General features: G+C 56.1%; 201 protein-coding genes, 1 other RNA gene, 3 pseudogenes and 1 riboswitch (1 of these 206 only partly in view). Of the genes and pseudogenes, 94 read left to right on the top strand and 111 right to left on the bottom strand.

Features of this window, described 5'->3' with window-relative positions; all coding sequences use genetic code 11:
• The 3 genes in view from lldP to lldD are tightly spaced (at most 20 nt apart) and all read left to right on the top strand, a layout consistent with a single transcriptional unit that may run on beyond the window.
• On the top strand, positions 1-1011 hold the 3' portion of the coding sequence (gene lldP / locus OMR58_RS04430; RefSeq protein WP_264545334.1) for an L-lactate permease. Its footprint begins 642 nt before the window's first position; 1011 of the gene's 1653 nt are visible here — the last part of the coding sequence; its start codon lies beyond the left edge, outside the window; its stop codon occupies positions 1009-1011.
• Complete coding sequence (lldR, locus tag OMR58_RS04425; protein ID WP_264545333.1) at positions 1008-1772, top strand: transcriptional regulator LldR; 765 nt, start codon at positions 1008-1010, stop codon at positions 1770-1772. The genes lldP and lldR overlap by 4 nt, the downstream gene beginning before the upstream one ends.
• Before the next feature lie 20 nt (positions 1773-1792).
• Positions 1793-2938 carry an FMN-dependent L-lactate dehydrogenase LldD gene (gene lldD / locus OMR58_RS04420; protein WP_105592442.1) on the top strand — a complete coding sequence of 382 codons (1146 nt, stop codon included), beginning with the start codon at positions 1793-1795 and terminating at the stop codon, positions 2936-2938.
• A 32-nt stretch (positions 2939-2970) separates the two neighbouring features.
• Here lldD and OMR58_RS04415 read toward each other — a convergent pair whose 3' ends face one another.
• Positions 2971-3393: a DUF2000 domain-containing protein gene (locus tag OMR58_RS04415; RefSeq protein ID WP_105592443.1), complete on the bottom strand. Its 423-nt coding sequence runs from the start codon at positions 3391-3393 to the stop codon at positions 2971-2973.
• Positions 3394-3548: 155 nt separating this feature from the next.
• On the opposite strand from OMR58_RS04415, the gene OMR58_RS04410 reads away from it, so the two are divergent.
• Positions 3549-4019 carry an Lrp/AsnC family transcriptional regulator gene (locus OMR58_RS04410; RefSeq protein ID WP_264545332.1) on the top strand — a complete coding sequence of 157 codons (471 nt, stop codon included), beginning with the start codon at positions 3549-3551 and terminating at the stop codon, positions 4017-4019.
• 99 nt (positions 4020-4118) lie between these two features.
• Here the strand turns inward: OMR58_RS04410 and OMR58_RS04405 are convergent, their stop codons facing one another.
• Positions 4119-4976, bottom strand: coding sequence for an AraC family transcriptional regulator (locus OMR58_RS04405; RefSeq protein ID WP_264545331.1), 858 nt, complete (start codon positions 4974-4976; stop codon positions 4119-4121).
• Positions 4977-5572: 596 nt separating this feature from the next.
• Here OMR58_RS04405 and OMR58_RS26035 point away from each other — a divergent pair.
• Together OMR58_RS26035 and OMR58_RS04400 are read left to right on the top strand one after the other, a co-directional pair.
• On the top strand, positions 5573-5689 hold the full coding sequence (locus tag OMR58_RS26035; protein ID WP_146114129.1) for a small membrane protein: 117 nt from the start codon (positions 5573-5575) through the stop codon (positions 5687-5689).
• A 1200-nt stretch (positions 5690-6889) separates the two neighbouring features.
• A complete protein-coding gene (locus tag OMR58_RS04400) occupies positions 6890-7894 on the top strand; it encodes a LacI family DNA-binding transcriptional regulator (RefSeq protein ID WP_200546273.1) in 1005 nt (334 codons plus the stop codon).
• An 865-nt stretch (positions 7895-8759) separates the two neighbouring features.
• Here the strand turns inward: OMR58_RS04400 and OMR58_RS04395 are convergent.
• The 4 genes from OMR58_RS04395 to OMR58_RS04380 form a co-directional block, all read right to left on the bottom strand.
• Positions 8760-9737, bottom strand: a complete 978-nt coding sequence (locus OMR58_RS04395) for an ABC transporter permease (RefSeq protein ID WP_105592597.1) — start codon at positions 9735-9737, stop codon at positions 8760-8762.
• Positions 9738-9754: 17 nt separating this feature from the next.
• Positions 9755-11242: a sugar ABC transporter ATP-binding protein gene (locus tag OMR58_RS04390; RefSeq protein WP_200560150.1), complete on the bottom strand. Its 1488-nt coding sequence runs from the start codon at positions 11240-11242 to the stop codon at positions 9755-9757.
• Between the two features lie 54 nt (positions 11243-11296).
• Positions 11297-12214 (bottom strand): ABC transporter substrate-binding protein, encoded by a 918-nt coding sequence (locus OMR58_RS04385; RefSeq protein WP_105592446.1) that lies wholly within the window; start codon positions 12212-12214, stop codon positions 11297-11299.
• Positions 12215-12288: 74 nt separating this feature from the next.
• Positions 12289-13356 carry an alcohol dehydrogenase catalytic domain-containing protein gene (locus tag OMR58_RS04380; RefSeq protein WP_105592447.1) on the bottom strand — a complete coding sequence of 356 codons (1068 nt, stop codon included), beginning with the start codon at positions 13354-13356 and terminating at the stop codon, positions 12289-12291.
• A gap of 411 nt (positions 13357-13767) precedes the next feature.
• On the opposite strand from OMR58_RS04380, the gene fecI reads away from it, so the two are divergent.
• From fecI to OMR58_RS25985, 8 genes are all read left to right on the top strand, one after another.
• Positions 13768-14286, top strand: coding sequence for a ferric citrate uptake sigma factor FecI (fecI, locus tag OMR58_RS04375; protein WP_200560151.1), 519 nt, complete (start codon positions 13768-13770; stop codon positions 14284-14286).
• On the top strand, positions 14286-15239 hold the full coding sequence (fecR, locus tag OMR58_RS04370) for a ferric citrate uptake sigma factor regulator FecR (protein ID WP_200560152.1): 954 nt from the start codon (positions 14286-14288) through the stop codon (positions 15237-15239). Before fecI ends, fecR begins: the two co-directional genes overlap by 1 nt.
• 100 nt (positions 15240-15339) lie before the next feature.
• Positions 15340-17703, top strand: a complete 2364-nt coding sequence (fecA, locus tag OMR58_RS04365) for a TonB-dependent Fe(3+) dicitrate receptor FecA (protein WP_200560153.1) — start codon at positions 15340-15342, stop codon at positions 17701-17703.
• 95 nt (positions 17704-17798) lie between these two features.
• Complete coding sequence (locus OMR58_RS04360; protein WP_105592451.1) at positions 17799-18704, top strand: Fe(3+) dicitrate ABC transporter substrate-binding protein FecB; 906 nt, start codon at positions 17799-17801, stop codon at positions 18702-18704.
• Positions 18704-19696 (top strand): iron-dicitrate ABC transporter permease FecC, encoded by a 993-nt coding sequence (gene fecC, locus OMR58_RS04355; RefSeq protein ID WP_370569875.1) that lies wholly within the window; start codon positions 18704-18706, stop codon positions 19694-19696. The genes OMR58_RS04360 and fecC overlap by 1 nt, the downstream gene beginning before the upstream one ends.
• A complete protein-coding gene (gene fecD / locus OMR58_RS04350) occupies positions 19693-20670 on the top strand; it encodes a Fe(3+) dicitrate ABC transporter permease subunit FecD (protein WP_200560155.1) in 978 nt (325 codons plus the stop codon). The genes fecC and fecD overlap by 4 nt, the downstream gene beginning before the upstream one ends.
• A gap of 5 nt (positions 20671-20675) precedes the next feature.
• Positions 20676-21443 carry a Fe(3+) dicitrate ABC transporter ATP-binding protein FecE gene (gene fecE / locus OMR58_RS04345; protein WP_200560271.1) on the top strand — a complete coding sequence of 256 codons (768 nt, stop codon included), beginning with the start codon at positions 20676-20678 and terminating at the stop codon, positions 21441-21443.
• 194 nt (positions 21444-21637) lie between these two features.
• Positions 21638-23767 (top strand): putative bifunctional diguanylate cyclase/phosphodiesterase, encoded by a 2130-nt coding sequence (locus tag OMR58_RS25985; protein ID WP_200560156.1) that lies wholly within the window; start codon positions 21638-21640, stop codon positions 23765-23767.
• Between the two features lie 149 nt (positions 23768-23916).
• Here OMR58_RS25985 and OMR58_RS04330 read toward each other — a convergent pair whose 3' ends face one another.
• Positions 23917-24825, bottom strand: a complete 909-nt coding sequence (locus tag OMR58_RS04330) for an AraC family transcriptional regulator (protein WP_200560157.1) — start codon at positions 24823-24825, stop codon at positions 23917-23919.
• Between the two features lie 108 nt (positions 24826-24933).
• Between OMR58_RS04330 and OMR58_RS04325 the strand changes: the two genes are divergently transcribed.
• The 4 genes from OMR58_RS04325 (at position 24934) to OMR58_RS04310 (ending at position 28805) form a co-directional block, all read left to right on the top strand.
• Positions 24934-25959, top strand: coding sequence for a zinc-dependent alcohol dehydrogenase family protein (locus tag OMR58_RS04325; protein ID WP_264545330.1), 1026 nt, complete (start codon positions 24934-24936; stop codon positions 25957-25959).
• A 406-nt stretch (positions 25960-26365) separates the two neighbouring features.
• The gene (locus tag OMR58_RS04320; protein ID WP_200560159.1) at positions 26366-26776 is read left to right on the top strand and encodes a GNAT family N-acetyltransferase; all 411 of its coding nucleotides are present in this window, start codon (positions 26366-26368) and stop codon (positions 26774-26776) included.
• A 23-nt stretch (positions 26777-26799) separates the two neighbouring features.
• The gene (locus tag OMR58_RS04315) at positions 26800-27489 is read left to right on the top strand and encodes a helix-turn-helix transcriptional regulator (protein ID WP_200560160.1); all 690 of its coding nucleotides are present in this window, start codon (positions 26800-26802) and stop codon (positions 27487-27489) included.
• Between the two features lie 17 nt (positions 27490-27506).
• On the top strand, positions 27507-28805 hold the full coding sequence (locus tag OMR58_RS04310; protein ID WP_200546261.1) for a cytosine permease: 1299 nt from the start codon (positions 27507-27509) through the stop codon (positions 28803-28805).
• Positions 28806-28852: 47 nt separating this feature from the next.
• Here OMR58_RS04310 and OMR58_RS04305 read toward each other — a convergent pair whose 3' ends face one another.
• The 9 genes from OMR58_RS04305 to OMR58_RS04265 form a co-directional block, all read right to left on the bottom strand.
• Positions 28853-29197, bottom strand: coding sequence for a hypothetical protein (locus OMR58_RS04305; protein ID WP_200560161.1), 345 nt, complete (start codon positions 29195-29197; stop codon positions 28853-28855).
• Between the two features lie 323 nt (positions 29198-29520).
• Positions 29521-30423, bottom strand: a complete 903-nt coding sequence (locus OMR58_RS04300) for a MurR/RpiR family transcriptional regulator (RefSeq protein ID WP_200560162.1) — start codon at positions 30421-30423, stop codon at positions 29521-29523.
• On the bottom strand, positions 30420-31343 hold the full coding sequence (locus OMR58_RS04295) for a PstS family phosphate ABC transporter substrate-binding protein (RefSeq protein ID WP_264545329.1): 924 nt from the start codon (positions 31341-31343) through the stop codon (positions 30420-30422). Before OMR58_RS04295 ends, OMR58_RS04300 begins: the two co-directional genes overlap by 4 nt.
• Positions 31343-32350: a substrate-binding domain-containing protein gene (locus tag OMR58_RS04290; RefSeq protein WP_200560164.1), complete on the bottom strand. Its 1008-nt coding sequence runs from the start codon at positions 32348-32350 to the stop codon at positions 31343-31345. Before OMR58_RS04290 ends, OMR58_RS04295 begins: the two co-directional genes overlap by 1 nt.
• On the bottom strand, positions 32347-33486 hold the full coding sequence (locus OMR58_RS04285) for a PepSY-associated TM helix domain-containing protein (protein WP_200560165.1): 1140 nt from the start codon (positions 33484-33486) through the stop codon (positions 32347-32349). Before OMR58_RS04285 ends, OMR58_RS04290 begins: the two co-directional genes overlap by 4 nt.
• A 3-nt stretch (positions 33487-33489) precedes the next feature.
• A complete protein-coding gene (locus tag OMR58_RS04280; protein ID WP_105592464.1) occupies positions 33490-34437 on the bottom strand; it encodes an iron-siderophore ABC transporter substrate-binding protein in 948 nt (315 codons plus the stop codon).
• A gap of 15 nt (positions 34438-34452) precedes the next feature.
• Entirely contained in the window at positions 34453-35505 is a 1053-nt protein-coding gene (locus OMR58_RS04275; RefSeq protein ID WP_200560166.1) for a FecCD family ABC transporter permease, read from the bottom strand.
• On the bottom strand, positions 35502-36527 hold the full coding sequence (locus tag OMR58_RS04270) for a FecCD family ABC transporter permease (protein ID WP_264545328.1): 1026 nt from the start codon (positions 36525-36527) through the stop codon (positions 35502-35504). The genes OMR58_RS04275 and OMR58_RS04270 overlap by 4 nt, the downstream gene beginning before the upstream one ends.
• A complete protein-coding gene (locus tag OMR58_RS04265) occupies positions 36527-37366 on the bottom strand; it encodes an ABC transporter ATP-binding protein (protein WP_105592467.1) in 840 nt (279 codons plus the stop codon). The genes OMR58_RS04270 and OMR58_RS04265 overlap by 1 nt, the downstream gene beginning before the upstream one ends.
• Before the next feature lie 541 nt (positions 37367-37907).
• Between OMR58_RS04265 and OMR58_RS04260 the strand changes: the two genes are divergently transcribed.
• From OMR58_RS04260 to ftnA, 3 genes are all read left to right on the top strand, one after another.
• A complete protein-coding gene (locus OMR58_RS04260) occupies positions 37908-39998 on the top strand; it encodes a TonB-dependent siderophore receptor (RefSeq protein ID WP_370569876.1) in 2091 nt (696 codons plus the stop codon).
• 105 nt (positions 39999-40103) lie between these two features.
• The gene (locus tag OMR58_RS04255) at positions 40104-41726 is read left to right on the top strand and encodes a GMC family oxidoreductase (RefSeq protein WP_200560169.1); all 1623 of its coding nucleotides are present in this window, start codon (positions 40104-40106) and stop codon (positions 41724-41726) included.
• Between the two features lie 329 nt (positions 41727-42055).
• Positions 42056-42568 (top strand): non-heme ferritin, encoded by a 513-nt coding sequence (gene ftnA / locus OMR58_RS04250; protein ID WP_200560170.1) that lies wholly within the window; start codon positions 42056-42058, stop codon positions 42566-42568.
• Between the two features lie 73 nt (positions 42569-42641).
• Here the strand turns inward: ftnA and OMR58_RS04245 are convergent, their stop codons facing one another.
• From OMR58_RS04245 to OMR58_RS04215, 7 genes are all read right to left on the bottom strand, one after another.
• The gene (locus OMR58_RS04245; RefSeq protein WP_264545327.1) at positions 42642-42908 is read right to left on the bottom strand and encodes a hypothetical protein; all 267 of its coding nucleotides are present in this window, start codon (positions 42906-42908) and stop codon (positions 42642-42644) included.
• Positions 42909-43161: 253 nt separating this feature from the next.
• Positions 43162-44289, bottom strand: coding sequence for an ABC transporter substrate-binding protein (locus OMR58_RS04240; RefSeq protein ID WP_264545326.1), 1128 nt, complete (start codon positions 44287-44289; stop codon positions 43162-43164).
• Between the two features lie 115 nt (positions 44290-44404).
• The gene (locus OMR58_RS04235; protein ID WP_105592473.1) at positions 44405-44905 is read right to left on the bottom strand and encodes a GNAT family N-acetyltransferase; all 501 of its coding nucleotides are present in this window, start codon (positions 44903-44905) and stop codon (positions 44405-44407) included.
• A gap of 153 nt (positions 44906-45058) precedes the next feature.
• Positions 45059-46324 carry an acid phosphatase gene (locus tag OMR58_RS04230; RefSeq protein ID WP_200560173.1) on the bottom strand — a complete coding sequence of 422 codons (1266 nt, stop codon included), beginning with the start codon at positions 46322-46324 and terminating at the stop codon, positions 45059-45061.
• Between the two features lie 142 nt (positions 46325-46466).
• Complete coding sequence (locus OMR58_RS04225; protein ID WP_444861296.1) at positions 46467-48203, bottom strand: ABC transporter permease; 1737 nt, start codon at positions 48201-48203, stop codon at positions 46467-46469.
• A gap of 3 nt (positions 48204-48206) precedes the next feature.
• The gene (locus tag OMR58_RS04220; protein ID WP_105592476.1) at positions 48207-49181 is read right to left on the bottom strand and encodes an ABC transporter substrate-binding protein; all 975 of its coding nucleotides are present in this window, start codon (positions 49179-49181) and stop codon (positions 48207-48209) included.
• Positions 49182-49210: 29 nt separating this feature from the next.
• A complete protein-coding gene (locus OMR58_RS04215; protein ID WP_264545325.1) occupies positions 49211-50278 on the bottom strand; it encodes an ABC transporter ATP-binding protein in 1068 nt (355 codons plus the stop codon).
• 244 nt (positions 50279-50522) lie between these two features.
• On the opposite strand from OMR58_RS04215, the gene OMR58_RS04210 reads away from it, so the two are divergent.
• A complete protein-coding gene (locus OMR58_RS04210; RefSeq protein WP_200560176.1) occupies positions 50523-51449 on the top strand; it encodes a LysR family transcriptional regulator in 927 nt (308 codons plus the stop codon).
• 86 nt (positions 51450-51535) lie between these two features.
• Here the strand turns inward: OMR58_RS04210 and mdcH are convergent, their stop codons facing one another.
• The 13 genes from mdcH to OMR58_RS04145 form a co-directional block, all read right to left on the bottom strand.
• A complete protein-coding gene (gene mdcH, locus OMR58_RS04205) occupies positions 51536-52438 on the bottom strand; it encodes a malonate decarboxylase subunit epsilon (protein WP_264545324.1) in 903 nt (300 codons plus the stop codon).
• Positions 52435-53040, bottom strand: a complete 606-nt coding sequence (locus OMR58_RS04200; protein ID WP_200560178.1) for a malonate decarboxylase holo-ACP synthase — start codon at positions 53038-53040, stop codon at positions 52435-52437. Before OMR58_RS04200 ends, mdcH begins: the two co-directional genes overlap by 4 nt.
• A gap of 1 nt (position 53041) precedes the next feature.
• The gene (locus OMR58_RS04195) at positions 53042-54001 is read right to left on the bottom strand and encodes an AEC family transporter (RefSeq protein WP_200560179.1); all 960 of its coding nucleotides are present in this window, start codon (positions 53999-54001) and stop codon (positions 53042-53044) included.
• 129 nt (positions 54002-54130) lie between these two features.
• Positions 54131-54931 carry a biotin-independent malonate decarboxylase subunit gamma gene (gene mdcE / locus OMR58_RS04190; protein ID WP_200560180.1) on the bottom strand — a complete coding sequence of 267 codons (801 nt, stop codon included), beginning with the start codon at positions 54929-54931 and terminating at the stop codon, positions 54131-54133.
• Positions 54928-55764 (bottom strand): biotin-independent malonate decarboxylase subunit beta, encoded by an 837-nt coding sequence (locus tag OMR58_RS04185; RefSeq protein WP_200560181.1) that lies wholly within the window; start codon positions 55762-55764, stop codon positions 54928-54930. Before OMR58_RS04185 ends, mdcE begins: the two co-directional genes overlap by 4 nt.
• Positions 55757-56056: a malonate decarboxylase acyl carrier protein gene (gene mdcC / locus OMR58_RS04180; protein ID WP_105592484.1), complete on the bottom strand. Its 300-nt coding sequence runs from the start codon at positions 56054-56056 to the stop codon at positions 55757-55759. Before mdcC ends, OMR58_RS04185 begins: the two co-directional genes overlap by 8 nt.
• A gap of 106 nt (positions 56057-56162) precedes the next feature.
• The gene (locus OMR58_RS04175) at positions 56163-57056 is read right to left on the bottom strand and encodes a triphosphoribosyl-dephospho-CoA synthase (protein ID WP_200560182.1); all 894 of its coding nucleotides are present in this window, start codon (positions 57054-57056) and stop codon (positions 56163-56165) included.
• On the bottom strand, positions 57056-58708 hold the full coding sequence (mdcA, locus tag OMR58_RS04170; RefSeq protein WP_200560183.1) for a malonate decarboxylase subunit alpha: 1653 nt from the start codon (positions 58706-58708) through the stop codon (positions 57056-57058). The genes OMR58_RS04175 and mdcA overlap by 1 nt, the downstream gene beginning before the upstream one ends.
• A gap of 260 nt (positions 58709-58968) precedes the next feature.
• Positions 58969-60696 carry a lysophospholipid acyltransferase family protein gene (locus OMR58_RS04165; RefSeq protein WP_200560184.1) on the bottom strand — a complete coding sequence of 576 codons (1728 nt, stop codon included), beginning with the start codon at positions 60694-60696 and terminating at the stop codon, positions 58969-58971.
• Between the two features lie 136 nt (positions 60697-60832).
• Positions 60833-61543, bottom strand: coding sequence for a proteasome-type protease (locus tag OMR58_RS04160; RefSeq protein ID WP_200560185.1), 711 nt, complete (start codon positions 61541-61543; stop codon positions 60833-60835).
• Between the two features lie 18 nt (positions 61544-61561).
• Positions 61562-62362: a transglutaminase family protein gene (locus tag OMR58_RS04155; RefSeq protein ID WP_200560186.1), complete on the bottom strand. Its 801-nt coding sequence runs from the start codon at positions 62360-62362 to the stop codon at positions 61562-61564.
• Positions 62362-63291, bottom strand: coding sequence for an alpha-E domain-containing protein (locus OMR58_RS04150; protein WP_200560187.1), 930 nt, complete (start codon positions 63289-63291; stop codon positions 62362-62364). Before OMR58_RS04150 ends, OMR58_RS04155 begins: the two co-directional genes overlap by 1 nt.
• Positions 63285-64721: a circularly permuted type 2 ATP-grasp protein gene (locus OMR58_RS04145; RefSeq protein WP_105592490.1), complete on the bottom strand. Its 1437-nt coding sequence runs from the start codon at positions 64719-64721 to the stop codon at positions 63285-63287. The genes OMR58_RS04150 and OMR58_RS04145 overlap by 7 nt, the downstream gene beginning before the upstream one ends.
• A 262-nt stretch (positions 64722-64983) precedes the next feature.
• Here OMR58_RS04145 and OMR58_RS04140 point away from each other — a divergent pair, with 262 nt between their 5' ends.
• Positions 64984-65976 carry a transcriptional regulator gene (locus OMR58_RS04140; RefSeq protein WP_264545323.1) on the top strand — a complete coding sequence of 331 codons (993 nt, stop codon included), beginning with the start codon at positions 64984-64986 and terminating at the stop codon, positions 65974-65976.
• Positions 65897-66340, top strand: a complete 444-nt coding sequence (locus OMR58_RS04135) for a hypothetical protein (RefSeq protein ID WP_244913717.1) — start codon at positions 65897-65899, stop codon at positions 66338-66340. The genes OMR58_RS04140 and OMR58_RS04135 overlap by 80 nt, the downstream gene beginning before the upstream one ends.
• Positions 66341-66351: 11 nt before the next feature.
• Here OMR58_RS04135 and OMR58_RS04130 read toward each other — a convergent pair whose 3' ends face one another.
• Positions 66352-67344, bottom strand: coding sequence for a lysozyme inhibitor LprI family protein (locus tag OMR58_RS04130; RefSeq protein ID WP_264545322.1), 993 nt, complete (start codon positions 67342-67344; stop codon positions 66352-66354).
• A gap of 196 nt (positions 67345-67540) precedes the next feature.
• Here OMR58_RS04130 and OMR58_RS04125 point away from each other — a divergent pair, with 196 nt between their 5' ends.
• Positions 67541-68023, top strand: coding sequence for a YlaC family protein (locus OMR58_RS04125; protein ID WP_105592494.1), 483 nt, complete (start codon positions 67541-67543; stop codon positions 68021-68023).
• Positions 68024-68067: 44 nt separating this feature from the next.
• Here the strand turns inward: OMR58_RS04125 and OMR58_RS04120 are convergent, their stop codons facing one another.
• Positions 68068-69474 (bottom strand): aminotransferase-like domain-containing protein, encoded by a 1407-nt coding sequence (locus tag OMR58_RS04120; RefSeq protein WP_264545321.1) that lies wholly within the window; start codon positions 69472-69474, stop codon positions 68068-68070.
• A 65-nt stretch (positions 69475-69539) separates the two neighbouring features.
• On the bottom strand, positions 69540-71663 hold the full coding sequence (locus OMR58_RS04115; protein ID WP_200560190.1) for a putative bifunctional diguanylate cyclase/phosphodiesterase: 2124 nt from the start codon (positions 71661-71663) through the stop codon (positions 69540-69542).
• A gap of 514 nt (positions 71664-72177) precedes the next feature.
• Between OMR58_RS04115 and OMR58_RS04110 the strand changes: the two genes are divergently transcribed.
• From OMR58_RS04110 to OMR58_RS04085, 6 genes are all read left to right on the top strand, one after another.
• The gene (locus tag OMR58_RS04110) at positions 72178-72744 is read left to right on the top strand and encodes a spore coat protein U domain-containing protein (protein ID WP_200560191.1); all 567 of its coding nucleotides are present in this window, start codon (positions 72178-72180) and stop codon (positions 72742-72744) included.
• A gap of 14 nt (positions 72745-72758) precedes the next feature.
• Positions 72759-73295 (top strand): Csu type fimbrial protein, encoded by a 537-nt coding sequence (locus tag OMR58_RS04105; protein WP_200560192.1) that lies wholly within the window; start codon positions 72759-72761, stop codon positions 73293-73295.
• Positions 73296-73320: 25 nt separating this feature from the next.
• The gene (locus OMR58_RS04100) at positions 73321-74046 is read left to right on the top strand and encodes a fimbrial biogenesis chaperone (protein ID WP_370569877.1); all 726 of its coding nucleotides are present in this window, start codon (positions 73321-73323) and stop codon (positions 74044-74046) included.
• Positions 74047-74091: 45 nt separating this feature from the next.
• Positions 74092-76476, top strand: coding sequence for a fimbria/pilus outer membrane usher protein (locus tag OMR58_RS04095; protein WP_264545425.1), 2385 nt, complete (start codon positions 74092-74094; stop codon positions 76474-76476).
• Complete coding sequence (locus OMR58_RS04090) at positions 76473-77459, top strand: Csu type fimbrial protein (protein WP_200560195.1); 987 nt, start codon at positions 76473-76475, stop codon at positions 77457-77459. Before OMR58_RS04095 ends, OMR58_RS04090 begins: the two co-directional genes overlap by 4 nt.
• A 148-nt stretch (positions 77460-77607) precedes the next feature.
• Positions 77608-78927 (top strand): MFS transporter, encoded by a 1320-nt coding sequence (locus OMR58_RS04085; protein WP_105592502.1) that lies wholly within the window; start codon positions 77608-77610, stop codon positions 78925-78927.
• Between the two features lie 635 nt (positions 78928-79562).
• On the opposite strand, the gene exbD is transcribed toward OMR58_RS04085, so the two are convergent.
• Together exbD and exbB are read right to left on the bottom strand one after the other, a co-directional pair.
• Positions 79563-79985 carry a TonB system transport protein ExbD gene (exbD, locus tag OMR58_RS04080; RefSeq protein WP_105592504.1) on the bottom strand — a complete coding sequence of 141 codons (423 nt, stop codon included), beginning with the start codon at positions 79983-79985 and terminating at the stop codon, positions 79563-79565.
• A 5-nt stretch (positions 79986-79990) separates the two neighbouring features.
• On the bottom strand, positions 79991-80725 hold the full coding sequence (gene exbB / locus OMR58_RS04075; protein ID WP_105592505.1) for a tol-pal system-associated acyl-CoA thioesterase: 735 nt from the start codon (positions 80723-80725) through the stop codon (positions 79991-79993).
• 249 nt (positions 80726-80974) lie between these two features.
• On the opposite strand from exbB, the gene metC reads away from it, so the two are divergent.
• A complete protein-coding gene (metC, locus tag OMR58_RS04070; RefSeq protein ID WP_264545320.1) occupies positions 80975-82165 on the top strand; it encodes a cystathionine beta-lyase in 1191 nt (396 codons plus the stop codon).
• A gap of 120 nt (positions 82166-82285) precedes the next feature.
• Positions 82286-82942 carry a DedA family protein gene (locus OMR58_RS04065; protein ID WP_264545319.1) on the top strand — a complete coding sequence of 219 codons (657 nt, stop codon included), beginning with the start codon at positions 82286-82288 and terminating at the stop codon, positions 82940-82942.
• Positions 82943-82954: 12 nt separating this feature from the next.
• Here OMR58_RS04065 and OMR58_RS04060 read toward each other — a convergent pair whose 3' ends face one another.
• Positions 82955-83845, bottom strand: coding sequence for an AraC family transcriptional regulator (locus tag OMR58_RS04060; protein ID WP_200560199.1), 891 nt, complete (start codon positions 83843-83845; stop codon positions 82955-82957).
• 172 nt (positions 83846-84017) lie between these two features.
• Here OMR58_RS04060 and yqhD point away from each other — a divergent pair, with 172 nt between their 5' ends.
• Positions 84018-85175, top strand: a complete 1158-nt coding sequence (yqhD, locus tag OMR58_RS04055) for an alcohol dehydrogenase (protein ID WP_264545318.1) — start codon at positions 84018-84020, stop codon at positions 85173-85175.
• 86 nt (positions 85176-85261) lie between these two features.
• The gene (gene dkgA, locus OMR58_RS04050) at positions 85262-86086 is read left to right on the top strand and encodes a 2,5-didehydrogluconate reductase DkgA (RefSeq protein ID WP_264545317.1); all 825 of its coding nucleotides are present in this window, start codon (positions 85262-85264) and stop codon (positions 86084-86086) included.
• Between the two features lie 46 nt (positions 86087-86132).
• Here dkgA and ftsP read toward each other — a convergent pair whose 3' ends face one another.
• The 3 genes from ftsP to parC form a co-directional block, all read right to left on the bottom strand.
• Positions 86133-87548, bottom strand: a complete 1416-nt coding sequence (gene ftsP, locus OMR58_RS04045) for a cell division protein FtsP (RefSeq protein ID WP_200560202.1) — start codon at positions 87546-87548, stop codon at positions 86133-86135.
• A gap of 124 nt (positions 87549-87672) precedes the next feature.
• Positions 87673-88410 (bottom strand): 1-acylglycerol-3-phosphate O-acyltransferase, encoded by a 738-nt coding sequence (locus OMR58_RS04040; RefSeq protein WP_105592602.1) that lies wholly within the window; start codon positions 88408-88410, stop codon positions 87673-87675.
• Between the two features lie 151 nt (positions 88411-88561).
• A complete protein-coding gene (gene parC, locus OMR58_RS04035; protein WP_200543551.1) occupies positions 88562-90835 on the bottom strand; it encodes a DNA topoisomerase IV subunit A in 2274 nt (757 codons plus the stop codon).
• A 543-nt stretch (positions 90836-91378) separates the two neighbouring features.
• On the opposite strand from parC, the gene OMR58_RS04030 reads away from it, so the two are divergent.
• The 6 genes from OMR58_RS04030 (at position 91379) to OMR58_RS04005 (ending at position 100316) form a co-directional block, all read left to right on the top strand.
• The gene (locus OMR58_RS04030) at positions 91379-93070 is read left to right on the top strand and encodes a ShlB/FhaC/HecB family hemolysin secretion/activation protein (protein ID WP_264545316.1); all 1692 of its coding nucleotides are present in this window, start codon (positions 91379-91381) and stop codon (positions 93068-93070) included.
• Positions 93071-93179: 109 nt separating this feature from the next.
• Positions 93180-95054 (top strand): two-partner secretion domain-containing protein, encoded by a 1875-nt coding sequence (locus tag OMR58_RS04025; RefSeq protein WP_200560205.1) that lies wholly within the window; start codon positions 93180-93182, stop codon positions 95052-95054.
• 224 nt (positions 95055-95278) lie between these two features.
• Entirely contained in the window at positions 95279-97132 is a 1854-nt protein-coding gene (locus OMR58_RS04020) for a two-partner secretion domain-containing protein (RefSeq protein WP_200560206.1), read from the top strand.
• Between the two features lie 170 nt (positions 97133-97302).
• Positions 97303-99171: a filamentous hemagglutinin N-terminal domain-containing protein gene (locus OMR58_RS04015; protein ID WP_200560207.1), complete on the top strand. Its 1869-nt coding sequence runs from the start codon at positions 97303-97305 to the stop codon at positions 99169-99171.
• Between the two features lie 218 nt (positions 99172-99389).
• Positions 99390-99971 (top strand): NAD(P)H-dependent oxidoreductase, encoded by a 582-nt coding sequence (locus tag OMR58_RS04010; RefSeq protein ID WP_200560208.1) that lies wholly within the window; start codon positions 99390-99392, stop codon positions 99969-99971.
• 39 nt (positions 99972-100010) lie between these two features.
• Positions 100011-100316 carry a putative quinol monooxygenase gene (locus OMR58_RS04005; RefSeq protein WP_264545315.1) on the top strand — a complete coding sequence of 102 codons (306 nt, stop codon included), beginning with the start codon at positions 100011-100013 and terminating at the stop codon, positions 100314-100316.
• Positions 100317-100335: 19 nt separating this feature from the next.
• Here the strand turns inward: OMR58_RS04005 and OMR58_RS04000 are convergent, their stop codons facing one another.
• The 6 genes from OMR58_RS04000 to nudF all read right to left on the bottom strand — a co-directional run bounded on the left by OMR58_RS04000 (position 100336) and on the right by nudF (position 105797).
• Positions 100336-101235, bottom strand: coding sequence for a LysR family transcriptional regulator (locus OMR58_RS04000; RefSeq protein WP_264545314.1), 900 nt, complete (start codon positions 101233-101235; stop codon positions 100336-100338).
• Positions 101236-101328: 93 nt separating this feature from the next.
• Positions 101329-103224 (bottom strand): DNA topoisomerase IV subunit B, encoded by a 1896-nt coding sequence (gene parE, locus OMR58_RS03995; RefSeq protein ID WP_105592520.1) that lies wholly within the window; start codon positions 103222-103224, stop codon positions 101329-101331.
• 52 nt (positions 103225-103276) lie between these two features.
• Entirely contained in the window at positions 103277-103861 is a 585-nt protein-coding gene (gene yqiA, locus OMR58_RS03990; protein WP_200560210.1) for an esterase YqiA, read from the bottom strand.
• A gap of 3 nt (positions 103862-103864) precedes the next feature.
• A complete protein-coding gene (gene cpdA, locus OMR58_RS03985; protein ID WP_200560211.1) occupies positions 103865-104692 on the bottom strand; it encodes a 3',5'-cyclic-AMP phosphodiesterase in 828 nt (275 codons plus the stop codon).
• A gap of 47 nt (positions 104693-104739) precedes the next feature.
• Positions 104740-105162, bottom strand: a complete 423-nt coding sequence (locus OMR58_RS03980) for a DUF1249 family protein (protein WP_200560212.1) — start codon at positions 105160-105162, stop codon at positions 104740-104742.
• A gap of 2 nt (positions 105163-105164) precedes the next feature.
• Complete coding sequence (nudF, locus tag OMR58_RS03975; protein WP_200560213.1) at positions 105165-105797, bottom strand: ADP-ribose diphosphatase; 633 nt, start codon at positions 105795-105797, stop codon at positions 105165-105167.
• Positions 105798-106008: 211 nt separating this feature from the next.
• On the opposite strand from nudF, the gene tolC reads away from it, so the two are divergent.
• The 3 genes from tolC (at position 106009) to OMR58_RS03960 (ending at position 109471) form a co-directional block, all read left to right on the top strand.
• A complete protein-coding gene (gene tolC, locus OMR58_RS03970) occupies positions 106009-107415 on the top strand; it encodes an outer membrane channel protein TolC (protein WP_200560214.1) in 1407 nt (468 codons plus the stop codon).
• A gap of 211 nt (positions 107416-107626) precedes the next feature.
• The gene (locus tag OMR58_RS03965) at positions 107627-108304 is read left to right on the top strand and encodes a DUF1190 family protein (RefSeq protein WP_200543529.1); all 678 of its coding nucleotides are present in this window, start codon (positions 107627-107629) and stop codon (positions 108302-108304) included.
• A 6-nt stretch (positions 108305-108310) separates the two neighbouring features.
• A complete protein-coding gene (locus OMR58_RS03960) occupies positions 108311-109471 on the top strand; it encodes a glutathionylspermidine synthase family protein (protein ID WP_200560216.1) in 1161 nt (386 codons plus the stop codon).
• Between the two features lie 57 nt (positions 109472-109528).
• Here OMR58_RS03960 and ygiD read toward each other — a convergent pair whose 3' ends face one another.
• Together ygiD and ribB are read right to left on the bottom strand one after the other, a co-directional pair.
• Positions 109529-110314 (bottom strand): 4,5-DOPA dioxygenase extradiol, encoded by a 786-nt coding sequence (ygiD, locus tag OMR58_RS03955; protein WP_200560217.1) that lies wholly within the window; start codon positions 110312-110314, stop codon positions 109529-109531.
• Between the two features lie 256 nt (positions 110315-110570).
• On the bottom strand, positions 110571-111227 hold the full coding sequence (ribB, locus tag OMR58_RS03950) for a 3,4-dihydroxy-2-butanone-4-phosphate synthase (protein ID WP_105592529.1): 657 nt from the start codon (positions 111225-111227) through the stop codon (positions 110571-110573).
• 108 nt (positions 111228-111335) lie between these two features.
• A riboswitch (FMN riboswitch) is annotated at positions 111336-111485 on the bottom strand.
• A gap of 147 nt (positions 111486-111632) precedes the next feature.
• Between ribB and ubiK the strand changes: the two genes are divergently transcribed.
• Positions 111633-111974 carry a ubiquinone biosynthesis accessory factor UbiK gene (gene ubiK, locus OMR58_RS03945; protein ID WP_200560272.1) on the top strand — a complete coding sequence of 114 codons (342 nt, stop codon included), beginning with the start codon at positions 111633-111635 and terminating at the stop codon, positions 111972-111974.
• A gap of 106 nt (positions 111975-112080) precedes the next feature.
• Here ubiK and hldE read toward each other — a convergent pair whose 3' ends face one another.
• The 3 genes from hldE to OMR58_RS03930 all read right to left on the bottom strand — a co-directional run bounded on the left by hldE (position 112081) and on the right by OMR58_RS03930 (position 117888).
• On the bottom strand, positions 112081-113511 hold the full coding sequence (gene hldE / locus OMR58_RS03940) for a bifunctional D-glycero-beta-D-manno-heptose-7-phosphate kinase/D-glycero-beta-D-manno-heptose 1-phosphate adenylyltransferase HldE (RefSeq protein ID WP_105592531.1): 1431 nt from the start codon (positions 113509-113511) through the stop codon (positions 112081-112083).
• Between the two features lie 132 nt (positions 113512-113643).
• Complete coding sequence (gene glnE, locus OMR58_RS03935; RefSeq protein WP_264545313.1) at positions 113644-116478, bottom strand: bifunctional [glutamate--ammonia ligase]-adenylyl-L-tyrosine phosphorylase/[glutamate--ammonia-ligase] adenylyltransferase; 2835 nt, start codon at positions 116476-116478, stop codon at positions 113644-113646.
• A gap of 105 nt (positions 116479-116583) precedes the next feature.
• Positions 116584-117888 carry a CYTH domain-containing protein gene (locus OMR58_RS03930; protein ID WP_264545312.1) on the bottom strand — a complete coding sequence of 435 codons (1305 nt, stop codon included), beginning with the start codon at positions 117886-117888 and terminating at the stop codon, positions 116584-116586.
• Between the two features lie 307 nt (positions 117889-118195).
• On the opposite strand from OMR58_RS03930, the gene OMR58_RS03925 reads away from it, so the two are divergent.
• Both OMR58_RS03925 and OMR58_RS03920 read left to right on the top strand, forming a co-directional pair.
• Complete coding sequence (locus OMR58_RS03925; RefSeq protein ID WP_105592534.1) at positions 118196-118816, top strand: TIGR04211 family SH3 domain-containing protein; 621 nt, start codon at positions 118196-118198, stop codon at positions 118814-118816.
• Between the two features lie 149 nt (positions 118817-118965).
• A complete protein-coding gene (locus tag OMR58_RS03920) occupies positions 118966-120186 on the top strand; it encodes a multifunctional CCA addition/repair protein (protein ID WP_264545311.1) in 1221 nt (406 codons plus the stop codon).
• 31 nt (positions 120187-120217) lie between these two features.
• Here OMR58_RS03920 and bacA read toward each other — a convergent pair whose 3' ends face one another.
• Positions 120218-121039: an undecaprenyl-diphosphate phosphatase gene (gene bacA / locus OMR58_RS03915; protein ID WP_200560223.1), complete on the bottom strand. Its 822-nt coding sequence runs from the start codon at positions 121037-121039 to the stop codon at positions 120218-120220.
• Positions 121040-121200: 161 nt separating this feature from the next.
• Positions 121201-121560 carry a bifunctional dihydroneopterin aldolase/7,8-dihydroneopterin epimerase gene (gene folB, locus OMR58_RS03910; RefSeq protein ID WP_105592537.1) on the bottom strand — a complete coding sequence of 120 codons (360 nt, stop codon included), beginning with the start codon at positions 121558-121560 and terminating at the stop codon, positions 121201-121203.
• Between the two features lie 107 nt (positions 121561-121667).
• On the opposite strand from folB, the gene plsY reads away from it, so the two are divergent.
• Positions 121668-122288, top strand: coding sequence for a glycerol-3-phosphate 1-O-acyltransferase PlsY (gene plsY / locus OMR58_RS03905; RefSeq protein WP_105592538.1), 621 nt, complete (start codon positions 121668-121670; stop codon positions 122286-122288).
• A 45-nt stretch (positions 122289-122333) separates the two neighbouring features.
• Here plsY and tsaD read toward each other — a convergent pair whose 3' ends face one another.
• Positions 122334-123347 (bottom strand): tRNA (adenosine(37)-N6)-threonylcarbamoyltransferase complex transferase subunit TsaD, encoded by a 1014-nt coding sequence (gene tsaD, locus OMR58_RS03900; RefSeq protein ID WP_200543506.1) that lies wholly within the window; start codon positions 123345-123347, stop codon positions 122334-122336.
• 308 nt (positions 123348-123655) lie between these two features.
• On the opposite strand from tsaD, the gene rpsU reads away from it, so the two are divergent.
• The 3 genes from rpsU (at position 123656) to rpoD (ending at position 127857) form a co-directional block, all read left to right on the top strand.
• On the top strand, positions 123656-123871 hold the full coding sequence (gene rpsU / locus OMR58_RS03895; protein ID WP_001144069.1) for a 30S ribosomal protein S21: 216 nt from the start codon (positions 123656-123658) through the stop codon (positions 123869-123871).
• A gap of 143 nt (positions 123872-124014) precedes the next feature.
• On the top strand, positions 124015-125760 hold the full coding sequence (gene dnaG / locus OMR58_RS03890) for a DNA primase (protein WP_105592540.1): 1746 nt from the start codon (positions 124015-124017) through the stop codon (positions 125758-125760).
• Between the two features lie 252 nt (positions 125761-126012).
• Positions 126013-127857, top strand: a complete 1845-nt coding sequence (rpoD, locus tag OMR58_RS03885; RefSeq protein ID WP_105592541.1) for an RNA polymerase sigma factor RpoD — start codon at positions 126013-126015, stop codon at positions 127855-127857.
• Between the two features lie 74 nt (positions 127858-127931).
• On the opposite strand, the gene mug is transcribed toward rpoD, so the two are convergent.
• The 5 genes from mug to OMR58_RS03860 form a co-directional block, all read right to left on the bottom strand.
• Positions 127932-128450, bottom strand: a complete 519-nt coding sequence (gene mug, locus OMR58_RS03880; RefSeq protein WP_205065887.1) for a G/U mismatch-specific DNA glycosylase — start codon at positions 128448-128450, stop codon at positions 127932-127934.
• A gap of 54 nt (positions 128451-128504) precedes the next feature.
• The gene (locus tag OMR58_RS03875; protein ID WP_200560225.1) at positions 128505-129539 is read right to left on the bottom strand and encodes a tartrate dehydrogenase; all 1035 of its coding nucleotides are present in this window, start codon (positions 129537-129539) and stop codon (positions 128505-128507) included.
• A gap of 13 nt (positions 129540-129552) precedes the next feature.
• On the bottom strand, positions 129553-130509 hold the full coding sequence (locus OMR58_RS03870) for a WD40 repeat domain-containing protein (protein WP_264545310.1): 957 nt from the start codon (positions 130507-130509) through the stop codon (positions 129553-129555).
• A 61-nt stretch (positions 130510-130570) separates the two neighbouring features.
• Positions 130571-131032, bottom strand: a complete 462-nt coding sequence (locus OMR58_RS03865) for a heme-degrading domain-containing protein (protein ID WP_200543499.1) — start codon at positions 131030-131032, stop codon at positions 130571-130573.
• 156 nt (positions 131033-131188) lie between these two features.
• Positions 131189-132109 carry a LysR family transcriptional regulator gene (locus OMR58_RS03860; protein WP_264545309.1) on the bottom strand — a complete coding sequence of 307 codons (921 nt, stop codon included), beginning with the start codon at positions 132107-132109 and terminating at the stop codon, positions 131189-131191.
• 167 nt (positions 132110-132276) lie between these two features.
• On the opposite strand from OMR58_RS03860, the gene OMR58_RS03855 reads away from it, so the two are divergent.
• Complete coding sequence (locus OMR58_RS03855; protein WP_105592547.1) at positions 132277-132666, top strand: tautomerase family protein; 390 nt, start codon at positions 132277-132279, stop codon at positions 132664-132666.
• A 52-nt stretch (positions 132667-132718) separates the two neighbouring features.
• On the opposite strand, the gene OMR58_RS03850 is transcribed toward OMR58_RS03855, so the two are convergent.
• On the bottom strand, positions 132719-133870 hold the full coding sequence (locus OMR58_RS03850; protein WP_200560229.1) for a porin: 1152 nt from the start codon (positions 133868-133870) through the stop codon (positions 132719-132721).
• A gap of 812 nt (positions 133871-134682) precedes the next feature.
• On the opposite strand from OMR58_RS03850, the gene opgB reads away from it, so the two are divergent.
• Both opgB and ampH read left to right on the top strand, forming a co-directional pair.
• Positions 134683-136977, top strand: coding sequence for a phosphatidylglycerol--membrane-oligosaccharide glycerophosphotransferase (gene opgB / locus OMR58_RS03845; protein WP_264545424.1), 2295 nt, complete (start codon positions 134683-134685; stop codon positions 136975-136977).
• Between the two features lie 362 nt (positions 136978-137339).
• Positions 137340-138464: a D-alanyl-D-alanine-carboxypeptidase/endopeptidase AmpH gene (gene ampH / locus OMR58_RS03840; RefSeq protein WP_444861298.1), complete on the top strand. Its 1125-nt coding sequence runs from the start codon at positions 137340-137342 to the stop codon at positions 138462-138464.
• Positions 138465-138487: 23 nt separating this feature from the next.
• On the opposite strand, the gene OMR58_RS03835 is transcribed toward ampH, so the two are convergent.
• Positions 138488-138802 (bottom strand): helix-turn-helix domain-containing protein, encoded by a 315-nt coding sequence (locus tag OMR58_RS03835; RefSeq protein ID WP_264545308.1) that lies wholly within the window; start codon positions 138800-138802, stop codon positions 138488-138490.
• Between the two features lie 121 nt (positions 138803-138923).
• On the opposite strand from OMR58_RS03835, the gene OMR58_RS03830 reads away from it, so the two are divergent.
• From OMR58_RS03830 to OMR58_RS03785, 10 genes and pseudogenes are all read left to right on the top strand, one after another.
• Entirely contained in the window at positions 138924-139181 is a 258-nt protein-coding gene (locus tag OMR58_RS03830) for a helix-turn-helix domain-containing protein (RefSeq protein WP_105592551.1), read from the top strand.
• 114 nt (positions 139182-139295) lie between these two features.
• Complete coding sequence (locus tag OMR58_RS03825) at positions 139296-139556, top strand: helix-turn-helix domain-containing protein (RefSeq protein WP_200560230.1); 261 nt, start codon at positions 139296-139298, stop codon at positions 139554-139556.
• Positions 139557-139720: 164 nt separating this feature from the next.
• Positions 139721-140539: a lipoprotein NlpA gene (nlpA, locus tag OMR58_RS03820; RefSeq protein WP_370569371.1), complete on the top strand. Its 819-nt coding sequence runs from the start codon at positions 139721-139723 to the stop codon at positions 140537-140539.
• 303 nt (positions 140540-140842) lie between these two features.
• Positions 140843-141637 (top strand): winged helix-turn-helix domain-containing protein, encoded by a 795-nt coding sequence (locus tag OMR58_RS03815; RefSeq protein WP_200560274.1) that lies wholly within the window; start codon positions 140843-140845, stop codon positions 141635-141637.
• A complete protein-coding gene (locus OMR58_RS03810) occupies positions 141634-142152 on the top strand; it encodes a FidL-like protein (RefSeq protein ID WP_200560231.1) in 519 nt (172 codons plus the stop codon). Before OMR58_RS03815 ends, OMR58_RS03810 begins: the two co-directional genes overlap by 4 nt.
• 495 nt (positions 142153-142647) lie before the next feature.
• Positions 142648-144015 (top strand): annotated as a pseudogene (locus tag OMR58_RS03805) (acetaldehyde dehydrogenase (acetylating)); the annotation flags it as partial.
• 260 nt (positions 144016-144275) lie between these two features.
• Positions 144276-146651: pseudogene (gene cutC / locus OMR58_RS03800) on the top strand (choline trimethylamine-lyase); the annotation flags it as partial.
• Between the two features lie 59 nt (positions 146652-146710).
• Entirely contained in the window at positions 146711-147658 is a 948-nt protein-coding gene (gene cutD, locus OMR58_RS03795) for a choline TMA-lyase-activating enzyme (RefSeq protein ID WP_200560232.1), read from the top strand.
• Positions 147659-147695: 37 nt separating this feature from the next.
• Positions 147696-148109: a DMT family transporter gene (locus OMR58_RS03790; protein ID WP_264545307.1), complete on the top strand. Its 414-nt coding sequence runs from the start codon at positions 147696-147698 to the stop codon at positions 148107-148109.
• Between the two features lie 11 nt (positions 148110-148120).
• Positions 148121-148450: a DMT family transporter gene (locus OMR58_RS03785; RefSeq protein WP_200560234.1), complete on the top strand. Its 330-nt coding sequence runs from the start codon at positions 148121-148123 to the stop codon at positions 148448-148450.
• A gap of 115 nt (positions 148451-148565) precedes the next feature.
• Here the strand turns inward: OMR58_RS03785 and OMR58_RS03780 are convergent, their stop codons facing one another.
• Entirely contained in the window at positions 148566-149123 is a 558-nt protein-coding gene (locus OMR58_RS03780; protein WP_200560235.1) for a UPF0149 family protein, read from the bottom strand.
• A gap of 354 nt (positions 149124-149477) precedes the next feature.
• Here OMR58_RS03780 and OMR58_RS03775 point away from each other — a divergent pair, with 354 nt between their 5' ends.
• Positions 149478-150788 (top strand): MFS transporter, encoded by a 1311-nt coding sequence (locus tag OMR58_RS03775; RefSeq protein ID WP_264545306.1) that lies wholly within the window; start codon positions 149478-149480, stop codon positions 150786-150788.
• 787 nt (positions 150789-151575) lie between these two features.
• On the opposite strand, the gene OMR58_RS03770 is transcribed toward OMR58_RS03775, so the two are convergent.
• The 16 genes from OMR58_RS03770 to idnD all read right to left on the bottom strand — a co-directional run bounded on the left by OMR58_RS03770 (position 151576) and on the right by idnD (position 169632).
• Positions 151576-151716, bottom strand: a complete 141-nt coding sequence (locus tag OMR58_RS03770) for a hypothetical protein (protein WP_200560237.1) — start codon at positions 151714-151716, stop codon at positions 151576-151578.
• Between the two features lie 208 nt (positions 151717-151924).
• On the bottom strand, positions 151925-154147 hold the full coding sequence (locus OMR58_RS03765) for a TonB-dependent receptor domain-containing protein (protein ID WP_264545305.1): 2223 nt from the start codon (positions 154145-154147) through the stop codon (positions 151925-151927).
• Positions 154144-156264 carry a S9 family peptidase gene (locus OMR58_RS03760; protein ID WP_264545304.1) on the bottom strand — a complete coding sequence of 707 codons (2121 nt, stop codon included), beginning with the start codon at positions 156262-156264 and terminating at the stop codon, positions 154144-154146. Before OMR58_RS03760 ends, OMR58_RS03765 begins: the two co-directional genes overlap by 4 nt.
• A gap of 18 nt (positions 156265-156282) precedes the next feature.
• Positions 156283-157083, bottom strand: a complete 801-nt coding sequence (locus OMR58_RS03755; protein WP_264545303.1) for an energy transducer TonB family protein — start codon at positions 157081-157083, stop codon at positions 156283-156285.
• A complete protein-coding gene (locus OMR58_RS03750; protein WP_347710562.1) occupies positions 157083-157958 on the bottom strand; it encodes a ChaN family lipoprotein in 876 nt (291 codons plus the stop codon). Before OMR58_RS03750 ends, OMR58_RS03755 begins: the two co-directional genes overlap by 1 nt.
• 402 nt (positions 157959-158360) lie before the next feature.
• Complete coding sequence (gene pqqF / locus OMR58_RS03745) at positions 158361-160850, bottom strand: pyrroloquinoline quinone biosynthesis protein PqqF (RefSeq protein ID WP_264545302.1); 2490 nt, start codon at positions 160848-160850, stop codon at positions 158361-158363.
• Positions 160851-160853: 3 nt separating this feature from the next.
• A complete protein-coding gene (gene pqqE / locus OMR58_RS03740; protein ID WP_205065872.1) occupies positions 160854-162002 on the bottom strand; it encodes a pyrroloquinoline quinone biosynthesis protein PqqE in 1149 nt (382 codons plus the stop codon).
• Positions 161989-162270, bottom strand: a complete 282-nt coding sequence (pqqD, locus tag OMR58_RS03735) for a pyrroloquinoline quinone biosynthesis peptide chaperone PqqD (protein ID WP_264545301.1) — start codon at positions 162268-162270, stop codon at positions 161989-161991. Before pqqD ends, pqqE begins: the two co-directional genes overlap by 14 nt.
• Positions 162267-163022: a pyrroloquinoline-quinone synthase PqqC gene (pqqC, locus tag OMR58_RS03730; RefSeq protein ID WP_264545300.1), complete on the bottom strand. Its 756-nt coding sequence runs from the start codon at positions 163020-163022 to the stop codon at positions 162267-162269. Before pqqC ends, pqqD begins: the two co-directional genes overlap by 4 nt.
• Complete coding sequence (gene pqqB / locus OMR58_RS03725; protein WP_264545299.1) at positions 163019-163930, bottom strand: pyrroloquinoline quinone biosynthesis protein PqqB; 912 nt, start codon at positions 163928-163930, stop codon at positions 163019-163021. The genes pqqC and pqqB overlap by 4 nt, the downstream gene beginning before the upstream one ends.
• Positions 163931-164013: 83 nt before the next feature.
• The gene (pqqA, locus tag OMR58_RS03720) at positions 164014-164085 is read right to left on the bottom strand and encodes a pyrroloquinoline quinone precursor peptide PqqA (RefSeq protein ID WP_105592606.1); all 72 of its coding nucleotides are present in this window, start codon (positions 164083-164085) and stop codon (positions 164014-164016) included.
• Positions 164086-164261: 176 nt separating this feature from the next.
• Positions 164262-165305, bottom strand: coding sequence for a dipeptidase (locus OMR58_RS03715; RefSeq protein WP_264545298.1), 1044 nt, complete (start codon positions 165303-165305; stop codon positions 164262-164264).
• A gap of 68 nt (positions 165306-165373) precedes the next feature.
• Positions 165374-166369, bottom strand: a complete 996-nt coding sequence (gene idnR, locus OMR58_RS03710; protein ID WP_105592569.1) for a DNA-binding transcriptional regulator IdnR — start codon at positions 166367-166369, stop codon at positions 165374-165376.
• A 90-nt stretch (positions 166370-166459) separates the two neighbouring features.
• Positions 166460-167779 carry a gluconate:H+ symporter gene (locus OMR58_RS03705; protein WP_264545297.1) on the bottom strand — a complete coding sequence of 440 codons (1320 nt, stop codon included), beginning with the start codon at positions 167777-167779 and terminating at the stop codon, positions 166460-166462.
• Positions 167780-167826: 47 nt separating this feature from the next.
• Entirely contained in the window at positions 167827-168591 is a 765-nt protein-coding gene (gene idnO, locus OMR58_RS03700) for a gluconate 5-dehydrogenase (protein ID WP_105592571.1), read from the bottom strand.
• 9 nt (positions 168592-168600) lie between these two features.
• A complete protein-coding gene (gene idnD / locus OMR58_RS03695; protein ID WP_105592572.1) occupies positions 168601-169632 on the bottom strand; it encodes an L-idonate 5-dehydrogenase in 1032 nt (343 codons plus the stop codon).
• Between the two features lie 237 nt (positions 169633-169869).
• On the opposite strand from idnD, the gene OMR58_RS03690 reads away from it, so the two are divergent.
• Positions 169870-171879 (top strand): NADPH-dependent 2,4-dienoyl-CoA reductase, encoded by a 2010-nt coding sequence (locus tag OMR58_RS03690; protein ID WP_264545296.1) that lies wholly within the window; start codon positions 169870-169872, stop codon positions 171877-171879.
• Between the two features lie 2 nt (positions 171880-171881).
• Here the strand turns inward: OMR58_RS03690 and OMR58_RS03685 are convergent, their stop codons facing one another.
• Positions 171882-172412: a YagU family protein gene (locus tag OMR58_RS03685; RefSeq protein WP_264545295.1), complete on the bottom strand. Its 531-nt coding sequence runs from the start codon at positions 172410-172412 to the stop codon at positions 171882-171884.
• Between the two features lie 227 nt (positions 172413-172639).
• Between OMR58_RS03685 and OMR58_RS03680 the strand changes: the two genes are divergently transcribed.
• Positions 172640-173356: a polyphenol oxidase family protein gene (locus OMR58_RS03680; protein ID WP_264545294.1), complete on the top strand. Its 717-nt coding sequence runs from the start codon at positions 172640-172642 to the stop codon at positions 173354-173356.
• Positions 173357-173444: 88 nt separating this feature from the next.
• Here OMR58_RS03680 and rlmG read toward each other — a convergent pair whose 3' ends face one another.
• The gene (gene rlmG / locus OMR58_RS03675; RefSeq protein ID WP_200560246.1) at positions 173445-174572 is read right to left on the bottom strand and encodes a 23S rRNA (guanine(1835)-N(2))-methyltransferase RlmG; all 1128 of its coding nucleotides are present in this window, start codon (positions 174570-174572) and stop codon (positions 173445-173447) included.
• Between the two features lie 129 nt (positions 174573-174701).
• On the opposite strand from rlmG, the gene OMR58_RS03670 reads away from it, so the two are divergent.
• Positions 174702-175193 carry a M48 metallopeptidase family protein gene (locus OMR58_RS03670; protein WP_105592578.1) on the top strand — a complete coding sequence of 164 codons (492 nt, stop codon included), beginning with the start codon at positions 174702-174704 and terminating at the stop codon, positions 175191-175193.
• A 188-nt stretch (positions 175194-175381) separates the two neighbouring features.
• Entirely contained in the window at positions 175382-176722 is a 1341-nt protein-coding gene (locus tag OMR58_RS03665; RefSeq protein WP_264545293.1) for a gluconate:H+ symporter, read from the top strand.
• 74 nt (positions 176723-176796) lie between these two features.
• Here the strand turns inward: OMR58_RS03665 and OMR58_RS03660 are convergent, their stop codons facing one another.
• From OMR58_RS03660 to OMR58_RS03640, 5 genes are all read right to left on the bottom strand, one after another.
• Positions 176797-178083 (bottom strand): histidine-type phosphatase, encoded by a 1287-nt coding sequence (locus OMR58_RS03660; RefSeq protein WP_264545292.1) that lies wholly within the window; start codon positions 178081-178083, stop codon positions 176797-176799.
• A 24-nt stretch (positions 178084-178107) separates the two neighbouring features.
• Positions 178108-179466: an MFS transporter gene (locus OMR58_RS03655; RefSeq protein WP_264545421.1), complete on the bottom strand. Its 1359-nt coding sequence runs from the start codon at positions 179464-179466 to the stop codon at positions 178108-178110.
• 108 nt (positions 179467-179574) lie between these two features.
• A complete protein-coding gene (locus OMR58_RS03650) occupies positions 179575-180384 on the bottom strand; it encodes an inositol monophosphatase family protein (protein WP_264545291.1) in 810 nt (269 codons plus the stop codon).
• Between the two features lie 123 nt (positions 180385-180507).
• Positions 180508-181488 (bottom strand): LacI family DNA-binding transcriptional regulator, encoded by a 981-nt coding sequence (locus OMR58_RS03645; protein ID WP_264545290.1) that lies wholly within the window; start codon positions 181486-181488, stop codon positions 180508-180510.
• Positions 181489-181526: 38 nt separating this feature from the next.
• Positions 181527-182561 (bottom strand): LacI family DNA-binding transcriptional regulator, encoded by a 1035-nt coding sequence (locus OMR58_RS03640; protein WP_105592583.1) that lies wholly within the window; start codon positions 182559-182561, stop codon positions 181527-181529.
• 214 nt (positions 182562-182775) lie between these two features.
• Here OMR58_RS03640 and OMR58_RS03635 point away from each other — a divergent pair.
• From OMR58_RS03635 to OMR58_RS03620, 4 genes and pseudogenes are all read left to right on the top strand, one after another.
• Positions 182776-183820 (top strand): annotated as a pseudogene (locus OMR58_RS03635) (ABC transporter substrate-binding protein).
• An 81-nt stretch (positions 183821-183901) separates the two neighbouring features.
• Positions 183902-186124 carry an ABC transporter permease gene (locus OMR58_RS03630; protein WP_264545289.1) on the top strand — a complete coding sequence of 741 codons (2223 nt, stop codon included), beginning with the start codon at positions 183902-183904 and terminating at the stop codon, positions 186122-186124.
• A complete protein-coding gene (locus OMR58_RS03625; protein ID WP_264545288.1) occupies positions 186121-187182 on the top strand; it encodes an ABC transporter ATP-binding protein in 1062 nt (353 codons plus the stop codon). Before OMR58_RS03630 ends, OMR58_RS03625 begins: the two co-directional genes overlap by 4 nt.
• Positions 187183-187196: 14 nt before the next feature.
• Positions 187197-188000, top strand: a complete 804-nt coding sequence (locus OMR58_RS03620) for an inositol monophosphatase family protein (protein ID WP_205065858.1) — start codon at positions 187197-187199, stop codon at positions 187998-188000.
• A 239-nt stretch (positions 188001-188239) separates the two neighbouring features.
• Here the strand turns inward: OMR58_RS03620 and OMR58_RS03615 are convergent, their stop codons facing one another.
• The gene (locus OMR58_RS03615; RefSeq protein WP_200560254.1) at positions 188240-189931 is read right to left on the bottom strand and encodes a chloride channel protein; all 1692 of its coding nucleotides are present in this window, start codon (positions 189929-189931) and stop codon (positions 188240-188242) included.
• A gap of 184 nt (positions 189932-190115) precedes the next feature.
• Between OMR58_RS03615 and OMR58_RS03610 the strand changes: the two genes are divergently transcribed.
• Positions 190116-191114 (top strand): Gfo/Idh/MocA family protein, encoded by a 999-nt coding sequence (locus tag OMR58_RS03610; RefSeq protein ID WP_264545287.1) that lies wholly within the window; start codon positions 190116-190118, stop codon positions 191112-191114.
• 192 nt (positions 191115-191306) lie between these two features.
• Positions 191307-192560: a serine/threonine transporter SstT gene (gene sstT / locus OMR58_RS03605; RefSeq protein ID WP_105592590.1), complete on the top strand. Its 1254-nt coding sequence runs from the start codon at positions 191307-191309 to the stop codon at positions 192558-192560.
• Positions 192561-192608: 48 nt separating this feature from the next.
• On the opposite strand, the gene OMR58_RS03600 is transcribed toward sstT, so the two are convergent.
• Both OMR58_RS03600 and OMR58_RS03595 read right to left on the bottom strand, forming a co-directional pair.
• Positions 192609-194099 (bottom strand): UxaA family hydrolase, encoded by a 1491-nt coding sequence (locus OMR58_RS03600; protein WP_264545286.1) that lies wholly within the window; start codon positions 194097-194099, stop codon positions 192609-192611.
• Positions 194100-194109: 10 nt separating this feature from the next.
• The gene (locus OMR58_RS03595) at positions 194110-195558 is read right to left on the bottom strand and encodes a tagaturonate reductase (protein ID WP_264545285.1); all 1449 of its coding nucleotides are present in this window, start codon (positions 195556-195558) and stop codon (positions 194110-194112) included.
• A gap of 367 nt (positions 195559-195925) precedes the next feature.
• On the opposite strand from OMR58_RS03595, the gene exuR reads away from it, so the two are divergent.
• From exuR to OMR58_RS03545, 10 genes are all read left to right on the top strand, one after another.
• A complete protein-coding gene (gene exuR / locus OMR58_RS03590; RefSeq protein ID WP_105592036.1) occupies positions 195926-196702 on the top strand; it encodes a transcriptional regulator ExuR in 777 nt (258 codons plus the stop codon).
• Positions 196703-196998: 296 nt separating this feature from the next.
• Positions 196999-197664, top strand: coding sequence for a DedA family protein (locus OMR58_RS03585; RefSeq protein ID WP_105592037.1), 666 nt, complete (start codon positions 196999-197001; stop codon positions 197662-197664).
• A gap of 2 nt (positions 197665-197666) precedes the next feature.
• Positions 197667-198056 (top strand): EnvZ/OmpR regulon moderator MzrA, encoded by a 390-nt coding sequence (gene mzrA, locus OMR58_RS03580; RefSeq protein WP_105592038.1) that lies wholly within the window; start codon positions 197667-197669, stop codon positions 198054-198056.
• A gap of 155 nt (positions 198057-198211) precedes the next feature.
• Positions 198212-198583, top strand: a complete 372-nt coding sequence (locus OMR58_RS03575; protein ID WP_200560258.1) for a DUF1090 domain-containing protein — start codon at positions 198212-198214, stop codon at positions 198581-198583.
• 45 nt (positions 198584-198628) lie between these two features.
• A complete protein-coding gene (locus OMR58_RS03570; RefSeq protein ID WP_105592040.1) occupies positions 198629-198934 on the top strand; it encodes a DUF883 family protein in 306 nt (101 codons plus the stop codon).
• A gap of 1 nt (position 198935) precedes the next feature.
• Positions 198936-199328, top strand: a complete 393-nt coding sequence (locus tag OMR58_RS03565; protein ID WP_105592041.1) for a phage holin family protein — start codon at positions 198936-198938, stop codon at positions 199326-199328.
• Positions 199328-199612 (top strand): YqjK-like family protein, encoded by a 285-nt coding sequence (locus tag OMR58_RS03560; RefSeq protein WP_200560260.1) that lies wholly within the window; start codon positions 199328-199330, stop codon positions 199610-199612. Before OMR58_RS03565 ends, OMR58_RS03560 begins: the two co-directional genes overlap by 1 nt.
• A gap of 200 nt (positions 199613-199812) precedes the next feature.
• Positions 199813-200205, top strand: coding sequence for a DoxX family protein (locus OMR58_RS03555; protein WP_105592318.1), 393 nt, complete (start codon positions 199813-199815; stop codon positions 200203-200205).
• A gap of 75 nt (positions 200206-200280) precedes the next feature.
• Positions 200281-201267, top strand: coding sequence for a glutathione S-transferase family protein (locus OMR58_RS03550; RefSeq protein ID WP_200560261.1), 987 nt, complete (start codon positions 200281-200283; stop codon positions 201265-201267).
• A gap of 158 nt (positions 201268-201425) precedes the next feature.
• Positions 201426-201566, top strand: a complete 141-nt coding sequence (locus OMR58_RS03545) for a hypothetical protein (RefSeq protein ID WP_264545284.1) — start codon at positions 201426-201428, stop codon at positions 201564-201566.
• Between the two features lie 22 nt (positions 201567-201588).
• Here OMR58_RS03545 and OMR58_RS03540 read toward each other — a convergent pair whose 3' ends face one another.
• Positions 201589-202491, bottom strand: coding sequence for a LysR family transcriptional regulator (locus OMR58_RS03540; protein ID WP_105592044.1), 903 nt, complete (start codon positions 202489-202491; stop codon positions 201589-201591).
• Between the two features lie 127 nt (positions 202492-202618).
• On the opposite strand from OMR58_RS03540, the gene OMR58_RS03535 reads away from it, so the two are divergent.
• Entirely contained in the window at positions 202619-203323 is a 705-nt protein-coding gene (locus tag OMR58_RS03535; RefSeq protein ID WP_264545283.1) for a pirin family protein, read from the top strand.
• Between the two features lie 159 nt (positions 203324-203482).
• Here OMR58_RS03535 and rnpB read toward each other — a convergent pair.
• Positions 203483-203862, bottom strand: an RNA gene (rnpB, locus tag OMR58_RS03530) — RNase P RNA component class A.
• 32 nt (positions 203863-203894) lie between these two features.
• Positions 203895-204758, bottom strand: a complete 864-nt coding sequence (gene rsmI / locus OMR58_RS03525) for a 16S rRNA (cytidine(1402)-2'-O)-methyltransferase (protein WP_200543418.1) — start codon at positions 204756-204758, stop codon at positions 203895-203897.
• A gap of 62 nt (positions 204759-204820) precedes the next feature.
• On the opposite strand from rsmI, the gene OMR58_RS03520 reads away from it, so the two are divergent.
• The 4 genes from OMR58_RS03520 to dolP are packed head-to-tail and all read left to right on the top strand — an operon-like array spanning position 204821 to position 208434.
• Positions 204821-206860: a penicillin-binding protein activator gene (locus tag OMR58_RS03520; RefSeq protein ID WP_200543416.1), complete on the top strand. Its 2040-nt coding sequence runs from the start codon at positions 204821-204823 to the stop codon at positions 206858-206860.
• Positions 206818-207210 carry a YraN family protein gene (locus tag OMR58_RS03515; protein WP_200543414.1) on the top strand — a complete coding sequence of 131 codons (393 nt, stop codon included), beginning with the start codon at positions 206818-206820 and terminating at the stop codon, positions 207208-207210. The genes OMR58_RS03520 and OMR58_RS03515 overlap by 43 nt, the downstream gene beginning before the upstream one ends.
• Positions 207211-207260: 50 nt before the next feature.
• Complete coding sequence (gene diaA, locus OMR58_RS03510) at positions 207261-207851, top strand: DnaA initiator-associating protein DiaA (RefSeq protein WP_105592050.1); 591 nt, start codon at positions 207261-207263, stop codon at positions 207849-207851.
• Between the two features lie 10 nt (positions 207852-207861).
• Positions 207862-208434 carry a division/outer membrane stress-associated lipid-binding lipoprotein gene (gene dolP, locus OMR58_RS03505; protein WP_200563931.1) on the top strand — a complete coding sequence of 191 codons (573 nt, stop codon included), beginning with the start codon at positions 207862-207864 and terminating at the stop codon, positions 208432-208434.
• 196 nt (positions 208435-208630) lie between these two features.
• On the opposite strand, the gene OMR58_RS03500 is transcribed toward dolP, so the two are convergent.
• The 11 genes from OMR58_RS03500 to pmbA all read right to left on the bottom strand — a co-directional run bounded on the left by OMR58_RS03500 (position 208631) and on the right by pmbA (position 218493).
• Positions 208631-210541, bottom strand: a complete 1911-nt coding sequence (locus OMR58_RS03500) for a BglG family transcription antiterminator (RefSeq protein WP_200563930.1) — start codon at positions 210539-210541, stop codon at positions 208631-208633.
• Positions 210542-210758: 217 nt separating this feature from the next.
• Positions 210759-211499, bottom strand: a complete 741-nt coding sequence (gene dagF, locus OMR58_RS03495) for a 2-dehydro-3-deoxy-phosphogluconate aldolase (protein ID WP_264545282.1) — start codon at positions 211497-211499, stop codon at positions 210759-210761.
• Positions 211496-212617, bottom strand: coding sequence for a DgaE family pyridoxal phosphate-dependent ammonia lyase (locus tag OMR58_RS03490; protein WP_264545281.1), 1122 nt, complete (start codon positions 212615-212617; stop codon positions 211496-211498). The genes dagF and OMR58_RS03490 overlap by 4 nt, the downstream gene beginning before the upstream one ends.
• Positions 212601-213734: an amidohydrolase/deacetylase family metallohydrolase gene (locus OMR58_RS03485; protein WP_264545280.1), complete on the bottom strand. Its 1134-nt coding sequence runs from the start codon at positions 213732-213734 to the stop codon at positions 212601-212603. The genes OMR58_RS03490 and OMR58_RS03485 overlap by 17 nt, the downstream gene beginning before the upstream one ends.
• A gap of 45 nt (positions 213735-213779) precedes the next feature.
• The gene (locus tag OMR58_RS03480) at positions 213780-214424 is read right to left on the bottom strand and encodes a DUF4310 family protein (RefSeq protein WP_105592320.1); all 645 of its coding nucleotides are present in this window, start codon (positions 214422-214424) and stop codon (positions 213780-213782) included.
• Positions 214425-214437: 13 nt separating this feature from the next.
• Positions 214438-215214 (bottom strand): DUF4311 domain-containing protein, encoded by a 777-nt coding sequence (locus tag OMR58_RS03475; protein WP_264545279.1) that lies wholly within the window; start codon positions 215212-215214, stop codon positions 214438-214440.
• Between the two features lie 33 nt (positions 215215-215247).
• Positions 215248-215547, bottom strand: coding sequence for a DUF4312 family protein (locus OMR58_RS03470; protein WP_200563922.1), 300 nt, complete (start codon positions 215545-215547; stop codon positions 215248-215250).
• Positions 215547-215906, bottom strand: coding sequence for an SFCGS family glycine-rich protein (locus OMR58_RS03465; protein ID WP_105592058.1), 360 nt, complete (start codon positions 215904-215906; stop codon positions 215547-215549). Before OMR58_RS03465 ends, OMR58_RS03470 begins: the two co-directional genes overlap by 1 nt.
• Positions 215907-215997: 91 nt before the next feature.
• Positions 215998-216330: a glycine dehydrogenase gene (locus OMR58_RS03460; protein ID WP_264545278.1), complete on the bottom strand. Its 333-nt coding sequence runs from the start codon at positions 216328-216330 to the stop codon at positions 215998-216000.
• A 347-nt stretch (positions 216331-216677) separates the two neighbouring features.
• Positions 216678-217064 (bottom strand): cytochrome b562, encoded by a 387-nt coding sequence (gene cybC, locus OMR58_RS03455; protein WP_264545277.1) that lies wholly within the window; start codon positions 217062-217064, stop codon positions 216678-216680.
• An 88-nt stretch (positions 217065-217152) separates the two neighbouring features.
• A complete protein-coding gene (gene pmbA / locus OMR58_RS03450) occupies positions 217153-218493 on the bottom strand; it encodes a metalloprotease PmbA (RefSeq protein ID WP_264545276.1) in 1341 nt (446 codons plus the stop codon).
• Between the two features lie 186 nt (positions 218494-218679).
• Between pmbA and yjgA the strand changes: the two genes are divergently transcribed.
• Positions 218680-219222 carry a ribosome biogenesis factor YjgA gene (gene yjgA / locus OMR58_RS03445; protein ID WP_200543394.1) on the top strand — a complete coding sequence of 181 codons (543 nt, stop codon included), beginning with the start codon at positions 218680-218682 and terminating at the stop codon, positions 219220-219222.
• A 206-nt stretch (positions 219223-219428) separates the two neighbouring features.
• Here the strand turns inward: yjgA and mpl are convergent, their stop codons facing one another.
• Positions 219429-220793, bottom strand: a complete 1365-nt coding sequence (gene mpl / locus OMR58_RS03440; RefSeq protein ID WP_105592063.1) for a UDP-N-acetylmuramate:L-alanyl-gamma-D-glutamyl-meso-diaminopimelate ligase — start codon at positions 220791-220793, stop codon at positions 219429-219431.
• A gap of 166 nt (positions 220794-220959) precedes the next feature.
• Here mpl and fbp point away from each other — a divergent pair, with 166 nt between their 5' ends.
• A complete protein-coding gene (gene fbp / locus OMR58_RS03435) occupies positions 220960-221958 on the top strand; it encodes a class 1 fructose-bisphosphatase (RefSeq protein ID WP_105592064.1) in 999 nt (332 codons plus the stop codon).
• A 251-nt stretch (positions 221959-222209) separates the two neighbouring features.
• A complete protein-coding gene (ppa, locus tag OMR58_RS03430) occupies positions 222210-222740 on the top strand; it encodes an inorganic diphosphatase (protein WP_105592067.1) in 531 nt (176 codons plus the stop codon).
• A 68-nt stretch (positions 222741-222808) separates the two neighbouring features.
• Here the strand turns inward: ppa and OMR58_RS03425 are convergent, their stop codons facing one another.
• From OMR58_RS03425 to tamA, 3 genes are read right to left on the bottom strand one after another with little or no spacing between them, the layout of a single operon-like run.
• The gene (locus OMR58_RS03425; RefSeq protein ID WP_105592068.1) at positions 222809-223156 is read right to left on the bottom strand and encodes a gamma-glutamylcyclotransferase family protein; all 348 of its coding nucleotides are present in this window, start codon (positions 223154-223156) and stop codon (positions 222809-222811) included.
• A 2-nt stretch (positions 223157-223158) separates the two neighbouring features.
• A complete protein-coding gene (tamB, locus tag OMR58_RS03420) occupies positions 223159-226932 on the bottom strand; it encodes an autotransporter assembly complex protein TamB (protein ID WP_264545275.1) in 3774 nt (1257 codons plus the stop codon).
• Positions 226929-228668 carry an autotransporter assembly complex protein TamA gene (tamA, locus tag OMR58_RS03415; protein ID WP_444861295.1) on the bottom strand — a complete coding sequence of 580 codons (1740 nt, stop codon included), beginning with the start codon at positions 228666-228668 and terminating at the stop codon, positions 226929-226931. The genes tamB and tamA overlap by 4 nt, the downstream gene beginning before the upstream one ends.
• Before the next feature lie 459 nt (positions 228669-229127).
• Between tamA and OMR58_RS03410 the strand changes: the two genes are divergently transcribed.
• Positions 229128-230462: a hemolysin family protein gene (locus OMR58_RS03410; RefSeq protein ID WP_105592071.1), complete on the top strand. Its 1335-nt coding sequence runs from the start codon at positions 229128-229130 to the stop codon at positions 230460-230462.
• Positions 230463-230686: the final 224 nt, after the last annotated feature.

Here is a 230686-nt window from a genome sequence, read left to right as displayed (position 1 = left end):
GACGGCTGGCGCGGGATTAAAGAAACCTGGCCAGCGGTGATTGTGGCGGGTGGTTCGTTTGCCCTGGCACAGTACCTCAGCTCTAACTTCCTCGGCCCGGAACTGCCGGACATTATCTCGTCGCTGGTTTCACTGGTGTGCCTGACGCTGTTCCTGCGCGTGTGGAAGCCGGTGCGTATCTTCCGCTTTGCCCCCACGGAGAACGCCAGCGTACAGCCGCTGGTGGTGGAGAAGTATCGTCCTGGGCAGATTATCCGCGCCTGGATGCCGTTCCTGTTCCTGACCGCCACCGTTACCCTGTGGAGCATCCCGCCGTTTAAGGCGCTGTTCGCTCCGGGCGGCGAGCTGTATAACCTGGTCGTGAACATCCCGGTGCCGTTCCTCGACAAGCTGGTGGCGAAGATGCCGCCGGTGGTTGCGGCCATCACGCCGTATGCCGCGGTGTATAAGTTTGACTGGCTGTCCGCGACCGGCACGGCGATTATCGTTGCCGCGCTGATCTCTATCGTTTATCTGAAGATGAAACCGGCCGACGCGCTGAGCACCTTTACCAGCACGCTGAAAGAGCTGACGCTGCCGATTTACTCTATCGGGATGGTGCTGGCCTTCGCCTTCATCGCCAACTACTCCGGCCTTTCCGCCACGCTGGCGCTGGCGCTGGCTCATACCGGCCACGCGTTTACCTTCTTCTCGCCGTTCCTCGGCTGGCTGGGCGTATTCCTGACCGGTTCGGATACCTCATCTAACGCCCTGTTCGCCGCGCTACAGGCCACCACCGCACAGCAGATTGGCGTGTCGGACCTGCTGCTGGTTGCCGCCAACACCACCGGCGGCGTGACCGGCAAGATGATCTCGCCGCAGTCGATCGCCATCGCCTGCGCCGCCGTGGGCCTGGTGGGCAGAGAATCTGACCTGTTCCGCTTTACGGTGAAGCACAGTCTGATTTTCACCTGTATGGTAGGGGTCATTACTACCTTACAAGCCTACGTGCTCACCTGGATGATCCCATGACCCTTGCGCCATCGCCTTCCGGCACCCTGCTCCTCGCCGGGCGTATTAAAACCCTGATCCATCAGCGCCAGCTGGAGCCGGGGGCACGTCTGCCCGCCGAGCGCCAGCTGGCGCAGGAACTGGGCGTCTCACGCTCTTCACTGCGCGAGGCTATTCGCTCGCTGATTGGTGAAGGCGTGCTGTACAGCAAACGCGGCGGTGGCACCTGGCTCTGTGATGAAAATACCCGCTGGTCGGAGGAACGCATCGTGCAGCCGCTGAAGGTGCTGGTTGCCGATGACCCGAACTATCACAACGATATTCTGGAGGCGCGCCACGCCATCGAGGCCAGTACCGCCTGGTATGCCGCGCTGCGGGCAACGCCCGCCGACAAAGAGCGGCTGCAAAACTGCTTTGACGCCATCCAGCAGCAGGAAAGCATTTCAGCCGATATGGCCAACCAGGCCGACGTGCGCTTCCATCTGGCGATTGCGGAAGCCTCACACAATGCGGTGCTGCTACAAACCATGCGCGGCTTCTTTGACCTGCTGCAAAGCTCGGTGGCGCGCAGCCGCGAACGGATGTACACCGTCCCGACCATCTTTGCCCGCCTGACCGAACAACACGAAGAGCTGCTGCTGGCGATCCTCGCCAGCGACCCGGAACGGGCGCGTAAAGCGGCTCAGCACCATTTAGGGTTTGTCCTCACCACGATGAAAACCCTGCATGAAGATGAAGCCCGGCAGCAGCGAATCACCCGGCTGCCGGATGACAGAGAATGATGTAACAAAGGATAGATCTGATGATTATTTCGGCAGGAACTGACTATCGTGCGGCAGCCAAACGTATGCTGCCGCCCTTCCTTTTTCACTATATCGACGGTGGTGCCTACGCCGAGCATACGCTGCGGCGCAACGTTGAAGACCTGGCGCAAATCGCCCTGAAGCAGCGCGTGCTCAACGATATGTCCGAGCTGAGCCTGCAAACCAAACTGTTTAACGAAAGCCTGGCGATGCCGGTGGCGCTGGCCCCGGTGGGACTGACCGGAATGTATGCCCGCCGGGGTGAAGTTCAGGCGGCGCGCGCGGCGGCGGCAAAAGGTATTCCCTTTACGCTCTCCACCGTTTCCGTCTGTCCGATTGAGGAAGTCGCCCCGGCGATCAACCGTCCGATGTGGTTCCAGCTCTACGTGCTGAAGGATCGCGGCTTTATGCGCAATGCGCTGGAGCGCGCCAAGGCCGCAGGCTGCACCACGCTGGTGTTTACCGTTGACATGCCAACGCCCGGCGCGCGCTACCGCGATGCCCACTCCGGCATGAGCGGCCCGAACGCGGCGATGCGCCGCTATATGCAGGCCGTGCTGCACCCGCAGTGGGCGTGGGACGTTGGCCTTAACGGTCGTCCACACGATCTCGGCAATATCTCCACCTACCTCGGCAAACCGACCGGGCTGGAGGATTACATCGGCTGGCTGGCAAACAACTTCGATCCGTCCATCAGCTGGAAAGACCTGGAGTGGATCCGCGAGTTCTGGGATGGCCCGATGGTGATTAAAGGCATTCTCGATGCTGACGATGCCCGCGATGCCGTGCGCTTCGGTGCAGACGGCATCGTGGTATCCAACCACGGCGGACGCCAGCTGGATGGCGTGCTGTCTACCGCGCGGGCGCTGCCGCAGATCGCCGATGCGGTGAAGGGCGACATCACCATTCTGGCCGACAGCGGCATCCGCAACGGTCTTGACGTGGTGAGGATGATTGCGCTCGGTGCCGACAGCGTGCTGCTGGGCCGCGCCTTTGTTTACGCACTGGCCACTGCCGGGCAGGCAGGCGTCGAAAACCTGCTGACGCTGATCGAGAAAGAGATGCGCGTAGCGATGACGCTGACCGGAGCGAAAACTATCGCCGACATCACCCGCAGCTCGCTGGTGAATAACGGCCTAGCGTAAATCAGGACGGGGCCGGGCTGATGCCTGCCCCATCACTTATACAGCGGCAGATTACCGGTCAGGCGGCTGATTTTCTTTTTCGGTCCAATCAATCCGATTGCCACCAGCTCAATCTGCCGGCTGTTCACCGGGGAAATGCGCTCGCCGTACTCCTCGTAGGTTCTGCACGACTGCGCCAGCGCACTAAACGGCATGGCATAGATCTCTTCATCCTCGCTGGCGATATGCAGCAGCTGCTGCACGTAATCATCTCCGGCCAGCAGCACCGGCAGCGGAGCATAAATCACCCCCGGATAGTTCACGCCGTCCGCACTTTGCAGATCCGGCCCCACCAGATTTTCAACCGTACGGCCAAAGCTGATGCCGATCACGCTGGCGGCATTCATCGCCAGCCCCGGGCTGAGCTGGTCATTAATCACGATGGTACAACGGTGCTGACTGGCATCAAATTTCATCTTATTTCCATACGCTCAGGCGTTTAACAGATCAATATTCAGGCCTTTATTATGCGCCGACGGGCCGGGAAAAAGTTGTCTTAATCAGTTGAAAATTGACCAGATAAGGGCATGATTTACCTTTAACAACCCACTAAAAGACTGAGTCTGCCCCTATGAGCTTAGGCCCCACCGAGATAAAAATTCTTTCACTGCTGCAGCAGGATGCCCGCATGACCAATCAGACCCTGGCTGATGAAATTGGCCTTTCGGCTTCGCCCTGCTGGCGCAAAGTACGCAAGCTGGAAGAGGACGAGGTAATTCAGGGCTACCGCGCCGTGCTGAACCGTAAAAAAATTGGCCTGGGGGTGATGGTTTTTGTTCGCGTCTCCATCGACAGCCACAGCGAGTCCGAAGCGCGTCGGTTCGAACAGGAGGTCGCGGAGCTGGAGCACGTGGTGGCCTGCTACAGCATCGGCGGTGATGCGGATTTTCTGTTACAGGTGGTGGCCCGGGATCTGGATGCCTACGCGGATTTCGCCATGGCGGTGATCCGTCGTCTGCCGGGAATCAAAGAAATGCAAAGTATGTTTGTACTCAAGGAGATCAAACCGCTGGTTAGCTATCCAATCATTAAACAGGGATAAATCGTCAGGTGAAAGAGGTGGCCTCATCCAGAGGCCGTGCTGCTGTCCATACTGGTCTTTACAGGTCAGGGACAGCACGATGAGCAGCCGGGCGTTTAATCAGCCGCAGGCGTTACTCTCTTCCGCAGGGTAAAAAGAATAGCTGTTAATAAAAGCCTGACGCCATGCCTTAGGCGACATGCCGAAACGCAGTTTAAAGAGCTTACTGAAAATGCTGGGACTGCTGAACCCACACTGGTAAGCGATGGTATCAATACGCTCTTCCGCAAAATTTTCTAAACGGTATCGGGCTGCTTTAAGGCGCACTTCCTGCAGCACACGCATCACGGAAGTGTGCTGTTCAAGAAATGCACGATCCAGGCCCGAACGCGAACAGCGCAGCGCAACGGCAATCGCATCCGGCGACAGATTTACCTGAGCATAGTTTTGCTCGATGTAGCGCTTGGCGGCGGAAAAAAAAAAGTTCTTACTGCCTTCGATACGGTTACCGCGTTCCCTGCCAATATCCGCCAGCATCAGCAACGACACGTTATACAGCCCGTCCAGAATGCTGGAGATGGCTTTAGTGCTCAAATGGGCCGCGTGAGCATCCAGCAGCATCATCTGCGAGCGAATAAACGGAGCCAGCGGCTGATCGTCAAGGGATAACGCCAGCTCATCCAGACCACCGCCCAGCGCAGCACGTGCATCGGCATAGGGCAGGATCAGAAACAGCTGCTTCACGTGGCCGCTATTGTAGTGCAACGGTTTATCCCGCTCGTACAGCGCCAGCGATCCGGCCGTCATCACCTTGGTTTCTAACAAGGTCCGCCCGGTCAGCTCTACGGTGCCCTGTAATAGCAGGGAAATGAACAGGCTGTCAGAGTCCGGTTTATACGGGTTGAAAATGGCGTTGCTCGTGCCACCGAGTACGGAACTGAAGCTGCCCTGTGCAGCATCCGATGGCCGCTGAGTCACCTTTCGATCTCCAGCCCGGCGGTTGTGCGGAGTATCCGTTGTATAAGGTTTACAATTAGTTGTTAAAAATTCGTAACGCAATTCACTTTCTATTTCGGCAGTATCAACCGTATGGAACTGATACAGTCCCTCAGGTCTTGGTAACACTATCGAAATGGGTCGTTTAATCAGTTGCTGATTCATTTGGTTTCACCTGCTGTATTAAATACGCAGAATCCTTTCCCACGCACGAAATCTAAACAAAAAAAGCAATTAAAAAAAGACTCTGATCTTTCTTTTTCGGCCTGTGAGGGAGAAAAACAAAAAATGACGGGCAAAGATATTTGATAGAATAGTTATTTTACTTAGTATTGTCGTAACCAGTAGCATACCTTAACAGTTTAGAAAGCCCCAATTTTACACTTTCTTTACGGTCTTATGTCGCTCTCAGGGCATAGGATGTTGAGCTAATGGTGAAACGCACACACAGCAAAGCATTAGATTGTTTTATATATGATGATTTTTTTCGAAAACCTATGAGTTGAAAGTATAAATCCACTTTATATTTTCTTTTTTGCTCTGAAAAAATTAATAAAAGATCTTTTGAGGAACGTATAATGAGCGACCTGATATTAATGACAGTAGCGATACTATTAATTGTCGTTTCTGCATATAGTCTTTTTTCTTATATTAAAGACAGAAAGACATCGTCTTTCCCTAAGAAAAAACGCTAGTTTATTTAAGTATTTTTTAACTTTTTATTATCTTTTCAAACCCGACCTTTTCGGGTTTACTGCACTCTTTTTGTCTAAAATCAGCGCAAAGGATTGCGCCGATCGCTACTGCTGCCACCGTCTATCTATCTGATTCACGCCGTAATGTCGATCCCTGCACCGGCTAACCCGCTATTATCGTGCCTGCCTGCAAAGCGTTCCTGTGCCCAGCATCAGCGTAAAAAAACCTTGCTGCCTGCGCATCCCTTGCACCCAACGTACTGCACATGTCCCACTTTTCCGGGGTCGCAGCTGCCCAAATAGGATGGCGGCCTGGAATGAGATTTAGCCAATATTGAAGAATGTTGCATTTCGATAAGCACGGTATTGGACGCAAATCGACCGTATGTACACCCGGACATTCGCACTAATTGACACAAATAAAGAGTTTACAAAATCTCATGTAGCTTAATGCATTTAAAGTGCATTTTCACAGCATCTTAAGTGAGCAGGAGTAACCACTATTCTTAACCGAATCTTCAGTAAGATCCTGCCAATAACAGGGTATCACTGGCGATAGAAACGATATTCTTAACTGTTTCGGTTGTAAGGTTAAGGCAGCGTATTCCGATAGGATGATAAACGGATACTTCAGCATCTGAAGATTTCACCTCCGGGCCGGGTGCGCAAAGCAACAAAACGCGAGGATAAATGATTTGTGCCCCCCCACAGAGACATGCAAAAGAGCAGGATGCCATGCTTCGTTCTATACATATATACATAGCGCAACCACCGATGCGTATACTTTGCTATATACAGATATACATAGTGAAAGCACGAATGCACCTGCCTGCTACACACCGAGATACATAGCTACGTTCGGGGATGCGGGCTTTACCTCGTGCAGAGATGCGTGCCTGAAGTTTGCATAAACGCCCTAATCCTCCGTAGAGCAAGCAGGCACGTGAGGTGTAAAGCACATCGCGGCCTGGTCCTGAAAATTTCCAGCCCCTGACAAGCCAGCCAGAGCCTCAGCCGAGGCCGTCTTCTTATACGATGATAACCCCTCGCCCCAACGGCTTAAACCTTCAGTAAACCGGCAACCCGAGCGCAAAATGCGCTTTATCCGGAACAGGATCGTCACCCTGCGTTACATCTGGCTTATTTGAAAGCGCTTCCTTACAATAAGGGATCTGTTCACAGCAAATGCAAGGAATGACGGTGCCGAAAGCTATTCCAAATTCCACTATCGTGGATATTGCCCGACGAGCTGGCGTCACTAATATCACGGTATCACGCGCGTTTAATAAACCTGAACTGGTTAAACCCGCTACTCGTGAAAAGATCCATGCGATAGCCAAAGAACTGAATTATGTCCCGAATGCGTTTGCCCAGGGATTAAAAAGCAGCAGCAGCCAGATTATTGGTATTGTCACCAGCAGCCTGTATAATCCCTTTTATTCTTCGTTAATTCAGAGGGTGTCGCGCATTGCCCGTAAACAAGGTTATCAGATTATGTTATTTGATACGGACGGCAGCGAAGAGGCGGAGAACCAGGCAATACAGGCACTGTTCAGCTATAAGGCCCGGGGTATTTTACTCTCGGCAGTACGAGATGATAAACAGTATCAGCCCGCCTATCTTGAGCAGGCCGAAGCCTATCATATCCCATTGATTCTTATAGACAGGGATATTTTCAACCGGCAGTTAAGCGGCGTTTTCCTGAATAACAATGAGATAGGTCTGCTGGCCGGGGAATATCTTGCCGCTCAGCCAGAATCTAAGATGCTTATTCTCGGTGGGCCGGCGAACTCTGAAATCACGCTCAGCCGAACCGCAGGCATTTTGGATGCACTGTACGGTAAGAAAAATCACATCACTATTATAAACGGTGATTATGATTTTATATCACAGGAGCAGGAAGTCAGAAGCTGGCTAATGCAGGAAGAGAATCAGCCGGAATATATCATCGGTCTGAATGGAATCATTACGCTGGGCGCAATGTCCATATGTCATGAGTTAAATATCTATCCTCAAGTGAAATTTTTCTCCGTGGACAAGCCGCCAGGCTCGGCCAGTTATGGAATGCGTATTGCCGGGGTTTATCATGATACGGAAATGCTGGGAGAGATTGCGGCGGAATTATTGTTTAACGCGATAAAAACGGCGGATAGCGATCGGGTTGTACGGCGCGAATTTTTCACTGGGAGCCTGCTGGTTCCGTGAGTGGGGTTGTGTCGCTGCACTTCCGGTACTTAGGCGACCGTTTTGGGGCGTGAATTCTGAGACATCTTTTTTGCTGCCAGCGCGGGGTCAGGGCGACCGTTACGGGGAATAACGCCGGGTCGCCGTGAACACGTCCGTGTGGGCTTGGCTGCCGCATCCTTGCGGCAGACACCCGGCTTATCTTCCCCGTAACGTTCGCCTTATCAATCAATGCGTTGCTTCGAATGCCCCTAAACGTTCGCCTTTCTCAGCATCGCGCTGTTTTACTCACAGCGAAACCTCAGCCTGTGAGCAATCGGTGACGGGCGGGTTCGCGGACCGTTGAGCGCAGGGATGCGCGAATCGAGGCCACACGGACGTGTTCACGCCGAGTCCGCGAACCCGCCCGACACCGATACGCCAGACAACGATCTCCTCGCAACACAACCCCGGCCCCGATAAGCCAGACACATCACCTTCAGCAATCTCAGCCCGGCGGTGACATCACCCCGGCATCAAAAGCCAGATTCAAACCATGCAGCAATCCAACCTGATGCACCAAACCGCACTCGGTTTTACTCACAGCGAAACCCGGCCATTGTGCAATCAGTACACCAAACCACACTCTGTGTTACTAACAGCGAAACCATAGCCTGTGGGCAATCGGTGACGGGCGGGTTCGCGGACCGTTGAGCGCAGGGATGCGCGATTCGAGGCCACACGGACGTGTTCACGCCGAGTCCGCGAACCCGCCCGTCACCGATAAGCCAGACAACGATCTTCCCGCGACACAATCCCAACACCGCAAGCAAAAAATGGGCTGCCCCAAACGGAACAGCCCTCCCCGCCCCAGGCGGCACGGCCAGATGCACCTGGCCAAACGACACTACTTACGCCTTACTGAACTCAAATAAATCGCCGCAAGAATAATTCCGCCCTTCACCACATTCTGAATATACGGCGACACACTCATCAGATTCAGCCCGTTGTTCAACACACCCAGCATCATCGCGCCCACCAGCGTACCGATAATCGCTCCGCGACCGCCGGAAATCGCCGCACCGCCCAGCACTACCGCCGCAATCGCATCCAGCTCAAAGCCTTCACCGGCATTCGGCTGGCCGCTCATCAGACGAGAAGTCAGCACCAGACCGGCCAGTGCCGCCGTCACGCCGCTGATCACATACACCAGCATCTTATAGCGCTGCACGCGGATACCGCTCAGCCGCGCGGCCTCTTCATTGCCGCCGATGGCATAAACGTAACGGCCAAATGACAGATGGTGCAGCATGATCCACGCCACCACGTACACTGCCGCCATCACCAGAATCGGCACCTGAATGCCGAACACCGTGCCGCGCCCCAGGAAGGAGAACACATCCGGCAGGCCGGAGATCGGATAACCGCCGGTATACAGCAGCGCCAGGCCACGGGCGATGCCCATTGATGCCAGGGTGACGATAATCGGCGGCATCCGCAGCCAGGCAATACAAGTACCGTTCGCCAGACCAAACAGCACGCCGACCAGCAGCGCGGCCAGCACCGCCAGCGGTACAGGAACGGCAGCCATCATCAATCCGGCAGCAACGGAACCGGCCAGCGCCATCACCGGACCGACGGACAGATCGATGCCGCCGGTCAAAATCGCGCAGGTCATCCCCACGGCGATAATGGCGTTAATGGACACCTGACGGGCGACGTTGGTCAGGTTATTCACCGTCAGGAAGCTGTCGTTCAGCAGGCTCATCAGCACAAACAGCACCACAAAGCCAATAAACGGCAGCACGGCAGGATGATGAAGCAGTTTTTCCCAGCGCTTCGCCAGCCCTGGCCCCGCAGCGCGGGGAGTTGAGGTAGATGACATCTGTTCGATTCCGCTCATTATGCGCTCCCGGTGGCATGTAGCATGATGTTGCCAGATTCAATTTCATTCCCGGCCAGTTCGGCGACGATGTGCCCGCCCCGGAATACCAGCACCCGGTCGCAAACGCCGATAATTTCCGGTAGCTCGGAAGAAATCATGATGATGGAGATGCCTTTTGCAGTCAGTTGCTGCATCAGCTGATAGATTTCCGATTTCGCGCCCACGTCGATACCGCGCGTCGGTTCATCAAAGATCAAAATATTACAGTCGTTGTTCAGCCAGCGAGCGATCACTACCTTCTGCTGGTTGCCGCCGCTGAGGGTTGATACCGCGGTATCGGCGTCGGGCGTTTTCACTCCTACCGCGCGGATCAGCCTTTGTACGATGTCGCGCTCTTTGCCGGCATGAACAAAAATCTTGCCGCGCTTTTCATGGCGATTCAGCGTGATGTTCTGCGCCACGGAAAACGGCAGCACCAGACCTTCGGTTTTGCGGTTCTCCGGCAGCAGGCCAATGCCCTGCTGTAAGGCATGTGCCGGGCTGCTCAGCCTGCCGTCCTGGCCGTTAAGCTTGACGCTTTTACGGTAGCAGGGGCTGGCGCCAATCAGCGCGGAGATGGTTTCGGTACGCCCGGAACCCACCAGCCCGGCGAAGCCGAGGATCTCTCCGGCGTGCAGATGGAAATGATCCGTCTGGCTCTGCTTCGTGCGCTGAACGCTGGCTTCCAGCAGTCGCTTAGTCCGATCCGGCACGTGCGACTTCACCGGGAAGGTATTCTCAATTTTGCGGCCTACCATCAGCTTCACCAGTTCGTCGATATCAGTGTCGCTGGTTGGCAATGTTTCGATGTAGCAGCCGTCACGCAGCACGGTGATGCGATCGCAGACGGCGAAAATTTCATCCAGATGGTGCGAGATAAACACCATGCCTACGCCCAGCAGGCGCAGATCGTTCATCACGCTGAACAGGTGCTCGGCCTCGCCCGGCGTCAGTGTGGCGGTGGGTTCATCCAGCACCAGCACGCGCGCGTCCAGCGACAGCGCTTTGGCAATTTCAACGAACTGCTGTTGCGCCACGCTTAACTGCTCCACCGGGCAGTCCATATCGATATCCACCGCCAGGCGTTTAAAGACGCTGCGTGCCTTGCGACGCATCTCACGACGATCCAGCAGCCCCCAGCGATTTTTTATTTCCCGGTTGAGGAAAATATTATCGACCGCGCTCATATAAGGGATCAGCGAGAACTCCTGAAATATAATTCCAATGCCCGCTTCAATGGCGTGGCGATAATTAGGAAAACTACAGTTCTTCCCCTGTAAGATAATTTCCCCTGCATCCGGCTGGTGAATACCGCACATAATTTTCACCAACGTTGATTTACCCGCACCGTTTTCTCCAAGCAGCGCATGTATTTCTCCGGGCTGCACCGTCAGGTTAATACCGTCCAGCGCTTTCACTCCGGGAAAGGATTTTTTAATCTGTTTTAATTCCAGTAAAGGTGTCATCAGCATCGCTTCCGGGTTATCGCTCTGCTTGCGCAGAGCGAATATTTCACGCTATTACCAGCTAAAGCCTTTCGCATTGCTGTGGTCGATCAGCTTAACTTTTACCGGTACGGTTTTCGGAATATTGGCACCCCAGTGGCGGGCCAGCGCAATTCCCAACGCGATGCGCAGCTGGTCACGCGGGAACTGTGCCGAGGTGGCGATAAACGGTGAATCCGCCTTTTCGATCTCTTTAATTGCTTCCGGCTGGCCGTCAACGCTGACCAGTTTCACCTTGGCACCGCTGCTCTGAATTGCCGCCAGCGCACCCAGCGCGCCGGTATCGTTAACGCTGAATATACCGTTCAGATCCGGGGCGGATTGCAGCATGTTTTCGGTGACGGTCAGTGCAGTATCACGCTCCTGCTTGCCGTTCTGCTTGGTGACAATCTTGATATCCGGGTATTTTTTCATCGCGTCCTCAAAGCCGCGCACGCGCTCAAGGATGGGCACCACCGGAATGCCGTCGAGGATGGCGACCTTGCCTTTCCCACCGATAGATTTCGCCAGATACTCCCCGGCCTGTAACCCCGCGTCATAGTTCTCGGAGCCGACAAACGAGTCCACCGGACCTTCTGCCTGGGCATCAATCGCCACCACCACCGCGCCGGCTTTATGGGCAGACATAACGGCGGACTGCACGCCCACCGTATCCGTCGGGTTAATCAGCAGAATATCGACTTTCTTTTGCAGCATGTCTTCAACGTCATTAATCTGCTTGGAAACATCATGGTGAGCGTCGGCAACGTATACCTTCGCGCCAATTTCAGCGGCAGCCTGTTCCAGCGACTGTTTCATCGTAACGAAATAATCGTTATTTAATTCCTGGAAAGAGACGCCAATGGTTAATTGCTTAGCCACTGCAGCGTTTGCAGCCAACAACATTCCGCCCGCGATAATAATCGGCAGCGTTTTTTTGACGAATGAAAACATGGATATTCTCCTGTAGGGGGAAGTATTTTTATTGATTTATTAGCAACGGTATAAATAACATCGGTAAAAATAAACTACGGAACCAGAACAACCTTAATTGAATCGGTGGAGTCGGCCAGAGCAAATGCCTCATCCCATTTTTCGAGTGAATAACTGTGGGTCACGACACCTTTCGATGTCACCAGCCCACGTTCAAACAGGTCGATGGCAATTTCATAGCTGTAAGGGGCCAGATGCGCACCGCGAATATCCAGCTCTTTGCGGTCGCCGATAATCGACCAGTCAACGGTGGTTTCTTTTCCGAACACGCTGAACTCCACGAAGCGGCCCAGCTTGCGGATCATCTGCAGGCCCTGCGTTACGCCCACCGGGGAGCCGGTTGCCTCGATATAGACATCGCAGCCGTAGCCGCCGGTCAGCGACTTAACAATTTTGTCGGCGTCTTCTTTCAGCGGGTTGATCACCACATCGGCACCGTACTCTTTCGCCAGCGCCAGACGATCGTCCATTGCATCAATAACAATCAGTTTTTTGGGCGTTTTCAGCCGCGCTACCTGCACCATGCACAGGCCCAGCGGTCCGGCTCCGGCCAGCACCACCACATCATCCAGCTGAATATCGCCGCGCGCCACGGTGTGGATCGCACAGGCCATAGGTTCAATCAGCACCGCATCTTCATGGCTCAGGCTTTCCGGGATTTTGTGCACGATGGCGTTGGCCGAGAAACGCATATATTCCGCCATGCCGCCTTCGGCCACGTCTTTCTGGAAGCCGTAAATATTGTGGGTTTCACACATCCAGTAGCTGCCGGATTTGCAGTAGCGGCAGTCCCAGCAGGGAACGATCTGCTCGGCAATCACCCGCTCGCCCACGCGGAATTTCTTCTCGCTGCCCTCGCCCAGCGCGGCAACGCGGCCGTAGAATTCGTGCCCCGGGATCACCGGCGGCTTCACCCACGGGTTTTCTCCCCAGAACATCTGTGCACCGTTTTTGCACTTACAGTCACCGGCGCAGATGCCGCAGCCTTCTACTTTGATTACCAGTTCGTTGGCCTTCGGCAATGGCACCGGAACCTGCTCAAAGCGATAATCCTGGGGGCCGTGGCAGACTACGGCGCTCATCTTCTCGGGCAGCTGACTCATTTCTCTCTCCAGTAGCAATATTGATCGTCACATAGGCAAAATGTTGACGTTGTCATTATTCGGTAAATAAAAAATGCGAATTTTCTATTCAAACCTAAATTAATGATTTATCCATAATTTCTTCTGACAAAACAAAATGACAACGTAAACATTGGTTATCATATAATCAAAAGCCCAAAACAAAATCTTTGAGCGATATCACATATCATTAACAAGCCGGTTTCAGGGTTAACAACTTCGATCTCAGTCTCATTCACAACGCGTCGGAATGACCGTTTGTGCCCGTCTGGACCCGTTTACGATCGCAGACATTGATCGGGCGGATAATCGAACGATTTTTGGTCATTGAAATGATAACTATTATCAATTATCATCCCGGCGTCATTTTTTTGCCGGGATGTGTAACTCGTTATGTCAACGCCAGCCGCGTCTGCCGATATGTTCGCCAGCCTCTACCAGACACATCACCGGTGGCTGCGCTCCTGGCTACAGTACAAACTGGGATCGGCCAGCGACGCCGAGGATCTGGCGCAGGATACCTTCCTGCGGGTACTGCTCGGCAACGGCGTGGCGGAGATCCGCGAACCTAAATCCTTCCTCTGTACGATTGCCAAACGGGTGATGGTGGATTTCTTCCGCCGCAACGCGCTGGAGCGCGCCTGGCTGGATATGCTGGAACAGCTGCCGGAAGAATATGTCCCCTCCCCGGAACAGCAGCACGCCCTGCTGGAAACGCTGCAGCAGATCGATGCCATGCTCGATGGCCTTGGCGCCAAAGTTCGCCAGGCGTTTCTGCTGTCGCAGCTGGAAGGGCTTACCTATCCGCAGATTGCCGAACGGCTGGCGGTATCGGTCAGCTCGGTAAAAAAATATATGGCTAAAGCCACCGAGCACTGCCTGCTGTTTCGCCTGATGCAGGATCTGGCGTAATGGCCGAACGGGTCAGCGAGCAGCAGCGTCAGGCGTTAAAAATGGCCGCCAGCTGGTATGCCACGTTCTGCGCCGGGGATACCACCGCGCAGCAGCACGCCCGCTGGCAGCAGTGGCTACAGCAGCATGAAGACCACCGCTGGGCATGGCAGCGCGTTGAGTCCCTGCAAAACCAGCTGCAAACCCTGCCGGGGCATCTCAGCTATCAAACGCTGAATCAGGCAAACCTTACCCGCCGCCGCGTGCTGAAAAGCCTGCTGGTGCTGCTGGGCGTCGGCAGCGGCTGGCAGCTCTGGCAGTCGCCGCTGGGCCTGAGCCTGCGTGCCGATTACAGTACCGCGACCGGTGAAATGCGCAGCGTGCGGCTGAGCGACGGTTCTCAGATGACGCTCAATACCGCCAGTGCGGTGCAGGTCGAATTTACCGGCAGCCAGCGGACCATTCATCTACAGCGCGGGGAAATTGCGATTACCACCGCTGCCGATGCGCAGCAAAGGCCGTTCCGGGTGGCCACCGCCGACGGCATGCTGCGTGCCCTCGGCACTGAATTCAGCGTGCGGCTGTGGCCGGATGCCACCGAGCTGTCGGTGCAGCAGCATGCGGTAGAGGCCACGCTGGCCGACGATGCGCGGCAACAGCGCGTGGTTCAGCAGGGGCAAACGCTGCGCTTCAGCCGCAGCAGCTTCGGTGAAATCTTACCGCTGGTTGCCAACAGCAGCAGCTGGACCCGTGGCCTGCTCAGCGTCAGCAACCGCCCGCTGCGCGAGGTGATCGCGGAAGTGGCGCGTTACCGCCACGGCATGCTGCTCTGCGACGACAGCGCCGCTGAACTGCGGGTCAGCGGCACCTTCCCGCTGCAGGATACCGACCGTCTGCTGGCCGTGCTGGCGCAAACGCTGCCGATAAAAATTCAGACACTCAGCCGCTACTGGGTGAAGGTCAGCGCGGCATAGCGAAAAAAATAAAAAAAATTTCAAAATGTATTGTCCCTTTTGCCCAGCTCATTCGACTCCTTAGTACACAAGATAAAAAATGCTCACTCTGGAGACGGTCATGTCTGATTCCTGCGCCCGCATCAAGCGCGCTTTTAGCAAAACAACACCTCTGGCTTTCGCTATTCACTGCGCGCTGGCACCGCTGGCGCTGGCCGCTCCTGCGCTGGTCAGTGCGGCAACCGAGCCGGCAACGGCTGACTATCAGATTGCCGCTGCCGATCTCGACCAGGCGCTGAACCAGTTCGCCGCCCGTTCCGGCATTACGCTGTCGGTCAACTCGGCGCTGACCCAGGGCAAAAAGAGCCCGGGCCTGAACGGCAGCTACTCGCTGGAACAGGCGCTGCAAGCGCTGCTGAGCGGCAGCGGCCTGCAGGCGAAATCGCTGGGCAACAACGCCTTTACGCTGGAGCCGGTGCCGGTGGTGGCAGGAACCGCCACGCTGACCGTGGTCGGTGACTGGCTGGGCACCGCGCGCGAAGACGATGTGTTCGAACACGCCGGTGCGCGTGATGTGCTGCGCCGCGAAGACTTTGCCCGTACCGGAGCCACCACCATGCGTGAAGCGCTGAACCGCATTCCGGGCGTCAACGCCCCGGAAAATAACGGCACCGGCAGCCACGATATGGCGATGAACTTCGGCATTCGCGGGCTGAATCCGCGCCTTGCCAGCCGCACCACCGTGCTGATGGACGGCATTCCGGTGCCGTTCGCTCCGTACGGCCAGCCGCAGCTGTCGCTGGCTCCGGTGTCGCTGGGCAATATGGATGCAGTGGATGTGGTGCGCGGCGGCGGTGCCGTGCGCTACGGACCGCAGAGCGTCGGCGGCGTGGTCAACTTTGTGACCCGCGCCATTCCGCAGGACTTCGGTATTGAAGCGGGAATGGAAGGGCTGCTGACGCCCACCTCAAGCCAGAACGATCCGAAAGGCAGCGGCAACTTTATGATCGGCGGCACCGCCGATAACGGCCTGGGCGCGGCGCTGCTCTACTCCGGCACGCGCGGCAGCGACTGGCGCGAACACAGCTCGACCAAAATCGACGATGTGATGCTGAAAACCCGCTACGCGCCGAACGAGGTCCATACCTTCACCAGCCTGTTGCAGTATTACGAAGGTCGCGCCCAGATGCCGGGTGGGCTTTCCCGCGCGGACTACAACGCCGATCGCTTCCAGTCGACCCGCCCTTACGACGAATTCTGGGGCCGTCGCCAGCTGGCCAGTCTTGGCTATCAGTATCAGCCGGACACCCAGCACAAATTCAATATCCTGACCTTCTACACCAACACCCTGCGCAGCGGCTATCTGGACCAGGGGAAAAACATCACCCTGTCGCCGCGCGAATACTGGGTGCGCGGCGTGGAACCGCGCTACAGCCAGAGCTTCACGATCGCCAACACCGCACATGAAGTCGGCGTCGGTTATCGCTACGTCAGCGAATCCACCCATGAACTGCGCTACACCAGCCCGGCCAGCAGCGGAAAACTGCCTACCGGCAGCAGCCCGTACGATCGCGACACCCAGTCAGGCACCGAGGCGCACGCCTGGTATCTTGATGACCGCATCGACATCGGCGACTGGACCATTACGCCGGGCATGCGCTACGAGCATATCCAGTCTTACCAGAACAACTTCATCAAAGGTGAAAAACAGGAAATCGGCTACAACGCGCCGCTGCCCGCGCTTAACGTGCTCTATCACCTGAACGATGCCTGGAACCTGTATGCCAACACCGAAGGGTCGTTCGGCACCGTACAGTACAGCCAGATCGGTAAAGCGGTCAGCAGCGGCAGCGTCGAGCCGGAAAAAGCCCGCACCTGGGAGCTGGGCACGCGCTATGACAATCAGGTATTGCAGGCCGAAGCGGGTCTGTTCCTGATTAACTTCAGCAACCAGTACGATTCAAACCAGGTGACCGACAGCGTCACTGCCCGCGGTAAAACCCGCCATACCGGGCTGGAAAGCAAAGTGCGCTACGACCTCGGCGATCTCTCCCCGGCGCTGGAAAATCTGTCGGTTTCCGCCAGCTATGCGTACGTCAATGCGGTGATCCGCGAGCAGGGCGACTACCACGGTAATCAGGTGCCGTTCTCGCCGAAGCACAAAGGCACGCTGGGGCTGGATTACCTGACCGGCAGCTGGACCTTTAACCTCAACAGCGAGTACCAGTCTTCGCAGTTCGCCGATAACGCCAATACCCGCGAGGAAAGCGCCGATGGCAGCACCGGCCGCATCCCCGGCTTTATGCTGTGGGGCGCGCGCGCCAACTACGACTTCGGCCCGCAGTACGCCAACCTCAACCTGGCCGTCGGCGTGAAGAATATCTTCGACCACGAATACTTCACCCGCGCCTACGATGATAACAACAAAGGCATCTACGCCGGGCAGCCGCGCACCGTCTATCTGCAGGGCTCCGTTAAGTTCTGATTTTCCCGATGGCCGGTGCAATAACCGGCCGTTGTGGATTACGTGGCGGGTGCCGGTGGCAGCCCGCTTTGTCGTTTCTGGCAGTTGGAGAATCTATGTTCACGCTTATTCCTCGTTTTCTGTCCTGCGCCCTGCTGTTGGTCGCCTCGGCCGCATCGGCGGTGACCGTGCAGGACAGCAACGGCACCTTCACCCTCGAACATGCCCCGCAGCGAGTGGTGGTACTGGAACTGTCCTTTGTTGATGCGCTGGCGGCGGTGGACGTCAGCCCGGTTGGCGTCGCCGACGATAACGATCCGCAGCGCATTCTGCCCGCCGTGCGTCAGCGCCTGGCACCGTGGAAATCGGTCGGCACCCGCGCCCAGCCGAGCCTGGAAGTGATTGCCGCGCTGAAGCCCGACCTGATTATTGCCGACAGCGCCCGCCACGGCGGCATCCTCGGCCAGCTGAAAAGTATTGCCCCCACGCTGATGCTGAAATCGCGTAATGAAACCTGGGAAGAAAATCTGCAATCAGCGGCAATTATCGGCAAAGTATTGGGTAAAGATGCCGAAATGCAGCAGCGGCTGGCGCTGCATCATCAGCGAATGAAGGATTTTGCCAGCCAGCTGCCCAAAGGGCTGAAGCTGGTGTTCGGCACCTCGCGCGAGCAGCAGTTTAATCTGCACAGCCGCGACAGTTACACCGGCAGCGTGCTGGCCGCACTGGGGATGAACGTGCCGGAGTCCGCAGGGCAAAGCCCGATTGCCAGCATCAACCTGGAACAGCTGCTGGCAATCAACCCCGACTGGCTGCTGGTGGCCCACTACCGTCAGCAGAGCATCGTGCGCGACTGGCAGCAGGACCCGCTGTGGCAGATGTTAACCGCCGCGCAGAAAAATCAGGTGGCTGAAGTGGACAGCAACGGCTGGGCGCGGATGCGCGGACTGTTTGCCGCCGAGCAGATCGCCCGCGATCTGGTGGCGATCCTGCATCATCAGCCGGTAACCGTGCAGCCATGATGGCAGGCCGACCGCTGTTCGCCTGGGGACTGCCGCTGATGCTGCTGGCGCTGGCCTTCTGGCTGTCGCTGTTCAGCGGGTCGGCGCTGCCGATCGGGCCTGGGCAGGCGCTGAGCGCGCTGCTGCCGGGTAAGGCCGCCGCGCTGCCGCAGGCGCTGGTGTTTAACCTGCGACTGCCGCGCAGCCTGGTGGCGATGCTGCTGGGGGCAAGCCTGGCGCTGGCGGGCTGCCTGCTGCAAACCCTGACGCGTAATCCGCTGGCTTCCCCTTCCCTGTTGGGCATTAACGCCGGTGCGGCGCTGGCCATGGTGCTGGCCAGCGCCTTTAATCCCGGTTGGATCGCCGGTTACAGCCTCGCACTTCTTGCGGCAGCGGGCGGTGGTGTCAGTTGGGGAGTGGTGATGCTGCTGGGCAAAGGCTGGCGGTCTGCCGGTGACCGCAGCCGACTGATTCTGGCGGGGGTGGCCGTGTCCGCACTCTGCGCCGCGCTGACCCGCGCCACGCTGCTGCTGGCGGAGGATCACACTTACGGCATCCTGCACTGGCTGGCCGGGGGCGTGTCCCACGTGCGCTGGCGCGAGTTCTGGCAGCTGCTGCCGTTCAGCGCACTGCTGATGCCGCTGGCCTGGCTTCTGGCGGCGCGCCTGAACCTGCTGCGACTGGGCGACGACAGCGCACACACGCTGGGAGTCAATCCCGGGATGCTGCGCACGGCGGTCAACCTGCTGGTGGTGGTGCTGGTCGGCAGCTGCGTCAGCGTTGCCGGACCGGTGGCCTTTCTCGGACTGCTGGTGCCGCATATGGCCAGGGCGTGGATCGGCCACGATCTGCGGCGTCTCCTGCCCGCCTGTATGCTGTTCGGCGCGCTGCTGATGCTGCTGGCCGACGTGATTGCGCGCTGGCTGGCGTTCCCCGCCGAGCTGCCCGCCGGAGCGGTGGTGGCACTGATCGGCGCGCCGTGCTTTGTCTGGCTGGTTCGGAGGCGGATATGAAACATCAACGGGGACGGCAGCCGCTGGCCGCCATGTTGCTGCTGCTGATGTTCACCCTGCTGGTGCTGCCGCTGTCGCTGCGCTACGGCAGTGAAACCCTCAGCTTTCACGCGCTGTATCAGGCGCTGAACCCGGCGGACGATCGCTACTTTGCCCTGATGGAGTATCGCCTGCCGCGCACCCTGCTGGCGATGCTGGTGGGCGCGGCGCTGGCGGTATCCGGCGTGCTGGTGCAGGGGGCGATCCGCAATCCGCTGGCCTCGCCGGAAATTCTCGGAGTGAATCACGCCGCCGGACTGATGTCGATTGCCGGGCTGATGCTGTTCCCGGCGCTGTCGGCGGCCTGGCTGCCGCTGCTGGCCTTTGCCGGTGCGCTGCTGGCCTTCCTGCTGCTGCGGCTGCTGGCCGGCGGCAGCGCTCCTCTGCGGCTGGCGCTGCTCGGCGTGGCGCTGACCGCCTTTTACGCCAGCATCACCGACTATCTGATGCTCTCCCGCCCGCTGGAGATCAACCAGGCGCTGCTGTGGCTGACCGGCAGCCTGTGGGGGCGCAGCTGGCCGTTTGTCTGGCTGGCGCTGCCGTGGCTGGTTGTGCTGCTGCCGCTCAGTCTGCTGCTGTGCCGCAGCCTCGATCTGCTGGGGCTGGGCGATGAGCAAGCGGCGACGCTCGGCGTGGAAGTTCCCCGCGCGCGGCGGCGAATTCTGCTGCTGGCACTGGCGCTGGCCGCCGTCAGTGTGGCCGTCTGCGGACCGCTGAGCTTTATCGGACTGGTTGCTCCGCATCTGACGCGGCGGCTGGTGGGCGGCCGCCACCGCTGGCTAATCCCGGCGGCAATGCTGACCGGCGCACTGCTGCTGATGCTGGCCGATCTGCTGGCACGCACGCTGCACCCGCCGCTGGAGCTGCCCGCCGGGGTGCTGACGGCGGTGATTGGCGCGCCTTACTTTTTCTGGCTGTTAATGAGAACCCGCTAATAATGATGCCATTATCCGTCGACGGGCTGAGTGCCGGTTACACCAGCGCGCCCATTCTGCAAAACCTCTCGCTGACGCTGCCCGCCGGGAAGATCACTGCCCTGCTTGGCCCTAACGGCTGCGGTAAATCCACGCTGCTGCGCTGCTGTTCGCGGCTGCTGAAACCCAGGCAGGGACGGGTAATGCTGGGGGATGACGATTTGTCCGGGCTGAACGCCCGCAAGCTGGGGCAGCGTCTTGCCCTGCTTCCGCAGCAGCACAGCGTGCCGGAAGGGATTAGCGTGCGGGAACTGGTGGGCTACGGCCGCAGCCCGTGGCTTAATCTGTTTGGTCGCCCGGGCCCGGCTGACCGCCAGCGGGTACAGGCGGCCATCGACGAAGTGCAGATCGGCAATTTCGCTGAAAAACAGCTCAGTACGCTGTCCGGCGGCCAGCGCCAGCGGGCGTTTCTGGCAATGACGCTGGCACAGGACACGCCGCTACTGCTGCTGGATGAACCGACCACCTGGCTGGATATCAATCATCAGGTTGAGCTGCTGCTTCTGCTGCGCCGCCAGCAGCAGCAGGGAAAAACCGTGGTGACGGTGCTGCACGATCTGAACCAGGCCAGCCGCTATTGTGACCATCTGGTGCTGATGATGGCCGGACAGGTGGTCGCCAGCGGCACGCCAGAACAGGTGATGACCCCGGAACTTTTGCATCGGGTTTTCAGCATCAATGCAGAAATCCATGCCGATCCGGTGTGTGGACGCCCGATGTGTGTGGTGCTTTAATTGATCAATTCGCCTGGATAACTGGCACTTTCAGGAAACCCATTTTCACCAAAAACCCTTGATACAACAATAACTGACCTATTCATGACGTTATCCAAGGGTTTATCTTTGCCAAAAATGGTCAATGAGGTAATGTTTGCTATCTCAAGATCGGTGGTTTCCTGGGACTACAACGCGTCTATCCTGGAAGGTCAATGAAAAACAAACACAGCACGGTTGCCAGTTTGCGCCGGGAGTTCACGCGTAATGTTATCGCGCCAGTGGTGGCGGTGGTGCTGTTTTCTCTGCTGGGGTGTGGGCTTACCGCCTGGTGGGTTACGGCGCAGAGCAACGATAAGGCGCTGGAAAAACAGCAGCAGGTGATCAAAAACCTGCTGGCTCAACATTTGGAAGAGTTCAGCCAGCAGCACCGCAATCTGCTGCGGGAAACACAGCCGGTTTCACTGTTGCTACAGTCTGATGCGGCCGCCCCGTGGCTGTTTCGGCTGATTGGTGATGACGAAGTTTATCTGGTGGATGCCCACCAGCGCCCGCTGGCTGCCTGGTTTTCAGACGCCCCTGCGCCCGTTGAGCGCTACCATGAGATAGCCCAACAGCTGGCGCCGGGCCTGCGTGCCTCCAATACGCTGACCAGCGATTTTATCCGCCTGCGCGAACGCGTGGCGGAAGTGGCCGTTGCCAGCCTGCCCGGCGACGATCGCGGCTATCAGCTGGTGTTTATTCGCTATCTGCGCAGCAGCTTTGTTGATTTTCTAACCCACCGTGGCGTGGTGAGTAATTTCAGCTTCAGCGCCAGACAGCCGGATCAGCCGAACAGCGCCGGTTTCCTGCTGACCTCACATCAGGGAACGCCGGTCAGCGATGTCTCCTGGGAGCCGATGCGCCCCGGCAGTCAAATGCTGCTGTTTACCGGCCCGCTGATTGCGCTGGCCATCCTCAGCATTGCCCTGATGTGCCTGGTGATGACCCGCCGACTGTGGCAGTCCTCGCTGAGTCTGACCCGCTCGATGCAGAAGCTAGCCGCCAGCGAAGCCCGTTCCCGTCACATCGCGCTGCATGACATTTTAACCGGCCTGCCTAACCGCAAATGGATTGAGGAGCAGCTGAATCATCGACTCAGCGTGCTGGAGACCGACCGCGATAGCCTTGCCCTGCTGATGTTGGATCTCGACCATTTCAAAATCGTCAACGACACCTGGGGTCACCACACCGGCGATGAACTGCTGATGGAAGTCAGTAAACGGCTGTCCAGCCTGCTGCCGATTAAAGATTCGATTGGCAGACTGGGCGGCGATGAGTTTGTGATCATGATGGCCAACGTCACGGATCGGCAGCAGGTTGACCAACTGTGCCAGCAGATTATTGCTCACCTGTCGCAGCCGATGCAGCTGAACGGCAATGCGATGTGGATCGGCGTCAGCATCGGCGTGGCGCTGGCCCCGCTCGACAGTACCGACCGGCTGGAGCTGATGCGCAAAGCCGATATCTCGCTTTATGCCGCGAAAGCCGAAGGCGGCGGGCAGTATCGCCTGTTTATTCCGGCGATGGATGAGGCACTGCAAAAACGCCAGCGGCTGGCACAACAGCTGCGTCTTGCGCTGGAAAATGACAGCGGACTGACCCAGTTGTATCAGCCAATTTTTGATATCAGCGGGAAAAAAACGGTCGCCGTTGAAGCGCTGCTGCGCTGGCATCATCCGAAGCTCGGCCCCATCTCTCCGGCTGACTTCGTGCCGCTGGCGGAAGAAACCGGGCTGATTATCCCGCTCGGTGACTGGGTGGTGGAGAAAGCCTGCCAGATGGCCACCACCTGCCCGCAGCTGATTGTGGCGATCAACGTCTCGCCGCTTCAGTTCCTGGCTGAAAACTTTATCAGTACACTCATGACAACCGTGGCGCGTCACGGCATCAATCCCCGCCAGATCGAACTGGAGATCACGGAAGGCGTGCTGCTGGAAGATAAAGAGCGCGCATTGCAGAATATCAATACGCTGCGCGAAGCCGGATTCAGCATTGCGCTGGACGATTTTGGCACCGGCTATTCCAGCCTCAGCTACCTGATCCAGTTCCCGGTTGATACCATCAAAATCGATCAGACCTTTACCCAGTCGCTGGGAGTGCGCGACAACTCGGCGACCATCGTCGAATCGGTGATCACTCTCGGGCACAGCCTGGGGATTACCGTGACGGCGGAAGGGGTGGAAACCGACGCCCAACGCGCGATGCTCGAAGCCGCTGGCTGTGATTTACTGCAGGGCTTTTTATTCAGCAGGCCGCTGACGGCGGATAACCTGCACGCCCTGCTGGATCAACAGCGCCCGTAGAGAGCTGAACGTTTCGCTTATCCAGCCCGACTGCACCAATGGGCGAATGGGCGAATGGGCGAATGGGCGAATGTAGCATCGAGCCATAACGTTTGCACAAGCACCAGCCCCGGCACTTGCGCAAGCGTTCAGAACGCGGGTAACTTCAGCTACGTTGCCAGCGCGCGCCGATATTCCCCCGGCGTCTGCCCTTCATGGCGCTTGAATGCCCGGCCAAAGGTAATGGCGGAATCATAGCCCACCTGCCGGGCGATGGCTTCCAGCGCCAGCTCGGGATGGCGCAGCAGGCAGCGCGCACGCCAGATGCGCCAGCGGGTCAGATACTCACCCGGGGTTTCGCCGGTCACCTGCTTGAAATGCACGGTAAACGCCGAACGCGACATGCCCGCCTGTTTTGCCATTTCACTCAGCCGCCACGGAAAGTCTAACTGCTGATGGATTTGCCCGATCAGCGGGCGCAGGCGGCCGTCGGCCAGCGCCGCCATCCATCCCTGCTGCGGCTGCATTTGCTGGTAGTGCGTACGGATGGCCTGCACGAACAGCACGTCCGCCAGCCGACTGACCACAATCTGCGAACCCAGATGCGGAGCATCGGTCTCCAGCGCCAGCAGCTGCAGCGTGGCGGCCAGCAGCGGCGAACGCTCCGCATCCGCCGGGATCACCACGCAGTCTGGCAGCAATGACAGCAGCGGTTGAGCGCCACCGGCATCAAAGGTCAGCCAGCCGCACAGCAGTTCGGCCTTCTCCCCTTCCCCGCCAAAAACGGCACTTTTACCCGCGCAGTCGGCAAAAACCTCCTCACAGGGGCGAGTGGGCGTTTGCGGCTCGTCACTCAGCGACAGCAGCACGCCCGGTCTGGCAATAAATCCCTCCCCGCTGCGCAGCCGGTGCGGGGGCTGGCCGTTAACCGTCAGCCAGCCCTGGCCTTCCAGCATAAAACCAAAGCGAATCGACGTGCTTTTAATAAAGCTGACGCCCCAGGGCGCACGCGGCCGCAGGCGTGAATGGAGTGCGCTGTTCACGTGCATTGCGGCAAAAACATCATCAAGCAGAGCCATCTCATGACCTTTTCTGGACGATAAGTCAGTAAAAATACCTGTTCAGTCATTATCTGTACAGCGGCAGGCGGGTAAGGTAGCGGCATTACATCAACAGAGGGCACAACCATGTACAGCTATCGTCTTAATCATTTTGGCAGCATCGACCATCTTCATCGCGTTGAAGAACCCCGCCCGCGGCCGGGACGTAAACAGGTGCTGATCCGCGTGGCCGCCGTCAGCCTGAACTATCGCGATCTGGCCATTTTGCATGGCAAGAGCACGCTTGCACCGCAGGCAGGGCTGATCCCGCTTTCGGACGGCGTCGGCTACATCGTGGAGTGCGGGGAAGAGGCCACGCGTTTTGCCTGCGGCGACCGCGTGGCGGGGATCTTTTTCCCACAGTGGCTGGGCGGCAGCCTGACACGGGGTAACAGCGGCGGCGCGTGGGGAAGCCGGGCGGACGGCTGGCTCACCGAGTATAAGGTAATAGATGAAGCATCGCTGGTGCACGTCCCGTCGTATCTGAGCGATGAACAGGCCGCGACCCTGCCCTGTGCGGCGGTGACCGGATGGAACAGTCTGGTACAGTCGCGCCCGCTGCTGCCGGGTGAAACGGTGCTGACTCAGGGCACCGGCGGCGTAGCGCTATTTGCCGTGCAGTTTGCCCGACAGATGGGTCTGAAGATTATCTCACTCACGTCCAGCGACAAAAAAGCGGCACTGCTACACCAACTCGGCGCAACGCATACCATTAACTACCGTGAGCATCCCGACTGGCATCAGCAGGTCAGAGCGCTGACCAACGGCGAAGGGGTACAGCGGGTGGTGGAGATTGGCGGACCGGGAACGCTGAACAATTCGCTGAAGTCGACCGCATCCGGTGGCGAGATCGCGCTGCTGGGCTTCGTTGCCAATGGGGAGCAATCCGTTGATTTTATGACGCTGTTCACCAGCGGTGCCACCGTTCGCTCCTTCAGCGTGGGCAGCCGGGAAGATTTTGAGCGTATGAACCTGGCGCTGGAGCAGAGCCTGCTACAGCCGGTTATCGACCGGGTATATGCCTTTTCGGAAACGTTAGAAGCGTGGCGTTATTTCGATAGTCAGCAGCACTGTGGCAAAGTGGTGATTACGATGTCTGGCGGGTTGCGGTAACGAGCGGAGAAGCCTGAGAAAAACTCAAGGGACCCGAAACTCGCGGTCCTTTGAAAAGATACAGCTATCTTTGAAAAGATTTCCTGAACTTATTTGTTTTTAAATTATCAGTTATCTTTCTTTATTATCACTCCATTCGCGTCAATCGTGACGAGAAACGGGTGTGTACCATCTAGAAATGGCCCTGGTGAGGCGCAAAGAAATCTTGTCAAACTACCCGGCAAATTGATAATAGTGTGATCTGTATAGCGTCATTGCCCGGTCATCACTACAGTAGATGTTTTTTTACCTCGGGGGAACGGGAGAAAAACACTCTTGTTTGCTGAAAACCAAAATGATAATTACCCATTGTTAATGCGCAACTTATCTTATTAATTTTACTTCATATAATGATATCGGACTAACAATGAAAATTACTATGACTGACAAACCCGCCGCCGCAGATGAAGAGTATGTCATCGACAGTCTGTGGACCCACAACGCTAAAACCACCCCGGTAGACATCCATCCCCTCTTTCTGACTCTGCGCGATGAGCAGAACCAGATAATGGCTGGTCTTGTTGCCCGCACGTGGTGGGGAGGGCTGGAGGTGCAGTATCTGTGGGTCAGCGATGACTGTCGCGGCAAAGGTGTCGGGCGCGATTTAATGCAAAATGCAGAGCGGGAAGCAAAAAAACGCGGTTGCCATATGGCCTATGTCGACACGTTTGATTTTCAGGCGCGAGGCTTTTACGAAAAGTTAGGCTATTCCGTCTACGGTGAACTGGGTGATTACGCCCATCAACATACCCGGCACTATCTGGCGAAAAAGCTCTGATAGTGGGGTTACAGGGGGAAGATATGAACGTTTCAGATGCAAAGCAGCAGTTAAATCTGAACGCAATGATTGCCATGATGGAACACTTAACTGAACCCTGGGGCATCAAGGATGCAGAGTCACGCCATATCTATATGAATGATATGGCGTATCGCTATACCAACACGCCAAAGGAATTTGCCGTTGAGGGAAAGTTCGACAGTGAGTTTCCCGCCTCCTGGGCGGAGTGTGAAGAGGAACTGATCGAGCACGATCGCCGCACCGAAGCCTGCCACGGCCGGGTTGCGGTGATTGAAACTCACTTCTGGTTTGGCCAGGACAGTCTGACACCCTACGTCAGCGAAAAAATCCCTTTGTACGGCGACGGTGGCGTATTTATTGGCGTGGCATGGAATGCCCGACTGCTCGACACCCTGTCGCCGCTAAAATATATCACCCAGCAAAAACCAGGGGTGCTGACCACCGAAGTCAACACCGATCTGTTTACCCGTTCGGAGCTGGATACGCTGTTTTTACTGCTACAGCGTTTATCTACCAAGGAGATCGCCCGCATCTATAACCTCAGCCATCGCACGGTAGAAAACCGGATTTACAGCATCTACCAGAAGGCCGGGGTACACACGCTCAATCAGTTTGAAGAGTATTGCCGTCACGCAGGGTTAGACAATTTTATTCCGGATCGCCTGATCGAAAAGGGCATCCAGTTTATTTAATTTCAAGGAAACAGATTGTGATAAAAATAGAAGACTACCCGCTAAGCCGCGTTCCTGAGAACAAGCGCGTCTCGTTTCTGAGTGTTGCCGTGGTGCATATGGGCATGCTCACCGCGCTGGATCAGTTTATGCTCGGCTCGGTGCTGGGTGATTCGATGGATCTGGCCAGCGCGTTTCTGGCAATTTTAGCCGGTAGCGTTATTTTTGGTATCGTGACCTGGGGGCTGGGCTATGCCGGGATGCGTGAAGGGATCTCCGGTAGCCTGCTGGCACGCTGGTGTGGCTTTGGCCGTATCGGCTCCGTGCTGATTGGCCTGGTGGTAGCCGTTAGCCTGCTTGGCTGGTTTGGCATTCAGAATGCCATCTTCGCTAAATCGCTGAACTTTGCGCTCGGCGACAGGTTAGGCTTCCCGCTGGCCGCCAGCCTGTCCGGTCTGCTGCTGACCGTACTGGTGACCTATGGCTTTAAGGCGCTGCGCGTGACCGCACGCATTGCCGTACCGTTGTTTATCTGTCTGGTTGCCTTTATTTCATTCCATACGCTGTCCGGCCACACCCTGCAGGAGATTATCGATCTGCCGCCGACCGGTTCCCCGCTGACCATCAGCGCGGCAATTACGATGGTGGTGGGCGGTGCAATTGTTGCCAGCCTGATGACCCCGGACCTGACCCGCTATTCGAAATCTTCTAAGCACGTGGCGGGCATTACCCTGCTGACGATTATTGCCGGTGAGTTTATCGTCAACGGTCTGGCCATTCTGATCGCCCGTACGCTGCAAACCGCCGACGTCGTGACGATTATGTCGCAGGCCGCGGGCGGTGTGGGGCTGCTGGTGGTGATCCTCTCTACCCTGCGCGTTAACGATCTGAACCTCTATTCCTCATCGCTGGGGGTGATTAACGCCGTGGAAGGGATCAGCGGTAAAAAGCTGAAGTATCGCAGCACGACGCTGGTGATCGGCCTGCTCGGCACCCTGCTGTCGGTGCTGGGCATCCTCGATCGCTTCGTCGATTTCCTGACCGTGCTGGGCGTAGTTTTCCCTCCAATCCTCGGCATTATGCTGGTGGATTATCTGCTGCTGCGCAGCCACCGTGGTCTGCTTGACCGCAGCCGTCTGCTGGGTGAACTGCCGAAAGACAGCGAAACGCCGGTGATTGGCTGGGTCGCGATTATTGCCACCCTGGTGGGAAGCGCAGTGGGCCTGTTAACCGAATGGGGTGTACCAACGATTAACTCACTGCTGATTTCATGCGTGATTTATTACGTGGTTAAACTGGCGCAGCAGCGCAGCCGTCCTGCGGCGGCATCAGCCTGAGACCATTAAGGCGGACGTCGTCCGCCTTATTTCTCTTTTAATAACATTCACTTCACCGCGCGACTCGCCATCACACTCTTCGCCAGAACAAAGCCGCAGCCTACAACCAGCCCGATCAGTGCAAACAGCAAAACCATCAGTGTACGTCTGGGGGCATCACGGGTCAGCGGTTCAGAGGGGGCACTCATGTATTTGAAAGGCACATCGTCCCCAGGTTCGATCTTGAACGCATCCAGTTTTTCAATATACACCCGGCGATTTTGCAGCTCGTTATTCAGCGATCCCACAGGCAGGGATTTCTCAATTTCCAGCTTGCGCGCCAGGCCATCAGCGCTGCAACAATAATAAAAGCCAGAATGGGAAACTTTTCCGAAGAATAATAGTAAGAACATCGATCAAGTCCAGCTCGGTGTTTTGATCGATAAACTGGGGCATGGCAGAGGACACATGAGAATGCGTCGCCGTACGAGCTGGCGTATTACTATCCATTGAAAACTCCTGCAGCACAATATGAAGATAAAATCACAAATTATCCGCATCGCAATCCGTTGCGGCCGCCGGATTTTAAACTAAAATATCCGCTTTTTTTTAGCATTTGATGAATATAAATAGATTTTTATCTAAAAAAACGCTGACAGCTCTGATTCAAGGTTAATAATGCCCTGGAAATATTAGCGTAATTATTCCGGGAATACAGGAATTCACCGGAACATTCTTACGCTTTTTTTGCGCCTGATTTACCAATAGCGCGATACAGCTCCTGAATACGCTTCATCGACTTAATTGTGCGCTGCGGAGCCGTGGAGGCCACCGACAGAATAATCATCTCCAGGCATACCAGCACCGTGCCGTGCAGCGGCACCTTGCCATTCTCCCCGCCGCGCGGAACGTTGATCACCACCTGAACCTCTTTGCTGAAGCGGGAATCAAGAGAGTGAGTCAGTAAAATCGTTGGAATGCCCAGCCGCTTTGCCTCACGCAGCGTCGTCAGTCCTTCACGGTGCGCCGACTTCTGCGCCATCATAATCAGTACATCGCCGCGCTGCAGGTTGATCAGCTGCTCGGCCAGCATCACCCCGGTACGGTTCAGGGGAACGCCGGGAATGCCGTTGCGGCTGAACAGGCGTGCGGCGTATTCAGCCAGGATGCTGGAGGCACCAATGCCAAAAATCCCCACCTGACGCGCCTCCGCCAGCAGAGCAACGGCGCGAGACATGGCGGCACGGTTGTGCGGTTCCGACAGCACTTCGCAGGCGCGCTGATGCCCTTCAAGAACGAAGTCGATGCTGGAGTTCACGTCGCAGGAGAGCGCATTCACCGTTGAACTCATTTTTTCCGCCGACGAGATCCCCGGCCCGAACCAGCTTTCCATTGTCTGCTTGAGATCGCGCAGTCCGGCAAATCCCAGCGCCTGAATCGCCCTGACTACCGTAGCGTCGGAAGTTTGCGTCGCGGCGGCGATCTCCATCGCCGTGTGCTCCAGCACCACCTCGCGGTTATCGTTAATGTAGCTGGCCACCGCCAGCAGCCGCGGCGACAGGCCGGGCCCCCGGGCACGGAAGCGCTCGCCGTAGATATCCACGCGCGTTTTCGTTTTTTTCGTCAGCAATCTGTTCATCCCTGAGTTTCTCCGTTAATTAGCCGATCCAGTCGCTGACGCTGCGCCAGCAGCATCGGCTGATTCAGCGGCAGATAGCCCTCCGGCGACGCGCTTTGTGCAGCAACCACCTGCTGCCCGCCATCCGACAGGGCCAGCTGCAGAAACTCAGCCAGCCGTGGTTCAGGTACGCTGCCGGGCGGCAGATCGATCCACAGCATAACGGCACTGCCCAGCGGATAGTTCCCTGCCTGCACCGCCCCGGCGGTTGGCAGATGATAATCCCCTTCATGATGGCCCAGCGGCAGTACGCGCACTGCGTCACCCAACGCGGCTGCGTTAAACCAGCCAACGGCCCCCAGCGAGAAAGGATCGGCGGCCACGGCTTCGAGCACCGCGCGGCGATCCGGCAGCGGCTCGTAGTGCCGCGGGAATTGCCGATTGCCGAGATGAGCGCGGCGGAAAGCGCTGGCATACTTGCCGTCGTCGCGCAGGCCGTAAAGGTGAATGCGCCGGTGCAGCCAGGCCCCGCCCAGCCCTAACTGGGACCAGCAGGTGATATCCCCCTGCGGCGATCCGGAAGAGAACACCGCCGCCAGCTGCGCCATACTCAGCCCGGCCAGCGGATTATCGCGGTGCAGCCAGATGGCCGGAGGCGTTTTCACCCCCGCGCGCGGGCCGTGGCCGCACCAGCCAATCTGAATGCCCGTCGGCTGATAGCCCTTAGCGTTGCGAAACGCCGCCAGCTCCTGTGCCCAGGGCGCTCGCGACATCGGGGCCAGCAGGCAGGCATCCGCCGCCAGCGCCATGATGGCGGTGGACGAACCAGCCAGGCTGAGCTGAAACTGCTGCTCCGGCCGCCGTGCGGAGAGCATCGCGCACCACGGTTCGATCAGCGACGCCATGCCGTCATTGCCGGTAATACAAAATAACTCAGACATCAGGCTCCCTCCGCCAGATCCAGCTGTAACAGCTCCGCCCGGGCATCCGCCGCGCTGAGCGGCAGATAGCCATCGGGCTGGGAGGCAATAATCTGCTGCCCCTGCCGCGACAGCGTGAAGCGCAGAAACGCCCGCTGTAGCGCATCCAGCCCGCCGCCGTGGCGGATTGCCTGATAAAACCACAGGTAGCGCCCCAGCGCATAGTCGCCCGCCGTCATCTCATCCACCGTGCCGTTCAGCCACGGTCCCGCGTCGTCAACAGCCAGCGGCAGCGCGCGCAGCAGTGCAGTTTCCCGCCCGATGGCCGCCACGCATATCGCCGACGGCTCCTGCTCCAGCCGTTCCAGCAGGCGATCGGTCCCAACCAGATATTCGCAGTCGGCGCTGAGCGCCCGCCCGCCAAAGTGGTGTTTCTGCATATAGCTGCCGAAACCGCTGTACTGCTGGGTGGTCAGCGGCACAATCCGCCGATCCGCCCAGTCACCGCCCAGCCCCAGCTGCCCCCAGCGGCTGTAATCGCCACCGGAATTGCCTGCGGTAAAGATCCGGGACAGCTGGCTGAGGCTTATCCGCGCCAGCGGATTGGCGTGATGCACATAGACCGCCAGCGAGGTTGCCAGATGCTGGCGGGTATCCAGCGCGGCGCCCGCCACCCGAATGCCCAGCGGCTCTGCACCGCGCTGCTTGCGCCAGGGGACGCTTTCCATCGGGGTGATTTCACGCCCCATCACGCTGAACATCGCCTTATCGTTAATGGCGAAGGCCATCGCGGTCGGCGTGCCCTTCAGCTCAATGGCAAAGCGAACCTGCGGGTGATAATGCGCAAACGCGGCGGTCAGCTTTTCAAGAACATAGCGCGCGTGGCCGGACCCGCTCAGGCGCACGGCACCGTCAGCAGTCAGCCAGCCGACGTTGACTTCCGCCGTCAGCGGCTGCGGCAGATAGTCGGTCAGTTCAGCATCCAGCGGGCGCGGAACCCACCCGGTGCGTTCGGTTGATAAATTCACAAATGCTCCTCAGAAGATGCCGGATTTTTGCGGCGCTGCCGCCGCTTCCAATACATCAGCAGCCCGGTGACAAAAAACAGCGGCATGCACAGGCTGGAAATCGTTATCGCTATGCGGCCCGGAATGCCAAACAGCGCGCCGGTATGGATCGGGTCCATATCGGTTAAAATTCGTTCCCCGGTGGGCAGGCTGCGGTACAGCGTCTGCCGGGTGACGTTCAGAGTGCGGGGATTGATGCTCAGCTCATCCAGCGCGCGGGCGTGCGGGGCATCCAGCGGCAGGACGCGCACGCGGATCGCCTTCCCCGGCGCGGGAAGAAACAGCAGCGCCGACTGGTACTGACTGCCGTAGCGCTGAACCACCTGCTGCCAGACCCAATCCCAGTCCGGCTCTGCGGGCTTCACCGCCGTTTTCTTCACAGGCAGGGGCTTCTTCACCACTTCGGCCGGTGTGCTGCCAAGCAGCCAGGTGACGCTCTGGCGATACCACTGCGATGACCACCACAGGCCGGAGAGCGCACTGACCAGATAGAGCACAGTCAGCCAGGTCCCAGCCACCTGGTGCAGCATGCGGTACAGCGCGCGGCCGCTGAGGCGAAACTCCGGGCGCAGCCACTCCCGCGCACTGCGGCTGCCCGCCGTCCAGCGCAGCCACAGCCCGGAGAGGGCAAAGAAGATCAGGCTGACGGCGCTGGCACCGGTAATCGTTCGTCCGATGGCGTTATCCCCCTCAGGGGAGAGAAAACGATGCAGATTACGCACCGTGGCAAAAAAGGCCGCGCCGGTCGCTTCCCCGAGGATCTGCCCGCTGTACGGATTCACCAGCACCCGCTGATTGCGCTGCCCTTTCCCCTGCTGGAAAGCGGCGGTCCAGGCACGATCGTCCTGCTGCTCAATCTGTAACGACATCAGCCGCTCGCCGGGACGCTGCTGCCGCAGCGCAGCAATCATCGCCACCACCGACATCGGCTCGCCGCCCTGCGGCGGGCTGACGGTCATCTGCGGGCTGAGGGCCTGCATAATTTCATCTTCAAAACTCATCGTCACGCCGCTCAACGCCATAAACGACAGGCTGGCGCCGAGGGTAATCCCCAGCAGCCAGTGCAGTTTCAGCAGGATCAGGCGCGAACGCGTCATCGATTATTTCGCCACTGGCATCGGGCGCCCGGCGATATGCGACTGTACCTGCGCCACCATCAGGCTCAGCGCCGCAAAGGAGTTGGAGATGGTCTCTTCACGCGGCAACAGAATGTAATGACCGCTGCGACAGGCGTTCAGGAACTCGCACCAGCCGGGCATAATCGCGTTCATCGCGTCCAGCTCTTCCTGCGGTTTCCCTCCGGTGTCGGAACGCCAGGTATCGAAAATATAATCGGCGTCCAGCTCCGGCAGCCGCTCGGCGCTGACCTCAATGCGATCGCCATCCGGGATGCTGTCAATCAGCGGCGGGAAGCGGAATCCGGCATCGCGCAGCACGCGGCCCAGCGCACGATAGGTGTGATGAACGGTGATCTTGCCCTTATTCGCCTGGATCACCGAGACGGTGATGTGCTGAGTATCCACCATCAGCTTCAGCTGTTTGATCTGCTCCTGGTAGCGGCGTTCGAGGATCGCCAGCTGCTTCTGACTGCCGGTCAGCTGCGCCAGCTTGCTGTAGATACGCGGCGCGCCGCCTACCAGGTGGTCGATGCTGACCGTTGGAGCAATTTTCTCCAACTGCTCGATGGCGGTGTTGCGGCTGGGTTCGGTGATAATCAGGTCGGGTTTCGCGGCGGCGATGGCTTCAATATCCATATCGGCGGTGCCGATAAACTGGATCGATGAATTGTCGAAGTCCACCCCGGTCAGCAGCCCGCTGGAACGCAGGAAATGCGAGCCGTCCGCGCGGGTTCGGCCGTGGCTGGCGACCGGCGGCACGCCCAGCTCGATTAGCGGAATAGTGATATCCAGATCGTGTAGCGAAACAATACGCTGCGGATGCAGCGGCACGGTCACCGTGCGGCCCAGATCGTCGGTAAACTGCTGCGTCGGTTCAGCAGCGGTGGCGCTCAGGCAGGTCAGAAATAACAGGGAAAGTAGCAGGCGCATAGCCATCCTCAAGGTTTACAGCGCGTCACGTCGACGCCACAGCAGCAGAAGAAAGAACGGACCGCCCACCAGCGCCATCACAATCCCCGCCGGAATTTGCAGCGGGGCAAAAGCCAGCCGCCCGATAGAATCCGTCAGCAGAACCAGCAGTGCGCCCAGCAGTGCGCTGCCGCTGAGCAGCGCTACCTGACCGCCGCGCAGCAGAAAGCGCGCCATGTGCGGTGCGATCAGCCCGACAAAACCCAGGCTGCCAACGCAGGATACGCTGGCGGCAGTCAGCAGCACCGGGGCGCAGAAGCGTATCAGCGACAGCCGCCGGAGCCTTACCCCCAGCCCGGTAGCGGACTGGTCGCCGAGCAGCGCCACGTCCGATGCACGGGCGGTCAGGAACAGGATCAGCGCCCCCGGCAGCGCCCAGCAGAACGCCACCGCCAGCAGCGACCAGGTGGCGGAGTGCAGGCTGCCCGCGATCCAGACCAGCGCGGTTTGCACGTCGCGCACGTCGGCGGTGGTCATAAACACCCCGATTCCGGCAGCAAACGCCCAGGAAACGCCGATGCCGATCAGAATAAAACGCGGCCGCGAGAAGTCGCGCGCCAGCAGCACCACGATCAGCGCCACCAGCAGCCCACCCGCCATCCCGGCCAGCGGCCGCCACAGCAGGCTAAGGGAAGGAAACAGCAGGATCAGCACCAGCACCACCGCGCTGGTCCCCTCCTTCACGCCGATCAGCCCCGGATCGGCCAGACCGTTGCGGGTGATCGACTGCATCGCCGCCCCGGCCATCCCCAGCATCGCTCCGCTCAGCAGCGCCATCAGCAGGCGCGGCAGGCGAATATCCCAGACGATATAGTGCTGCTGCGAACTCAGCTGCTGCGGGTAAAACAGCGCCCGGCCAATGTCCGAAGCGGGAACGGGCAGCGATCCCTGAGTGATGCCGAACACCGCCAGCAGCAGCGCCACGGCTGCCAGCAGCAGGCCCAGCAACAGTAGACGCGGGCGCAGCAACAGCGTGAACTGCCCCAGCCTCAGGCGATGAAACCCCAGCCGTTGCGCGGTATTTTTCATTTGAAGTACCTGGCAGCAATAAAGATAAATACCGGTGCACCGACCAGCGCGGTCATCACTCCGGTTGCCAGCTCCTGAGGAGCGATCAGCACGCGCGCCACCAGATCGACCAGCAGCAGCAGCAGTGCCCCGCCCAGCGCCGATAGCGGCACCGCCAGGCGGATATCATCGGTCATCAGCCTCCGCACGACGTGCGGCACCACCAGCCCGATAAAGCCAATCGGACCGGCCACTGAAACCGCCGAGCCACACAGCAGGGCGGCCGCGATCAGTCCGATTAAGCGAGTACGGGCGATGTTCACCCCCAGCCCGCTGGCCACCTGATCGCCCAGCGCCAGCACGTTAAGCCGTGGTGCAATCGCCAGCGCCAGCAGCATACCAACCAGCGCAGGCAGCGCGGCGGCGGCGGTCACGGACCAGCTCAGCCCGGCGAGATCGCCAGCCAGCCAGGTACGCATTTCCAGCAGCGTCTGCTCGTCCAGGATCAGGATTGCGGCGGTCACCGAGGAGGCAAAAGCAGAGAGCGCAACGCCGCACAGCGTCACCTTGAGCGGCGTCAGCCCGCTGCGCCCGGCCGAGGCCAGCAGCATCACCACCCCAAACAGCGCGGCGGCACCGCAGGCAGCCACCAGCGGGCGGCTGGCCAGCAAACCGCCCCAGCCAGCGCCAATCGCCGAGGCGATCACCACCGCCAGCGCCGCACCGGCGTTCAGCCCGAGAATATGCGGCTCACCCAACGGGTTACGGATCACCGACTGTAGCAACAGCCCGGCCACACCCAGTGCCGCGCCGGTCAGCAGGGCCGCAACCAGCCGCAGCAGCCGCAGCTCCACAATCACCTTATGGTCGAAGCTGCGCGGATCGAAGTGCAGTAGCGCCTGTAGCACGGTTGAGGGGCCGATATAACGCGCGCCAAGGCCCAGATGTATCACCGCGCCGATCAGTAACAGGCAAAGCAGAATCGGCAGCGCCAGCGCGGGGCGCAGCGGGTGGCGATGAACGGAATGGGGCCGACTACGCATCAGCGCTGGCCATCGCGGCGGCGGAACGGCATAAAGAACGGTTTCTGCGTCAGCGGGTTGATCGACATCTGCACATCGACATCAAAGGCAGCTTTAATCATCTCCGGCGTGCAGTTTTCATCTTCACCGGTCACGCCGAGCAGACGCCCCTGCTTCATAAACACCAGCATGTCAGCGTAGTTCACGGCGAAGTTAAGATCGTGCAGCACCACGACCACGGTACGGCCATGCAGCCGGGTCAGATCGTGCAGCAGTTCGAGGATCTCCACCTGATAGCGCAGATCGAGGAAGGTTGTGGGTTCATCCAGCAGAATGGTTTGGGTTTGCTGCGCCAGCGCCATCGCGATCCAGCAGCGCTGCCGCTGACCGCCGGAGAGGCTGTCCACCGACTGATGGGCGAATTCGGCGGTGCCGGTAAGCTGTAACGCCTGCTCAACCGCCGCTTCATCCGCATCCGACCACTGGCGCATAAAGTTCTGCCACGGGTAGCGGCCGCGGGAAACCAGCTCAAACACCGTCAGCCCTTCCGGCAGCAGCGGCGACTGCGGCAGCATGCCCAGCTGACGGGCAACGGCTTTAGTCGGCTGCTGGTGAATGCTTTTGCCATCCAGCAGCACGCTGCCGCCGAGGGGAGTCAGCATCCGTGCAATGGTGGTCAGCAGGGTGGATTTCCCCGAACCGTTAGCGCCGACCAGCACGGTCATTTTCTTCGCCGGGATCGTCAAACTGATATCATCAACGATTATCTGCTTCCCGTATCCGGCCGACAGCCGATCCAGCTCGATCCCCTGCTGCCGGGCCCTGTTCTCGCCCGCACTCTGCTCCACCCGCTGTGGCATTGACTACTCCTGCACCGCAACGGCGTGGCTCCCGGCCAGCGCGCGCGTAAGTCTCAAATAAAAATAACTCTCATTATCTTTCTCGATCATGCGTAGAATGAATGTAGTAGTCAAGAATTAATGCGGTGCTTATTAAAACATCTCGCTTCGCGATTTTATGGAATCTTCAGGAAAGATAAGTTTTTTAATTAATCATTATTATCAATAAATTAAAAAATAATAACCCGACAGGAAATGTGACAACCTGGCGTTAAAAAGCTTGCATGATTTTTTCCTTATTTTTGCGTTTACTACTACATATCAGCATGTTTGAATGATTCTCAATTACATATCCGACCCCATTAAACGGGCTAACGGGTAGGCAGCGTTAATCGCAATCAATCGGGCAATGAATACGAAAACTCCTCTCATCTCAGCAACGAAGATGAGACACGTGCAGGGTAAAAATTAAATGACTGAGTTAAAGCCTTCTTTTCTGGGGAAAAAGGGTTATGCGCTGTTTTCAGCGATCTTCATCGGCACGCTGGCCTCTTCGGTAACGATGGCGGCAGAAGCCCCCGCTGCGGCCAGCAGCAGCGACAAAACAACGAAAGATGCGGGAACGATGACGGTGGAAGCCAGCGTCGCCGATGCTGACAAAACCATGACCTCCGGCTATCAGCCACTGAATTCCACTACAGCCACCCTGACCAATATGCCGCTGCTGGATATCCCGCAGGTGGTGAATACCGTCAGCGATCGCGTGATTGAAGATCAGCACTCCACCACGCTGGATGAAGTGCTTAACAACGTCAGTAACGTGGTGCAGACCAACACCCTGGGCGGCACGCAGGATGCCTTTGTGCGCCGTGGCTTCGGCAGCAACCGCGATGGTTCCGTGCTGACTAACGGCCTGAAAACCGTCCTGCCACGCAGCTTCAACGCCGCTACCGAACGGGTTGAGGTATTGAAAGGCCCGGCTTCTACGCTGTACGGCATCCTCGACCCCGGCGGGCTGGTTAACGTGATTACCAAGCGCCCGGAACGCACCTTTGGCGGTTCCGTTTCAGCTACTTCCACCAGCTTTGGCGGCGGCACCGGTACGGTGGACCTGACCGGGCCGATCGAAGGCACCAACCTGGCGTATCGCCTGATTGGTTCCTATCAGCACGAAGATTACTGGCGCAACTTCGGCAAGGAGCGCAGCAGCTTTATTGCCCCGTCACTGACCTGGTTTGGTGACGATGCGACGGTCAATGTCTCTTATGCCCATCGCAACTACAGCACGCCGTTCGATCGCGGCACCATCTTCGATCTGAATACCGGCCACGCGGTGAATGTAAGCCGTGAAACCCGCTTTGATGAAGAGTACAACATCACCGACGGTGAATCGGATCTTGCGCAGCTGAATGCTGAATACCGCATTAACAATCAATGGACGGCGAAGTTTGACTACAGCTTCAGCCAGGATAAATACAGCGACAATCAGGCGCGCGTGATGAAGTATGACGCCGCCACCGGCAACCTGACCCGCCGCGTTGACGCCACGCAGGGATCGACCCAGCGTCAGCATTCCGCGCGCTTCGATCTGCAGGGCGACGTGGTGATTGGCGGACTGTACAACGAGATCCTGACCGGGGTGGCGTACGAGAACTACGATCTGCTGCGCACCGATATGATCCGCTGTAAGAACGTGCAGGATTTCAATATCTATAATCCGTCCTATGGGGCCACCGGCAAATGTACCTCGGTTTCCGCAGCGGACAGCGATCAGACCATTCAGCAGGTCAGCTACTCGACCTACGTGCAGGATTCACTGTATCTGACCGATAAGTGGATTGCCGTCGGTGCCCTGCGCTATCAGTACTTTACCGAATACGCCGGTAAGGGCCGTCCGTTTAACGTCAATACCGACAGCACCGACAATGCCTGGGTGCCGAAGTTTGGCCTGGTGTACAAAGCCACGCCGACGATCTCGCTGTTCGGGAACGTTTCGCGTTCGTTTATGCCGCAGTACTCCATTGCCAGCTACATCGGCGAACTGCCACCGGAAACCGCTACCGCGTGGGAAGCGGGCGCCAAGTTCGATCTGTTTGACGGCGTAACGGCGAACGTCACCCTGTTTAATATTAATAAAAACAACGTGCTGTATACCGAAACCATCAACGATGAGAGCGTAGCGAAGACCGCCGGACGGGTGCGTTCACGCGGGGTTGAGGTGGATGTAGCCGGTGCGCTGACGCAGAATATTAACGTCATCGCCAGCTATGGCTATACCGATGCCAAAGTCATGGAAGATCCGGATTACAAAGGGAAAATGCTGCCTAATGTACCGCGCCATACCGGATCGCTGTTCCTGACTTACGACTTCCACAACGTGTATGACGGCAATACGCTGACCGTTGGCGGTGGGGGCCATGCTGTCAGCCGTCGCTCCGGCGACAACGGCGAGGATTATTCTCTGCAGGGCTATGCGGTTGCCGATGCATTTGCTTCTTACAAAATCAAAGCAGAGTATCCTGTCACGCTACAGGTTAACGTCAAGAATATCTTCGACAAAACGTACTACACCTCGTCTATCGCGACAAATAATCTCTCTAACCAGATTGGCGATCCGCGCGAAGTGCAGTTCACGGTAAAAATGGATTTCTGATCCGCACGTTTAAATTAGCCATTCACCCCGAGTGAAACGTAGTTTAACTCCTGAAGTACATCGGATGTTTTGACGACGCAAATCGTCGCTTTCAGGAGATAAACTATGGCAGAGCAGCAATTTGACTACATTATCATCGGTGGCGGTTCCGCAGGATGCGTGATCGCCTCACGATTGATTGAGGCCCAGGCAGGCAGCGTCCTGCTGCTGGAAGCGGGCGGCCGTGATAACAGCCTGTTCCACAAAATGCCCGCCGGATTGGTAAAACTCTCCCCTAAAACCCGCTGGCCCTACCGTACGCTTCCCCAACAGCATGTTAATAAACGCGTGATGCAGGTCGCTCAAGGCCGCGTATTAGGCGGCGGCAGCTCCGTTAACGGTATGATCTATCTACGCGGCCAGCCGCAGGATTATGACGACTGGGCGGAGGAATATGGCTGCCGTGGCTGGAGCTTTAACGATCTGCTCCCCTTCTTTAGAAAAGCAGAAAACAATGAGTGCCTGAGCGGAACCTATCACGCTCAGCGGGGGCCGCTAAGCGTCAGTGAAAACCAGTTCCGCCATCCGCTGACGGATGCTTTTGTCCGTGCCGGACAGGAACAGGGCCTGCCCTACGTGAACGACTTCAACGATGGCGCGCCCGCAGGCGTTGGCCTGTGGCAGACCACCACTCACCATGGGGAACGCGCCAGTACATCGCGCGCTTATCTCGATCGAGTAAAAAACAATCCGCAATTGACCACGATTACCGATGCTGAAGTACAGCATCTTATTCTGGAAGGCAGCCACGCAAGCGGAGTGGTTTACCATACGCACGGTAAACAGCAATGCCTGGCCTATGCCCGCCGGGAGGTGATCCTCAGTGCCGGAGCCTTCGGCAGCGCAAAAATACTTATGCTGTCCGGCATTGGGCCGCAAAAACATCTCGATAGCGTGGGCATTGTTACCTGTGCCGATCTGCCAGTCGGTAAGTATTATCAGGACCATCTGCATATGTCGCTGAACGCGACCGTCACCACCGGTAACAGTATGTGGGGCGAGGATAAAGGTCTGCGGGCGGTAAGAAACTTCGCACAGTGGCAGTTCTTCCGCGGCGGCCTGCTTACCAGCAACATCCTGGAGGGCGGCGCGCTGATAGACACCACCGGCAGCGGTCGCTCAGATGTACAGGTGCACTTCCTGCCGGTTCTGGATAACTTTGAAAACGGACCGGGGGCAAACCCCGCCGGTAGCGAACACGGCATTACGTTGAAGGTCGGCTATTTACCAAGTAAATCGCGCGGAGAGGTCCGGCTGAGCAGCAGTAACCCGAGCGATGAACTGGCTATTGATGCCGGTTATCTTAGCGATCCGGCGGATCTGGCAGGGCAGATTCGGGCCGTTCAGACAGGGCTTCGCCTGCTGCGCAGCCCTTCACTGCAATCGATTGTCGGGCATATTTTACATCTGAACGAGGTGGAAGAAGACGACATCAACGCCATCACCAATTTCATCCTCGACGACATTAAAACCGTCTATCATCCGATTGGCACCTGCCGAATGGGCCCGTATCCGGCGACTTCGGTGGTGGATTTAAAGCTGCGCGTTCACGGCATCAGCGGGCTGCGCGTTGCGGATTGCAGCATATTCCCGCAGATCCCCAGCGGCAATACCAATGCGCCGACCATTATGATCGCAGAACGCGCTGCCGATCTGATCCTTAAGGATATTTCTAACACCGTCTCTTAGCGGCGATAATACCTGGCTTCTGCCCTGTGGCAGAAGCTTCTTATTCAACTAGAATTAATCCATGCACAGAATACTCTTAAAGATATTAATTCTCATTTCGCTACCAACAAGTTATGTAATTATTAATAAGAATGGTTATCAAACTTATTTAAAAAACTAAACGAATTATATTTAAAGAGAAAATAAATACACCAAAAATCATTGAGTTAGATCACCTAAAATAAATTTAGCATTTGCTATAATAAACGGTTTTTATTTTCTATGGATGGGTGCATAATGCGCAGAAATCACCTGTCATCCGCAGTTAATAATAATTTTAAGGAGTCACCATGCTGACCAATGAAATGACCGCCAAGCTGAACGATCAGCTGAATCTGGAATTCTACTCTGCCAACCTGTACCTGCAGATGAGCGCCTGGGCCAACGATAAGGGTTTTGACGGTGCCGCCGCATTCCTGCGTGAGCACTCTGTAGAAGAGATGCAGCACATGCAGCGCCTGTTTAACTACCTGAGCGATACTGGCGCGATGCCGGTGCTGGGCACCATTGATGCACCACCGGTAACCTTTAACTCACTGAATGAAGTGCTGGAGCAGGCTTATCAGCACGAGCAGCTGATCACCGCGAAGATCAATGAACTGGCCCACGCGGCGATCACCACCCAGGATTATTCAACCTTTAACTTCCTCCAGTGGTATGTTGCCGAGCAGCACGAAGAAGAGAAGCTGTTCAAATCCGTGCTGGACAAACTGGCTCTGGTTGGCAACAGCGGCCAGGCACTGTTCTTCCTCGACAAAGATTTGAAAAAGATGGGCGAGCCGGGCGCACACTCTGCCGACTGATTGACTGCATTAAGCGGATAAAGCGCATCCGCGAACAGACTCACAGGCCACTCTCATTGAGAGTGGCTTTTTTTTATTCTGGATAATCGCTTTCAACTGACGAAGAAGCAGGAGGGGCGTCACTGACCAGGCTTTTCAAATATACCGCTATCGCTTTCAGATCCGCCTTGCCGGGGTGCTGGCTGGTCTGCGGAACGGGAACGGGCTCGCTGGGATCGCCGCAGACCATACGGCCATCGTCATGCAGCAGCTCTTCCTCCTGCGAATCGCTTCCCGCATGCAGAGTGGCCGATACTATGATGAACAGAGCTGATAACCATCGCCGGATAAAGATTTTCATGGCTCACTCCCTGTTAAACCTGTCCATATTGCCTGAAACGACACCGTTCTCCTGCCGGGTATCGTAAGCAGCAGGGAGAGAACAGTGACATCGTCCTGGAGATAAAATAGGGGAGAAAAAGGTGGCAGTTCAGTGCGAAGTGTTAATGGATATGAGCGGAATAACGATAATAAAGAATTTCCCTGCCAAAATATTGATTTATAAGATATTGAACAAAAGGTGCGAAAAGCACCCTTTGTTTAGTGGCCGCTAATTAGTGGCTGGCAGGTAACGTCACCCAATAGCCCGGTTTGTAAGCTACCGGCAGGAAACGCTGATGGAATTCACGGAAGGTGGCATCCGGATCGATATCTTTGAACAGCTCAGGGTGCAGCCATTTCGCAATCGCCTGGATCGCCACAAACTGGTAAGGGCTGTCGTAGAACTGGTGCCAGATCGCGTGCGCATTGCCGTTGGTGGCGACCGGCAGAGTATGGAATGCCGGACGCGCCATCAGCGCCGTTAAGCGTTTCGTTGCTTCCGCGATATCCGCCCCCGGACCTACGCCCACCCAGCCACCGGCGGTGTTGTAGTTCTTCCAGTTAGCACCGGTCACAATCACCACATCAGGGCGCGCGGCGATAATCTGCTCTGGGTTCAGGGTGCCGAAGGTGCCGGGGATCAGCCCTTTAGCAATATTAATGCCGCCAGCCACTTCAACCATGCGGCCAAAGTTCTCATCGCCAAACGACATGCAGCACTCTTCGGTGTAACCACCGGCGCGATCCAATATCACCTTCGGACGCTTGCCGGTGAAGTTTTTCAGGCGGTCGGTCACGATATCAATCTGCTGCTGGCGGAAGGCGACGATCTCTTCAGCACGCTCGGGTTTACCCACCAGCTGGCCCATAATGCGAATGCTTTTTTCGGCATTCTCAAACGGTTTTTCGCGGAAGTCGATAAACACCACCGGGATGCCCAGCTTGTCGAGTTTTTCGGTCAGCTTCGACTCGTCGGTTGCCGCTTTCGATTCCAGGTTCATCAGCACCAGATCGGGCTTCAGGGTCAGCGCCTGCTCAACGTTAAACGTTCCGTCCTTTGCCCCACCAAAGGTCGGCAGCTTTTTAATCTGCGGGTATTTCTCTGCATAGATCTGGTAGCTGTCGAAATCCGCCTTCGGCAAATCGTCACGCCATCCCACTACGCGCTGAAAAGGTGCCTCGGTATCGAAGGCCGCCAGCAGATAGATCTGCCGTCCTTCCCCCAGGATCACCCTCTTCACTTCCGATTTAATTTCAACCTTACGACCGCTGACATCTTCCACTACAAATGGCGCAGCCCACAGGCTGGCAGAGGCGATCAGCCCGGCCAGCAGGATGCCCGTTTTACCCCAAATCTTCATAGCAAACCCCACAAGGACAATGATAATAATTCTCAGTTCAAATCTTGCAGGGGCATGCTACGTGTCGGTGAAAGTTAAAACAAGATGTGTCAAAAAATTTCAATTCATGACGACATTAAAAGGTATAGCGATAGAATTTAGTGTCCACCTTCATCACCGGGAAGGAAGCGGGCAACTCGGGAACGGTGATTTCCGTAAAGCCGTTTTTCTCATAGAAGCGATGCGCGGCAAGGAACAGCGCGGTGGTGCCGAGGAAGATATCGCTTAAGCCCTGCTCGCGGCCATAGGCCAGCAATACATTCAGCAGCGCCAGCCCTGTACCGTAAGCCTTACCGCGGTATTCGGCCGCCACAAACATTTTGCGCAGCGCCGCCTGGCGATTGCCAATATCCTTCAGCGCAATACAGCCAACCACGCGATCGTCCACCAGCGCCAGCCAGAACTGACCGTGCCCCTGCTGATAGAAGTTTTCGATATCGTTAAGATCGGGCTGCTGCTCTGCGGTGATGGGGATGCTGAACTCGTTAGTCTGAATCGGCAGGATTAAATCGATAACTGCTGCCTGGTGTTTTGCGCTGTAGGGTTCGATACGGAGGGTTGTGCCGGATTCGCTCATTGATGTTGTACTCTCTCTGGCGGCCACAGACCGCATTAGGGTTAGTCAATGCAGACGACAACAACAAGTTGCCGTCTGCTTTCTCAGCCCATTCAGACTACATCATTAGCATGATAAAACATCAGGTTAATTCGTATCCGGCGCTCGGCAGGCTTACCGCCCGGCCGCCTTCACCGCGTCATGCAGATTCAGGCGCTGCCAGAAGCTCTGCGACGCATCGCCGGAGAGCGGATAACCGTCCGCCAGCGCGGTGCGTACCATCAGCTGGCGGCGCTGGGCGGCGCTAAGGTTCGGCAGCGGCGCTTCCAGCAGAACTTCAGCCCCTTCAGGAACAACGAGCGGCGAGGCCTTCACCTTCGCGGCAGGCAGGTTGTAGGTCATGGTAAAGCGATAGAAGGTCTGCATCGCTTTGGCGGCATACGGATCATCCTGTGCTGGCACCTTCGCGCACTCGCGCAGCGACGTACCGCACTCTTTCTCCAGCGCGCTGCGCAGCTGCTGCTTCGCGGCATCGAACAGTTCACGATAGTGCGGATCGTTGAGGTAGTGCGCCACGTTGCGCTCTGCCACCATTCTTGAACCCATCACATCCAGCGGATAGTGAACGCCCAGTACAATGCGCGAATAACCGTAGCGCGCACCGCGATCGATCAGCGGCACATAGCGCTCCGGCAGCATCTGTGCCATTAACAGCGCATCGGTGTAGCCGGTGTTGGTGTGGCCGCTGGGGAACGACCCGCCGTCGGCGGTGTAAGGATGGTTATCTTTCGCTACCGCGCTGTCCGGCACCAGATGAATGGTATTGCCGGGGATCAGGAACGGGCGCTTATAGTCAAAGTGCTTCTTCGCTTCGCTGGTACTGACTTCACTGGCCTTCAGCAGCGCCGCCGCCTTGCCCAGTTCGCCTTTATCATAAGCGCGGATAAACGCCTCACCCAGCTTTGGCCCCAGTGCATCGGCGAGGAAATAGAGGTAGTTCTGCCCTTCGGCATCCACCAGCGCCTGGCGGCGTGCGCCGTCGGTGGCGTTCAGGTTGATGTTTTCTACCGTTGCCAGATTCTGCGCCAGCGTCGCTTCCGGCAGCTTGCCGAAGGCGCTCAGCAGTTCAATCCCCGCCTGCTGATTGGCCTTTTTGCCGAAATCATAGCCGCTGGCCTGTAGCCAGGCTTTATCTACCTGCTTACCGCCCTGCTTTGCCGTTTCCAGCTGGCTGCGCGCCAGCGTGCTGCTGTCACCCTTGATGCTGTTAATCAGCGCGGTCTGCACCGAGCCTTCCAGGGCGACTACAGCCGGGCTGTTGCTGGCCGGAGTTGTGGTGTTGGCGATGGCCGCAATCTGCGGCAGCTCTGCGGTGGTTTTAGCCTGTGCCAGCGGCCCAATCAGTAGCGAAGCGGCAAGAAGCGTAAGACGAAAGCGCATAAATCATCCTCATTATCATCAATAAGTTAACCCTGTCGCCCGCAGACTAGACCCGCTATATGGCACTTTTATGGCAAAACATATTCCGATACAGATTCCCGCATCATGTCATAAATCTTGTCAAAAACCGGCCGCGTTAGCTTTAAACCTGCCACGGCAGGACGCCCTTGTGCCTGCGCGCGCACCAGGAGGCCAGCAGCATCAGCCCCACCACCACCAGGATCATCAGGCAACCCACCGCCGCCGCCAGCGTCGACGATCCGCCCTCATCCAGGAAGACGATGGTCGGCCCCAGCGTCTGGGTAGAAGAGGTTACCAGCAGGATCGAAACCTGGATTTCGTTCAGCGCGGTAAGAAACACCAGAATTGCCCCGGCAATCGCCGACGGTGCCACCAGCGGCAGCAGAATGTCGCGCATGCGCCGCAGGAAGCCCGCACCGGCAAGCTGTGCCGCCTCATCCAGCGAGCGCTCCACGCGGGCAAAGCCCGCCAGCGTCGGGCGCAGCACCAGCGCAAGGAAGTTGGAAAGATAGGCGGCGAGGATAATCCACACCGTGCCGTACAGGCTGACGTTGATCAGCGGCAGCGGCCGCAGGAAGAACAGCAGCGCGGCAATCCCGGTCACCACGCCCGGCAGCGCATAGGCCAGTTCGCTGGAGAGATGCAGCACCCGCACCAGGCGGCTGCGCCGCCAGCTGAGGTAGCAGGCCATAAACAGTGCCATCAGAGTCAGGATCGCCGCCGCAATCGCCGTCAGCCAGAGGCTGGTGAAAAAGGCGTGGCGCACTGCCGGATAGTCAAACAGCGCGTTACGGTAGTTAATCAGCGTCAGCGTCTGCCAGTTCAGCGCCTGGCCGAAGCCCTGGGTCAGCGAGGTAGTCAACAGCGCCGACAGCGGCAGCAGCAGGATCAGCGCCATCAGCAGCCAGGCGGTCGCTTCTACCGGCAGTCGCCAGCGGCCAAGAGACTGAGTGAGCGCATGCGCCGTGCCGCTAACGCGAACATCGCGCCGACCGCCCAGCAGACTGCTGATCAGCATTCCGGCCAGGGTGATTGCCGCCAGCAGCAGCGACAGCACCGCCATATCGGGCAGCGCGCCGGGGCCGGTGCTGTTCAGCTGCTGATAGATCAGGGTAATCAGCGTGGGAACTTTGGCAGGAATTCCCAGCATCGCCTGAATACCGAAGTTACCGGCGGCGGCCACGAAGGAGAGCGCGGCTCCGGCAAAAATCGCCGGGCGAGCCAGCGGCAGGATAACGGTTAACAGCACCCTGAGCGGTGAGGCTCCGGCTATCTTCGCTGCTTCCACCAGATCGGACGGCAGGCGCTGTAATCCAGCCCGCACCGCCAGAAACACCAGCGGCGCATTGTGCAGCCCGAGTAAAAGGATAATACCGCTCATCGAGTAGAGCGGCGGCGGACCGGCGAAGGGAGGCACTCCCAGCCCGGCCAGCAGTTTCATCAGCGGTCCGGAGGGCGACATCGCCTGTACCCAGGCCAGCGCGGTCACCTGCGGTGGGATCATCAGCGGCAGAATAAAGGCAAAAACCCACGCCGCCCTGGCGCGAATATCACTCAGCGCCACCAGCCACGCCGCCAGGGTTCCCAGCAGCAGTGAGATCGCGGTAGCTCCCAGCGCAATAAACAGCGTATTGCCGGTAGCGCGCAGCACCCGGGGCGCATTCAACAGCCGCAGCAGCCGCTCGCTGTCGGGTACGCCCTGCGGCGCAATGGCCGCCCAGATCAGCCTCGCCAGCGGCGCAATCGACAGCAGACCAATCATGATTGCCAGTAGCCAGAGGATCCACCGCTCGCTGCCGGGCCAGCGGATCGCACGGGGGTGGCGGGCGCTGCGCATCATACCGGGCAATACGCTCATCGGTTAACCGCCAAAGATTTCAGTGAATTTCTCACGCACCTGGGCATCATCGTTAACGGCTTTATCGCTGTCCAGCGTCAGCAGTTTGATCGAATCAATTGGCGCAAAGCCTTCCGGTGCCGCCACGCGTTTATCGATCGGACGGTTGCCCTGCTGTGCTACCAGCTGCTGGCCTTTTTCCGACAGCATAAAGTCAACGAAGGCTTTGGCGGCAGGCACGTTATGCGCACCGGCAAGGATCGCCACCGGTTCGGTCACAAACGACGCGCCTTCCTGCGGATAGACCAGATCGACCGGCGATCCCTGTTTCTTCGCGCGGATCAAATCGGCATCGGTAATGATCCCGTATTTAGCAACGCCGCTGGCAACCGCTTTCAGCGCCGGGCCGTTACCGCCTTCCGGGGTGATGCCGTTAGCCGCCAGCTTTTTATAAAATTCCCAGCCGATGGTTGGCGTGTTGATGGCGGTATGCAGATGGTAGAGCGCCGCGCCGGAATAGAGCGGGCTGGGCACCGCCACCTGGCCGCGATTGCTGGCATCGGTCAGCGCCATCCAGCTGTTAACCGGTTTCGCATTCTGCGTGTTGTAGCCAATCACCGTGGCGATGATTTTAGTGCCGAACCAGGTCTTATCTTTATCGTAGAAATTCGGGCTGATATTGCTGACCGGCGCATCCGCGTAGGCCATCAGCTTGCCCTCTTTCTTCAGCGCGCCCAGGTTGATGGAGTCCGCCACCAGCAGCACGTCGGCTTTCACGTCACCGCTCATCATCTCGGTGCGCAGCACGTTCATCAGCTGAGTGGTGCCGTTGCGGGTCCAGCTCACCTCAATGCCGGGGTTAGCGGCTTTAAAGGCTTCAATCGTTTGCTGAGCGATTTCAGGAGCCTGCGAGGTATACACCACCAGTTTTCCATCGGCCGCCTGGGCTGACAGAGAGGTGAACGCCAGCAGTGCCAGAATTTTTACCGTGCTACGCATCTGTAGTCCTTAGTGAATTGAAAAAGAAATTAGTGCGGAATGACCCAACCGTCGGTGGCGGCCAGCCTTATACGTTCTCCGATCCGTGGCGGTGCGGCGTCTGACTGCATTAGGGTCAGACGGCACTGCGGATCGCCCAAAGGTTCAATTTCCAGCTGGCTGTAGCCGCCACGATAAATCACCCGGCGGACCTCGCCATCGAAGCCGAGGGCATCATGCGCTACCCTTTGCAGGTCGCTGGCGTGCAGGCAGATTTTGCCTTTCGGCAGGACTGGCTGAGTGGGGCTGGCGCGCAGTTTCACCCGCAGGCCAAACAGTGTGACCCAGGCTGAGCCCTGCCCGTCGGGTTCGATATCCCCAACCGGCACAACCCGGCCATCATCAATGAATCGTGCCACCATTTCGCAGGCGGGCTGGCGATAAAGCTCCTGCGGGGTGGCGAACTGCATTACCTGCCCCGCCTGCATCACCACGATGCGGTCGGCCAATGCCATCGCTTCGTGCTGGTCGTGGGTGATGTAAAGCAGCGTGGCACCGGCGTGATGATGAAAACGTGTGAACTCTTCTTCCATCGCCGCGCGAAGATGTACGTCAAGGTTTGCCAGCGGCTCATCCAGCAGCACCAGCTGCGGCCGCGTGACCAGGCAACGTGCCAGCGCCACGCGCTGCCGCTGCCCGCCGGACAGATCCGCCGGCCGCCGTTCACCCATTCCGTCAAGGCCGACCAGATCCAGCGCGGCATCCACCCGAATACGCCGATTGGCGCGATCCATGCCCTTCACTTTCAGGCTGTATTCGATGTTTTCCGCCACCGACATATGCGGCCACAGGGCGTAGTTCTGAAACACCACGCTCAGCTCGCGCTGCTCGGGAGGCAGATGCTGCCCCGGTGCGCTGTAGCGGCGTTCGCCAACGGTTATCGTGCCGGAGTCCGGGATTTCAAACCCGGCAATCGTGCGCAGCAGCGTGGTTTTTCCGCAGCCGGAAGGCCCGAGAACGGCGATAAACTCCCCGTGCTCAATCTGCAACGAGACATTGCGCAGCACCTGCTGCTGGCCAAAGGATTTACACAGATTGTCGATCAGGATCGCAGACATCGGGCACTCGGACTCCGTTCAATTAAAGCAACGGCTTAGAACATACTGAGCAAAGATGACAGCCCGGTGACAGCAGGCAGAATGAACCGGCTGCCGCTCGTCGCCGTTGAAAAGCGCGGGAAAATCAGGGGAAAATGACAATGTACCGGCTGGATTTCGCCGCATTAAAGCGTAAAACCCGGCGCGTATCTTCATCATAAACTCGCTAAACTCACCACATTGCGACTAACGGAAACAGGTCAAAATGAGCATCGATTCGGATATCACCGTTCGTAAACTGGAAATTTTCATCGCTTTTATGACCCGGGGTAATCTTGCCCGTACGGCGGCCTCGCTTGGGATCAGCAGCGTCAGCGTGCATCGCGCCCTGCACAGCCTGGAAGAGAGCCTGCGCTGCCCGCTGTTTATTCATCAGGGGCGTAATCTGGTGCCGATGCCCGCCGCGCATACGCTGTGGGAGTACAGTCAGGAAGCGCTGGACCTGCTGTCACGCGGCGTGGAAGAGGCGCGAAAAACCGCCGGAATGAGCCAGGGAAGCCTGCGGCTGGGCACGCTCTATTCGCTGACCCTGGAGACCATTCCGCAGCTGATTATGGGCATGAAGCTGCGACGCCCGGATCTGGAGCTGGAGCTGACCATGGGCTCGAATAAGATGCTGCTGAACCGCCTGGAGGAAGGATCGCTGGACGCGGTGCTGATCGCCACGTCCTGCGAGCAGATCAATCACGCTCATCTGGAAACGCTACCGCTGTTTGAGGACGATATCTTCCTCGCAGCGCCTGCGGCTTCCGGGCTGGATGTTAGCAAAGAAGCAGATCTGCGCGACTTCCGCACGGAGAAATTTGTCTCCCTTGATGAGGGTTTTGCAACCTGGCAGGGCTTTCGTGAGGCGTTCGCCATTGCAGGCTACGAACCGGAGATCGTCACGCGGGTGAATGATATCTTTTCGATGCTGAGCCTCGTACAGGCTGGAGTGGGCTTTACTCTGCTGCCGGGGCGGATGAAGCGGGTTTATGAAAATTCGGTACAGCTGCTGCGGCTGGCGCAGCCCTATCAGATGCAGCAAAACATCGCGATTGTCTTTGAACGCAACCGCGAACACGATCCGAATTTGCTGGCGCTGGTCGCCGAAGGCCGGATGTACAGCCGCCAGCGCGGGGCGAAATCCTGAGCCTCACCCGGTACGGATTTCTGCTCGCTCGACCAGCTCAGTACGGGCGACCGATCCACAGCGCAAGGCGGGATGCCGCCCGGAAACTAGCCCCTGGCCCTCTGCGCCAGGCGGGAAGCCAGTTCGGCTCCGCTCTGCTCCAGCGAGATCGCTTCACCGCCGAGGCTAAATGACTGCCGCGTCAGGCTGGTCAGTCCCGAACCCGGCGGCATCTGGATCGCCAGCCCGACGTCACGTTCCTCTGCCGCCGCCATCGCATCATACCAGTTCACCCTGCGTGCCATATTCCAGGCCAGATCGTCGGCAATTTGCTGCGGCTGCCACAGCACTCGCGCGCTGCTGCCGCTGAGATACGCACAGCGTGGACGATGCAGCGTGACCGCCTGGAAGGCCTGCGCCAGCTCCTGCGCGGGCTTCGCCAGCAGTTCACAGTGCGAAGGCACGCTCACCGCCAGCCGACAGGCGCGCTGGGCACCCAGCGATTTCGCTGCGGCACCGACCCGCGCCATCGCCGCATCCGATCCGGCAATCACCAGCTGCTGCGGGCTGTTGACGTTGGCCAGCCAGCAGTCGTCGCCGAGCAGCGGCAGCAGATCCGCCTGAGAGAATCCCACGATCGCCGTCAGGCCATAGCCCTGCGGCCAGGCGTTCTCCATCAACGTACCGCGCAGTGAAACCAGCCGCAGCGCGTCGCTGAACGCGAGCGATCCGGCCACTACCGCCGCCGGATAGGCGCCGATCGACAGCCCGGCGGTCATATCGGCAACGGTGCCCTGCCGCTCAAGGGCGCGGGCGTGGGCAACGTCGCTAATCAGGATGCACAGCTGTACCGCGCGGGTGTGCCTTAGCGCCTCCGCGCTGTCCAGCCGTCGCGCGTCCTCCGCCAGAACGTCGCTGACCTCATCAAGCAGCGCATCACCGTCTGGCAGCTGCTGTAACATGCCGGGCCGCTGTGCGCCCTGGCCTGGAAAAGAGAAAAGGACTTTCATTCTGTACTCCAGGGCCGATCGGTCAGCAGCGGGCCATGTGGTGTTTTCAGCATCACCCGCCCTTCCCGCAGCCATTCTGTTAACGCAAAACCACCACGCGGCGTGCCGATTTGAGTGTCCACCCTACAGGGAAGCTGGCTGATAAATGTCTGCCAGCGCAGCAGCTCGGTATTATCGAGCGGCCAGTGGCTGCGGATCAGCAGATCGAGGTCGCTGCTGTCGCGCAGCACCGGTACTTCAGTTGCCAGCGCATAGCCAACGCTGCCGGCGATACCCCAGCTCCACGGCCACGCCTGCTGGGCCAGCTGAAGCGCGGCCTGCAGCGGCGGCTGCGAAATATAGGGCGATGCCAGCAGCCGCGCCGGATCGCTGAGCATTTCCGGCGACACAATTCGCCGGATATGACGCGGATCGACCCAGCCTGCTGCTCGCAGATCGCGCCGCAGGCCGCGTACGCCAACCGGCACGCGTCCGCCCTCATCAACATCCCTGCGCACCACCAGCGGCAGCGCTGGCCGCCACTGGCTGGCCACCCATTCCGGCAGATCGCCCTGTAATGCGGCGCGGTCGGAAACCCAAATCAGATCGTGTGGTGAACTCATTTCACATCCCGGAAGTCAGCGTGATAAACAACGGCAGGCTAAGGATACACAACAGTGACGTGATTAGCAGAACGGCCTCCGCATCCGGTGACTGCGCGCCAAACCGGTTGCCAAATACCACCCCGAAGAAGCCCGCCGACAGCGCGATCATCAGGATCGCGGTGATCGCCACCTGACCATGCAGGCCCATCGCCAGTACCACACCCCAGGCGATCAGCGGCTGGATCAGCAGCTTGGTGATGCTGCCCACGATCACTGCACCGTTGATGCTCAGCTTACGGGCGGAGAGGATCACCCCGGTGAGGAACAGTGCGGCAGCAGTAGCCGCCAGGCCGAGCGGTTTAATCGCCGCCAGCACGATTTCCGGCATGCCGATCCCCAGCCCGGACAGCACCACACCCAGCAGCGGACCCCAAACGATAGGTTTAGTTACCGAACGCCACATCAGGATTGGCAGCATACCGATCCCGGACTGCTGGCCGTTGCCTGCCGCCAGCGCTTTTTCGCGCTCGAGGATCAGCAGGCAGAACGGCGTCAACAGCACCGAACCACAGGCGATCGATACCGCTACCGACAGCGACGTCGACGGCCCTTCACCCAGTACGCTACCGAGGATCGGCAGGCCCAGCGCCGCATAGTTCGGCAGAGCAACAGTGAGCGTCAGTACGGCAGCATCCTGCGGTGACTTATGGAACAGCCGCGTGGCAATAAAATAGATGGCAAACCAGCCCACCCACATCGACAGTACCAGTACCACGATCAGCGGCGACTGCTGGACAATCCCCAGCCAGGGGGTTTTAACCGTCGCGCTAAACAGTGCGGCGGGTAGCGCAAAATCCATCACAAAGACGTTTAGCAGCGCCACATTTTTGTTGTCCACCATCTTCGCTTTGCCGGCGTAAAAGCCGAGCAGCATAATCACAAAAATAGGGGCAAGCGCATGGATAATTATATATGTCATAACATCACCTGGTAGTCTGATTAAGCACCGGTGCGATGATTATTATTTTATTTTTCAGGCCATTGCTGCGGGGGCGAATGCTCCGTTTGCCCCCGCAGATAACCCGGCAGGTTTGTCTTAGCTACTTTCTTACCAGGCTGCGCGCATCAATTCACGCACCCGTTTTGAACTGCTGCGGTTCTCTGCCTGCAGGCGACACTGCAGTCCGGGATCGCGGCGGGCGGCAGCGACGGCGGCGGCCAGCGCCTGGCGAACCTGTGCGACATCGCCGGCATCCGGTTCGTCCGGTTTGCTGATATCCAGTAGCGACTCCAGCAGGCCCAGCGTCTGGTAGTGGTGAATGTCGTAGGCCATTGGCGGGATGGTTTCCGCCAGTTTTTCCAGCGCCTCGACGCTGCGCAGAGTGATGCGTGCTGCCGCCTCTTTACCCATCGCGTGGATCATCACGCCGCCGTCATTGAAGGCGATCAGCCGGTTAGCCTGATAGCCGTGAGCCAGAAACGCCCCCGACATCGCCTTACCGACAATCAGCCCAATCACCACGTGGCCTGCCAGCCGCGCGCTGGCGTAAGCGCCTGCCGCTGCGGCCAGCGCCTGATGGATACCAAAAGCTTCTTCGCGGCGGCCATAGGCCTGACTGGGAACGTCGATCACCGCCACGATGATGCGTTTCTCCGATTTATTTGCGTCTTCCGCTACGGTTTCACTCACCACCTTCGCCAGCGTCCAGCCCTCAAGCAGTCCGGCTTCCCCGCCAGCAGCGCGCGGGAAGTGGTTATTTTTATCCGCCACGACGGCGATAAAGCGTGCGGCTTCACCGTGAACTTCACCATCGGCAACCTGGACTGACGGGCACAGTCCCGGCATCCGGCTGGCACCGGCAGTCAGTGTTTGCAGCCAGATTTCACCGCGTCCTGTTTGCTGTTTCATGACCGATCCTCCTTGCTGAAAAGCCGTGTGATTTGCTGTGAATCCGCCTGCCGGGACGTATCAAACTTCGTCAGTCGCGGCAGATACCAGGGATAGTTTTCGGAACGGTGTACCGCCGGTACGCCCTTCGCCAGCGCATCACGCATCGCCTGCTTCACGGCCTTCTGGCCGTCGCCGACCAGCGCATCCGCCAGCCCGCTGGCCGCACGGGTTTCGCCACCGGTCATGCTCCAGATAAACGGACGGTCGCGGGAGTCATATTCGTCAATGCCCGCCTCCTGCTCGATAACCTGCGGGCCGTTCAATCCCAGCCGCGCTTCGCGGGTCACGATCAGATAGCTGCACAGTCCGGCAGCGATGGACATGCCGCCGAAGCAGCCGACGGTGCCGGCAATAATGCCCACTACCGGGGTATAGCGACGCAGATCGACGATCGCCGCGTGGATGTCGGCGATCGCGGCCAGGCCCAGATTGGCTTCCTGTAGCCGCACGCCGCCGGTTTCCAGGCACAGCACCGCACGGGTAGGAATACCGTTGCGGTTATCTTCCGCCGCCAGCTCCAGCGCCGCCGCCATTTTGGCACCCGACACTTCGCCCATGCTGCCGCCCTGGAACGCGCCTTCAATGGCAATCACTACCGCAGGCTGGCCGTCAATGGTGCCCTTCGCCACCACCATACCGTCGTCGGCCTGCGGGACAATCCCCTGCATGCCCAGCCACGGTGAGACGATCCCTTCAAAGGGGTCTAACAGTTCGCGGAAGCTGCCCTGGTCCAGCAACAGCCGTGCGCGCTGGCGGGCATTCAGTTCAATAAAGCTGAGATCGTTACGCATCGGCTACCTCCTCAAATACCTGCTCAATGCGGATCCTCGCCACGCCGGGCGTGGCACCGAAGTCGTGGATGGTCATCTGACCGGCGGGCAAATCCCCGAAGGTGCCCAGCCGCTCGAACAGCGCGGTCCAGCGCTTGCTGCTGTTATCCACCGAGGTGATGATGTCAACGTTCAGGGTGTCGCTGCCGTCGGCGACAAACAGCACTTCCATGTCGCCTGAACCCACAACGCCCGCCAGCGATCTGCCGCTAAGGCGTCGCGAGGCTGAAAAACAAAGGCTTATCTGTTGCATAAGATCCTCTTTAAATAAAAATCCTTGTGTCGGACGGCCGTTACGGGCCGCCGCTTCGGAGTGTCAGGAACCCACACTGACGGATGTGATTCGCCGCAGGCTTAACTCACCGCACCGATAGCGGGCCTGCATCGCGTGGCGCATCAGGCCCCGGGCAGATACGATCAAGAAACAGCGTGGCGGAAAGCAGATCGGCTGCACCGCCCGGCGAAGCATTCAGCGCCAGCATGTGCGCATCGAGCCGCGCCAGCGCGCGCTGCCCCGCAGGCTGACTAACGCCGCCTGCCGCCAGTACTGCCTGCGCGCCCTGCTGCATCGCCTCAAGTCCGTCCATGCCCGCCCGCGACAGCACACAGGTGTCGCTGAGTGACGTCATCATGATCATCAGCGTATCCAGACGGGCTTCGCTTTCGCTGGCCCCCTGCCGACGGCTGCGGTACAGCTGAGGCAGCGCCAGGTTCACCACGTGCGGGAAGCCCTGCTGGGCCTCTTCACGCGCGCCCGGCAGACGGTAGCGCGAACTGGCCCGCTGGCCGTTGCTGAACAGCTTCGGAGCCGCATCATCAGGCAACATCGCCAGCGCGGCGGCACCGTCAACCACCTGCTGCACGCTGCCTTCTCCACCGCGCATCGCGCTGGCGGCAATCAGCAGGCCCAGCGCCCAGATCGCGCCGCGATGGGTGTTAACGCCTGCGGTGGTCTGCATCATCTGCGCTTCGCCTTCGCGGCCAAGCCGACCGACCAGCTGGCGCAGGGCCACATCCGCCGGGCGCTGCCAGCACTGTAGCGCCAGTGCGTAGAAGGTCGGCGTCAGGCTGTGGGCCGAGCGTTCAAGGAGATCCAGCGTGAGATCCTTGTGCGCACCGCTTCCCCGGCGATCCACCAGGCCCGGCTTCGGCGTCAGGTTCGCCTCCTCCAGCAGGCAGTGGGTCGCCACCACGGCCAGATGCCGCGCATGGCGCTCTGCAACAATCGCGGCGAGCTGCCGCTGCGGGCTCATTACCAGCTCCTGAATTTAGCCGGTGGCTGATAAAGGCCGCCGGACCATTCGACCAGGTCCGCGACGCTGCCTGCCGCCAGCAGTGAACGGCTGGCATCGGTACGGCGGATGCCGATATCTTCCGGGAACACCACTTTGCCTTCGCGACGCAGCTTAGCCACGCGCTGCGCATCCACGCCGAGGCCAACGTCGGTGATACCGGCAACCGCCGCCACCATCGCCCGACGCTCTTCCAGCGAACTGGCGCGGTAGAGATAGGCAATCCCCTCTTCGGTCAGTACGTGGGTCACGTCATCACCGTAGATCATCACCGGTGCCAGCGGCATACCGGCGGTTTTCGCCACGTCTATCGCCTCCAGTTTTTCCACGAAGGTCGGTTTAACGCCCGCCTGGAAGGTTTCCACCATCTGCACCACCAGCTTGCGGCCGCGCGCCAGCGGGTCGGGTTCATTGATCATCGCCAGCCAGGCCGGGGTAGCGTGGCGGCGACCGTGCGGATCGTGGCCCATATTGGGCGCACCGCCGAAGCCGGAGAGACGGCCTCGGGTCACGGTGGAGGAGTTTGCCTGGCCGTCAACCTGTAACGTCGAACCGATAAACATATCGACCGCGTACTGCCCGGCCATCTGGCAGAAGGCACGGTTAGAGCGCATGGAACCGTCGTGGCCGGTAAAGAACACATCCGGGCGAGCGGCAATATAGTTTTCCATGCCCAGCTCGCCGCCGAAGCAGTGCACGCTTTTCACCCAGCCGCTTTCAATGGCCGGGATTAATGTCGGATGCGGGTTCAGGGCCCAGTGGCGGCAGATTTTGCCCTTCAGGCCGAGTTTTTCACCGTAAGTCGGCAGCAGCAGTTCGATGGCGGCGGTGTTAAAACCGATGCCGTGGTTCAGCGACTGTACCTGGTGCTCGGCGTAGATGCCTTTAATCGCCAGCATCGCCATCAGCACGTGTTCCTGCTTAATCAGGCGCGGGTCGCGGGTAAACAGCGGTTCGATAAAGAAAGGCTTGTCGGCCACCACCACGAAATCAATCCAGGAACCGGGGATATCCACACGCGGCAGATCGCACTCATCATCGACCAGTTCGTTAACCTGAGCGATAACGATGCCGTTATGAAACGCAGCGGCTTCGACCAGCGCCGGGGTATCTTCGGTACTGGCCCCGGTGTAGAGGTTGCCTTTGCGGTCGGCTTTAAATCCGGCGACCAGTGCCACATCGGGCGAGAGGTCAATAAACAGCCGCGCATAAAGCTCGATGTAGGTGTGAATCGCGCCGATTTCCAGCAGGCCATCCTCCAGCAGCTGCGAAATACGCAGGCTCTGGGTGCCGGAAAATGAGAAGTCCAGCTTGCGGGCGATGCCCTTTTCAAAGATATCAAGATGCTCGCTGCGGCCGACGCTGGGCATAATCATATGCAGGTCGTGCAGCGTTTGCGGGTTAACCTGCGCCAGCGAACGCGAGAGGAAATCAGCCTGCTTCTGGTTGTTGCCCTCCATCACCACCCGGTCGCCGGGTGAGATCAGCTTTTCAAGCATGGCAACAATATCGTCGGTGGGCAGAACTTTATGAGGGATACCGAGGCTGGCTATACGGCGCTGTTTCTCGCGCCGACGTGTATCCCAGACCAGGGGTGACGGGGTAGATAACATGGTTAACCTCCTGTAAGTGCATCTTCTGCAGATGCTTTCAGTATGGCAGCCAGTCTGTACCGGAATGGGGTGTTCATCAATTACGCTTCGTGCCAAATCGTTACTCTGAGAGTAACGATTAAAAAATTCCCCTCATTGTTCAGGGAATTAGCGCTAAAGCACGGAATGTATTCAGTTTATATCCAGCAGGTTGAATCAAAAATGCCACAAACGTTAGCCATTTTATTAACCTGAACGTTTGTGGCGGAAGGGGACAGGCGTCAGCCGACGGCAGTTTCCTGCTCCGGCTGCTGGTGAATGGCGATGTAACGCTGGAAGCGGCTCTCTTTCAGCCGGGTAAGGTCCACCAGCACCAGGCCGTCGATGCAGTGGTTAAAATCGGGATCGCTGCCGAAGTCAATAAACTGTACGCCGCCGCTTTCACACAGCTCGGAATACTGCTTGTACAGCGGCGGAATGCCGGTGCCGAGGTTGGCCAGCAGGCGCTTCAGGCGCTTGAGATCTTCGCTGTAGTTATCGCCGCTGAACTGGGCCAGCACGTCAGGTAACGAGGCCGGATACGGGCGGCGCGAGGTGGCCAGCGGCAGCAGCGGCGCGAAGTAGAGGCGATAGAACGCCACCAGCAGATCCCGCGCCGCCAGCGGCAGGCCGCCGGAGATAGACACCGGACCGAACAGATAGCGGTACTGCGGGTACTTCGCCAGATAAGCACCAATGCCCATCCACAGATAGTCGAGGCCGCGTTTGCCCCAGTAGGCCGGCTGGATAAAGCTGCGGCCCAGTTCAATGCCCTGCATCAGCACCGGATCCATCTGGTGATCGTAGTGGAACAGGCTGTGGCTGTAGATGCCGTCCAGCCCCTTGCGCTCAAACTGCTCGGCGGTGGGAATAAAGCGGTAGGCACCGACGATATCCAGCGCTTCTTCGTCCCAGAGGATCAGGTGGTAATAATCGTCGTCGTAGTCGTCGAGGTCACGGCGGGTGCCGCTGCCCTCGCCCACCGCGCGGAAGGCGATTTCACGCAGCCGGCCCAGCTCGCGCAGGATCGGCACGTAGTCCTCGCCGTTGCGGCGATAGAGGTAAATGGTTTTGCCATCGGGCAGCTTGCCCAGCACTTCACAGCCCGCCAGCGCGCGTTTCAGCACCGCACGGTCTTCGCTGCGGGCGATGGCCGCTTCGGTCTGGAACAGCGCAGATTTGCCCTGCGCCACGCGATACAGATGGCGGCGGAAGCGTGCAGCCAGCTCTTTCGCCGGGGTACGGCCGTCGTGCCAGCTGGCGTAGGGAATACGCGCGCCGATTTTCAGCTTCAGCCGCTCGCCGCGATTGCCGAACATCTCTTTTACCAGCAGCAGCATCGACAGCGGCTGGTAGATTTTGGAAGTCAGGTAGAACAGCGCACTGTTGCGGCCGCTGACGTGGATCGGCACGATCGGCGCGCGGTAGCGTGCGGCCAGCCGCAGGAAGCCGTGGCTCCATTTGCCGTCCTTCACCCCTTTGCTGCCGAAGCGCGAAACTTCCCCCGCCGGAAAGAAGATCAGCACGCCCTGGCTTTCCAGCTGATCCTGCATCAGCGCGACCTGCTGGCGGCTGGTGCGGTTACCCATGTTATCCACCGGCACCATCAGGCTGCTGAGCGATTCCAGGCAGTTCAGCAGGCGATTGGTGACGATTTTCACATCGCGCCGCACCTGCGACACCGCATGCAGCAGCGCCAGCCCATCCAGCGTACCGAGCGGATGGTTGGCGACGATCACCACCGGTCCCTGGCTGGGGATTTGCTCCAGGTCGCGCTCGCTCAGTTCACAGCTGACATCGAGGTATTCCAGCACCTGCTCGACCATATCCAGCCCTTTCAGGTGTTTATAGCGCTGGTTGAATCGCTGGAACTCTTTTTCATGCAGCAGGCGGCGCAGAATGCTTTTCTGCCAGGAAGGGGTTTCACGCTGCGGATAGAGGTCTTCAAGTACGGTTTCAATAGTAAACACAGGCTTATCTCCCGGGTGTTTTATCCGCACACTAACCATCGGGAGTGACGCCAACATGGCAAAAAAATGACGAAAAAAAGACAGCGCAGCGCGGTCTGTTTTACCGCGCGGCAAGGGGGTTAAATCGGGGAGAAAATTACTCCTCCAGCTGTAGGGAAGGCAGCTGGGAGAAAACGCTCAACAGCCCACTGCTCCACAGCTGGCGGATCTGCGAGAAGTAAGGGTGCTTCTCGGTAATATGATACTGCTGCGCGGTGCTGAAGCTGTCCGCCGGGTAGATCATCACGTCCAGCGGCAAGCCAACCGAGATATTACTCGCCAGAGTAGAATCCATGGAAATCAGCGCGCACTGCATCGCCTGATCCAACGGCGTATCGTAGCGCAGTACGCGGTCGATAATCGGCTTGCCGTATTTGCTTTCGCCAATCTGGAAATAAGGCGTATCGGTACTGGCTTCAATAAAGTTGCCCTGCGGGTAGATCTGGAACAGCCGGGGCTCTTCACCTTTGATCTGCCCGCCGAGCAGCAGCGTGCCGCCAAACTCTTCACCATCGCGCTTGATCACCGACCGCAGCGTTTCGCCCACCAGCAGCGCCACGTCGTACATATTGCTACAGCTCATCAGGTTCGGTTTTTTACCGTCTTCACAGCCCCGGCGCAGCAGGCTTAACGCGCTCTGCGTGGTGGCAAGGTTGCCGGCACTTTGCAGCACCAGCGTCCGCTCATCATCCTGTTGAAATACATGGAGCTTACGGAAAGAGGAGATATGATCCACACCCGCATTGGTACGGGAGTCGGAAACGAAAATCATCCCTGACGATAAGCGCATTGCCACACAATAGGTCATAGTTTTCCCGATTAAAGATTACTGCTGCGAATTCACCTGCTGCACTACGGCGACCGCCTGCATGTCCTCACTGCCGCCGCCGAGGCGCATACCGCGCACCGGGCAGGCATCCAGATAGTCCACGCCAACGGCCAGCTTCAGGTGCTGACGGATGCTGCGGGTGTTATTGGTAATATCAAAGCTGTGCCAGCTGTCGTCGATCCACGCTTCCACCCAGGCATGGGTTGCCACGTGTTTAACATTGTCAGTATACAGATAGCCGCTGACGTAGCGTGCGGGAATCTGCAAACTGCGACAGCAGGCAAGAAATACGTGGCTGTGATCCTGGCAAACGCCACTGCCGGCGGCAAAGACTTTCGCCGCGCAGTCGGTCACCCGGGTGCTGCCCGGCTGCCAGGGCATTTTCAGTAGCAGTTCGCCCATCAGCCGCTCCAGACTCTCCAGCGGCGCTTCAGGGCGGTAATAGCGGCGGGCAAAGTCGCGGATGGCCTCATCCGGCAGGGTCAGCGCGCTTTGACGCAGAAACACCAGCGGCGACAGCGCGTTGGCCCCATCGGCAGCAAACTCGCCGCCGTCGATAATTTCCACCACGCCACGGGCTTCAATTTCAATCGCCTGATGCGGTGTATCCAGCGTCAGCACGTGCAGTACGTTGCCCCAGGCATCGGTCGTGCAGACCGCCTCGCCCGGCAGCCGCAGCTCCCAGGAAATAATCCGCTGGTGGGCGGAATCCTGCGGCGTCAGGCGCAGGTACTGGGTGCTCTGCGTCACCCGGTCCTGATAGCTGAAACAGGTTTTATGTTCGATGGTAAGCTGCATTATTTCGCCTCCAGATAGGTATGATGAATGCTGTCGGACAGCGTTGCCAGTTCGCCCAGAAAGGCGCTCAGCCAGGCGTGCAGCCCGCGATCGAGTACCGATTCTTTGCTGCTGAAGCGCAGCTGCGCGTGCAGCACGCTGATCAGATAGCGCGGACGATCCTCGCCGCTGCTGCCGATTTGTTCGAGCAGCCCGGCGATATCCTCTACGCAGGATCGCAGCGATCGTGGGCTTTCCTCGCGCAGGATGAGCATTTCGTTTACGCCCTCCGCCGCCAGCTGCTGCTTGTAGATGCTGTGATAGGCTTCGCGGGCCGAAACCGAACGCAGCAGCGTATCCAGCCGGTAGTATTCCCGCACCGTGTCGTCGTCGGCATCCGAGAGGTATTGATAAGCATCCAGCAGGCGTGCTGTACAGTCGGCGCGCTCCAGCAGCGTGCCGAGGCGGATAAAGTTCATCGCATCGCCGCGCATTAGCGTGCCGAACATCGCCCCGCGAAACAGATGGCAGCGCTCTTTTACCCAGTCAAAGAACGCATCCGCCCCGCCGCTGCCGACGCCGCGCCGCCGGATTTTGCGCAGCTCGATCCAGCTGGAGTTGATGCTTTCCCACACTTCCGAAGAGAGGCTGCCGCGCACCGCGTGGGCGTTGTTCCACGCCGCCTGCCAGCAGTTGAAAATGCTGGACGGGTTACGGTCGTCGAGGGCAAAAAAGCTGAACAGCTGCGGCATCGCCAGCGCGTCGCTGACCGACCAGTAAAGTTCGCTGGTGTTGGTGAGGTTCAGCGGTACGCGCAGCTCGTTGTTATGGCTGCCGCGCACCGGCATCAGCGACAGACGATTGGTGACGTCGAGTACCCGGGCAATATTTTCCGCGCGCTCCAGATAGCGCGCCATCCAGTAGAGGCCAGTAGCCGTGCGACTCAGCATGCGTCATCCTCCAGAATCCAGGTGTCCTTGGTGCCGCCGCCCTGTGAAGAGTTGACCACCAGCGAGCCTTCGGTCAGCGCCACGCGGGTCAGGCCACCTGGCACCAGGCGGATCTCCGCGCCGCTGAGAGCAAACGGCCGCAGATCGATATGGCGCGGTGCCAGCCCCTGTTCGACAAAGGTTGGGCAGGTAGAGAGCGCCAGCGTGTGCTGGGCAATGTAGTTCTGCGGCCGCGCTTTCAGCAGCGCGCGGAAATCGTCCAACTGCTGGCGGCTGGCCACCGGGCCGATCAGCATGCCGTAGCCGCCAGCACCGTGAACTTCTTTCACCACCAGTTTTTCCAGGTTCGCCAGCACCCAGGAGAGGTCCTCCGGTCGGCGGCACTGCCAGGTCGGCACGTTGTTGAGGATCGGATCTTCATCCAGGTAGAAACGCACCATATCCGGCACGTAGGGGTAGATGGATTTATCATCGGCGACGCCGGTGCCGATGGCGTTAGCCAGCACCACATTGCCGCTGCGGTAAACCGACAGCAGGCCGGGAACGCCCAGCATCGAATCCGGGCGGAAAGCCAGGGGATCGAGGAAAGCATCGTCGACGCGGCGGTAGATCACATCCACCTTGCACGGTCCGGCGGTGGTACGCATCAGTACCGCCCCATCTTTCACAAACAGATCGGCGCTTTCCACCAGCTCTACACCCATCTGCTGCGCGAGGAAGCTGTGTTCGAAATAGGCGCTGTTGAAACGCCCGGGCGTGAGTACCACCACCACCGGGTCGTTGACCGGCGAGCTTTCGCGCAGGGTTTGCAGCAGAAGTGAAGGATAGCGCTCAACCGGCGCGATGCGCTGATCGGCAAACAGTTCCGGATAGAGCCGCATCATCATTTTGCGGTTTTCCAGCATGTAGGACACCCCGGACGGGGTACGCAGGTTATCCTCCAATACGTAGTATTCGCCGTCGCCGTTGCGGACCATATCCACCCCGGTGATGTGCGCATAGATATTGCGGTGCAGGTTAATTCCCTGCATGCAGGGCTGATACTGCTCGTTAACCAGGACCTGTTCGGGAGGGATAATGCCGGATTTCAGGATATGCTGATCGTGGTAGATGTCGTGCAGGAAGGCATTCAGCGCCTGGACGCGCTGGCGAATGCCTTTGTCGAGCATCGCCCACTCCGCAGCGGGTATAATACGCGGCACGCTGTCGAACGGAATCAGCCGCTCCGCGCCGCCGTCTTCGCCATAAACATTGAAGGTAATTCCCACGCGGTGAAAGAGCAGTTCCGCTTCTTCGCGCTTACGCGCAATCGCCTGCTGGTCAGCCTGCTGTAGCCACTGCCAGTATTCCCGATAGTGTTGACGATAGTGTCCATCGCTCAGCAACATTTCATCATAAAAGTGCGACGCTAATTCATAGCTTTGATTCATGATTTCCCTACCGCTGTCTGTGAACCCACATTCAAAGCTGCACAAAGCGTGCCAGTATCCTGATGGAGGCAGGCACCCCGCGAAGCGTATGAGCGCAGCACCAGGTGCAAACGGCCGATTTGTTAGCAGAATGCCTGAAAATGAAGCGTGCACTTTCTTTCGCACCAGAACGGTGCGCGATCACAAAAAAGAAGGGTAAGTTGCGCTAACTGGCCGCCAGCCGTCATAATATTCAGTGACAAACTTCTGCCTAACGGTACCTATGACTCCGTCTCTTATCATTCATCACTGGCTGATTGACCATGCCTCCGGCTCGCTGATCCATCAGGTCACCGGGGAACAGCGTCGTCTTGGCGAGTATCAGCTTAAACTGCTACAGGTTCTGGCCGAGCATGCGGGTGAAACGCTGACGCGTGAGGAGCTGACTAACCTGGTGTGGGAACGGCGGGTAATCGGCAATAACAGCCTGCCGAACGCCATCCATGCTCTGCGCCTGGCGCTGGAGGATGACGGCAAGCAGCAGCGAATTATTAAAACCGTGCCGAAGAAGGGCTATATTCTCGAAGCGGAGTTCTGCCAGTTTATTACTCTGGCGGATATCCTGCCGCAGCCCGCCGAGGCACCTGCCAGCGAAGAGGCTCTGACTGAGGGCGAAACGGACGCAGATTACGCCGCTGAGGCTGTCGTTCAGCCGCACGCGCAGCCAGATCGCCCTGCCGCGGCTATCGTCGCCGCTCCCGCCGAGGAAGCACGCTTCTGGCGCTGGCTGGTGCTGGGCCAGGTCATCATACTGGCCGCCCTTTTAGTGGTTGTCGCCCGCAACTATTTCACCGCCTCGCCGACGCAGCTACAGGAAAAGAATTCGGTCGCCTACAGCAATATCCGCCTGGTGGAAGTCCGCCGCGGCTGGGACGGTTCATCCGCCTCCGAAGATTTGAATAAGCAGCTGGGGCCGGTGCTGTTTTCACTGAATCAGTATCTGAAAAATCGCCAGGTCAATATGGAGGTGTTTTTCTTTACCTCCGGCACCGCGCTGAACTACACCATGACCTTCATTAACCGCTGCAATCGCAGGCAGCTGGCGATGAACATTATCAACTGGCGAACGAATGGCGCGCAGCTGAGCGCGTTGATCTATCGTGAAGGCGAGAGAAAAATTAATGAAATGGCGAACTGTGTCGATAAGTCTGCTGGCGATAACGCTGCTGCTGGTGCTGACGGCAGCGCTGCTAAAGCTGCTGCCGCTCGGCAATAAGGATCTGTTCAGCCGCGATTTTACCGGCTCAAGCCTGCAGCTGGGCTATTACGATCTGCTGGCGCGCCAGCGGGAAATTTATGACACCCGTTTTATTATCCAGGATAAAACGGCGATCATGACGCTGACCAGCCCAAACGATAACCGCTTTCTGGCGAAGGTCAGTCTGGAGCAGAAGCGCACCAGCGCCCACAGCGTGGCGTTTAACTATCATCAGATTTACTACGCCGACAGCGGTTCGGCGCGAATGATTAAAAATATTCTCGGCTACGCGCAGAACAACGGCGTGCGTTTCGAAACGCTGGAATTTGGCGACGAGCAGTTACTGATTACCCCGTCAGGCCAGATTTTTAACTATCACTAGCCGCCCGGCGCTTAGCGTTCTGTGAACCTGGCTCGCCAGTTGGCCAGGGTTTTTGGCATGCGGCTTTTGTCTTTTTCGGTGGTGACATAGTGCAGTTGCAGGCCTTTGTTATCCTTGCCCGGTTCCACGCGCAGCGCCCAGATTTTACCGTCCGGCGTATACATGATCATCGCCGATTGACGGTTGGCCATGCCCTTGACCCACAGCGTTAACACCGTTGCGCCCAGGCTGTCCTCATCCGCGCTGTACACAAAGCTGGTCGCGGTCGCCAGATACTGCTGATAGTCATCGCCCACCAGCTCGCGGAAGCGATCGTCGAGCGTCTTATTCGGCATAATCCCTAAGGTGAGCAGCGTGGCGGGCGGGCGGGGATCGCTGGCGGCTTTAACGTAGACGCCGTCGATAGCCATTTCCCCCGGCAGCAGCATATCGCAGCCGCCGCTGTTATCGCTGCTGACCTCCAGCTTACCGTCGGAACGCGGCACCAGGATGATAGCGCAGTGGCCGCCCCAGGCAATTTCATTGGTGTAGCCAACGCCGTAGTCATCATTGACGCTGCCGCTGAGCACCGAGCTGTAAACGCCGCCCCAGACGGTCGCATCCATCTTAAAACCCCAGTCGGCAGCACCGTGGATGAGGATTTTTCCGCCGTTGCCGTGGGTGGAGGTGGTATTCCACCACACGCCCTGCCAGTCGAACGAGGCCGGGACGCCGTACAGCTGACCAATACCGTTCAGGTAAGCGCGCTGCAGGCAGGCATCGCTGGCGCAGGCGTCGCGGGAGCGGGTCCAGCTATTGACAATACTTTCCACCCGCTGCGGGTTTTCTACCACCACATCGCGGAATGAGTCAGTAAACAGGCGGTCCAGCCACGTCAGCTCTTTGTTGTCGCAGATGGTGTTCTCGACCACAGTTGAAGCACGTCCGCAGTCCAGCGCCTGGGCGGATGACATCCCCAGCAGGAACAGCAGAATAATCAGTAAAAAGCGAGAGTGGTTAACCATGATGCCTGTCCATTGAGTCTGTTATCGGCCCTTCCGGGGGAATAGGTAAAATTTTACACTGCGCTATGCAAGGTCGCTACAAACTCCCTTCTGCTGACAACTGTTATAGCTTAATAGCCCTAAACTGTGTCTGCTGTTGCAGCGAAAACTGTGATTTACTTCCACTCTGCCCGGGCTCTTTGAACAGAGGTGAAAAATGGAAGAAGTTAAACAGATACTGCTGCGCGAGATCGATACGCTCAATCGCGAGGAGCAGCGCGATAATAAGCCGCGTTTCAGCTTTAAATTCCTGAAAACCCATCCGGGCCTTTGGGCTTCTATGTATGGCTGCTATGTGCTGACCGTGGCGCTGATCTTTACCACCGATTTTCTCGGCTGGCCCGCGTTTTGGGGAGCCACGCTGTTCGTTCTGCTGATGAGCGGGCTGATGCTGATGGATATCAACCCCAAATACCGCTTTGAAGATATTGATACGCTCGATCTTCGCGTGTGCTACAACGGCGAATGGTACTACATCCGTACCCTGTCGCCGGAAGCGGTGAACGATATTCTCGGCAGCGAGAAGGTGCCGGATAACGTCAAGCAGGGCATCAACAAGCTGCTGTCGCTGAAAGGCGAAGTCGACTTTTATGACGTGTTCCATCTGACCTGGGGTCAGAAAAACGCCGCTACTGTCTGATGCCTGCCGCTGGCGATCGGTTCATCCTTCAGGGCCGATCGCCGCTATAACAGTTCGCCTATCAACGCCCCCAGTTTCGCCACCGCGCCTTCCTGAGCATCATCCCACCACGCGGTATTAAAGCGAAAATAGTTCGCGTACTGCTCGCTGGAAGAGAACATTTTCCCTGGCGCGATACTGATTTTCTGCTCCAGCGCCCGGTAGTACAGCTCGGTGGTATTGACCTGTTTTGGCAGCTCAATCCACAGGAAATAGCCGCCGCGCGACTCGTTGATTTTTGCCCCAACCGGCAGATGCCGCTTTAGCGATTGCAGCGCCAGATTCTTGCGCTGTTCGAGTACCTGCCGCAGCCGCCGCAGATGGCGGTCATAGCTGCGGGTGCCCAGATAGGTCGCCAGCGCCTGCTGCATCGGCGCACTGGTGGACAGCGTGCTCATCAGCTGCATACGCTGAATACGCTGGGCATGTTTGCCGCCTGCCACCCAGCCCACGCGAAAACCCGCCACCAGATTTTTAGAAAACGACGAGCAGTGCAGCACGTTATCGTCGCGATCGAAGGCCTTGGCAGGCAGCGGCTTCTCATTGCCGAAATAGAGCTCGCTGTAAACATCATCCTCGATCAACGTGACGTTATGCTGCGCCAGCAGCGCCACCAGCTGCTGCTTTTTTTCCCGGCTCAGCGTACAGCCGACCGGGTTTTGCTGATTGCTCATCATCCACATCGCTTTGATCGGCCAGCTTTCCAGCGCCCGGCTCAGCTCATCGAGGTCGATGCCGGTTTGCGGGTCGGTGGCAATCGCCACCGCTTTCAGCTTCAGCCGCTCAATCGCTTGCAGCGCGCCGTAGAACGACGGATTTTCAATCGCCACCCAGTCGCCCGGCTCGGTCACCGCCTGTAAGCTGAGGTTGAGCGCTTCCATCGCGCCGTTGGTGATAACAATCTCGTCCGGCGAGACCTGTACCCCCTGCAGGGCATAGCGCTGGGCAAGAGTTTTGCGCAGCGCTTCGTTACCCGGCGGCAGGTTATGCAGGGCATCCACCGGCTTCATGCTGTGGGATACGGTGGTCAGCGCTCGCATCAGCTGGCGCTGGGGAAACAGTTCCGGGTCGGGGAAAGCCGAGCCAAAGGGGACAATGTGCGGATCGCGGCAGGCCTGCAGGACGTCAAAAATAAACGCATTGATATCCACCGACTCGGCCAGCTGCAGCTTTTGATGGCTGACAGGCTGGCTGAGAAATTCGGCGCGGGGCGCAACATAGTAGCCCGACTGCGGGCGTGAGATAATCCATCCCTGGCTTTCCAGCACCTGATAGGCGTGCATCACCGTCATCAGGCTGACGCCGCTCAGGCTGACCTGCTCCCTCAGCGAGGGCAGTTTTTCACCGGGCAGCCAGATTTCCGTTTCAATTTGCTGGCGGATTTGGGCCACCAGCTGTTCATATTTTGCCACGACTGTTACAGGCCATTGTCATCAAAAAGTGAACTATTATAGGTCAGCCGTTGAGCACAGTACAATCACCCGGCATCAACGGGCTTTGACTGTACCGGCGTATTCTCCGCAACCTCTTCTGGCTTATCACCGGTGAAGAAGTCAGCCAGCTCGGGCACCTTATCGGCCGCCAGAGGCCTACCCAACAGATAGCCTTGCAGGGTATTGCAGCCGAGGCTGGTCAGGAACTGCTGCTGTTCCGGCGTTTCCACCCCTTCCGCCACCACCTTCAGGTTCAGGGTTTGCGCCAGCGCCACAATGGCAGAAACAATGGTGGCATCTTCGGTCTGTTCCTGCAGCTCTTTCACAAAGGCGCGGTCGATTTTCAGCTCGCTGGCCGGAAGCCGCTTAAGGTAAAGCAGGCTGGAGTAGCCAGTGCCGAAATCATCAATCGATGCCTTCACACCCAGCTCGGTCAGTTGGGTGAGAATGCGTATACTTTCATCCGGATCGCGCATCGCCGTGGTTTCCGTCACCTCCAGCGTCAGCAGTTCCGCCGGGATCTGATGGGTCGACAGCGCTTTAATCACCGTTTCTACCAGTCCGGGTTGTTCGAACTGTAGCGCCGAAAGGTTAACCGCCACCGACCAGCGGGTGTTGCCCTGTAAGTGCCAGACGCGAAGCTGTCGGCAGGCTTCATTGATCACCCAGTTACCGATGCTGATAATCAGCCCGGTTTTTTCCGCCAGCGGCAGGAAAACATCCGGCGTCAACAGCCCGCGCTGCGGGTGCTGCCAGCGCAGCAGCGCCTCAAAGCCGACGATCGGGCCGTCCGGCGCACGGAATTTTGGCTGATAGAATAGGCGCAGCTCGCCGTTGTCCTGCGCCATCCACAGATCGTTAATCAGCTGGCGCTGGTTCTGCGCGATGATATTCATAGAAGGCTGGAAGAAGCTGAAGCCGTTACGCCCCTTGTTCTTGGTGTAATACATCGCCGCATCGGCGTTAAACATCAGTTCCCGCTCATCAACTCCGTCCCCCGGGAAGACGGCGACGCCGATACTGAGCGATACCTGCAGCTCGTAGCGGGAAATATCGAACGGCTGCTCGATGCTTTTCACCAGCGCTCCGGCCACAACAGCCGCATCGTTGGGGTCTTCAATCTCCATCAGCAGCACAAATTCATCGCCACCCAGACGCGCCAGCGTGTGGTGCCCCAGCAGCAGCGATTTCATTCGTTCGGTAACGGCGATCAGCAGGCTGTCGCCGATATGGTGGCCGAAGGCATCGTTAACGCCCTTGAAGCCGTCCAGATCCATAAACATCAGGGCAAACTTCGAGTTTTCCCGCGTGGCTTTGTTGATCGCCTGATCGAGCCGGTCTTCCAGCAGAATGCGGTTAGGCAGGCGCGTGAGGTTATCGTGCAGCGCCAGCTGGGCCAGCTCGCGGTTGGCTTCCGCCAGTGAGGTTGCCAGCAGCGAAGTCCGCGCCTGCAAGCGGGCATCCAGCATGGATATCAGCAGGGTAATGCCAAGGATAGACAGCGTGACCACCACCACCAGCACCGCCAGCCAGTTGCTGTTGACCCCCATGTGCGTCGCGTGGCTGTCCATCGGGAAGCTGGCTGCTGCCATACCGGTGTAGTGCATTCCGGCAATCGCAATACCCATAATCAGCGATGCACCGCTGCGCATCAGGGTTAAATGGCTGGTCCCCTGGCGAAGATGGAAGGCCAGCCACAGCGCGGCTCCGGAAGCCACCAGCGCGATCAGCACCGACAGCGCAACCCAGCCCCAGTGCCAGACGATGCCCGGCTGTACCATCAGCGCCGCCATGCCGGTGTAGTGCATCGCGACTACGCCGCTGCCCATGATCACCGCACCTACACTCAGCCGATACCAGGGCAGTTCACCGTAGCAAACCGTCCACAGCGCGAAGATCGATGCCGCAACGGCAATCACCATCGACACGATAGTCAGCGTGGCGTCATAGCTCATCACCATCGGCAGGCTCATCGCCAGCATACCGATAAAATGCATTGACCAGATGCCAATGCCCATAGCGAATCCACCGCCGAACAGCCAGAGCCGGGCGGCTTTACCACTGGCGGTCGCAACCCGCCCGGCCATGTCCAGTGCGGTATAAGAGGCAAGGAATGCGACGATAAACGAGATGATAACCAGCAGCTGGTTGTAGGAACTCATTAACATGTGACGATCTCGGGAGCAGTGTGTCAGGGCATGAATCTCCCCGTCTCAGCTGAACTGACCCGAATCGATTTGGGAGCCAGCCGCCGCTACGGGATGAAAATAATTAAAGAGGCTGATTTAACCATTCAGAATATCCCTATAATTTATAAAGTTTATTAATCTTCCTCTCCATCAGAGTGAAAATAGCATCACCTCAAAATTTCGCCTAGCTCGGCCTAAGATTATTCTTGAAAATGTTTGCTTTCCATCGTGCCGGAAGGGGAACTTTCATTGGTGAATTTCATCGCCATAATTTAATTTTTTTTTCTTGCTGGTGCTTCACAGCGGGAAATCCGCTGCCTATAGTTAATTCAAATAATTTAACCTGTTAAGACAGGTAACATAATATGACCGAAGTACACTTCAGTCATAATTTGGTTATTTTTCCATTGTCCTTGCTGCGTTTAGCGTTGCTGGCGCGGTATTTCATCAGGCGAAAAAGTTCTTTACTCACTCTAATCATTAAGGAATGGTTATGAAAATAAAGCTTTTTCTGCTGGGCTGTGGTCTGACTATGGGTGTGGCCACCTCGGGGATTGCTGCAACCACCGGGACCATCGCTGCAACACTCACCTTAACCGCTGGCTGTCTGGTCAACGGACAACCGGCCACTACCGGTGCCAACTTCGGTACCCTTAACTTCGGTAGTCAGGTCGCCACCTTCGGTGCGCTGCAGGCTGCGGTCACCGGATCGCAGGGGGCGGGTATTTTCGTCCGCTGCACCGCCGGAGAAAACTACAATCTGCAAATCACCGGCAGTCTCAATACTGCACCAGCCACCGTATTCGGCACCGCCCCGGCAACCGGTGCGCGCTACCTGATCCGCTCTACCGACGCAACGCGCGGGGTGGCCTATGGCCTTTACCCTTCCGCAGCGTCAACCGCCCCAATTGTTGATAACACCATCGTCAGCCCACTGGGAACGGCCGATGCAACCTACGGCGATAACTACACCATCTACGGGAAAATCGCAGGCGGTAACAGCACCCTCGTCCCTATCGGGACTTATGTTGACACCATCAACGTAGCAGTAAACTACTGATAATTGGGAAAAAAATGGTGCCGGATCGCATCAATTTATTTTCGTACTGCTGGCACTTACTCACCCCGCTGCTGCTCATCAGCGGCAGCGGGTGGTCAATGCCAACTCCCGTCGCCGTAGAGGTAAAAGCCAGTATCGTTAACGGCTGCGTGGTTTCCGGCACCAACCCAAGTGCAATAGGGACGTTAAATTTCGGTACGCTACCCGGTATCAATTCTGCCGCGACGACGGCCAGTGCCGTCTTTGCCAACAATACCACCATCACCCTGGCCTGTACGCCGGGCACCACGCTGACGATGAGTATTGACGGCGGCGTTAACTACGCCAACAGCAGTCGCAATATGAAGATTGCGAATAATACCAATCTGGTGTCTTACGCTCTGTACACCAATGCCGCGCATACCACGGCCATCCCGCTAAATACGGCTCTGAACGTCACTTATAGCAGTGCTAACAATATTGTCCTGCCAATTTATGGCCTGGCGCAGATCCCCAGAGTTAACCGGGCCGGCACCTACACCGATACGCTGACGGTAACGCTAAATTGGTGATTTATTTCGAAGAAAGGAACCGCTTATTATGAAATGCTCGCGCATCACCGGATTCGGCTTTCTACTTTTAGCCTCTTTAACAGCATCTAACAGCTGGGCGGCAAACTCGGTGCTTCTGTGGCCGATCGACCCGAAAATTGCGAGCGATGAAAAAGCCACCGAGCTGTGGATGGAAAACCGCGGAGACAGCACCACGTTAATGCAGGTGCGCGTATTTCTCTGGCAGCAGCAGGACGGCCAGGATCGGTATCAAACCCAGCAGCAGGTGCTGGCCAGCCCGCCGATGGTGCGGATTGAACCCGGAAAAAAACAGCTGATTCGCCTGGTGAAGCAAACGCCGGTCCCCGCCGGTGAAGAAACGGCGTTTCGCATTCTGATTGACGAGATCCCGTCGCCGCAGACGCAGCCCTCAACGCAAAATCAGGCCGGACTGAACTTCCAGATGCGCTATACCGTGCCGCTGTTCGTTTACGGTAACGGCGCCAGCGCCACCAGCAGCAAGCCGCAGCTGGCATGGCAACTGGTCACTAAGAATGGCCACCAGGCGCTTGAGGTAACCAACAGCGGTAGCGGGCACGCTCGCCTGAGCCACGTCTCGCTCGGCGGGCGCAGCGTTTCCGACAGCCTACTCGGTTACGTTTTACCGCATTCGAGCAATACTTTTCCCCTCAGTTTTTCGGCAGCGGCAAATGCCGAACTGAGTGCGCAATTGAGTGATAAAACCGTCTGGCGCGGCCGCAGTTCCCGCTAACTGATGAGGATTGACTTCGTGGCGTCAACTCCCCTGAAGCTGGCAATGGCCGGGCTGAGCGGCTGCCTGCTGCCGCTGTTCGTCGGTGCCGAAACCTGGACTTCTCTGCCGCCGCCGCCGACGGTGCAGGCACCTGTGGGTGAAGCGCAGAGCTGGATGCTGGGACTGATGCTAAACGGCTACGATACGGGTGAGGTCGTCAGCGTTCAGTTCCAGGGCGATCACTATGTGATGCGCGCCGGTGACTTAATGAAAGTCGGCATCCCCAGCTCGAAGATCAACTCGACGATGATGGACGTCTCGGCAATGGAAAACGTCAAGGCCGAGTATGACAGACAGGGGCAGCGGCTGCTGCTGACGGTGCCACCTGAGTGGCTGCCGCAGCAAACGTTTGGCAAAGCCACGCAAAACGGCCCCCGCTATGATGGCCAAAGCAGCGCCGGTGCGCTGTTCAACTACAATATTTACGGCAGCCAGACCGACGGCGGCGGTAGTCGCATTTCTGCCTGGAACGAACTGCGCCTGTTTGGCGGCTGGGGACAGTTTTCCAACAGCGGCATCGTGCAGCGCCAGCTGTCGGGCGGTGATGCCCTGAACGATGGCTATATCCGCTATGATACCTGGTGGTCGAATCAGAATGAAGATAACGCGCTGACTCTGCGGGTGGGTGATCTGATTACCGACTCCCTGGCATGGAGCAGCAGCGTGCGCGTCGGCGGCATTCAGCTGGCGCGTGATTTCTCACTGCGCCCCGATTTGGTTACCTATCCCCTGCCTTCTTTCTCAGGCCAGGCGGCAGTGCCGTCTACCGTCGATTTGTTTGTGAATGGCTACCGTACCAGTACTAACAGCGTGCAGCCCGGTCCCTGGTCGATGACCAATCTGCCGTTTGTTAACGGTGCGGGCAGCGCGGTGGTGGTCACCACCGATGCACAGGGACGCCAGGTGACTACCACCCTGCCGTTCTACGTTGCCAGTAACCTCCTGCAGAGCGGCCTGTCGGACTATGCGATTTCCACCGGGGCGCTGCGTGAAAACTACGGCCTGGAAAACTTTGATTATGGTCCGTTAACCGCCAGCGGCTCTTACCGCTATGGCTTGACCGACTGGTTAACCCTGGAAAGCCACGCCGAAGCGGCCGAATCGCTGGCACAGTTAGGCGGCGGCGGTCAGCTGCGGATCGGTGCGCTGGGCGTGGTCAACGGCTCCGTCAGCCAGAGCCAGATGATGGGGCAAAGTGGCAATCAGTACAGCTGGGGCTATCAGTACAGCACGGGCCTGTTTTCCGTAGGCATGCAGCAAACGCTTCGCTCCAGCGGCTATGGCAACCTCGCGCTGTACGGTGACCGCAAGAATGGCGAAACGTGGAACAATGCCGAACCGGACTACTACACGCTGAGCCGCCGCAGCTCGCAGTACAGCGCCAGCCTGTCGCTGGATCGTTACGGCAGCCTGGGTGCTGCGCTGATCGACATTACCAGCGGTAACGGCGATCGTACTAAGCTGCTCAATCTGACCTGGAGCCGTGGACTTTGGGGCGGCAGCAGTATTTATGTCTCCGCCAGTCGGGACAATCAGGCAGATAACTGGGCGGGCGCCATTTCGCTCAGCGTGCCGTTCAGTAGCCTGATGAGCGGCGGAGTCAGCGTAGAGCGCGATGCGCAGGGCAAAAATTCCCAGCGCCTGTTTGTCTCCCGCTCCATGCCGAGCGACGGCGGCTTCGCCTGGGATGCCTCATGGGCGAATCAGAGCAGCGGCGGAGACTACCGGCAGGGCAGCCTGCGCTGGCGTAATCAGCAGGTGGAAACATCCGGCGGCTTCTACGGTGACGATGATTACATGACCAAATGGGGCCAGGTTAACGGTTCGCTGGTATTGATGGACAGCCAGCTGTTTGCAGCCAATCAGGTCACCGACTCGTTTGTGCTGGTGAAAACGGGCTACCCGAATGTCGGTGTGCGCTTCGAGAACCAGCTGCAGGGCCAGACCAACAACAAAGGCTACCTCCTGGTACCGCGCGTAACCTCAAACTATGCCGCCAAATATAATATCGACACGCTCGATCTGCCAGCGAATCTGGGCACCGATGACGTGGAAAAACGCGTGGCGGTGAAACGCCAGAGTGGCTATCTGCTGGATATGGAAATCAAACCGCTGCGCGCCGCCAGCGTGATTATCAACGATCAAAACGGCCAGCCGCTGCCGGTAGGGACTGCAATTATTCGCACCGCCCCACCGGAGGAGGTGGTCGGCTGGGATGGCATCGTGTGGATGGATAACCTCGAACAGCGTAACCCGATTCGCGCCCGTACGCCGGACGGCCGCACCTGCGAGACGGAACTCACCCTGCCGAAAGAACTGCCGGACACGCTGGTCACTTACGGTCCATTGGTTTGCCCGCTGTCGCCCCCTTCAGGAATTACGCCATGAAACGAGTATTTTTATCCCTGACCTTTCTTCTGCTGATGAGCGGATCGTGGCTGGCGCAGGCAGCCTGCACCATCAGCCCGACCAGCAGCACCGCCAGCTTCGGTACGATGACCTCGTTCGCGGTGACTACCGCGCAAACCACGCTGAATGGTACCTATACCATTGACTGCGGCGCCGGACTGGTGGTGTTGCTGGGTACAGACAATATTACCGTCAGGTTAACTAATGCCAGCTTCACTTACAGCTCAACCCAGGGGGCGCTCGGACTCGGCAGCGACCGTATTCCGTTACTGCTGTGTACCGACTCCAACTGTGGTTCAGTGGTTACCCTGAACGGCACGGGAGTTGCTATCCCGCGCAGCACTCTGCTAGACCTCGCCGGATTGCTAAACGGGTTTAAATTCCCGATTCCGCTGTTTGTCCGTATGGTACCCGGAGCAGTGGTAGCGGCGGGAAATTATACAGTGGTGCTAACGGCGTCATTCACTTATGACATTTGTACTTCCATTTCGATCGGCAACATTTGTCTGTTGGCGAACCGCCAGCAGGGCACTTTTAATGTGCCTATTACGCTGAATATGACCGTCACGCGCGACTGCACCACCATCACCGCGCCGGGCATTAACTTCGGCAGCGCACCGCTGCCCGCCAGCTTCCAGACGGTCAGTCAGTCGCTGAATGTAATCTGTACCAAAGGCAGTACCTACACCGTCGGCATTACCAACGGCGGCTACGCGGTGGGCACTCAGCGCTATATGGCTTCCGGCAGCAACCGGCTGGCCTATCAGATATATAAAGGCACCACCGGCACCACTTACTGGGGGCCAAACGGCACCGATCGCGTTGACAGCAGCACGGCCAGCGCAACCAGCACCGATGGCTTAACCAAAACCTTTAACTATCGCGCGCTGATTATCAGTACCCAGACGCCACCGCCGGCGGGGAGCTATCTGGATTCGGTGTCGGTGGATGTGACGTTTTAAAAATAATGTGCGGATTTTAATCAATATGTGCATTGTTAATTATTTGTTACCAAAGTAAATATCCTGTGCCCGGTAACGGTGATGTGTATCACATTAATACCGTTACCGGCAGGCTAAAACGGGGGGAAACCACAATAAGGATGTCCCTATGACCCCTGAGACAGTCAGCACTTCATCGCGGCAGGGCGGTGCCAGAACGATCTTCAACGTTACCAGCGGTAACTTCCTCGAAATGTACGATTTTATGGTGTTTGGCTACTACGCCACCGCCATTGCCAAAACCTTCTTCCCCGGCGACGACCCCTTCGCTTCACTGATGCTGACACTGATGACCTTCGGTGCCGGGTTCCTGATGCGCCCGCTGGGGGCAATTATTCTCGGTTCCTACATCGACCGTCAGGGGCGCCGTAAAGGGCTGCTGTTAACGCTGGGGCTGATGGCTATCGGCACGCTGACCATCGCGCTGACGCCGGGTTATGCCACGCTGGGCATGGCCGCACCGGTGCTGATCCTGCTGGGCCGACTGCTGCAAGGATTCTCTGCCGGTGTTGAGCTGGGTGGCGTATCGGTGTATCTCTCCGAGATTGCGCCAAAGGGTAAAAAGGGGTTCTACGTCAGCTGGCAGTCCGGCAGCCAGCAGATTGCGGTGATCTTCGCGGCGCTACTGGGGCTGGGGCTGAACCATCTGCTGGATAAAGGCCAGGTCACCGAGTGGGGCTGGCGTATTCCGTTTGTGATTGGCTGCATGATCGTGCCGTTCCTGTTCTGGATACGCCGTGCGCTGGAGGAGACGGAAGCCTTCAGCCAGCGTAAACATCATCCCACCATGGGGCAGATTACCCGCTCGGTGGCACGCAACTGGGCGCTGGTGCTGGCGGGTATGCTGATGGTGGTCACCACCACCGTGATGTTTTATATGATCACCGCCTTTACGCCGACGTTTGGCAAGACGGTGTTGATGATGAGCGATAAGCAGAGTTTTCTGGTGACGCTGTGCATCGGCGTTTCCAATCTGTTCTGGCTGCCGTTGATGGGTGCCGCATCCGATCGATTTGGCCGCCGTCCGCTGCTGCTGCTGTTTACCGTGTTGATGATTTTGACCGCGTGGCCGGTGCTGCACTGGCTGGTTGGTTCGCCGAGTTTTGCCCATTTGCTGGAGGCGGAGCTGTGGCTGTCGTTCCTGTACGGCAGTTATAACGGTGCGATGGTGGTGTATCTGGCGGAGGTGATGCCTGCCGAGGTGCGTGCAACCGGATTTTCTCTGGCCTACAGTCTGGCGACCGCGTTGTTTGGCGGTTTTACGCCAGCGGTGTGCAGCTATCTGATTCATGCTACCGGCGATAAGGCGATGCCGGGGGTATGGCTGACTGTTGCTGCGGTGTGCGGTCTGGTGGGTACGCTGATTATTAAGCGGCTGGTGAAGCAGTATCAGGTTCGGCGTTTGTCCGAGCCGGCGATTACGGTTTAGTTGGGGTCGGCTGGCAGTTCGGCGATCCCGCCTACGGGCTGTATCCGCTTACCCGGCGGTCCTCGCGCCGCTTCGCGGTGCCATCACTCCGCTCGTCAGCCTCACGGACCGGCACAGACGCGCGTCCTGCGCGGCTGTGCCTTTCGTCCGCGTCCATGCGGCCGAATCCTGGCCTCCTCTCTTCGTTCAGCGCTGCGGATTGCCGGGTAAGCGGAGACAGCCCGTCTGCTTTGCTATGTTTGCGTTGCCTTTACGATGACCTTAACCAAAGCGAGCACGTTTTAAGCTGGGAGTGGCCTCTGCGGCGGTCGGGCAATCCGCAGCGCTGAGGCGCAGGCGGCGGGGCCGTAGAGACCAGCATGGATACTGGGCTCAGGCCTGGCGCGCGCAGGACGCCCGCTCCGGGCCGATCCGTAAGGCCCGCTGCCGGAGCCGAAGGCACCACGCAACGCGTGGCGCGAGGACCGCCCAACTGCCGCAGAGGCCGCTCCCCAGGCACCAAACCCACCAGCCACCAGCCACCAGCGACCAGCGACACGCATAAAAAAACCGCTATCTAAAAGACAGCGGCTTTATTTTAAACCGGAGAAACATCACCTGAAACGGCAGCCCTTAAATCGGCAACCGCAACCCGGTTATTTCGACACGGTTTCCATGCCCATCAGGCCAATCTTCAGATAACCCGCCTGACGCAGCTTATCCATCACGCTCATCAGCGTCTCGTAACTCACTGACTTATCGGCCTGGAAGAAGATAGTTGTATCTTTCTTGCCTTCGGTCTGCTTAACCAATGCATCCACCAGTGTCTCTTCCGATACCGCATCGTTACCGATAAACAGCTGATTATCAGCCTTAATCGACAGATACACCGGTTTTTCCGGGCGCGGCTGCGGCGAACTGGTTGAGGCCGGCAGATTGACGCGAACGTCAACGGTGGCAAGCGGCGCGGCGACCATAAAGATAATCAGCAGCACCAACATCACGTCGATAAACGGCGTCACGTTGATTTCGTGCATTTCACCGTTGCTATCGAGATCTTCGTTTAATCGCATTGCCATAACGCTTAACCTACCCGCAGTTTCTGCGCCGACTGAACGCGGTGAGAACCTTCGCTGGCGGCAAGGTCAAGATCGCGGCTTTGCAGCAGCAGAACCTGTGCAGCCACATCGCCCAGAGACGCTTTATAGCTGGCAATCATACGAGCAAAGACGTTGTAGATAACAACCGCAGGAATTGCCGCAACCAGACCAATCGCCGTTGCCAGCAGCGCTTCCGCGATGCCCGGAGCCACAACGGCCAGGTTAGTGGTCTGTGTTTTTGCAATCCCGATGAAGCTGTTCATGATGCCCCATACCGTACCGAACAGACCCACGAATGGCGCAATCGCACCAATGGTAGCGAGGTAACCGTTGCCACGACCGGCGTGGCGGCTGAAGGCAGCAACGCGGCGCTCAAGGCGGAAACCGGTACGCTCTTTAATCCCGTTGTTATCGTCGGTGCCAGCGGAAAGCTCCAGCTCGTTCTCAGCTTCTTTAATCAGCAATGCGCTGAGGCTCTGACCGGTGAAACCGGCGCTGGTTTTTGCTGCTTCATCCAGCGAACGTACGGTTGCCAGCTGCTGCTGCTCGCGCTTCAGACGTCGGCGGGCGGAACTCAATTCGATTGTTTTGCTAAAGAAGATGGCCCAGGTGACAACGGATGCCAACAACAGTCCAATCATTACGGCTTTAACCACGATGTCTGCATGCTGGTACATGCCCCAGACGGAAAGGTCCATCTGCATCAAATCATTTGTCACGCTGTGTCTCCAACATCTAATTGCTGATAGCGAAAAAATTCAGGCCAGATCATACCAAACCCGTTAGGAATTGATAGTAGTTCTCATTACTATTTACACCCTATAAGACATTTTTTGAACAATTTTTTTCTCATTTACGGATGTGATGGCGCTCACAGTGAAATTTTATCACTTACCCGCAGGCTGAATACCTCAGGAGAGGTAGCCGTGTTAACGTAAAAAACATAACTGAATAAAGAGATCGTTTTAATGACCAGCAAAAAAATCGAAACGGCCCTGGTGGCCGCCGGACGCAGCAAACGATACACCCAGGGATCGGTGAACAGCGTGATCCAGCGCGCCTCTTCTCTGGTTTTTGACACCGTAGCCGATAAGAAACGTGCCACCGCAGGGCGCGCCAACGGCGAACTGTTTTATGGCCGCCGGGGTACCCTCACCCATTTTTCGCTGCAGGATGCGATGACCGAACTGGAAGGCGGTGCGGGCTGCGTGCTGTATCCGTGCGGTGCCGCCGCCGTCGCTAACGCCATTCTGGCGTTTGTAAACGCTGGTGATAATGTGCTGATGAGCGGCAGCGTTTACGAGCCTACCCAGGACTTTTGCACCAAAATCCTCAGCAAACTGAATGTCAGCACCACCTGGTTCGATCACTGCATCGGGTCTGAAATCGCCGATTTAGTGCAGCCCAACACCCGCGTGGTGTTCCTTGAGTCACCGGCATCAATCACCATGGAAGTGCAGGATATTCCGTCAATCGTGGCGGCGGTTCGCAGCAAAGCGCCCGATGCCATTATTATGGTCGATAACACCTGGGGCGCCGGTATCCTGTTCCGCGCACTGGATTTCGGCGTGGATATCTCCATCCAGGCCGCGACCAAGTATCTGGTTGGCCACTCGGATGCGATGATCGGGACTGCCGTAGCCAATGAACGCTGCTGGGCACAGCTGCGCGAAAACTCCTATCTGATGGGCCAGATGGTCGATGCCGATACCGCCTATGTCACCAGCCGTGGGCTGCGCACGCTGGCCGTGCGCCTGCGTCAGCATCAGGAGAGCAGCATTCAGGTTGCACAGTGGCTGGCAGAACGTGACGAAGTTGAGCGGGTGAATCATCCGGCGCTGCCGCAGTGCAAGGGCCATGAATTCTGGAAGCGGGATTTCAGCGGCTGCAGCGGTCTTTTCTCGTTTGTGTTGAAAGAACGCCTGAGCAGTGAACGCCTGGCGCATTACCTGGATAACTTCAGCCACTTCAGTATGGCCTACTCCTGGGGCGGCTATGAGTCGCTGATCCTTGCCAATCAGCCTGAAGAGCTGGCGGCTATCCGCCCCGCGGGCGGCGTTGATTTTAACGGCACGCTGGTTCGGGTACATATCGGTCTGGAGCACGTGGACGATCTGATCGAGGATCTTCGCGCGGGCTTCGACAGACTTAGCCAATAATCGCCTGTGCTTCAACAAATTATCAATAAGGCGCGCTGTTCGCGCCTTTGATCAAGATATCCGACACGATTTGCGAGTACTATAGGGATATAGCTATAGATGTAGTTAACGGGATAACGAATGGGTGTTTTACACGAGATTGTTCAGGCGCTCTGGCATCAGGACTTTACCGCGCTGGCCAATCCGGATGTGATTTGGGTTGTTTACGGGATTATGTTTATCACGTTGCTGCTTGAAAATGGTTTGCTTCCGGCTTCATTTCTCCCCGGCGATAGCCTTCTGCTGCTGGCCGGTGCCATGGTGGCCAAAGGCGTTATGGCGTTTATTCCCACCATGCTGATCCTGACCGCCGCCGCCAGTATTGGCTGCTGGCTGAGCTATTTGCAGGGCCGCTGGCTGGGCAACACCCGGCTGGTCAAGGGCTGGCTGCTGCACCTCCCCGCGCAGTATCACCAGCGGGCGTGGAGCCTGTTTAACCGCCACGGGCTGCTGGCGCTGCTGGTTGGCCGCTTCCTCGCCTTTGTGCGAACCATTCTGCCCACCATGGCCGGCATCTCGGGGCTGAAAAATGGCCGTTTCCAGCTGTTTAACTGGCTCAGCGGGCTGCTGTGGGTAACGATTCTGGTGACGCTCGGCTATGGCATCAGCCAGGTGCCGTTTATCAAACGTCATGAAGATCAGGTCATGGCGATTCTGATGATTCTGCCGCTGGTGCTGCTTTGCGCCGGACTCACAGGTAGCGTTGTGCTGGTTCTGAGGCGTAAAAAGGCCCGCTAATCCGGGCCGGTTTTATCCTGTCTGCCGCATCCGCGTCATCTCTTCCCCTGGCGTTACGCCAAAGTAGCGTTTGAACTCGCGCGAGAACTGCGAGGCGCTTTCATATCCCACTTTCATGGCCGCCACGCTGGCCTTCATCCCTTCCTGCAGCATCATCATACGCGCCTGATGCAGGCGGTAGCTTTTCAGGTACTGTAGCGGCGAGGTGCTGGTCACCGCCTTAAAATTATGATGGAACGCCGAGACGCTCATGTTGGCCTCGGCCGCCAGCAGGTCAACGCTCAGGTTATCGGTGAAGTGATGTTCAATGCGCCGCAGCGCGCGGGCAATCTGGCTGAACTGCGTCTGCCGACTCACCAGCGCCAGCAGCGCGCCACCGCACGGCCCCTGCAGGACGTAATAGAGGATCTCCCGCACCAGCTGAGGCCCCAGCACGCGGGCATCGCGCGGGTTATTCATCATGTCCAGCAGGCGCTCCGTGGCGCAGAGCATCTCCTCCGTCAGCAGCGCCGAATGAATCCCGCAGGTTTTCGGTTCAGGATGGAAGGCATCGTCATCACCTATATCCATCAGCAGATCCTGAAGCTTCAACGGATCGACCCGCAGCATCATGCCAGCCAGCGGCGCTTCCGGAGTGGCGAACGTCTCACATTCAAACGGCAGCGGTACGGTCAGCATCAGGTATTTATTGGCGTCGTAGCTAAACACGCTGTTACCCAAGTAGCCGGTCTTCTGCCCCTGAAACAGGATCACAATCGCCGGCTGATACATCACCGGAGTGCGCGACACATGTTTGTCAGCATAAATCAGGCTGATGCCGGGAACCGACGATACTCCCTTATTCTGCGTCACCAGGCCGATAACCTGACTGGCCAGCCGTTCACACGTCGCGCTTCTGTTCATTCACTCTTCCCGCTGCTGAAAGTTTTACGTCAGCATCATCGCCTGACGCCCGTCATTTCTCCAGTGGTTTGGAGAATCAGGCAAGATTCCGGCAGAAATGTGCATTGAGCAATGCTCACCTGCTGCGCACAATGATCCATCTGATAAACGTCATACTTCCAGGATTATCGCGATGAACAACTTCGTACTGCATACGCCCACCCGCATCCTGTTTGGCAAGGGGCAAATCGCCCAGCTGGCCACCTCCATTCCTGCCAACAGCAAAGTGCTGATCCTGTTCGGCGGCGGCAGCGTCAAGAAAAATGGCGTCATGGATCAGGTCTATAGCGCGTTACAGGGCTTTGATCTGCAGGAATTTGGCGGCATCGAACCTAACCCGGACTTCTCGACGCTGATGAAAGCGGTGGAGATCGTTAAACGGGATAAGATCACCTTCCTGCTGGCGGTGGGTGGCGGCTCGGTACTGGACGGCACCAAGTTTATCGCCGCTGCGGCGCTTTATCCGCAGGATCCGTGGCATATTCTGGAAACCGGCGGCGCTGAAATTGAACAGGCGCTGCCTGTCGGGTCGGTGCTGACACTGCCCGCGACGGGCTCCGAGTCTAACCGCAGCGCGGTGATTAACCGCCGCGCCACGCACGATAAGCGGGCGTTTCGCAGCAACCACCTGTTCCCACTTTTCGCGGTGCTGGACCCGGTTTACACCTACAGCCTGCCGCCGCGCCAGATCGCCAACGGCGTAGTGGATGCCTTTGTGCATACCATTGAGCAGTACCTTACTTTCCCGGTTGACGCCCGCGTACAGGACCGGTTTGCCGAAGGCCTGCTGCTGACGCTGATTGAAGAAGGCCCACGTGCGCTGGCGGAGCCGGAAAATTATGACGTCCGCGCCAACGTGATGTGGAGCGCCACCATGGCGCTGAACGGCCTGATCGGTGCCGGTGTGCCGCAGGACTGGTCAACGCATATGCTCGGACACGAGCTGACCGCGCTGCACGGCATTGACCACGCGCAGACGCTGGCTATCGTGCTGCCGTCGCTGCTGAATATCAAACGCGATACCAAGCGGGAAAAACTGCTGCAGTATGCGGAGCGCGTCTGGGGAATCACTGACGGCAGCGAGGCGGAACGCATTGATGGCGCGATTGCCGCTACGCGCGAATTCTTCGAGCGGATGGGTATCGCAACCCGGATGTCCGATTATCAACTCGACGGTTCATCGATCCCCGCCCTGCTGGAAAAACTGGCGGAGAAGGGACTCACCGCGCTGGGTGAACGGCAGGACATTACGCTGGAAATCAGCCGCCAGATCTATCTGGACGCACGCTAGTCCCCACGAATCCTCTGCTTATCAACTAGACTTAATTCCATCAACCGGTGCCCCTGCACCGGTTTTTCCGCAGAAAAGGAGCGAACATGGCAGATCAACCAATCATTAAACTGCACGATGGCAACATGATGCCGCAGCTTGGGCTGGGCGTCTGGCAGGCCAGCGTGGATGAAGCGCGAAGCGCGGCAGTGACAGCGCTGGACGTCGGTTATCGTTCGATTGATACCGCGGCAATTTACAAGAATGAAGAGGGTATTGGCCAGGCGCTGCGCGAAACCGACGTGGCGCGGGACGATATCTTCATCACCACCAAACTGTGGAATGACGACCAGCTGAATGCCGAAAAGGCGCTGGAAGCCAGCCTGAAAAAACTGCAGCTGGATACGGTCGACCTCTATCTGATGCACTGGCCGTGCCCGGAAAAAGACACGTTTGTTGCGGCATGGCAGGCCATGATCAAGCTCCAGCAGCAGGGGCTGACCAAAAGTATCGGCGTATGCAACTTTAACGAGCCGCATCTTAAGCGATTGCTGGATGAAACCGGCGTCAGCCCGGTCATCAATCAGGTGGAGCTGCATCCGATGCTGCAACAGCGCACTTTACACTCATGGAACGCGATGCATCATATTCAGACGGAATCATGGAGCCCGCTGGCACAGGGCGGTGAAGGCGTTTTCGATCAGGAGATTATCAAACGGCTGGCGCAGAAGTACGGTAAAACTCCGGCTCAGATCGTTATCCGCTGGCATCTGGATAGCGGACTGGTGGTGATTCCTAAATCCGTGACGCCATCGCGTATTAAAGAGAATTTTGAAGTTTTTGATTTCCGCCTGGAGAAAACGGAAATCAGTGAAATTACATCGCTCGATCGTAATAATCGCCTGGGTCCGGACCCGGAAAGCTTCAATTAATCCGCCACGATTTGCCCGCCTCAACAGCGGGCAATTCGTCCGGGATCTATAACACAGGGTTGACCAGCATCTGCCCCGCCGTGCCGCGATCGGCCATTTCCAGCATCTGGCTGTAATAAACAAACGGGAAGTGCTCGGAAGATGACTGAGTAAATGACACCAGCAGTTCCACGTCACCGTCTATCCACACCGTATCCTTCCAGCCGCGATCTTCGGCCATGGTCTGCGCGCCATTGACGCTTTTAATCAGAAACATCACGCCCTGAATATGAAACGCCTGCGGTATATCTGAATGAATCATCCAGCGCTCAAAACTGCCCTGCTGTGCCTGGGTGTCAATTCGCGTCATATTCCAGAGCGCGCCGTTAATACCCGGCGTGGAGTCACCCAGGCGGAATTCGCGGGTTCGGCTGACGGTGCCGGGAATGATTTGGTCCGCCAGAATGCGCATAGGTAAGTTATCAGTTACTAACGGTAACAGCCCCGTAGGGCGCAGGGTCAGTACCAGTGTGGAGATCAAAATGCTGGAGGGTTCGAAGATACCACGCAGCCGATCGACAAAACCTGCCGCTTCACCTGCGGTAATCGAAACTTCATCTCCCTGGGTCATATCAATCAGGACTTCACGACGCTCACCGGGTGCCAGTGACAGTTGTTCAACCACAACCGGCGCAGGCAAAAAACCCTGATCGCTGGCAATGACATTGAAGGGGCGGGCATCGCTCATACGTAATTGATAGCGGCGGGCATTGGAGGCATTCAGCAAACGCAGGCGAACCCAACCGCGAGAAACCTCGATGAAAGGATTCTGCACGCCGTTAACCAGCAGCGTATCACCAATAAAGCCTCCGTCGCCGGGCGGGTCATATTCCGGCGAGCCGAAGTTATCGAGTCGTTTGTCCTGAATAATGAGCGGGAAGTCGTCCACGCCATAGTGTTTGGGAATGGGTAAGGACTTACTAACCTCGTCCTCCACCAGCCACATTCCAGCCAGCCCGTTATACACATGCGGGGCCATACGATTTGGCGTATTGGCATGATACCAGCAGGTTGCAGCAGCCTGACGAATGGGAACGACCGGCGACCAGTCAACGCCCGGTGACATCATGCGGGCAGCTCCCCCCATCAGCGCACCGGGCACCTGCAGGCCGCTGACGGTCATCGCTACCGGTTCATTTAGCCGATTGCTGTAGATCAGCTTGACGTCGTCACCGCTCCATACGCGTACCGTTGGCCCCAGATAGAGACCGTTAAACCCCCACACCTGCGCCTTGCTGCTGCCGTCAAAAGACCAGTGGCTACGCTGCATCGTCAGAAACAGCGGCTGCCCACGGCGAGACTCAATCAGCGGTGGAACCGGCAGTGGCGTGCCCGGTCCTGCCGCCCGCACGCTGAAGGGTAACGAGGAAGCGCAAAGGGCAATGCCTGAGGCCTTAAAGAACTGACGACGACTAAGGGACATACCCGACTCCGTAAGCCAAAAACCGCCAACAGGGCGGCCAAAATCCATTGTTATCATGGTGCGCGGGCTGTTCTGCCGCATCAATAACTGAGAGTGAGCATGGGGCCATGCTCACTCCGATAATTTATAGCTTACCTGATGCTTCGCGTGCAGCGACTTCAGCATTTAACTCATCAAGTTTTGCCGACATTAGCTCGCGGCAGTGGGTCGCAAGCTTACGAACGGACTGATTTTCAAATGATTTTGTATCGACAGGTGGCATCATTTCGACGATAGCAAGGCCATTTTTCAACCTGTTTAGTTTGATTTTGTCATGCGTGTTGGAAACGACGACCGGAATAATCGGCACACCGGCAGCAACGGCAGCATGAAACGCACCGGTTTTGAACGGCAGCAGCCCACGGCCGCGGCTACGCGTGCCTTCCGGAAACATCCAGAATGAGATTTTTTTCTTCTGAAACTCGTTAACCAGTTCACCAATCGTACCGTGTGCCTTGGCGCGATTATCACGATCGATTAGCAGGTTGCCGGTCAGCCAGTACAGCTGGCCGAAGAAAGGGATCCATAGCAGGCTTTTTTTGCCAACGGTCACGGTCGATGGCTCAACGATATTCGCCGCGGTGATCATGTCGTAGTTGTTCTGGTGGTTACAGATATAAATCGCGTTGGGGAAATTTTCATGGCCTTCGGGGCGGCGCAATTCAACCTTTAAGCCAAACACCGGAGCCAGCCGGCCGAAAAGGCGGCCAAAGGTAGAAACATGCTTCGGGTTTCGCGGACTGAACAGGCAATAAATACAGCCAAAAACACAAACCAGTATCGAATAAATAATAACCACAATGATACGTAAAATAGAGAGCATCACAACCTCGTTATTGCATGCCGACAACGTATGCTGACCGAATGATTTCGGCATCATACGCTGACTAAAAGTGGCTTAACTGTTTTTTTATTTGATGATTTCGGCAGGCTGGCGACATTGGCGTCCCCAGCCTGCAATCGGCACAGGAGAATTACTCCTCGCTGTCATCTACGACAGGACGTGACGGACCATCAACATCAACACGATCGATACGCTGCAGTCCACGCGGCAGCTGAGTGCCACGACGCCCACGTTCTGCACGGAACTTCTGTAAGTCTTCCGCTTTCAGCGTCAGCTTACGCTTGCCGACGTACAGAGTAATGGCACTTTGCGGCGTCAGCAACAGTAGCCAGGCCAACTTATCTTCACCCGATGCCGCCTGAGCCGCCGGAATAGAGATAATCTTGTTGCCCTTCCCTTTGGAGAGCTGCGGCAGGTCGCCAACCGGGAACATCAGCATACGTCCGGCAGCGGTAATCGCCAGCAGCAGATCGTCATCACCATGAATAGCCAGCGGCGTCATGACTTTGGCATTTTCCGGCAGGCTGAGCAGCGCTTTACCGGCACGGTTACGAGAAACCAGATCGCTGAAGGTGCAGACAAATCCGTAACCTGCATCCGATGCCATCAGCAACCGCTGCTCATCAGCCTCCATCAGTACCTGTTCAACTATCGCCCCCGGCGGCGGCGTCAGCTTACCGGTGAGCGGCTCGCCCTGCCCGCGCGCCGACGGCAGCGTGACAGGGTCGAGCGCATAGCTGCGCCCGGTGGAGTCGATAAAGACGACCGGCTGGTTGCTCTTCCCGCGTGCCGCTGCACGATAGCTGTCCCCGGCTTTATAGCTGAGGCCCGCCGGATCGATGTCGTGCCCTTTGGCGCTACGCACCCAACCCATTTGCGACAGAACAATGGTCACCGGCTCGGAAGGCACCAGTTCGTGCTCGCTGATGGCTTTCGCCTCTTCACGCTCGCGCAGCGGAGAACGGCGGTCGTCTCCGTAGGTATCGCTATCGGCCTGCAGCTCTTTTTTCAGCAGCGTATTCATTTTACGTTCAGACGCCAGAATACCCTGCAGGTGATCGCGCTCCTTTTCCAGCTCATCCTGCTCACCGCGAATTTTCATCTCTTCCAGCTTGGCGAGATGGCGCAGTTTCAGTTCCAGAATGGCTTCAGCCTGGGTTTCTGAAATGTCGAAACGTGACATCAGTACCGGCTTCGGCTCATCTTCACTACGAATGATATGAATCACTTCGTCGATATTCAGGAAGGCCACGAGTAAACCGGCAAGGATATGCAGGCGCTTCAGGACTTTCTCAAGACGATAGTTCAGGCGACGACGAACGGTATCACGACGATAGACCAGCCACTCGCTGAGGATCTCCAGCAGGTTTTTCACCGCCGGGCGGTTATCCAGGCCAATCATATTAAGATTGATACGGTAACTGCGTTCCAGATCGGTGGTGGCAAACAGATGGTTCATGACCTGCTCCAGATCGACACGATTGGAGCGCGGCACGATCACCAGACGGGTCGGGTTCTCATGGTCCGACTCATCACGCAGATCCTCCACCATCGGCAGCTTTTTATTACGCATCTGGGCGGCAATCTGCTCCAGCACGCGTGCCCCGGAAACCTGGTGCGGCAACGCGGTGATCACCACGTCGCCATCCTCTTTTTTCCACACTGCGCGCATCCGTACCGAACCACGGCCGCTTTGGTAAATTTTGCGGATCTCACTACGCGGCGTGATGATTTCGGCTTCAGTGGGATAATCCGGCCCCTGGACGATATCCAGGAGCTCATCCAGCGTGGTTTTCGGGCTGTCGATCAGCGCGATGGCCGCCTTAGCCACCTCACGCAGGTTATGCGGTGGAATATCCGTTGCCATGCCGACCGCAATACCGGTGGTGCCGTTTAGCAGGATATTAGGTAACCGCGCAGGCAGCATCTTCGGCTCCTGCATGGTGCCGTCAAAGTTCGGAATGTAATCGACCGTTCCCTGCCCCAGCTCGCCCAGCAGCACTTCGGCATACTTTGACAGGCGCGACTCCGTATAACGCATCGCCGCGAAGGATTTCGGGTCGTCCGGCGCCCCCCAGTTTCCCTGGCCATCAACCAGCGGATAGCGATAAGAGAACGGCTGCGCCATCAGTACCATCGCTTCATAACAGGCGCTGTCGCCGTGAGGATGGTATTTACCCAACACGTCACCCACGGTACGGGCTGACTTTTTGAATTTCGCGCTGTTACTCAGTCCCAGCTCAGACATCGCGTATACAATACGACGCTGCACCGGCTTAAGACCGTCGCCAATATAGGGAAGTGCGCGGTCCATGATCACGTACATGGAGTAATTAAGGTACGCATTTTCTGTAAACTTGTGCAGCGCAAGGCGCTCGGCACCATCCTGCATCAGATCGCTCATTGTTCTCTTTTCCTCACATTGCGGTGCTCCGGCCTGACAACATCGAACGGAAGCCAACAACAGGTTGATATCTTGCCATTCTCAGTCAGGCAACTCCGCCCCACATCGCGGTAAGTTTGGCGAGGATAGTACCTTATCCGGTTAGGGCATGTCACAGGGTTCAGTAGAGAATACAGCAGGGAATCGCATTAAAATTTAGCGACTTTGATAATTAAAAACATCTAAAATGACAAATTAAAACTCCAAAAATATCTAATATAACTTAAAAACATTAGATTAATTACTATTCCACCGTTGACTTTCAACATCTATACTGCTGACCCACAAAATGTTAATCATCAATAAAATTTAAATTAGATAGCTCAGCAAAGTGGACTTGTTTGCATTTCATCTAAACATTCGTTTTTCAACGAACCGCATTCTTTAATGACATCATTATCGCTTTGATAGCGTTAACGGCACGCAAAAAAGGCAAGGAAAGCCAAAACACTGCCAGATTCAATTAATTTTTTCTGGAAGTGTGCTTTTTAATGGAGATTTATCGTGACACCGTATGCTTTTAAACTTCATCACCTGGCAATATTACTCATTTTGGTGACAAAAAGTGCATTTCCTGCCAATCCGGTCGCCAATATTCAACAACAGAATGCGAATCAGCAAGAACAACAAAAAGCGCTACAGTCCCAGTTGGATACAACAGGTAAAGATGTACGTTCAGAACCTGCCCCAGATATAATTAAAGGACAAAAATATCTTGATGAGCCTGATTGTCTAAAAATTAAAGACGTACAGCTGGATAAAGATGGCACGGTCCCCCACTGGCTTCCTTTACAAAGGATCGTCAATCAGGCCGTGGGTCATTGCATGAATGCCAGTAATATCAAAACAATAGCCATCACCCTACAGAATAAACTTATCGCTTCAGGCTACATAACATCCCGTACTGAGCTACCGGAACAAAATGTTAAAGATGGTGATTTAAAAATCAAGGTAGTATCAGGCCTGATTGGGAATATTTTCTTGCAAGATGGTTCAGATAAATATGTTCACGTGACCAACACCTTCCCAACTCATAAAGGAAAAATTCTCGATCTTCGCGATCTTGAACAGGGACTGGAAAATATGCAGGGGATTCCAACGACGGATGTGCATATTAATCTCCTCCCCTCTTCTGAAGAAGGAAAAAGCGATGTCGCTATCGACCGGTCACAGCAATCATTCTGGCGCGTGGCTGGCTGGGCTGATGACTCAGGCAGCAGAAGTACCGGACGCTATCAGGCAGGACTTGCACTTTATCTTGATAACCCAACGTCATTGAACGATCTGTTTTACATCTCAGCATCGCATGATCTTCAGGACAGCCATACTAAAGGCAATAAAAGCACCTCACTAAATTATACCGTACCGTTTGGATACTGGTCGTTTAATGTTTATGCCAGTGAAAACAAGTATCATCAGGCTCTTGTCGGTGACTATTCTAATTATCAATATCGCGGAAATAACAAAGTGGTTATTGGTAAAGTCAGTAGTGTTGTGCATCGCGGTGCGCAGCAAAAAACAACATTTAGTACGCAGGTGATCAAGCGCGATGCGCACTATCACATTGGCGATACGGAAATGGAGTTACAGAGATTAGATCTGACTAACCTACGTTTCGATCTCGCCCATCGCCACTATCTTCGAAATTCGGTAGTCGATGCCGATCTGAGCTTTCAGCGAAATGTTCGCTGGTTTGGGAGTAAAGAAACGGCCAGTTCAAAGTATGGTGAAGCCAGTGATATTAGCCGGATAGTGACTCTGGATTTGCAGGCGCAGGTCCCCTTTGAGCTTGCTGGCCTGGCAATGAGCTGGCAGCCACGTTATTACCAGCAATACAGCCCCGACCAATTGATTACGCAGGACCAGTTCAACATTGGCAACCGCTGGACGGTACGCGGTTTCAACGGTGAAAACACCCTTATGGGTGACCGCGGCTGGTACTTTAGCAATACAATTAATATAGATATGCCCCAATCATGGAATAATCAGCTCTATGTGGGCGTGGATTATGGCAGGGTTTCACATATTAATCAGGAGTGGGTTACCGGTAAATCAATTTCCGGCGGTACGATAGGATTTCGTGGTATGAAATGGAAAACCGGGTATGACGTCTTTGCAGGCGCCCCGATTTCAAAACCTAAAGGACTGGTTACCGATCATCTGACATTAGGATTCACCCTACAATGGATGTATTGAAAAGTTAAACATTGAAAATAGAATAAATACATTACTATTTATAGAGCATAAAAAGAAATTATAACATTACTGGCTATATTAAGTTCATTTAAACAAACAAGGATCGGTTATGTTATCAATTAAAATAAATCACCAAAGCAACACTGATAGTAAAATTTCAAAGCTTTTCAAAGTAGCCCCGATTTGTCTGATGACATGGGCGATATTCGGTGGCATTTTTTCGGCAGAAGGTGCAGTGATTGCGGATTCGGGCATGGTAAACCGGCCTGGTATCCATGAAAATCTGACCGGACCAACCATTGTTGACATTAACGACCCATCAAAAAATGGCGTTTCACATAATAAATTCACTGAGTTCAATGTTAATAAAAACGGGCTCGTACTTAATAATAACACAAGTGAATCCAGGACTATTCTTGGTGGAAAAATAGCAGGAAACAGTAATTTATCAAATGGACCCGCCACGGTTATCATCAATGAAGTGGCATCAAAAAACATGACTCAGTTAAATGGCATGATTGAAGTTGCAGGTAAAAAAGCAAATGTCATTGTTGCAAGCCCGTCAGGAATATCCTGTGACGGATGCGGTTTTATCAATACGGAACGAGGTGTGTTGACTACCGGTAAAGTGGACATTTCAAACAATCCGTCCATGAGTGTTTCAGAAGGAAATATTATTCTGCAAGGGAATGGTTTGCAGGATCAGTCTGACTACACTGCACTGATCGCTCACACTATCAATATCATTGCTGAAGAAAACTCTGCAAATAATTTAACACTGATGGCGGGTAAAAACGCTGATATCAATCATGTTGACGGCGTGCTGAAGAGTCACGCAGCCGAAAATGAACAGGTTGATTATGTGGGGATTGATGTTGCTAAACTTGGTGGTATGTATGCAGATAAGATCACGCTTATTGCCGGGCAGAAAGGTGTATCAATAAAAAACAGGGGAATCATATCTGCGGATACCGACCTGGTTATTCAAAATAACGGCACCATCAGAAACACAGGAAGTATATCCAGTGGAAATGATATGACAATTTATGCCGATACGATCAATAATCGCAAAGGCAGCCTGACCGCTGGTGGAAACTTTATGTCATCATCACAAAGACTGGAAAACATATCGGGCAGCATACTTGCCGATGGTAAATTAAATATTTTAGCCGATGCTAACATCAACAACTATCATGGTGCTATCACGGCCGAGAGTGTGGATATTAAATCTGCTTCAATACAAAATATCAAAAATAGTAAACGTGGTTCTTCAGATTCAGATAAGAAAAGTCAAATCATCGCAAAAAATGGTGATGTGATCATTGTGACTAATGGAGAAATGTCAATCGGGAACGGCGGAACAAAAATAACGGCATCAAAAGGTAGTGTTTCTCTCAAAGCAGGCAACAGGTTGGGAATCAACTCAACTGAAATCAATGCGAAAGATGTTGTTATCAATGCTGCTTTTGCCAACAGCCCTATTGTGAATGGCCTGGATGGAACCGTAATCAAAGCAGATCAAGATGTTAACATAAATCTCAATTCACTTTTCGCTATCACATCAGATTCCGCTATTAAAGCAGGAAATGATATCAACCTCAATATTGCTAATCAGGATGAGAATGCAAGAAACCTGAATAACTTAGGCACATTCTCTGCCGGCAATAACTTCAACTATAAAAGTTCCGGTGCATTTTCGAACTTTGGTACAACTGAAGCAGGGAAAGTTATGAACATTCATTCCGCCGGATTTAATAATTACGCAAAAATCAGCGGTAATCAAGTCAATATCAACTCAACAAGTGGATTTTACAATAAGGATAACGGTCAAATATTGAGTAAAACAAACATTGTATTGAGTTCCAAAGGATTCTTTAGAAATACAGGAGGAATCACCTCAATTAATGGAACTAAAGTAATGAGTAATTTCTATCGTAACGATGGAAAAATAGAAGGAAAAGTAGAAGTACAGCCTTACAAGTAATCAACCAGCTCCTCACCGTTTGTGGGGAGCTCATTAGTTTACTTGTATAAATCCAGAATGGAAGCAGGCGACATAAAAAATCAACTATTTGATAACCACCCCTAAAAAATAACAGGCGCGGCACCCATATTAAATAAATTACTATATATGAAATAATTAAAACCTTTAAAATGGATATAAGTACTGGACTCAAGTACTCATTCTTCAATATATGGAGACACACAATGATCAATGGAAAATCATCTAATTTATTTAAAGCATCGACAATCTGCATGATGACATGGTTGGCAATGGGATATATTACCACTGCACAGGCAGCAGTAGTTGTTGATATTAAACAAGCAGAGCGTCCCTGGGTAAAAGCCAACACAAATGGTTCTGTCACGGTTAACATTAATTCTGCATCATCAGCAGGAGTTTCCCATAATAAATACACTCAATTCGACGTTACGAAACAGGGTTTAGTTCTAAACAATAGCAAAGCAGCGATAAACTCACAGTTAGCGGGCCAGATTGCTGGAAATACTAATCTTAGTGCCGGTGAAGCAAAGTTAATTATCAACGAAGTCACATCAAATATCGCAAGCCAGCTTAACGGCCAGATTGAAGTTGCCGGTAAGAAAGCGGATGTTATTGTCGCTAACCCATCAGGAATTACTTGCAGTGGATGCGGTTTTATCAATACCGGCCGCGGTACATTAACCACCGGGACTCCCACTATCGGCAACGATGGCAGCCTTACCGGTATTAATGTACAGAAAGGAAAGATCATCATCAACGGTCAGGGGATGACGGATACCGCTGACTACACCACGCTGCTGGCTGCCGCATTACAGGTTAATGCCAAAATCGATGCCAAAGAAATCCAGGTAATGTCTGGTATTAACAGTAATATCGTTACTTCAGGTAATCAACTGGTCAATACTGGCTATACTAAAAATGCTCCCGCCGTAGGTATTGACGTCTCTGCACTGGGCGGTATGTATGCAGACAAGATTACCTTAATGGCTGCATCAACTCTTGATGGTGTTCGTAACAAGGGTATCATTTCTGCGAACTCAGATCTGAACATTAATCTTGATGGCACTATTACTAATATTGCTGGTACTCTGGAGTCAAAAACTGGCAGCGTGAGTCTGAGTGGAAAACGTCTTAACAATACTACTGGAAAAATTTTTGCTGGTAAGGATATCGACATTCTTTCGGAAGATACCCTGACAAACTCGAAAGGGCTCATTAATGCCGAGAAGATGGTGGCTATCAACGGCACAAACGTAAACAACGATCGTGGATTTATTACCGGGAACGAAGTTAGTATTGTGTCGGGCACGCTGACAAACACCAACAGCAAGTTATTTTCCGACAATCCTAAGGCTGTTAGTGAAGGCGGGATCTATGCTGAAAAAGATGTCAGTGTGAATACCAATGGCTTACTAAACACCTCTGCCGGTTGGATTTATTCTGATTCAGGGAATGTTTCTCTGGTATCAAATACCGACATGGTTCTGAACTATTCTCGAATTTACGCCAACAAGGATATTCTGGTATCATCGAAAACCGTTGACTATCCAGCAAGACCAAAGCCAGACCCAATTGATGCACATCTGGTAGCGGGAAATGATATTAACTTTGTAGTGGGAAATCTTGGCAAGTTTGATGGAACAACCGTACTGGATGCGGGCCATGACATTAATATCAGCAGCCTGGATGGGCGTAATACAGGGACGTTCCTCAACTATGCAACACTTTCCGCATCAAATAACATTAATTATGACCATGGAATCATCAACAACTATGGTGTATTAGATGCTGGCAATGAAATTAGCATTAAAACAAACCAACTTATTAACCATGCCGTTATTAATGGATATGGCAATGTGAAAGTTGATGCCAGTCAGTCCATTTACAATGATCTTAATGGCATGATCTCATCCATGAAAAACCTAACGCTAAGCGGCCCCACCATTAATAACTACCGCGGTCGATTAATCGGTAAAAAAGGCATTGATGTTTATACCAACAAATATACCAATACGGGTTACACTTCTGGAACCCTTAATCAGAATCCATTAAACTAAAAACCATAACACTATTTACTTATAATATTATTTAATTTTTAAGCCCGCAATCTGCGGGCTTTTTTACATCAAAAACAAATAAATTACTATTTTTAAATAATAAAAGTTACATTAATATAATTAACGAATACATCAGGCGATTAGTTAAATCAATTAACAAGGAAAGAATCATGAGCATGAAAAACTCATCATATGGATGTTCTAAAAAAAATCACCTCAGTAAAGTATCACGTATCGCACCAGTATGTGTGTTGACATGGCTATCTCTGGGATATATTTCACCAACCAATGCCGAAATCATTGCTTCACAAAATCAAAGCAACATCCCAACCATTATCAATAACAGTAATCAGTCCACGACAATAAATATCAACAGTGCATCATCATCCGGAATATCTCATAATAAATTCAATCAATTTGATGTAAATCAGAATGGCGTCATTCTTAATAACAACGCCAGTGAAAGCACAACGACTCTGACAGGGAATGTTGCCGGTAATACCAATATGGCGAAAGGCCCGGCGTCATTGATCATAAATGAAGTTATCTCAAACAACCCCAGCCAGCTAAACGGTATGATTGAAGTGGCGGGAAAAAAATCTGATGTAATCATCGCTAACCCTTCGGGAATATCATGCGACGGCTGTGGATTTATCAATACCGGGAACGGCACCCTGACAACTGGAAACATTAAGATTCAGAATGACAAACTGACAAGTATTAATGTCAAAAAAGGTGACATCATCATTACCGGAAATGGAATGAATGATAAATCTGATTTTACCAATCTGCTGGCCAATACAGTTAAGATCAGTGCAGAACTGCGCGCTAATGATTTAAAGGTCAACGCTGGTAAGACGAACTCTCGAACAGCCGCCGAGCCTGGGGCTGTGGGTATCGATATTGCTGCACTCGGGGGAATGTACGCAAATAAAATCACAATGATAATAGATCAGGATGGTCCAGGAATCAGCAACAAAGGGTTAATTTCCGCAGATTCCGAACTATACATTACAACGATGGGGACGATCGGCAATAGCGGTAAGATTAGCACATCCAGTCGCGATGCGAACATTATTGCAATGAATGTTGATAACACGTCTGGCTCTATCTCCAGCGCTGGGGATATTTTCATGATTGCCGCAGACGAACTCAATAACAACCAGGGGACTGTTAGCAGCGCTAAATCCATTGCGCTTAACGGCAGCACCCTGGATAACACTTCAGGGCTAATTTCGGGCAATGATATCAGTCTGGTTGCCAATCAGATAATCAATCAGGATAGCAAAAAATATGCTATCAATGATGAAGAAATGACTAAAACTAACGGTAAAAGAAATCCGACATCAGGTGGAATTATTGCAAAAGGAGACATTGCAATTAATGCAGGAAGTCTGTTGAACAATAGTGCGGGCGTCGTTCATTCTGAGAATGGTACTGTTGCGCTGGCCTCTCAGCAGGATATCAACATGGATAATGCTGATGTCTCCGCCAATACGATCAATATCTATGCCGAAGAACTGAAAGGTAAAGAGTTTGGTATTGTCTCGGGTAAGCTGCTTGCTAAAAATGATATTAGCATTGAAGCCAATACCCTTGGCGAATTCGACCAAAATACCTCCCTTGATTCAGGCAACAATCTGGTTATCAGCAACAATGGAAGCGATGAAAGTATCCAGTTCACTAATGAGGGTATCTTAAAAGCCGGAAATAAATTCAGCTATGATCGCAGTGGTTCATTCGTGAATGCCGGAGAAATTCAGTCTGCTAATGAATTGGTCATTAAGGCGGATACCATTGAAAATCGCAACATTATCAGCAGTGCAAAAAAAGCGCTGCTACAGGCCAGTACGTCGTTGACGAACACCAGCGGAAAGATTTCTGCCGACGAGAAGTTGATGATTAATGCTCCTGAAGTCCTGAATATCAAAGGAGAATTATCATCAACTAATCCTATAGAAATTCAGAGCGATAAGTTTGAAAACACCGGAGAATCATCCGAGGTTACACTGAGCCCTTATCAAACCCCCTATCAGTAAGGTTCAGCCTTACAGCCGCTGAAGCTAAACGCTTTCAGAAGCACCAGCACCTTCGGCCCCGCACATCACTGTACGGGGCCGGTTCATACGCTTTATCGCTCACGCAATTGCTCCCTTATTGTTGCCTGCCAGGCAAGAGTGTTGTGACCCATACCACATTTTACGCCCCCATATGCTGCTGTAGACTTGCATCAAATTCACAGAATCAGGATTAAGTCATGAGCCATATTTTAATTATCGATGCCGGTAAAACCTTTGCACATTCTAAAGGTGAACTGAACCACACTTTGACCGGTATCGCCGCCAGCTGGCTGCGCGATGCCGGACATCATGTTGACGTCACGGTAGTGGATGACGGATACGTCGTTGCCGACGAGATTGAAAAATACCTCGCCGCTGACACCATCATTTATCAAATGCCTGGATGGTGGATGGGTGAACCATGGACCCTGAAAAAATACATAGATGAAGTCTTTACCGAAGGCCACGGCAAACTGTATGCCAGTGACGGGCGCACGCGCTCAGATGCGGCAAAAAAATATGGTTCCGGCGGCCTGCTGCAGGGCAAAAAGTATATGCTGTCTCTGACGTGGAATGCGCCGCTGCAGGCCTTTACCGACCCGGAACAGTTCTTTGAAGGCGTTGGCGTGGACGGCGTTTATCTGCACTTCCATAAGGCTAACCAGTTCCTGGGTATGGAAGGATTACCGACCTTTATCTGTAATGATGTGATAAAACAGCCTGATATCGCAGGGGATATCTCCCGTTATCGGACTCATCTGAGTACAATTTTTGCTTAACTTAGTCTGTTAATTCGATTCATCGATCCGAGGAGCGCTATGTTAACTGTTGTGGCTGAAATTTGTATCAAACCGGGCCGTCGTGCCGCCGTACTTGAAGCTATCGAGCGGCTGATTCCGCTGGTACTGGAGGAGGAAGGATGCGGCAGCTATGAGGCGCTGATCGATCATAAAGCGCAGGTGCCGTGGAAGCAGCACTCACCGGACTCAATTTTTATGGTGGAACACTGGGAGTCGCTGCGTCATCTGGAGCAGCATCAGCAGGCGGATCATATGGAAACCCACCGCGCGATCATCAAAGATGATGTGGTCGACGTGAAGATCTTCGTGCTGGAACCCGCGTAAGAAGGTCATTGGCGGGCGCTTACAGCAAATTTTTGCTGGCAAGCTGCTCGCTGAGGTAGTCGAGAAAACAGCTGATCCGCGCGGCCAGCGTACTGTTGCGGTAGTAAACCGCATTGATCGGGTGGCGCATTTCGCAGGTTTCGGCCGCCAGTACCGGTACCAGCTGGCCGCTGGCAGTCGCCTCCCGGCAGAGAAAATCGGAAACACGCACGATCCCCTGCCCATGCAGCGCCAGATGCAGCAGCGTTTCACCGCTGGATGCCCCTACGCCAGGCTTAATCTGCAGCAGCTCGCCGTCGGCCTGGCGAACAGGCCAGATATTATGCTGTTCCAGCTGGCTAAATCCCAACAGCCGATGATGCGCCAGGTCGGCCACGCTCTGGGGCGTACCGTGCTTTGCCAGGTATGCCGGACTGGCCATAAGCCGCAGTTTGCTGCTGCCCAGCATGCGTGCGTGCATGGTCGAATCCCGCAGCTCGCCAATACGAATCGCAATGTCGGTTTGCTGTTCGAGCAAATCAATCACCACGTCATCGGTATTCAGCTCCAGCTCGATCAGCGGATAGCGCTGAATAAACCCGTCAATCAGCGGCACAATGACGTGCAGCATAAACGGGGAAGCCGCATTCACCCGGAGTCTTCCTGACGGAATTTCCCGACGCTGTGCGATCTGTTCTTCGGCGGCCTCTACGGAGGCGATAATTTGCCGGGCATGCTGCAGGAAAATCTGCCCCTCTTCGGTCAGCGCAATGCGGCGAGTCGTTCGATGCAACAGCGTGGTTTGCAGCTTACTCTCCAGACGACTCAACGCCCGGCTGATGCCGGAAGTGGTCTGGTTAAGCTGCTCGGCGGCGGCGGTAATCGAGCCACAGTCAACCACGACCACCCACGCACGCAGTTCTTCAAGGGTAATTTTCAATGGGCCGGCCTTTGGGAGAAGAGGAGAATGAGGTTTCTTTGCAGATTATGGATGAGCAGAAGCGGATCGTAAATGACGATCCGCTCCGGAGTTTTATACTTCGATTTCGGCAGTATCGCCTTTTTCCTGCAGCCAGTTACGACGATCTTCCGAGCGCTTCTTCGCCAGCAGCATATCCATCACCGCCAGCGTCTGATCCACATCGGTTTCATCGACCGTTAACTGCACCAGGCGGCGGGTATTGGGATCGAGCGTGGTTTCGCGCAGCTGCAGCGGGTTCATTTCACCCAGACCTTTAAAGCGCTGCACGCCCGGTTTGCCTTTCTTACGCTTCAGCTGTTCAAGGATACCGGCCTTCTCTTCCTCATCCAGCGCGTAGTAAACCTCTTTGCCCAGATCGATACGATAAAGAGGCGGCATGGCGACGTAAACGTGACCATTTTGCACCAGCGTGCGGAAATGGCGAACAAACAGCGCGCACAGCAGCGTGGCGATATGCAGTCCGTCGGAGTCAGCATCGGCGAGGATACAAATCTTACCGTAGCGCAGCTGGCTGAGATCTTCACTGTCCGGATCGATACCAATAGCGACAGAAATATCATGTACTTCCTGCGAAGCCAGCACCTCATCGGAGGAGACTTCCCAGGTATTCAGGATCTTACCTTTCAGCGGCATGATCGCCTGATACTCACGATCGCGCGCCTGCTTGGCCGATCCGCCCGCTGAATCCCCTTCCACCAGGAAAAGTTCAGTGCGGTTGAGATCCTGTGCGCTACAGTCAGCCAGTTTACCCGGCAGAGCCGGGCCGCTGGTCAGCTTTTTACGCACCACTTTTTTAGCGGCACGCATGCGGCGCTGAGCGCTGGAAATAGCCAGCTCGGCCAGCAACTCTGCCGTCTGCACGTTGTTGTTCAGCCACAGGCTGAAGGCATCTTTCACAACACCTGAAACAAATGCTGAACACTGGCGCGATGACAGACGTTCTTTTGTCTGACCGGCGAACTGGGGATCCTGCATTTTTACCGACAGCACGTAAGCACAACGATCCCAGATATCCTCCGCCGAAAGTTTAACCCCGCGCGGCAGGATATTGCGGAATTCGCAAAACTCGCGCATTGCGTCCAGCAGCCCTTGCCGCAGACCGTTAACGTGCGTGCCGCCCTGCATGGTCGGGATCAGGTTAACGTAGCTTTCGGTGAGCAGTTCACCGCCTTCAGGAAGCCACAATAGCGCCCAGTCAACCGCCTCAACATCACCGGAAAATGCGCCAACAAACGGCTTTTCCGGTAATACAGGCAATCCGTTTACCGCTTCCATCAGATAGTCTGTCAGGCCATCGGCATAGCACCAGGTTTGCTCAGTGTTGTTAACCTTATCTTTAAAGACGATCTCAACACCCGGGCAAAGCACGGCTTTCGCCTTCAGCAAATGGCTGAGGCGCGAAACGGAAAAGCGTGGGCTGTCGAAGAAGGATTCATCCGGCCAGAACTGCACGCGGGTGCCGGTATTGCGTTTGCCTACCGTGCCCGTCACCGACAGGTCCTGCACCTTGTCACCGTTTTCAAAAGCCATTTCGTAGACTTCGCCGTTACGGCGCACGGTCACTTCCACGCGTTTTGACAACGCATTTACCACCGAGATACCCACGCCGTGAAGGCCGCCGGAGAACTGGTAGTTTTTGTTGGAGAATTTACCACCGGCATGCAGGCGGCAGAAAATCAGCTCAACGGCCGGCACGCCCTCTTCGGGATGGATATCCACCGGCATACCGCGCCCGTCGTCGATAACTTCCAGCGACTGATCGGCATGCAGAATTACTTCCACACGTTTAGCGTGGCCGGCCAGCGCTTCATCCACGCTGTTATCGATCACTTCCTGACCTAAATGGTTAGGCCGCGCTGTGTCGGTATACATACCCGGGCGACGACGCACGGGTTCAAGGCCGCTGAGAACCTCAATGGAATCAGCGTTATAGCTGGATTGAGTCATGGTAACAATCTGAATTAGTGGCTAAAAATGATTGCCCAAACTCCGTCTGATTTCACGCTTGCGAGGTTAGCCCCAGGAAATCAAACATAGCGGAGAAATGGCGTTCGAATCCGATAAAAGCATGATTTCCGCCCTCTTCTACCGTCTGACGACAGGCACTGTAGTAGTCCAGGGCCTGACGGTAGTCGAGCACTTCATCACCCGTTTGTTGCAGCAGCCAGATCAAATCCGGCGACTCTAACGGGTCAATCTGCATCACTTTTAGATCGTAAATATGGCGCGACTCTAACACATATTGCTGGCCGGTGTAGGGGTTCTGATTTTCACCCAGGAAATCCACCAGCAGCTCAAACGGCCTCACAGCGGGATTCACCACCACCGCAGGCAGCGTAAAACATTGGGAAAGCCAGGTCGCATAATATCCGCCAAGCGATGAGCCGATGATGCCCAGCGGCTCCCCTGACGCCTGCAATACGATATTTTCAAGCAGTGCCGCCGCTTCAGCCGGAAAGGCAGGGAGCTGTGGAACTAGCAAATTGATCGACGGATGGTGCTCCCCCAGCCAGCGACCGAACGCGGTCGCTTTAGCCGAACGGGGTGAGCTGTTAAAACCGTGAAGGTAGAGCAGCGTCGCCATCGATCAGTAACCTTCCGAATCCAGGTCAGGGCTGAAAATTCGCGTTGTCAGCCTACAGACTTCAGTTTCTACGCGGCCATCATCGAACAGATTAAGCCAGCGCCAGCCGGGAGATTCTGCGTCAATGGTAAAGTTGGTGCAGTGCGGCTTGAATTGCACGCAGGTTGAAGGAGAAGCCAGCACGCGCCGGCCCTGCCATTCAAGGTCCAGCTCCTGATGAATATGGCCACAGAGTAGCGTTTTCGCCAGCGGATAACGCTGCAGCACGGCATCCAGCATATGTGGATTTCGCAGGCCGTGCTGATCGAGCCACGTACAGCCAGAAGGCAGGGGATGGTGGTGAAGCAAAACCAGCGTATGCCGATGCGGCTCCCTGGCCAGCGTTTTATCCAGCCATTCAAGCTGATACTCACTCAGCTCGCCGTGAGGCACCCCAAAAACCTGGCTATCCAACAGCACAACCTGCCAGCAGTCACCGATCAGGACGTGTTTTTCATCGGCGATGCTAGCGCTTGCCAACGTACTGAACATCGTCGGCTGAAAGTCATGGTTGCCTGGCAGCCATACGCAAGGAGCAGGCAGACGAGCGATACCCTCAGCAAAATGCTGATAGGCTTCGGTAGTGTGATCCTGAGCCAGATCGCCAGTAGCGACGATCAGGTCATAATGCCGCCGTTGTGCCGCGATGGCTTCCAACACCGCTTCATAACTGGCCCAGGTATTCACACCCAGCAGCGTTTCATGTTTGCCTGCAAAAAGGTGAGTATCCGTTATCTGTAAAATCCTGATACTGGACCCACTCGCCACAGGAAGTTTCAACAAGCTATCCAATCAAAGTCCTTAGGGTTACCGCTCTCTTACAACGTGTTGCAGCGGGTTCAACAAACCGGAACGGCTACCGCTCCATGCGATAAACAGTAGCGCAGCCATTCCGCCAGAAACTGGTTAATCTGGTGTTTTTCATCACGCTGATGCAGCTTTTTATTAGGATAATCATAGCGTGCTTTAAATCGATAGATCTGCTGTGTTGAACACACTTCCGCCACCATGGCATCGTGATAAAGCCTGATCGACATGGAAGGCAGACTCCAGTAGCTCACGGCCGGAGCGGTTTGCTTAATCTCCACCAGCGTGGTGTAACGCGTCGATTCCAAAATGGTAATTTGATAGCTGGCACCGTTTACCTGGTACGCCACTGACACTCCGGCCTGGTCGTCACGCGGTAGTAAGCGCCGCAGTTGTGCAAAGTTAGTTTCGCACACGCGCATCATTTCGGGAAAGTCAGGAACGTAACGCTTCATCGTTAAGGCTTCCACTCATTACATAGTTGTTTATAGTGCAACTCGAGCCATTGTAAGGCAATGATCGCCGCTGCATTATCTATTTTCCCCTCTTCCACCCATTGATAAGCCTGACTACGGCTCACCACATGGACAAGAATATCCTCATTCTCTTCCTCCAGTCCGTGGTTTCCCTTCGCCACACTGGCATCCACTTCCCCAACATACACCATCAATCGCTCGGTCGTGCCCCCCGCGCTGGACAGGTAATTGCTGATAGGTTTGGTTCGCCCGGCGGTCAATCCGGCTTCTTCAACCGCTTCACGTCTGGCGACCTCTTCCGGTGCTTCACCTTCCTCAATCATTCCTGCAACCAGCTCAAGCTTCCACGGGGTCGGACTGGTATCCCAGGAGGCGATGCGTATTTGCTCGATGAGTACGACTTCATCACGCAGCGGATCATAGGGTAGCAGCACCGCAGCATGACCGCGCTCGAAAATTTCCCTGCTCACTTCACCACTCATTTCGCCGTTAAACAAGCGGTGGCGAAAGCGATAACGTTCCACCGAAAAAAAACCGCGATAAAGCGTCTCTCGTGCGATAATTTCTACATCGTCTTTGGTAAACGTTACCGGGAATGTGTTACAGATTGCCATAGGAACCTCTCCTGAAAATGATCGCAATGACGAAAAGTGCAATAGTAATACCGCTAGATTTGTAGTTTCTGAGGAATTATTTGCGTAAATTAAAGCGAGATGGCACTTTCAGCCAACTTACCTTAACGGCACACTCTGCTAGAATCGGCGATAATTTTTTGGCCTACGCCAGCGCTACCATAGCAATTTTGCGGCACTACAAGGAATGCAAATGAACAAACTGCTCCCTTTACTCATTGGTCTGAGCCTGGGCGGCTTCAGTGTTGCCAGCCAGGCTGAAAACCTGCTTCAGGTCTATCAGCAGGCTCGTTTGTCCAACCCTGATCTTCGTAGCTCAGCGGCCGATCGCGATGCTGCTTTTGAGAAAATTAACGAAGCCCGTAGCCCACTGTTACCGCAGCTCGGGTTGGGAGCGGACTATACCTATACTAACGGTTATCGCGATGCTCGTGATTCGAACAGCGATACGAAAAGCGCATCGCTGCAGCTTACCCAGACCATTTTTGATATGTCAAAATGGCGTGCGCTGACCCTGCAGGAAAAAACAGCCGGTATTCAGGATGTCACCTACCAGACCGCACAGCAGAAGCTAATTCTGGACACGGCAACGGCCTATTTCAACGTCCTGAATGCGATTGATACCCTTTCCTATACCGAAGCGCAGAAGCAGTCAATCTACCGCCAGTTAGATCAAACCACCCAGCGTTTTAATGTTGGGCTGGTCGCTATCACTGACGTGCAGAACGCCCGTTCACAATACGACAGCGTGCTGGCTAGCGAAGTGAGCGCACGTAACGACCTCGATAACGCCGTAGAGTCTCTGCGCCAGGTTACCGGGAATTACTATCCAAGCCTCGCGTCGCTTAACGTTGATCGTTTCAAAACGGATAAGCCACAGCCGGTGAAAGATCTGCTGAAAGAAGCGGAAAGCCGCAACCTCAGCCTGCTCTCCGCACGTCTGTCACAGGATCTGGCTCGTGAGCAAATTCGCTCAGCCGAAACCGGTCATATGCCAACCGTCGGTCTGACCGCTTCAACCGGTCTGTCCAATAATCGTTACCATGGCGATCGCTCTACCGGCACTGACAATATCAGCGGCAGCAACCAGGTCGGCTTAAACTTCAGCCTGCCGCTGTACAGCGGTGGTTCGGTCACCTCACAGGTCAAACAGGCGCAGTATGCGTTTGTTTCCTCCAGTGAGCAGTTAGAAAGCGCCCACCGTACTGCCGTTCAGACCGTCCGTTCTTCATTTAATAACGTGAACGCGTCTATCAGCAGCATCAACGCCTATAAGCAGGCCGTAGTTTCTTCACAGAGCTCACTGGATGCGATGGAAGCCGGTTATCAGGTCGGTACGCGTACCATCGTTGACGTGCTGGATGCGACAACAACGCTGTACAACGCCAAGCAGCAACTGGCGAATGCGCGCTATAGCTATATGATTAATCAGCTGAACATCAAATCCGCTCTGGGTACGCTCAACGAAGACGATCTGACTGCCTTGAATAATCATCTCGGCAAAGATATTCCCACCACGCCGGATGCTGTTGCACCTGAGAATCCAAAACAGGATGCTGCCGCCGATCGTGATTTGAGCCAATCGGTTAAAGCGCAATAAATAATAAGGCCAGCGATAATCCGCCGGTCAGTAACTATCGAGAAGGGCAGCCTGCGCTGCCCTTCTGCTTTTCAAATGCAATTTGTAAGCCGTCCTTCACAATCAAACGTATAGCTACGTAAAGATCCCCGTACCATCCAGCCGCATCGCTTCATTTTTCACCGCCGTTCCCCTATCCTATGCACTATCTTTGGGCACAGGACAGAAAGCCATGAAACGGACTAAACAGATCAATCACGCCTCTTTTCGTAAAAGCTGGGGCGCACGTCATTTAACGCCGGTGGCCCTTGCGGTGACCGCAGTCATTATGCTGGCGGGCTGTGAGCAAACGGACGAAAGCGTTTCGATGTATCAGAATGCGGATGACTGCTCCAGCGCCAATCCGGGTAAATCAGAGCAGTGCACCGTCGCATTTAATAAAGCGAAAGAAGAAGCTGTTAAGACCGCGCCGAAGTATGCCAGCCGTGAAGACTGCGTGGCCGAATTCGGTGAAGGTCAGTGCCAGCAGGCTCCGGCACAGGCTGGTGTAACCACCAATGCGGAAAATCAGTCCAGCGGCAGTTTCTGGATGCCGCTGATGGCCGGTTACATGATGGGTCGAATGATGAGCGGAGGCATGGGCCAGCAGCAGCCACTCTTTAGCTCAAAAAACCCGGCCAGCCCGGCTAACGGTAAGTTCGTGGATGCCGCCGGTAAGAGCTATGGCCCGGCTGTATCAGGCCGTACGATGAACGTACCGAAAACAGCGATGGCGCCTAAACCTGCAACCACCAGCACGGTAACGCGCGGTGGCTTTGGTGAAAGCGTGGCTAAACAATCCACTATGCAGCGTAGCAGTGCGTCCGGTAGCAATCGTTCCAGCACCACCAGCCGCAGTTTAGGGGGCTAACGCCGGATGAAACGCATTGCTATTGCTGAGCGTCCTGACTGGCGAGCAAAAGCCACTGAGTACGGTTTTAATTTTCACACCATGTACGGCGAGCCTTACTGGTGTGAAGATGCCTACTATCAGTTTACCCTGCAGCAGATTGAAACGCTGGAAGATGTCACCAGCGAAATTCATCAGATGTGTTTACAGGCGGTGGATTTGGTCACCGGCAGCGAAGAGCTGCTGGAGAAGTTTCGCATTCCTAAGCACACCTGGGATTTCGTGCGTGAATCCTGGAAAAGCGGCCAGCCATCGCTCTACTCCCGTTTAGACCTTGCGTGGGACGGGCACTCTCCTGCCAAGCTGCTGGAGAATAACGCCGATACGCCAACCTCACTTTATGAAGCCGCATTCTTCCAGTGGGTCTGGCTGGAAGAACAGCTTAACACCGGGAAACTTCCGGCAGGCAGCGATCAGTTCAACAGCCTGCAGGAAAAGCTGATCGAACGTTTTGCCGATCTGCATCAGAAACACGGTTTTGGCCTGCTCCACTTCTCCTGCTGCCGCGATACTGAAGAAGATCGCGCCACGGTGCAATATTTGCAGGACTGCGCGACCGAGGCCGGTTTACCGAGTGAATTCCTGTTTATAGACGAGATTGGTCTGGGGGAAAAAGGCCAGTTCACCGATGTAAATGACCAGGTGATAAGCAACATGTTTAAACTCTATCCCTGGGAGTTTATGCTGCGCGAGATGTTCTCCACTAAGCTTGCCGATGCCGGTGTGCGCTGGCTGGAGCCGGGATGGAAGAGCATCATTTCCAATAAAGCGATGCTGCCGCTGCTATGGAAAATGTTCCCTAATCACCCGAATCTGCTTGCAGCTTACTTTGCCGAAGATAACGTGCCGCATATGGATAAATACGTGGTTAAGCCACTGTTTTCCCGTGAAGGCGCGAATATTCGCATCGTGGAAAATGGTAAAGAGATCGCCCGCGTTGACGGGCCTTACGGCGAAGAGGGAATGATCGTCCAGCAGTTCCATCCGCTGCCGAAGTTTGGCGACAGCTATACGCTGATCGGTTCCTGGCTGATCGACGATCAGCCAGCGGGAATTGGCCTGAGGGAAGATCGCGAACTGATCACCCAGGATCTGTCACGCTTCTATCCGCACGCGTTTATCGAGTAATCTTTTCGGGCGAGGTTACCCTCGCCCAATATCAAAGCGGCAAGTCATCCTGGCAGTCTAGCCCACCTGCACGGACAGCATACTCAACGACCCCATCACAATGCCATCCACCGGCACGGTTACCGCTTCATCCTGCGCTCTGGCGCCCAGCACGTAAAGCAGCGGCAGATAGTGCTCTGGCGTTGGATTCGACAGCGCCGCGCCCTCATGCTGCATAAAGTTAACCAGCGGATGCTGAGCATCGTCACCCTGCCATGCCAGATTATCGCGCACGTACTGATTAAACGACTCAGCCCACGGATAGGCTGGTGCTTCTCCCTGCCAGCGAACCATACGCAGGTTATGCACTACGTTGCCGCTGGCAACGATCATCACGCCCTGCTCGCGCAGTAGCGCCAGTTTGCGTCCCAGCTCAAAGTGATACGCTGCTGGTTTTGTGCCATCAACACTCAGCTGAACAACCGGAATATCGGCATCCGGGTACATCTTAATTAACACTCCCCAGGAGCCGTGGTCAAAGCCCCACTCCTGATCGAGCTGAACGTCAACCGGCGACAGCACTTCCGCAATCTGGCGGGCCAGCGCCGGGGAACCTGGAGCAGGATAGCGCGTGTCAAACAGGGCCTGCGGGAAACCACCAAAATCATGAATGGTACGTGGTTTCTCCATCGCGGTAACCGCGGTTCCGCGCGTATACCAGTGCGCGGAAACCGCAATAATCGCTTTTGGCTTCGGTAATGTTTCACCCAGCTTGCGCCAGGTTTCGGTATAGATATTCTCTTCCAGCACATTCATCGGGCTACCGTGGCCAAGGAAAAGTGCGGGCATACGTTGGTGACTCATGGTCTTACTCCAGAAGTGTTCGTTCAATGACGCTTACATTACGCCCATATGTATCGTGATGAACCTGGATAACCCTGATGAAGATATTCAGATAATTTGAACAGAGATTGCAGAATGGATGACGGTTGGCTGATGTATATCAAGACTGCCGCTGTGGTCTGAAGACAGGAAGCAGGAAGCAGGAAGCAGGAAGCAGGAAGCAGGAAGCAGGAAGCAGGATAAATTAACAGGGCCGGGTAAACCGGCCCAGAGAAGATTAACTTGCCTGACGCGTTTCGTGGCTACGGCGATAAGCCACCAGATCTTCGATAGTGACGACCGGCATGTCATGCTGCTTAGCGAAGACAACGACTTCCGCCGCATGTGCCATTGAACCATCATCGTTAGTCAGCTCACACAGCACGCCCGCCGGCTTGAAGCCCGCCAGCGTCACCAGATCGATAGTGGCTTCGGTGTGCCCACCGCGGGTCAGCACGCCGCCAGCACGACCGCGCAGCGGGAAGACGTGCCCCGGGCGATTCAGATCGGCAGGCTTGGCATCATCAGCAATAGCGGTACGGATAGTGGTAATGCGGTCTGAAGCGGAAACGCCGGTAGTGACACCCTGCGCAGCTTCGATGGTGACGGTGAAACCTGTGCCGTAGGCGCTGGTGTTATCTTCAACCATCATTGGCAGGTCAAGCTGACCGAGACGTTCTTCGGTCAGACAAAGGCAGACGATACCGCTGCCGTGACGAATAGTTAATGCCATCTGCTCTACGGTCATGGTTTCGGCGGCGAAGATCATATCACCTTCATTTTCACGATCTTCATCATCTAAAACCATTACACCGCGGCCAGCGCGAAGCGCTTCGATAGCACGGGTTACACGCTGTTCAGGCGTGCCAAATTCAGAAAGTAGCGACTGATTCATGGTAAATAAACCTTAATAAATGTATGGGTTACCAGAATCAGGGCGTGCTTAGGAGTGTCAAGCTGTGACAAAAAAATAACGCGAGGCGAGCGCAGGCCCGACAAGATACGTTACTCTCTCCCATCCGGACTCTAACCGTCGGCCCCGGAATTACACCGGATCTGCTGTCCTTCAGGAATGACCCTGAAGCGCTCGCGGGCTTTCAGCCGAAGCTGATTTACCGCCGGTGGGGAATTTCGCCCCGCCCTGAGAATAAGCAGACTTACTATAACGCTGATAATGAACGCGGGCAACGAACAAAATTGGCAAATTTATATCCATTTATTCGCTATGCTCATTTCCGGTTTATCCTTTCCCCCGGAGGGATTACACTTAGAGAAAATTTGCTGCTACCAGGAAGCTGACATGATTGATGCTAAAAAAATTGAACAACTGGCCCGCCAGATCCATGAATCTATGCCAAAAGGTATCCGCGAGTTAGGCGATGATGTGGAAAAGAAAATTCGTCAGACCATCCAGGCCCAGCTGACCCGTCTTGATGTCGTAAACCGTGAAGAGTTTGATGTGCAGACTCAGGTGCTGTTGCGCACACGCGAAAAGCTGGCAGTGCTGGAACAACGCCTGGCGGCGCTAGAGAATCAGTCTGCTGCACCAGCGGCGGCGGCAGGAACGGCCACTGCACCGGTCACGACGGCACCTGCTGCGCAGGCAGCATCAGAGCCTGGGGATGCAAAAGATCCTGTCTGATTTACAAAGAAAAAGCTGCCCAACCGGGCAGCTTTTTTTAGCTCTGACGACGGGTATCGGCTCATTCTGACAATCGATACCTGTGTGTTCTTACAATCGATACCGGTTAGTTCTTACGATTGATAATCGTCTTAATGATATTGCTGGTTGAGATACCGTCTTCGAAGTTCAGCACGCGTACGTCACCGCCGTTAGCCCACACTTCTTTACTGCCTGCGATATCCTCTGGCTTATAGTCGCCGCCTTTGACCAGCAGGTCCGGCAACACTTCAGCAATCAGACGCTGCGGCGTGTCTTCTTCAAAGCCCACCACCCAGTCTACGGCTTCCAGCGCACCCAGAACGATCATACGATTTTCCAGCGGGTTAACCGGGCGTGTTTCGCCCTTAAGACGACGGGTCGACGCGTCGCTGTTGACCGCCACAATCAGCCGATCACCCAGCCTGCGGGCATTCGCGAGATAGGAAACGTGCCCGGCATGGAGAATATCAAATACGCCGTTGGTCATCACCACGCGCTCGCCGCGCTGGCGTGCTTTAGCGACTTCAGCCTTCAGCTGAGCCTCATCCATCACGCCAAAACCCGACTCTGGGCGCGCATGAATCGCATTTTCCAGTTCAATCGGAGAAACCGTCGATGTACCCAGTTTACCCACAACCACGCCCGCAGCCGCATTTGCCAGGAAGCAACTCTCTTCCAGGCTGTTGCCTGCCGCCAGTGCGGCAGCCAGTACGCCGATAACGGTATCGCCAGCACCGGTCACATCGAACACTTCTTGCGCCTGAGTTGGCATATGGAAGGGTTCTTTGCCCGGCTGGAGCAGCGTCATACCGTTTTCAGAACGGGTCACCAGCAGCGCCGACAGGCCGTGCTTCTGCATCAACGCAGTGCCACGCTCAACGATGTCTGACTCACTTTTACACTTACCTACTACGGCTTCAAACTCCGAAAGATTCGGCGTCAGCAGGGTCGCGCCATGATAGCGGCCGAAGTCAGTCCCCTTCGGGTCCACCAGCACTGGCACACCGGCTTCACGTGCCAGCTTAATCATGGTTTCTACGCTCGACAACGCGCCTTTGGCGTAGTCAGAAAGCACCAGCGCACCGATTTTAGGCAAGGCCTGCTGAATGCGCTCGTGCATAGGTTCCGGGTTAACCCCTTCGAAACCCTCTTCAAAATCAAGGCGGATTAGCTGCTGATTACGCGAAAGAACGCGTAGCTTAGTGACAGTTGGATGGGTTGGTACAGAAACAAAATCACACTGCACGTTTACCCCTGTCAGCGTCTCGCTCAGTACGCGCGCAGCATCATCAATGCCGGTTAGTCCCACGAGGCGAGATTCAGCGCCAAGAGAAGCGATATTCATCGCCACGTTAGCTGCCCCGCCGGGGCGCTCTTCCACGTGTTCAACCTTGACAACCGGCACCGGAGCTTCGGGAGAGATACGGCTGGTTGGCCCGTGCCAGTAACGATCCAGCATCACATCACCAACAACCAGAACACCCGCACGTTTAAAATCAGGCAGTGTAACTTTCATTCAGACACTCCACTCCAGACAGCATAAAAACCAAAAATTCAGGCGCGCGATAATAGCACAAATGTTGCCGTGCCTGACTATCGCGGCCACGTTGTTCACTTCGTCACCAAGCCACGGATACGCTCTGCGTCCTCAGTCGCCAAACCAGGTTTGCCAGCTTTGATTAACCTGGGCTTTTTCACTCGCATAGGCGCTTTCTTCCACATGCCCCGGCAGCTCCTGTAGCGCCAGGTGGTGCAATGCATCGCGCAGCGTGACGTAGGCATGAGTCAGTGCTTTCGCCTCCGGCTCTGACATTTTTCCCCCGTTAGCCAGCAGTTCGAAAATACGAACATTATCGGACCAGCGGGTCAGCGTCAGATCCTGTGAGGCATAGCGTAGGACCAGATATTGCGTAATGAATTCAATATCCGTGATGCCACCGGCATCGGCTTTAATATCCCAGCGGCCTTTATGTTTCTGTCCAAGATGCGCACGCATTTTTTCACGCATCTCCCGAACCTCAACCTTCAGGGTTTCTGCCTCACGCGGCAGCGCCAGGATACCACGGCGAATTTCTCCAAAGCGCTGGCTGAGCTCCCCATCACCGTAAACGATGCGAGCACGTACCAGCGCCTGATGCTCCCAGGTCCAGGCTTCATTGCGCTGGTAATCGTCAAAGGCTTCAAAGGTACTCACCAGCATACCGGCAGCACCCGAGGGGCGCAGGCGGGCATCAACTTCATAAAGAATACCTGACGAGGTTCGGGTACTGAACAGATGCATCACACGCTGTGCCAGCCGCAGATAGAACTGCCGCCCATCAATACTACGCTCACCCAGCGTGACCGCTTCCTGAGGACAGTTGTGCAGGAACACCAGGTCCAAATCGGAGCTGTAACCCAGCTCCCAACCGCCCAGCTTACCGTAGCCGACAACGGCAAAGCCACGCTCGCTGTCGCTGGTCAGATGCGATGGCCGCCCGTAGCGCTGTACTATCATATTCCATGCCTGCTGTACTACCGCTTCTATCATCGCTTCGGCAAGCCAGGTCAGATGATCGCTGACCTTCATTACCGGCAGCGTGCCGGCGATATCCGCCGCGGCAATACGCAGATGCTGGGCCTGTTTAAACTGCCTGAGTGCTTCCAGCTGCTGCTCTTCATCCTCTTCCGGGATACGCAGCAGATACTGACGCAGCTCGTCGCGATAGGCATCGGTTGCCGTTGGCTGGTAAAGCGTCGCCGGGTCAAGCAGCTCATCAAGCAGCAGCGGATAGCGCGCCAGCTGGCTGGCAACCATCGGAGAAGCGGCACACAGGCGAATCAGATGCTGGAGCGCGCCGTGGAATTCCGTGAGCAGCTCCAGATAGGTGGTGCGTGTGACCACGCCGAGCAGCAGCGGCGTCAGGCGGCCAAGCGTGACAACCGCATCATCGCGCGGCACTACCTCGCTGAGCAGGCGAGGCATCAGCTGATCGAGCGCCTGGCGGCCACGTGGGCCGATCGTGCGCTTATCCACATCCAGACGAAAATCGGTAATCGCCCGCAGCAGTTGCTGGCATGCTTCACCGTTAAGATGCGGGACGAGCGGCAGCAGTTCAGCTTCCTCTAACTGGTCCTGCCACAGCACACCATATTCCCCGGCTTCACGGTTCTCGCCGCTCTCCGGGGCATCGTCGCCAATCAGCTCGTCGAAGATTGAGCGTACCGCCACCATATGGCCATCCAGCCGATCGTGCAGGCCCTGCCAGTCGGCAAATCCCATCGCCCAGGCCAGACGCGCACGATCCAGCTCACTGGCCGGCAATGTCTGCGTCTGTTCATCATTGATGCTTTGCAGCAGATTTTCCAACCGCCGCAGGAACAGATAGGCGTCGTGCAGCTGCGCGACCTGCGGCAGCGGAAGTAAATTCAGTTCTTTGATTGATTCAAGAGTAGGAAGCAATGAACGCAGCTGTAGCGACCGTTCGCGACCACCACGGATCAGCTGGAAGACCTGAACAATAAACTCTATTTCACGGATACCACCGGCACCCAGCTTGATGTTATCGGTCAGCCCGCGCCGCCTTACCTCACGCGCAATCATCGCCTTCATATTGCGCAGGGACTGGATCACGCTGAAATCAATATAGCGACGGAAGACAAACGGTCGCAGCATCTGCCGCAGCTCCTGACTCCAGCGATCGTCACCGCCGCCCATTAACCGGGCTTTGACCATCGCATAGCGTTCCCAGTCACGCCCCTGCTCCTGGTAATAATCTTCCAGCGCCGCAAAGCTCAGCACCAGCGGACCGCTGTCACCAAACGGCCGCAGCCGCATATCTACGCGGTAGACGAAACCGTCCACGGTTGGCTGATCGAGCACTTTGATCAGCCGCTGCCCCAGACGAGTAAAGAACTGGGCGTTATCCAGCTCACGCCGTCCGCCCTGCGTCACGCCATTTTCCGGCCAGGTAAAGATCAAATCGATATCGGAAGAGAAATTCAGCTCGCCGCCACCCAGTTTACCCATGCCGAGGATCAGCAGCGGCTGCGGCTCTCCGGCGGCATTAACCGGAGTGCCAAAATCCTTGCAGCAGGCGTGCCACAGCCAGTCACGGGCAGCCACGATCAGGGTTTCTGCCAGTTCGCTCAGCTGCGTTAACGTTTGTTCGGTGCTGCTGGTCGCCAGAGTCTGCATCCAGGCGATGCGCGTCAGCATATGGCGGCGAAACAGCCGCAGTTCGCGCATCAGCGTGTTTTCATCCAGCACTGAGGCCAGCCGCTCTGCCAGCCACACGTTATAGTGCTGCCACTCGTCGGCAAGCGGCGGCTGAGTGTGTAGTAGCTGCCACCATTCAGGATGTTTCGTCAGGTTATCACTGATGAAGTCACTAAACGCCAGCACGGACTGCTGCTGCGGATTGGCTCCGTCCGGCAGAGGATCGATAACGGTAATCTGTTCAGCCAGCAAGGATGGAAGCGGCTGCGATAGTAAAGGCACCATAAACACTCCCTGATTAATCACCCCTGATTCTCAGGCTCCAGGGGCGTTGGCTGCCATCCTGCAACACTCGATCAACGGATATAGAAAATAAGCGTATCTAACGGCTCAGGCGTTACCATTTTTCCAGAATACCGGCTGTTTCAGCGCCTGTCGGCGATGACCATCCAGCCACACATCCTGCCGATCGATGATCGCCTGGCGCAGTAGCTGCCAGTGACCCAGCCACTCACTTACCGCTGCATCGTCATAGCTACCGGCCAGCAGATGCACGGCAAGCTGCTGACGATGGAGGCGTGTCAGCTTATCCTGGTATTCATTCAACTGATTGACCTGGCCAAAAGTCTCTTTCAGATCGGCGGAAATACGCCCCAGCATGATATCGCTGAAACGCTTGAAGGATCCCTGTAGCTTGGCATCGGTTTTCGAGTCGATAAAATCGCGCCAACGCACCGTTGCAATCCAGATGGTCAGCGCCAGCTGCGTTTCCAGCCACAGCGTGCTAAAGCACACGGACAGGGCATCCAGATCGTCTTCCAGCAGCGCCGCTTCCAGCTCGGTCAGGTGCTGACGCAGCTCGCTACTGGCCTTGCGCGGCACCAGCGCACCGTACAGAGAAAATGCCTGACGCAGCGTTTCCAGCGCCTCCTGGATTTCCCCGAGCGCGTCAGCATTGCCGCGCAGCCACAGCTCTTCATGGTACTGCCACTGGCTGAGCGCCAGCAGGAAAGCCGCCTGCATCCCCTGCTCTACCGTCGCCTTCGGCTTGACCTTGAGTAGCGGAACCGGACGCAACTTACGAGGTGGGTTGCCTTTCGCTAGCGCATAGCCGCGCGCCGCTTTACTCAGGCTTCCCAGACGCAGGCCACCCATTTTTGCCAGTTCGGCGGCAAATGCCAGAAGATCGTCGCGATTACCGTTTTTCAACTCCAGCTCTATTTCATGCAGCGGCTCGCTCAGTTCTCCGGCGCTCACCTCTCCCAGATCGAAAGCCACTTCTATTTCGCTTTCACCATAGGTCACCACCCACTTCTCACGGACGAAATGAGTGCTGAACAACGGGTTTAGCTGCTGCTGCAGAGCATCAAGATCGGTACCTTCTGGCCAGACGTCGGCAGGAAGCTGATGAATATCCAGCACCGGTTCATTGAGTGCGACGTTGTACTCCGGTCGCTGGTGAAGACCACCAATCGTCTGTCCGGCAGTTTTCAGCGTCATTTCGAAACTGTCACCAAATCCGCGAATGCGCAGACCCATGTCCCAGCTGCGCAGCTGGCCGTTGGCCGTTTCAAAATAGATGTTGCTCAGCTTCTGCCCGGGGGTGTGTTCATGGGGCCAGAGAGCCAGCTGGCTGGCGAGTTTTGTCGCAGCATCGGCGGTGGTAATGAACTTTAGCTCGATTTCGATGGTCATAATGTCTTATCTAAATGATTACCGGCACGGTAAATGGTGGTAGTGTTTGATAATAACCGCAAATTTCCCGATAGCGCAGAAAGAGCTGATTCAGCCGCTGCAAAAAAGCAGGGCAACTTGCGGATCATCGCACCTGAGATACCAAGAAGAGTAATGCACAAGCAGCAGGGATGTCTCTGCTTTATTACGCTTTCGCGCGTTGCCTCCCATGTCGCCTGAGATCAGGACAGTTCTCATTCAGCTTTCTGCGAGGCCGCTCCAGACTGTGCTATTACTTTCGCCCAGTACTTATGCAAAAAGAGTTCGAATGAAAAAAACTCACTTTATTGGCCTGACTTTTCTGGCTTTTAGCGCCGTCGCTAACGTGCATGCTGAAGAAAAACGTTACATTTCCGATGAACTCTCCACCTGGGTTCGCAGCGGTCCCGGCAATGATTATCGCCTGATCGGCACGCTGAACGCCGGGGAAGAAGTCACCCTGCTGCAGTCTAATGAGAACAGTAAATACGGACAGATCCGTGATGCGCAGGGCAGAACAACCTGGATACCGCTGAGTCAGCTCAGTGAACAGCCCAGCCTGCGTTCACGCGTGCCGGAGCTGGAGCAGCAGGTTAAAGACCTGACCGCCAAACTGGCGAATATTGACGGCAGCTGGAATGAGCGCACGGCAGAAATGCAGAAAAAAGTGGCCGGCAGTGACGATGCGATCAACAGCCTGAAAGAAGAAAACCAGCAGTTAAAGAATCAGCTGGTGGTCGCCAGTAAGAAGGTGGATGCCGCCAACGTCCAGCTGGATGATAAGCAACGCACCATCATTATGCAGTGGTTTATGTACGGCGGCGGCGTTGCCGGCTTCGGCCTGCTGCTCGGTCTGCTGTTGCCGCATATGCTGCCGCGCAGGAAGAAAAACGACCGCTGGATGAACTAAAGGTTTTCAGTTTGGTTGGAGGGCATCCGTGGATGCCCCCTTTGGCGTACCTGCAATTTGGCATCATCCCTGACGGATGTTGTAGTATTACTGCTTACTATAAAAAAATGCTTTTCCTCTGACCTGACGTTTTATTCTGGAGATGTGCAGTGAAAACATACCTTGTCGGTGGCGCGGTCCGCGACGGACTGCTGAATTTGCCGCTGAAAGATAAAGACTGGGTGGTGGTTGGCGCCACGCCCGAGCAGATGCTTGAGCTGGGCTATTCCCAGGTAGGGCGTGATTTCCCGGTTTTTCTGCATCCCGAAAATCATCAGGAATATGCGCTGGCGCGTACCGAACGTAAATCAGGCAATGGCTATACCGGATTTGTCTGCTATTCCGCACCCGACGTAACGCTGGAGCAGGATCTGGCGCGCCGCGATCTGACCATCAATGCCATTGCGCGCGATGATGACGGCCAGTACTACGACCCTTACAACGGTCGTGCGGACATTGAGCAACGCATTCTTCGCCATGTTTCCGCCGCGTTTAATGAAGATCCTTTGCGTGTGCTGCGCGTCGCACGGTTTGCCGCGCGCTTCGCCCATCTTAACTTCCGCATCGCTGATGAAACGCTTGAGCTGATGCGTTCTATGGCGCACAGCGGCGAGTTGAATCATCTGACGGCGGAACGCGTGTGGAAAGAGACCGAAAGCGCGCTGCTGACCCGTAATCCACAGGTGTTTTTCCAGGTGCTGCGCGACTGCGGTGCGCTCGCCGTGTTGTTCCCCGAGCTGAACAATCTTTACGGCGTGCCCGCCCCGGCGAAATGGCATCCGGAAATCGACAGCGGCGTTCACTCGCTGATGACGCTGGCGATGGCAGCACATCTCAGCCCGGAGCTGGATGTGCGCTTCGCTACGCTGTTCCACGATGTCGGCAAGGCCCTGACGTCGCCGGAAAAATGGCCCAGCCACCACGGCCACGGGCTGGCTGGCGTACCGCTGGTTGCCGCGCTGTGCGAACGCCTGCGCGTGCCGAATCACGTTCGCGATCTGGCGTTGCTGGTTACCGAATTTCACGATCTCGTTCACACGATCCAAAATCATTCTGCCGCCACGCTGGTTAACCTGTTCGACAGGCTCGACGCCTGGCGTAAGCCGCACCGCGTTGAGCAGATTGCATTGACCAGCGAAGCCGATGCGCGTGGGCGTAGCGGGTTCGAAAATAACCCCTATCCACAGGGAACGTATCTGCGAGAAGCCTTCAGAATTGTGTCAGAAGTGCCTACGCGCGATGTGGTCGCGGCCGGGTTTAAAGGTGCAGCGGTGAGGGAAGAACTGACACGCAGGCGCATTGCGGCGCTGGAGGTCTGGCAGGTGCAGTAAGGGCGGATCGGCGATCCGCCCCTGGTATCACTTACAGCACAAACACCGCATAAACGGCAGCGGCGATAATAAAGCGGTAGATCGCAAACGGGATAAACGAAATCCGTTTGATGATATGCAGGAAGCTCTTGATAGCAATCAGCGCCACGATAAAGGCGGTCACAAAGCCCACCGCAAACATCGGCACATCGGCGACGCTCAGGAAGCCCATGCTCTTATAGAGGTCCAGCGCGGTGGCACCCATCATCATCGGCACCGCCAGCAGGAATGAGAATTCCGATGCAGCATAGCGGCTTACGCCCATCAGCATTCCGCCGGAGATGGTCGCCCCCGAACGGGAAAAGCCGGGCCACAGCGCCAGGCACTGGAAGCAGCCGATAATAAACGCCTGACGATAGGTGATATCATCCACGCCTACCGCTTTCGGCTGTTTCGGCTTCAGCAGTTCGGCAGCAATCAGCAGGACACCACCGACCACCAGCGCATACATCACGTTAACCGGGTTAAACAGGGTTTTAATTTTGTCGTGCAGCAGCAGACCGATAACCACCGCCGGGACCATACCCAACAGGATGTGGATCAGCGTTAAATGCCCGGTGCCGGTGCCTTCATGCTTAACTTCACCGAAGTTAATACCGATCAGGCCGAACAAACGACGCCAGAACATCACCACTACGGCAAGAATCGAACCTAGTTGGATAACAACTTCGAAGGTTTCCGCCTTCTCTCCCTCAAACCCCAGCAGATGACCCACGATGATCATATGCCCGGTAGATGACACGGGGAGAAACTCCGTTAACCCCTCAACTATCCCTAGTATCGCTGCAACCCATAGCTGATGAATATCTGCCATCAAAATACCTTTCGCCCTTTAAAATCATGAAAAAGGCGGTCGCTAACGCTTCCGCCAATCAGCCCTGAATTTACAGTAAAAATTCAGGATCACCCCTAAGCCGCAACTTAAGACAAACCTTACTGTGATTTGGTTTCATTGTGATGGCAATCACATTGAATTTATTTCGGAATATTACCGCGTTCGATAATCACGCCAACCTGGCGTGCCTGCGCAACGGCACCGGGTTTGCTGACCTTAATGCGCACCCAGGGCGAGGCGAACTGGTTCAGCAGGAGTGTGGCTATCTCTTCCGCTACGCGCTCAACCAGCGCAAATTTTCCATTCTGTACGTGGGCAATAATCGCTTCTGATACATCGGCATAGCTCAGACAGTCATTCACATCGTCGCTGGCGGCAGCTTTACGGTTATCCCACGCCATTTCGACATCGAACACCAGCTTCTGCTGAATGGTCTGTTCCCAGTCGTAAACGCCGATGGTGGTGATAACGGACAATTGATCAATAAATACGATATCCATGATACGGCTCTCTGTTTTTGTGGTTGCCGGATACCATCCCCGGCGGTTTATGCGTATTATCCACGGATGTTAACAACAAAACGACCCCAACAAGACGGAACGGTGTTATGAGTGTATTCGCGCTTGGCATGATCCTTTTCGCGTATCTGTGTGGCTCCATCTCCAGCGCGATTTTGGTCTGCCGACTGTTCGGATTGCCGGACCCACGCCAAAATGGATCGGGCAACCCGGGTGCAACCAACGTACTGCGATTAGGCGGGAAAGCTGCGGCGGCGACGGTACTGGTTTTTGATGTTCTCAAAGGTATGCTGCCGGTCTGGCTGGCCTACAGTCAGGGCATTACGCCGCTCTACCTTGGCCTGACCGCGATTGCGGCCTGCCTCGGCCATATCTACCCCGTTTTCTTCCATTTCAAAGGCGGCAAAGGCGTGGCGACGGCATTCGGTGCCATTGCTCCCATCGGCTGGGATTTGACCGGCCTGATGACCGGCACCTGGCTGCTGACCGTACTGCTCAGTGGATATTCGTCATTGGGGGCGATTATCAGCGCACTGATTGCGCCGTTTTATGTCTGGTGGTTCAAACCACAGTTCACCTTCCCGGTCGCCATGCTCTCCTGCCTGATCCTGCTGCGGCATCATGACAATATCCAGCGCCTGTGGCGCGGCCAGGAAAATAAAATCTGGAAGAAGAAAAAGAAAAACGGCCAGGATAAACCCCAGCCGTAATGTTGAATAGCCAGCCTGAAATACAGCGATTTCAGGCGGTCAGGCTTAAATCGCCGGCAGTTCCGCCAGCGGCCAGCGAGGGCGCACGGTCACGTTCAGCCCGGCGTAAGTACCGCCTTTAAGGCGCACCATGCCCGCATAGGCGATCATCGCGCCGTTGTCGGTACAAAACTCAGGCCGGGCGTAAAACACTTCGCCGCCGCGTTTTTGCATCATTTCCGCCAGTTTGCTGCGCAGCGTACGGTTAGCGCTCACGCCGCCGGCAATCACCAGACGCTTAAACCCGCTTTCATCCAGCGCACGGCGGCATTTTATCGCCAGTGTATCCACCACCGCATCTTCAAACGCACGCGCAATATCGGCACGGGTCTGATCGCTGTCGTCATTATCCCGGATAGTGTTGGCCGCGAAGGTTTTCAGGCCGGAGAAGCTGAAGTCCAGCCCCGGGCGATCGGTCATCGGTCGCGGGAAAACAAAACGTTTTTCTACGCCCTGCTGCGCCATTTTCGACAGCATCGGCCCGCCGGGATAATCCAACCCCAGCAGCTTAGCGGTTTTATCAAAGGCTTCACCGGCGGCATCGTCAATCGATTCACCCATCAGCGTATATTCGCCGATACCGGTGACGCTGATAAGCTGGGTGTGACCACCGGAAACCAGCAGTGCAACAAACGGGAATTCCGGCGGATTATCTTCCAGCATCGGCGCTAACAGGTGCCCTTCCATGTGATGCACGGCGATTGCCGGAACATCCCACGCGAAGGCCAGCGAACGGCCAATGGTTGCTCCCACCAGCAGCGCACCAACCAGTCCCGGACCCGCGGTATAGGCAACGGCGTCGATATCCTGCGCCTGTAGCCCGGCTTCACGCAGCGCGGCCTGGATCAGTGGAACGGTTTTACGCACGTGGTCGCGCGAAGCCAGTTCAGGCACCACGCCGCCGTAGTCAGCGTGCAGTTTGACCTGGCTGTAAAGTTGATTAGCGAGCAAACCCGCAGCATCGTCGTAAATGGCAATGCCGGTTTCATCGCAGGATGTTTCAATTCCGAGAACACGCATGGCTGTCTTTTTTACCTCAATTCTTGCGGCGCGCAGTGTAGCACGAGCGGGCTTTTAACGGCGGCAATTTTAACCTTCCTGTGGTTAACTGTTGTGCAAAAGGTGAATTTTTTCCCACCGCCGATGCCTGTTTGATGTATAATCTGCCCCCTGAAAAAAGCCGGCAGCCGCACAGGCGCATCTGTTGGTTACTTTATGCTATGGTGCTTTACAACGCAGCCTGTGTTGGAGTAAAATTCCGCACCATTTTGAAATGAGCTGGCACTGATGCCAGCGGCAAAACCGAATTTATCCGAGGTGAGAGTTACATGCCGGTAATTAAAGTACGTGAAAACGAGCCATTTGACGTAGCACTGCGTCGCTTCAAGCGTTCTTGCGAGAAAGCAGGCGTTCTGGCTGAAGTTCGTCGTCGTGAGTTTTATGAAAAACCTACTACCGAACGTAAGCGCGCTAAAGCGTCTGCAGTAAAACGCCACGCGAAGAAACTGGCTCGCGAAAACGCACGCCGCACTCGTCTGTACTAATTTCCTGAGGGTTCGCCCTCACGTTTCACAGACAAGTTAGTAGTTATCAGGCCGTGCTTTCCGAAAGGAATGCGCGGCTTGTTCTCGTTTATAGCCATAAGTGAATAACGGATTATTCTCAGGGCAGCATTCGAAGGGGATTTATGGCTGGACGCATTCCGCGTGTTTTTATCAATGACTTATTGGCCCGCACGGACATCGTGGATCTTATCGATGCTCGCGTTAAGCTAAAAAAGCAGGGTAAAAATTATCACGCATGCTGTCCTTTTCATAATGAGAAAACCCCCTCCTTCACCGTAAACGGCGAAAAGCAGTTTTATCACTGTTTTGGCTGTGGCGCGCACGGTAACGCCATCGACTTCCTGATGAATTACGACCGTCTGGAGTTTGTCGAAAGCATTGAAGAACTGGCGACGGCCTATGGCCTGGAAGTGCCGTACGAAAGCGGTTCTGGCCCCAGTCAGCTTGAGCGCCACCAGCGTCAAAGTCTTTATCAGCTGATGACCGGCCTGCGGGATTTCTATCAGCAGTCGCTGTCTCAAAACCAGGCCGCTGGCGCACGTGATTATCTGGCACAGCGCGGGTTGAGCGATGATGTTATACAGCACTTTTCTATCGGCTTTGCTCCTGCGGGTTGGGACAACGCCTTAAAGCGTTTTGGCCGTAATCCGGATGATAAGCAAACGCTGATCGATGCCGGAATGCTGGTCACTAACGATCAGGGTCGCAGCTACGACCGCTTTCGTGAACGCGTGATGTTCCCCATCCACGACAAGCGTGGACGGGTGATTGGCTTCGGTGGCCGCGTACTTGGCGACGGGATGCCGAAGTATCTGAACTCACCGGAAACCGATATTTTCCATAAAGGCCGTCAGCTTTACGGTCTGTATGAAGCGCAAAAGAATCATCCTGAACCGGCGAAACTGCTGGTTGTTGAAGGTTATATGGATGTGGTTGCCCTGGCGCAGTTTGGCGTGGATTACGCCGTTGCGTCACTGGGAACCTCAACCACGGCAGAGCATATACAGCTGTTGTTCCGCACCACCGATACGGTCATTTGCTGCTACGACGGTGACCGGGCGGGGCGTGAAGCCGCCTGGCGCGCACTGGAAACGGCTCTGCCTTACATGAACGACGGGCGTCAGCTACGCTTTATGTTTCTGCCCGACGGTGAAGACCCGGATACGCTGATTCGTAAAGAGGGCAAAGAAGCGTTTGAGGCCCGGATGGAGCAGGCCATGCCGCTGTCAGGGTTTCTGTTTGATACGCTGATGCCGCAGGTTGATCTACGTTCTCCTGATGGCCGTGCCCAGCTCAGTACCCTTGCGCTGCCGCTGATAAGCCAGGTGCCAGGTGAAACGCTGCGCATCTATTTGCGCCAGGAGCTGGGCAATAAGTTGGGCATTCTTGACGACAGCCAGCTTGAGAAACTGATGCCCGGTAAGGCCGAAAATGCTATACAGCCCGCGCAGCCCCAGCTAAAACGCACAACCATGCGTATACTTATTGGGCTGCTGGTGCAGAATCCGCATCTGGGTGCCATGGTCCCTTCCCTTGAAGGACTGGAGCAATCAGAGGTCGCAGGATTCCCGCTCTTTGTAGAATTAGTGAGTACTTGCGTTGCTCACCCTGGCCTGACCACCGGACAGCTACTAGAGTTATATCGCGGAACAAAATTTAGCCAGAGCCTTGAAACGCTGGCAACCTGGAACCATATGATTGTTGATGACGAAGTCGACACCATGTTTCAGGATGCGCTGGCCAGCATGTACGATGCCGCACTTGAGCGTCGGCTTGAAGAGCTCATCGCCCGCGACCGCACTCACGGGCTGAATGCCGAAGAGCGCCGCGAATTATGGGCGCTAAGCCAGGCGCTGAAAAAGCAGTAAAAGCCATATTGGCTACACTACAGATTATTGACAGCGGGTGACATTTTTATTGCTCATCCCCTTAAACGACAGAATTCAGAAGCGCGAGCTTCGAAACGAGATCTCAGCGGCTTAGGTGCCGATTATCCGTCAGGTTGACCCTGACAGCCGCCACGATGGGCAGCGGCAATAATCCAAACGCCCTCACTGTTATTGTTGGCATGTTAGCCGACCGACACCAATCTAATTTAACAGAAGTGTGGATACCGTCTTATGGAGCAAAACCCGCAGTCACAGCTGAAACTTCTTGTCACCCGTGGTAAGGAGCAAGGCTATCTGACCTATGCCGAGGTCAATGACCATCTGCCGGAAGATATCGTCGACTCCGATCAGATCGAAGACATCATCCAGATGATCAACGACATGGGCATCCAGGTGGTAGAAGAAGCACCCGATGCCGATGATCTGATGCTGAACGAAAACAGCACCGACACCGATGAAGACGCTGCGGAAGCCGCCGCTCAGGTCTTATCCAGCGTTGAATCTGAAATCGGTCGTACAACCGACCCGGTGCGTATGTACATGCGCGAAATGGGTACCGTTGAGCTGTTAACGCGCGAAGGCGAGATCGATATCGCAAAACGCATTGAAGATGGTATCAACCAGGTTCAGTGCTCCGTCGCGGAATATCCTGAAGCCATTACCTATCTGCTGGAACAGTACGATCGCGTAGAAGCAGGTGAAGCACGCCTGTCCGATCTGATTATCGGCTTTGTCGATCCAAATGCTGAAGAAGATCTGGCCCCAACGGCAACGCACGTCGGTTCTGAACTCTCTGAAGAAGAGCGTGATGACGACGAAGATGAAGACGAAGAGTCTGACGACGACAGTTCGGAAGATGACAACAGCATCGACCCTGAACTGGCCCGTGAGAAGTTTAACGATCTGCGCGTGCAGTATGAAGCCACTCGCACTGTGATTAAAGCGAAGAGCCGCAGCCACGCTGATGCTATCGCTGAAATTCAGAACCTTTCCGACGTGTTCAAGCAGTTCCGCCTGGTACCGAAGCAGTTCGACTACCTGGTTAACAACATGCGTACCATGATGGACCGCGTTCGTACTCAAGAACGTCTGATCATGAAGCTGTGTGTTGAACTGTGTAAGATGCCGAAGAAAAACTTCATCACTCTGTTCACCGGTAATGAAACCAGCGAAACCTGGTTCAAAGCCGCACTGGCGATGAACAAACCGTGGTCAGAGAAGCTGAACGACGTTTCTGAAGATGTCTATCGCAGTCTGCAAAAGCTGCAACAGATTGAAGAAGAAACCGGTCTGACTATCGAGCAGGTAAAAGATATCAACCGTCGTATGTCTATCGGTGAAGCGAAAGCCCGCCGTGCGAAAAAAGAGATGGTTGAGGCTAACCTGCGTCTGGTTATCTCTATCGCGAAGAAATACACCAACCGTGGTCTGCAGTTCCTCGACCTGATTCAGGAAGGTAACATCGGCCTGATGAAAGCGGTAGATAAGTTTGAATACCGTCGTGGTTATAAGTTCTCGACTTATGCGACATGGTGGATTCGTCAGGCGATTACCCGTTCTATCGCTGACCAGGCGCGTACCATCCGTATCCCGGTGCATATGATTGAGACAATTAACAAGCTCAACCGTATCTCCCGTCAGATGCTGCAGGAAATGGGACGTGAGCCGACGCCGGAAGAACTGGCTGAGCGTATGCTGATGCCGGAAGATAAAATCCGCAAGGTGCTGAAAATTGCCAAAGAGCCAATCTCCATGGAGACGCCAATTGGTGATGATGAAGATTCGCATCTGGGTGATTTTATCGAAGATACCACGCTGGAGCTGCCGCTGGACTCTGCCACCTCTGAGAGCCTGCGTTCTGCCACCCACGACGTGCTGGCAGGCCTGACGGCCCGCGAAGCGAAAGTTCTGCGTATGCGTTTTGGTATTGATATGAATACCGACCACACGCTGGAAGAAGTGGGCAAGCAGTTTGACGTAACGCGTGAGCGTATCCGTCAGATCGAAGCGAAGGCGCTGCGCAAGCTGCGTCACCCAAGCCGCTCCGAAGTGCTGCGCAGCTTCCTCGATGATTAATCGAAGCATCGCGTAACAGAATGGCCCCTTTACGGGGCCATTTTTTTTAGTGGGGCTTTTCTCTTTTTAAACGCTCAAACGCCGCGCGCCGTCAGCGCCTGCTCCAGAGCCGCATAGGCTGCGCTCATTTCTTCCTGTGAAGCACGATTCAGCCCGCTGGGATTAGGCAGAACCCAGACCTCCGTATCACCGATTAACTCCGGCTGCCTGCCCCACTCCACTTTGCTGCGGCGAAAGGCCTGCTGATAGGCCTGTTTTCCCAAAACGGCCAGCGCCGCCGGTCGATAGCGTTCGATTTTTTCCCTCAGCGCCAGCCCGCCGTCACGCAGTTCGTTGCCTGCAAGCTCGCTGGCCAGTACGGTCGGACGCTCCACCAGCATAGTAATGCCGCAGCCGGTTTCCAGCAGCCGCTGTTCCTGTTCGGGTTTGAGCTGGCTCAGGGTAAATCCTGCCTGAAAGATAGTTTTCCAGAATCGGTTACCGGGATGGGCAAAGTGAAAGCCGGTATGAGCTGAAGATTTTCCGGGGTTGATACCACAGAACAACACCCGCAGGCCGGGCTGAATAATATCGGTAATACCGTGCGCTTCCATACTGCAAAGGCTCCTTTCAGACGGGCCTCCTGATTTAAGAGGCCCGGATTGAAATCAGATAGCGGCGATCACCGCTGCGGTGATTTCCGCCGTTGTTAACCCACCGTTCACTTTTGCTTCTGCGGTAACCGCTTCAACGGCATGCAGAATAGCATCAGCCGCCTTGGTTTCACCCAGATGCTCCAGCATCAGCGCCGCAGACCAGATCGCCGCAATCGGATTGGCGATCCCCTGACCGGCAATATCCGGAGCGGAACCGTGTACCGGTTCGAACATCGAGGGTACACCCGGATTCGGATTAAGGTTGGCTGAAGCAGCATAGCCCAGTCCGCCCTGAATCGCCGCCCCTAAATCGGTCAGAATATCGCCGAACAGATTGGAGGCAACAATGACATCCAGAGTTTCCGGGTTCATCACCATGCGGGCTGCAATGGCGTCAATATGATAACGGGTTACGCTGACGTCAGGATATTCCTTCGCGATCTCCTCAGTAACTTCATCCCACATCACCATGGTGAACTTCTGCGCGTTGGATTTGGTCACCGATGCCAGACGCTTGCTGCGCTTGCGCGCCGCCTCAAATCCGAAACGCAGGATGCGTTCAACGCCACGCCGGGTGAAAATAGAGGTTTCAACCGCAACCTCATCCGCCGTTCCCTGGTGAATGCGACCACCAGCCCCGCTGTACTCGCCTTCGGTATTTTCACGAATGCAGAGGATATCGAAATCACCTCTACGCAACGGGCCTTCTACACCGGGCAGCAGGCGGTGGGGGCGGACATTGGCAAACAGATCGAACTGCTTGCGGATGGGCAACAGCAGGCCATGTAATGACACGCTATCAGGCACTTTTTCCGGCCAGCCTACGGCACCCAGCAGTACGGCATCGAACTGGCGCAGCTTATCGATGCCGTCTTTCGGCATCATCTCACCGTGCTCAAGATAGTACTCACAGGACCACGGGAAGCGCTCACCGCTGAGGGAAAAATCAAACTTAGCCGCGCTGTGTTCCAGTACCTGCCAGGCTGCATCAGTCACATCCACGCCGATACCGTCTCCGGGGATCAACGCCACTTGATAGCTTTTCATGACTCTCCTTAGGTTAATTCAGGGCAAAATAGCTCAGCACTTCACAGCCGCGGCCGACCGACGGCGTGGCAATCACCTGCCTGCTGGCCAGATCGATCACGCTCAGCGTACCGTCATCTTCGTTTGCGATGAGCAGCTGGCTGTTGTCCGGGCTGAAGCAGCCATCCATGGGTTTATGGCCGACGGCAATCTGCCCGAGTGGATTCAGGGTGGCATCATACAGGCTGATAACGGGCTCGCTATCGCCAATGACCACCAGCAGGGAACCATCTTCGCTGAAGCGGGTAATTTGTGCTGCTTTATTGTGGCCGTTCAGCGGCAGATGCTGCCGAATACGATGGCTCTGCGCATCAACCACATAGAGCAGCGGTCGCCGCGCATCGGTAGCGACCAAATAAGGATAGAGCGGCGAGGCGGCAATACCGCTGATGGGCCCCGGCATCAGAATATTATCCAGCACCTCACCTCTGCCGTTAGCCAGTCCGACGACGGTAATCGTCGCATCCTCTTCATTATCGGTAAATAATTTACGCCCGGACGGCAAAATAGTCAGTCGGTGGCTGTTGTATGAAGTCAGCGGAATATGACCGATCATCCGTTCACTTTCCGGATCGAGTATCAGAATCGTCGCGCTATTTTCACAACACATATAGACGTAACCATCACTACCCAACCGCCCGGTATGCGGCGACTCCAGCGGACTGATATCGATAAATCCCGTCAGCTCACGAGATGCCAGATCGATAACCGCGATTTTATGACCAGGATGGGGGTTATCGCCGTGGATGCCATCACCGTAGATCGGCACCCAGGCCTTGCGCTGTTTGGGCAGGATCAGCAACTCATGAGGACGGGGTGGAAAAGCGTTAAGCTCGCGCTCTACGGCAAAGGTCTGCGGATTGATAAACAGGACATTGCTGCCCTGCTTATCAACGGCAATCAGGCCAAACTGGCGATCGGTTAGCGGCATACAGATACCCCTTAGTTTTATCACACTATAAGGGTAGTTCATCCGGCTACACGATGAGGGTTCAGAGCACCTGCTGGATGGCCCAGACGGCCAGCGCATGATCTTCATGAGAAGGCAAACCGCTGACGGTGACCGTGCCAATCACGCCGCCGTTACCCAACAAGATCGGGAAGCTGCCGCCGCTGTCGGTGTAACGCTCAGGGTCCATGTAGTTCATCTCGGACATCGGCGTGCCCTGTGACTTATTCAGCTCCTGGGTGTAGAGCGAGGAGTGGGCATTGCGCAGGACGGTATGGCGCTTACGTGCAATCCACTCAAGGTTTTCCGCGCTCGAACCGCTCAGCGAGGTGCTGAACAACACCTGTCCAAACGCGAACACTTCAATGGCGACCGGCATCTTCTCACTGACGGCACGCTCACGGATTAGCGAGCCAATTTTCCATGCGGTATCAAAATCAAACTGGCTAACGCGAACGGTGGCTTCCTGCTGTAACAGCGTTTCAAGGCTGGGAATGGCTGACATAAAACATCTCCGGCAAGTTTGACGAAATCAGGCTTGCAGGATAAATGAAGTTATTTTTCCAATAAATCACAAAAGGAAATAAATATTTTATTTGAGAAGCAGATCAACTATTTCCTGTAACAAAGGGCAATCATGCCCTTCTTGATAGTGAAGCGCTCACCCGGCAGAAAATGCCTCACGCAGCCAGTGGATAAAGCCACTTACCGCGCGCGGCACCTGGGCCGACCACGGGCGCACAACATAAAGCATGTCGGCAAAAGCCCCGACGGTTTGCCACTCTGGCAGCAGTTGAATCAGCTTCCCCTCCTTTAATGCTGCTTGCGCACTGAAATCCGGCAGCAGTGCGATCCCCAACCCTTCCAGCGCCGCATCGCGGATCGATTCGCTGTTATTGGTGGCAAACGGGCCGCTGACGTTAACTGCCAACCTTTCACCACCGGAAAGAGGCTGAAAGCTCCAGCGGGGAGGTTCCACGCCGCGTGGATAATACAGGCACTGATGCTCGCTCAGTGACGACGGCGTCTCCGGTGTACCGTAGCGTGCCAGATAGTCCGGTGATGCCACGACCAGCGCACGGGTCGTACACAGCGGCAGTGCGACGTGGGTTTCCGGCAGGGTGTTACTGTGGCGAATAGCCAGATCAAAACCTTCACTGGCAAGAGAAACCAGCCGGTCAGAGACCTCCAGCTGTACCCTGACCTGCGGATGCTGGCGGAGAAATACGGTGATATGCGGCACCAGCTGCTGGCGGGCAAATGCCACCGGTGCAGTGACCCGAACCAGACCACGCAGCGGTCCGGCAGAATCACGCACGCTGAAAAAACTCTGTTCGATCTGGGCAAACGGCGCTCGCAAATCGTCAACCAGCTTTTCACCCGCGCTGGTCAATCGTACGCTGCGCGTGGTTCGCGTTACCAGCGGCACACCCGCCAGCTGCTCAAGCTCTTTAATCTTCTGCGACATCGCCGCCTTACTGACTTCCAGCCGATCAGCCGCGGCGGTAAAACTCCCCTGCTCGGCCAGCACCGTCAGCCAGTGCAGATGCGTCCAGAGCGCATCGGTCTTCAGTTCTTTCATCGACATTGTTCACTATAGTAAATAATCAATTCAAGTATAGCGCTTTTTCCCAACGGAGTTTATGGGTAAATTTATCACCAGAGACGAGCAGGAGGGGCTGACAGCTTTCCATAAAAGCACAGCAAACCGGCCCAATAAAACCAGCAATAGAGAGTGTCGAGGTTATTATGCCATTACTGCAATTTGATGTTATTCAGGGCCGTTCCGAGTCAGAGCTGAAAACGCTGCTTGATGCCGCGCACCGTGCAGTGCTGGCAGCATTTAAAGTACCGGAGCGCGATCGCTACCAGATTGTTCACGAAAACAAAGGTTACCAGATGGTATTTGAAGATACCGGTCTGGGTTTACAGCGAACCGATAATCTGGTGATGGTGCGGGTATTTACCAGCCCGCGCAGCAGCGAGCAGAAGCAGTTCTTTATGGCGGAGCTGTGCCGCGAGTTTAAAGAGAGCTGCGGTATCCTGCCTTCAGATGTGATGATTACCTTTATCACTAATGAGAAAGGTGACTGGAGTTTCGGTAACGGCGTGGCACAGTACCTGACCGGCGAACTGTAAGACGTATTCAGATTAAAACGCTCCCCGACAGCCGTCGGGGAGCACAGTTAAATCAGAAGTCGTAGCGCAGGCGCACCAGGTTCATATCACCCAGATTGTCGGTGCTTGAGGTAAAGACGTGCTCGTAGTCAACACGGAAGCCGTAATCCAGCTTGAAGGTAACACCCAGACCGTTGTCGATACGCTTGTAGTTGCGGCCAGTGACGTACTCCAGACGGTCACCCATCACATACGGCATCACTGATTTCAGCCCGTACTGCTGTACCGGAATGGTATAACCTGCCAGATATTCGATACCCCACGCATCACCGGCAAAGTAGTTGTGAACGTTAGCCTGCTTGGTGGTCAGGAAATTATCATACCAGCCACCGCCGGCGGTGAAGGTCCAGTTATCCGGCGTCCAGCTCAGTGCCGTACCGAAGATATTTTGATCGTAGGATTTATCATCGCCGTTGCCAGGATTGCGCATTTCAGCGCGTGTATAGTTCCATGCCGTACCCCAGGTCAGATCTTTTGTGATGTGGTAGTCCACACCCAGCGAGCCGCCGCCCTGACGTTTGTAACGCAGGCCATTACCCGGCAGGTATTCATTGTCGGAGAACAGATAGGAAGCGTAAAAGTCGGTATTGCCTAGGGTATTTTTGTATTTCAGCATCTTACGGCTACGGTAAGAGCCGTCATAATCGCCGTTAATCCCGTTGCCCGGTGCCTGGCCCAGCATATCGTAATCCCAGATATCGGTTTTAGCGCCGACAACATCGTAGTAGACGCTGTTCTGCTGACCAAAGGTCAACTGACCCCAGGTTGCGCTTTTAAGACCGGTATATAGCATACGACGTGAAGTGTTATTTGCACCTTCGGCATGATGGTTATCCCAGTCGAACAGCGCCGGAATATTCACACCCAGTTCGTAATAGCTGATCCAGCTAATATCATCGAACAGATAATAATCTGCCGCGAAACGGAAACGCGTACCGCCATCAAAACCGTTTCTTTTATATGAACCTTTATCACCATCGCCGGTCATATTGTTGAACTGTGGTCGAATGCTGCCGCCCACGGTAAAGTTCAGGCGGCTAAGCGGATCGCCTGCCTGAGGATCTTGTTTCAAAAGGGTAATTTCAGCATTGGCTGCGAAAGAAGCACTGCCCACAATCAGTCCCAGCGCCACTGCCTGAGCAAGCTTACGTGTTTTAATTAACATCTTGTATTCCTGTGTAATATTGGAAAATAAATATTGAACAAAATATTACACTGGAAAAACTAATATAAAACACACCAACCTTATTATTTTGTGCTTTTTCTCTTAGTAAATAACCAATATTTGTTTTCAATATATTTCAAAACAATCGCAATTAATCATTTTGTGCTTACTCCCTATATACTAGTTAAACAATAGCATTATTTGTTCGCTTAAAAATCATACTGCATAACGCAGAAATTCACTTGTCGTCGCGCAAAACACCGGAAAGTTATCGCCCTGGCCGTCAGGGTAAAGAATGAGATGGGGTTCGCCATTACGACCGTCCCCCCTTCCTTCACGTGGGTCTTTTCCCATCATAACAGGCTGATGTGACGCCTACCCGCAAACGAAAGAGAAGTGCCAAACAGCCATTAAGAATGTGAGCCGCATCTGAGTTTTGTAATTATTGCAGGATGAAAAGAAAGATTAGCAATATTTACCCAATCGCTCACCGTATGCATTCTCTCATCAACACTGTGATAGTACATGGCAGATAACGAAGAAATAAATTAATGATATAAAAGAGTTTTATATCCCTGCCATTGCAAGCTGAGTTAAACCGGCTTTGCTTAACATTAGTTACGTTTACTCTCGGGAAAGTTAAACAAAACCTAAACGGACAGGCTTGAATGGCCCCGACACCCACATTTCGCTGTCCCCCCCATTTATTGCCAGAGATAATTCGCTGCGTTAAATTAATTCGTTAACTCGAATCATTTCATCTCGCCGCTACCTGACAGGGATTGCGTCACACACAGGGTAAAATCGATCCAATGGTTTCAGAATGGTTATCTTTAATATTGTTTGTCGCTTCTGCTGCTCTCTACACCTGGAAGGGGGGGCAACATAAGCTGTGGTTTTCTGCCGTGCTGGCGCTGCTCGGCATCTATATCATTCTAAATGCTTCACTTTTTGCCAGTAACTACTTTACCGGTGAAGGAATTAACGATGCGGTTATCTATACAATAACCAGCAGTCTGAGTGGCGCAGGATTACAAAAATATATTATGCCCGCTGCTGGCCTGATCGTCGGGTTATTATTGCTATTCCTGTTTTTATCCTGGGTTTTACGTCTGCGTAAAAACCATAATTACAGCAAATTGTATAGCCTGCTGGCGCTGGTGCTCGCTGCGGCATCCATTAAAACAACACCGGCGTACCAGCAGGTTAGCGATCTGATCAAATCACAGGTCGCAAAAGGGGATTCCGACTTTTACAGTCACTACAAGGTGCCGGGGAAGAACCTGCGCGGCGATCGCCCAAATCTGGTTTACATCTACGCGGAGAGCCTGGAACGCACCTACTTTGATGATAAAGCGTTTCCCGGCCTGGCTCCGGAGTTGAATCAGATCAAAGCGGACTCACTCGATTTCAGCAACACGGAACAGCTGCCCGGGACCGAATATACGATTGCCGGCATTGTCGCCTCACAATGCGGCATCCCGCTGTTTGCTCCTTTTGATGGCAACGCGTCCAGCTCACTTTCCACCTTCTATCCGCAAAACGTCTGCCTGGGTGACATCCTTAAAGCGTCCGGTTATCAGAACTATTTCTATCAGGGAGCCAGCCTGAGCTTTGCCGGTAAAGATCTGTTCTTCACCTCCCACGGCTTCGACCATATTTATGGTTTCAATGAATTGAAAAGCATGGTGAAAGATCAGAACTATCGTAACGACTGGGGCTGGTACGACGATACCGTGCTCGATATCGTCTTTGATAAGTATCTGGAACTGGCGAAGAAAAATCAGCCTTTCTCGCTGTTCGCACTCACCGTAGATACCCATCATCCAGATGGATTCATCTCCCGCAGCTGTCAGAGAAAGTCCTATCCATTTGATGGAAAAGAGAATAAGTCTTTTGCTGCCGTCGCCTGCGGCCAGGAACATATTGCCCGTCTGATTGAAAGAATACGTGCAACACCGTACTTCAAAAATACCATTATCGTTGTCGGTTCCGATCACCTGGCGATGAACAACACCGCCTTTAAGTACCTGAACCAGCACGATCGTCGCGACCTGTTCTTTATGCTGCGCGGCGACAACGTCAGCAGCAAAGTTATCACGGCCAAACGCAGTACGCTGGATAACGGTGCGACCGTACTGGATGCCATGGGCGGCGATAACTTTATCGGTCTGGGGCGCAGTTCGCTTTCATCCACGTCACTTTCTGCCACTTATCTGAATATCAAAGAAAAGATCAACGAGTGGAAGCCCGACGTGATTAAGTTGTGGAACTTCCCGAAAACGATTTCGGATTACAAAATAGACAGCAACAATAATACATTCAGTTTCTCCGGCTCCCACTTTAAGCTGCCGCTGCTTTTATCGGTAATGCCAAACAAGATTGAACCCAAGCTTGATGCCTATCTGGCAACGCCTCTGAAACAGCAGCTGGCGAGATTTGCCCCTGATGAAAAATTTGTCTGGGCCGATCGCTGTTACAAAATCGGCAGCGTATGGGACGAATCCCTGACGCTGAATAACGGGCTATGCGTTGCCAACGGCACGCTGAATGCGAAACCACATATTGAACAGCTCAAACCGGGCAGTACATTGGGGAAAATCACCTTTACCCCAACCAACAGCAGCAGTGACGAACAGTATCAGCGCAGCGTAACCCGCCTGCGAATCGCCGATGCCGATTTAAAATATCGCTCGGACCGCATTCTGTTTAACCTGCCCGGGCTACCGCAGCAGGTACTGAAAATCACCGGTATGTCCTACATTGAGCCATGGGGCCGCTGGTCTGATGCGAATCTGCTACCGGAAGTGACCATACAGTACCTGGAACCGCTGCCTGAAGCGTTCCAGCTGAAGCTGACGGCGCGCGCCTTTGGCAACAACGCATTACGCCCGGTCGTCGTTAAGGTGGGTAACTGGCAGCAGGAGATCTCTTTGGGCGAAAGCGATACTACGCTGACGTTACAGGTTAGCAATCCTTCAGGTGCACGCAGTATCATCCTGGTCCCTCCAGAACCGGCCGAGTCAACGCTGGGTACCGTTGATGGTTTTGCTGCCCGTCGGCTGGGCATCGGACTTATCGACCTGCAAGTATCGCCACAGCAGTAAACAACCCGCCCCCTTCATCGGGGGCGCTTGTCCTTTTATCGAATGATAAATATAGAATTTCGGCTAACCCGGATTCTGCTAACCAAACGCCCGGCTTGTACTATTGGCGGTATCTTTATGCCTTCGCGGGGGTTATTTCGAAACCGTTGTTAATTTGCCGCGCTTTATTTTCTACCAGAATGAAACACCTGCCCGCTATTGATTCCATTCGATACCTGTCGTGACACTTTTATTCACATGAAGGGCTTGCAGTAAAAAACAGAAAAATTACTATGGCGTAGTAACCATTCACTCACAGGAAAGCCTTCCCGTTGAAATCTTTGCGCTACGCCCTGATATTTTTACCTGTGCTTGCTCTGCCAATGCAAAGCCAGGCGCAGAAAACGCCCGATCCGCTGCTGGCCTCCGAACTGGTTAATCGCTACGCTGATAATATTTTCTATAACACCAAAGCCAGCGGGATGGCGATTGTCGCCATTGATGCCAACCAGCGTATCTTCGCCAGCCGCGGCGTAGTGCGCCCCGGAAGCAAACAGCCACCGGCAAAAGATTCACTGGTTCGTATTGCTTCGCTAAGTAAGCTGATGAGTAGCGAACTGATGGTCAAACTGGCGGAAGAAGGTCGGCTCAAGCTGGACGATCCTCTTAGTAAATACGCCCCTGCCGGTGCCCGTGTACCGGCCTGGAACGGGCAGCCCATCCGCCTGATTAACCTTGCGACGCACACCAGCGGCCTGCCCCGTGAGCAACCCGGTGGTAAAGCGATGCGGCCGGTGTTTACCTGGCCTACTAACAGCCAGCGCTGGGCATGGCTGCGCACCGCGCAGCTAAAGTCAGCTCCCGGTCAGGTTGCTTCTTACTCTAATTTAGCCTTTGATTTATTGGGTGACGCCCTGGCAAAAGCCGGAGGTAAACCCTATCCGACCCTGCTGCAGGAAAAAGTGACCCGCCCTCTGGGGATGAAAGACACCACCTTCACCCCCTCACCGGACCAGTGCGCACGCCTGATTATCCCGGCGAAAAGCCCTAGCCCGTGCAATAACTCACTGGCTGCGATTGGCAGCGGTGGGGTTTATTCCACACCGGATGATATGGGTCGCTGGATGCAGCAGTTCCTGTCATCCGATGTACAGGCGCGTAGCGCACATGTTGACCGGCTACAAACGATGATTTACCAGCGTAGCCAGCTCACTAAAGTAGAGGGAATGGATGTCCCCGGTCGTGCAGATGCACTCGGTATGGGATGGGTTTACATGGCTCCGCGCGAAGGCAGGCCGGGGATCATTGAAAAAACCGGTGGAGGTGGCGGCTTTATTACCTATATGGCGATGGTGCCACAGTACAGCGTAGGTGTATTTATTGTTGTCGCCCGCTCGAATGAAACCCGCTTCACGCCAATGAGTGATGGCGTCAATAACCTGCTTACCGAGATGATTGGTAACACGTCAGGCAGCGCTCAGCTGGCCGCCAGCATTATGGCAAACTGATTGCGCTACGTTCGGTATGCATTTCATTCTGCATCCCCCCCTTCTTCAGTTAATGCTGAACCATCCGCTGCAACATCACCCTGTGTGCGGCGGATAAGCTTCTCACGCGGTAGCAGACGCCCGCGCTTATCATAATAACGACTCGGCCAGATTTCCGATGGGTGCATATCCAACGCGGCGGCAATAATAAACTCACCTTTTGGCCAGGGTTTTTTCAGTGCGTTCGCCAGCGTCCCCGAACTCAGCCCTACCTCACGCGAAAGTGCCGCTAGTGAATTTTTACGTTTTTTAATCGCAGCAATAATATCTGCACTGTGCATATCCTGTCTTTTCGCCATAGCATCCTCTGCGTGTCGGTGAGTTCCTGTTTTATGCTCAATCTAACACTAAGTATTACTTAGTACAATTTGCATTAGCAACTAAGAGAATCCCGTTAATTGTTTCAATACCGGGATTATTATGCTGGCACATCGTTTAAAAGAGGCTCGCCTGAGAAAAGGGCTATCGCAGCAAAAACTGGGCGTTTTAGCGCAAATTGACGAGGCCACAGCCAGTGCCCGTATGAACCAGTACGAACGGGGTATTCACGTGCCTGATTTTGAACTGGTATGCCGTCTGGCCGTTATCCTGGACGTGCCATCCTGCTATTTTTATACGGTAGAAGATGAACTTGCCAGACTGGTGCTGGCCTGGTACTCGCAGCATAAATCACACTAAAAGCTAAAACGCATTCCCTGTTACGCCCCCAGTCGATTAGACTAAGTTCTACTTAGTACATTTTATTCGAGCGGCTAAGAGAATCCTGTTATCTGTTCAGAAGTCAGGATCGACATGCTGCCACAACGTTTAAAACAAGCGCGAACAAGGATGAAGATATCGCAGCAGAAGCTGGGGATTTTAGCCGGAATTGACGAAGCCACCGCCAGTACCCGAATGAACCAATACGAGCGCGGTATTCATACACCCGATTTTGAACTGGTTTGCCGCCTGGCAGCCATTCTGCACGTGCCCGCATGCTATTTCTACACACAGGAAGATGAACTGGCCGACATCATAGAGCACTGGTATGAGCACCATAACGGCTCAAACTAAAGCACCCGCCTACCACGAAAACCACATCAGATAGCCTCTCACGCGCCCCTTACATCATCCGGCTATAAGTTGTTCTTTTTTATCATATGGACGAACGGTTGACTCGATCGCGGAATTACGGTTATTTGACAGCCTTCTACCTCTTTGAATTCAGGGAAAATATCGTGTTCAAGCCTGCCATAACTCGTTCTGTCACCACTACCGCACTTCTGCTGGGATTACTACTCACCGGCTGCGATCAGAAAGCCGCTGACAGCCATCATATTAAAGTTGGCGTCATTAACGGTGCGGAGCAGGATGTCGCTGAAGTGGCGAAAACGGTCGCTAAAGAGAAATACGGATTAGATGTTGAACTGGTTGGTTTCAGTGGTTCTCTGCTGCCTAATGAACCCACGGCAGGCGGCGATCTGGATGCCAACGTGTTTCAACACCGACCGTTCCTTGAGCAGGATAATAAAGCCCATGGTTATAAACTGGTCGCGGTTGGCAATACGTTCGTTTTCCCAATGGCTGGTTACTCAAAAAAAATCAAAACAATCAGTGAACTGAAAGATGGCGACACCATCGCCATCCCAAATGATGCCACCAATCTTGGCCGGGCACTGCTGCTGTTACAGAAAGAAAAGCTGATTACGCTCAAACCGGATACCGGTCTGTTACCAACCGCCGTGGATATCACCGCTAACCCACTGCATCTGCAAATCATGGAGCTGGAAGGCGCACAGCTGCCCCGCGTGCTGGATGATGCCAAAGTGACGGTGGCAATTATCAGCACCACCTATATTCAACAAACCGGGCTGAATCCGGTGCGTGACAGCGTATTTATTGAAGATAAGCAGTCACCTTATGTGAATATCATCGTGACTCGTGAAGAGAATAAAGACGCTGAGAACGTTCGCGATTTTATTAAATCCTATCAGTCGCCGGAAGTGGCAGCCGCTGCGGATAAAATCTTCAACGGCGGTGCCGTTGCAGGCTGGTAATCGCACTCAGTCGCAGTGCCATAATGATTAACACTGCCAGTTGTTTAGATTACTAAAATCAAATATTTGTGAAAAGCCACACAGTATTTGGATAATCTTCAACGACGCCGCACACCGTTGATCGCGATCAAGAAGGATCATACCTGCTCATCGGTATGATCCGACCTGTAAAATGAATCTCATGACCTGGCTACTTTCCTGTTTCGTTCTGACTATTTTCAACCACGGAGAACTTCACTGAGACACGGGTAAGCAATCTCATAATGACTTTGCTTAATGACGGGCAACATGGATGAGCTGCCAATGCGATACAACATTAACGCCAGTCTTATTTATGACGCCGCAGACGGAAGCATTTCGCTGCCGGGCAGTAATGCTCCGGATACTCAGCTCTCGATTACGGCCAGTGCGCTACTGCTGTTTTTCCTGCAGCATCAGGAGGTTGTTAGCCGGGAAGAAGTCCTAAAAAAAGTCTGGGATGATAACGGCTTAACATCATCAAACAGCAACCTTAATCAGTATCTGAGTATGCTGCGCAAAACATTCCGCCACTATGATATAGAAAATATTATTTTGACTATTTCGCGGGGTAATTTGCAGTTTAATCCGGATATTGCAGTCGAGATGCTCGATAGTCTTTCCCCTCAGCCCGCACCAGAAGTACATTCTGAGCAGACGACGCCGCCGAAGATGGTGGAAGAACATCAAGCTTTTCCAGCGGCCAGAAAAATCAACTGGAATATTGCCAGCGCCGTATTGCTGGTTTTATCGCTCTTAATGCTTCCCTTTTCCTTAATTAACCGTCTCCATCCGGTTTTTATCTCCCCCGTTTCGGTCTCGGGCCAGGGCTGTGAATTATCAGGCACAACGGATATGGTCGGATCGGTGACCACTCACGACTATGAAAAAAATTTTTTAAATGTCTTACATGAACTTAACCTTACCTGCAAACCCGGGCAGCGGTACATATTTTTCTACAGTGACAAATTACAGACCAAAGGATTAGGTCGCGTTTTCCTCGCTCACTGCGCCATTCATGGGAATATCCCTTTCGGTTACTGTGATAACTACTTTTATTATTCATGGGAGCCAAAATGAAGATGTATCCCAGATCTTTTTTTGCCGTTTCGTTGATGATATTTAGCGCAACAGCGGCATTTACCGGCTGGCGTTTACTACCGCACCAGGCTTCAACGCAGATTGACTGTTCGTCGCGCGTTATCATGCGGTTTGAAAATATGGATAAGGAAAACGTGAACGGTTCGGTTCACTTCAACTTCGGCCCGGGCGGGAAAGGCTCCATGGTGGTGGAAGGCTATACCGATTCGGATGAAGGCTCCCTCTATCTTCAGCGCTACGTCAAATTCACCTATAGCGTCAGGCACGTCTCAGCGGCGGAAAATCACTACATGATTAATCAGTGGCAGGCAAGCGCCTCTTCAATCGACAGGTCGCCGGATATCATCTTTGACTATTTCATGCGTGAAATGTCAGACAGTCGCGATGGTCTGTTTCTGAATGCACGTCGGCTAAGCAGCAAAACCGTGTTATTCAGCTCAATCAACTCACCTTTATATATCTGCACCCTAAAATCCGGCAGCACTTTCAATTAAATTCAATAACGCCACCGCCCTATCCGCAAGACTGAAAAACAGCACATTATGTATTTAGCGCTAAGCTAAAAAACCCAGTGAAATATGAGGCACGCCACAGTTTTATGGGTGGTTGTCTTTACTCATATTCAAACCATTAGCATCGGGCTAACAAAGTGACACGCCTGCGAATAGCCAGGAAATCAGACATCCTTAATCAACCACAGCCACAGTAAAAATCAGCACAGACAAGTAAATACAGGACATGTGAACGCTAAATTTCAGATGAAAAAACTAAAAACCTCAAAAATCTGAATTTAAATTTTGATTTCCATATTCAGGGATATAGTGAGCTGAAGAGCATTCGTTACGCATTTTAATCACGATGTAGTCGGAGTTCTTATTGCTGTTGTTCAGCACAAGTTCAACCGCGTATCGGCGATAGTGAACTCATCGCCTCAAAGCAACAATTTGATGCGCCTGGTTTTCTTTATTGACCCTGATTAAGGATAACTGATGATGACAATGGATAAGGATTTACTCTCCCGGCAGAACGCGCGGGACCTGGTACGTAATGCCAAGAAAGCGCAGGCGGTTCTGGCCACATTTTCACAGCAGCAAATTGATGCGATCGTAAAAAACGTTGCCAAAGAAGCAGCTGCCCAGGCCGAACCTCTGGCAAAACTGGCCTGTGAAGAGACCGGCTTTGGCAACTGGCAGGATAAGGTACTGAAAAATACCTTCGCATCAACCTTCCTTTATGAATCAATTAAAGACATGAAAACCGTGGGAATTATCCACGAAGATAACGAAAAAAAAGTGATGGATGTGGGCGTGCCTTTAGGCGTGATTTGCGCTCTGGTCCCTTCCACTAACCCCACCTCTACCATCTTCTATAAGAGCATCATCGCGTTGAAATCCGGCAACGCCATCGTTTTCTCTCCGCATCCGGGTGCTCGTGAATGCAGCTGGAAGGCCATCGACGTTGTAAGAAAGGCCGCTGAAGCCGCAGGAGCACCGGCGGGTATCGTCAGCGGCATTACCGAACTGACCCTGCAAGCAACGCAGGAACTGATGCACAGCAAAGACGTCTCCCTCATTCTGGCTACGGGCGGTGAAAGCATGGTGCGGGCTGCCTATGCATCCGGCACGCCAACGATTAGCGGCGGACCAGGTAACGGCCCCGCATTTATCGAACGCACGGCAGACGTCCACCAGGCGGTGAAAGACATCATCACCAGTAAAACCTTCGACAACGGGGTTATCTGTGCTTCCGAGCAGTCGATTATCGTTGAACGCTGCATCTGGGAAGAGACTGAACGTGAGCTGAAGGCGCAGGGTGCCTACTTCATGAATGAGGAGGAGAGCGCGAAAATTTCCGCCCTGCTGATGCGCGCCAACAACACCATCAACCCGGAAACGGTGGGAAAAACCGCATTGACCGTCAGCCAGATGGCCGGTTTTAGCGTTCCAACCAATACTCGTGTACTTGTCTCTGTGCAAACCGTTGTTTCAAAACAAAATCCTTTCTCGCGCGAAAAACTGTGCCCGGTACTGGGGCTGTACGTGGAAGATGACTGGAAATCGGCCTGCGATCGGGTCGTGGAACTGTTAAACAACGAAGGGCTCGGCCACACGCTGGTGCTCCATACCCGGAACCAGGAAGTTATCCGCCAGTTCAGTCTGGAAAAACCCGTCCACCGCATTTTGATCAATACCCCGGCAGCGCTGGGGGCCATTGGTGCCACCACTAACCTCACTCCGGCGCTGACGCTGGGATGCGGAGCCATTGGCGGTGGCTCTACCTCCGATAACGTCGGACCGATGAACCTGGTCAACATTCGCAAAGTCGGATTTGGCGTTCGATCCATTGAAGACCTGCGCCAGTAGCCGTTTTTTGGCCATGAGTATAGCCCGGCAATAACGGTGATCCATCAATAACCACACTCTGGACCACGGCCACCTTTTCCACAGGTGGCCGTCACCGCGAGCACAGCTCGTACCCGTATTAAGAACGACTGGAATAGATTCAGGAGAGTAATATGGAACATGATACTTTAGCGACTCCCGTACATAATAATGTGCCGAAGAAAAGCTTCAGCGCCACGGATATTCCTGCCACTCAGCATCAGAACAGCGTGACTGAAGGGCTGTCACCGCGACTACAATATCTTCGCCAGCACTACCTTGAAGCACGCCCAAGCGTTTCAATTTACCGCGCTTTAGCGTTTACCGAGGTGGTAAAAAACAACCCCGGCCTGCCTGTTATCCTGCTGCGAGCAAAAGCCTTCCGCCACGCCTGCGAAACGGCACCAATCCTGATTCAGGACCAGGAACTGATCGTGGGCCATCCTTGCGGCAAGCCCCGGGCGGGTGCGTTCTCACCGGACATCGCCTGGCGCTGGGTGCGGGACGAACTGGACACCATGGGCACACGTCCACAGGATCCTTTCGTCATCAGCGAAGAAGATAAAAAAACTATCCGTGAAGAAATCGTTCCCTTCTGGGAAGGTCGTTCGCTGGATGAAATCTGTGAAGCACAGTATCGCGAAGCCGGCGTATGGTCTTTCAGCGGTGAAACCTTCGTCAGCGATCTCTCGTATCACCAGATTAACGGCGGCGGCGATACCTGCCCTGGCTACGACGTACTGCTGTTTACCAAAGGGATGAACGGCATTAAAGCCGATGCCGAAGCCCATCTGGCGGCACTGAGTATGGAAAACCCAGGAGATATAGACCGGATTTACTTCTACAAAGCGGCAATTGAAACCTGCACCGGCGTGGTTAATTACGCTAAGCGTATAGCAGCACACGCCCGCGAACTGGCAGCGGCGGAGAAAGATCCGCAGCGTAAAGCCGAGCTGCTGAACATCGCGCAGGTTAACGAAAACGTACCGGCTAATCCGCCAAAAACGCTGCAGGAAGCGCTGCAAAGTATCTGGACTGTCGAATCGCTGTTTGAAGTAGAAGAAAACCAGACCGGCCTGTCTCTGGGCCGCGTCGATCAATATTGTTACCCGATGTATGAAGCCGATATCCGTGAAGGCCGCCTCACCGAGGAGACCGCACTGGAAATGATGGAGGCCTTTATCATCAAATGTGCCGAGCTGATGTGGATGTCCAGCGAATCAGGCGCGAAATACTTTGCTGGCTATCAGCCCTTTATCAACCTCACGGTCGGCGGCCAGAAGCGCACGGGCGGCGATGCCTGTAACGATCTGACCTACCTGATTATGGATGCGGTCCGATTCGTGAAAGTGTACCAGCCATCGCTGGCATGCCGTATTCACAACCAGTCACCGCAGAAATACATGGAGAAAATTGTCGACGTAGTGAAAGCGGGAATGGGCTTCCCGGCCTGTCACTTCGATGACTCGCATATTCGCATGATGCTGCGCAAAGGCTTTGATTTCGACGATGCGCGTGATTACTGCCTGATGGGCTGCGTGGAACCGCAGAAATCGGGTCGTATCTATCAGTGGACCTCCACCGGCTATACCCAGTGGCCAATGGCCATTGAATTTGTACTGAACCGTGGGCGTATGGTGCTGTTTGACAGCCATCAGGGCCTGGATACTGGCGATCTGCGTGAATTACGTACCTTCGAGCAGTTTGACGCTGCGGTCAAAAAGCAGGTTGAGCATATTGTTCGCCTGTCGGCTATCGGCACCGTTATCAGCCAGCGCGTACACCGTGACGTCGCACCAAAACCGCTGATGTCTCTGCTGGTCGAGGGCTGTATGGAAAGCGGTAAAGATGTTGCCGCAGGCGGCGCAATGATTAACCACGGCCCTGGCCTGATCTTCTCAGGACTGGCGACCTACGTTGACTCAATGGCCGCCATTCGCAAGCTGGTTTACGAAGATAAGAAATACACGCTGGAACAGCTGCGTGATGCGCTGCTGGCCAACTTCGAAGGCTACGAGGCAATGCACCGCGACTGTCTGAACGCGCCGAAATATGGCAATGACGATAACTACGTTGACCAGTATGCCGCCGACATTACCGAATGGACCGAGAAAGAGTGCCGTAAATACGACATGCTCTACTCCACCCTCAGCCACGGCACATTGTCGATTTCTAACAACACGCCAATTGGTGAACTGACCAACGCCACACCTAACGGTCGACTGGCGTGGATGCCGTTGTCAGATGGGATCAGCCCAACCCAGGGCGCTGATAAACAGGGGCCAACGGCGATCATCAAGTCGGTCAGCAAAATGAACGTGGAAACCATGAACATTGGCATGGTGCACAACTTCAAGTTCCTGAAAGGGCTGCTCGACACACCTGAAGGCCGTACAGGTCTGATCACGCTGCTGCGCACCGCCTCAATTATGGGCAATGGCCAGATGCAGTTCAGCTATGTCGACAACGAAGTATTGAAAAAAGCCCAGCAGGAGCCAGAAAAATATCGCGACCTGATTGTGCGCGTGGCGGGATACAGCGCCTACTTCGTTGAGCTGTGCAAAGAGGTTCAGGATGAAATTATCAGCCGTACGGTAATTGACGGATTCTGAGGATAATCCACAGGGAAGAACGATGAACAGGGACGTTCACACAGAGGCATGAGGTAGAAATGATGACCACTAAGGAACTGACGGGGCGGATTTTCAATATCCAAAAATACTCAATTTATGATGGAGATGGCATTCGCACGCTGATTTTTTTCAAAGGCTGCAATATCAGCTGTCCCTGGTGCTCAAACCCGGAAGGCCTGAACGGCAACTTTCAGGTGATGTACTCCCACGATAAATGCATTGACTGCGGCGACTGCGTCAGCGTTTGTCCTTCGGGGACCCACTACCGGGCCAATATCAACGGCAGCTTGAAACATTTCATCAACCGGGAAGCGGGCTGTAGCGGCTGCCGAAAATGCGAAGAAATCTGTACTCAGGATGCCATCAGCATCGTCGGCAAAGATTACACCGTCAGCGAACTGATGGAGGTCATTATGCAGGACTACTTTTTCTATACCTCCTCTGGCGGTGGCGTCACTATTGGCGGTGGTGAGATGAGCCTGCAAACGGACTTTGCGGTTGCGCTGTTTAGCGAATGCAAAAAAGTCATGATCAATACGGCAGTAGAAACGCAGGGAACAACGCCGCTGGAAAATTACAAGAAACTGGCAGCCGTTACGGACACCTTTTTATTCGATCTGAAAGAAATGGATAGCGCGAACCATAAGACACTGTTCGGCATGGGCAACGAACGCGTTAAACGAAACCTGGAATGGCTGGTTGATTCAGGAGCCAATGTCGTTGTCCGCATTCCACTGGTGCGGGGTTACAATGACTCTGAAGAATCCGTGCTCACCGCAATTGATTATATAAAAAAACTTTCACGGCGAGGAAATATTCGCCGCATTGATATTCTCCCCTATCACCAGCTTGGCAAAAGTAAATATCAAAAACTTGATATGGACTACCCGGTATTAAACGATCCTTCATATACACCGGAAGAATTAAATTACATGGAATCACGATTTAAAACGTTTGATTTTGATATCCGTTTAGTTCGCCATTAATTCATTATTTTTTAAAATATCACTCAGGAGTTTACCCATGTCTTCGAAAAAGAAATGCTGGCTATGGCTGCTGCTGGTTATCGTCTCCGAAACGTCAGCAACCTCAACATTAAAAATGTTTGATAACAGTGAAGGTCTGACTAAAACCCTGCTGCTGGGGCTTATCGTTGTGCTCTACTGTATCTGCTACTACTCCCTGTCACGGGCGGTGAAAGATATCCCGGTTGGCCTGGCCTACGCCACCTGGTCAGGTACCGGCATCTTAACCGTTTCAACGCTGGGTATGCTGTTTTACGGCCAGCATCCCGATACCGCAGTGATTATCGGCATGCTGGTTATCGCCAGCGGCATTATTATTATGAATTTATTTTCCCGCATGGGCAATGAAGATGCAGAAGAAACAACACCTCTACCCTCTGAACTCACTGAAAAAAGTTCACCAACACACTAAGGGGAATTATCATGGCTAACGTGGGATTTTTATGGCTGGCATTGTCGATCTGTTCCGAAATAACCGGCACTTCAATGATAAAAAAAACCTCCGGATTCAGTAAACTGGCACCTTCCATATTGGTTATTATTGCCTATGCCGTTTGTTATTTTGCACTGACCAGGGCAATGAGCACAATCCCGGTGGGAGTGGCTTATTCACTCTGGTGTGGGTTTGGTATTGTGGGCGTAACGCTTTGCTCAATGATTTTATACAAACAGAAACCCGACTTACCCGCGATATTTGCCATGCTGCTGATTATTTCTGGTGGTGTCATTATGAATGCCTTCTCCACCATGTAAGCCAGAAATAAATTGACTATTCGGTCACCCGGGACATTAAACACGTTTAATAAACTCACTGCGTAACAGGATTTGTCGTACCTGTTGCGCAGTGAGTAACGTATTTTTCTTAAAATTAGTGCAGTGGCTGCTTCACATACAGGCTGATTGCAGCAGGACGAATGGCCTCAACGCTGATTTCATACTCTTCAACGGTAAGCGTTTCCAGCCGCTCAAAGTTCTCTTCACGCCCGTGTAAGGCGATAACCAGCAGAGAAGGTTCCTGTGATGGCGGCAAAGAAGACCAGTCTCCCAGATCAACGCCTTTCATATAGCCAAAGCACCATTCCTCTACCACCGTGTAATCTTCACCGTTAACGGTGTTAATACCAAACAGCGGCTCGAACTGGTCAGGATAATCAGTCAGACGATCGACAATATCATTCATATGTTGGGAAAGCAGGTCGTGGAAACGGCGGAATTCCTCTTCAGATTCCCAGTCAGGCATCTCCTCCTCTCCGCCCCAGATGGCAGGCAGCCATTCACCTGGCGGAATCGGCACCGGTGCAGAAACGATGGCCGTCAACATGCCGTCCAGTTCGGAGGCATCGACCAGCGAAGTGTCGGTAGAATATTTCATTAAAATATCATCCAGCCATTCCAGCTGTTCTTCCGTCAGGGGACCCTGTTGCATAGCGTTACCTCTCTCCACATAACATTTTCACCAGCCGCGCCGGTGAGTATGGGGGTATTCTCGTTGCCAGTGCAGAAAAAAGCTATCCTGCTGCCGATTTAAAGCATCAGATAACCTGTAAATTGATTATCGTCGCCGGTGCGCTAAAAGCCAGTCTGGCCAGCTAGTGTAGAACCCGACGGGACCAACAACTCAAACTTTGCGTGCGAAACAACATCGCCTCTCGTGAGATCCGTCACGCAGATACCGGGCTCTAAGCCCCTTTTAAATGATAATGATTATCGGCAAGTTCCAACTCTGATAGAATTTGTGCGCTTTTCCCCACTGCCTTTCATTAAGATTCCGGAGAGAACCATGACTGATGCTGATGTGCATCCGGCTATCCAGCCAGCAACGCAAACGATTGCGGCATACCGTAAAATCACCTGGCGACTGATCCCCTTTCTGTGTCTGTGCTATCTGGCTGCCTATCTGGATCGCATCAATATTGGCCTTGCCAAGCTACAAATGGCCAACGACCTGCAGCTCAGTGAAACGGCCTTTGGTCTGGGTGCCGGGTTATTTTTCGTTGGCTACATTCTGTTTGAGGTGCCCAGCAACCTGATCCTACAGCGCGTAGGGGCCAGCGTTTGGATTGCCCGCATCATGATCAGCTGGGGGTTGCTCTCAGCGGCCACACTGATGGTACAGACACCATCGCAGTTCTACGCGCTGCGTTTTTTCCTGGGGGTCGCGGAGGCCGGATTCCTGCCGGGCGTACTATTTTATCTGACCCGCTGGTATCCATCGTGGCGACGCGGCCGCATCATCGCGCTATTTATGATTGGCCTGCCGCTATCCAGCCTGATTGGCGGACCGCTGTCGGGCTGGATTATGACCCACTTTGATCAGCTTCATGGCCTGAGAGGCTGGCAGTGGATGTTCCTGCTCGAGGGGCTGCCCAGCGTGTTACTGGGTGTGATGACGCTGTGGGTGCTGCCCAACAGCGTGGCGCAGGCGAACTGGTTGAGTCAGGAGGAGAAGGCATGCGTTCAGCGGGATCTGGAAATCGATGAGCGGGAGGGCCGCAAGAGTAAGCATCGACTGCGCGACGGGCTGTTAAATATCCGCGTACTGATGCTTGGCGGCATCGATTTTTCGATTCTGCTAAGCGCCTACGCCATGGGTTTCTGGTTGCCTACGCTGATTAAACAGGCCGGAGTGAGCAATATCAGTACTATCGGCTATTTGACGGCCGTTCCGAGCCTGGCCGCCCTGGTGGGGATGTTGCTGATTGGCTACAGTTCGGATCGTATGCGTGAGCGCCGCTGGCACATTATTGTGCCATTTATCATCGGTGCGGGGGCGATGGCGGCCAGCACGTTTGCCGGGCACAGCGTGCTGGCAACGGTTCTGCTTTTCTCACTGGCGCAGGCGATGATTATTGGTGCCGTGCCGGTGTTCTTTAGTCTGCCAGCGACCTTTTTAACGGGTACGGCGGCGGCGGCGGGATTTGCGCTGGCCTGTTCGGTGGCCAATATTGCCGGGCTGGTGAGTAATTCGATTATGGGTCTGGCGTTGGATTTGACCGGCAGCAGCAGCGGTGCGATGTGGTTTTTTGCGGTTTGTTTGTTGCTCAGTTCGCTACTGGTGGTGGCTTTGCCTGCCAGGCTGGTGAATCGTTAGGGGGTAGCGAAGCGGCGTTGTCGATGGCTGTGGTGTACAGCTGGCTGGTTGTGCCTCCGCTCGGGCGGTCCTCGCGCCGCTTTGCTGTGCCTTCACTTCGTTCGTCAGCCTGACGGATCGGTTTAGACGGTCGTTTGCAAAGTCAGAAGTTGGCGCTGGCTGGTTGTGCCCCCGGGCGGGCGGTCCTCGCGCCGCTTTGCGGTGCCCTCACTTCGCTCGTCAGCCGGACAGACCGGCACAGACGCGCGTCCTGCGCGGCTGTGCCTTTCGGCCGCGTCCATGCGGCCGAATCCTGGCTTCCTCTCTCCGTTCAGCGCTGCGGATTGCCCGCCCGGGGGCACAACCAGCCTGCTATCTGACTTCCGTGTTGTCTGAAGAAGGAATCCCGGCATTTTCTTTGTATTCAGCGATGCGGATTGTACGATCGGGAATACAACCAGCCCGTTTCATACAGCAGTGCTGTCTGTCAGTTAAAAATCACTTCAGAACAATTCAATACGACCGCGTAAATCTAATTTTGAAATGTGATACGACCTGTACCGGTGCTGCTTCAGAGAAGACACCACTGTTTCTGTATTAGTCCATATTTCTGAAATGGGTTCTCGACGTCAAAGAACTCACAAATATGCGACGCCTAAAACCATAGTTACAGCAGCTCAACAGTTCAGTCGTCGGGCAGTCGGGCAGTTAAGCAGTTAAGCAGTTAAGCAGTTAAAAGCGAGCACAGAACAATAAAAGGAGGCCAGCCTCTGCGGCTACCGGACAATCCGCAGCGCTGAGGTGGAGGCTACGAGCCAGGAGACGCCAACAGGACGTTGGCGTCAGGCATGGCGCGGGCAGGACGCCCGCTCCAGGCCGGTCCGGAAGGCACGAAGCCGTAACCGAAGGCATCGCGCACGGCGCGACGTGAGGACCGTGCGGTAGCCACAGAGGCTGGCTTCCGGGCCACCATCCACCAGCGAAAAGCAGCACCAACCGGGCTGAAGACATCATACAGCATAACGTGAGGACCGTCCGGCAGCCGCAGAGGCTGGCCTCCGGGCCACCGTCCACCAGCGAAACACCACAAAAAAACCGCCGTCAAAAAAAACAGCGGTTCAGTCAGTGTGAATCAGAAGACGCTAACGCTTAACCCGTCAGAAACGGAACTCCCCACCGAACACCCACGTACGACCACGCGCAGTCGTATTCACCGACACACCCTCGGCCGCCGTACTCAAATCCTGGTTCATGCGGTTCAGCGCTTCCGCATAATCCTTGTTCTGCACGTTCTGTACCGTCAGGCGCAGCTGCAAATTATCCGTCACCTGATAGCTGCTGTAGAGATCGATAATCGTTGGGATCTTCGGCATGCTGTGCTTAGTCACGACGGTAGCATCGTCAGAATTCCACCAGTCAGGATCGAGGCGCTTCGACCTACCGGTATATTTAATCAGGCTACCGATAGTCAGCTTCTCATCCAGCAGGCGTACCCCCAAATCGGCCGTAATATAGCGGCGCGGCAGATCGGCCAGATCGTCATAGGCAAACAGATTTGACGTACTGGCAATCGAAGTCGGCTGATTAGTGTACTGCTCACTGTAGGAAAGGTTCAGATAGGCGAGGCCCGCATCATAGTTCGCCTCTACCTCATAACCTCGCGACTGCACCGGAGAGAGCGAGTTAACGTAGACGTTGGCGTTAAAACCGGCCTCGGAATTATCAACATCCTTGCACAGCGAACCGTCGTAGCACAGGAAGAACGTTTCGCTGGTGATGTAGTCTTTGGTGCGGGTCTGATAAACCAACGCCTTCAGCATCAGCTTATCTTTCTCCACTACCAGCCCCTCCAGATTCACGTTGGTCCCCAGCTGCCAGGTTTCTGCTCTTTCCGGCTTGAGGAACGGGTTCATTGAAGCACCGCCCTCGTTAGCAAAGAACACTTCCTGCACGTTTGGCGCACGGGATGAGTGGCTGTAGCTGACAAACGGCTGCAGCCACGGCGTCACCTGCGCAGAGAGCATCACCGACGGATTGAAGGCTTTATCGTCAAGATTCAGCTCCGCCTCACCCTGCGGGAAACATTTTTCGTTATCGGCGCAGGCAGGCTTGTGGCCATTCACCTTGCTGCGGGTGTAGTTCAGGTTCAGATCGAGCTGGTAGATGTCTTTGTTAATCGTCAGACCGGTATAGAGCGACTCGATCTTCTGCTTACCTGCCGGGGCAAACGCATTGCGATCGGTGTCATTCCACTGCGTAAACTGACGGGTGTAATCGGTTTTCATCACCTTGCTGCCCAGCAGGAAAGTGAAGTCGTAATCGTCCAGCGAGAAGCGGCTGGTGTTACTTAAATCCACCGCGTTAGATTTGTTGGTGCTGGAGGAGCTGCGGAAATTAGAGAACGCATTCGGTACGTAGTTCTGATTGGAACGGCTGCTGCTGAGCAGCAGGTTCACGCCCACCAGCTCGGAGAGCGGGTTAAATTTATAACGCAGCGAGTAGTCATCGCTGGTGATATCACGGCGGGTGAAAGTATTGCTGTAATTACGACCGTTAAATTCAAACTTGTTGTAGCGGTCCGGGCTGAAATCCAGCTTATACAGCTGCGACTGCGGATTCTGCTTCATAAAGTCAGTATCGTCGCCGATAAAGTCTTTGCTGCTCTCACCCGCGCCGTTTTTATAGGTGGCATAGGTGGTGGTTCCGCTCATCCCCACCAGCGCACCGAGCTGGCCGCCGTTACCGAACTCTTCCGTTTTACCGGCTACCGACACCATACCGCTGCGGCCCATGCCGTTATCCCCGACGGAGAAACGGCTCAGCACGCCCACCTGGCGGCCTTCCTGCACCACATCGTCCACGCCGATAGTACGGATGCCGGCGCTGCCCATCAGGGCGTTAACCCCCTGTGAACCGGCGCTGTTGCCGCGCGTGATATCGATTCCGGCGATAAAGTTAGGATCGATCAGCACGGAAGCCGCGCTGTTGCTGCCGCCGTGATAGTTGGTCGGTGCCATGCCGTAAAAGGTCTGCGTCACGCCATCAACCATGGTGTTAACGCGCCCCAGCCCGCTCATCCCACGAATGTTAACGCTCACCCCGCTCTGCAATGGATCGAGCTGGGTGAAAGTGCCGGGAATCCCGCGCAGGGTATTGTCCAGGCTTTGCAGCTTTTTGTCGGCTCTCCGCGAGCTGACCGCGCCCGGAGTGGAGAAGGTTTCGGCGGATGACCCCACATCATCAGCCTGTTTTTTATGATTGCTGTCCGACACGCTGAGGGTGGAGAAGACGGTGCTACCCTTTTCCCCCTCGGCGCTGGCAACGGCAGGTATAACAAGGCAACTGGCTAACGCGAGGTTAGCAAAAGAGTAATATTTCAACGCGGTGCTCCTGGTGTCTGGCTATTTTTGTTATCAAGGTGAATCAAGAAACTGAATGCCTGCGCGGAGTCTTCAAGGCGGGAGTAGCGCCCCGAGCGACCGCCGTGGCCGGCCTGCATATTGGTGGTCAGCAGGATTTGCGATGAGAGATTGCGGTTGACCGTGCGCAGGCGCGCGACGTATTTGGCGGCTTCCCAATAGGGAACGCGCGAGTCATACAGCCCGCTGGTCACCAGCATCGTCGGATAGGCGCGGGGGGTAAGATTGTCGTAAGGGCTCCAGGCCTTGATCTGCCGGTAAGCAACCGGATCGTTAGGATTGCCCCACTCCTCGTACTCCTGCTGGGTAAGCGGCAAGGTCTTGTCCAGCATGCTGTTCAGCACATCGACAAACGGCACCTGCAGCACCACCGCCTTAAACAGTTCCGGTTCCTGATTCACCGCCGCAGCGAGCAGCAGGCCACCGGCGCTACCGCCCATGCCGTAGAGCCGATCGGGGCTGCCATAACCCTTTTCAACCAGCCCACGGGAGGCGTCGATAAAGTCGTTGAAGCTGTTCGGCTTGTGCTCTTTTTTGCCGTTGAGATACCAGTTAATCCCTTTCTCGCCGCCGCCGCGTACGTGAACCAGCGCGAAGACAAAACCGCGATCCAACAGACTGACGCGCGGGGCGCTAAAGGCCGCATCCAGGCTGATGCCGTAAGCGCCGTAACCGTAGGTCAGCAGCGGATTTTCCCCTTTACGGAACAGATCTTTGCGATACACCAACGATACTGGGATGGACTCGCCATCGCGCGCGGGCAGGTTGATAAACTCGCTGCGGTACAGGCTTAAATCCACGCCCGGCACCTGCTTCTGATGAACCAGCCGCGACTGGCCGTCGTTCAGATCCCACTGGTAGTAGCCCAGCGGTTTATCCAGCGAAGAGTAGATGTAGTTGAAGGTGCTCGCTGCCGCATCGCCGTTGCTGCCGGGGCGCGCCATATAGCTGTTATCAGGGAAGGTCAGATCCTGCCATTTGCCGTCAGCGAGGGTCAGTCTGGCAAAATGGGTCTGCCCGTCGCTGCGCCGGGCAATCACCAGCCAGCGGTCGAAGAGGAAGAAGTTTTCCAGCTCGCGATCCGGCTGCGGCGCGACAACGGTATGCCATTTCTCTTCCGGGTAACCGAAGGCGTACAGGCCGAAGTTCTTATCCCAGCTGTTACTGCGCGCGTAAAACTGGCCGTTGTTGTGGTCGACGTAGTACTCCTGACCTTTCACTCTGGCGCGGATGATTTTCGGCTCGGCCTGTGGAACGCTAAGCGACAGCACCCGGGCTTCCGACGTGTCGTTACCGCTCAGGGTGATAATCAGATATTCGCCGGAAGACGAACGCGAAATTCCGGTGTAGAGGCTGTCATCGTCCTCCTGGTAAACCTGGCGATCCGCCGCGCTGGAACCGAGCACGTGCTGCATCACCCGATACGGCGTCAGGGTCTGCGGGTGGTTCAGCACGTAGAAAATCCTGCTGCCGTCGCGGCTGAAAACCATATCGCCCGAGGTCTGCGCCAGGGTATCCGGCAACCAGCGCTGCTGCTGCATATCCAGAATGGCGATCTGGTTCTGCCCCTCGCCGCGCGTGTCCTCGGCGATAGCGAGATAGCGGTTATCTTCGCTGACGGCATAGCGGGAGATGGCGTAGTAGGCATGTCCTTTGCTGCGCGGGTTCGCGTCCATCACCGGCTGCCACTCACCGTCGCCCTGCTTACGCATCAACAGCGGATAATCGGCCCCCTCGGGGAAGCGGCTCTGATAGGTGTAATCGTGGTTCTGCCACGGCTGGGAGTAGTTATCCTGCGCCTGCCGCGCGCTCATCTCTTTATAGAGCTGGCGGCTCAGCGGCTGCCACGCTTTGCCAACCGCGGCGGCATACTGGTTTTCCGCGTTGAGGTGATCCAGCACCGCTTTATTTTTTCGCGTGTCGTCGCGCAGCCAGTGGTAGTTATCCTGGCGGCTGTCGCCGTGCGTCACGACGGTAAACGGCTGGCTTTGTGCCACCGGCGGAACCGGCTGATTTTCGGCAATAGCTACGTGCGCGATCGACAGAATGCCGATCGCCAGACCCCAAAGGCGATTCATTTTTTAAAGGACTCTCAGTCAGTTTTTATTTTTTAAGGAAAAACTTATCGGCATCGTCACCGTATACCGTCCGGCCACCAGCAGTTCGGCGGGCGGGGGCGGCAGTGGGCTGGCCCGCTCCAGCATCGCCAGCGCCTCGCGATCGAGGGCAATGGTGCCGGAAGATCGATCCAGCCGACTGCCGCTAATATCGCCACCGGCACTGACGGTAAAGGTGACCGTTGCCACCCCTTCCCGCTCGCGGCGGCGCGCATCCGCCGGGAACTGCTTCACCCGGTTAAGCTGCCCCATCGCCAGCCCCTCCCAGCTCAGCCGCACCCGATCCATCTGTTCGGCATTACTTTCCACCGGCGCGGCGGTTTTGGCCGCTGGCTTCTGAGAGGGCAGCGGCGCAGCACGACTGTTCAGCGTGGCGTTACCTTCTACCGCCTGCTGATTGAGGCGATTTTCTTTATGTACATTCTGCTTTTTCACCGGCTTCGGTACCGGCGTGTGCGGTTTTTTCAGCGCCAGTTCGCCGTCATCGGCGGTTACCGCGCGATGCGTTTCGGTTTTCTCCGGGGTCACCTGCGCGCGTGAGGCCTCAACCCGTCGCTGCTGGTTAACGCCAATCGGCATATCCAGCGGCACCTTTTCGGTTTGGACTTCCGGCGCAAACTCCAGCATCACCGCCGGGGGAGAGTTAACGGTGACGTGCTGCTTTTCAAAGGTGACGATCGCCAGCAGGGCAATAATGCCGTGTGCCGCCATGCTGAGCAGCGTTCCCCGCCCCCACGGCTGCGGAACCTGCTGTGCTTCGCTGTGTTGCAGTGCGCTCATTACTGACCCGACGCCGGGATATACCAGACATAGTCAGCCTGATCGGGGGTGACCTCGGTACCGCTGGCCGCCAGAATCAGCACCAGCGGGCGCGGCGCGTTGAGATCCTGCAAATGTAGCGGCACGCCGAGGCTTTTCGCCGCGTGATAACCACCGGCAATCAGCAGCGCCGGGCGCGGCGCGTTCATCAGCTGCTGGGCCATAAAGCGGTCGCGATTCTGCTGCACAGACAGCATGGACTTCAGCTGCTCCGGCGCCATTTTTCCGCCGTGCATGGCAGTAATCACCGAGGAAAGCGTGTCGCGGACTTCCGGCCGGGACGAATGCTGACCGGCAGGGAACTGCGGTTCGGCATACAGAGCTTCAATCTGCGGACGGCTGAGGTTGGCGGCCAGCAGCGGAGCCTTGCCGTGCAGCGAGGACATCACCACGCCGCGATACAGCGGCCACGGCCAGCCGGTGCGCCACTGCAGCAGCTCCTGGATACGCTGCTCGCGAATATACGGATCGGATTTCAATCCCTTCTGTAGCTCGCTGACGGCGGCCTGCTGATCGTTATTAATCATTTCCATCAGCACGCTTCCCTGCGGGCGTTTCTGTGCCAGCTGCTCAATCAGCCACTGTTCGGCCTGATGATGCCTCGCGTCGCTGTGCTCTTCGCCAACGATCACCATTTGTGCCTGGCTGAGCTCATCCAGCAGCGCCTGCGGCGTCAGGGTGCGCGAGGAATCCAGCGCCTTAATCGTTGAGGCTGAGGCAAATTCAGAAATGGACGCCGCCTGCGGTGCGAGCACTTTTGGCTGCTGGCAGGCGGTGAGTAATGAGGCGAGAGAGAGCAGCAGCGCGGTAGCGGCTAATTTTGTTTTCATCATCATTGATATAACTTCATGCCAGTCTTCTTCTCGAAGACTCCCCAAAAAAGCCACGGCGCGGCGAAAATGAGACATTATTCTTTTTGATAATGAATATCAATATTACTATCATTCTTATTATTAATTTTTAGCGTTTGCCTGCAAAAAATTAGCACCAGTGCTAGCAATAAGAATTGGGGTTGATAATGCGGAACGGACCGCACGGTTGAAGCAGATATCCGGCATCTGGCGCACGGCCAATGTCAGACCGGGAGAGCAGCGAGAAAGGCTCAGCCATGTAGACATTGCCTGGAATGGGTAGCCTGAACGTGAATAACTCAGCCAGCAGGCTCAGATCCCGGAATTGATGGCTGCAATGTAGCCGCGGTTTGAATGCAGATACAGTCTCGCTGATGCCGTCGGGGTTCAGACGATGGTGTTTTTCCGGTTGCTCACCCGCCAGCAGAGCTGACGCTGCTGCAAAAGCTGCTGATGGTGATACTGTAGATCGGTCAGCGAGAGCTGCTCCACCGCCTCTGCCGTCAACGCAGGTGCCGGGTCCTGCTGCTGCAGCCACTCTTCGCGGCTGGCCGTCAGCGGATCGTCGTGATGGGGATTGAGTGAATCCAGCAGAACCCGACGATACTCAGCCAGCCGGTCCGCCGTGAGGGACGCAAGAGACGTTGCCATCCGTTGTAAAAATGCCTCTATCGCCTGCCACAGATCGTCATGCGTCAGCGTCGGCGATTGCAGGCAGAATAGAATCCCCGCCCGCCCCGCCACCTGCCACCAGCGGCAGCTGACCACGTAACCGATATTCTGCTCCACTCTCAGTTGCTGGAAAAATGCGGGCTGGAAGATCAGCGCCAGGCAGCGCCAGGCGGCCACGGCCTGCGGGGTTGACCCGTTTAGCGGGCAGAACAGCACAACGGCGGCATCATTGCTGTCGGTAACTACGGAGTACTCCCGCTGCGGCACGGGCAGCGGCCGCGATGCCTCAACCAGCGAATTCACCCTTCCCGGAAAATGCGACAGCTGCCGCGCGATTTGCTGATGCAGTTCACGGCTTCCGCCGTAAAGGCTTGCCTGCCAGTGCATTGCGGGCAGCGGCGACACAGAGGAGGCATGGCTGGCGTTCTGCCACAGCGGCGGCAGCGCATTTATCAGCGCACGCACCACAATATCGGCCTGCTGCGCGCGCTGCTGCCGCTGATATTCCCGCTCACCCTGCTCGATAGCCACGGCGGGCAAGGCAGCCAGCCGCGCCGTCAGCGAGGAAAGCGTCGCCATCATCAGCTCGGGAGAGCCGCTCAGCTGGATTAGCCACAGCCCCTGATAACACTCCAGCTTTAGTTCACCGCCGCCGTGGATGCAGCTACCGGCCAGCGCACGCAGCGCGGCCTGCATAATCTGCCCCCAGGGCAGCGGCATAACCGCAGCCGGGCTGAGCAGCAGCACCGCCTGCCCGCCATCAGGATTGTAATGCGGCAGCGGCAGTTCAGCGGAAAGGCTCTCAGCGGTAAATGTCGGCTGCGGGCGCGGGAAGAAATCCAGCGCTGGTATCACCCCGGGCAGTGCTGGCTTATCGAGCCGACGCGCCGCCAGAGGCAGGTTGAATCCCTGCACCAGCCGGTATCTGGTTATCCGGTTATCACCCGTGCCTCGTGGCTCAGTTTGCAACCCGCCAGCGGGCCGGGGCTGCTCAATGGCACCTTCACGACTGAGAGGCGTTTGCCCTGTTTCCTGCCTGCCGCTGCGCAGCCGGGTCAGATTCTCCGCTACCAGCTGCGCCAGCAGCGGCTGCCAGCGCAACGGCCAGGCTTCCGGCGGCGCAAAGCCAAACGCCCGTTCGCGCAGCCTGTCCATCACCGGCAGCCTGTTGAACTCCCGTACCGCCAGCGCTGCATAGTGCTGAAGCTGCTCGTCGCTCAACCCCGCCAGCCGTCGCAGCCAGTGGTGCAGCAGGCCTTCCGCCCCTGCCGCGTGGTGCGGAGCCACCAGCGTCAGCTCGATGCTCAGCACCTGCTGCTCCACGCTAACGTAGGGCCGCAGCACGCGCAGCTCGTCGCACAGCCCTTCCGCCCGCAGCGCCGCCATCAGGCTGCCTTCGGCTTCATCGCGCAGCAGCTGGCGCAGCAGGGTCAGCTCCTCGCTGAAGCCGCCGGTCAGCAGGAAGGAGAGACGCAGCCGCTCACCGTCCGGGCGCTGAAGCAGATAATCCCGCTGCGCTGATAACGCCAGCGGCGGTATAAGAACCGTTGAAGGCTGGGTTTGATCCGCAAAACGCAGACCGGCGCGTTCGGCCAGCTGCCACAGCTCATCAGCAGACTGCGGGCCATGGAGCCACAGCGTGGTATTCGCAGCGTAGTAAGCCTGCTGATGGAACCGCATCAGCGCCCTGCGCAGCGCGGCCGTATCGGTGCCAAAACGTGCGCCGTCGCCGACCTGAAAACGCTGCCACGGGTGCGCTGCAAATGCCGCACTCAGCGCCGCATCGGCCAGCTTGTCCTGATGGCCGCACAGCAGGCGATACTCCGCATCGATCGCCGCCGTTTCCTGGCTGATGGCGCTTTCCGCCAGCAGCGGAGCCACCAGCATATCGGTCAGCCGCGCCAGCCCGTCCGACAGCAGCGCAGGGGCACACTCAAAAAAGAAGGCCGTACCGTTGCCGAGGGTGGTCGCGTTCAGCCGCCCGCCCTGCGCCTGCGCCCACATCATCAGGCGCTCGTCATCCTGAAAACCGGCGCTTCCGGCAAACAGCACGTGCTCCAGCAGATGCGCCAGCCCCGGCCAGGCATCCGGCTCGTGCAGGCTGCCGACGCCCACCTGCACCAGCGCCGAGGCGCAGCGGGCCTGCGGGTCCGTAATAATACGGACCTGAAGACCATTGCTGAGCTGGCGCTGTTGTACCGGCATCGGTCAGACTTTGAAAATCAGCTGGGAATTAACCCGCTCGGAGTTGGCGCGGTTGCGGAATTGCAGCTGGTCAACACGCATGGTGGTGCAGTTGGCCTGCTCGCGGGCGGCGAGGATTTTGTGGTGATGTTCGGACTTGCTGCACACCGGGTCCGCATTATCCGCGTTGCCGGTCAGCATAAAGGCCTGGCAGCGGCAGCCGCCGAAGTCCTTCTCTTTCTCCGAGCAGGATCGGCAGGGTTCCGGCATCCAGTCAAAGCCGCGATAGCGGTTAAAGCCGAAGGAGTTAAACCAGATATCCTGCAGGCTCTGCTCCAGCACCGACGGGAACTGTACCGGCAGCTGGCGTGCACTGTGGCACGGCAGCGCGGTGCCTTCCGGCGTCACGCTGAGGAAAATCGCCCCCCAGCCGCCCATGCAGCCTTTCGGGCGCTCTTCGTAATAATCCGGGGTGACGAACAGCAGATTGGTCAGGTTATCGCTGGCGGACATTTTTTCACGATAGCGGGCAACCACCGCTTCGGCGCGTTCGATCTGATCGCGGGTCGGCAGCAGCCCTTCGCGGTTCAGCTGCGCCCAGCCGTAGAACTGACAGGTCGCCAGCTCCACGTCATCCGCTTCCAGCTCGATGCACAGTTCGATAATGCGGTCGATCTGGTCGATATTGTGGCGGTGCAGCACAAAGTTCAGCACCATCGGGTAGCCGTGGGCTTTCACCGCGCGCGCCATCTCCAGTTTCTGCTGGAAGGCCTTCTTCGATCCGGCCAGCGCGGCGTTCAGCGTCTCGTCGCTGGCCTGGAAGCTGATCTGAATATGATCGAGGCCCGCTTCGGCAAACGAATCGATCTTTTTCTGCGTCAGGCCGATCCCCGAGGTGATCAGGTTGGTGTAGAACCCCAAATCACGCGCCGCGCGGATCAGCTCCGGCAGATCTTTGCGCACCAGCGGCTCGCCGCCGGAGAAACCGATCTGCACTGCGCCCATCGCGCGGGCCTGTTTAAAGACTTCGATCCACTGCTCGGTGGTCAGCTCTTTTTCCTGCTGGGCAAAGTCCAGCGGGTTCGAGCAGTACGGGCACTGCAGCGGGCAGCGGTAGGTCAGTTCAGCCAGCAGCCACAGCGGCGGGTTGACCTTATTTTCAGGCTGGGTCACGTAATATTATCCACTTCTGTTCCCTCGCCTGAGCGAAGAAATCCTGTACATCGTCATCCACGCCGCCCGCTTCCGGGAAGCGATCGTTCAGCGTCTGAATGATCTCGGCCAGCGTGCGCTTACCGTCCACCAGTTCGAGGATCGCCGTAGCGCTGTCGTTCAGCTTGGCCATGCCTTCCGGATAAAGGATCACATGGCAGTTCTGCACTTCTTCCCACTGCAGGCGGTAGCCGCGGCGGAACATCGGAATAGTTTGTGGGTTGCTCACAGCAGTTTTCCTTTATGCCAGACGGGCTGGTCGGTGACAGTATGATACGGCGGGCGATCCAGGGCGTAGGCCATGGTCATGGCGTCCAGCATGCTCCACAGAATGTCCAGTTTGAACTGCAGGATCTCCAGCATGCGCTGCTGTTTCTCCACGGTGTTGCAGTACTCCAGCGCCAGCTCAAGGCCGTGCTCAACGTCACGACGTGCCTGGCTCAGACGTCCACGGAAGTAGCCGTAGCCCTCTTCTTCAATCCAGGTATAGTGCTGCGGCCAGCTGTCGAGGCGCGACTGGTGGATCTGCGGCGCAAACAGTTCGGTTAGCGAGCTACAGGCGGCTTCCTGCCACACCGCGCGGCGGGCAAAGTTGACGTAGGCATCCACGGCAAAGCGCACGCCCGGCAGCACCATCTGCTCGGAGAGCAGCACATCACGATCCAGCCCGACCGCTTCCCCCAGCCGCAGCCAGGCTTCGATGCCGCCGTCGCTGTCGCCGTAACCGTCGTGATCCAGAATGCGCTGTACCCATTTGCGACGGGTCTGCGCGTCCGGGCAGTTGGCCATAATCGCCGCGTCTTTCAGCGGGATATTGGTCTGGTAGTAGAAGCGGTTCGCCACCCAGCCCTGGATCTGCTCGCGCGTCGCCTCGCCGTTGTGCATGGCGATATGGTACGGGTGATGAATGTGGTAATAGGCACCGCGCGCGCGCAGGGCCTGTTCGAACTGCTCGGGGGTCATCAGTGCTGGCTGGCTCATAGGTCGATACTCATTCCGTCGAAGCTGACCTCAATGCCGCGCTGCGTCAGCGCCTGGCGCTCCGCTGAGGACTCATCGAGGATCGGATTGGTGTTGTTAATATGGATCAGGATCTTGCGGCGGGCCGGGAGATTACTGAGTAACGCCATCAGCCCCTGCTCTTCACCCAGCGCCAGATGGCCCATATCGCGCCCGGTATTGCGCCCCACGCCGGTATTGGCCAGCTCGTTGTCCTGCCACAGCGTGCCGTCGATCAGCAGGCAGTCGGCCTGCTTCATCAGCTCCAGCAGTTCAGCATCCGGCTCGCCCAGCCCCGGCGCGTACAGCAGTTTGCTGCCGGTGGTGGTGTTCTCAATCATCAGCGCGATGTTATGGCCGGGCAGCGGCCGCCCGCGATACGGCGAGTACGGCGGTGCATTGCTGAGGATCGGAATGGCGGTAAAGCGCAGCGCCGGGCACACCGCGACCGAAAACGGCTCTGCGGGCTGGATGGCATGATGCACCAGCCCACCGTTCCAGTGGGACAGCATGGTAAAGATCGGGAAGCCGCTGGTCAGATCGTCGTGAACTTCCGGCGTGCACCACACCTGATGCGGGCAGCCTTCACGCAGATTCAGTAAACCGGTGCAGTGATCGATCTGGCTGTCGGTCAGGATGATTGAGCCGATCGCCGTGCCGCGCAGCACGCCGTGCTTATTCAGTTCGGGATTAGCGGCAATCTGATGGCAGATATCCGGCGAGGCGTTGCACAGCACCCAGTTGGTGCCGTTATCGCTGACCGCGATTGAAGATTGGGTACGCCGCGTGGCAGGGATGCTGCCGTCGCGCACACCCTGGCAGTTGCGGCAGTTGCAGTTCCACTGCGGGAATCCACCGCCCGCCGCAGAGCCAAGAACTTTGATTTTCATGGATAAACCGGGAAAAAGGAAAAAAATGCCCGCGGAACACAGCAGGCATCAGCTGTGCCTGAAAAAATCAGGCCACAGATTTATTAACGGTTAGAAATGTACAGAGTCACTTCTAAGCCCAGACGCATATCGATGAAAGTAGGTTTAGACCACATATTCATATCCTCTAAATATCGCTAAAAAACACCCCACCGGACGCGCCAGGTGAAAGGCATGTTGTCAAATTACAAGAACTTGGCGGCGCAAATGTTGCGCCTATGCTAAATCGATATCAACCCTTAATTCTTTGTGGGTTACCAAATTTTGTACTATTTGGTTCAAAAACCACGATTTATTTTTGCCAGGTTTGCCGTAAAACCCGCAGCCAGTTCGCGTGGCCGAGCTTGTTAATCAGTTCGTCACCATAGCCCGCATCCTTCAGCGCACTCACCAGTCTCGGCAGGCCGGTGACGTCGCCAATCTCATCCGGTACGTTAATCCCGTCAAAGTCCGATCCGAACGCCACGCGGTCTTCCCCCAACTTTTCCAGCAGGTAATCAAGGTGTTGCACCATCACGCTGAGCGGCGTATTGCCGTCACGTTTACCGTCGCTGCGCAGGAACGAGGTGCCGAAGTTCAGCCCGACCAGCCCGTCGCTTTCTTTAATCGCCGCCAGCTGGCTATCCGTCAGGTTGCGCGGCTGCGGGCACAGCGCATGAACGTTAGAATGGCTGGCCACCAGCGGTGCGTCGCTAAGCTCGGCGGTCTGCCAGAAGGTTTTCTCATTCATATGCGACAGGTCGATCATCAGCCTGTGTTGGTTACAGGCACGGATCAGCCGCTTACCGGCCTCGGTCATCCCTTCCCCGGTATCCGGTGAACCGGGAAACGTACCGTTAATGCCGAAACCGAAACGGTTGGGGATATTCCAGAACGGCCCGATGCTGCGCAGCCCGGCGGCGGCCCAGCCTTCCAGCTGGCTCAGATCCTCATCCAGCCCTTCGGCACCTTCAATGTGCAGCACCATCGCCAGCACGCCCTGCGCCATGCACTGCTCAATATCGCTGACGCTGCGGCAGATGCGCGCCTGTCCTGCCGACTGCTGCGCAATCTGCTGGAAGATGGCGATCTGCTGCTCGGTGATCGCCAGCGGATCGTGCCGCAGCGCCTCCTGCTCGGCATCGCGCTTGAAGAATTTAGCCACGTGCTCCGCAGGAGGCACAAACACGGCAAACAGCCCCCCGGCAAAGCCAACCTGCCGCATGCGGTTCAGGTCGAGATGGCCGCCAAGGCGCTGCTGAAGAAAGGCCTCGGCCGGGCGTTCAGGATGATGCAGCCACAGGTGCAGCAGCACATCATTATGGCCGTCAAAAACCGGTTGCGGGATATCGCTCATTTGCAGTGCCTTTATTACGCGGGAAAATCAAAGCATAACGCAGTTTTCGCCGTTGTCAGAACCGGCGATCACATGGTTTCGCCCATAAAGATTTGATAGCTGAGGTCCACCGAGTCAGCGGTAAAGCTGTCATCGCTGATTTTTTTCAGCAGCAATTCGGCGGCGGTGTAGCCGATCGCATAGCGTGGGGTGATCACGCTCGCCATCGTCGGGTACATTTCCCGGCTGATATCCAGCCCGTGAAAACCGGCAATCGCAATGCGGCCCGGCACCGCAATCCCCTGCCGCTGGCAGTAGAGCAGCGCACCGAGTGCCAGGTCATCATTGGTGCAGAATACCGCATCCAGATCGGGGTACTGCTCCAGCGCGGTGGTGAGCATCGCCGCGCCCAGCTTCTGCGAGGAAATGGCTTTCGGGTTAATCCTCCGCCCTTCTCCGCCCCGCTCACTCATCGCCTGGCAATAGCCGCGATAGCGAAACTCATCGCGACGGTCATCCTGTGAGCCAAAATAGATAATACTTTTCCGCCCCTGATCGAGCAGCGTGCGCGTCATATCGTAGCCAGCGCTGTAGTTGTTAAAGCCGACCTGCATATCCAGACACGCGCCCTGGGTATCCATCACCTCCACAATCGGGATTTTCGCCGAGCGCAGATACTTCACCGCCCGCAGGGTGTGGTCCTTTTCGCTAAGCAGGATGCCGTCGATATTGTAGGACAGCAGATTGATGATCTGTTCCTCTTCCACCTGCTTATCGTAGTTGTAGTTGGCGATCAGCGTCTGATAGCGCCCCTCTTTGGTCGCCGCTTCAATACCGCTGAGCAGGTCGGCGAATATCTGGTTTTTAAACGACGGGATCAGCACGCCCAGCGTGTAGCTCTTCGCGTTGAGCAGCATCTCCGGCGCGCGGTTGGGAATGTAGTTAATCTCTTCAATGATCTGGGCAATTTTCGCCCGGGTTTCCGGCGCAACGCGTTCTGGCGTCCGCAGATAGCGGCTTACCGTCATCCGGGTTACGCCAGCCAGCGTGGCGATGTCCTGTAACGATATGCGGTGCGATCTCATAAGCTTCCATGGAATCAAATAAAAGTAAAAAGGGCCAGGCAAGCCTGGCCCTTACGGGACGACGACGGAAGTAACCGGCCGTCTGACAGATTAGTGAATAATGGCGTTCAGAATCAAGACGCCCGCCAGGCCGAGGAAGGAAATCAGCGTTTCCATCACCGTCCAGGTCTTCAGCGTTTCAATCACGCTGAGGTTGAAGTAGCCCTTGAACAGCCAGAAGCCAGGGTCGTTAACGTGTGACGCGATCACGCTACCGGAACCCACCGCCAGCACCATCAGCGCCGGGTCGGCGTGGGTGATAGCAATAATTGGCGTGACGATACCGGCGGTGGTGATCGCCGCGACGGTCGCAGAACCCAGCGCGATACGCAGCATGGCTGCCACGGTCCAGCACATCAGCAGCGGAGACAGCGACGAGCCTTTCATCATATTCGCGATGTAGTCACCCACGCCGCTGTCCACCAGCACCTGCTTAAAGGCACCGCCACCGGCGATAATGAACACGATCATCGCAATCGCGCCGATGGAGGAGCTGCACATCTCCATCACGTCGTCCATCTTACGGCCGTTACGCAGGCCCAGGGTGAACACCGCAATCACTACCGAGATAAACAGCGCCACCGCCGGGTTACCGACAAATTCAAAGAACTGGCGCAGCACGTTTTCTTTCGGCGTGGTCAGCTCAAATACCGCCGCCACCGCCATCAGGATCACCGGAATAATCGCCGCGAAAATACTGGTCCAGAAGCCCGGCATTTCATGGTCTTCAAACACTTTCGGGTTATACAGCCCTTCCGGCGGTGATTTTTCAAAGTTTTTCAGGAATTTCGAGAACACCGGCCCGGCGATAATCACCGTCGGGATAGTGATGATCATGCCGTACAGCAGTGTAGTACCGAGGTTAGCACCAAAGATAATGGCGATAGCGGTCGGGCCCGGGTGCGGCGGCAGGAAGCAGTGGGTCACCGACAGCGCGGCCACCATCGGCACGCCGACGTACAGCAGCGGCAGGCGTGCGGCGGCCACCACGGTAAACACCAGCGGCAGCAGCAGCACGAAGCCGATTTCATAGAACATCGCCAGGCCAACTACCAGACCGGTGACCATCAGCGCCCACTGCACGCGCTGTTTACCGAAGGCGGCAATCAGCGTGGTCGCCACGCGCTGCGCGGCCCCGGTGTCGGACACCAGCTTGCCGAGCATGGCACCGAAGCCGAGGATTAGCGCCAGCCCACCGAGCGTGCCGCCAACCCCTTTCTGGATCGAAGCGATAACCGCCAGCGGCGTCATCCCTTCGGCCACGCCGACTACGGCAGAGACAAAAATCAGAGCGATGAAGCCGTTGACCTTAAATACGATCATCAGCACCAGAAGCAGAATGACCCCAAAGGCTATTATTGTAATGGGCATAGAAATTCCTGTGTTTTAAAAGGTCCGGTGTCTTAAGGTGTAGCCGCTTACACTGCTACGCGCATCCCGCCGTCGACAAAAAGCAGGTGCCCGTTCACAAAATCAGAGGCTTTTGAAGCAAGGAACACCGCAGCACCGATCAGCTCTTCCGGGTTGCCCCAGCGCGCGGCCGGTGTGCGTTTACACAACCATGAGGTGAAGGCTTCATCATCCGCCAGCGCCTGGGTCATTTCGGTTTTAAAGTAGCCCGGCGCAATGCCGTTTACCTGAATGTTGTAGCGCGCCAGCTCAACGCACATGCCGCGCGTCAGCATGGTCACCGCGCCTTTTGACGCAGCGTATGGGGTGATGGTGTCGCGGCCCAGCTCGCTCTGCATCGAGCCGATATTGATGATTTTACCCTGCTTGCGGGTCACCATCTGGCGTGCCACCGCCTGAGAAACCAGGAATACCGCAGTCTGGTTAACGGCGATAACGTCGTTCCAGTCCTGCTCCGGGAATTCCAGGAACGGGCGACGGCGCTGAATACCGGCGTTGTTCACCAGCACGTCGATCGGCCCGATCTCGCTCTCAATTTTTTCCACTGCCGCATTCACTGCCGCTGACTGAGTCACGTCAAACGCTACAGCGTGTGCCTTAAAGCCCTGCTGCTGCAGCGCAGCGGCGGCTTTATCCGCACCTTCCTGCGTGGTGGCGTTGATGATCACTTCGGCACCGGCCTCGGCCAGCCCTTTCGCCATCAGAAAACCAATACCGCGGCCGGAACCGGTGATCAGTACACGTTTGTTAGCGAGTGAGAAAAGCGTTGTCATGATTTGTCCTTAAAAAGTCAGCTGCACTTTGGCGGCTTTTTGTTTATCACCGGCAAATACCAGTGCAGCATCGATATTCTGATAGTCATATTCACCGCTGAACAGCGGCAGCGGGTTCACCGTACCGTTGCCCAGCCACTCCACCGCCGTATTGAACTCGGTGGTAAAGCGGAAGGAACCGACCAGTTTTATTTCTTTGGCGATCAGCATCATGATCGGGAAGCCCGGCACGTCGCCGCCCATACCTACCTGCACCAGCGTGCCTTTTGCACGGGTCACTTCCAGGCAGCGGGTCAGAGAAGAAGGATGACCGGAGGCTTCAAACGACACGTCGAAGTAGCCTTTCTCCGCCAGATAAGGGGTGAAGTCGCCGTTGGCCGCGTGAATGGTGTCGGTTGCACCCATCGCCACTGCCATCGCCAGCGAGCGCTCGCTGATATCGGCACAGACCACTTCCGCCGCGCCCTTGGCTTTAGCCGCCGCCGCGATCAGGCAGCCGATAGGACCCACGCCGGAGATAAAGACTTTTTTGCCCTGAAGATCGCCGCCCTGATTGGCCGCGTGGATGCACACCGCCAGCGGTTCGGCAAACACCATCACCTTCTCATCGGCCTGGTTGTCGAAAGGAATACACTGGCTGCTGTCGACCACCTTGTACTGAGTGAAGCCGCCGTCAACGTGTGGGAAGTACATCGCGCTGCCGAAGAAACGCATGCCGGTACACTGGTTCTCTTCCTGCGCTTCGCAGTACTTGCAGTGGCCGCAGGGCTTGGACGGGTTCACCGCCACTTTTTGATTCTCTTTCAGCGCCGGGTTATCACTTTTCACCACGTAGCCAATCACTTCATGACCGAGGATCATCGGCATTTTCACCGCAAAGTTGCCGACTTTGCCGTGCTGATAGTAGTGCAGATCGGAACCGCAAATGCCGCCGCGCGTGATGCGCACCAGCGTGCCTTCGCCCTGGTAATCCACCTGCTGGCTGACAACCTCGACCTGCTCTTTACCGTTGATCATGCAGGACTGCGTGGTAGTACTCATGAGAAACCTCTAATACGTATTCATTGAGGCGCCTATGAGAACGATTTTACAGATGCAAAACTGTGAACAAGATCACTAAAAATCATGTTACTAAACTCATGTTACGCATAACGTGACGCTGCTACCCTTTCGGAGAAACCTTAATCAGTGGCATACATCACAAAGCCAATAACTGTACTTTCGTCGCGGTCATATGATCGCTACAGTTAACTCATCCGACCACTTCCGGGATTTACGATGAGCGTGTCACTGTTCTCTCCGCTGGACCTGGGTTTTACCCAGCTCAAAAACCGTTTTCTGATGGGTTCCATGCATACCGGGCTGGAAGAGCATCCGCAGGGTGCCGAACGGCTGGCGGCGTTTTACGCCGAGCGCGCGCGGGCCGGAGTGGCGCTGATTGTCACCGGCGGCATCGCCCCCACGCCGGAGGGCGTGGTCAGCCCCGGTGCTTCGGTGCTGAACGATGAGTCGCAGCTGGCACACCACCGCCGGGTCACCGACGCCGTGCATCAGGCCGGTGGGAAAATTGCCATGCAGATCCTGCACACCGGCCGCTATAGCTATCAGCCCGGCCTGGTTGCCCCTTCGGCGATTCAGGCTCCCATCAATCCCTTTACCCCACGTGCGCTCAGCCACGAAGAGATCCTGGCGCTGATCGCCGCCTATGCCCGCTGCGCGCGTCTGGCACAGCAGGCCGGTTACGACGGCGTAGAGATCATGGCGTCCGAAGGCTATCTGATTAACCAGTTTCTGGTGACCCACACCAATCAGCGTGACGATGAATGGGGTGGCGATGACGTGCGCCGCCGCCGCTTTGCGCTGGATATTCTGCGCGCGGTACGGGCGGCGGTAGGCGACGAATTCATTATTATTTTCCGCCTGTCGATGCTGGACCTGGTGGACCAGGGCGGCACGCTGGAGCAAACCATCACTCTGGCGAAAGAGGTGGAACAGGCCGGTGCCACGCTGATCAATACCGGTATTGGCTGGCACGAGGCGCGTATTCCGACCATTGCCACCGCCGTGCCGCGTGCCGCTTTCGCCTGGGTGACGCAGGCGCTGAAGCAGCATCTGCGCATCCCGCTGATCACCACCAATCGCATCAATCACCCGGATGTGGCGCAGGCGGTGCTGGATGACGGCTGTGCCGATATGGTGTCGATGGCGCGGCCGTTCCTGGCCGATGCCGAATTTGTGCTGAAGGCGCAGCAGGGGCGCAGCGATGAGATCAACACCTGCATCGGCTGTAATCAGGCCTGTCTGGATCAGATTTTTGTCGGCAAGCTCACCTCCTGCCTGGTCAATCCCCGCGCCTGCCACGAAACCACTCTGCCGCTGATCCCCGCAGCCGTGCGGAAAAACCTCGCGGTGGTCGGTGCCGGGCCAGCCGGTCTGGCGTTCGCGGTGAATGCCGCCGCGCGCGGGCATCAGGTGACGCTGTTTGACGCGCTGCCCGAAGTGGGCGGGCAGTTCAATATCGCCCGGCAGATCCCGGGGAAGGCGGAGTTCAGCGAAACCCTGCGCTATTTCCGCCGCCAGCTGGATATCCACGGCGTGACCCTGCGGCTCAATCAGTACGTCAGCGCCGCTCAACTGGCCGACTTTGATGAAGTGGTACTGGCTACCGGCATTGAGCCACGAACACCGGCCATCCCGGGTATCGATCATCCTTCGGTTCTCAGCTATCTGGACGTGATCCGCGATAAAAAACCGGTCGGCCTGCGGGTGGCGATTATCGGCGCGGGCGGCATCGGTTTTGATACCGCAGAATATCTGGTGCAGCCTGAAACCGCCGCGCCGCAGGATATCGCCGACTTCTGCGAAGAATGGGGCATCGACCGCACGCTGACCCGGCCCGGAGGCCTGACGCGCCCGGTCGCGCCTCACAGCGCCCGCCAGGTCTGGCTGCTTCAGCGCAAACCCGGTAAGCCCGGTGCAGGGCTGGCGAAAACCACCGGCTGGATACATCGTGCCAGCCTGCAAATGCACGGCGTGCAGATGTGGGGCAGCGTTGAATATCAGCGAATTGATGATGACGGGCTGCATATTCTGCGCGATGGTGAAGCGCAGCTGCTGGCGGTGGATAATATTATTATCTGCGCCGGACAGGAGCCAAGGCGGGAACTGGAAACGCAGCTCCTCGCCCAGGGCAAGCCGCTGCATATTATCGGTGGCGCAGATATAGCCCAGGAGCTGGATGCCCGCCGGGCTATTGCGCAGGGAACTAAACTGGGGCTGGGGATTTAGCCTCAGCGCCCGGCGGAGGTGGCAAGGCGCTCCTCGGCATCCCGGGCGCGGGTTATGCAGTTACGCAGGTCGCGGCGGAATATTTCAATCGTCCACATCCAGAGGATATGGCCGAAGGTTTCGGACAGGATTTCATCGGCGGGCAGATCCCACAGGGCCGGTGCCCAACCCGCAGCCGGTAAAATCACGCCGTGAAAAATCACGGTGATGACCAGCGCAAATGCCACGCCCTGCCATAGCTTAATCGACGGGAAGATCTCCGCCAGCCAGCAGTAGAGCATGGCGAAAAAAACCGAAAACAGGTGGTGAACGCCCGCCACACCCCAGTTCACCACGTGCCCGGACCAGTGATAGATCATCGCTTCGGTGTTCAGGCCCAGATCGTTGAGCATTTCAACAGGCGGAATCGCCCGATCGGCCGTGCGCGGCGGGAATGGGTTCTCACTGCCCCACTTAACGAAGCTGGCAACATTACCCCCTGCAAAGCCCGCCAGCAGTGCGGCGGAATAACGGCGATACGATTTATTGGTCATGCGGTAAAGCTCTCCATGCAAAAAAATCCTTTAAGTTCCCGGAAATACCGTTCCGGTGGTGCAGCATAACCTTTTTTGTACTCGGAAGATTGTTATTGCAGGCGGCAAGGTAAACCCGCAGCATCAATCCATGCACGGCCAGCGAAAATATTTTGGCAAAATGTCGTAAAACGTTAGCCTCGAAGGCGTATAAAAAATCTGTCGCCCGTCCCTTAAGGAGCATTTTGATGTCGTATTCCTGGCGTTCCTCGCTACTTTCCCGCTTCGACTGGCTCGATCACGCCTTTTTACCCGCCGGAGAACGGCCCCCGGTAGAGACGATTTACAACCAGCAGCGGCACAGCGCCCGCGTGGTGCCGAGCGCAACGGCGCTACCGGTAAAAAGCGTGGAGGCCGACGGGCTAATCGCCAGCGATAACCGCCCCGTTGCGGTCTACACCGCGGACTGTCTGCCGATCCTGCTGATAGACGCTAATCAACACCAGGCGGCGGCGGTACACGGTGGGCTGAAGGGTATTCTCGGTGGCGTGCTGGCTAATGCCATCCGCCAGCTGTGCCAGAACGGCAGCGCGCCGGGGGACCTGTTTATCGCTATCGGTCCGTCGATTGGCCCCTGCTGCTACGAGCTGGGAAAGGACTTAATTGCTCGCGCGGAGCAGGACGATCCGCACCATCTGGCACCGTTAATGGCGTGGTCTGAGCAGCCGTCGACAAATCCGGCGGCAGTCCGCCCGCAGGCGCAGGGAACGACCGATGGCGTATGGTTTGATTTGCCGCTGTTGGCAAAACGCATCGCGCTGAGGGAGGGGGTTCCGGAGGGGCAAATTGAGCTAAGCGGGATCTGCACCTACTGCATGGCGGAAGAGCAGGCCAGCTACCGGCGCAACACACACCGCCAGCACGGCTACCAGCAGCGTTTTTCGTGGATCCGCGTAAAAAATTAACGCGCGTCGGTAAGCCTCGCAGCACATCCATCCCAGCCGCGGAGTGGTATGCACGCAGTGTGCGGCATGGCTGCCGCACCGCTGGCGATCAGCGCATTTTCACCGAGCGCAGGATCACAAACTTCTGATTGGTGGCGACGGTGGTGCAGTTGCCAAACAGCTTCTTCATTTTGTGGTAGTAATCCAGGTGGCGGTTGCCGACAATGCGCAGTTCGCCGCCGTACTGCAGGCAGCGGCGGGCATCGCGAAACATCTGCCAGGCGATATGATCGGTGACCGCGTTCTGCTGATGGAACGGCGGATTGCACAGTACCGCGTGCAGACGGTCGGACGGATAGCCCGCCAGCACGTTATTCACGCGAAACTCGCAGCGCGCTAAGTCGTCCGGGCAGTTTGACTCCACGTTCAGGCGGCTGGATGCCACTGCCATATAGGACTCATCGACAAAGTGAACCTGCGCCAGCGGGTTCTGCCGCAGCGCCGTCAGGCCAATCACGCCGTTGCCGCAGCCGAGGTCAACGATCTCACCGTCAATATCTTCCGGCAGGTGCTGCATAAAGAAGCGTGCGCCGATATCCAGCCCGCCACGGGCGAATACGTTGGCATGGTTGTGAATCAGGTAATCGGTGCCGTCCAGCGGCCATGTGGCGATCACATCGCTGTCCGCCAGCTTCGGAGCGCTGAACGTGGTGTAAATCAACCGTGCCTTTTTCCATGCCAGCGAGGTGGTGGTTGGACCGAGAATTTTCTCAAACAGCTGTAGCGTGGAAGTATGGATATCCTTCGCCTTGCCGGCGGCGATAATCTGCGTCTGTGGCGTGACGACTTTACGCAGCGCACGCAGCTGCTGCTCTAATAGCGCCAGGGTTTTCGGCACCTTGATCAGCACCCGCGTTGGAGCCGCAGGAAGCGGTGCCAGGCTGTCCAGCAGCTGCACATCACACTCGTCCAGCTCGTTAAGCGCCAGGTTCTGCCGGGTCGCCTGCTGGTTAAGCCAGGAATCGCTGATGCTGTAGACGCCCTCGCCCGCGACCGCGCAGGCCAGTGCCCCAAAGGTGTCATTGAAAATCAGCGTGGGTCCGCCGGTCACTTCATCGCCGATGTGTTTCAGCAGATATTCATCGGCCGAATCCCAGGCCTGCAACGGGCTTTCTTCGCGCATTTGGGGAAAACGATGCAGCGTCAGCATACGGTTGCTTAGTTCAAGTTGGCTCATGGGAACACCTTAGTGGTAAAATTTCCGCGTTTTATCCCCTAAAATGAGCGAACAGTAAACGTTTTTCTTAAAATTACCCGTAATGGATTCCGCGCATCGGATAATACAGCGAAAATTAATCAGAGAGTTATGACAACATTACGCTATCTCAATGGCTATCCTACTGAACTGATTGCCCGCGTGCAGCAGCTGTCCGATCGCGGCCAGCTGGCAACATGGGTAGAGAAGAAGTATCCCGGCCAGCACAGTATTCAGGACGATAAATCGCTTTATCAGTACGTTGGCGGGCTGAAGCAGCGCTATCTGAAAAACGCCCCGGCGCTGTCGAAAGTGATGTTTGATAATAAGCAGAATCCCGTGAAGGGCACGCTGGGCACAAACACCTTTGTTTCCCGCGTGCAGGGCGGCAAGCTGAAAAGTAATAACGAGATCCGCATCGCCACGCTGTTTCGCGACGGGCCGGAAGAGTTTCTCAAAATGATCGTCGTGCACGAGCTGGCGCATCTGAAAGAGAAGGATCACAACAAAGCGTTCTACCAGCTGTGCTGCCATATGGAACCGGACTATCACCAGCTGGAGTTTGATATGCGCATCTGGCTGAACTTCCGCGACCTGAAATAGCCCTGAAGCCAAAAAACTGGCTAATTTTCTGGCCAAAAATAGTGAGTTAACGTGATATTTTCACTGATTTATTAAGCGAAATATTGCGAAGCAGATCAAATAAACATTCCATAAAGCTCCATATCGGAAAATAAATTCTATAAGTTGCATTGACGACTTTACCGATAACATGATCTCTGGAGCTGGCTATGCCTGTATTCATTGTCGCGATAGGAATCGCAATATTACTGATACTAATCATGGCGTTAAAATGGAATACCTTTGTATCGCTGGTCATCGTTTCGTTTCTGGTGGCGCTGTTTCTGGGAATGGACCCGACGCAAATTGCGCTAACGATTGAGAAAGGGATTGGCGCACAGCTGGGCCACCTGGCGCTGGTGTTTGGTTTTGGTGCCATGCTGGGCCGCCTGGTGGCCGATGCCGGAGGCGGCTACCGCATTGCCGCCACGCTGATCGCCGTCTTTGGCAAAAAGAACACTCAGGTGGCCGTGGTGATTGCCTCGTTTACCGTGGGTATCGCGCTGTTCTTCGAAGTGGGTCTGATCCTGCTGCTGCCAATTATTTACGCCATCGCCCGCGAGCTGAAGCTGCCGTTTCTGTATCTTGGCATTCCGATGGCCGCCGCGCTGAACGTCACCCACGGTTTCCTGCCGCCCCACCCTGCCCCCACGGCGATCTCGCTGGCCTACAGCGCCGATATCGGTCACGTGCTGCTGCTCGGTATTGCGGTCGGCATCCCTACCACCATTGTTTGTGGGCCGCTGTTTAATAAGGTGCTTTATCGTCTGGCTCCGGCGGTGTACCAGGGGCAGAGCGACCTCAGCGCCTTCGGCGAGCAGAAAAGCTATCGTCTGGAAGAGACGCCGGGGTTCCTCTCCAGCGTGCTGACTTCGCTGGCACCGGTGCTGTTTATGGCGCTGGCGACGGTGGTCGATCTGCTGTTCCCCGGCAGTGATGCTGCGGCGGTGAAAGCGGTGAAGTTTGTCGGCACACCGGCGATGGCAATGCTGATTTCGCTGATTATCGCCTTCTGGACCATGGGCTTTGCCCGCGGCCGCAGCGCGGAAGAGATTGGCAAAACGCTAACCAGCGCCATTGCGCAAATCTCTATGATGCTGCTGATTATCGGCGGCGGCGGTGCCTTTAAGCAGGTGATCGTTGACGGCGGCGTGGGCGATTATGTCGCCGGGCTGTTTGCCGCCTCCACCCTGTCGCCGCTGATTATCGCCTGGTCGATTGCCGCGATGCTGCGCGTCTGTTTAGGTTCGGCCACCGTTGCAGCATTAACGACCTCCGGCATTGTGGCACCGATGCTGCCGATGTTTCACATCGATCCGGCGCTGATTGTGCTGGCGACGGGCGCAGGCAGCGTGATTGCCTGCCACGTCAACGATGCCGGATTCTGGATGGTGAAAGAGAGCTTCGGCCTGACCATGAAGCAAACCTTCTGTACCTGGACGGTGCTGACCACCGTGCTGTCGGTTTCCGGGCTGATCTTTATTCTGATTGCGGAAAGGCTGTTCTACTGAGGCAGCCGTTCGTCTGAGGAACATGCTGAGGGGATTGTGCTGCAGGCCAACCGGCCTGCAGCGAACGCTGAACATCACGGCAGCGCGTAAGCCACCGGGGTGATCGCATTGCGGTCGAGGTTTTTACTCAACGCTTTCACGGCGGAACGCAGCGGGCACAGCGTACCCACGTCGGTTACCCGGCAGTCCGGCTGACGCCACTCCTCACGCAACAGCGGATGATTGCCATCCACCTGCTGTAAATTGCGCAGGTCGTCCAGGCTCTGCCCCTGGAAGTAGACATGCAGGAAACGCTCTCCGGTTTTGCTGTCACGCCAGCGCTCCAGCACCAGGCTGCTGCCCGGCGGGATATTGCCGCGCGTGTAGCCGGGCAGCGTCCAGCTGAAATCCATCAGCGTGCGCACCATCGCGATGTTGGTGTCATGCGCCACCAGCAGCAGCCAGCGCGTATCCGGCATGTTATCCGTCGGCTTATTTACGCCCTGCTCAACGCCCTGCAGCATGGCGTTAAGCAGAATGGAGCCGCGCTTTTGCGCGGTATAAAGCACGTCGTTGCTGAGATCGTAATTAGCCGTTAACAGCGGCAAAACGGCAGTGATCTGCGCCGATGAGGTGATATTGCCCCAGGCCAGCTGGGCCACCGGCAGGTTTTCATTCCAGCCAAGGCGCAGCGTTTCCACCATATTGGCCAGCACACTCAGGCCATCAACGGAGGCTTTGCCGCTTTTACTCTGTTTAATCTGCCAGGGCTTATCAAAGAAGGCGCAGGACGCATCGTCCCGGCACACCGCCTTTTTCAGCGCCTGAACCGCAGGCTGCAACGCCTGCTGACGGGCCGCCAGATCGCCCGCCGCCTCTTTCACCTTCGCCAGCTGCGTTGCCGGATCGGTGTTGGTCGCCGGGAACGCTTCGGTCTGGAACAGCGGATCGTGGTCACCCTCAACCCGATGAACGGCTACGCCACAGCCGGGAAATGCACCGTCCACCAGCGCAGCGGCGGTTGCCCGGGTGCGCTGTAGCGGGCTGGCCCGCACATACACGTCCTGCGGCTGCGGGCAGCCCGCAGTGAGCAGCCCCAGCTGGCGATAATGTTCGCCCTGCCAGCGCCCTTTGTTCACCACCGCCGCATAGCCGTGGCCGGTCAGCTCGCCGTCGGCGGTATTCCACTGCGTCCAGGGACGGTTGGTTGCGGCCTCAATATCCGTGCGGTTGCCGGGCGTCGGCGGCCGGATGCCGTGGCGGCTAAGCTCCACCACTTTTTCCAGCTCATAGGTGGCCTCCGCATGTGCCTGAGCGGCGCTGAACCACAGCGTTCCGGCGATAAACAGGCGTGCAGCAACCTGATGTCTTTTTGCCATCATTGTGTCTTCCTTCTGTTGAGGTAATTAAGATGAAAACAGGGTGCGGCGCTCGCTGGCGTTGCGTCTTGCCACCATCACGGCGGTGACAAAGCACAACAGCGCAGAGATCAGACCGGCTGCCACCCAGAACTGGGACAACGTGTGGAAATCGTAGAGTTTGGTGCCATTTTCCATCACCGACGTTTTATCGATGATGATGCCCGTCAGGAATTCACCGAATCCGGCCCCGGCGTAGCTGACAATGCCGATGGTTCCGAGCGCCGCCCCGGCCGCTTTCCGCGAGGAGATATCCACCGCCAGCAGGCCACCGAGGAAACAGGTCAGTGCGCCGATAGTCGCGCCGAAGATAATCATCGACAGAATATCGGTGTAGTAATTGCGCGGCAGCCACAGCATCAGCGCGAATCCGGCAGTATTCAGCAGGCTGATAAATCCGGCCATAATACTGCGATTGCGCGAGAAGAAGCGGTCGGAGAGCATGCCCGCCACGATGGTGCCAACAATCCCGGCAACGGCATTCACGCCGATAATCGCCGAGGCTTCAACCGTGCTGTAGCCCTTCCCCTGCTGCAAAAAGAAGATGCCCCACGAATTTACGCCATAGCGGTCGATGTACATAAACGCCGAGGCCAGCGCCAGCGTCCACAGCGCCGGGTTGCGCAGCGCCATCAGCTGATTGCTAAACACCGATCCTTTGGCCTCTTCTTCTTCCTGCGGTTCGTTGCTGATGTCATGAATCGACGGGAAGCCGCTGCTCTGCGGTGAGTCGCGCATAAACAGCAGCATCAGCACCACGCCCGCCGCGCCCAGCGCTGCGGTGGAGAGATAGCCCATATGCCAGCCGTAGCCCGCAATCACCGCCGCGATCACGATGTAGGTCAGCGCCTCGCCGATGTTATGCGCCGTCGACCAGATGGAATAGAAGGTGCCGCGCTCTTTGGTGCCGTACCAGCGCGCAAGGGAAACCGCACATGGCCCCACCCCCATCGACTGCGCCCAGCCGTTGATGCCCCAGAAAATGGCCAGCATCATCGCGTTGGTGGTCATCCCCATCATCAGGTTCATCCCCGCACTGAGCAGCAGCCCAAGACTCATAAAGCGCACCACGTTGGCGTGATCGGCCAAAAACCCGTTAACCAGTTTGCCGATGGCGTAGCTGAAAAACAGCGCCGAGCCGATCATCCCCAGCTCCGAGGGCGAAATACCCAGCTCCACCAGCGCGGTTTTCGCCACGGTGAACGAGAGCCGACAGACGTAAAACGTTACGTAGGCCAGCGTCATCGCCAGAAACGTTTGCCAGCGCACGCTGCGGAAGCGCTGTTCATTGAATACGGCGGTAGTTTTCGCCGGGCTGGCCCGGAAAAAACGGATTAATCCAGACATCATCTTGTCTCCGTAGGGCGGAGGCGGTGCTGATTGATTTTGTCTTCGTCCCTGAAGGCTGTTTCCGTGTTATGTAGAGTACGCAATCAGATGCCAGACCCGTGCAGGTTAGTTTAAGGGTTGAACAACCCATTGTTTTAATTGTGGATAGAGCGTTTTACTGGCCAGCAGCACCGGATTGCCTTGCGCAATGCCGTCCGCCGCCAGGTAATCGTTGGTGGCCCCGCCCGCTTCGCGCATCAGCACGATCCCCGGCAGCCCATCCCACGGATTCATATGCGGTTCGTAATAGCCAATCAGGCGACCGGCGGCGGCCCAGGCGCTCATCAGCGCGCCGGAACCGTTGCGGACAAACATGCCGCCGTGCTGCAACAGCTGGTCGAGAAACGGCAGGAAATCGGCCGCCGTCACGCGGTGCGAGGTCCCCACGCCCATCACGCCACCGGCAACCGTTTCTGCCAAATGCGGCGCGATTCTCCGATCGTTGAGCCATGCCCCTTCCCCTTTTAGGGCATGGAAGAGCTCCTGGTGATTGGGGTCATACACCACGCCAATCACCGGTTCACCGTCAACCACCACCGCCAGCGACAGGCACCAGGTGTGCAGGCCGTTGAGGAAACAGCTGGTGCCATCGATCGGATCGACGACCCACAGTACGCGCTGGTGTGCATCGGACGTGCCGCTCTCCTCGCCCAGAAATCCGTCTTCCGGGAACGCCTCTGCGATGCGTGATTTGACAAAGGACTCCACCTCGCGGTCGGCCAGGCTAACCACATCCTGCGCATCGCAGCCCTTGTGTTCGACCCGCAGGCTGTCGCGCTGCTGATAGAAGCCATAAGCCAGTTTTCCCCCGGACTCAGCAAGACTGCAGGCGAAGCGATAGCGCGCCAAAAGCGAATCATTTTCTCGGGTTGTCATAACATCTCCTGAGAATGCACACGTGTGCATTTGTTAACAAAAAATAAGCCCCGTAGGGCGAAAGAGAGTGTGACGGCAGTTCACAGAATAATCTGTGAGCTACCGCATAAAATTAATTTTTCATTACGCGCTCTGGCGAATGATTAATTTCACCGGCACGGCGCGATGGCGGGAAGGAAGATCGAACTGGGCAATACGGGTCATCAAAAGATCCACCGCCTGCTGCGCCAGACCTTCAGTATCCTGTTGAATAGTCGTCAAATGATAGGGGTCCCAGTCCGCCTGGGGAATATCATCAAAGCCCATGACGGCGGGAAGCGGATCGTCGCCGTTGAGCGTTCGCAGACCGTCGATCGCGCCTAATGCCAGCATATCCGTGGCGCAAAGCAGCACCTGGCAGGAACGTAATTCAAGCGCTGCTGCCTTGCCAGCCGCATAGCCGCCGCCGGGGATAAACCGCGTGGCAATAGTCAGGTCCGGCGCGCAGGCCAGCAGCGCCTGATAGCGATCTTCCGTACTGAAATTACGCCGCTCTTCGCCGATAAACCCAACGTGTTTCCAGCCGCGCTGGCGGCAGTAATCCGCCATCAGCTGCATACCCTGAGCGTTATCGCTGGCGACACGATCGCAGCCTGCCAGATCGGCATCCCGGTTGATTAAGGTCACCGGGATCTTACGCTCCAGATACTCTTCGGCCAGCGACAGCGGCGGCGCGCCGGAGGTGATAATCACCCCGGCCACGTGGTAGCTGAGCAGCTGTTTTAGTGAGGGAGCCAGCTGTTCCGGATCGTCGGCATTCATCAGCAGCGGCATAAAACCGTGCAGCGCCAGCTGATGAACCAGAGGCGACAGCAGCTTGCTGCGGAAGGGGTTATCGAAACCGGCGGTGACGATGCCGATAAAGTTGCTGCTGCCGGTGATCATCGTGCGGGCGATGATATTGACCTGGTAACCCAGCGTTTCCGCTGCGGCGAGGACTTTTTTCCGCGTTTTTTCCGCCACGGAGGCACCCGGGGTAAACGTGCGGGAAACCGCAGAACGTGATACCCCTGCCAGGCGGGCGACATCTTCGGCATTGACCCAGTTTTTTTTCTTCTCGCTCATGCTCACTCTGCGCGGGTTACGGTGTGCGTGAGCCTATGTTAACCTCCCCGCACCGATCCGCGCCACACCACATCGGCCTGATAGACCAGACTGTCGTGCTGCTGCTCACTTTGCGGGGTAAAGCCGTTTTCCGCCTGCTCGGTCTGGATCAGCCACTGCACCGCGTCGCGGGCAAAGCGCTCTACCGGCTGGGCAAAAGTGGTCAGATTGAAGGATGACCACCCGGCCTGCACGATATTATCGAATCCTATCAGGCAGATATCCTCCGGCACGCTGACCGCAAAGCGGTGCCGTGCTTCATCCATAAAGCCGCAGGCCACCAGGTCGGTGACGCAAAATACCGCATCCGGGCGCTGCTGGCGGGTCAGCAGGCGGTGCGCCAGAATCTGACCGCTTTCATAGGATGTGGAACCAAAACGCTCAACGGTGACCGCTAATCCGGCCTGCTCCGCCACCGCGACAAACGCGGCTTCGCGCTTCATCAGGCTGGGCGTTCCGGCCAGCGAGTTGGCAAACGCCAGATGCCGACAGCCCGCGCGCTGAAAGGCCATCACCGCTGTTTCGGCCGCCGATTGTGCATCCAGATTAATACTCAGCGATCCGGGCAGCGACTCATCGCGGTTAATCAGAATAATGCGCTGTCCGTGCTTATAGCACTGGCGGGTGATGGCGCGGTCCGGCATGCCGGAAAGGATAATCGAGGCGTCGGCGCGGAAATTAATCGCCTGCTGCAGCGCCGCCGAGACGCTGTTGTCCGAGCGGTCGGTGTTGATAAGCATCGCCACTTTCCCCGCCTCCTGCAAAAACTGGGTCAGCCAGCGCACCAGCATCGCGCGGTAGGGGGTAGCGATTTCAGACACCACCAGGCAGACAATCCCGCTGCGGTTGCGCACCAGCCCACGCGCCAGATGATTGACGTGATAGCCCAGTTCCTCTGCCGCTTTCATCACCCGCGCACGGGTCGTTTCCGACACGCTGGCCCCCGGCGTATAGGTCCGCGACACCGCAGAACGCGAAACCCCCGCACGGTCGGCCACGTCCTGCGCACTCACCACCGCTTTCTCATTTTGCATGCTGCTCTCCATCAAAATCCCGGCTGAGATTGAGTCTGCCTCAGATTGCAAAGCTGTGCAAACTGACCGATATCACAATTGTTATATTTTTGTGACAAGGGCTGCTAATTCAGCTGCAAGCCATTTGACAGTTTATTTCTTGTTCATTATTACTTTGCACACACGTGCAAAAACAGGTGCCAGTGAAGCACCAACCCTACAAACCAAGGAGATCATCATGCGATATACCTCAATGGCCATCGCGCTATCCCTCTGTTGCACTGCTTTACCGTTTGCCGCCTCGGCGGCGGGCAATCTGAATATGGTCTGCTCGGCGGATGTGGTGGTGTGCGAGCATATGACGCGTATTTTTAGCCAGTCTCATCCCGATATTAAAGTCAGCATGGTCCGCCTGTCGGCGGGCGAGGCCTATGCGCGGCTGCGCAGCGAGGCGCGCAATCCGCGCACCGATATCTGGTGGGCGGGCACCGGCGATCCGCATATGCAGGCGGCGGATGAAGGGCTGACCCAGGTGTATAAATCACCGCTGCTGACCGAACAGCAGGACTGGGCGCAGAAGCAGGCTGAAAACTCCGGCTATCGCACGGTCGGCATCTACGCCGGAGCGCTCGGCTGGGGTTACAACACCAAACTGCTGGCCGACAAAAAACTGAAGGAGCCGACCTGCTGGGCCGACCTGCTGGGCCGATCTGCTCGATCCGGGCTTTAAGGGTGAGATCCAAATCGCCAACCCGAACTCCTCCGGCACCGCCTACAACACCCTGGCCACGCTGGTGCAGATCATGGGCGAAGATAAAGCCTTCGATTATCTGAAAAAGCTCAACGCCAATGTTTCCCAGTACACCAAGTCCGGTTCCGCACCGGTGAAATCCGCCGCGCGCGGGGAAACCACGGTCGGTATCGTGTTTATGCACGATGCCGTGGCGATGCAGGTGGATGGCTTCCCGATCAAGACCGTTGCACCGTGTGAAGGCACCGGCTACGAAATTGGCTCAATGTCGATCGTCAAAGGCGCGCGTAACCTCGCCAACGCCAAAGTCTGGTACGACTGGGCGCTGAGCGCGGAAGCTCAGTCACATATGAAAGAGGCCAAATCCTTCCAGCTGCCGTCCAACCGCAACGCCGAGATTTCCGAATATGCGCCGCGCTTTGAGAACATCAAGCTGATCGACTACGACTTCAAAACCTACGGCGATTCCGCCAAACGCAAAGCGCTGCTGAGCCGCTGGGACAAAGAGATCGGTGCCAGCGCGCAGTAATCCCCGCCGTTTTGTGATGCTGATACGCGGTGGCTTCGGCCTGATGTCCGCTTCAGCCTGGTTTTCAGGTCGAGGTATGTCATGAATGCAAATAATCGTCGTCTGACCGGCGCGCTGATAATGGGCGCGGCGGCTTTGCTGCTGCTGCCGTGGTACAGCCTTGAGGCCGGTTTCTTTGACGGCGGCTGGCTGATAAGCCTGTGGAGCGATGCCGCGACGGCCCCGGCGCTCTGGCAGCTGGGCGAACATCCGTGGCTGGCAATAGCGGTGGCGCTGTTCGCGCTGTGCGGCGGCTGCGGCCTGTTGCCGTCGGGCGCACGCAGCCGGTTGCTGCTGCTGTTCAGCGCCCTCAGCGTGCTGTTTTTAATCATTGAAGGCCATGCGATTGGCTACAGCGGCTGGAGCTGGCTGTGGCTGGAAAACCGTTTTGGCGTGCTGGAATCAGGCCAACCGGCGATGGGTGCCGGTGCGCTGCTGCTGCTGGCCACCTTTCTGCTGCTGTTCTCCTTCGCGTTGGCCGAACGCGGTGTGATGAAGGGCGATGCTTTTGTGGTGGCTTCGCTGGTGTTGCTGACGGCGCTGGTCAGCATCTTTGTGCTTTATCCTGTGCTGAGCATGTTCGTGGTGTCGGTGCAGGATGTGGACGGCAGCTTCCAGCCCGCGGGCTTAATCAGCAATATTCAGGACCCGGCCATCTGGAGCCTCTCCTGCTTAAACGGCGGCACCTGCGGCACGGCCTGGCGCACGCTGTGGCTGGCGCTAATGACCGCAACGGGATCGACGCTGCTGGGGCTGGCGTTTGCCCTTGCCGCCACGCGCACCCCGCTGCCGTGCAAAAAAGCGCTGCGCATGCTGACCATCCTGCCGATCATTACCCCGCCGTTTGTGATCGGCCTGGCGCTGATCCTGCTGTTTGGCCGCTCCGGCGTGGTAACCGAGCATCTGGCGGCGCTGTTTGGCATCGAGCCGGGCCGCTGGCTGTATGGTTTAACCGGCATCTGGATTGCTCAGGTGCTGTCGTTTACACCAATAGCCTTCCTGGTGCTGATTGGCGTGGTAGAGGGCGTTAGTCCTTCGCTGGAGGAAGCTTCGCAGACGCTGCGCGCCAACCGCTGGCGCACCTTCAGCCGCGTGTCGCTACCGCTGATGGCCCCCGGGCTGGCTAACGCCTTCCTGATTAGCTTTATCGAAAGTATGGCCGACTTCGGCAACCCGATGGTGCTCGGCGGCAGCCACGGCGTGCTGTCTACCGAGATCTTCTTCTCGGTGGTCGGGGCGCAAAACGATCCGAGCCGCGCTGCGGTGCTGGCGATGATCCTGCTGTGCTTTACTCTGGCGGCGTTTATCCTGCAGCGGCTGTGGCTGGGCGGCAAGAACTTCGCCACGGTCACCGGTAAAGGCGACGGCGGCCAGCACGGCCAGCTGCCTCGCGCGCTGCGTTTTGGCGTGTACGGCATGGTGATCCCGTGGGGCCTGTTCACCCTGGTGATCTACGGCATGATTGTGGTGGGCGGCTTTGTGCAGTCGTGGGGGCTGGACAGTTCCCTGACCATCAATCACTACGTCCGTGCCTTCGGCATCAGCTTTAGCGAGGGGCATCTGCTATGGAGCGGTGTGGCGTGGAACTCGTTCTGGACCACGCTGGAGATCGCACTGATCGCCGCGCCGCTGACGGCGATCGTCGGGCTGCTCACCGCCTGGCTGATCGTGCGGCAGAAGTTTGCCGGTCGCCAGACCTTTGAGTTCCTGCTGATGCTCAGCTTCGCCATTCCCGGCACGGTAATCGGCGTCAGCTACGTGATGGCCTACAACCTGCCGCCGCTGGAGATTACCGGTACCGCGCTGATTCTGGTGGCCTGCTTTGTCTTCCGTAATATGCCGGTGGGCGTTCGCGGCGGCATCGCAGCAATGAGCCAGCTGGATAAAAGCCTGGATGAAGCCTCTCTGACTCTCGGCGCTAACAGCTTCCGCACGCTGCGTAAGGTGGTGCTGCCGCTGCTGAAACCGGCGATCAGCGCCGCACTGGTGTATGCCTTTGTGCGGGCGATCACCTCGATCAGCGCGGTGATCTTCCTTGTGAGCGCGCAGTACAACATGGCGACGTCCTACATCGTCGGACTGGTAGAAAACGGCGAATACGGCGTGGCGATCGCCTACTCCACGGTGTTGATCGTGGTGATGCTGCTGATTATCGGCGTATTCCAGTGGCTGGTCGGGGAACGGCGGCTGCGCCGCGTCACTCGCCCGGTAGATGTGTCTGCACCGCCCGCTTCCACCTCTTTAACCCAGGAGAATGCCGTATGACAACCCTGAATGCCGGTTCCGTGGTGTTTGAGCACGTTTCAAAACGCTTCGCGGGCTTTAACGCCCTGCCCGACCTGTCGCTGACGGTGGAGCCGGGTACGCTGGTCACGCTGCTTGGCCCATCCGGCTGCGGTAAAACCACCACGCTGCGGCTGCTGGCCGGGCTGGAGCACCCGACATCCGGGCGCATTCTGATTGGCGGTAAAGACGTCACTCACCTGCCGGCCAACGAACGCGATGTGGCGATGGTGTTTCAGTCCTACGCGCTGTTTCCGCATATGAGCGCGCTCGATAATATTATGTACGGCCTGCAATCCTCCGGCATCAGCAAGCGCGAATCGCAGGACCGCGCGCGGGAGGGGCTGAAGCTGGTGGGGTTAGAGAACCAGGGCCAGCGCCTGCCGTCCGAACTTTCCGGCGGCCAGCAGCAGCGTATCGCCGTGGCGCGCGCGCTGGTACTGGAACCGCAGGTGCTGCTGCTGGATGAGCCGCTGTCCAATCTTGATGAGCGCCTGCGCCGCCGCGTGCGTACCGACATCCGCGATCTGCAACAGCGGCTCGGCTTCACTGCGGTGTATGTCACCCACGATCAGGAAGAAGCGCTGGCGGTATCCGATAAGATTATCGTGATGAAAGAAGGCAATATCGCCCAGCAGGGCGCACCTGAAAGCCTCTATCGCGCGCCGAATTCGGTGTTTATCGCCGACTTTATGGGCGAGGCCAATATTCTGCCGTGCGAAGTGGAACAGATTGAGGGCGCAGAGGCGCTGGTACGGCTTGGCAACCAGCGCTATCGCGTGCGCGGCAACGGTGTGAAAACCGGCGCGGCTCAGCTCTCCGTCAGGCCGCAGTTCATTACCCTGCGCGATGATGGCGTTGGTGCGCTGCCGGGGGAAGTGACGCACAGCACCTGGCTGGGCGATCACATTGAATATGAGGTGGCAACCGAGCTGGGGCCGCTGTTTATTGTCGATGCGCAGATGGAACAGCAGCGGCCGCTGGCCTCACGCGTGGAGATTGATTTTAAACCGCAGGGCCTGGCCCTGATTGCTGGCTAATTTAAGGATAGATAATGAGTGAATCAGTAAACCATGATGCACTGCTGGCGCGGCTGGCGCTGGCGGAAAAAGTGGCGCGTGCCGGGGGAGAAAAGGCGCTGGCGTATTTCCATCAGCGCGACAGCCTGGTGGTGGAAACCAAACATGATTTGCAGGACGTGGTGTCCAAAGCGGATCGCGAAGTTGAGCAGATGATCGACCAGCAGATCCGCGCTCAGTACCCGGACGACGGTTTTCTGGGGGAAGAGTATGGCCTTCAGGCGGGGTCGTCGGGCTATACCTGGGTGGTCGATCCGATTGACGGCACCAGCCCGTTCCTCAACGGCATGCCCAACTGGTGCGTGTCGGTGGCGGTATTGCAGGACGGCGTACCGGTGATTGGGGTGATTTATGCCCCTTACTATCAGGAGTGCTACGTCGCCGCGCTGGGCCACGGGGCTACGCTGAACGGCAAGCGGTTACAGGTTGATCCTGCCCGCACGCTGCAAAACCACGTCACCGGATTTGGTGCCAACAGCTACGTCAGCCCGGATGAGGTGGGGAAAATTCTGGCCTCGCTGCTGGATGCGGGCGGCAACTTTATCCGCATCGGTTCCGGCGCGCTGATGCTGGCCTGGGTGGCCGCGGGCCGCGTGGTGGGCTACTACGAACCTTATATGCACGCCTGGGACTGCCTGGCCGGTTATTGCCTGGTAAAAGAGGCGGGCGGCTGGTATCACCCGTTTAATACCGAAGGCGATCGCCTGCTGAAAGGCGCGCAGGTGCTGGCGGTAGCCCCGGGTGCGGAAGCGGATCTGCGGCGCATTGCCGGGCTGTAGCTCCGGGCGCAGCGCGGACCTGAAGCGCATTGCCAGACCGTAACGCAGGCGAAAAACCAGCAAGCAACGGACTCTACACCCACTTAGTACAGACCAAACGCCTTACCTGCCTCCGGCGGGTAAGGCCCCTCCTTAGCTATTGTTATGCTGACGAAACTCCTGGTCAGCCACACAGCAGATACCCTCAGTTCACCCATGTTCTCAATGCTGCATGACGAATGTTTTCCGCCTGGCTTTTATCAGATAAAGTCCTTTGCCTTCTGGATCAGGCTGGTTTTGGTCAGCGCACCAACGTATTTGCGCTCCTGCGGATTATTCAGCACCGGCAGGCGCTCCAGCGTGATGCGGGCAAACGCCTCCCAGCCTTCCCGAATGGTCTGGTTTTCAAAGATGGTCGGGAAGCTGGAATCCATCACGCAGCTCACCGGCGAGGTCAGAGTGATCTCCTTATCCAGCACCTTGTGCGAGATATCGTGAATCGAAACGGCGCCGAGGAAGGTGCCTTTGTGGTCGATGACGTAAACAAAGCGCTCGCGCTTTAGCGAACTGACCGCCAGCGCTTTACCCACCGAATCCTCCGGCGTCAGCGCCGCGCCGGAGACGATAAACTGCGAGATAATGCCGTTATCAAAATCGAACTTGGCATCAGAACGGCTGAAGTGGCTGTTGACCACCGAATAGGTGCTGCCCGACTGCAGGCGATAGGCCAGCATCGACGCCAGCACGCAGGCGATCATAGTGGGGAACAGCAGGCTGCTGTTGAGCGTCATTTCCAGCACCATCAGCATCGCCATCAGCGGTGCCTGGCTTACCGAGGACAGCACAGCGCCCATGCCGACGGCGGCAAACACTTCGGCGTTGCTGACCGGCACGCCCGCCATGATGGCCACCAGCGCCACCAGCTGCCCCATCAGCGCGCCAATCAGCAGCGCCGGGGTAAACAGACCGCCTACCGCACTGGAGCCGACCGAGATCGCCGTTGCCAACATTTTTAGCAGCAGCAGGGCCGCCAGCATCGGCAGCAGGAAGCTGCCCGCCATAATGCGCACGATCACTTCATAGCCGTTGCCGAGGATTTGCGTGCTGCCGATCGCCAGCGCGCCCACCAGCACGCCGCCCAGCCCCAGCCGCAGCGGCAGGCTGCCGATACGGCCGAACTGTCGCTTGCTCTGACCAATCAGCCAGATCATCGCCCAGCCAAACAGCCCGGCCAGCAGACCAATCCCCACCGTCAGCAGGATGCTTTCCGGCGTCAGCTCAAACTGCGCGTGGGAAAAGGGATAAATCGCCGAACGATAGCCAAGTGACCACATGGTCAGCACCGCAACGCCGGAGGAGATTATCAGCGGGATCAGCCGCTGCATGGCCGAAATGCCGAAGGCGATTTCCGCCACAAAGATCGCCGACGCCAGCGGCGCATGATAAACCGACGACAGACCGGCGGCAGCGGCCATCGCTACCACGTCGCTGTTTTTCAGCGGCAGGGATTTAAACAGCCAGCGCCCCATCAGGCTGCCGCTCAGCGCAGATAACTGCACCATCGGCCCTTCCCGGCCGATGGAGGCACCGCTGCTGATACTGGCCAGCGAGGAGAGGCCACGAAACAGCGAGGTGCGGGTTGGCACGCTATCCAGCCGGGCGTTGATCACGTCCAGATAGTCGGTGCGAATAGTATCCTTTTGTTCTAATGCCGTGGCGTAGCGCAGAAAAAATCCGGCAATCAGCCCGCCGACGCCGACGATTAGCGGCCAAAAATACCAGGGGTAAATGTGCATAGCTTCGGTGATGTCCTGCTCCCCACTGAACACCAGCCCGTCGATCAGCTCGATCAGTTTACGAAAACCCAACGTGACCAGCGACGCCACCAGCCCGACCGGGATCGCCACCAGAATGCTGGTCCAGTTAAGTGCATGTTTAGTGCCAATCGACATCTTTTTACCCCGAAATTCTTTTCTCTATCGTGCGAGAGCCGCTGCGAAAAATCAAATCGTGACCGCTGCGGCGACAGGGCGTTTTTAGCCATTGCGCCAGCGTCATCGCATGTTAATCTGCTTTTTCCCTTTTTGGCCGCTATCGCCCCGGTGCGCCCGGCCATCCCAGAGAACGGACTATACTATGATTCGCTTTGCCGTCGTTGGAACCAACTGGATCACCCGTCAGTTTGTCGATGCCGCTCATGAAACGGGTAAATTTAAGCTGACCGCGGTTTACTCCCGCACGCTGGAACAGGCACAGACTTTCGCCAACGATTACCCGGTGGAACAACTTTTTGACTCGCTGGAAGCGATGGCCCAGTCCGATCTGATCGATGCCGTTTATATTGCCAGCCCGAACGCCCTGCACTGCCCGCAGTCGCTGCTGTTCCTGCGCCATCGCAAGCACGTCATCTGCGAAAAACCGCTGGCGTCAAACCTGCGTGAAGTGGAAGAGATGATCGCCTGCGCGCGGGAACATCAGGTGGTGCTGTTCGAGGCGTTCAAAACCGCCAGCCTGCCGAACTTCCAGGTTTTACAGCAGTCGCTGCCGAAGATCGGCGTGCTGCGTAAGGCGCTGATTAACTACTGCCAGTACTCATCCCGCTACCAGCGCTACCTTGACGGTGAAAACCCGAATACCTTTAATCCGCGCTGGTCCAACGGCTCGATTATGGATATTGGCTACTACTGCCTGGGCACCGCGGTCAGCCTGTGGGGTGAGCCGCAGAAGGTCACCGCCAGCGCCACGCTGCTGGAAAGCGGCGTGGATGGTGCAGGCACCGTGCTGCTGGACTACGGCAGCTTTGACGTGACCGTGCAGCATTCCAAAATCAGCCAGTCCGTGCTGCCGAGCGAGATCCAGGGGGAGGCCGGTTCGCTGGTCGTCGAGCACGTTTCTGAATGCCAGAACGTCAGTTTCGTGGCGCGCGGCGCGAAGCCGCAGGACCTCACTCAGCCGCAGCATATCAATACCATGCTGTATGAGGCGGAAACCTTTGCGCGCCTGATAGAAACCAATGAGATTAATCACCCCGGCCTGAACTACTCGTTAAGCGTGGCGCGGCTGCTGACGGAAATCCGCCGCCAGACCGGCGTGGTATTCCCGGCCGATACTCAGGAACCCGCTTCAGACCGCTAATCTTCCCGATCGCGTAATGCTGCGGGCCTCTCCTGCCGCAGCACTGCTTTATGCCGACCGATAGCGGCTAATTCCGAATTTTCGCTTCCCCTGACAGAACATTTCCTTATACTTCCCTGCGCAAACACACATAAGCCGCCGCAATGTAGTGCCGTGCGGCAGAACTATAGATAACGACAGTGATTTAAAATTATGAGTAGAGAAAACAGCGGGCGCGGAGTCATCCAGCGCCTGATGCAGGGAAGCCTGGTAACACAAATCATGATCGGACTGCTGGCGGGTATCGCGCTGGCCTGGTTCTCAAAAAGTAATGCTCTGGCCGTTGGCCTGCTGGGCGAGCTGTTCGTTAGCGCCCTGAAAGCCGTTGCGCCTGTTCTGGTTCTGGTGCTGGTGATTGCATCTATCGCCAGCCATCAGCAGGGGCAGAAAACCAATATTCGCCCGATCGTGATGCTGTATCTGCTCAGCACCTTCTGCGCCGCCGTGGTGGCAGTGATCGCCAGCCACCTGCTGCCGCAGAGCCTGACGCTGCGCGCGGCGAGTACCGAAATCACCCCGCCTTCCGGCATTCTGGAAGTGCTCGACGGCCTGCTGATGAGCATGGTGGCCAACCCGATTGAAGCGCTGATGAAAGCCAACTACATCGGCATTCTGGTATGGGGTATCGGCCTGGGCCTGGCGTTCCGCCACAGCAGCGCCACCACCCGCGCCTTCCTCAGCGATGCATCTGATGCCGTGACCCGCCTGGTGCGCGTAGTGATCCGCTTTGCGCCGATCGGTATCTTCGGCCTGGTCGGTTCGATTCTGGCCTCAACCGGCTTTGAAGCGCTGTGGGATTACGCACATCTGCTGGGCCTGCTGCTGGGCTGTATGCTGCTGATGGCGCTGGTATTTAACCCGATTCTGGTGTGGTGGCAGATCCGCCGCAACCCGTATCCGCTGGTGTTTACCTGCCTGCGTGAAAGCGGCGTGACCGCCTTCTTTACCCGCAGCTCGGCGGCGAATATCCCGGTGAATATGGCGCTGGCGAAAAAACTGAATCTGGATGAAGACACCTACTCCGTCTCGATCCCGATCGGGGCCAATATCAGTATGGCTGGGGCATCAATTACCATTACCGTGCTGACGCTGGCGGCGGTGAATACGCTGGGGATTCATGTCGATGTCGGCACGGCCATTCTGCTGAGCCTGGTGGCGTCGATCTGCGCCTGCGGTGCATCCGGTGTGGCCGGTGGCTCGCTGCTGCTGATCCCGGTGGCCTGTAATATGTTCGGTATTCCGAATGAGGTTGCGATGCAGGTGGTGGCGGTCGGCTTTATTATCGGCGTGCTGCAGGATTCTGCGGAAACCGCGCTGAACTCATCGGCGGATATTCTGTTTACCGCAGCGGCCTGTATGGCGGAAGATCGCCGCGCTGGCGTGGTGAAGTCGCAAACGCAAGAGTAATCCCGACCGGCCTGGTTTCCCTCTCTGTGGGAAACCAGGCTTTTTTTATTACAATGTGACCCCACTTTTAAAGATTGCCAGCTCGCGGAACTCATTCACTTCATTGCGCGCCGGTCGCCCGTTAGCAATCTCAACGATGGTATCCACAAAGCTCGCCAGCAGTTCCGGCATTTCGGTACCGTGAATCAGCTGACCGGCATCGAAGTCGATCCAGTGCGGCTTCTTCTTCGCCAGCTCGCTGTTAGTAGCCAGTTTGACCGTCGGCACAAATCCGCCGTACGGCGTGCCGCGCCCGGTACTGAACAGCACCATATGGCAGCCCGCACCGGCCAGCGCGCTGGTCGCCACCGCATCGTTACCCGGTGCGCTCAGCAGGTTCAGGCCCGGCTCCTTCAGCCGCTCGCCGTACTTCAGCACGTCCACCACCTGGCTCTGCCCGGCTTTTTGCGTGCAGCCCAGCGACTTCTCTTCCAGCGTGGTGATACCGCCCGCTTTGTTGCCCGGTGACGGGTTTTCATAGATCGGCTGGTTGTGGGCGATAAAGTATTTCTTAAAGTCGTTGACCATGCTGACGGTTTTGTCGAAGGTCGCTTCATCGCGGCAGCGGCTCATCAGAATACGTTCCGCACCAAACATTTCCGGCACCTCGGTCAGCACCGTGGTGCCGCCGTTGGCGATCATCTGGTCCGAGAAGCGGCCCAGCAGCGGGTTGGCGGTGATGCCGGACAGGCCGTCCGATCCGCCGCACTCCAGGCCGAACTTCAGCTCGCTGAGTTTGCCCGGCTGGCGCTCGTCGTGCCGCATCATTTCGTACAGCGCGTGCAGCTGCTCCAGCCCCGCTTCCACTTCATCATCCTGCTGCTGGCAAATCATGTAGCGCACGCGGCTGTCGTCATACGCGCCCAGCGTCTGGCGGAACTCATCCACCTGGTTATTTTCGCAGCCGAGGCCGATCACCAGCACCGCACCGGCGTTCGGATGGCGCACCATGTTTTGCAGCATGGTTCGGGTGTTTTCATGGTCCTGCCCCAGCTGTGAACAACCAAAGGTATGGCTGAACAGATGCACGCCGTCGATGCCTTCCGCCTGGTTGGTCTCCTTCAGGAAGCGCTGCAGGATCTGCCGGGCGATACCGTTGACGCAGCCAACCGTTGGCAGTATCCACAGCTCGTTGCGGATGCCGACATCACCATTATCACGGCGGAAGATCTGCACTTCGCGGTCCGCAGCCTGCGGCGGCACGGTAGCGAAGTCGGGCAGATATTCATATTCATCCAGATCGCTCAAATTCGTACGCGCGTTCTGTGAGTGGATGATTTCGCCGGGCGCAACGGGGCGAGTAGCGTGCCCGATCGGCAGGCCATACTTCATCACCAGATCGCCGGTTTCCAGCGGCTGAAGGGCAAATTTGTGCCCGCGCCCCACCGGCTGGGCCAGCACAACGGAATGCTGGCCGATAGTGACCTGCTCACCCTCTTCCAGGTCGCGCAGCGCGACGGCAACATTATCCAGATCGTGAATTTTTATCAGACTTTGCATCGCGAATACCTTACTTAATCTGCGCCAGCGCGGCGCGCATACCAACGGTAATAATCTGCTCCAGCTGAGCGGTCACGCTCGCCGTCAGGCCCGGAAGACGGTTCAGATCCTGCCCCCAGTGGGCTGCATCGGACAGCACGTCGTTGACCAGCTGGCCGAGGGGAATGTCGTGAGCCTCCGCCAGCTGCCACAGCGTAGTGAAGCGCTCCAGCCAGTGGGCGTCGTCCTGTAGCGCGTAGCGGGTACCGCTGCGCTCGCCGCGGTAGTACGCCAGCAGGGCTGCAAAGGCAAAGCTCAGGCGCGGAGACGGAGCGCCCTGCTGTTCAACCTGCGTCAGCAGCGCCGGCAGCAATCGGGTGCGGAACTTCGTCATGCCGTTTAACGCAATCGCGCTGAGCTGATGGCGGATAAACGGGTTACGGAAACGGTTGAGTACCGCATCGGCGAAGGTATTCAGCTCTTCCGGGGACTGCTCCAGCGTTGGGATAATCTCCTGGCGCAGCGTGGCATCAATAAAGGCGGCCACCTCCGCGTCGTCCATCGCTTCACCGACGGTATCCAGCCCGGCGAGAAACGCGACCGGCACCATCGCAGTGTGTGCACCGTTGAGGATCGCCACTTTGCGCGCCTTATACGGGGCGATATCGTCAACCATGCGAATATTCAGCGGCAGCTGGTCCAGGTGCAATGCCTGGGCCACCCATTCCGGCCCTTCAATAATCAGCTGGTAGTAAACTTCACCCGCCACCAGATAGTCGTCGCGATAGCCCAGCTCAGCGTGCAGATCGGCAGCATTATCGGGGTAGCCGGTCACGATGCGGTCTACCAGCGTCGAGCAGAAGATGTTGCTCTGCTCGACCCACTGAGCAAACGCCGTCGGCAGCTGCCATTCGCGGGCCAGCTGTAGCACCAGCTCACGCAGCGCGGCACCGTTATCGTCAATCAGTTCGCAGGGCAGGATCACCCAGCCTTTATCCGCCGCGCCATCAAAATGCTGCCAGCGCTCCAGCAGCAGCCGCGTCAGTTTGGCCGGGAAGCTGATCGGGGGAGCGCTGTCCCGCGTGTCGGCAGCATCCAGGCTGATGCCCGCTTCAGTGGTATTGGAGAAGACAAATTTCATCTCCGGGTTACGCGCCAGCGCCAGGAATCCTTCGTAATCTTCTACGGGATGAATCTCGCGATTAACCGAGCGGATCAGCCGGCTTTCGCTGACCACTTTCCCTTCATCGTTAATACCGCGGATCAGCGTGGTATACAGCCCCTGCTGGCTGTTCAGGCTGCGCTTAGCCGCACTGTTACGCGGCCTGACCACCACCACGCCAGCATCAAGTCCGGTATGCTCGTTTAACAGATCTAACTGCCAGTCGATAAAGGCGCGAAGAAAATTGCCCTCACCAAACTGGATTACGCGTTCGGCATCCTGGCGGCCGGGAAAATTATCACGGTTCAGCGTCTGCATCTGGTATCCCCTGGAAAGTTCTGTGTTTCAATACCAGCAAAGTTATCATACCAATTATGCCTGATGCTGAATAAATAGTGAGAAACAGATCACAAAAAACACTATCAACTGCGGGTGATTAGCGTCCCCCAATCACAACAATAAATTTAAATATCTGTTTTTAATGCAAATAAAGGGATATTGATGATTTCTTCATTCTCATTGTCGCGGTCTTAATCTCAGACGAAAAGGTATAACATCTTTATAAACCGTTCAGTACCCTGTAGGGTATTCGGTGGTTCAAGACCTTAACGAGCGTCTGTTTTTTTAACACGGGGAAAGTGGTATAACAGGTTTCAGCAAATCATTGTGTATCGGAGCGTGAACCATGCAACAGATCGACTCACGTCGTCTCTATCAGCAGCTGGCAGCTGAGTTAAAACTGCGCCTTGAACAGGGCCAGTATCAGATTGGCGACAAGCTGCCCGCCGAGCGCTTTATTGCGGAAGAGATGAGCGTCAGCCGGACCGTGGTGCGCGAGGCGATCATCATGCTGGAAGTGGAAGGCTACGTAGAAGTGCGTAAAGGTTCCGGCATACATGTGGTGTCACAGCAGCAAAAGAAAAGCGTAACCACCAATAGTCAGCTGGAGTTTGCCAGCTTCGGTCCCTTTGAGCTGCTGCAGGCCCGTCAGCTGATAGAAAGCAACGTTGCGGAATTTGCCGCCACCCAGGTGACCCGCCAGGATATCGTGCAACTGATGTCTATTCAGGAGCAGGCGCGGCAGGAGGATCGCTTCCGTGACTCCGAGTGGGATATGAAATTCCACGTGCAGATTGCGCTATCTACGCAGAACAGCGCGCTGGCGGCAATTGTTGAAAAAATGTGGTTGCACCGGTTGTACAACCCGTACTGGCTAAAACTGCATGAACATATCGACGAGCGCTCGATAGAGAGCTGGTGCGAAGATCACGATAACATTCTCAAGGCGCTGATCCGCAAGGACCCGGCAGGGAGCAAGCTGGCAATGTGGCAGCACCTGGAGAATACCCGCCAGATGCTGTTTAACGCCACGACAGATGACTTTGAATTTAACGTAGACCGCTACATGTTTGCTGAAAATCCGGTTATCGCTCTGGATAGCATCGCCAACGACGAAAAGTAGGTCTTTCTTAGTCGATTGAGTCAGCTTTCGTTCACTTATGTCAGCCAGTGTAAAACTCCTTCACGCCGGACCGCTGCAACGGTAAAACATCCCTGGTCCGGTGTTTCTTCCTGTCCAGACCTGCTTAACTTTGTTACAGTTATCTTCTTTTTTTACCCTTTGTAAAAAGCTTTAAGCTTTCGATGCTTTTTCTGGCCACGCTGTTCAGCCGCCCGCAGCATCTGCATCACTAAAACGATGAATTCAGCATGTAGAATTGCGTTAAATCGGGCCAACTATGATGTTCAGGACTATTGATGGATATTTTTAAAGATTTAATCCACGCCTTATGGCAGCAAGATTACGTCACGCTGGCCGACCCGACGCTGGTCTGGGCGCTTTACTTCATCCTGTTTATGATTCTGTTTCTGGAAAATGGCCTGCTTCCGGCGGCTTTCCTGCCCGGTGACAGCCTGCTGATTCTGGTCGGCGTGCTGATAGCGAAAGGCACGATGAATTTTCCGCTCACGCTGTTTATCCTTACCACCGCCGCCAGTCTTGGCTGCTGGGTCAGCTATATTCAGGGCAAGTGGCTCGGCAATACGCCGCTGGTACAAAAATGGCTTTCGCATCTTCCCGCTCAGTACCATCAGCGGGCGCATCAGCTGTTTCACCGCCACGGCCTGTCGGCGCTACTGATTGGGCGCTTTATCGCATTTGTTCGCACACTGTTACCCACCATCGCCGGGCTTTCCGGCCTCAGCAATGCACGCTTCCAGTTCTTTAACTGGATGAGCGGCCTGCTGTGGGTGCTGATTCTGACCGTGCTGGGCTTTGCGCTGGGCAAAACGCCGCTGTTCCGTAAATATGAAGATCAGCTGATGTTCTGCCTGATGCTGCTGCCGCTGGTGCTGCTGGTCTTCGGCCTTTTTGGCTCGTTGTATGTACTGTGGCGGAAAAAAACGTCGCAGGGAGGCCAGTAACCATGTCCTCTCTGTTCAAACTTCCGGCCAGACTCCTGCGCATCGTGCCCTGGATTGGGCTGTTGGCCGCTTCGCTGCTGACGCTGACGCTGGTCGTTACGCTGCTGCCCGCGCTGTTTCGCAGCGAAGCAGCACTGCAGATCCGCACTCTGCGCCAGGGCAACAGCCTGCCCGACGGCTTTTATGTCTATCAGTCGCTCACCGCCCAGGGGATTCGCATTAAAAGTATTACCCCGGACCACGATTCACTGGTAATTAGATTCGACTCACAGGAACAAAGCGACGCGGCGGAAAAAGTACTGCGTGAACTGCTGCCTTATGGCTTCGATATTGCCCGTCAGGAAGGCCACGGTGCGGCAAACTGGGTTAATCGCATCAGCCTGCGAACGTAACCGCCCCTCACTCCGCAGAGAAACAAGGGGGAAATACCCGTTCTGTTTTGAGCTTTTCCAGTTTTCTGTCTATGCTTAAAAATCCCTACGCCGCCCTGTGTTCAGGAAATCGATAGCCCTCAGCGGCTGTCATTGCAAAGGAAGGTCACCATCATATGAAATACCGCTTAACGCTTGCTATCAGCCTGCTGGCTGCGACATCACTGGCACAGGCCGGGCCGCTTTGTCAGCAGAAAGAGCAGGCTATTCAGAAAGAAATCGATTTCGCCCGTCAGCACAATAACCAGCGCCAGGTTAACGGTCTTGAGCGTGCGCTGACCGAAACGCGCGCTAACTGCTCAGACGAAAACGTCCGCAAAGCCCACCAGGAAAAGATTCAGCAGCATCAGAAAAAAGTCACCGAGCGGGAACAGGAACTGCAGCAGGAGCGAAACGAGGGTGGCGACAGCAAGAAAATCGCCAAACGGGAAAAGAAACTGGCTGACGCTCAACGTGAGCTGAAGGAAGTGCAGGCTGCGCCCTACTGAGGTCGGCAGTCTGCCGTGACATTAATCATAAGTAAGGAGTCTTCCATGTCTAAAGATACCACGTCAGAACATCTGCGCGCCGAGCTGAAAACCCTGGCCGATACGCTGGAAGAAGTGCTCAGTACCTCCAGTGAAAAATCCAAAACCGAGCTGGAAAAACTGCACAATAAAGCGCAAAGCGCCCTGAAAAATACTCGCGCACGCCTGGGTGATTCCGGTGAGCGTATTGCACAAACCACCCGTGAGGCGGCGGACCGTGCCGACGTTTACGTCCGTGATAATCCGTGGACCAGCGTAGGGATTGGCGCAGCGGTCGGTGTGGTACTGGGCGTTCTGCTGACCCGTCGTTAATATGGCAGATAATCAGCAAAATCATGGCCCCGGTAAAGGGGTCATTAATATCGGACAGCGGATCATCACCACGCTGGTGGGCATTGTTGAAACCCGCGTGCGTCTGGCGGTAGTTGAGCTGGAAGCGGAAAAAGCCAACCTGATTCAGATGATGATCATGGTAGGGCTGACCCTGCTGTTCACTGCATTTGGTCTGATGAGCCTGATGGTACTGGTTATCTGGGCCGTTGATGCGCAATACCGCCTGATGGCAATGGCAATCACGACCGGGGTCCTGTTTGCGCTGGCGCTGATTTTCGGCCTGTGGACGCTGGCAAAATCGCGGCGTTCTACCCTTCTCAGTGCCACCCGTAAGGAACTTGCCAGCGATCGCCAGCTGCTGGAGGATGATTGATGAGCCGCCGCGACCGTGAAAAACGTACCGCCGATCTGCTGCGGCTTATTCAACAGCAGCGTCTGGATTTAAGCGCCGGGCGCAAAGAGTGGCTGGAAGCCACCGATCGTTACGATCGGGGTTGGCTGAGCCTGGTTAATGCCAAACGCTATCTGGCGATTGGCAGCGGTGTTTTTGCCATCTGGTCGGTGCGTAACCCACGCTTTTTGACCCGCTGGGCGAAACGCGGTATTGGTGCCTGGAGCACCTGGCGCATGGTGCGTAACGCCTTGCCAAAACGCTAAATTATGGCCGCATCGCCCTTTGCGGCCATCCTTTCCAATTTTCTTGAACAACTTCGACAGATTATCTCGCTTACAATAGCCAGACTCCCCGTCTATTATCTCCAGCAACGAACGGCACTGAGCGCTAAAGCAGCGTCAGGCCACGGTAAAACAGGGTCCGCCTGATAGCACGGCCCATAAAATTCTTGTTGGGGATGATTATGAAAAAATTAGAAGATACCGGTTTCTTAGTGGCTCGCATCCTGATGCCAATTCTGTTTATCGTTGCAGGCTGGGGAAAAATCACCGGTTACGCCGGTACGCAGCAGTATATGGAAGCGATGGGCGTGCCGGGCTTCTTCCTGCCGCTGACCATTCTGCTTGAGTTCGGCGGCGGTCTGGCCATTCTGTTCGGCTTCCTGACCCGCTTCACCGCGCTGTTCACCGCAGCCTTTACGCTGCTGACGGCGTTTATCTTCCACACTAACTTTGCGGAAGGCCCGAACTCCATTATGTTTATGAAAAACCTGTCAATCTCCGGTGGCTACCTGCTGCTGGGCCTGGTAGGACCTGGCGCATACAGCATCGACCGTCTGCTGGGTAAAAAGTGGTAATTCCACTACACTTACAACAGTGAAGAATCCGGGGCGAGGAGCATATCCTCGCCCCTTCATTTTTAGGGAGGAACGATGGGACAGCTAATTGATGGCGTATGGCACGATAACTGGTACGACACCAAGTCTACCGGCGGCCGCTTTAAACGTTCAGAAGCGGTATTTCGCAACTGGGTGACGGCCGACGGCAGCGCCGGTCCACACGGTAAAAGTGGCTTCCGCGCCGAAGCCGACCGCTACCATTTGTATGTGTCCCTCGCCTGCCCGTGGGCACACCGCACACTGATTATGCGCCAGCTGAAAGGGCTGGAATCGATGATTTCAGTTTCGGTTGTTCATCCACTGATGCTGGAGAACGGCTGGACGTTTGACGAAGATTTCCCCGATGTCACCGGCGACAGCCTGTATCAGAACGAATATCTCTATCAGCTGTATCTGCATGCCGACCCGACCTACACCGGCCGCGTTACGGTGCCGGTGCTGTGGGACAAACATCAGCACACCATCGTCAGTAATGAATCCGCCGACATTATTCGCATGTTTAACAGCGCATTTGACGGTGTTGGTGCCCGCGCCGGGGATTATTACCCGGCTGAACTGCGCGATGAGATCGATGAACTGAACGGCTGGATCTACGATACGGTAAACAACGGCGTGTATAAGTCGGGTTTTGCCACCAGTCAGCCGGCCTATGATGAAGCGGTGACGGCGCTTTTCAGCTCGCTGGATCGTCTGGAGCAGATTCTGGGGCAGCGGCGCTATCTGACCGGTAATCGTCTGACCGAAGCCGATTTACGCCTGTGGACCACGCTGGTACGCTTCGATCCGGTGTATGTCACTCATTTCAAATGCGATAAGCATCGCATTGGCGACTACCTCAATCTGAGCGGCTTCCTGCGCGAGATTTATCAGCTGCCGGGCATTGCAGACACGGTAAACCTGCCTCACATTCGCCACCACTACTATCGCAGCCATAAAACCATCAACCCGAGCGGGGTGATTTCGGTAGGCCCGGCATTTAACTGGGACGAACCGCACGGGCGCGATGAACGCTTTCCCTGATCCTGCCCGTTAACATTCGGGGCGATTTTCTTTATCGCCCCGAACGTTCGACATCCTTTATTGATCTGGAACAAATTCTCCCAATTCGCACTTACGTATCTTTACTGATGTGAACGCAAATGCGGATTAACCGGAAGCCAACTTCCTGGAGTGAAACCATGATCAAGACTCTCTCTTTCTGCCTGGCCGTCGTGATGCTGTGTTACATCGCCTTCGTGGGTCACTACTACTACGAAACGTTCTCAACGTTTACCGGCATCGAACATTCACAGGAAAACTCGGCTACGCCTGCACCGTAAAGGAATACCGGGCCTGCGGGCTTTATCCCTGACGCTTCGCCAGCAGTTTAGGGATTTCCCGCAGGCACCAGGCCTTGGCTTCCCCCATACTGTCACGCCGCCAGGCCATAATAATATCCACCTCGCGGGTATATTCCGGGCTGACCACGCGCAAACGCCCTTCGGCAATATCCTGCTCAACCATACTGTATGGCATGGTGCCAACGCCCAGGCCCGCCAGTAAAGCACGGTGTTTATCTTCAATGGTACTGACGGTCAGGCGCTGCTGTTTATCCAGCAGGGTTACGGTTAATACCGGCCTTTCACGCGCGGTATCCGCCACCGCAATACCGCGATATTTCACCCGGGTGGTTTCGGAAAGCGGCTCCGGCTCCTGATGAATCGGGTGATCGGGGCTGGCAACGTAGACGCTCATCAGTGAATAAAGCTTGCGGGTGTTGATCTCGGAAGAGGCGCGGAAATGCATATCGGGCGCAATCACAATATCGGCGCGCCCCTGCTCAAGCCGTTCCCACGCCCCGGCCAGCACCTCGGTCATCAGCGAAACCTGAGTGTTGGCTTTATCCGCCAGTTTTTCCACCAGCGGGAAAAGTAGCTCGGTGGAAACCAGCGCTTCGGTGGCAATCGTCAGATGCGTTTCCCAGCCGCGAGCCAGCGCTTCCGCATCGGTAGTCAGCTTGTCGGCTGCCTCCAGCAGCACGCGCCCGCGTTCAAGCAGCATCCGCCCAACGTTGGTAAATTTGGTGCGATGACCGGACCGGTCAAACAACACCACGTCCAGCTCCTCTTCCAGTTTCTGCATGGTGTAGCTTAACGCAGAAGGGACACGGCCCAGCTCATCGGCTGCGGCAGCAAAACTGCCGCGGCGATCGATGGCATCCATTACACGTAGCGCTTCAAGCGTCAGAGCACGATCTTTAGCCATAGCTTTTCTCTGTCAGGAAATTTGAATATGCCGAGCAGATTAACTGGCTGGCATTCACCAGTCCAGAAACTTACCATAACCGAATAATAAATGGTCGGGCCAGCCCCGATTTACTAAGGAGAACAGCATGATCGTTAGTCGTACAGCGCAACAGTGTGGCAAAGCCGATTACGGCTGGCTTCAGGCTCGCTATACTTTCTCCTTCGGTCACTATTTCGATCCCAAATTACTGGGGTACGCTTCACTTCGCGTACTCAACCAGGAAGTGCTGGCACCAGGGGCTTCCTTTCAACCCAGAACCTATCCGAAAGTCGACGTGCTGAACCTGATATTGCAGGGTGAAGCCGAATATCGCGACAGCGAAGGCAATCACGAAACGGCGCGTGCCGGTGAGGCGCTGCTGCTGGCCACCCAGCCGGGGATCAGCTACAGTGAGCACAATATTAGCAAAGAGAGCAGCCTGACGCGGCTTCAGCTGTGGCTGGATGCCTGCCCGGAAAGAGAAAATAATCGCGTACAGCGGATTGCAGTACCGGAGGATAAAACCTGTACCCTGCTGGCTTCCCCCGACGGTAGCGAAGGCAGCCTGCAGCTCCGGCAGCAGGTGTGGATTCACCATGTGGTATTACAGCCGGGTGAAAGCTATCAGGTTCCCCTGCACGGGCCACGCGCCTATTTGCAGTCGATCCACGGCGCCTTTACGGCAGTTACCCACTCGCACGAGCAGGAAGCCCTCACCTGCGGCGATGGCGCATTTCTGCGGGAAGAAGAGAGCGTTCTGCTGACGGCAGAAACGCCGCTGCGGGCGCTGGTGATTGATCTACCGATATAAATTCTGTAGAGGGTAAGCAAAAAACCCACCGAAGCGGGTTTTTTATCGAATGAGTTGAAGCTGACCGTTAAGCCGCGTTCTTTTCATAGAGAGGGTCGTGGACAGTCATTCATCTGCCGCAAAGCAAAAAACCCGCCGAAGCGGGTTTTTTATCGAATGAGTTGAAGCTGACCGTTAAGCCGGGTTCTGTCGTGGACAGTCATTCATCTAGGCCAGCAATCGCTCACTGGCTCAAGCAGCCTACCCGGGTTCAGTACGGGCCGTACCTTATGAACCCCTATTTGGCCTTGCTCCGGGTGGAGTTTACCGTGCCGCGAACTGTTACCAGCCGCGCGGTGCGCTCTTACCGCACCCTTTCACCCTTACCTGATCCCACTTGCGTGGGCCATCGGCGGTTTGCTCTCTGTTGCACTGGTCGTGGGCTTGCGCCCCCCAGGCGTTACCTGGCACCCTGCCCTATGGAGCCCGGACTTTCCTCCCCTCTGTCTGTCTCCCCCGAAGGGGGACGGCAACAAAGCGGCGACTGTCTGGTCAGCTTCGGCGCGCAGTGTATAGCGTTTTCTATGAGTTGTCACTCACCCTGCTGCTCAAGGGCATACTTATACAGGGCATTTTTTTTCACCCCGTGAATTTCGGCGGTGAGCGCTGCGGCTTTTTTCAGCGGCAGTTCGGCCTGCAGCAGCGCCAGCGTGCGCAGTGCTTCCGGCGGCAGTGCATCCTCTTCGGCGTGATAACCTTCCACGATCAGCACCATTTCGCCTTTGCGGCGGTTCTCATCTTCCAGCACCCACGCCAGCAGCTCGCCCACCGGCGCGCCCTGAATCGACTCCCAGGTTTTGGTGATTTCACGCGCCAGCACCACATAACGGTCTGGCCCCAGTACCGTCACCATATCCTGCAAACTATCGATTAAACGGTGGGTGGATTCATAAAAAATCAGCGTGCGCGGCTCCTGCTCCAGCGCGCGCAGGGTATCGCAGCGACCTTTGCTTTTGGCGGGCAGAAAACCTTCGTAACAGAATCGATCGGACGGTAACCCCGCCGCACTTAATGCTGTTACCGCAGCACAGGCACCCGGCAGCGGCACCACGCGGATCCCCGCTTCGCGGCATAAACGCACCAGATGATAGCCCGGATCGTTGATCAGCGGCGTGCCGGCATCGGAAACTAAGGCTATGCTTTGTCCCTCACGGAGCTTCGCCAGCAGCGATTCTGCTTTCTGCTGTTCGTTATGGTCGTGCAATGCGAAGAGCCGCGCATTGATGGCGAAATGTTGTAGCAACAGTCCGGTATGACGTGTATCTTCCGCAGCGATCAGATCGACGCTCGCAAGCACCGTCAGTGCCCGCTGGGTGATATCGCCCAGGTTACCAATCGGTGTTGGAACGATATAGAGCGTGCTGGCAGAAATATCTGCCCGATCGTGTTGTTTCATTGTTTGATCCGAATAGCCGATTTAATATTGAGCATCTTGAAAAAAACATCACTGGATACAGTATGCTTCCTTCGAAAGTAGTTCGTAGCAAAGCCGGGCGCAGCCTGCCGCTTCTGCTGGCCGCCCTGATTTTTGCCGGATGTACCGGCCAGGCACCGCAAACGCCACCGGCGAATGTCCAGGGCGCTGCCACCGGCACCTCTGACTATTATCTGCAGCAGATGCAGCAAAGTTCAGATGATAACAAGGTTGGCTGGCAATTACTCGCAATCAGAGCACTGTTGAATGAAGGCAAACTGCCGCAGGCTAATCAGCAGCTCTCCCAGCTGCCGCAGCAGCTTGATGCCACCCAGAGCCAGGAACAGCTGCTGTTGCAGGCGCAGCTGCACGTGATTGAGCAGAATTTCCCGCTGGCGGCCGACAGGCTGAAGCAGGTTGATGTCGCATCGCTCTCGAAAGATCAGCAGGCCCGCTACTACCAGTTACAGATCGCGATTGGCCAGGGCCGCCCGACGCTGGACGTGCTGCGTGCCTATATTGCTCAGGAACCGCTGCTCGCCAACCCGGCTGAGAAGCAGGCAAATATCGATGCCACCTGGCAGGCACTGAGTCAGATGACGCAGGATCAGCTGAACAACGTGACCATCAATGCAAACGAGAACGTGCTGCAAGGGTGGCTGGATCTGCTGGGCGTGTATAAAGCCAACAGCAACGATCCTGATATGCTGAAGGCCGGTATCAGTGACTGGCAGAACCGCTATCCGTACAACCCGGCGGCAAAAATGCTGCCGTCGGCGTTAAGCCAGGTAAAGAACTTCCAGCAGGGGTCGACCGGTAAAATCGCTCTGCTGCTGCCGCTGAGCGGCCAGGCGCAGGTCTTTGCCAACGCCATCCAGCAGGGTTTTAACGACGCGAAGAACGGTACGCTGATGCAGTCCGCTGCGCCTGCGGCGCCGATTCAGGCACCTGATGCCACAGCCAATCCTGACGCTGCGGCGACCGATGCCAATGCGGTGGTCAGTCCGTCAGCCGCACCGACGGACGGCACGACTCAACCGGATGCCGCACAGCCACAGCCGGTGGCGTCCAGCAGCGTGGAAACAGCAGCCCCGTCAGGCAGCACCCAGGTTCAGGTTTATGACACCAGCACCCAGCCGGTGGATCAGCTGCTGACCCAGGCACAGAACGACGGTGCCACGCTGGTTGTGGGTCCGCTGCTGAAAAATCAGGTTGAGCAGGTGGTCGCCAGCCCGACAGCGCTTAACGTGCTGGCGCTTAACGAGCCGGAAACGATCCAGAACCGTCCGAATATTTGCTACTTTGCGCTTTCTCCTGAAGACGAAGCGCGCGATGCCGCGCATCATATGTGGGATCAGGGCAAGCGCTCTCCGCTGCTGCTGGTGCCACGCAGCTCGCTGGGCGACCGCGTCATCAAAGCCTTCGCTACGGAGTGGCAGCAGCTGGGTGGCGGTACTGTACTGCAGCAGCAGTTTGGTTCTACCGCTGAACTGAAGCAGGGCATCAACAGCGGCGCGGGTATTCGCCTGAGCGGAACCCCGGTTAACGTGCAGCCAGCCCAGCCTCAGGGCGTGACCATTGCCGGTCTGAATATTCCAGCTCCGGTGAGCGATGCCCCGGCTGCGGATACCGCCAGCTCCGGCGGCAGCGTGGACTCTGTCTATATTATCGCCACGCAGAGCGAGCTGACGCTGATTAAGCCAATGATCGCGATGCGCGTCAGCAGCCGTGATAACGTCAGCCTGTACGCGAGTTCGCGCAGCAACCAGGCCGGTGCCGGCCCGGACTATCGTCTGGAGCTGGACGGCCTGCAGTTCAGCGATGTTCCGCTGCTCTCCGGCGCAAACACCGCACTGATGCAGCAGGCGGCGAAGAAGTTTAACAATGACTACTCACTGGTTCGCCTGTATGCGATGGGCATTGATGCCTGGTCTCTGGCCAACCACTTCAGTGAAATGCGCCAGTTGCCGGGCTTCCAGCTGAAAGGCAATACCGGCAATCTGAGCGCAACACAGGACTGCGTGATTAACAGGAAGTTAGCATGGAGCCAGTATCGTCAGGGGCAAATCGTTCCGGCATCCTGAGTCGACAGCAGCAGGGGGCGATGCGTGAAAAACAAGCGCGCCGCCTGCTGGAAACAGCCGGTCTGCGCTTTGTCGCCGCGAATGTTCGCTACCGGTCGGGGGAACTCGATCTGATTATGCGTGACCGGCAAATATGGGTTTTTGTTGAGGTTCGCTATCGCCGTTCTGACCATTTTGGTGGGGCGGTAGCCAGCATCACCCGCAGTAAACAACAAAAACTATTGCGAGCGGCAGCACTTTGGCTGCATAGCCGTGGTCAAAGCTTTGACACTGTCGACTGCCGTTTTGATGTGGTCGCCATTACCGGGGAACGGGTTGAATGGCTGCCCAATGCGTTTACCGCTGAGTAACGGCGCTGAATGACAGGTCGAAGACCGCGAAAACTAACCAGGTGAATGACGTGCTGGAAAGAATTAAAGTCTGTTTTACTGAGAGTATTCAAACACAAATCGCCGCAGCGGAAGCGCTTCCCGATGCGATTTCCCGCGCTGCGATGACCATCGTGCAGTCGCTGTTGAATGGGAACAAAATCCTGAGTTGTGGCAACGGAACCTCCAGTGCCAATGCCCAGCATTTTGCTGCCAGTATGATCAACCGTTTTGAGACCGAACGCCCGAGCCTGCCTGCAATTGCCCTCAGCGCCGATAATGTACTGCTGACGGCGATTGGTAACGATCGTCTGCACGACGAGATTTACGCCAAGCAGGTTCGTGCACTGGGCCATGCAGGAGATATCCTGCTGGCCATTTCAACCCGCGGCAACAGCCGCGATATCGTGAAAGCAGTAGAAGCCGCGGTAACGCGCGATATGACTATCATCGCGCTTACCGGTTACGATGGCGGAGAGCTCGCCGGTTTACTGGGCCCGCAGGATGTGGAGATCCGTATTCCCTCGCATCGCAGCGCCAGGATTCAGGAGATGCATATGCTGACCGTGAATTGCCTGTGCGATTTGATAGATAACACTTTATTTCCCCACCAGGATGTCTAAAGGAGCTTAAATGAAGGCATTATCTGCAACGGCAGTTATTCTCACCGCATTGATGTTACAGGGCTGCGTCGCCGCAGTCGTGGGTAGCGCCGCCGTCGCGACTAAGAGCGCCACGGACCCGCGTACCGTTGGTACTCAGGTGGATGACGGCACGCTGGAACTGCGCGTCAGCAATGCGCTGTCGAAAGATGAACAGATCAAACAGAACACCCATATCGTAGCCACCGCTTACCAGGGCAAAGTGCTGCTGACCGGCCAGTCGCCGAACGCAGAGCTGGCCACGCGGGCTAAACAGATCGCCGTAGGCGTTGATGGTGCAACCGAGGTCTATAACGAGATCCGTACCGCCAATAAAGTCAGCTTTGGCACCGCTTCTTCCGATACCTGGATCACCACCAAAGTGCGTTCTCAGCTGCTGGGCAGCGACCAGGTAAAATCATCTAACGTGAAGGTGACCACTGAGAACGGCGAGGTGTTCCTGCTGGGTCTGGTGACGAACGAAGAAGCAAAAGCGGCAGCGGATATTGCCAGCCGGGTCAGCGGCGTTAAGCACGTCACCACGGCGTTTACAATTCTGAAGTAAAGTCCGTATTGAGAACGTGATTGAAGGCGGGAAGGAACCCGCCGCAGTTTTCATAGCACGACTCTGGAACCCTCCTGGCTCTGCCGTTCAGCGGATTCAGCGGATTCAGCGGATTCAGCGGATTCAGCGTGACAATCTGTCGTTCACCCGCTGGCGGGTGGCAAATTCCTGCCCTTTCCTGCCCTTCCCGCTTTTTCTACAACCGGCTCAAACAGTCCATCGCCACTGCTTTGAAACTGTCAAAATCCTTGCTGTCCCGCAGCCGCGTCATCGCCCGTTCACGCATAAACGTCACGAACAGATCGTAGATCGCCATCGCCTCTTCATACTCACTTTTGCTGATCGCCAGCAGGAAAATGACATAGGCGGTTTCATCGCCCCATTTAATCCCCTGTGGAGCCAGCACCGTATAAACGCAGGTCTTCTTCGATAGCAGGCCAAGAGAGTGCGGCAGCGCAATCCCCTCACCCAACATGGTGCTGACAATCGCTTCGCGCTCTTCGACAGACGGGTAAAATGTCTCGTCGACAATCCCTTCATTCTCCAGCCGATCGCACAGCTGGCGGAACAGCTCGGAACGGTCGATCTCACGATCGATAATGCAGAAGTGGCTGGCGTCAAAAAACTTCTCCAGCATGTAAGGGCGGGTGCGATCCAGCAGCACCTGCTTGCCCAGCTGTTCGAGCTGAAAATCGGTGGGGAACGGCGACATCACCACCACCGGCTTATCTTTATCGCTGAGCCGCGCGGTGGAAATCACGAAGTCTTCTTCCACCGCCGCCAGCTGCTCGTATTCACGCAGGGAAATGATGCGGCGCACTTCAATCTGCGGGTATTTACGCATCAGCATCGCCTGGATCATCCGTACCGTCGAGTTGCCGGTATCGCAGACCAGCAGCACCAGCGGATAGCGCTGATAGCCAACGTTATAGTGGCGCTCCAGCCCGACGCCGATATGCAGCACCAGGAATCCCACTTCGTTTTCACTGATGGCATAGGGGGTATATTTACCCCAGCTGGATACCGCCGCCAGCGTGACGTCGTACGCCATCGGATAGTGCTGTTTGATATTCGCCAGCAGCGGATTGGGGATATTAATCTGGTAGCGCACCCGGGTAATCATGGTTTTAATATGCGTCAGCAGATCGGCACGCAGCTGCGGGTCGTTTTGCAGATTAAAACCGTAATGGCTGTTGATGTAGTTGAGGATGTAATCCACCAGTGATTCGCCATCGTCCGGGCTGATGGCGCTGGGCGCAGATTCTTCAATGCGCCTGGCGGCAATATGCACCTGTAGCCAGGCCTCTTCCGCCGGAGAGATACTTTTACCGGTAATCGGGCGCATCAGGTTAATAATGTGGCGAGCCGCATCGCGCACGTCGTCGGCGACGTCTGCGGCAATAAAATCAGACAGCGGATAACCTTCGGCGATGCGGCGCACCGCCACCGCGCAGTAAAGACGCAGATACAGCTCGGCATCGTCGGCCAGGCGGATATTAAAGCGCGACAGGCAATCAAGCAGCATCGGTTGCAGCGTGGTCAGCATACCCCGGTTCAACGCTTCCAGCTTTAGCAACGGGCTGTCGGCATCCTCCTGCGCCAGCTGATAGAGCAGATCGGTCAGGCAGGTGCGCATCGCCGCTTCACTGCCGAACAGCTTCATGCCGTAACGTGGCCGGGTTTCAATCTCCAGGCCGTAACGGCTTAGCCATTCTCTCACCTCTGCCATATCCCCCTGCAGCGTGGTGCGGCTGACAAACCATTCATCTGCCAGGTCTTCCAGCTTGAGGGAAAAAGCCGAGGTAAGAAAACGGGTTAACAGGTAATGAACCCGTTCCGTTGAGGTTCGCGGCACACGCAGGCTCGACGTTGACTGTTGCAGCAGGCGGTCATAGCGCCCGGCATCATCAATTTTTAACTGGTAGCCTTCGCCGCGGCTAAGGACAAAACTGGCACCGTGGTCGGCCAGCAGTTCATTGAGGGCGGTAACGTCGGTGCGTACGGTGCGGGTGGAAACGGCCAGTCGGCGCGCCAGTTCATCCTGCGGCAGGATTTCATTTTGCAGAAGGTCAAACAGCTGTGCCAGTCGTTGGTTGGGGAATCTCACGGGGTACCATTATCATCAAATTGAAGCGTTTTATGGGTTGTTTTTATACTCAGCCTACCTTTATTCGCGCCGAAAAAATAGCGTAGCAGCCTCTGCAAATTTTCATTTGACAGATATCGCAATTTATTCAAAAAGTGCGAGATTTTGTTTCGGAAAGAATAGATTTTTCCCCGCCGTTGTAAGATCAAAACGATCGTCCAACGGCGGGAAATCTGGCTTACGCCATCACTTTGCGGGTGATCGCCATCAGCGTGGCGACATCCGCCGGACGGGTCAGCCCGGTGGCTTTATCAATGATCGAGCTGTAGATGTGCGGAATCACTTTGCTTACCCCGGCATCCAGCGCAATGCGCAGGATCGTCTCGTAGTTGTTCAGATCGATGCCGCCGGTTGGCTCCAGCCAGAAGTCGTTCGCGGCGCAGGCTTCGGCCAGCGCGCGGAACTCGTTAATATCCACCATCTTATCCATCGGGAAGAACTTGACCGAGCTGCCGCCCATATCTTTCAGCATCGCGATCGCCGTAGCGACCGGCACAATGCCGTCTTCCGCTTTGCAGCTCAGAGGACCGGTAGAGATTTTTACCATGCCGGGACGCCCGGTAGGCGATGCCAGACCGTTGACCACCGTTTCCGTCTGGCCCAGCAGCGCGCGGCTGGTGCCCACGCCGGTGAACACCTGGTTCACGTGCTGCGGCTGAACCTGTGCCGAAATCGCACTAACCATCGCTGACTGGTTCGGATCGCCCGCGCCCAACCCGACGGAAAGCGCGTTGTCGATCAGCGCCGCATACTCGCGCATATCTTTTACCGCGCTGTCCACGGTGTCGTAGTTTTTAGACAGGACGCCGACCAGTACGTGGCCTTCAGCGGCTTCCCAGATATCACGGGCGTTCTGTTTAGAACCGGCCAGTACGTTAAGACATACGCGATCGCGATAGAATTTTGGTGTCAGTTTCATGCCTGTTTTCCCCTGGCTAATAAATCCTGAATAGCGGTAAAAATCTGGTGCAGCTGCCCGGCGGAAACGCTGCGTACGTCAACTTCAACAATACCTTCGTTGGCCTTATAGCCACGGAAATAGATCGCCTGCTCGCCGGTCTTCAGCGCCTGTACCATCTCGCCGGTGCTCATGCCGATGCACGACTCGTCGAAGTGGATTTCCGCACGGGCAATATCGCGCCCGGCGGCATCCCACACCACGCGCGCCTGAATGCCGCTCAGGCCGTTGAGATTGGTGATAAACGGCGTCATTTTCTCAACCATCTGCGCGCCGCTGGTTTTTTCCTGCACCAGATAGTTTTCAATCGCCTGGGTGAGGCCAAGAATGCCCTCTTTGCCTACCTTCATCGCCCGGCCAATGCCCAGCGACTGGCGCTTAACCCACTCAACCTGCTGCTTTTTGCCGATCACCAGCCCGCTGGTTGGGCCTTCGATCGCTTTAGCACCGCTGTAGATCACCAGATCCGCACCCAGCGCGGTGTAGGCCAGCAGATCCTCTTCCGCTGCGGCATCCACAATCAGTGGAACGCCGTGCTTGCGTGCTACGGCCACCGCCTGTTCCACGCTCAAATGGCTTTTCTGCACGCTGTGGTGGGATTTGATATAGAGGATCGCCGCCGTGTCTGGCGTGACCGCCGCCGACAGCTGCTCCGGTGAGCATTCATTGGCGTAACCCGCTTCAACCAGACGACCGCCGCCCAGCGTTACCATGGTGCCGACCGGCGCGCCGAAGTTCACGTTGTGCCCTTTTGGCAGCACGATATCGTGCGGCACAGTCAGCGGCGCGGCGTGCAGGTTTTCCAGCAGCCAGTCGTTGTCCTTAACGATCACGCCAGCCACGGACTGCGCAATACCGGCGGAGGCGCAGGAAACCACTACCGCCGCTTCGCAGTTCAGCAGCCCGGCGATGTACGCGCCGGTTTTGTTGACCAGGTCTTTCATCTCAAAGTAGTGGTTAAGACCGTATTTTACCGTCTCCACCACGTCTGCCGCCGGGGTGGAAACACCCAGAATGGTCATGCGGCCCGAGGCGTTAATCACCTGTTTCAGGCCATATTTCTCATAAACTGAAGTCATTACGTTTTTTCCCTTCATCGGTGAGGAATCCCTGCCCGCCTACCATCGCGGCAAGCGGTATCAGCTGCGTTTCACCAGCCAGCGTGTGGCCGTCAGAGTCGGTAAACACGCACGGCTGCTGTTGCAGGTCAAAAATGGTCAGATCGGCATCGCAGCCCACTTCCAGACGCCCTTTGTCCTTCAGCTTCAGTCCTTCTGCGGCGTGAACGGTCACGCAGTCGATCACCTGCGGCAGCGTCATGCCGATGTGCAGGAACTTCGACATCACGTGCGCAAGGCTGTGTACCGGACCGTTAATGCGGTTACGGCAGTAAATATCGGAACTGATGGTCTGCGGCAGAATGCCCTGAGCAATGGCTACCCGCGCCACCTCAAAGCTGAAGCTGGCGGTGCCGTGCCCCACATCCAGCCGCACACCGCGCTGGATCGCCCGGCTGACCGACGCACGCAGCTGGCCTTCCGGCGTCAGGATGCGGTTTGGCTTGCCGTTGTAGCAGTGGGTGATAATGTCGCCGGAGGTCAGCAGATCGGCAATTTCATCCAGATTCGGCGGGTTATTGCCGATGTGAACCATCAGCGGCAGATCGCCGTTCTCTTTCTGCAGCGCTTTGGCCCGCTCCAGCGGTTTAATGCCGTTTTGCTCAACGACGCTGCTGCTGATGCGCGCCTTCAGGCCGACGATAAAGTCCGGACGGCGCTGTAATGCTGCTTTCAGCGCAGGGCCATCGATCCTCGCCATATCGCCCAGCTCGTTCTGGGTCAGGATGCCGCTGCGCGCGATGTTCAGCAGCGCATAAACCCGGGTGGTGCAGTCGCGCGTAAGCTGCCAGAAATCATCCACGTCGTCGGCACCGGTGCTGCCCGCATCGATCACCGTGGTGACACCGGTATCAACACCGATGCGATCGGCTTCATCGTGGTAGATCGGTGATTTGGGATAGCAGTGGACGTGTGAATCAATCCAGCCCGCGCTCAGCCAGTAGCGCCCGGCCAGATCCCACTCCCGCGCTGCCGGGCCGGTGACGGCGCCCACAGCGGCAATTTTCCCCGCCTGTAACGCCACATCGCTTAACGAACCGTCGCTGAGGCGGGCATTGCGGATAATCAGGTCATACATGGTGAACCTCCGGATCGTGGCGGCACAGGCCGCCACGTTGAGTGATTACAGGGCGATCGGGAAGATGGCACCCAGCACCATCGCACCGAGAATAGCCCCGCCGGTAATCGGTTTACCCCAAAGGTAAAACAGCAGTGAACCCACCAGCGAACCCAGACCAATCGGAATCGATGCGGTCATCGCGGAGAGGATAATCAACGGCCCGAGGAAGCGACCTGAGGTATTACCCGCGCCCATCATCACATCCGCACCGTAAGTGGAGTCGCTGTTATTAATGGTAAATTTACGTGCCAGAATAATGATGTAGCCCACCGCCAGCCCGAGCACCATTCCGGTGACCAGCGACGCGGCAAAGTTCGCCACAGGGAAAATGAAGCCCGCGCCCAGCAGCAGCGCGGGAACGCCCAGGCCGATACCGGTCTGGATGGCGCCGCCGATATCAAGAATCCCCACCAGCGAGCCTTCAATGATGCGGGCAAACAGGAAGCTGGCACCAAAGGCCGCTACCGCACCATAAACGCCGGTTTCCATGCCCGAACGCAGCATCGAAACAAAGGCCACTTCGTTAAAGGCACCCAGGCCATAGACGTAATACATGTGTGTACCGGCGAATACCCCGGCAGAAAGCAGGCCGACAAAGATCGGGAATGACCAGTCGTCGTACCAAAAACCGCGTTTTGACTCTTCCATTTCCATCGTCCTCTTATTTGCCGCTCAGGGAGTTGTGGATCATCTCCAGCCAGCCCGGTACGCCGAGCTGGAAGGATTCCAGCATCTTCATATCGAAACCACGGAAGAAACCGCTCAGCACGAACAGCAGCACAATGGCGACCATCATCACTTTGGTGACGCGGTTCCAGCCCGCTTCTTCCACACCCTTACCAATCAGGATGCCCAGTACCAGGCCCGGTACGGCGTTGCCCATGATCAGCTGCGCCAGACCGCCGAAAATAGTTGCCCAGAAACCGGATTTATTACCGGCATCGATTGCCGCCAGCCAGAAGATCACCGGCATGACGGTGTTCACCAGCAGGTTTGCGGCCGGAACCAGTACTTTAACCGCCGTGACCTGTAGCGCTGCCGGTACGGCTGATGCGGTAGAGTTGAGGAAAGCGACGACGATCATGCCGATGATGCCGCAGGCAATCGCCATCTTTTTCGGGTTATGCAGCGTTTCCGCCACGTTGCGGTTCTTCACCATCAGCGCGGCCGCACCCCAGTTCGGGATAATGCGGTGATCAACGTCCTGGGTGAAGGAGCCGGCGGCAACCGATGACGCCCAGGCGTTAAAGAAGAAGCCCAGTCCGAACGAGAAGTGAGAGGCTGGATCGCCTTCACAGGAGTTCAGCTCACCCAGTGTACGAAATGCGCCCATTCCCTGAGACGTCGGGGCGTGAAACATGCGGGCGGCACCGGCACCAACGCCGACCCCAACCAGCCCGCCGATAATCAGCGATTTAAATAAAATGATTAAAAACATTAGCTTTTCCTTTAGTTTTATTGCCCAACGTTTTTAGCTTTTCGAGGAGAAATCCACCTGCTCGGCATCAATCACCGAGACATTGACGGTAATCGCCAGATCCACGCTGTACAGCCGTCGTTCGCGCGCGAGGAAGAAGAACAAAAACTTCTCGGTTTTAACGCTCTGCGTGGCCCGCAGCACCTGAACATCAACCGGTTCAATGCGCAGCAGGATTTTGCTGGTGGATTTCAGTACCGTGTTTTGTACCCGGCTGAGGGCATCAGCAAAGGCTTTGCCCTTGCTGTCGCCTTTACCGCTGACGTTCACTGTCGTGGTGAATTGCTCTTTCATCAGCCGTGCTTCTTCTGCCAGGCCAGAACCAGACGCTCGCCCAGCTCTTCTTTATCCATAAAGCCGAAGCCCAGCACGTTTGCCCCTTCGTTGATGGCGGTAACGCCTTCATCTACGGAGCGCATGCCGTATTTCGCTTTATAGCCATGCTTAGTCTGCGCGGTGATCGCACCGGCACCGCCGCTGCCGCAGAACGAGATGCCGAAGGTGGCATTTTCCGCTTTCATCACGTCGCCCAGCTTCATATCTGCCGCTACGCCCGGTACCACAATGGCTTTACCGCCGGCTTTCTCGACGCCCGCAGCAACTTTCTGGCCTTTACCTAAACGATCGCCGATCACTACAATAATTTGAGACATGCTGTGTTCCTTAAATTGAATGAGTTACTACGCGTAACCTCGGTGGTGCAGTCAGTTTCCCAACCCAAAAATGACAAGCAAACCGGGCTTATCAGGCGTTTTCTTTCGCCACTTCAAAATGTACGGAGAGGAGCCAGGCTTCCTCTTTGGGCAGATTGCCAAACAGATCCACCACCTGCTGCGCCAGCGTCATCGACTCTGCTGAAATATCTTCAAACAGTTCGGCTTCCACCTCCGGCAGCGGTTCGCCGGTGAGCGAGCGCAGTGCCATCGCCTTAACGTGCGAACTCAGCATTTGCTGCTGAACCGCGTTAGGCACAATGGCGCGTTCTGCAAACAGTCCGCCAATCTGTGCCATCACCTGCTCTGCTAAAGCCTGAATTTCGTCGCTGCGTTCTGTGGCCGACAACGTTCCATTACTCACATCGATCCCCCTGTGTTACGTTTCGGCTAATACCAGAAACCTTTTTGCTGATGCGAATAAAGTACCGCCGGAGCGCTTTTCTGTGGAGAACGACTTTTTCCACTTCGAAACGGAAATAATGCCAACAAGAGCGATCCGGCTCGCAAAAACGTTAATTCGTGCATTTTTAATTTAAGTATGAAAATTACGGCGCATTATCAGTAATCCGCTGCGCAATCCATGCGTTACAGGAATAAAAGCGACACGTTCGTGGGAAGACTTTAGTAAAAGAAGAAGAAAAACTTATGGCGGAAAAAGGCCCACTGCGGGGCCCTGTCTTTATTTACGATGGTGAATAACGCCGGCGATTAGCGAAATTTCTTATGGCCTTCGTCACGGGTTGCGGCAAATTGCTTCGCCTGTTCCTTTGCTCCGGCTAAATCGCCGGCATTCGCCAGCTTCAGGCTATCGTTAATCTGGCCAATCAGCTTATCCAGTTCGGCATGATAGTCCTTCACCTGCGCGCTGTCGGCGGGCTGGCCCTCCAGCTTATCCGGGGTACGGGTTTTCGCATCGCTGGCAGCGGTGCGCATATCGCTTAAAGCACGAACCATCTCTGCCTTATCATCGGTTTTCTGTACCGTCCGTAAGGCACCTTTCAAAACATCCATGTCACCTTCAAGATCCTGCGCCAGCAGCGGGGTGGCGGCGCACAACAGGGCAGAGCTCAACATTGCAATCAATAATTTACGCATATCAGATCCTATTTTTATAAACGGGTATCATGCTGCAAAAAAAAGGCGACTTTGCAGTCGCCTTCTATATTACGCGTAAATTGTTAAATTATTGTCCGGCAATATTCATTTCTGGTAACAAAACGGAACCGCACTGAATATTGCTGCGGGTTTCAATATCGCTACCGACGCTGACCATATTGCGCCACATATCTTTTAAATTGCCGGCGATGGTAATTTCACTGACCGGATACTGAATCACGCCGTTTTCAACCCAGAAGCCCGAGGCACCGCGCGAGTAGTCACCGGTGATGCCGCTCACCGCCTGCCCCATCAGCTCGGTTACCAGCAGACCGGTGCCCAGCTGCTTCAGCATCTGCTCAAAATTGTGGCCCTGCCCGGCAATACGCCAGTTGTGAATGCCGCCCGCATGGCCGGTGCTCTTCAGCCCCAGCTTACGCGCGGAGTAACTGGTCAGCAGCCAGGTTTGCAGCACGCCGTCTTTGATGATGTCGCGCTGCTGAGTACGAATACCTTCGCTGTCGAACGGCGTGGAGGCCAATCCTTTCAGCAAATGCGGCTGTTCCTGGATCGTCAGCCAGTCCGGCAGGATCTGCTGGCCGAGCGAGTCCAGCAGGAAGGTCGATTTACGGTAGACGCTGCCGCCGCTGATAGCCCCTACCAGGTGACCAAACAGGCCGGTCGCCACTTCGGCGGCGAACAGCACCGGCGCTTTCATGGTGGAAAGTTTGCGTGGAGACAGGCGCGACAGCGTACGGCGGGCGCACTCTTCACCGACCCATTCGGGTGATTTCAGATCGTCGATCGCCCGCCCGATGGTGTAGGCGTAATCACGCTCCATGTCGCCGTTCTCTTCGGCAATCACGCAGCTGGAAAGGGAGTGGCGGCTGGAGCAGTAGCCCTGCAGCATGCCGTGGCTGTTGCCAAACACTTTGATGCCCACGTGGCTGTTGAAGCTGCCGCCTTCGGTATTGGTAATACGTTTGTCAACGTTCAGGGAAGCCTGTTCCGCACGCGCGGCCAGCTCAATAGCGCGATCCGCATCGATCTCGGTGGGGTGGAACAGATCCAGATCCGGCGCCTCAAACGCCAGCAGATCGCGGTCGGCAACGCCCGCATACGGGTCCGCCGAAGTGTAACGGGCGATATCGATCGCCGCCTGAACGGTGCGTTTAATCGCTTCAGGGCTGAGGTCGGTCGATGAGGCGCTACCTTTGCAATTCTGATGAAAAACGGTAATGCCCAGCGCACCGTCGCTGTTGAATTCGACGTTTTCCACTTCACCATAGCGCGTGCTCACGCTGATGCCGGTAGTTTTGCTTACCGCGACTTCCGCCCCATCAGAACCGGTTTTTGCCAGTTCGAGTGCCGTCGCGACCGCCTGTTCCAGGATTTTTCGCTGTTCTGCAACTTGGGAGAGTAATTTCATCGACCTGCCGTATAATTAACAGTGCGGTTTCCCTGTGGCCTAACTCGTTCATATCCTGAGCATTAAACCACCTGCAAAACCGCGCATGGGTGATAAGGGTTAATTTGAGTCTAACAGACTCAGAGAACAATTTCGCAGTAGCCGGCGTTTCCTGATAGCATTAGCCTCTTTTTCTGGAGCCTAACCATGACCAAGCAGCCCGAAGACTGGCTCGATGACGTACCCGATAACGAAGAAGAAGAAGACGAAGAGATTATCTGGGTCAGTAAAAGTGAAATTAAACGCGACGCCGAAGAGCTGAAACGCCTCGGTGCCGAGCTGGTAGAGCTGGGGAAAAACTCCCTGGATCGTATCCCGCTGGATGAGGATCTGCGTGCCGCGATTGAGCTGGCGCAGAAGATCAAAAAAGAGGGCCGTCGCCGTCAGCTGCAGCTGATCGGTAAGATGCTGCGCTCACGTGATGAAGAACCGATCCGCACCGCGCTGGATAAGCTGAAGAACCGCCACAACCAGCAGGTTGCGCTGTTCCACAAACTGGAAGTGCTGCGCGATCGTCTGGTTGAGAAAGGCGATGATGCCGTACCGGATGTGCTGAACCTGTACCCGGATGCGGACCGCCAGCAGCTGCGCACGATGATTCGTAACGCGCAGAAAGAGAAAGCGGATAACAAGCCGCCTAAAGCCTACCGTCAAATCTTCCAGTATTTGCGCGAACTGGCCGAAGCGTAATCGGTATGGACAGGGATGCAACTCGTGCACCCTGTCCTGGTATCTCCAGGCGCAGCGTTTCCCGCCCCACCTCAATTAATCCCATTCAGGCCGTGCTTCGCGATTTAACTCAGCTGTACCGGTGTCCCGCTGGTGAACCCGACACGGGTTACGAACGCGTTTACGGACACCGGCCCGTTGCTTTCGCAATGCGACCGTCCCCTGGGTTACTTTTCCACTTTAGCCAGACGATCCAGCAGCTTCTGGTGAATACCGCCAAATCCGCCGTTGCTCATGACAAGGATGTAGTCGCCCGGCTGAGCTTTTTTGGCAATCATCTCAACCAGGGTATCGACATCCGCGCTCCACTGCGCAGGCTGCACGCAGGCTTCCGCCACTTCAACTACCTGCCACGGAATGTGGTGCGGCTGGAAGAGGAACACTTCATCAGCGCGGCCCAGCGCCGGAGCCAGATCGTCCTTGCTGATGCCCATTTTCATGGTGTTAGAGCGCGGCTCCAGCACGGCGAGAATGCGTGCGGTTCCGCCGACCTTGCTGCGCAGCGCCGCCAGCGTAGCGAGGATCGCCGTAGGGTGATGGGCAAAATCGTCATAGACTTTAACGCCGTTGCTTTCACCACGCAGTTCCAGGCGGCGACGGGCGTTGATAAAGTCGTTAAGCGCGCGGCCGGCATCTTCCGGTTTCACGCCGACGTGTCGCGCGGCGGCAATCGCCATCATGCCGTTATGCATGTTGTGCTCGCCCACCAGCGACCAGTTCACCTCAGCAACGCGTTCACCGTCCAGATAGACTTCCCAGTGGGAAGCGTCCGGCGTCAGTTTTTTCACCTGCCAGTGGCCGTTATCGCCGATGATCTCCTGCTCGCTCCAGCAGCCCATCGCCATCACCTGCTTCAGGTTCGCGTCGTTTTCCGGCAGGATGATTTTCCCCTGACCCGGCACGATGCGCACCAGATGATGGAACTGCTTTTGGATCGCCCGCAGATCGTCAAAGATGTCTGCGTGATCGAATTCGAGGTTGTTGAGGATCAGCGTGCGTGGGCAGTAGTGAACAAATTTAGATCGCTTGTCAAAAAACGCACAGTCGTACTCGTCCGCTTCAATAACAAAAAATGGGCTTTTTCCTAAATTTGCAGAAACTTCAAAATTGCCCGGCACCCCACCGATTACAAAGCCCGGTTCATAGCCGCAGGCCTGTAAAATCCACGCTGTCATGCCCGCCGTGGTGGTTTTTCCGTGCGTTCCTGCTACCGCAATGACCCAGCGGTCACGCAGCACAAAATCATGCAGCCACTGAGGCCCGGACAGGTACGGAATATTACGTTCCAGCACCGCTTCAACACAGGGATTCCCCCGGCTCATTGCGTTGCCGATGATCACCAGATCCGGGGCTGGATCGAGCTGTGATGCATCATAACCCTGAATTAAATCAATGCCCTGCTTCTCCAGCAGCGTGCTCATTGGCGGATAGACGTTAGCATCAGAGCCGGTGACGTCGTGCCCCAGCGAACGGGCCAGCATCGCCAGGCCGCCCATGAAGGTGCCACAGATACCGAGAATGTGAATACGCATAGAAGGTCTGTTCCTTATTAGTTCGTCGCACAGTGTAACGCCCCCATCGTGCGGAAGAAACGGATTTACCCTATGTTCTTTACCGTTCAATCGGCTAAACTGCGTACGCATACGTTGCAGTTTGTAAAACAGGCTGCTACTCAACCGCAGATTCAGGGATTGTGTTATGAAAACGTTAGGCGAATTTATCGTCGAGAAGCAACACGACTTTCCGCACGCAACGGGTGAACTTACCTCATTGATCTCCGCGATCAAGCTGGGCGCAAAAATCATCCACCGCGATATCAACAAAGCAGGCCTGGTTGATATTCTTGGCGCAAGCGGCGCTGAAAATGTGCAGGGCGAGCAACAAATGAAGCTCGATCTGTACGCGAACGAAAAACTGAAAGCCGCGCTGAAGGCCAGGGGTATCGTTGCCGGTATCGCATCTGAAGAAGAAGACGAGATCGTTATCTTTGAAGGTGTGGAAAACGGTAAGTACGTGGTCCTGATGGACCCTCTCGACGGTTCTTCAAACATTGATGTAAACGTTTCCGTTGGAACGATCTTCTCTATTTACCGCCGTATCACCCCTCCGGGTACGCCGGTAACCGAAGAAGACTTCCTGCAACCGGGTAGCCAGCAGGTCGCAGCAGGCTACGTGGTTTATGGTTCGTCCACCATGCTGGTGTACACCACCGGCTATGGCGTTCACGCCTTTACCTACGATCCGTCACTGGGCGTATTCTGCCTCAGCGCCGAGAAGATGACCTTCCCGGAGAAGGGTTACACCTACTCCATTAACGAAGGTAACTACATTAAATTCCCGCAGGGCGTGAAGAAGTACCTCAAGTTCTGTCAGGAAGAGGATCTGGAAACCCATCGTCCTTACACCTCGCGCTATATCGGTTCTCTGGTGGCGGACTTCCACCGCAACCTGCTGAAAGGCGGAATTTATCTGTACCCAAGCACAGCCAGCCACCCGAAAGGCAAACTGCGCCTGCTGTATGAGTGCAACCCGATGGCCTTCCTCGCTGAACAGGCGGGCGGCAAGGCCAGCGACGGTAAAAACCGCATTCTGGATCTGATTCCAGAAACGCTGCACCAGCGTTCACCGTTCTTCGTCGGCAACGACCATATGGTGGATGATACCGAACGTTTCCTGCGTGAATTCCCGGATAACTAACGGTTAATCAGGGCGGTCATACGACCGCCCTGTTCTTTTTGTTCAGCCGCTATGCCGGGTGACGTTCAGCACGGATACTCTCGCCCCCATCGCCAGATTAGCTATTCCCGCAAATTGTGCAGCCGCCGGCCTGCTCGGAAGAATCTGCTATCGCTCCGACGTATTCTTAAACGCTGAAAAAGGGCAGGACTTTAAAATTGACCTGGCTATAATAGCCGGCACTCAACCTAATATGATTTAAGGAACTCAGAATGAGCCTGAACCATGTACCAGCGGGCAAAGACCTGCCAGACGATATCTACGTTGTTATTGAGATCCCGGCTAACGCCTCTCCGATCAAATACGAAGTAGACAAAGAGTCTGGCGCTCTGTTCGTTGACCGCTTTATGGCGACAGCAATGTTCTATCCGTGCAACTACGGCTACATCAACAACACCCTGTCTCTGGATGGGGACCCGGTTGACGTGCTGGTACCGACCCCGTACCCACTGCAGCCTGGCTCAGTGATTCGCTGCCGTCCGGTTGGCGTGCTGAAAATGACCGACGAGTCTGGTGAAGATGCCAAAGTTGTTGCAGTACCACACAGCAAGCTGAGCAAAGAATACGAGCACATCCAGGATGTGAACGACCTGCCTGAGCTGCTGCGCGGCCAGATCACCCACTTCTTCGAGCAGTATAAAGCGCTGGAAAAAGGCAAATGGGTTAAGGTTGACGGTTGGGAAGGCGTTGAAGCTGCTAAAGCTGAGATCGTCTCTTCTTTCGAGCGTGCTGCTAAGAAGTAATTTTTGCGTGCTTTAAAGTAAAAAAACACCGCTCACTGAGCGGTGTTTTTGTTTTCAGGAAAGAGCGGTTATTCACCGGCCTCTCTTTGCAGCCAGTCACCGCTAACGATGCGCTTTCTGCCTGAGACGGAACGCTGATACACGTACAGCCACGCACTGCCGTACGGGGTTTGTAACAGCTCGCGCTTATACTCCCCGCCGGTTTCTCTCAGAGCATCCAGCTCCCCCAGGGTTGAGGCATCGATCCGATAAACCTCACAATACACCTGCCCTTCCCCCGGGACTACGCCCGGGTAATGACCAAGGCTGTAGAGCTCATAGCCGTCGATCAGATGATCGCCCAGCCACTGCCCGTTCGTCATCCAGTGACTGTTACCTTGCTTGCGCCGCAGACTGCCGTAAACAATTATTCGCATTGCTAGAACTCAAACTGATAAAGCACATCCAGAGCCTGATCTATGCCAGACACTGCTTCCAAATAGAGTTTGGGCATCAGGCGATAACGCAGAGTTAACGTCGCCAGTGAATCAAATATGCCAACACCGTATTTTACCTGTAGACCCGGCAGCACATAGCCGCTGACCTGCACCTGCTGGCTGTCGCCAACCCCTGCAGTATCCAGAGCCAGGTTGCTGACACCGAAGGTCTCGCCGATTTTACCCACAACTTGACCACTTTGTGCAACCCCCAATCCAACCAGAGCGGAAGTTAATGCGTCACTGTCGCTGCCGGAGGTTTGCAGACCCTGCCCGCGAAGCAGGTAGGACAGCGCTTCCTGCTGCGACATCGCCGGGTCGGAGAACACTTCAGCTTTCGGTTCATCGGCCAGTCCGGTGACGCGAACGCCAGCGGTCACGTCATCTTCGGTGGCTTCCGGGTTACGAATCGCTTCGATGTTGAGATACGGCTGATCCGGCGGACCGGCAAACTGCAGCTCGCCCTTGCGTACAATCAGATCCTGGCCGTAGGCGTGGAAGCGCCCGGACGGAATGTTAATCTGGCCGTTCAGCCCCAGCCCGCGTTTATCCTGCACCAGTTTCAGATCGCCGTTCAGCTTCGCCTTCAGGCCAAAGGCGCTGAGGCGTACATCGTCACCGACGTGGATAATCAGGTTGCTGTTGATCGGGATTGAGGTCGATTTCGGCGCAATCGGCTGCAGGTTTTTATCCAGCAGCACTTCATCCGACGAGACGCCCACCGCACTTTCCGGCACTTCCTGCACCGTAATGCGCGCCCACGGGATATCCACCCGCCCATCAAGATTGAACATTTCCGGCGTGGCTTCAAATACCAGATCCGGTGAAACGTCCATCCGCACCATCGGCGGCACGGTCACCCGCACGCGGTCGCCTTTGGCCGCGACGCGTGCCCGCCAGGCATTCAGCTGGCTCCAGTCGGCGTTACCGTTAAGCGTAATCTGCCCCTGCGAGGTTTGAATCACCCCTTCCAGCGTTGAACTCATGCCGTTAAACAACATCGAGAGGTTCGCGGTGGTGAGATCCACCGGCATAAAGCTACCTTCCACATCCACATTCCGCAGGCCAAGCTGACCGAAGACCTGCGGTTTTTGCAGATTGCCACCCAGGCGCAGATTACTGTTCAGCACGCCGGAGACTTTCTCGCCCTGCATCAGCGCCGGATTGAGCATCGCCAGCGACAGATTGGTGATGTTAACGTTGCCGGACAGCGTTCGGCGGCCCTGCGGATCGGCTATCTGCACGTTGCCGTCCAGCTGGCCGTTGTTGGCAATGCGGATCAGCCAGTCGAGCTGCGCACGACCATTTTTCAGCCCCGCATTCAGGTTCAGCGTATCAAAGGCGATCGGCAGCGTATTGCCCTGCACGTCCTGCGCCACTTTCACGCCGTTGCCTTTCAGCGAGATGCGCCCGGTCGGCAGCGCGCCGTCGGCGGTCCAGCTGACGTCGGCATCCCCGCTGAATGAACCTTTAAGCTGCGTTTCTTCCGGCATAAACGGTTTGATCATCGCCAGATCAAAACGGTTCAGTACCACCCGCGCGCGGCCGGACGGACCGGCTTCCACCGTCTGCGGAACGCACAGCTCGGCGTTCGGGTTCTGCCAGCAGTGTGGCCCGATGCTGATGGTCTGTTTAGTATTGAGGTAGTCGAGGGCAATCGCGCGGGTTAAGCGCCATTCACCGACCGGCGTGTCAAAGCGGGTGTTGTTGAGCGTGCCCTGCCAGCGCTGCGTGGCGCGGTCAAAGCTACCGTTCAGCGCCAGCTGGCCGGACACTGGTTCGCCCTGCATATTCAGCTTCAGCTGGTGCTGCTTCTCGCTGCCGCTGGCATCCAGCGTCAGCTGCGAGATCGACAACGCATCCTGCTTCACCTGATCGACACGCAGATTCAGCTTGCCCTGGATCTGCTCGCCGGAGCTGACGTCGCCTTTCAGCAGCACGCGACCAATGCTGAGCGCCTGCCAGCGCAGTCCGCTGGCGGTCAGATCGGCCAGCAGCTGCGGCGTTTTCAGATCGCCGCGCGCGCGGATAGTGCCTTTCGCCACCCCGCCGAGGCCCGGCAGCGCATTATCCAGATGTTGGGCGTCGATATCCGCATCCAGATTCAGCTTCTCGCCCAGCGATCCTTTCAGATTGACGTTGTTCCGCCCCAGAATCAGCTTGATGCCGGGAATATCCCACTGGTTGTAGCTGTTGCCGTACAGCGTGCCGTCGGCGCTGACCGCGTTATTACGCACGTTGCCGCGCAGCTTCAGCTCCGGTACGCGCATCTGCCAGCTGCCGCCGTACAGGCTGCCGCGGGTGGTGATTTTACCGTCCAGCTTCGCCGGCCAGTCCGGGTACTGCTTCGCGGTGTTAATGCCGGTCAGAGTCAGCTCGCTGTTCCAGCTGATCGCCTTACTCCAGTCCACCAGCGCTTTCAGATCGGCGGTACCCTGCAACGCGGCCAGCCGCAGCTTTTCAATGGCGAACTGCTCTACGTTGCCTTTACCGTCCAGGGTGACCGTGGCGGGCGGTACGCCCTGCCCCTGTAGCGCCGCCTTCAGCGACATCACGTAGTCGGTCGCTTTTCCTTTGAAGCTGAAGTTAAAATTATCCGCTTCATACTGCGTTTCCCCCTCCAGCGGCCAGCGCAGCTGTGGGCTTTGCAGCGTCATATTAAGCGGCAGGCCCGCTTCGGCCAGCCGGGTGTCAGCATCCAGCTGGGCCCGCACCGGACCGGACAGATTCAGCGCCAGGGTCAGCGTTTCACGCAGATAGCCACCGAGGGTCATTTTAATCTTTTCACCCTTCAGCGGATCGATATTCATATCGCCGTTGAGGGTAAAATTCATCGGCCAGCTGCCGCTCAGGGTGGCTTCGCCCTGAGCGTTGAGCTGCCCCTGAACCGCGTCGACATCCAGCGTTTGCAGCGCCAGATGATTATTCTCAGTTTTGGCTTTCACCAGCAGGCGATTGACGGTGATATCGGTATCGCCGGTCAGGCGCAGCTGTTCACCCAGGATCTGCTGCACATTGACATCCAGCGGCAGCGTAAACTCCGGCAGATTCGGCAGCAGCGGCTGCTCGAACATCGCTTTCAGCGTTTCGCCCAGCGGTTTTTCTTCCGGCTGCGGGTCCTGAATCTTCGGCTGAACCACTTCTTCATTGGCGACTTTAGCCGCCTTCGGTAGCGCGATCAGCAACCCCTGAATATGGGTTGGCGTCAGCGTCATACCGCGCCCTTCCCAGTGCATGCCGCTGGTAAAGTCCGCCAGTGAAACCGCCGTGTCGTCAATCTTCACATTGATGTTATGCAGCGCCAGGCGGCTTAGCGTCAGCGGGTACGGCGTGCTGATTTCGCCGGTTGTGGACTCATCCTCGACTGGTGGATTCTCAGCAGAAGCCAGCTGTTTGCTGTCCACCGCTACATATACGTCCTTCAGTGACAGATCGTTGACGCAGAACGCACTCTGCTTCAGGCAGCCCAGACGCAGCGCCAGATGAAATTCTCCGGCGTTAACCGATACGCCGGGCATCTCGTATTTGACGCCCTTCAGCGTCAGATCGCGCCAGCCGCCGTTGACCTGCTGGATTTCCAGCCCCGGCACCCAGCGGGCAGCGGAGTTCAGCACCAGGTGTAATCCGCTGGTGGTGCCCAGCAGGAACGCAATACCGCCCAGCAGCAGCACAATAAATATCACAATGCCAATCAGGCCCTTTTTCCACCACTTCATAGTTCAGGCCCCAGTCCAATGTAAAACTGAATATCGCGATCGTCCTGGTCACCGATTGGGCGGGCTATATCAACCTTGATTGGCCCCACCGGCGACTGCCAGCGCACGCCGAAGCCCGCGCCGGTCTTAAAGTTGCTCTGTTTGATATCGTTAACGGCTTCACCGGAGTCGACAAATACCGCGCCCCACCATTTGCCCGTCACGTTGTACTGATACTCCAGCGAGCCGGTGGCCAGCTTGGAAGCACCGGTCAGCTTGCCGTCGTCATCACGCGGCGAAATGCCTTTGTACTTGTAGCCACGAATGCTGCGGTCGCCACCGGCGAAGAAACGCAGATCGGGCGGTACTTTTTCAAAATCGTTGGTTTCAATCCAGCCGAGATTGCCGCGCACCACAAAGCGATGTTTATCTTCCAGCGTACGGATCCAGACGTTTTGCGCCTGCACCACCGCGAAGTCAACGTCCGATCCCCAGGTGGTATCGGATACGTCCAGCGAGTAGCGCTGCGAGTCACCCCACGTCGGCATCAGGCCACCGCGCGAACGGGTGCGGTTAACGCTAACGCCCGGATAGAGCAGCATGGTGGTATTAGTGACGCTACCCTGAGTAAAGTGATCGAGGCTCCAGCGCAGGTTAATCGCCCGCTGCCAGCCGCTGGAACTGTCCCAGTAACGCGAGGCGGCCAGCGTGGTGGAATCAGCTTTGGTATCGTTAAGATCGGTACGTTTCAGACCGCCCTGCAGCAGGTAATACTGCTCCAGCGGGCTTTTCAGTAAAGGCACCTTGTAGCTGAAATCCAGCTGCTGCTCGGGTGCAGAAACATTGGCACTGGTAGAGAAGCTGTGCCCCCGGGAGTTAACCCACGGTTTTTTCCAGGTTGCTTTAACGCGCGGCCCCACGTCGGTCGAGTAGCCCACGCCGGTTTCGATGGTGTTTTCCGTGCGAGGCGTTACAACGCCGTGCAGCGGTAAGATTTTATTTTCGCGGCTTTTATCAAACTCGGGTGCCACAACCACCGAGTTAAACCAGCCTGTCGCGGACAGGCGGCGATTCAGCTCGGCCAGATCGCGCGAGGTGTAGTAATCGCCCTGCTTAAAGGGCAGCAGGTTTTGCAGATACTCTTCACGAATCTGCGAACCTTCAAAGGTCACCGGCCCGAAACGATAGCGCTGGCCGCTGTCGTAGTCGATGTCCCAGAAGGCTTCGCGCCGCTCAACCGATACGCCAAGCTGGCTTTTACGGTATTCACCATCAAAGTAGCCTTTGCGCAGCGCCAGGCCGGAAAGAGAACTTTTAAATTTGTCGTACTGACCGTGATTCAACACGCTGCCAATCTTTGGCTTTCCATCACGTACCAGCTGCTGCACGTCGCTATCGGTGCGCGCACCGCCGCGTAAAATAATGGTTTCACCGGCGATTTTCACCGGCTCGCCGGGAGTCACCTTGGCCAGCAGTACCGGTCGGCCGCCCTTCGCCGGAGCGGGGCGCAGTTCGAAGTCGATCTGCGGCTCATAATATCCCAGCGCCTTCAGACCCTCTTTTACCGCCACGCTCACGCGCGAGCGAAAGCGGCCGTCGGAGGTCACTTCATCGTTAGTAATCGTGGATAAACGCGCCCTGACGTTCTTCTGTAATTCCCCGGATAATCCTGTCACCTGTAAACGCACGTTAGCCGCCTCTGCGGCAGGTGCGGCGATCAGCAAACAAGACATGCAATAAACATGAATTCGTGGCACGCGTACTCCCGTTTTTTTGCCAGCCCACCATCCACCGGGCTTAATCTGTAATTATTCAATAGACTTAATGGAGTTTAACGTGCTCTCCGTATCAAACAAGTTTCAGCGCTGTATTTACGGAATGATTCCAGTTCAGATTGCTTTTCACGGTCTCTTGTTTAAAACACCCGCCGTAAAGTGGTGATCCTCCACCGCCGGAATTGTAAGCGCTCGTCAGCACGGCTATAATCGCTGCACAGGCTTTTTCACAACCTGATAACCCTTCTGCCCCGGCGTGTTTTGCCGAACTGGCGCAGACATTTTTGGCACGGATAGCCCTGTACGCTCAATATGTTGAATGATGCAGAATCCCGCGCGCTGCCCAGGCCAAAAATGACAAGTGATTAACCCGGCCTCTCTTTATCTGCGCAGTGACAAGACTGATCGCCCATAAGAGATGAGCCATTGTATGGATAGTGTATGTTAGACAGCTTGCTTGTCATTTTACTGCTGATTGCCATCAGCTCATTCTTCTCCCTTTCAGAAATCTCTCTGGCAGCCGCCCGTAAAATCAAACTGAAAATCCTGGCGGATGAAGGCAACATCAACGCCCAGCGCGTGCTGAAAATGCAGGAAACGCCGGGGATGTTCTTTACCGTGGTGCAGATCGGCCTGAACGCCGTGGCGATCCTCGGTGGTATCGTCGGCGATGCGGCCTTCTCTCCGGCTTTCCGCTCGTTGTTTGAACGGATGGTGGAGCCAGAGCTGGCGGAGCGCCTCAGCTTCATCTGTTCTTTCACACTGGTCACCAGCCTGTTTATTCTGTTTGCTGACCTCTTCCCGAAACGTCTGGGGATGATTGCGCCGGAAAGCGTGGCGCTGAGAATCATCAATCCGATGCGTTTCTGCCTGTTCCTGTTCCGCCCGCTGGTGTGGTTCTTTAACGGCGGTGCCAACATTATCTTCCGCCTGTTTAAGATCCCGCTGGTGCGTAAAGACGACATCACTTCCGACGATATTTACGCGGTGGTGGAAGCCGGTGCGCTGGCCGGAGTGCTGCGCAAGCAGGAGCACGAGCTGATTGAGAACGTGTTTGAGCTGGAATCCCGCACCGTGCCGTCGTCGATGACCTCGCGTGAAAACGTAGTCTGGTTCGATCTGCATGAGGATGAGGCCAGCCTTAAGGGGAAAATCGCACAGCATCCGCACTCCAAGTTCCTGGTGTGTAATGAAGATATCGACCATATCGTTGGCTATGTCGACTCCAAAGAGCTGCTGCTGCGCGTGCTGGGCAATCAGAGTATGACGCTGAACAGCGGCGTGCAGATCCGTTCGGCGCTGATTGTGCCGGATACACTGACGCTGTCTGAAGCGCTGGAAAGCTTTAAAGCCGCGGGTGAAGACTTTGCGGTGATCATGAACGAATATGCGCTGGTGGTGGGGATCATTACGCTGAATGACGTGATGACCACGCTGATGGGCGATCTGGTCGGCCAGGGTATGGAAGAGCAGATTGTGGCCCGCGATGAGAATTCGTGGCTGGTTGAAGGCGGTACGCCAATTGATGACGTGATGCGCGTGTTGGATATCGATGAGTTCCCGCAGTCCGGCAACTACGAGACGATTGGCGGCTTTATGATGTTTATGCTGCGTAAGATCCCGAAGCGTACCGATTTTGTGAAGTTCCACGGCTATAAGTTTGAGGTGGTGGATATCGATAGCTACCGTATCGATCAGCTGCTGGTGACCCGTGTTGATGCCCGTCCGGCGGCACCGGTGTTACCGCGTGCACCGGAAGCGGGTGCAGAAGAGTAATTTTGTGGTTTAGCTGGGCGGTGACAGTACTGAATGGTGGGTGTCAGCCTGGTTTTCTGGCAGATCGTGCCAGCGCTGACTGGTTGGTGTCAGCCGGATTTTCTGGCTGAGCGGTGCCCGCGCCGACTGGTTGGTGTTAGCCGGGTCTTCTGGCTGAGCGGTGCCCGCGCCGACTGGTTGGTGTTAGCCGGGTCTTCTGGCTGAGCGGTGCCCGCGCCGACTGG

Source organism: Erwinia sp. INIA01 (assembly GCF_025947915.1).
Taxonomy (GTDB): Bacteria; Pseudomonadota; Gammaproteobacteria; order Enterobacterales; family Enterobacteriaceae; genus Erwinia; species Erwinia coffeiphila.
Note: the sequence above shows the minus strand (reverse complement) of the source record. Positions and strands in the feature narration are given on the sequence as shown.

Bases quoted from the DNA above. Each gene is read 5' to 3' on its own strand.
- OMR58_RS03835 (WP_264545308.1), bottom strand. From the start codon at position 138,802: ATGGCGAAAAGACAGGATATGCACAGTGCAGATATTATTGCTGCGATT.
- OMR58_RS04295 (WP_264545329.1), bottom strand. From the start codon at position 31,343: ATGTCTGAGTTATTTTGTATTACCGGCAATGACGGCATGGCGTCGCTG.
- OMR58_RS04215 (WP_264545325.1), bottom strand. From the start codon at position 50,278: ATGTCTGCGATCCTGATCGACAATCTGTGTAAATCCTTTGGCCAGCAG.
- OMR58_RS04270 (WP_264545328.1), bottom strand. From the start codon at position 36,527: ATGCGTAGTCGGCCCCATTCCGTTCATCGCCACCCGCTGCGCCCCGCG.
- OMR58_RS03850 (WP_200560229.1), bottom strand. From the start codon at position 133,870: ATGTTAATTAAAACACGTAAGCTTGCTCAGGCAGTGGCGCTGGGACTG.
- OMR58_RS04380 (WP_105592447.1), bottom strand. From the start codon at position 13,356: ATGAGTCAGCTGCCCGAGAAGATGAGCGCCGTAGTCTGCCACGGCCCC.
- OMR58_RS04390 (WP_200560150.1), bottom strand. From the start codon at position 11,242: ATGACACCTTTACTGGAATTAAAACAGATTAAAAAATCCTTTCCCGGA.
- OMR58_RS03690 (WP_264545296.1), top strand. From the start codon at position 169,870: ATGAGCGTGTCACTGTTCTCTCCGCTGGACCTGGGTTTTACCCAGCTC.
- OMR58_RS04325 (WP_264545330.1), top strand. From the start codon at position 24,934: ATGTACAGCTATCGTCTTAATCATTTTGGCAGCATCGACCATCTTCAT.
- OMR58_RS03650 (WP_264545291.1), bottom strand. From the start codon at position 180,384: ATGACAACCCGAGAAAATGATTCGCTTTTGGCGCGCTATCGCTTCGCC.
- OMR58_RS03785 (WP_200560234.1), top strand. From the start codon at position 148,121: ATGGCTAACGTGGGATTTTTATGGCTGGCATTGTCGATCTGTTCCGAA.
- OMR58_RS03640 (WP_105592583.1), bottom strand. From the start codon at position 182,561: ATGCAAAATGAGAAAGCGGTGGTGAGTGCGCAGGACGTGGCCGACCGT.
- sstT (WP_105592590.1), top strand. From the start codon at position 191,307: ATGAGTAGAGAAAACAGCGGGCGCGGAGTCATCCAGCGCCTGATGCAG.
- OMR58_RS03560 (WP_200560260.1), top strand. From the start codon at position 199,328: ATGAGCCGCCGCGACCGTGAAAAACGTACCGCCGATCTGCTGCGGCTT.
- OMR58_RS04395 (WP_105592597.1), bottom strand. From the start codon at position 9,737: ATGTCATCTACCTCAACTCCCCGCGCTGCGGGGCCAGGGCTGGCGAAG.
- ftnA (WP_200560170.1), top strand. From the start codon at position 42,056: ATGCTGACCAATGAAATGACCGCCAAGCTGAACGATCAGCTGAATCTG.
- mpl (WP_105592063.1), bottom strand. From the start codon at position 220,793: ATGCGTATTCACATTCTCGGTATCTGTGGCACCTTCATGGGCGGCCTG.
- dolP (WP_200563931.1), top strand. From the start codon at position 207,862: ATGAAGGCATTATCTGCAACGGCAGTTATTCTCACCGCATTGATGTTA.
- cutD (WP_200560232.1), top strand. From the start codon at position 146,711: ATGATGACCACTAAGGAACTGACGGGGCGGATTTTCAATATCCAAAAA.
- OMR58_RS03570 (WP_105592040.1), top strand. From the start codon at position 198,629: ATGTCTAAAGATACCACGTCAGAACATCTGCGCGCCGAGCTGAAAACC.
- folB (WP_105592537.1), bottom strand. From the start codon at position 121,560: ATGGATATCGTATTTATTGATCAATTGTCCGTTATCACCACCATCGGC.
- OMR58_RS04410 (WP_264545332.1), top strand. From the start codon at position 3,549: ATGAGCTTAGGCCCCACCGAGATAAAAATTCTTTCACTGCTGCAGCAG.
- fecD (WP_200560155.1), top strand. From the start codon at position 19,693: ATGAAACATCAACGGGGACGGCAGCCGCTGGCCGCCATGTTGCTGCTG.
- OMR58_RS04225 (WP_444861296.1), bottom strand. From the start codon at position 48,203: ATGAGCGTATTGCCCGGTATGATGCGCAGCGCCCGCCACCCCCGTGCG.
- OMR58_RS03490 (WP_264545281.1), bottom strand. From the start codon at position 212,617: ATGACTTCAGTTTATGAGAAATATGGCCTGAAACAGGTGATTAACGCC.
- OMR58_RS03565 (WP_105592041.1), top strand. From the start codon at position 198,936: ATGGCAGATAATCAGCAAAATCATGGCCCCGGTAAAGGGGTCATTAAT.
- mzrA (WP_105592038.1), top strand. From the start codon at position 197,667: ATGTCCTCTCTGTTCAAACTTCCGGCCAGACTCCTGCGCATCGTGCCC.
- OMR58_RS03960 (WP_200560216.1), top strand. From the start codon at position 108,311: ATGAAACGCATTGCTATTGCTGAGCGTCCTGACTGGCGAGCAAAAGCC.
- OMR58_RS03760 (WP_264545304.1), bottom strand. From the start codon at position 156,264: ATGAATCGCCTTTGGGGTCTGGCGATCGGCATTCTGTCGATCGCGCAC.
- OMR58_RS03515 (WP_200543414.1), top strand. From the start codon at position 206,818: ATGGAGCCAGTATCGTCAGGGGCAAATCGTTCCGGCATCCTGAGTCGA.
- OMR58_RS03980 (WP_200560212.1), bottom strand. From the start codon at position 105,162: ATGAAGCGTTACGTTCCTGACTTTCCCGAAATGATGCGCGTGTGCGAA.
- OMR58_RS03595 (WP_264545285.1), bottom strand. From the start codon at position 195,558: ATGCAGACGCTGAACCGTGATAATTTTCCCGGCCGCCAGGATGCCGAA.
- dagF (WP_264545282.1), bottom strand. From the start codon at position 211,499: ATGAAACTGACACCAAAATTCTATCGCGATCGCGTATGTCTTAACGTA.
- OMR58_RS03680 (WP_264545294.1), top strand. From the start codon at position 172,640: ATGTCGTATTCCTGGCGTTCCTCGCTACTTTCCCGCTTCGACTGGCTC.
- OMR58_RS04140 (WP_264545323.1), top strand. From the start codon at position 64,984: ATGACTCCGTCTCTTATCATTCATCACTGGCTGATTGACCATGCCTCC.
- ampH (WP_444861298.1), top strand. From the start codon at position 137,340: ATGCAAAGCCAGGCGCAGAAAACGCCCGATCCGCTGCTGGCCTCCGAA.
- OMR58_RS04265 (WP_105592467.1), bottom strand. From the start codon at position 37,366: ATGCCACAGCGGGTGGAGCAGAGTGCGGGCGAGAACAGGGCCCGGCAG.
- cybC (WP_264545277.1), bottom strand. From the start codon at position 217,064: ATGCGTAAATTATTGATTGCAATGTTGAGCTCTGCCCTGTTGTGCGCC.
- OMR58_RS04280 (WP_105592464.1), bottom strand. From the start codon at position 34,437: ATGCGCCTGCTACTTTCCCTGTTATTTCTGACCTGCCTGAGCGCCACC.
- OMR58_RS04200 (WP_200560178.1), bottom strand. From the start codon at position 53,040: ATGAGTTCACCACACGATCTGATTTGGGTTTCCGACCGCGCCGCATTA.
- yqhD (WP_264545318.1), top strand. From the start codon at position 84,018: ATGAACAACTTCGTACTGCATACGCCCACCCGCATCCTGTTTGGCAAG.
- OMR58_RS03755 (WP_264545303.1), bottom strand. From the start codon at position 157,083: ATGAGCGCACTGCAACACAGCGAAGCACAGCAGGTTCCGCAGCCGTGG.
- OMR58_RS03475 (WP_264545279.1), bottom strand. From the start codon at position 215,214: ATGTTTTTAATCATTTTATTTAAATCGCTGATTATCGGCGGGCTGGTT.
- OMR58_RS04245 (WP_264545327.1), bottom strand. From the start codon at position 42,908: ATGAAAATCTTTATCCGGCGATGGTTATCAGCTCTGTTCATCATAGTA.
- OMR58_RS04195 (WP_200560179.1), bottom strand. From the start codon at position 54,001: ATGACATATATAATTATCCATGCGCTTGCCCCTATTTTTGTGATTATG.
- exuR (WP_105592036.1), top strand. From the start codon at position 195,926: ATGCAACAGATCGACTCACGTCGTCTCTATCAGCAGCTGGCAGCTGAG.
- OMR58_RS04115 (WP_200560190.1), bottom strand. From the start codon at position 71,663: ATGTTAATGAGTTCCTACAACCAGCTGCTGGTTATCATCTCGTTTATC.
- parC (WP_200543551.1), bottom strand. From the start codon at position 90,835: ATGAGCGATCTGATGCAGGATGGTGCCGAGCGCCTTGCGCTGCACAAG.
- tsaD (WP_200543506.1), bottom strand. From the start codon at position 123,347: ATGCGTGTTCTCGGAATTGAAACATCCTGCGATGAAACCGGCATTGCC.
- OMR58_RS03925 (WP_105592534.1), top strand. From the start codon at position 118,196: ATGAAAAAAACTCACTTTATTGGCCTGACTTTTCTGGCTTTTAGCGCC.
- OMR58_RS03575 (WP_200560258.1), top strand. From the start codon at position 198,212: ATGAAATACCGCTTAACGCTTGCTATCAGCCTGCTGGCTGCGACATCA.
- OMR58_RS04060 (WP_200560199.1), bottom strand. From the start codon at position 83,845: ATGAACAGAAGCGCGACGTGTGAACGGCTGGCCAGTCAGGTTATCGGC.
- OMR58_RS04240 (WP_264545326.1), bottom strand. From the start codon at position 44,289: ATGAAGATTTGGGGTAAAACGGGCATCCTGCTGGCCGGGCTGATCGCC.
- OMR58_RS04160 (WP_200560185.1), bottom strand. From the start codon at position 61,543: ATGACCTATTGTGTGGCAATGCGCTTATCGTCAGGGATGATTTTCGTT.
- OMR58_RS04150 (WP_200560187.1), bottom strand. From the start codon at position 63,291: ATGCTGAGTCGCACGGCTACTGGCCTCTACTGGATGGCGCGCTATCTG.
- fecC (WP_370569875.1), top strand. From the start codon at position 18,704: ATGGCAGGCCGACCGCTGTTCGCCTGGGGACTGCCGCTGATGCTGCTG.
- OMR58_RS03520 (WP_200543416.1), top strand. From the start codon at position 204,821: ATGCTTCCTTCGAAAGTAGTTCGTAGCAAAGCCGGGCGCAGCCTGCCG.
- OMR58_RS04305 (WP_200560161.1), bottom strand. From the start codon at position 29,197: ATGTTCTTACTATTATTCTTCGGAAAAGTTTCCCATTCTGGCTTTTAT.
- OMR58_RS03480 (WP_105592320.1), bottom strand. From the start codon at position 214,424: ATGGAAGAGTCAAAACGCGGTTTTTGGTACGACGACTGGTCATTCCCG.
- OMR58_RS03660 (WP_264545292.1), bottom strand. From the start codon at position 178,083: ATGATGGCAAAAAGACATCAGGTTGCTGCACGCCTGTTTATCGCCGGA.
- OMR58_RS03780 (WP_200560235.1), bottom strand. From the start codon at position 149,123: ATGCAACAGGGTCCCCTGACGGAAGAACAGCTGGAATGGCTGGATGAT.
- OMR58_RS03540 (WP_105592044.1), bottom strand. From the start codon at position 202,491: ATGGCTAAAGATCGTGCTCTGACGCTTGAAGCGCTACGTGTAATGGAT.
- OMR58_RS04125 (WP_105592494.1), top strand. From the start codon at position 67,541: ATGGAAGAAGTTAAACAGATACTGCTGCGCGAGATCGATACGCTCAAT.
- rpsU (WP_001144069.1), top strand. From the start codon at position 123,656: ATGCCGGTAATTAAAGTACGTGAAAACGAGCCATTTGACGTAGCACTG.
- OMR58_RS03485 (WP_264545280.1), bottom strand. From the start codon at position 213,734: ATGTATGACCTGATTATCCGCAATGCCCGCCTCAGCGACGGTTCGTTA.
- yqiA (WP_200560210.1), bottom strand. From the start codon at position 103,861: ATGGCGACGCTGCTCTACCTTCACGGTTTTAACAGCTCACCCCGTTCG.
- rpoD (WP_105592541.1), top strand. From the start codon at position 126,013: ATGGAGCAAAACCCGCAGTCACAGCTGAAACTTCTTGTCACCCGTGGT.
- pqqB (WP_264545299.1), bottom strand. From the start codon at position 163,930: ATGAAAATCAAAGTTCTTGGCTCTGCGGCGGGCGGTGGATTCCCGCAG.
- OMR58_RS04020 (WP_200560206.1), top strand. From the start codon at position 95,279: ATGATCAATGGAAAATCATCTAATTTATTTAAAGCATCGACAATCTGC.
- idnD (WP_105592572.1), bottom strand. From the start codon at position 169,632: ATGAGTACTACCACGCAGTCCTGCATGATCAACGGTAAAGAGCAGGTC.
- OMR58_RS03815 (WP_200560274.1), top strand. From the start codon at position 140,843: ATGCGATACAACATTAACGCCAGTCTTATTTATGACGCCGCAGACGGA.
- OMR58_RS04330 (WP_200560157.1), bottom strand. From the start codon at position 24,825: ATGGCTCTGCTTGATGATGTTTTTGCCGCAATGCACGTGAACAGCGCA.
- OMR58_RS03715 (WP_264545298.1), bottom strand. From the start codon at position 165,305: ATGAGCGATATCCCGCAACCGGTTTTTGACGGCCATAATGATGTGCTG.
- OMR58_RS04105 (WP_200560192.1), top strand. From the start codon at position 72,759: ATGGTGCCGGATCGCATCAATTTATTTTCGTACTGCTGGCACTTACTC.
- OMR58_RS03555 (WP_105592318.1), top strand. From the start codon at position 199,813: ATGAAAAAATTAGAAGATACCGGTTTCTTAGTGGCTCGCATCCTGATG.
- ygiD (WP_200560217.1), bottom strand. From the start codon at position 110,314: ATGAGTCACCAACGTATGCCCGCACTTTTCCTTGGCCACGGTAGCCCG.
- fecA (WP_200560153.1), top strand. From the start codon at position 15,340: ATGTCTGATTCCTGCGCCCGCATCAAGCGCGCTTTTAGCAAAACAACA.
- pqqF (WP_264545302.1), bottom strand. From the start codon at position 160,850: ATGCCGGTACAACAGCGCCAGCTCAGCAATGGTCTTCAGGTCCGTATT.
- OMR58_RS03860 (WP_264545309.1), bottom strand. From the start codon at position 132,109: ATGAAAGAACTGAAGACCGATGCGCTCTGGACGCATCTGCACTGGCTG.
- mdcE (WP_200560180.1), bottom strand. From the start codon at position 54,931: ATGAAACAGCAAACAGGACGCGGTGAAATCTGGCTGCAAACACTGACT.
- OMR58_RS04235 (WP_105592473.1), bottom strand. From the start codon at position 44,905: ATGAGCGAATCCGGCACAACCCTCCGTATCGAACCCTACAGCGCAAAA.
- OMR58_RS03585 (WP_105592037.1), top strand. From the start codon at position 196,999: ATGGATATTTTTAAAGATTTAATCCACGCCTTATGGCAGCAAGATTAC.
- OMR58_RS04255 (WP_200560169.1), top strand. From the start codon at position 40,104: ATGGCAGAGCAGCAATTTGACTACATTATCATCGGTGGCGGTTCCGCA.
- dkgA (WP_264545317.1), top strand. From the start codon at position 85,262: ATGGCAGATCAACCAATCATTAAACTGCACGATGGCAACATGATGCCG.
- OMR58_RS04210 (WP_200560176.1), top strand. From the start codon at position 50,523: ATGAGCATCGATTCGGATATCACCGTTCGTAAACTGGAAATTTTCATC.
- fecI (WP_200560151.1), top strand. From the start codon at position 13,768: ATGTCAACGCCAGCCGCGTCTGCCGATATGTTCGCCAGCCTCTACCAG.
- OMR58_RS03830 (WP_105592551.1), top strand. From the start codon at position 138,924: ATGCTGGCACATCGTTTAAAAGAGGCTCGCCTGAGAAAAGGGCTATCG.
- OMR58_RS04065 (WP_264545319.1), top strand. From the start codon at position 82,286: ATGGGTGTTTTACACGAGATTGTTCAGGCGCTCTGGCATCAGGACTTT.
- mug (WP_205065887.1), bottom strand. From the start codon at position 128,450: ATGGAAGCGCACGGTATTACCGATATTATTCAGCCCGGCCTGCGGGTG.
- OMR58_RS03670 (WP_105592578.1), top strand. From the start codon at position 174,702: ATGACAACATTACGCTATCTCAATGGCTATCCTACTGAACTGATTGCC.
- OMR58_RS04360 (WP_105592451.1), top strand. From the start codon at position 17,799: ATGTTCACGCTTATTCCTCGTTTTCTGTCCTGCGCCCTGCTGTTGGTC.
- fbp (WP_105592064.1), top strand. From the start codon at position 220,960: ATGAAAACGTTAGGCGAATTTATCGTCGAGAAGCAACACGACTTTCCG.
- OMR58_RS03615 (WP_200560254.1), bottom strand. From the start codon at position 189,931: ATGTCGATTGGCACTAAACATGCACTTAACTGGACCAGCATTCTGGTG.
- OMR58_RS03655 (WP_264545421.1), bottom strand. From the start codon at position 179,466: ATGTCTGGATTAATCCGTTTTTTCCGGGCCAGCCCGGCGAAAACTACC.
- OMR58_RS04090 (WP_200560195.1), top strand. From the start codon at position 76,473: ATGAAACGAGTATTTTTATCCCTGACCTTTCTTCTGCTGATGAGCGGA.
- OMR58_RS03620 (WP_205065858.1), top strand. From the start codon at position 187,197: ATGAGTGAATCAGTAAACCATGATGCACTGCTGGCGCGGCTGGCGCTG.
- OMR58_RS03685 (WP_264545295.1), bottom strand. From the start codon at position 172,412: ATGACCAATAAATCGTATCGCCGTTATTCCGCCGCACTGCTGGCGGGC.
- OMR58_RS03750 (WP_347710562.1), bottom strand. From the start codon at position 157,958: ATGATGATGAAAACAAAATTAGCCGCTACCGCGCTGCTGCTCTCTCTC.
- ribB (WP_105592529.1), bottom strand. From the start codon at position 111,227: ATGAATCAGTCGCTACTTTCTGAATTTGGCACGCCTGAACAGCGTGTA.
- OMR58_RS03855 (WP_105592547.1), top strand. From the start codon at position 132,277: ATGCCATTACTGCAATTTGATGTTATTCAGGGCCGTTCCGAGTCAGAG.
- OMR58_RS25985 (WP_200560156.1), top strand. From the start codon at position 21,638: ATGAAAAACAAACACAGCACGGTTGCCAGTTTGCGCCGGGAGTTCACG.
- OMR58_RS04025 (WP_200560205.1), top strand. From the start codon at position 93,180: ATGTTATCAATTAAAATAAATCACCAAAGCAACACTGATAGTAAAATT.
- tamB (WP_264545275.1), bottom strand. From the start codon at position 226,932: ATGAAGTGGTGGAAAAAGGGCCTGATTGGCATTGTGATATTTATTGTG.
- tolC (WP_200560214.1), top strand. From the start codon at position 106,009: ATGAACAAACTGCTCCCTTTACTCATTGGTCTGAGCCTGGGCGGCTTC.
- dnaG (WP_105592540.1), top strand. From the start codon at position 124,015: ATGGCTGGACGCATTCCGCGTGTTTTTATCAATGACTTATTGGCCCGC.
- OMR58_RS03645 (WP_264545290.1), bottom strand. From the start codon at position 181,488: ATGAGCGAGAAGAAAAAAAACTGGGTCAATGCCGAAGATGTCGCCCGC.
- OMR58_RS03625 (WP_264545288.1), top strand. From the start codon at position 186,121: ATGACAACCCTGAATGCCGGTTCCGTGGTGTTTGAGCACGTTTCAAAA.
- OMR58_RS03865 (WP_200543499.1), bottom strand. From the start codon at position 131,032: ATGTCAGCCATTCCCAGCCTTGAAACGCTGTTACAGCAGGAAGCCACC.
- mdcC (WP_105592484.1), bottom strand. From the start codon at position 56,056: ATGCAACAGATAAGCCTTTGTTTTTCAGCCTCGCGACGCCTTAGCGGC.
- OMR58_RS04185 (WP_200560181.1), bottom strand. From the start codon at position 55,764: ATGCGTAACGATCTCAGCTTTATTGAACTGAATGCCCGCCAGCGCGCA.
- OMR58_RS03870 (WP_264545310.1), bottom strand. From the start codon at position 130,509: ATGCCGCTAACCGATCGCCAGTTTGGCCTGATTGCCGTTGATAAGCAG.
- OMR58_RS04385 (WP_105592446.1), bottom strand. From the start codon at position 12,214: ATGTTTTCATTCGTCAAAAAAACGCTGCCGATTATTATCGCGGGCGGA.
- lldR (WP_264545333.1), top strand. From the start codon at position 1,008: ATGACCCTTGCGCCATCGCCTTCCGGCACCCTGCTCCTCGCCGGGCGT.
- OMR58_RS04320 (WP_200560159.1), top strand. From the start codon at position 26,366: ATGAAAATTACTATGACTGACAAACCCGCCGCCGCAGATGAAGAGTAT.
- OMR58_RS03550 (WP_200560261.1), top strand. From the start codon at position 200,281: ATGGGACAGCTAATTGATGGCGTATGGCACGATAACTGGTACGACACC.
- OMR58_RS04275 (WP_200560166.1), bottom strand. From the start codon at position 35,505: ATGAAAAATACCGCGCAACGGCTGGGGTTTCATCGCCTGAGGCTGGGG.
- OMR58_RS03875 (WP_200560225.1), bottom strand. From the start codon at position 129,539: ATGAAAAGCTATCAAGTGGCGTTGATCCCCGGAGACGGTATCGGCGTG.
- OMR58_RS03630 (WP_264545289.1), top strand. From the start codon at position 183,902: ATGAATGCAAATAATCGTCGTCTGACCGGCGCGCTGATAATGGGCGCG.
- OMR58_RS03930 (WP_264545312.1), bottom strand. From the start codon at position 117,888: ATGACCATCGAAATCGAGCTAAAGTTCATTACCACCGCCGATGCTGCG.
- rlmG (WP_200560246.1), bottom strand. From the start codon at position 174,572: ATGAGCCAACTTGAACTAAGCAACCGTATGCTGACGCTGCATCGTTTT.
- ppa (WP_105592067.1), top strand. From the start codon at position 222,210: ATGAGCCTGAACCATGTACCAGCGGGCAAAGACCTGCCAGACGATATC.
- hldE (WP_105592531.1), bottom strand. From the start codon at position 113,511: ATGAAAGTTACACTGCCTGATTTTAAACGTGCGGGTGTTCTGGTTGTT.
- metC (WP_264545320.1), top strand. From the start codon at position 80,975: ATGACCAGCAAAAAAATCGAAACGGCCCTGGTGGCCGCCGGACGCAGC.
- OMR58_RS03600 (WP_264545286.1), bottom strand. From the start codon at position 194,099: ATGCAAAGTCTGATAAAAATTCACGATCTGGATAATGTTGCCGTCGCG.
- opgB (WP_264545424.1), top strand. From the start codon at position 134,683: ATGGTTTCAGAATGGTTATCTTTAATATTGTTTGTCGCTTCTGCTGCT.
- rsmI (WP_200543418.1), bottom strand. From the start codon at position 204,758: ATGAAACAACACGATCGGGCAGATATTTCTGCCAGCACGCTCTATATC.
- OMR58_RS03545 (WP_264545284.1), top strand. From the start codon at position 201,426: ATGATCAAGACTCTCTCTTTCTGCCTGGCCGTCGTGATGCTGTGTTAC.
- idnR (WP_105592569.1), bottom strand. From the start codon at position 166,369: ATGAGATCGCACCGCATATCGTTACAGGACATCGCCACGCTGGCTGGC.
- OMR58_RS04110 (WP_200560191.1), top strand. From the start codon at position 72,178: ATGAAAATAAAGCTTTTTCTGCTGGGCTGTGGTCTGACTATGGGTGTG.
- lldD (WP_105592442.1), top strand. From the start codon at position 1,793: ATGATTATTTCGGCAGGAACTGACTATCGTGCGGCAGCCAAACGTATG.
- glnE (WP_264545313.1), bottom strand. From the start codon at position 116,478: ATGGTGCCTTTACTATCGCAGCCGCTTCCATCCTTGCTGGCTGAACAG.
- OMR58_RS03470 (WP_200563922.1), bottom strand. From the start codon at position 215,547: ATGAAAGAGCAATTCACCACGACAGTGAACGTCAGCGGTAAAGGCGAC.
- OMR58_RS03410 (WP_105592071.1), top strand. From the start codon at position 229,128: ATGTTAGACAGCTTGCTTGTCATTTTACTGCTGATTGCCATCAGCTCA.
- OMR58_RS03790 (WP_264545307.1), top strand. From the start codon at position 147,696: ATGTCTTCGAAAAAGAAATGCTGGCTATGGCTGCTGCTGGTTATCGTC.
- OMR58_RS04315 (WP_200560160.1), top strand. From the start codon at position 26,800: ATGAACGTTTCAGATGCAAAGCAGCAGTTAAATCTGAACGCAATGATT.
- mdcH (WP_264545324.1), bottom strand. From the start codon at position 52,438: ATGAAAGTCCTTTTCTCTTTTCCAGGCCAGGGCGCACAGCGGCCCGGC.
- OMR58_RS04015 (WP_200560207.1), top strand. From the start codon at position 97,303: ATGAGCATGAAAAACTCATCATATGGATGTTCTAAAAAAAATCACCTC.
- OMR58_RS03465 (WP_105592058.1), bottom strand. From the start codon at position 215,906: ATGTCTCAAATTATTGTAGTGATCGGCGATCGTTTAGGTAAAGGCCAG.
- parE (WP_105592520.1), bottom strand. From the start codon at position 103,224: ATGACTCAATCCAGCTATAACGCTGATTCCATTGAGGTTCTCAGCGGC.
- OMR58_RS04040 (WP_105592602.1), bottom strand. From the start codon at position 88,410: ATGCTCTCTATTTTACGTATCATTGTGGTTATTATTTATTCGATACTG.
- pmbA (WP_264545276.1), bottom strand. From the start codon at position 218,493: ATGAAATTACTCTCCCAAGTTGCAGAACAGCGAAAAATCCTGGAACAG.
- OMR58_RS03665 (WP_264545293.1), top strand. From the start codon at position 175,382: ATGCCTGTATTCATTGTCGCGATAGGAATCGCAATATTACTGATACTA.
- OMR58_RS03810 (WP_200560231.1), top strand. From the start codon at position 141,634: ATGAAGATGTATCCCAGATCTTTTTTTGCCGTTTCGTTGATGATATTT.
- OMR58_RS04220 (WP_105592476.1), bottom strand. From the start codon at position 49,181: ATGCGTAGCACGGTAAAAATTCTGGCACTGCTGGCGTTCACCTCTCTG.
- OMR58_RS04005 (WP_264545315.1), top strand. From the start codon at position 100,011: ATGTTAACTGTTGTGGCTGAAATTTGTATCAAACCGGGCCGTCGTGCC.
- ubiK (WP_200560272.1), top strand. From the start codon at position 111,633: ATGATTGATGCTAAAAAAATTGAACAACTGGCCCGCCAGATCCATGAA.
- OMR58_RS04285 (WP_200560165.1), bottom strand. From the start codon at position 33,486: ATGACGCGTTCGCGCCTGATCCTGCTGAAACTGCACTGGCTGCTGGGG.
- fecE (WP_200560271.1), top strand. From the start codon at position 20,676: ATGCCATTATCCGTCGACGGGCTGAGTGCCGGTTACACCAGCGCGCCC.
- OMR58_RS04155 (WP_200560186.1), bottom strand. From the start codon at position 62,362: ATGCAGCTTACCATCGAACATAAAACCTGTTTCAGCTATCAGGACCGG.
- OMR58_RS04230 (WP_200560173.1), bottom strand. From the start codon at position 46,324: ATGCGCTTTCGTCTTACGCTTCTTGCCGCTTCGCTACTGATTGGGCCG.
- idnO (WP_105592571.1), bottom strand. From the start codon at position 168,591: ATGACAACGCTTTTCTCACTCGCTAACAAACGTGTACTGATCACCGGT.
- plsY (WP_105592538.1), top strand. From the start codon at position 121,668: ATGAGTGTATTCGCGCTTGGCATGATCCTTTTCGCGTATCTGTGTGGC.
- OMR58_RS03965 (WP_200543529.1), top strand. From the start codon at position 107,627: ATGAAACGGACTAAACAGATCAATCACGCCTCTTTTCGTAAAAGCTGG.
- OMR58_RS04145 (WP_105592490.1), bottom strand. From the start codon at position 64,721: ATGAATCAAAGCTATGAATTAGCGTCGCACTTTTATGATGAAATGTTG.
- OMR58_RS03535 (WP_264545283.1), top strand. From the start codon at position 202,619: ATGATCGTTAGTCGTACAGCGCAACAGTGTGGCAAAGCCGATTACGGC.
- bacA (WP_200560223.1), bottom strand. From the start codon at position 121,039: ATGGCAGATATTCATCAGCTATGGGTTGCAGCGATACTAGGGATAGTT.
- OMR58_RS03775 (WP_264545306.1), top strand. From the start codon at position 149,478: ATGACTGATGCTGATGTGCATCCGGCTATCCAGCCAGCAACGCAAACG.
- OMR58_RS03610 (WP_264545287.1), top strand. From the start codon at position 190,116: ATGATTCGCTTTGCCGTCGTTGGAACCAACTGGATCACCCGTCAGTTT.
- OMR58_RS26035 (WP_146114129.1), top strand. From the start codon at position 5,573: ATGAGCGACCTGATATTAATGACAGTAGCGATACTATTAATTGTCGTT.
- pqqC (WP_264545300.1), bottom strand. From the start codon at position 163,022: ATGAGCCAGCCAGCACTGATGACCCCCGAGCAGTTCGAACAGGCCCTG.
- OMR58_RS04415 (WP_105592443.1), bottom strand. From the start codon at position 3,393: ATGAAATTTGATGCCAGTCAGCACCGTTGTACCATCGTGATTAATGAC.
- OMR58_RS04260 (WP_370569876.1), top strand. From the start codon at position 37,908: ATGGCGGCAGAAGCCCCCGCTGCGGCCAGCAGCAGCGACAAAACAACG.
- exbD (WP_105592504.1), bottom strand. From the start codon at position 79,985: ATGGCAATGCGATTAAACGAAGATCTCGATAGCAACGGTGAAATGCAC.
- OMR58_RS03705 (WP_264545297.1), bottom strand. From the start codon at position 167,779: ATGCCCATTACAATAATAGCCTTTGGGGTCATTCTGCTTCTGGTGCTG.
- yjgA (WP_200543394.1), top strand. From the start codon at position 218,680: ATGACCAAGCAGCCCGAAGACTGGCTCGATGACGTACCCGATAACGAA.
- OMR58_RS04095 (WP_264545425.1), top strand. From the start codon at position 74,092: ATGGCCGGGCTGAGCGGCTGCCTGCTGCCGCTGTTCGTCGGTGCCGAA.
- OMR58_RS04300 (WP_200560162.1), bottom strand. From the start codon at position 30,423: ATGAACAGATTGCTGACGAAAAAAACGAAAACGCGCGTGGATATCTAC.
- nudF (WP_200560213.1), bottom strand. From the start codon at position 105,797: ATGGCAATCTGTAACACATTCCCGGTAACGTTTACCAAAGACGATGTA.
- ftsP (WP_200560202.1), bottom strand. From the start codon at position 87,548: ATGTCCCTTAGTCGTCGTCAGTTCTTTAAGGCCTCAGGCATTGCCCTT.
- OMR58_RS04010 (WP_200560208.1), top strand. From the start codon at position 99,390: ATGAGCCATATTTTAATTATCGATGCCGGTAAAACCTTTGCACATTCT.
- OMR58_RS04175 (WP_200560182.1), bottom strand. From the start codon at position 57,056: ATGAGCCCGCAGCGGCAGCTCGCCGCGATTGTTGCAGAGCGCCATGCG.
- OMR58_RS04085 (WP_105592502.1), top strand. From the start codon at position 77,608: ATGACCCCTGAGACAGTCAGCACTTCATCGCGGCAGGGCGGTGCCAGA.
- OMR58_RS03825 (WP_200560230.1), top strand. From the start codon at position 139,296: ATGCTGCCACAACGTTTAAAACAAGCGCGAACAAGGATGAAGATATCG.
- OMR58_RS04130 (WP_264545322.1), bottom strand. From the start codon at position 67,344: ATGGTTAACCACTCTCGCTTTTTACTGATTATTCTGCTGTTCCTGCTG.
- mdcA (WP_200560183.1), bottom strand. From the start codon at position 58,708: ATGTTATCTACCCCGTCACCCCTGGTCTGGGATACACGTCGGCGCGAG.
- OMR58_RS03425 (WP_105592068.1), bottom strand. From the start codon at position 223,156: ATGCGAATAATTGTTTACGGCAGTCTGCGGCGCAAGCAAGGTAACAGT.
- fecR (WP_200560152.1), top strand. From the start codon at position 14,286: ATGGCCGAACGGGTCAGCGAGCAGCAGCGTCAGGCGTTAAAAATGGCC.